Source organism: Pseudomonas anguilliseptica, from assembly GCF_900105355.1.
Taxonomy (GTDB): Bacteria; Pseudomonadota; Gammaproteobacteria; order Pseudomonadales; family Pseudomonadaceae; genus Aquipseudomonas; species Aquipseudomonas anguilliseptica.
In genome coordinates, this window is sequence record NZ_FNSC01000001.1 from 3,179,320 (window position 1) to 3,400,785 (window position 221,466).

At 59.8% G+C, this 221,466-nt stretch carries 224 protein-coding genes, 6 tRNA genes, 15 pseudogenes and 1 riboswitch (2 of these 246 cut by a window edge); of the genes and pseudogenes, 151 read left to right on the top strand and 94 right to left on the bottom strand.

All coding sequences use genetic code 11. The features are described 5' to 3' along the window. From BLW24_RS15370 to BLW24_RS15405, 8 genes are all read right to left on the bottom strand, one after another. On the bottom strand, positions 1-83 hold the beginning of the coding sequence (locus BLW24_RS15370) for a VTT domain-containing protein (RefSeq protein WP_090383432.1). Its footprint begins 481 nt before the window's first position; 83 of the gene's 564 nt are visible here — the first part of the coding sequence; it begins with the start codon at positions 81-83; the stop codon falls past the left edge of the window. Positions 84-98: 15 nt separating this feature from the next. Next, positions 99-395, bottom strand: coding sequence for a winged helix-turn-helix domain-containing protein (locus BLW24_RS15375; protein WP_090383436.1), 297 nt, complete (start codon positions 393-395; stop codon positions 99-101). Positions 396-427: 32 nt separating this feature from the next. After that, positions 428-1,801 (bottom strand): sodium:proton antiporter NhaD, encoded by a 1,374-nt coding sequence (gene nhaD, locus BLW24_RS15380; RefSeq protein ID WP_090383440.1) that lies wholly within the window; start codon positions 1,799-1,801, stop codon positions 428-430. A 211-nt stretch (positions 1,802-2,012) separates the two neighbouring features. Further along, on the bottom strand, positions 2,013-3,464 hold the full coding sequence (nhaC, locus tag BLW24_RS15385; protein WP_090383445.1) for a Na+/H+ antiporter NhaC: 1,452 nt from the start codon (positions 3,462-3,464) through the stop codon (positions 2,013-2,015). A gap of 138 nt (positions 3,465-3,602) precedes the next feature. Next, positions 3,603-6,434, bottom strand: a complete 2,832-nt coding sequence (locus BLW24_RS15390) for a valine--tRNA ligase (RefSeq protein ID WP_090383451.1) — start codon at positions 6,432-6,434, stop codon at positions 3,603-3,605. Positions 6,435-6,540: 106 nt separating this feature from the next. Further along, positions 6,541-6,939, bottom strand: coding sequence for a DNA polymerase III subunit chi (locus BLW24_RS15395; RefSeq protein ID WP_090383455.1), 399 nt, complete (start codon positions 6,937-6,939; stop codon positions 6,541-6,543). A 152-nt stretch (positions 6,940-7,091) separates the two neighbouring features. Then, entirely contained in the window at positions 7,092-7,511 is a 420-nt protein-coding gene (locus tag BLW24_RS15400) for a DNA polymerase III subunit chi (protein WP_090383459.1), read from the bottom strand. Between the two features lie 55 nt (positions 7,512-7,566). Continuing rightward, the gene (locus BLW24_RS15405; protein ID WP_090383463.1) at positions 7,567-9,057 is read right to left on the bottom strand and encodes a leucyl aminopeptidase; all 1,491 of its coding nucleotides are present in this window, start codon (positions 9,055-9,057) and stop codon (positions 7,567-7,569) included. 143 nt (positions 9,058-9,200) lie between these two features. On the opposite strand from BLW24_RS15405, the gene lptF reads away from it, so the two are divergent. Together lptF and lptG are read left to right on the top strand one after the other, a co-directional pair. After that, positions 9,201-10,322: an LPS export ABC transporter permease LptF gene (lptF, locus tag BLW24_RS15410; protein WP_090383466.1), complete on the top strand. Its 1,122-nt coding sequence runs from the start codon at positions 9,201-9,203 to the stop codon at positions 10,320-10,322. Continuing rightward, on the top strand, positions 10,315-11,376 hold the full coding sequence (gene lptG / locus BLW24_RS15415; RefSeq protein ID WP_090383472.1) for an LPS export ABC transporter permease LptG: 1,062 nt from the start codon (positions 10,315-10,317) through the stop codon (positions 11,374-11,376). The genes lptF and lptG overlap by 8 nt, the downstream gene beginning before the upstream one ends. Positions 11,377-11,437: 61 nt before the next feature. Here the strand turns inward: lptG and BLW24_RS15420 are convergent, their stop codons facing one another. From BLW24_RS15420 to BLW24_RS26005, 3 genes are all read right to left on the bottom strand, one after another. After that, positions 11,438-11,932 (bottom strand): RDD family protein, encoded by a 495-nt coding sequence (locus tag BLW24_RS15420; RefSeq protein WP_090383476.1) that lies wholly within the window; start codon positions 11,930-11,932, stop codon positions 11,438-11,440. Positions 11,933-12,199: 267 nt separating this feature from the next. Next, on the bottom strand, positions 12,200-12,412 hold the full coding sequence (locus BLW24_RS15425) for a cold-shock protein (RefSeq protein ID WP_090248782.1): 213 nt from the start codon (positions 12,410-12,412) through the stop codon (positions 12,200-12,202). Between the two features lie 425 nt (positions 12,413-12,837). Beyond that, the gene (locus BLW24_RS26005; protein ID WP_167360385.1) at positions 12,838-13,197 is read right to left on the bottom strand and encodes a hypothetical protein; all 360 of its coding nucleotides are present in this window, start codon (positions 13,195-13,197) and stop codon (positions 12,838-12,840) included. A 194-nt stretch (positions 13,198-13,391) separates the two neighbouring features. Here BLW24_RS26005 and BLW24_RS15435 point away from each other — a divergent pair, with 194 nt between their 5' ends. Together BLW24_RS15435 and BLW24_RS15440 are read left to right on the top strand one after the other, a co-directional pair. Beyond that, positions 13,392-14,462: an AAA family ATPase gene (locus tag BLW24_RS15435; RefSeq protein WP_244161169.1), complete on the top strand. Its 1,071-nt coding sequence runs from the start codon at positions 13,392-13,394 to the stop codon at positions 14,460-14,462. A 205-nt stretch (positions 14,463-14,667) separates the two neighbouring features. After that, positions 14,668-18,015, top strand: a pseudogene (locus BLW24_RS15440) (DEAD/DEAH box helicase); the annotation flags it as partial. Positions 18,016-18,026: 11 nt separating this feature from the next. Here BLW24_RS15440 and BLW24_RS15445 read toward each other — a convergent pair. From BLW24_RS15445 to BLW24_RS15480, 8 genes and pseudogenes are all read right to left on the bottom strand, one after another. Next, positions 18,027-19,118: an IS630 family transposase gene (locus tag BLW24_RS15445; protein WP_090375546.1), complete on the bottom strand. Its 1,092-nt coding sequence runs from the start codon at positions 19,116-19,118 to the stop codon at positions 18,027-18,029. 202 nt (positions 19,119-19,320) lie between these two features. Beyond that, complete coding sequence (locus tag BLW24_RS15450) at positions 19,321-20,205, bottom strand: alpha/beta fold hydrolase (RefSeq protein WP_090383488.1); 885 nt, start codon at positions 20,203-20,205, stop codon at positions 19,321-19,323. Positions 20,206-20,607: 402 nt separating this feature from the next. After that, positions 20,608-21,300, bottom strand: a complete 693-nt coding sequence (locus BLW24_RS15455; RefSeq protein WP_090383495.1) for a pseudouridine synthase — start codon at positions 21,298-21,300, stop codon at positions 20,608-20,610. 2 nt (positions 21,301-21,302) lie between these two features. Next, positions 21,303-21,518, bottom strand: coding sequence for a cysteine-rich CWC family protein (locus tag BLW24_RS15460; protein ID WP_090383500.1), 216 nt, complete (start codon positions 21,516-21,518; stop codon positions 21,303-21,305). Further along, on the bottom strand, positions 21,515-22,987 hold the full coding sequence (locus BLW24_RS15465) for a sensor domain-containing diguanylate cyclase (RefSeq protein ID WP_090383506.1): 1,473 nt from the start codon (positions 22,985-22,987) through the stop codon (positions 21,515-21,517). Before BLW24_RS15465 ends, BLW24_RS15460 begins: the two co-directional genes overlap by 4 nt. 219 nt (positions 22,988-23,206) lie before the next feature. Further along, positions 23,207-25,711, bottom strand: a pseudogene (locus tag BLW24_RS15470) (5-oxoprolinase/urea amidolyase family protein); the annotation flags it as partial. Beyond that, a pseudogene (locus tag BLW24_RS15475) lies at positions 25,690-25,995 on the bottom strand (helix-turn-helix domain-containing protein); the annotation flags it as partial. The pseudogenes BLW24_RS15470 and BLW24_RS15475, both read right to left, overlap by 22 nt. A gap of 142 nt (positions 25,996-26,137) precedes the next feature. After that, entirely contained in the window at positions 26,138-27,214 is a 1,077-nt protein-coding gene (locus BLW24_RS15480; RefSeq protein WP_090383512.1) for a putative urea ABC transporter substrate-binding protein, read from the bottom strand. Between the two features lie 54 nt (positions 27,215-27,268). After that, a riboswitch (guanidine-I (ykkC/yxkD leader) is annotated at positions 27,269-27,393 on the bottom strand. 247 nt (positions 27,394-27,640) lie between these two features. On the opposite strand from BLW24_RS15480, the gene BLW24_RS15485 reads away from it, so the two are divergent. Continuing rightward, on the top strand, positions 27,641-28,087 hold the full coding sequence (locus BLW24_RS15485) for a hypothetical protein (RefSeq protein ID WP_090383515.1): 447 nt from the start codon (positions 27,641-27,643) through the stop codon (positions 28,085-28,087). Positions 28,088-28,105: 18 nt separating this feature from the next. Here the strand turns inward: BLW24_RS15485 and BLW24_RS15490 are convergent, their stop codons facing one another. Then, the gene (locus BLW24_RS15490) at positions 28,106-29,032 is read right to left on the bottom strand and encodes a LysR family transcriptional regulator (RefSeq protein ID WP_090383521.1); all 927 of its coding nucleotides are present in this window, start codon (positions 29,030-29,032) and stop codon (positions 28,106-28,108) included. Positions 29,033-29,129: 97 nt separating this feature from the next. On the opposite strand from BLW24_RS15490, the gene BLW24_RS15495 reads away from it, so the two are divergent. Continuing rightward, positions 29,130-30,917: an alkyl/aryl-sulfatase gene (locus tag BLW24_RS15495; RefSeq protein ID WP_090383525.1), complete on the top strand. Its 1,788-nt coding sequence runs from the start codon at positions 29,130-29,132 to the stop codon at positions 30,915-30,917. 137 nt (positions 30,918-31,054) lie between these two features. Further along, complete coding sequence (locus BLW24_RS15500) at positions 31,055-31,306, top strand: DUF1145 domain-containing protein (RefSeq protein WP_090383530.1); 252 nt, start codon at positions 31,055-31,057, stop codon at positions 31,304-31,306. A gap of 151 nt (positions 31,307-31,457) precedes the next feature. Here the strand turns inward: BLW24_RS15500 and BLW24_RS26205 are convergent, their stop codons facing one another. Next, entirely contained in the window at positions 31,458-32,096 is a 639-nt protein-coding gene (locus tag BLW24_RS26205; RefSeq protein ID WP_208600182.1) for a potassium channel family protein, read from the bottom strand. 304 nt (positions 32,097-32,400) lie between these two features. On the opposite strand from BLW24_RS26205, the pseudogene BLW24_RS15510 reads away from it, so the two are divergent. From BLW24_RS15510 to BLW24_RS15520, 3 genes and pseudogenes are all read left to right on the top strand, one after another. Then, a pseudogene (locus BLW24_RS15510) lies at positions 32,401-33,306 on the top strand (LapD/MoxY N-terminal periplasmic domain-containing protein); the annotation flags it as partial. 103 nt (positions 33,307-33,409) lie between these two features. Then, positions 33,410-34,501: an IS630 family transposase gene (locus BLW24_RS15515; RefSeq protein WP_090375546.1), complete on the top strand. Its 1,092-nt coding sequence runs from the start codon at positions 33,410-33,412 to the stop codon at positions 34,499-34,501. 12 nt (positions 34,502-34,513) lie between these two features. Continuing rightward, a pseudogene (locus BLW24_RS15520) lies at positions 34,514-35,521 on the top strand (GGDEF domain-containing phosphodiesterase); the annotation flags it as partial. A gap of 87 nt (positions 35,522-35,608) precedes the next feature. On the opposite strand, the gene BLW24_RS15525 reads toward BLW24_RS15520, so the two are convergent. The 3 genes from BLW24_RS15525 to BLW24_RS15535 form a co-directional block, all read right to left on the bottom strand. Continuing rightward, positions 35,609-35,947, bottom strand: a complete 339-nt coding sequence (locus BLW24_RS15525) for a tryptophan synthase subunit beta (RefSeq protein ID WP_090387759.1) — start codon at positions 35,945-35,947, stop codon at positions 35,609-35,611. Between the two features lie 72 nt (positions 35,948-36,019). Next, complete coding sequence (locus BLW24_RS15530; RefSeq protein WP_090383538.1) at positions 36,020-40,495, bottom strand: beta strand repeat-containing protein; 4,476 nt, start codon at positions 40,493-40,495, stop codon at positions 36,020-36,022. A 312-nt stretch (positions 40,496-40,807) separates the two neighbouring features. After that, positions 40,808-41,788, bottom strand: a complete 981-nt coding sequence (locus BLW24_RS15535) for an IS5 family transposase (RefSeq protein WP_090383541.1) — start codon at positions 41,786-41,788, stop codon at positions 40,808-40,810. Between the two features lie 674 nt (positions 41,789-42,462). Between BLW24_RS15535 and BLW24_RS15540 the strand changes: the two genes are divergently transcribed. From BLW24_RS15540 to BLW24_RS15570, 6 genes and pseudogenes are all read left to right on the top strand, one after another. After that, positions 42,463-42,975 carry a CinA family protein gene (locus BLW24_RS15540; RefSeq protein ID WP_090387760.1) on the top strand — a complete coding sequence of 171 codons (513 nt, stop codon included), beginning with the start codon at positions 42,463-42,465 and terminating at the stop codon, positions 42,973-42,975. 90 nt (positions 42,976-43,065) lie between these two features. Next, a pseudogene (locus BLW24_RS15545) lies at positions 43,066-43,563 on the top strand (ATPase domain-containing protein); the annotation flags it as partial. A gap of 125 nt (positions 43,564-43,688) precedes the next feature. After that, positions 43,689-44,732 (top strand): recombinase RecA, encoded by a 1,044-nt coding sequence (gene recA, locus BLW24_RS15550; RefSeq protein ID WP_090383543.1) that lies wholly within the window; start codon positions 43,689-43,691, stop codon positions 44,730-44,732. A 776-nt stretch (positions 44,733-45,508) separates the two neighbouring features. Continuing rightward, positions 45,509-45,904, top strand: a complete 396-nt coding sequence (gene tnpB / locus BLW24_RS15560; RefSeq protein ID WP_244161054.1) for an IS66 family insertion sequence element accessory protein TnpB — start codon at positions 45,509-45,511, stop codon at positions 45,902-45,904. An 18-nt stretch (positions 45,905-45,922) separates the two neighbouring features. After that, positions 45,923-47,452: an IS66 family transposase gene (gene tnpC / locus BLW24_RS15565; protein WP_090383546.1), complete on the top strand. Its 1,530-nt coding sequence runs from the start codon at positions 45,923-45,925 to the stop codon at positions 47,450-47,452. A gap of 48 nt (positions 47,453-47,500) precedes the next feature. Further along, positions 47,501-47,821 (top strand): annotated as a pseudogene (locus BLW24_RS15570) (transposase); the annotation flags it as partial. Positions 47,822-48,146: 325 nt separating this feature from the next. On the opposite strand, the gene BLW24_RS15575 reads toward BLW24_RS15570, so the two are convergent. The 4 genes and pseudogenes from BLW24_RS15575 to BLW24_RS27215 all read right to left on the bottom strand — a co-directional run. Further along, positions 48,147-48,527, bottom strand: coding sequence for a hypothetical protein (locus BLW24_RS15575; protein ID WP_090383550.1), 381 nt, complete (start codon positions 48,525-48,527; stop codon positions 48,147-48,149). Between the two features lie 122 nt (positions 48,528-48,649). Next, a complete protein-coding gene (locus tag BLW24_RS15580) occupies positions 48,650-49,630 on the bottom strand; it encodes an IS5 family transposase (protein WP_090375275.1) in 981 nt (326 codons plus the stop codon). Positions 49,631-49,721: 91 nt separating this feature from the next. Further along, positions 49,722-50,564, bottom strand: coding sequence for a methyl-accepting chemotaxis protein (locus BLW24_RS27210; protein ID WP_420875037.1), 843 nt, complete (start codon positions 50,562-50,564; stop codon positions 49,722-49,724). A 15-nt stretch (positions 50,565-50,579) separates the two neighbouring features. After that, positions 50,580-51,248 (bottom strand): annotated as a pseudogene (locus BLW24_RS27215) (HAMP domain-containing protein); the annotation flags it as partial. A gap of 534 nt (positions 51,249-51,782) precedes the next feature. On the opposite strand from BLW24_RS27215, the gene BLW24_RS15590 reads away from it, so the two are divergent. The 3 genes from BLW24_RS15590 (at position 51,783) to ung (ending at position 54,841) form a co-directional block, all read left to right on the top strand. Next, a complete protein-coding gene (locus tag BLW24_RS15590) occupies positions 51,783-52,763 on the top strand; it encodes an IS5 family transposase (protein ID WP_090375425.1) in 981 nt (326 codons plus the stop codon). Positions 52,764-52,835: 72 nt separating this feature from the next. Next, entirely contained in the window at positions 52,836-53,810 is a 975-nt protein-coding gene (locus BLW24_RS15595) for a substrate-binding periplasmic protein (RefSeq protein WP_208600183.1), read from the top strand. Between the two features lie 335 nt (positions 53,811-54,145). Then, positions 54,146-54,841, top strand: coding sequence for a uracil-DNA glycosylase (ung, locus tag BLW24_RS15600; RefSeq protein ID WP_090383574.1), 696 nt, complete (start codon positions 54,146-54,148; stop codon positions 54,839-54,841). Here the strand turns inward: ung and BLW24_RS15605 are convergent. The 6 genes from BLW24_RS15605 to BLW24_RS15630 form a co-directional block, all read right to left on the bottom strand. After that, positions 54,838-55,704: a DUF6279 family lipoprotein gene (locus BLW24_RS15605; RefSeq protein ID WP_090383579.1), complete on the bottom strand. Its 867-nt coding sequence runs from the start codon at positions 55,702-55,704 to the stop codon at positions 54,838-54,840. The two genes, ung and BLW24_RS15605, sit on opposite strands and share 4 nt — an antisense overlap. A 147-nt stretch (positions 55,705-55,851) precedes the next feature. After that, positions 55,852-56,874, bottom strand: a complete 1,023-nt coding sequence (locus BLW24_RS15610; protein WP_090383585.1) for an AbrB family transcriptional regulator — start codon at positions 56,872-56,874, stop codon at positions 55,852-55,854. Then, the gene (locus BLW24_RS15615; RefSeq protein ID WP_090383588.1) at positions 56,867-58,375 is read right to left on the bottom strand and encodes a tripartite tricarboxylate transporter permease; all 1,509 of its coding nucleotides are present in this window, start codon (positions 58,373-58,375) and stop codon (positions 56,867-56,869) included. The genes BLW24_RS15610 and BLW24_RS15615 overlap by 8 nt, the downstream gene beginning before the upstream one ends. 2 nt (positions 58,376-58,377) lie before the next feature. Continuing rightward, on the bottom strand, positions 58,378-58,821 hold the full coding sequence (locus tag BLW24_RS15620) for a tripartite tricarboxylate transporter TctB family protein (protein WP_090383591.1): 444 nt from the start codon (positions 58,819-58,821) through the stop codon (positions 58,378-58,380). Positions 58,822-58,957: 136 nt separating this feature from the next. Next, on the bottom strand, positions 58,958-59,935 hold the full coding sequence (locus tag BLW24_RS15625) for a Bug family tripartite tricarboxylate transporter substrate binding protein (RefSeq protein ID WP_090383594.1): 978 nt from the start codon (positions 59,933-59,935) through the stop codon (positions 58,958-58,960). A 29-nt stretch (positions 59,936-59,964) separates the two neighbouring features. Next, positions 59,965-61,236: an OprD family porin gene (locus BLW24_RS15630; protein WP_090383597.1), complete on the bottom strand. Its 1,272-nt coding sequence runs from the start codon at positions 61,234-61,236 to the stop codon at positions 59,965-59,967. Positions 61,237-61,530: 294 nt separating this feature from the next. Between BLW24_RS15630 and BLW24_RS15635 the strand changes: the two genes are divergently transcribed. Both BLW24_RS15635 and BLW24_RS15640 read left to right on the top strand, forming a co-directional pair. Further along, complete coding sequence (locus tag BLW24_RS15635) at positions 61,531-62,202, top strand: response regulator (RefSeq protein WP_090383599.1); 672 nt, start codon at positions 61,531-61,533, stop codon at positions 62,200-62,202. Between the two features lie 37 nt (positions 62,203-62,239). Continuing rightward, positions 62,240-63,634 (top strand): sensor histidine kinase, encoded by a 1,395-nt coding sequence (locus BLW24_RS15640; protein WP_090387761.1) that lies wholly within the window; start codon positions 62,240-62,242, stop codon positions 63,632-63,634. A gap of 6 nt (positions 63,635-63,640) precedes the next feature. On the opposite strand, the gene BLW24_RS15645 is transcribed toward BLW24_RS15640, so the two are convergent. The 3 genes from BLW24_RS15645 to ygfZ all read right to left on the bottom strand — a co-directional run bounded on the left by BLW24_RS15645 (position 63,641) and on the right by ygfZ (position 66,296). After that, a complete protein-coding gene (locus BLW24_RS15645; RefSeq protein WP_090387762.1) occupies positions 63,641-64,402 on the bottom strand; it encodes a substrate-binding periplasmic protein in 762 nt (253 codons plus the stop codon). 68 nt (positions 64,403-64,470) lie between these two features. Beyond that, complete coding sequence (locus BLW24_RS15650) at positions 64,471-65,307, bottom strand: HDOD domain-containing protein (protein ID WP_090383602.1); 837 nt, start codon at positions 65,305-65,307, stop codon at positions 64,471-64,473. 47 nt (positions 65,308-65,354) lie between these two features. Next, on the bottom strand, positions 65,355-66,296 hold the full coding sequence (ygfZ, locus tag BLW24_RS15655) for a CAF17-like 4Fe-4S cluster assembly/insertion protein YgfZ (RefSeq protein ID WP_090383605.1): 942 nt from the start codon (positions 66,294-66,296) through the stop codon (positions 65,355-65,357). 176 nt (positions 66,297-66,472) lie between these two features. Between ygfZ and BLW24_RS15660 the strand changes: the two genes are divergently transcribed. Next, positions 66,473-66,727, top strand: coding sequence for an FAD assembly factor SdhE (locus BLW24_RS15660; RefSeq protein ID WP_090383608.1), 255 nt, complete (start codon positions 66,473-66,475; stop codon positions 66,725-66,727). Continuing rightward, positions 66,711-67,163 (top strand): protein YgfX, encoded by a 453-nt coding sequence (locus tag BLW24_RS15665; protein WP_090383611.1) that lies wholly within the window; start codon positions 66,711-66,713, stop codon positions 67,161-67,163. Before BLW24_RS15660 ends, BLW24_RS15665 begins: the two co-directional genes overlap by 17 nt. Here the strand turns inward: BLW24_RS15665 and nadB are convergent. Further along, entirely contained in the window at positions 67,132-68,748 is a 1,617-nt protein-coding gene (nadB, locus tag BLW24_RS15670) for an L-aspartate oxidase (protein WP_090383615.1), read from the bottom strand. The genes BLW24_RS15665 and nadB overlap by 32 nt on opposite strands. A gap of 367 nt (positions 68,749-69,115) precedes the next feature. Here nadB and rpoE point away from each other — a divergent pair, with 367 nt between their 5' ends. The 12 genes from rpoE (at position 69,116) to pdxJ (ending at position 79,560) form a co-directional block, all read left to right on the top strand. Then, complete coding sequence (gene rpoE, locus BLW24_RS15675) at positions 69,116-69,697, top strand: RNA polymerase sigma factor RpoE/AlgU (RefSeq protein WP_090383621.1); 582 nt, start codon at positions 69,116-69,118, stop codon at positions 69,695-69,697. 31 nt (positions 69,698-69,728) lie between these two features. Beyond that, positions 69,729-70,322: a sigma-E factor negative regulatory protein gene (locus BLW24_RS15680; RefSeq protein ID WP_090383625.1), complete on the top strand. Its 594-nt coding sequence runs from the start codon at positions 69,729-69,731 to the stop codon at positions 70,320-70,322. A gap of 22 nt (positions 70,323-70,344) precedes the next feature. Further along, complete coding sequence (locus BLW24_RS15685; RefSeq protein ID WP_090383632.1) at positions 70,345-71,292, top strand: MucB/RseB C-terminal domain-containing protein; 948 nt, start codon at positions 70,345-70,347, stop codon at positions 71,290-71,292. Beyond that, a complete protein-coding gene (locus BLW24_RS15690) occupies positions 71,289-71,744 on the top strand; it encodes a SoxR reducing system RseC family protein (RefSeq protein ID WP_090383639.1) in 456 nt (151 codons plus the stop codon). Before BLW24_RS15685 ends, BLW24_RS15690 begins: the two co-directional genes overlap by 4 nt. A gap of 82 nt (positions 71,745-71,826) precedes the next feature. Beyond that, complete coding sequence (locus BLW24_RS15695) at positions 71,827-73,209, top strand: DegQ family serine endoprotease (RefSeq protein ID WP_420875038.1); 1,383 nt, start codon at positions 71,827-71,829, stop codon at positions 73,207-73,209. A gap of 147 nt (positions 73,210-73,356) precedes the next feature. Then, positions 73,357-75,156, top strand: coding sequence for a translation elongation factor 4 (gene lepA / locus BLW24_RS15700; RefSeq protein WP_090383649.1), 1,800 nt, complete (start codon positions 73,357-73,359; stop codon positions 75,154-75,156). 6 nt (positions 75,157-75,162) lie between these two features. Next, positions 75,163-76,017 carry a signal peptidase I gene (lepB, locus tag BLW24_RS15705; protein ID WP_090383654.1) on the top strand — a complete coding sequence of 285 codons (855 nt, stop codon included), beginning with the start codon at positions 75,163-75,165 and terminating at the stop codon, positions 76,015-76,017. Positions 76,018-76,121: 104 nt separating this feature from the next. Continuing rightward, a complete protein-coding gene (locus tag BLW24_RS15710; protein ID WP_090383660.1) occupies positions 76,122-76,499 on the top strand; it encodes a DUF4845 domain-containing protein in 378 nt (125 codons plus the stop codon). Then, a complete protein-coding gene (rnc, locus tag BLW24_RS15715; protein ID WP_090383664.1) occupies positions 76,496-77,185 on the top strand; it encodes a ribonuclease III in 690 nt (229 codons plus the stop codon). Before BLW24_RS15710 ends, rnc begins: the two co-directional genes overlap by 4 nt. Continuing rightward, positions 77,178-78,080 (top strand): GTPase Era, encoded by a 903-nt coding sequence (era, locus tag BLW24_RS15720; protein WP_090383668.1) that lies wholly within the window; start codon positions 77,178-77,180, stop codon positions 78,078-78,080. Before rnc ends, era begins: the two co-directional genes overlap by 8 nt. 42 nt (positions 78,081-78,122) lie before the next feature. Next, on the top strand, positions 78,123-78,821 hold the full coding sequence (gene recO, locus BLW24_RS15725) for a DNA repair protein RecO (RefSeq protein WP_090383674.1): 699 nt from the start codon (positions 78,123-78,125) through the stop codon (positions 78,819-78,821). After that, the gene (pdxJ, locus tag BLW24_RS15730; protein ID WP_090383677.1) at positions 78,814-79,560 is read left to right on the top strand and encodes a pyridoxine 5'-phosphate synthase; all 747 of its coding nucleotides are present in this window, start codon (positions 78,814-78,816) and stop codon (positions 79,558-79,560) included. Before recO ends, pdxJ begins: the two co-directional genes overlap by 8 nt. A gap of 1 nt (position 79,561) precedes the next feature. Here the strand turns inward: pdxJ and BLW24_RS15735 are convergent, their stop codons facing one another. The 7 genes and pseudogenes from BLW24_RS15735 to BLW24_RS15765 form a co-directional block, all read right to left on the bottom strand. After that, a complete protein-coding gene (locus BLW24_RS15735) occupies positions 79,562-80,284 on the bottom strand; it encodes a substrate-binding periplasmic protein (protein WP_090383684.1) in 723 nt (240 codons plus the stop codon). Positions 80,285-80,352: 68 nt separating this feature from the next. Beyond that, entirely contained in the window at positions 80,353-81,321 is a 969-nt protein-coding gene (gene cmoB, locus BLW24_RS15740) for a tRNA 5-methoxyuridine(34)/uridine 5-oxyacetic acid(34) synthase CmoB (protein WP_090383689.1), read from the bottom strand. Next, entirely contained in the window at positions 81,318-82,094 is a 777-nt protein-coding gene (gene cmoA / locus BLW24_RS15745; protein ID WP_208600233.1) for a carboxy-S-adenosyl-L-methionine synthase CmoA, read from the bottom strand. Before cmoA ends, cmoB begins: the two co-directional genes overlap by 4 nt. 33 nt (positions 82,095-82,127) lie before the next feature. Further along, entirely contained in the window at positions 82,128-82,700 is a 573-nt protein-coding gene (locus BLW24_RS15750) for a hypothetical protein (RefSeq protein WP_090383694.1), read from the bottom strand. 75 nt (positions 82,701-82,775) lie between these two features. Next, a pseudogene (locus BLW24_RS15755) lies at positions 82,776-83,417 on the bottom strand (lysoplasmalogenase). A gap of 231 nt (positions 83,418-83,648) precedes the next feature. After that, a complete protein-coding gene (locus BLW24_RS15760) occupies positions 83,649-84,044 on the bottom strand; it encodes a protease inhibitor I42 family protein (RefSeq protein WP_090383701.1) in 396 nt (131 codons plus the stop codon). 40 nt (positions 84,045-84,084) lie between these two features. Further along, the gene (locus BLW24_RS15765) at positions 84,085-84,819 is read right to left on the bottom strand and encodes a hypothetical protein (RefSeq protein ID WP_090383707.1); all 735 of its coding nucleotides are present in this window, start codon (positions 84,817-84,819) and stop codon (positions 84,085-84,087) included. A 238-nt stretch (positions 84,820-85,057) separates the two neighbouring features. Between BLW24_RS15765 and BLW24_RS15770 the strand changes: the two genes are divergently transcribed. The 5 genes and pseudogenes from BLW24_RS15770 to BLW24_RS15790 all read left to right on the top strand — a co-directional run bounded on the left by BLW24_RS15770 (position 85,058) and on the right by BLW24_RS15790 (position 90,047). Further along, on the top strand, positions 85,058-85,810 hold the full coding sequence (locus BLW24_RS15770) for a helix-turn-helix transcriptional regulator (RefSeq protein ID WP_090383714.1): 753 nt from the start codon (positions 85,058-85,060) through the stop codon (positions 85,808-85,810). Positions 85,811-85,958: 148 nt separating this feature from the next. Then, positions 85,959-86,674: pseudogene (locus BLW24_RS15775) on the top strand (methylamine utilization protein). Continuing rightward, positions 86,661-88,871 carry a bifunctional diguanylate cyclase/phosphodiesterase gene (locus BLW24_RS15780; RefSeq protein WP_090383722.1) on the top strand — a complete coding sequence of 737 codons (2,211 nt, stop codon included), beginning with the start codon at positions 86,661-86,663 and terminating at the stop codon, positions 88,869-88,871. Before BLW24_RS15775 ends, BLW24_RS15780 begins: the two are co-directional and overlap by 14 nt. Further along, on the top strand, positions 88,840-89,625 hold the full coding sequence (locus tag BLW24_RS15785) for a DUF3034 family protein (protein ID WP_090383729.1): 786 nt from the start codon (positions 88,840-88,842) through the stop codon (positions 89,623-89,625). The genes BLW24_RS15780 and BLW24_RS15785 overlap by 32 nt, the downstream gene beginning before the upstream one ends. Positions 89,626-89,627: 2 nt before the next feature. Further along, positions 89,628-90,047 (top strand): group I truncated hemoglobin, encoded by a 420-nt coding sequence (locus BLW24_RS15790; protein ID WP_090383734.1) that lies wholly within the window; start codon positions 89,628-89,630, stop codon positions 90,045-90,047. A gap of 40 nt (positions 90,048-90,087) precedes the next feature. On the opposite strand, the gene BLW24_RS15795 is transcribed toward BLW24_RS15790, so the two are convergent. From BLW24_RS15795 to BLW24_RS15800, 3 genes are all read right to left on the bottom strand, one after another. Then, positions 90,088-90,615: a metal-dependent hydrolase gene (locus BLW24_RS15795; RefSeq protein ID WP_090383741.1), complete on the bottom strand. Its 528-nt coding sequence runs from the start codon at positions 90,613-90,615 to the stop codon at positions 90,088-90,090. A gap of 68 nt (positions 90,616-90,683) precedes the next feature. Continuing rightward, a complete protein-coding gene (locus BLW24_RS26210; protein ID WP_208600184.1) occupies positions 90,684-90,881 on the bottom strand; it encodes a hypothetical protein in 198 nt (65 codons plus the stop codon). A 7-nt stretch (positions 90,882-90,888) separates the two neighbouring features. Further along, positions 90,889-91,548, bottom strand: a complete 660-nt coding sequence (locus BLW24_RS15800) for an HDOD domain-containing protein (RefSeq protein ID WP_208600185.1) — start codon at positions 91,546-91,548, stop codon at positions 90,889-90,891. Between the two features lie 720 nt (positions 91,549-92,268). On the opposite strand from BLW24_RS15800, the gene putP reads away from it, so the two are divergent. The 12 genes from putP to BLW24_RS15860 all read left to right on the top strand — a co-directional run bounded on the left by putP (position 92,269) and on the right by BLW24_RS15860 (position 104,201). Then, a complete protein-coding gene (gene putP, locus BLW24_RS15805; protein WP_090383745.1) occupies positions 92,269-93,756 on the top strand; it encodes a sodium/proline symporter PutP in 1,488 nt (495 codons plus the stop codon). 380 nt (positions 93,757-94,136) lie between these two features. Then, positions 94,137-94,358, top strand: a complete 222-nt coding sequence (locus tag BLW24_RS15810; protein WP_090383750.1) for a VF530 family protein — start codon at positions 94,137-94,139, stop codon at positions 94,356-94,358. A gap of 93 nt (positions 94,359-94,451) precedes the next feature. After that, the gene (gene fliE, locus BLW24_RS15815; protein WP_090383755.1) at positions 94,452-94,781 is read left to right on the top strand and encodes a flagellar hook-basal body complex protein FliE; all 330 of its coding nucleotides are present in this window, start codon (positions 94,452-94,454) and stop codon (positions 94,779-94,781) included. A gap of 15 nt (positions 94,782-94,796) precedes the next feature. Then, positions 94,797-96,581 (top strand): flagellar basal-body MS-ring/collar protein FliF, encoded by a 1,785-nt coding sequence (gene fliF, locus BLW24_RS15820; protein WP_090383761.1) that lies wholly within the window; start codon positions 94,797-94,799, stop codon positions 96,579-96,581. After that, a complete protein-coding gene (gene fliG / locus BLW24_RS15825) occupies positions 96,574-97,590 on the top strand; it encodes a flagellar motor switch protein FliG (RefSeq protein WP_090383770.1) in 1,017 nt (338 codons plus the stop codon). Before fliF ends, fliG begins: the two co-directional genes overlap by 8 nt. A 3-nt stretch (positions 97,591-97,593) precedes the next feature. Continuing rightward, entirely contained in the window at positions 97,594-98,457 is an 864-nt protein-coding gene (fliH, locus tag BLW24_RS15830; protein ID WP_090383775.1) for a flagellar assembly protein FliH, read from the top strand. Then, entirely contained in the window at positions 98,447-99,808 is a 1,362-nt protein-coding gene (gene fliI, locus BLW24_RS15835; RefSeq protein ID WP_090383781.1) for a flagellar protein export ATPase FliI, read from the top strand. Before fliH ends, fliI begins: the two co-directional genes overlap by 11 nt. 3 nt (positions 99,809-99,811) lie before the next feature. After that, positions 99,812-100,264 carry a flagellar export protein FliJ gene (gene fliJ / locus BLW24_RS15840; RefSeq protein WP_090383784.1) on the top strand — a complete coding sequence of 151 codons (453 nt, stop codon included), beginning with the start codon at positions 99,812-99,814 and terminating at the stop codon, positions 100,262-100,264. Between the two features lie 157 nt (positions 100,265-100,421). After that, positions 100,422-100,727, top strand: coding sequence for an STAS domain-containing protein (locus tag BLW24_RS15845; RefSeq protein ID WP_090383787.1), 306 nt, complete (start codon positions 100,422-100,424; stop codon positions 100,725-100,727). Positions 100,728-100,741: 14 nt separating this feature from the next. Next, a complete protein-coding gene (locus tag BLW24_RS15850; protein WP_090383791.1) occupies positions 100,742-102,436 on the top strand; it encodes a fused response regulator/phosphatase in 1,695 nt (564 codons plus the stop codon). Positions 102,437-102,466: 30 nt separating this feature from the next. Beyond that, positions 102,467-102,820 (top strand): Hpt domain-containing protein, encoded by a 354-nt coding sequence (locus tag BLW24_RS15855; protein WP_090383797.1) that lies wholly within the window; start codon positions 102,467-102,469, stop codon positions 102,818-102,820. A 115-nt stretch (positions 102,821-102,935) separates the two neighbouring features. Then, complete coding sequence (locus BLW24_RS15860; RefSeq protein ID WP_090383802.1) at positions 102,936-104,201, top strand: flagellar hook-length control protein FliK; 1,266 nt, start codon at positions 102,936-102,938, stop codon at positions 104,199-104,201. A 269-nt stretch (positions 104,202-104,470) separates the two neighbouring features. Here BLW24_RS15860 and BLW24_RS15865 read toward each other — a convergent pair whose 3' ends face one another. Further along, on the bottom strand, positions 104,471-105,160 hold the full coding sequence (locus BLW24_RS15865; RefSeq protein WP_090383805.1) for a transposase: 690 nt from the start codon (positions 105,158-105,160) through the stop codon (positions 104,471-104,473). Between the two features lie 163 nt (positions 105,161-105,323). On the opposite strand from BLW24_RS15865, the gene BLW24_RS15870 reads away from it, so the two are divergent. The 23 genes from BLW24_RS15870 to BLW24_RS15980 all read left to right on the top strand — a co-directional run bounded on the left by BLW24_RS15870 (position 105,324) and on the right by BLW24_RS15980 (position 126,539). Further along, positions 105,324-106,415, top strand: coding sequence for an IS630 family transposase (locus tag BLW24_RS15870; protein WP_090383808.1), 1,092 nt, complete (start codon positions 105,324-105,326; stop codon positions 106,413-106,415). A 449-nt stretch (positions 106,416-106,864) separates the two neighbouring features. Further along, entirely contained in the window at positions 106,865-107,392 is a 528-nt protein-coding gene (fliL, locus tag BLW24_RS15875; protein WP_090383813.1) for a flagellar basal body-associated protein FliL, read from the top strand. Positions 107,393-107,405: 13 nt separating this feature from the next. Further along, positions 107,406-108,377, top strand: a complete 972-nt coding sequence (gene fliM / locus BLW24_RS15880) for a flagellar motor switch protein FliM (protein ID WP_090383819.1) — start codon at positions 107,406-107,408, stop codon at positions 108,375-108,377. Positions 108,378-108,410: 33 nt separating this feature from the next. Beyond that, positions 108,411-108,881 carry a flagellar motor switch protein FliN gene (gene fliN, locus BLW24_RS15885; protein WP_090383823.1) on the top strand — a complete coding sequence of 157 codons (471 nt, stop codon included), beginning with the start codon at positions 108,411-108,413 and terminating at the stop codon, positions 108,879-108,881. 2 nt (positions 108,882-108,883) lie between these two features. Beyond that, positions 108,884-109,315 (top strand): flagellar biosynthetic protein FliO, encoded by a 432-nt coding sequence (fliO, locus tag BLW24_RS15890; protein ID WP_090383829.1) that lies wholly within the window; start codon positions 108,884-108,886, stop codon positions 109,313-109,315. Further along, complete coding sequence (gene fliP, locus BLW24_RS15895; protein WP_090383833.1) at positions 109,315-110,100, top strand: flagellar type III secretion system pore protein FliP; 786 nt, start codon at positions 109,315-109,317, stop codon at positions 110,098-110,100. The genes fliO and fliP overlap by 1 nt, the downstream gene beginning before the upstream one ends. Positions 110,101-110,102: 2 nt before the next feature. Further along, a complete protein-coding gene (gene fliQ, locus BLW24_RS15900) occupies positions 110,103-110,372 on the top strand; it encodes a flagellar biosynthesis protein FliQ (RefSeq protein ID WP_090383839.1) in 270 nt (89 codons plus the stop codon). Between the two features lies 1 nt (position 110,373). Next, on the top strand, positions 110,374-111,150 hold the full coding sequence (fliR, locus tag BLW24_RS15905; protein WP_090383846.1) for a flagellar biosynthetic protein FliR: 777 nt from the start codon (positions 110,374-110,376) through the stop codon (positions 111,148-111,150). 3 nt (positions 111,151-111,153) lie between these two features. Further along, a complete protein-coding gene (flhB, locus tag BLW24_RS15910; RefSeq protein WP_090383849.1) occupies positions 111,154-112,290 on the top strand; it encodes a flagellar biosynthesis protein FlhB in 1,137 nt (378 codons plus the stop codon). Positions 112,291-112,422: 132 nt separating this feature from the next. After that, positions 112,423-114,546, top strand: coding sequence for a flagellar biosynthesis protein FlhA (gene flhA / locus BLW24_RS15915; protein ID WP_090387764.1), 2,124 nt, complete (start codon positions 112,423-112,425; stop codon positions 114,544-114,546). Between the two features lie 15 nt (positions 114,547-114,561). Continuing rightward, on the top strand, positions 114,562-115,860 hold the full coding sequence (flhF, locus tag BLW24_RS15920; protein WP_090383854.1) for a flagellar biosynthesis GTPase FlhF: 1,299 nt from the start codon (positions 114,562-114,564) through the stop codon (positions 115,858-115,860). A 77-nt stretch (positions 115,861-115,937) separates the two neighbouring features. Beyond that, positions 115,938-116,768, top strand: coding sequence for a flagellar synthesis regulator FleN (fleN, locus tag BLW24_RS15925; protein ID WP_090383860.1), 831 nt, complete (start codon positions 115,938-115,940; stop codon positions 116,766-116,768). Further along, entirely contained in the window at positions 116,765-117,511 is a 747-nt protein-coding gene (fliA, locus tag BLW24_RS15930; RefSeq protein ID WP_090383866.1) for an RNA polymerase sigma factor FliA, read from the top strand. Before fleN ends, fliA begins: the two co-directional genes overlap by 4 nt. Before the next feature lie 96 nt (positions 117,512-117,607). Further along, positions 117,608-117,982 (top strand): chemotaxis response regulator CheY, encoded by a 375-nt coding sequence (locus tag BLW24_RS15935; protein ID WP_178091816.1) that lies wholly within the window; start codon positions 117,608-117,610, stop codon positions 117,980-117,982. A gap of 19 nt (positions 117,983-118,001) precedes the next feature. Beyond that, positions 118,002-118,790 (top strand): protein phosphatase CheZ, encoded by a 789-nt coding sequence (locus BLW24_RS15940; protein WP_090383874.1) that lies wholly within the window; start codon positions 118,002-118,004, stop codon positions 118,788-118,790. A gap of 11 nt (positions 118,791-118,801) precedes the next feature. Further along, complete coding sequence (locus BLW24_RS15945; RefSeq protein ID WP_090383877.1) at positions 118,802-121,003, top strand: chemotaxis protein CheA; 2,202 nt, start codon at positions 118,802-118,804, stop codon at positions 121,001-121,003. Between the two features lie 43 nt (positions 121,004-121,046). Then, positions 121,047-122,162: a protein-glutamate methylesterase/protein-glutamine glutaminase gene (locus BLW24_RS15950; RefSeq protein WP_090383880.1), complete on the top strand. Its 1,116-nt coding sequence runs from the start codon at positions 121,047-121,049 to the stop codon at positions 122,160-122,162. Further along, positions 122,162-122,902, top strand: a complete 741-nt coding sequence (locus BLW24_RS15955) for a flagellar motor protein (protein WP_090383884.1) — start codon at positions 122,162-122,164, stop codon at positions 122,900-122,902. The genes BLW24_RS15950 and BLW24_RS15955 overlap by 1 nt, the downstream gene beginning before the upstream one ends. Positions 122,903-122,915: 13 nt before the next feature. Continuing rightward, positions 122,916-123,785 (top strand): flagellar motor protein MotD, encoded by an 870-nt coding sequence (gene motD / locus BLW24_RS15960; RefSeq protein WP_420874999.1) that lies wholly within the window; start codon positions 122,916-122,918, stop codon positions 123,783-123,785. Positions 123,786-123,836: 51 nt separating this feature from the next. Beyond that, a complete protein-coding gene (locus BLW24_RS15965; RefSeq protein WP_090383890.1) occupies positions 123,837-124,625 on the top strand; it encodes a ParA family protein in 789 nt (262 codons plus the stop codon). Positions 124,626-124,712: 87 nt separating this feature from the next. Further along, positions 124,713-125,546, top strand: a complete 834-nt coding sequence (locus tag BLW24_RS15970; RefSeq protein WP_090383897.1) for a CheW domain-containing protein — start codon at positions 124,713-124,715, stop codon at positions 125,544-125,546. Between the two features lie 105 nt (positions 125,547-125,651). Next, entirely contained in the window at positions 125,652-126,131 is a 480-nt protein-coding gene (locus BLW24_RS15975) for a chemotaxis protein CheW (RefSeq protein WP_090383900.1), read from the top strand. Between the two features lie 3 nt (positions 126,132-126,134). Next, a complete protein-coding gene (locus BLW24_RS15980) occupies positions 126,135-126,539 on the top strand; it encodes a DUF2802 domain-containing protein (protein WP_090383903.1) in 405 nt (134 codons plus the stop codon). Between the two features lie 22 nt (positions 126,540-126,561). On the opposite strand, the gene BLW24_RS15985 is transcribed toward BLW24_RS15980, so the two are convergent. Beyond that, positions 126,562-126,888: an EscU/YscU/HrcU family type III secretion system export apparatus switch protein gene (locus BLW24_RS15985; protein WP_090383906.1), complete on the bottom strand. Its 327-nt coding sequence runs from the start codon at positions 126,886-126,888 to the stop codon at positions 126,562-126,564. Next, positions 126,885-128,429 carry a flagellar hook-length control protein FliK gene (gene fliK / locus BLW24_RS15990; RefSeq protein ID WP_090383912.1) on the bottom strand — a complete coding sequence of 515 codons (1,545 nt, stop codon included), beginning with the start codon at positions 128,427-128,429 and terminating at the stop codon, positions 126,885-126,887. Before fliK ends, BLW24_RS15985 begins: the two co-directional genes overlap by 4 nt. A gap of 163 nt (positions 128,430-128,592) precedes the next feature. Between fliK and ccmA the strand changes: the two genes are divergently transcribed. The 10 genes from ccmA to BLW24_RS16040 all read left to right on the top strand — a co-directional run bounded on the left by ccmA (position 128,593) and on the right by BLW24_RS16040 (position 135,893). After that, entirely contained in the window at positions 128,593-129,228 is a 636-nt protein-coding gene (gene ccmA, locus BLW24_RS15995) for a cytochrome c biogenesis heme-transporting ATPase CcmA (protein ID WP_090387765.1), read from the top strand. Further along, positions 129,225-129,896 (top strand): heme exporter protein CcmB, encoded by a 672-nt coding sequence (gene ccmB / locus BLW24_RS16000; protein ID WP_090252142.1) that lies wholly within the window; start codon positions 129,225-129,227, stop codon positions 129,894-129,896. Before ccmA ends, ccmB begins: the two co-directional genes overlap by 4 nt. 73 nt (positions 129,897-129,969) lie before the next feature. Next, positions 129,970-130,728, top strand: coding sequence for a heme ABC transporter permease (locus BLW24_RS16005; protein ID WP_208600234.1), 759 nt, complete (start codon positions 129,970-129,972; stop codon positions 130,726-130,728). Further along, positions 130,725-130,901: a heme exporter protein CcmD gene (ccmD, locus tag BLW24_RS16010; protein ID WP_090244811.1), complete on the top strand. Its 177-nt coding sequence runs from the start codon at positions 130,725-130,727 to the stop codon at positions 130,899-130,901. The genes BLW24_RS16005 and ccmD overlap by 4 nt, the downstream gene beginning before the upstream one ends. Then, complete coding sequence (ccmE, locus tag BLW24_RS16015) at positions 130,898-131,386, top strand: cytochrome c maturation protein CcmE (protein ID WP_090383923.1); 489 nt, start codon at positions 130,898-130,900, stop codon at positions 131,384-131,386. The genes ccmD and ccmE overlap by 4 nt, the downstream gene beginning before the upstream one ends. Continuing rightward, a complete protein-coding gene (locus BLW24_RS16020) occupies positions 131,383-133,356 on the top strand; it encodes a heme lyase CcmF/NrfE family subunit (protein ID WP_090383928.1) in 1,974 nt (657 codons plus the stop codon). Before ccmE ends, BLW24_RS16020 begins: the two co-directional genes overlap by 4 nt. Beyond that, entirely contained in the window at positions 133,353-133,889 is a 537-nt protein-coding gene (locus BLW24_RS16025) for a DsbE family thiol:disulfide interchange protein (protein ID WP_090383931.1), read from the top strand. Before BLW24_RS16020 ends, BLW24_RS16025 begins: the two co-directional genes overlap by 4 nt. Continuing rightward, the gene (locus BLW24_RS16030) at positions 133,886-134,368 is read left to right on the top strand and encodes a cytochrome c-type biogenesis protein (RefSeq protein ID WP_090383934.1); all 483 of its coding nucleotides are present in this window, start codon (positions 133,886-133,888) and stop codon (positions 134,366-134,368) included. Before BLW24_RS16025 ends, BLW24_RS16030 begins: the two co-directional genes overlap by 4 nt. Further along, positions 134,368-135,570, top strand: a complete 1,203-nt coding sequence (ccmI, locus tag BLW24_RS16035; RefSeq protein ID WP_090383936.1) for a c-type cytochrome biogenesis protein CcmI — start codon at positions 134,368-134,370, stop codon at positions 135,568-135,570. Before BLW24_RS16030 ends, ccmI begins: the two co-directional genes overlap by 1 nt. Continuing rightward, complete coding sequence (locus tag BLW24_RS16040) at positions 135,567-135,893, top strand: hypothetical protein (RefSeq protein ID WP_090383940.1); 327 nt, start codon at positions 135,567-135,569, stop codon at positions 135,891-135,893. The genes ccmI and BLW24_RS16040 overlap by 4 nt, the downstream gene beginning before the upstream one ends. 163 nt (positions 135,894-136,056) lie before the next feature. Here the strand turns inward: BLW24_RS16040 and BLW24_RS16045 are convergent, their stop codons facing one another. The 10 genes from BLW24_RS16045 to BLW24_RS16090 all read right to left on the bottom strand — a co-directional run bounded on the left by BLW24_RS16045 (position 136,057) and on the right by BLW24_RS16090 (position 143,549). Further along, positions 136,057-136,422 (bottom strand): Mor transcription activator family protein, encoded by a 366-nt coding sequence (locus tag BLW24_RS16045; protein WP_090383944.1) that lies wholly within the window; start codon positions 136,420-136,422, stop codon positions 136,057-136,059. Further along, the gene (locus BLW24_RS16050; RefSeq protein ID WP_090383949.1) at positions 136,419-136,847 is read right to left on the bottom strand and encodes a gp16 family protein; all 429 of its coding nucleotides are present in this window, start codon (positions 136,845-136,847) and stop codon (positions 136,419-136,421) included. Before BLW24_RS16050 ends, BLW24_RS16045 begins: the two co-directional genes overlap by 4 nt. 2 nt (positions 136,848-136,849) lie before the next feature. After that, on the bottom strand, positions 136,850-137,539 hold the full coding sequence (locus BLW24_RS16055; protein ID WP_090383951.1) for a DUF2786 domain-containing protein: 690 nt from the start codon (positions 137,537-137,539) through the stop codon (positions 136,850-136,852). 1 nt (position 137,540) lies between these two features. After that, a complete protein-coding gene (locus tag BLW24_RS16060) occupies positions 137,541-138,167 on the bottom strand; it encodes a DUF3164 family protein (protein ID WP_090383954.1) in 627 nt (208 codons plus the stop codon). Positions 138,168-138,332: 165 nt separating this feature from the next. After that, entirely contained in the window at positions 138,333-138,626 is a 294-nt protein-coding gene (locus BLW24_RS16065) for a hypothetical protein (RefSeq protein WP_090383957.1), read from the bottom strand. Positions 138,627-138,703: 77 nt separating this feature from the next. Then, on the bottom strand, positions 138,704-139,954 hold the full coding sequence (locus tag BLW24_RS16070) for an ExeA family protein (RefSeq protein WP_244161170.1): 1,251 nt from the start codon (positions 139,952-139,954) through the stop codon (positions 138,704-138,706). A gap of 9 nt (positions 139,955-139,963) precedes the next feature. Beyond that, on the bottom strand, positions 139,964-141,739 hold the full coding sequence (locus tag BLW24_RS16075; protein ID WP_090383963.1) for a DDE-type integrase/transposase/recombinase: 1,776 nt from the start codon (positions 141,737-141,739) through the stop codon (positions 139,964-139,966). A gap of 17 nt (positions 141,740-141,756) precedes the next feature. Next, positions 141,757-142,743: a hypothetical protein gene (locus tag BLW24_RS16080; protein ID WP_244161171.1), complete on the bottom strand. Its 987-nt coding sequence runs from the start codon at positions 142,741-142,743 to the stop codon at positions 141,757-141,759. Between the two features lie 12 nt (positions 142,744-142,755). Beyond that, a complete protein-coding gene (locus BLW24_RS16085) occupies positions 142,756-143,073 on the bottom strand; it encodes an IclR family transcriptional regulator (RefSeq protein ID WP_090383970.1) in 318 nt (105 codons plus the stop codon). Further along, positions 143,070-143,549, bottom strand: a complete 480-nt coding sequence (locus tag BLW24_RS16090) for a hypothetical protein (protein WP_090383979.1) — start codon at positions 143,547-143,549, stop codon at positions 143,070-143,072. The genes BLW24_RS16085 and BLW24_RS16090 overlap by 4 nt, the downstream gene beginning before the upstream one ends. Before the next feature lie 126 nt (positions 143,550-143,675). On the opposite strand from BLW24_RS16090, the gene BLW24_RS16095 reads away from it, so the two are divergent. Beyond that, entirely contained in the window at positions 143,676-143,891 is a 216-nt protein-coding gene (locus tag BLW24_RS16095; protein WP_090383982.1) for a hypothetical protein, read from the top strand. A 99-nt stretch (positions 143,892-143,990) separates the two neighbouring features. On the opposite strand, the gene BLW24_RS16100 is transcribed toward BLW24_RS16095, so the two are convergent. Continuing rightward, positions 143,991-144,224 (bottom strand): DNA-binding protein, encoded by a 234-nt coding sequence (locus BLW24_RS16100; protein WP_090383985.1) that lies wholly within the window; start codon positions 144,222-144,224, stop codon positions 143,991-143,993. Between the two features lie 148 nt (positions 144,225-144,372). On the opposite strand from BLW24_RS16100, the gene BLW24_RS16105 reads away from it, so the two are divergent. Together BLW24_RS16105 and BLW24_RS16110 are read left to right on the top strand one after the other, a co-directional pair. Then, positions 144,373-144,753 carry a helix-turn-helix domain-containing protein gene (locus BLW24_RS16105; protein WP_090383989.1) on the top strand — a complete coding sequence of 127 codons (381 nt, stop codon included), beginning with the start codon at positions 144,373-144,375 and terminating at the stop codon, positions 144,751-144,753. Positions 144,754-144,763: 10 nt separating this feature from the next. Further along, complete coding sequence (locus BLW24_RS16110; protein ID WP_090383992.1) at positions 144,764-145,354, top strand: hypothetical protein; 591 nt, start codon at positions 144,764-144,766, stop codon at positions 145,352-145,354. A gap of 39 nt (positions 145,355-145,393) precedes the next feature. On the opposite strand, the gene BLW24_RS16115 is transcribed toward BLW24_RS16110, so the two are convergent. Next, positions 145,394-146,422 (bottom strand): IS30 family transposase, encoded by a 1,029-nt coding sequence (locus BLW24_RS16115; RefSeq protein WP_090375993.1) that lies wholly within the window; start codon positions 146,420-146,422, stop codon positions 145,394-145,396. Between the two features lie 65 nt (positions 146,423-146,487). On the opposite strand from BLW24_RS16115, the gene BLW24_RS16120 reads away from it, so the two are divergent. From BLW24_RS16120 to BLW24_RS16180, 12 genes are all read left to right on the top strand, one after another. Next, a complete protein-coding gene (locus BLW24_RS16120) occupies positions 146,488-147,000 on the top strand; it encodes a hypothetical protein (protein ID WP_090383996.1) in 513 nt (170 codons plus the stop codon). Between the two features lie 120 nt (positions 147,001-147,120). After that, on the top strand, positions 147,121-147,618 hold the full coding sequence (locus tag BLW24_RS16125) for a structural protein (RefSeq protein ID WP_090383998.1): 498 nt from the start codon (positions 147,121-147,123) through the stop codon (positions 147,616-147,618). After that, positions 147,615-147,833, top strand: a complete 219-nt coding sequence (locus tag BLW24_RS16130) for a DUF7940 domain-containing protein (protein WP_090384001.1) — start codon at positions 147,615-147,617, stop codon at positions 147,831-147,833. The genes BLW24_RS16125 and BLW24_RS16130 overlap by 4 nt, the downstream gene beginning before the upstream one ends. Positions 147,834-148,007: 174 nt before the next feature. Then, positions 148,008-148,625, top strand: coding sequence for a lysis protein (locus BLW24_RS16140; RefSeq protein WP_090384010.1), 618 nt, complete (start codon positions 148,008-148,010; stop codon positions 148,623-148,625). A 6-nt stretch (positions 148,626-148,631) separates the two neighbouring features. Next, positions 148,632-148,850, top strand: a complete 219-nt coding sequence (locus BLW24_RS16145; protein ID WP_090384017.1) for a TraR/DksA C4-type zinc finger protein — start codon at positions 148,632-148,634, stop codon at positions 148,848-148,850. Next, positions 148,847-149,158, top strand: coding sequence for a DUF2730 domain-containing protein (locus BLW24_RS16150; protein ID WP_090384024.1), 312 nt, complete (start codon positions 148,847-148,849; stop codon positions 149,156-149,158). The genes BLW24_RS16145 and BLW24_RS16150 overlap by 4 nt, the downstream gene beginning before the upstream one ends. Further along, positions 149,155-149,448 carry a VpaChn25_0724 family phage protein gene (locus tag BLW24_RS16155; protein WP_090384028.1) on the top strand — a complete coding sequence of 98 codons (294 nt, stop codon included), beginning with the start codon at positions 149,155-149,157 and terminating at the stop codon, positions 149,446-149,448. Before BLW24_RS16150 ends, BLW24_RS16155 begins: the two co-directional genes overlap by 4 nt. A 2-nt stretch (positions 149,449-149,450) precedes the next feature. Further along, a complete protein-coding gene (locus tag BLW24_RS16160; RefSeq protein ID WP_090384033.1) occupies positions 149,451-149,999 on the top strand; it encodes a phage protein Gp27 family protein in 549 nt (182 codons plus the stop codon). After that, entirely contained in the window at positions 149,996-151,615 is a 1,620-nt protein-coding gene (locus tag BLW24_RS16165) for a hypothetical protein (protein ID WP_090384039.1), read from the top strand. The genes BLW24_RS16160 and BLW24_RS16165 overlap by 4 nt, the downstream gene beginning before the upstream one ends. After that, positions 151,612-153,117: a phage portal protein family protein gene (locus BLW24_RS16170; protein ID WP_090384044.1), complete on the top strand. Its 1,506-nt coding sequence runs from the start codon at positions 151,612-151,614 to the stop codon at positions 153,115-153,117. The genes BLW24_RS16165 and BLW24_RS16170 overlap by 4 nt, the downstream gene beginning before the upstream one ends. A 1-nt stretch (position 153,118) precedes the next feature. Beyond that, positions 153,119-153,946, top strand: coding sequence for a phage head morphogenesis protein (locus BLW24_RS16175; protein WP_090384048.1), 828 nt, complete (start codon positions 153,119-153,121; stop codon positions 153,944-153,946). Beyond that, complete coding sequence (locus tag BLW24_RS16180) at positions 153,943-154,425, top strand: phage virion morphogenesis protein (RefSeq protein WP_090384056.1); 483 nt, start codon at positions 153,943-153,945, stop codon at positions 154,423-154,425. Before BLW24_RS16175 ends, BLW24_RS16180 begins: the two co-directional genes overlap by 4 nt. Before the next feature lie 122 nt (positions 154,426-154,547). On the opposite strand, the gene BLW24_RS16185 is transcribed toward BLW24_RS16180, so the two are convergent. Continuing rightward, positions 154,548-155,846 (bottom strand): RES family NAD+ phosphorylase, encoded by a 1,299-nt coding sequence (locus BLW24_RS16185; RefSeq protein ID WP_139272681.1) that lies wholly within the window; start codon positions 155,844-155,846, stop codon positions 154,548-154,550. A 148-nt stretch (positions 155,847-155,994) separates the two neighbouring features. Between BLW24_RS16185 and BLW24_RS16190 the strand changes: the two genes are divergently transcribed. The 9 genes from BLW24_RS16190 (at position 155,995) to BLW24_RS16230 (ending at position 162,014) form a co-directional block, all read left to right on the top strand. Then, positions 155,995-157,107: a phage protease gene (locus BLW24_RS16190; protein ID WP_090387768.1), complete on the top strand. Its 1,113-nt coding sequence runs from the start codon at positions 155,995-155,997 to the stop codon at positions 157,105-157,107. 9 nt (positions 157,108-157,116) lie between these two features. Continuing rightward, positions 157,117-158,049, top strand: coding sequence for a major capsid protein (locus BLW24_RS16195; protein WP_090384062.1), 933 nt, complete (start codon positions 157,117-157,119; stop codon positions 158,047-158,049). A gap of 233 nt (positions 158,050-158,282) precedes the next feature. Further along, positions 158,283-158,630, top strand: a complete 348-nt coding sequence (locus tag BLW24_RS25645; protein WP_139272682.1) for a hypothetical protein — start codon at positions 158,283-158,285, stop codon at positions 158,628-158,630. Then, positions 158,627-158,923 (top strand): capsid cement protein, encoded by a 297-nt coding sequence (locus tag BLW24_RS16205; RefSeq protein WP_090384071.1) that lies wholly within the window; start codon positions 158,627-158,629, stop codon positions 158,921-158,923. Before BLW24_RS25645 ends, BLW24_RS16205 begins: the two co-directional genes overlap by 4 nt. A 7-nt stretch (positions 158,924-158,930) precedes the next feature. After that, positions 158,931-159,362: a gp436 family protein gene (locus BLW24_RS16210; protein ID WP_090384074.1), complete on the top strand. Its 432-nt coding sequence runs from the start codon at positions 158,931-158,933 to the stop codon at positions 159,360-159,362. After that, the gene (locus BLW24_RS16215; RefSeq protein WP_090384078.1) at positions 159,362-159,850 is read left to right on the top strand and encodes a Gp37 family protein; all 489 of its coding nucleotides are present in this window, start codon (positions 159,362-159,364) and stop codon (positions 159,848-159,850) included. The genes BLW24_RS16210 and BLW24_RS16215 overlap by 1 nt, the downstream gene beginning before the upstream one ends. Then, positions 159,847-160,062, top strand: a complete 216-nt coding sequence (locus tag BLW24_RS16220; protein ID WP_090384086.1) for a hypothetical protein — start codon at positions 159,847-159,849, stop codon at positions 160,060-160,062. Before BLW24_RS16215 ends, BLW24_RS16220 begins: the two co-directional genes overlap by 4 nt. Continuing rightward, positions 160,062-161,489 carry a phage tail sheath subtilisin-like domain-containing protein gene (locus tag BLW24_RS16225; protein ID WP_090384092.1) on the top strand — a complete coding sequence of 476 codons (1,428 nt, stop codon included), beginning with the start codon at positions 160,062-160,064 and terminating at the stop codon, positions 161,487-161,489. Before BLW24_RS16220 ends, BLW24_RS16225 begins: the two co-directional genes overlap by 1 nt. Then, on the top strand, positions 161,490-162,014 hold the full coding sequence (locus BLW24_RS16230) for a phage major tail tube protein (protein ID WP_090384095.1): 525 nt from the start codon (positions 161,490-161,492) through the stop codon (positions 162,012-162,014). Positions 162,015-162,086: 72 nt separating this feature from the next. Here the strand turns inward: BLW24_RS16230 and BLW24_RS16235 are convergent, their stop codons facing one another. Then, a complete protein-coding gene (locus BLW24_RS16235) occupies positions 162,087-162,785 on the bottom strand; it encodes a hypothetical protein (RefSeq protein WP_090384099.1) in 699 nt (232 codons plus the stop codon). Between the two features lie 139 nt (positions 162,786-162,924). On the opposite strand from BLW24_RS16235, the gene BLW24_RS16240 reads away from it, so the two are divergent. From BLW24_RS16240 to BLW24_RS16290, 12 genes and pseudogenes are all read left to right on the top strand, one after another. Beyond that, entirely contained in the window at positions 162,925-163,179 is a 255-nt protein-coding gene (locus tag BLW24_RS16240) for a phage tail assembly protein (RefSeq protein WP_090384102.1), read from the top strand. A 470-nt stretch (positions 163,180-163,649) separates the two neighbouring features. Next, positions 163,650-165,328 (top strand): annotated as a pseudogene (locus BLW24_RS16245) (phage tail tape measure protein). 54 nt (positions 165,329-165,382) lie between these two features. After that, complete coding sequence (locus tag BLW24_RS16250; protein WP_090384114.1) at positions 165,383-166,363, top strand: IS5 family transposase; 981 nt, start codon at positions 165,383-165,385, stop codon at positions 166,361-166,363. Positions 166,364-166,577: 214 nt separating this feature from the next. Beyond that, positions 166,578-167,558 carry an IS5 family transposase gene (locus tag BLW24_RS16255; protein ID WP_090381501.1) on the top strand — a complete coding sequence of 327 codons (981 nt, stop codon included), beginning with the start codon at positions 166,578-166,580 and terminating at the stop codon, positions 167,556-167,558. A 176-nt stretch (positions 167,559-167,734) separates the two neighbouring features. Next, a complete protein-coding gene (locus BLW24_RS16260; RefSeq protein ID WP_090384120.1) occupies positions 167,735-168,097 on the top strand; it encodes a hypothetical protein in 363 nt (120 codons plus the stop codon). Further along, positions 168,097-168,717 carry a phage tail protein gene (locus BLW24_RS16265; RefSeq protein ID WP_090384126.1) on the top strand — a complete coding sequence of 207 codons (621 nt, stop codon included), beginning with the start codon at positions 168,097-168,099 and terminating at the stop codon, positions 168,715-168,717. The genes BLW24_RS16260 and BLW24_RS16265 overlap by 1 nt, the downstream gene beginning before the upstream one ends. 54 nt (positions 168,718-168,771) lie before the next feature. Continuing rightward, entirely contained in the window at positions 168,772-169,752 is a 981-nt protein-coding gene (locus BLW24_RS16270; RefSeq protein ID WP_090375775.1) for an IS5 family transposase, read from the top strand. A gap of 200 nt (positions 169,753-169,952) precedes the next feature. Then, entirely contained in the window at positions 169,953-170,165 is a 213-nt protein-coding gene (locus tag BLW24_RS16275) for a hypothetical protein (protein ID WP_090384132.1), read from the top strand. Between the two features lies 1 nt (position 170,166). After that, a complete protein-coding gene (locus tag BLW24_RS16280) occupies positions 170,167-170,382 on the top strand; it encodes a tail protein X (protein ID WP_090384137.1) in 216 nt (71 codons plus the stop codon). Then, a complete protein-coding gene (locus BLW24_RS16285) occupies positions 170,370-171,476 on the top strand; it encodes a phage late control D family protein (RefSeq protein WP_139272684.1) in 1,107 nt (368 codons plus the stop codon). The genes BLW24_RS16280 and BLW24_RS16285 overlap by 13 nt, the downstream gene beginning before the upstream one ends. Next, positions 171,473-171,637: a hypothetical protein gene (locus tag BLW24_RS26585; protein ID WP_244161173.1), complete on the top strand. Its 165-nt coding sequence runs from the start codon at positions 171,473-171,475 to the stop codon at positions 171,635-171,637. The genes BLW24_RS16285 and BLW24_RS26585 overlap by 4 nt, the downstream gene beginning before the upstream one ends. Continuing rightward, on the top strand, positions 171,634-171,972 hold the full coding sequence (locus tag BLW24_RS16290) for a phage baseplate assembly protein V (RefSeq protein ID WP_244161174.1): 339 nt from the start codon (positions 171,634-171,636) through the stop codon (positions 171,970-171,972). Before BLW24_RS26585 ends, BLW24_RS16290 begins: the two co-directional genes overlap by 4 nt. Positions 171,973-171,977: 5 nt before the next feature. Here BLW24_RS16290 and BLW24_RS26215 read toward each other — a convergent pair whose 3' ends face one another. Then, positions 171,978-172,256: an NYN domain-containing protein gene (locus BLW24_RS26215; protein ID WP_208600186.1), complete on the bottom strand. Its 279-nt coding sequence runs from the start codon at positions 172,254-172,256 to the stop codon at positions 171,978-171,980. Next, on the bottom strand, positions 172,247-172,519 hold the full coding sequence (locus tag BLW24_RS26220; protein WP_208600187.1) for a PIN domain-containing protein: 273 nt from the start codon (positions 172,517-172,519) through the stop codon (positions 172,247-172,249). The genes BLW24_RS26215 and BLW24_RS26220 overlap by 10 nt, the downstream gene beginning before the upstream one ends. Positions 172,520-172,612: 93 nt before the next feature. Between BLW24_RS26220 and BLW24_RS16300 the strand changes: the two genes are divergently transcribed. From BLW24_RS16300 to BLW24_RS26010, 9 genes are all read left to right on the top strand, one after another. Continuing rightward, positions 172,613-172,996 carry a GPW/gp25 family protein gene (locus tag BLW24_RS16300; RefSeq protein WP_090384143.1) on the top strand — a complete coding sequence of 128 codons (384 nt, stop codon included), beginning with the start codon at positions 172,613-172,615 and terminating at the stop codon, positions 172,994-172,996. Continuing rightward, positions 172,974-174,098 carry a baseplate assembly protein gene (locus tag BLW24_RS16305; protein ID WP_090384149.1) on the top strand — a complete coding sequence of 375 codons (1,125 nt, stop codon included), beginning with the start codon at positions 172,974-172,976 and terminating at the stop codon, positions 174,096-174,098. Before BLW24_RS16300 ends, BLW24_RS16305 begins: the two co-directional genes overlap by 23 nt. Beyond that, positions 174,091-174,726, top strand: a complete 636-nt coding sequence (locus tag BLW24_RS16310) for a phage tail protein I (protein ID WP_090384154.1) — start codon at positions 174,091-174,093, stop codon at positions 174,724-174,726. The genes BLW24_RS16305 and BLW24_RS16310 overlap by 8 nt, the downstream gene beginning before the upstream one ends. Then, positions 174,726-176,189, top strand: a complete 1,464-nt coding sequence (locus BLW24_RS27005) for a phage tail protein (RefSeq protein WP_338062070.1) — start codon at positions 174,726-174,728, stop codon at positions 176,187-176,189. Before BLW24_RS16310 ends, BLW24_RS27005 begins: the two co-directional genes overlap by 1 nt. 2 nt (positions 176,190-176,191) lie before the next feature. Continuing rightward, on the top strand, positions 176,192-176,770 hold the full coding sequence (locus tag BLW24_RS16320) for a phage tail protein (RefSeq protein WP_139272685.1): 579 nt from the start codon (positions 176,192-176,194) through the stop codon (positions 176,768-176,770). Positions 176,771-176,772: 2 nt separating this feature from the next. Beyond that, the gene (locus tag BLW24_RS16325) at positions 176,773-177,231 is read left to right on the top strand and encodes a YiiX/YebB-like N1pC/P60 family cysteine hydrolase (protein WP_090384163.1); all 459 of its coding nucleotides are present in this window, start codon (positions 176,773-176,775) and stop codon (positions 177,229-177,231) included. A 134-nt stretch (positions 177,232-177,365) separates the two neighbouring features. Further along, on the top strand, positions 177,366-177,560 hold the full coding sequence (locus tag BLW24_RS16330; protein ID WP_090384170.1) for a Com family DNA-binding transcriptional regulator: 195 nt from the start codon (positions 177,366-177,368) through the stop codon (positions 177,558-177,560). Beyond that, entirely contained in the window at positions 177,530-178,324 is a 795-nt protein-coding gene (locus BLW24_RS16335) for a DNA adenine methylase (RefSeq protein ID WP_090384174.1), read from the top strand. The genes BLW24_RS16330 and BLW24_RS16335 overlap by 31 nt, the downstream gene beginning before the upstream one ends. An 82-nt stretch (positions 178,325-178,406) precedes the next feature. Then, complete coding sequence (locus BLW24_RS26010) at positions 178,407-178,550, top strand: hypothetical protein (RefSeq protein ID WP_167360386.1); 144 nt, start codon at positions 178,407-178,409, stop codon at positions 178,548-178,550. Between the two features lie 280 nt (positions 178,551-178,830). Here BLW24_RS26010 and BLW24_RS26865 read toward each other — a convergent pair whose 3' ends face one another. The 7 genes and pseudogenes from BLW24_RS26865 to BLW24_RS16370 all read right to left on the bottom strand — a co-directional run bounded on the left by BLW24_RS26865 (position 178,831) and on the right by BLW24_RS16370 (position 184,500). After that, the gene (locus BLW24_RS26865; RefSeq protein WP_276326443.1) at positions 178,831-178,962 is read right to left on the bottom strand and encodes a MerR family transcriptional regulator; all 132 of its coding nucleotides are present in this window, start codon (positions 178,960-178,962) and stop codon (positions 178,831-178,833) included. Positions 178,963-179,029: 67 nt separating this feature from the next. After that, complete coding sequence (locus BLW24_RS26225; protein WP_208600188.1) at positions 179,030-179,263, bottom strand: MerR family transcriptional regulator; 234 nt, start codon at positions 179,261-179,263, stop codon at positions 179,030-179,032. Positions 179,264-179,338: 75 nt separating this feature from the next. Beyond that, entirely contained in the window at positions 179,339-180,091 is a 753-nt protein-coding gene (locus tag BLW24_RS16345) for an MlaA family lipoprotein (protein WP_244161283.1), read from the bottom strand. Between the two features lie 16 nt (positions 180,092-180,107). Continuing rightward, positions 180,108-181,406, bottom strand: a complete 1,299-nt coding sequence (locus tag BLW24_RS16350) for a serine/threonine protein kinase (protein ID WP_090384184.1) — start codon at positions 181,404-181,406, stop codon at positions 180,108-180,110. 142 nt (positions 181,407-181,548) lie between these two features. Then, complete coding sequence (locus BLW24_RS16355) at positions 181,549-182,121, bottom strand: hypothetical protein (RefSeq protein ID WP_090384187.1); 573 nt, start codon at positions 182,119-182,121, stop codon at positions 181,549-181,551. A gap of 503 nt (positions 182,122-182,624) precedes the next feature. Beyond that, positions 182,625-184,169: pseudogene (locus BLW24_RS16365) on the bottom strand (glycoside hydrolase family 17 protein); the annotation flags it as partial. Positions 184,170-184,275: 106 nt separating this feature from the next. Beyond that, the gene (locus tag BLW24_RS16370) at positions 184,276-184,500 is read right to left on the bottom strand and encodes a DUF2061 domain-containing protein (protein ID WP_090384199.1); all 225 of its coding nucleotides are present in this window, start codon (positions 184,498-184,500) and stop codon (positions 184,276-184,278) included. 123 nt (positions 184,501-184,623) lie between these two features. On the opposite strand from BLW24_RS16370, the gene BLW24_RS16375 reads away from it, so the two are divergent. After that, positions 184,624-185,715: an IS630 family transposase gene (locus tag BLW24_RS16375; RefSeq protein WP_090375546.1), complete on the top strand. Its 1,092-nt coding sequence runs from the start codon at positions 184,624-184,626 to the stop codon at positions 185,713-185,715. A 321-nt stretch (positions 185,716-186,036) separates the two neighbouring features. Here the strand turns inward: BLW24_RS16375 and BLW24_RS16380 are convergent. From BLW24_RS16380 to BLW24_RS16390, 3 genes are all read right to left on the bottom strand, one after another. Continuing rightward, positions 186,037-186,113, bottom strand: a tRNA-Pro gene (locus BLW24_RS16380). 9 nt (positions 186,114-186,122) lie between these two features. Next, positions 186,123-186,198 (bottom strand) — tRNA-Asn (locus tag BLW24_RS16385). A gap of 66 nt (positions 186,199-186,264) precedes the next feature. Continuing rightward, positions 186,265-187,461 carry an amino acid aminotransferase gene (locus tag BLW24_RS16390; RefSeq protein ID WP_090384202.1) on the bottom strand — a complete coding sequence of 399 codons (1,197 nt, stop codon included), beginning with the start codon at positions 187,459-187,461 and terminating at the stop codon, positions 186,265-186,267. A gap of 176 nt (positions 187,462-187,637) precedes the next feature. Between BLW24_RS16390 and uvrB the strand changes: the two genes are divergently transcribed. Then, positions 187,638-189,653, top strand: a complete 2,016-nt coding sequence (uvrB, locus tag BLW24_RS16395) for an excinuclease ABC subunit UvrB (RefSeq protein WP_090384205.1) — start codon at positions 187,638-187,640, stop codon at positions 189,651-189,653. A gap of 235 nt (positions 189,654-189,888) precedes the next feature. Here uvrB and BLW24_RS16400 read toward each other — a convergent pair whose 3' ends face one another. From BLW24_RS16400 to BLW24_RS16410, 3 genes and pseudogenes are all read right to left on the bottom strand, one after another. Then, complete coding sequence (locus tag BLW24_RS16400) at positions 189,889-190,788, bottom strand: EamA family transporter (protein ID WP_090384211.1); 900 nt, start codon at positions 190,786-190,788, stop codon at positions 189,889-189,891. 69 nt (positions 190,789-190,857) lie between these two features. After that, positions 190,858-192,408, bottom strand: coding sequence for an MDR family MFS transporter (locus tag BLW24_RS16405; RefSeq protein WP_090384216.1), 1,551 nt, complete (start codon positions 192,406-192,408; stop codon positions 190,858-190,860). Beyond that, positions 192,398-193,448, bottom strand: a pseudogene (locus BLW24_RS16410) (HlyD family secretion protein). The gene BLW24_RS16405 and the pseudogene BLW24_RS16410 overlap by 11 nt, the downstream one beginning before the upstream one ends. A 107-nt stretch (positions 193,449-193,555) precedes the next feature. Here BLW24_RS16410 and BLW24_RS16415 point away from each other — a divergent pair. From BLW24_RS16415 to BLW24_RS16450, 8 genes and pseudogenes are all read left to right on the top strand, one after another. Then, positions 193,556-194,474 (top strand): annotated as a pseudogene (locus tag BLW24_RS16415) (LysR family transcriptional regulator). A 32-nt stretch (positions 194,475-194,506) separates the two neighbouring features. After that, the gene (gltX, locus tag BLW24_RS16420; RefSeq protein WP_090384222.1) at positions 194,507-195,988 is read left to right on the top strand and encodes a glutamate--tRNA ligase; all 1,482 of its coding nucleotides are present in this window, start codon (positions 194,507-194,509) and stop codon (positions 195,986-195,988) included. A 288-nt stretch (positions 195,989-196,276) separates the two neighbouring features. Next, positions 196,277-196,352: transfer RNA gene (locus tag BLW24_RS16425), tRNA-Ala, on the top strand. 63 nt (positions 196,353-196,415) lie between these two features. Further along, positions 196,416-196,491, top strand: a tRNA-Glu gene (locus BLW24_RS16430). Between the two features lie 51 nt (positions 196,492-196,542). After that, positions 196,543-196,618 (top strand) — tRNA-Ala (locus BLW24_RS16435). A 64-nt stretch (positions 196,619-196,682) separates the two neighbouring features. Next, a tRNA-Glu gene (locus BLW24_RS16440) sits at positions 196,683-196,758 on the top strand. Positions 196,759-196,999: 241 nt separating this feature from the next. Further along, a complete protein-coding gene (locus BLW24_RS16445; RefSeq protein ID WP_090384226.1) occupies positions 197,000-197,539 on the top strand; it encodes a TetR/AcrR family transcriptional regulator in 540 nt (179 codons plus the stop codon). A 10-nt stretch (positions 197,540-197,549) separates the two neighbouring features. Next, complete coding sequence (locus BLW24_RS16450; RefSeq protein WP_090384229.1) at positions 197,550-198,389, top strand: alpha/beta fold hydrolase; 840 nt, start codon at positions 197,550-197,552, stop codon at positions 198,387-198,389. Here BLW24_RS16450 and BLW24_RS16455 read toward each other — a convergent pair. Continuing rightward, entirely contained in the window at positions 198,359-200,215 is a 1,857-nt protein-coding gene (locus tag BLW24_RS16455) for a sensor domain-containing diguanylate cyclase (protein ID WP_244161284.1), read from the bottom strand. The genes BLW24_RS16450 and BLW24_RS16455 overlap by 31 nt on opposite strands. 100 nt (positions 200,216-200,315) lie before the next feature. Between BLW24_RS16455 and BLW24_RS16460 the strand changes: the two genes are divergently transcribed. From BLW24_RS16460 to BLW24_RS16480, 5 genes are all read left to right on the top strand, one after another. Next, positions 200,316-200,996, top strand: coding sequence for a 6-phosphogluconolactonase (locus BLW24_RS16460; RefSeq protein WP_090384233.1), 681 nt, complete (start codon positions 200,316-200,318; stop codon positions 200,994-200,996). A gap of 101 nt (positions 200,997-201,097) precedes the next feature. Next, positions 201,098-202,906 (top strand): phosphogluconate dehydratase, encoded by a 1,809-nt coding sequence (gene edd, locus BLW24_RS16465; protein WP_208600236.1) that lies wholly within the window; start codon positions 201,098-201,100, stop codon positions 202,904-202,906. A 36-nt stretch (positions 202,907-202,942) separates the two neighbouring features. Beyond that, positions 202,943-203,602 carry a bifunctional 4-hydroxy-2-oxoglutarate aldolase/2-dehydro-3-deoxy-phosphogluconate aldolase gene (locus tag BLW24_RS16470; RefSeq protein WP_090384242.1) on the top strand — a complete coding sequence of 220 codons (660 nt, stop codon included), beginning with the start codon at positions 202,943-202,945 and terminating at the stop codon, positions 203,600-203,602. After that, entirely contained in the window at positions 203,599-204,048 is a 450-nt protein-coding gene (locus BLW24_RS16475) for an acyl-CoA thioesterase (protein WP_090384249.1), read from the top strand. The genes BLW24_RS16470 and BLW24_RS16475 overlap by 4 nt, the downstream gene beginning before the upstream one ends. A gap of 115 nt (positions 204,049-204,163) precedes the next feature. Continuing rightward, entirely contained in the window at positions 204,164-205,144 is a 981-nt protein-coding gene (locus BLW24_RS16480) for a tRNA dihydrouridine synthase (RefSeq protein WP_090384254.1), read from the top strand. A gap of 174 nt (positions 205,145-205,318) precedes the next feature. Here the strand turns inward: BLW24_RS16480 and BLW24_RS27220 are convergent. Next, positions 205,319-206,064 (bottom strand): annotated as a pseudogene (locus tag BLW24_RS27220) (SDR family oxidoreductase). Positions 206,065-206,196: 132 nt separating this feature from the next. Here BLW24_RS27220 and BLW24_RS16490 point away from each other — a divergent pair. Then, positions 206,197-206,643, top strand: coding sequence for an Hsp20 family protein (locus BLW24_RS16490; protein ID WP_090384259.1), 447 nt, complete (start codon positions 206,197-206,199; stop codon positions 206,641-206,643). A gap of 48 nt (positions 206,644-206,691) precedes the next feature. On the opposite strand, the gene BLW24_RS16495 is transcribed toward BLW24_RS16490, so the two are convergent. After that, positions 206,692-209,991 (bottom strand): bifunctional diguanylate cyclase/phosphodiesterase, encoded by a 3,300-nt coding sequence (locus BLW24_RS16495; RefSeq protein ID WP_090384263.1) that lies wholly within the window; start codon positions 209,989-209,991, stop codon positions 206,692-206,694. Between the two features lie 103 nt (positions 209,992-210,094). After that, positions 210,095-210,988: a LysR family transcriptional regulator gene (locus BLW24_RS16500; protein WP_090384264.1), complete on the bottom strand. Its 894-nt coding sequence runs from the start codon at positions 210,986-210,988 to the stop codon at positions 210,095-210,097. A gap of 327 nt (positions 210,989-211,315) precedes the next feature. On the opposite strand from BLW24_RS16500, the gene leuC reads away from it, so the two are divergent. From leuC to leuB, 3 genes are read left to right on the top strand one after another with little or no spacing between them, the layout of a single operon-like run. Further along, entirely contained in the window at positions 211,316-212,743 is a 1,428-nt protein-coding gene (gene leuC / locus BLW24_RS16505) for a 3-isopropylmalate dehydratase large subunit (protein WP_090384268.1), read from the top strand. A 10-nt stretch (positions 212,744-212,753) separates the two neighbouring features. Then, positions 212,754-213,401 (top strand): 3-isopropylmalate dehydratase small subunit, encoded by a 648-nt coding sequence (gene leuD / locus BLW24_RS16510; RefSeq protein WP_090384272.1) that lies wholly within the window; start codon positions 212,754-212,756, stop codon positions 213,399-213,401. Between the two features lie 50 nt (positions 213,402-213,451). After that, the gene (leuB, locus tag BLW24_RS16515) at positions 213,452-214,534 is read left to right on the top strand and encodes a 3-isopropylmalate dehydrogenase (protein ID WP_090384279.1); all 1,083 of its coding nucleotides are present in this window, start codon (positions 213,452-213,454) and stop codon (positions 214,532-214,534) included. A 190-nt stretch (positions 214,535-214,724) separates the two neighbouring features. On the opposite strand, the gene BLW24_RS16520 is transcribed toward leuB, so the two are convergent. The 8 genes from BLW24_RS16520 to BLW24_RS16555 form a co-directional block, all read right to left on the bottom strand. Next, positions 214,725-215,519: a DNA adenine methylase gene (locus BLW24_RS16520; protein ID WP_090384174.1), complete on the bottom strand. Its 795-nt coding sequence runs from the start codon at positions 215,517-215,519 to the stop codon at positions 214,725-214,727. Continuing rightward, positions 215,489-215,683 carry a Com family DNA-binding transcriptional regulator gene (locus BLW24_RS16525; RefSeq protein WP_090384170.1) on the bottom strand — a complete coding sequence of 65 codons (195 nt, stop codon included), beginning with the start codon at positions 215,681-215,683 and terminating at the stop codon, positions 215,489-215,491. Before BLW24_RS16525 ends, BLW24_RS16520 begins: the two co-directional genes overlap by 31 nt. Before the next feature lie 134 nt (positions 215,684-215,817). Next, a complete protein-coding gene (locus tag BLW24_RS16530; protein ID WP_090384163.1) occupies positions 215,818-216,276 on the bottom strand; it encodes a YiiX/YebB-like N1pC/P60 family cysteine hydrolase in 459 nt (152 codons plus the stop codon). Between the two features lie 2 nt (positions 216,277-216,278). Then, positions 216,279-216,857: a phage tail protein gene (locus tag BLW24_RS16535; protein WP_139272685.1), complete on the bottom strand. Its 579-nt coding sequence runs from the start codon at positions 216,855-216,857 to the stop codon at positions 216,279-216,281. A gap of 2 nt (positions 216,858-216,859) precedes the next feature. Beyond that, positions 216,860-218,323: a phage tail protein gene (locus BLW24_RS27010; RefSeq protein WP_338062070.1), complete on the bottom strand. Its 1,464-nt coding sequence runs from the start codon at positions 218,321-218,323 to the stop codon at positions 216,860-216,862. Then, on the bottom strand, positions 218,323-218,958 hold the full coding sequence (locus BLW24_RS16545) for a phage tail protein I (protein ID WP_090384154.1): 636 nt from the start codon (positions 218,956-218,958) through the stop codon (positions 218,323-218,325). Before BLW24_RS16545 ends, BLW24_RS27010 begins: the two co-directional genes overlap by 1 nt. Then, the gene (locus BLW24_RS16550) at positions 218,951-220,075 is read right to left on the bottom strand and encodes a baseplate assembly protein (protein ID WP_090384149.1); all 1,125 of its coding nucleotides are present in this window, start codon (positions 220,073-220,075) and stop codon (positions 218,951-218,953) included. Before BLW24_RS16550 ends, BLW24_RS16545 begins: the two co-directional genes overlap by 8 nt. Continuing rightward, positions 220,053-220,436, bottom strand: coding sequence for a GPW/gp25 family protein (locus tag BLW24_RS16555; RefSeq protein WP_090384143.1), 384 nt, complete (start codon positions 220,434-220,436; stop codon positions 220,053-220,055). The genes BLW24_RS16550 and BLW24_RS16555 overlap by 23 nt, the downstream gene beginning before the upstream one ends. 93 nt (positions 220,437-220,529) lie before the next feature. Between BLW24_RS16555 and BLW24_RS26230 the strand changes: the two genes are divergently transcribed. Beyond that, entirely contained in the window at positions 220,530-220,802 is a 273-nt protein-coding gene (locus BLW24_RS26230; protein WP_208600187.1) for a PIN domain-containing protein, read from the top strand. Then, positions 220,793-221,071, top strand: a complete 279-nt coding sequence (locus tag BLW24_RS26235; RefSeq protein ID WP_208600186.1) for an NYN domain-containing protein — start codon at positions 220,793-220,795, stop codon at positions 221,069-221,071. The genes BLW24_RS26230 and BLW24_RS26235 overlap by 10 nt, the downstream gene beginning before the upstream one ends. Positions 221,072-221,076: 5 nt before the next feature. On the opposite strand, the gene BLW24_RS16565 is transcribed toward BLW24_RS26235, so the two are convergent. Next, positions 221,077-221,415, bottom strand: a complete 339-nt coding sequence (locus BLW24_RS16565; RefSeq protein ID WP_244161174.1) for a phage baseplate assembly protein V — start codon at positions 221,413-221,415, stop codon at positions 221,077-221,079. Then, a protein-coding gene (locus tag BLW24_RS26605) for a hypothetical protein (protein ID WP_244161173.1) crosses the window boundary here: on the bottom strand, positions 221,412-221,466 show its end. 110 nt of this gene lie beyond the right edge of the window; the window shows 55 of its 165 coding nt (coding positions 111-165); its start codon lies off the right edge, out of view; it ends in the stop codon at positions 221,412-221,414. Before BLW24_RS26605 ends, BLW24_RS16565 begins: the two co-directional genes overlap by 4 nt.

Sequence of the window (221,466 nt, forward strand, 5' to 3'; positions counted from 1 at the left end):
GCGCGTATGCCCAGGGTTTCGAACAGCACGAACAGGCCCAGCAGGAACAGGATGACCAGCAGCAGGCGGGAGGAACTGCGCATGGCGGCCTCGTGGCTTCAGGGGTAGCCGAGTACGGCTTTTATCTGCGCCAGGTTTGCGGCAATCCACTGCGGATTGATCGCGCCCCAGTCACGAATTTCATAGTGCCCGGCGTTATTACGCTCACCGCTTTGTTGGGCAAAGGCGCAATCGATATCCAGCTCGGCCAGGGCGTTCAAGGTGTCCTGGGCGGTGCGCCGGGGCATGCCGGTAGCGTCTATCAACGCGGGCACGTTGGTGGCGGTGCCGCTGTCGATCAGCCAGGCCACGTACAGGCGGCGGTAGAAGCTGCTGCGGGTTTTGCTGACGTCCATAGAGGCTCCTGTGCCTTGGTTTGGGTTTCAAGCTACATGGCAAAGAGCGCGATATAGCTCAGGGCGCCGGCGATATAACCGGCAAAGGCCAGGCCGCTGATGTACTTCAGGTACCAGATAAAGTTGATCTTTTCCATGCCCATGGCGGCCACGCCGGCTGCCGAGCCGATGATCAGGCAGCTACCGCCGGTGCCTGCGCAGTAGGCGAGCATTTCCCAGAAGTGGCCGTTGACCACGAAATTGCTTAACCAGCCGCTTTCGTTGCTCGCTACGGCCAGGGCTTCAGGGCTGACCAGCGGGTACATTTTCATCGCGCCGGCAACCATCGGCACGTTATCCACCACGGCGGAGAGCAGGCCGATGGACATGGCGATGGTGTAGACATTGCCCAGGCTGTCTTTCAGGTAGGTGGCGACGTCGATCAAATGACCGGCAGTCGACAGGCTGGACACCGCCAGCAGGATGCCGAGGAAGAACAGCACACTGGTGACGTCGATGCGGCGCAGTACACCGACCACCGAGAGGGGGTCCTTGTCTTCGCTGTTCTTGCTGCGGTGGATGATTTCGGTGGTAACCCAGAGTACGCCGAGGCCGAACAGGATGCCCATATACGGCGGCAGGTGGGTGATGGTCTTGAACACCGGCACGAAGATCAACGCACCGAGGCCCAGCACGAATACCAGGTTGCGCTCGAATGGCGTGGTCGGGTCACGACGGCTTTCGCGGCTTTGCTTGAGCTTGGGCGGGGTAATTTCGCCCTTGAGCACGAAGCTCATGATGGTCAGCGGCACCAGCAGGCAGATCAGGCTGGGGATGATCAGCTTGACCACGATGCCACTGGCGGTGATCTGGTTGCCGATCCACAGCATGGTGGTGGTCACGTCGCCTATTGGCGACCAAGCCCCGCCGGCGTTGGCGGCGATCACCACGATGCCGGCGTAGAACCAGCGTTCTTTCTGATCATCAATCAGTTTGCGCAGCAGCGAGATCATCACGATGGTGGTGGCCAGGTTATCCAGCGCCGCCGACAGGAAAAAGGTAATCACGCCCACCAGCCACAGCAGGTGCACACGCTTGTTGGTGCGAATACGGTCGGTGATGACCTTGAAACCTTCATGGGCATCGATCAGCTCGACGATGGTCATGGCACCCATGAGGAAGAACAGGATTTCGGAGATTTCACCCAGATGATGGCGCAGCTCTTCGGTGACGTGATGGTCATTACCACTGGCGCCGGCGGTAGCGGCGCCGATCAACGGCAGGATGCTGTCGGCACCCAGTACCAGCAGGGTCCAGCAGATCACTGCGGTAAGGATGGCTGACGCGGCTTTATCGATTTTCAGCGGGTGTTCGAGGGCGATGCACAGGTAACCGAGGACAAAGATCAATGCCATCAACGCATACATGGTCAGAATTCCATTTGCAGGGCTTTTTTATTGAATTAGAGGTGCCGGAGGCTTTTGATGCGTCGACGAAGATGCCTGAAATACTCGGAAATTGGGAGGGTATTTATCGCCAGCGAGCCTGCCTGCGACTTGCGCAGGTGTTTTCTGACTGATTGGTTAGCGCTGACGCGCCCGAACTGCGCGGGGTACGCAGTCGCGGGCGGGTTTTGGCTCAGGCCTGCGACAGGTCGTCGCGTTCGGCGTGGGCAGGCATCACAGCCTGTGGCGGGAAGATAAAGGCCAGGGTGATTGCCAGCAGTGGCATCAGCAGGTTGAAGAAGCAGTACGGCAGGTAACTCAGGGTCGCCACGCCAAGCGTCGCAGCCATATAAGCGCCGCAGGTGTTCCATGGCACCAGTACCGAGGTCAGGGTGCCGCCGTCTTCCAGGGCGCGCGACAGGTTGACCGGTGCCAGCCCGCGTTTTTCATACTCGGCGCGGTACATGCGGCCCGGCAGGACCAGGGCGATGTACTGGTCGGAGGTGATGATATTGGTGCCGATGGTGGTGGCAATGGTGCTGGCGATCAGGCTGCTGGTGCTTTTTGCCAGGTGCAGGGTGCTTTGCAGCAGGCCGAGTTTTTCCAGCACGCCGCCAAAGCACATGGCGCAGATGATCAGCCACACGGTGGTGAGCATGCTGGCCATGCCGCCTTTGGACAGCAGACCGTCCAGCGCGGGGTTGCCGCTGTTTGACTCGTAGCCGGCAAACAATGCGCTCCACACAGTTTTCAGCGGTGCCAGACTGCCGGCGGCTGGATCGGCCAGGCGGGCCATTACCTCGGGCTGAAAGACCACGGCAAAGATGCCGCCGAGCAGCGCGGCGACAAACACCGCCGGAAAGGCCGCCCACTGGCGCACGGCGAGAAACAGCAGCAGCGCCACCGGCAGCAACAGGTGCCAGCCCAGGCTGAACTGAGCTTCCAGCGCCGTCAGCACCTCGGCGATGCGTGCGGTGTCATGGCTGGCACTGGCCTGCTGGCCGAGGATAAAGAACAGCACCAGGGCAATCAGCAGGGCCGGCACCGTGGTGCGCAGCATCAGGCGAATGTGCGCAAACAGATCCGCTCCGGCTGCAGCGGGTGCCAGGTTGGTGGTGTCTGACAGCGGAGAGAGTTTGTCGCCAAAGTAGGCGCCGGAAATGATCGCCCCGGCGGTAATCGCCGGGTCCAGGCCCAGGCCGGCGGCCACACCCATCAGGCCGATGCCCAGGGTGCCGGCAACCGTCCAGGAGCTGCCGATGGAAAGCGCGGTGAGGGCGCAGATCAGGCAACTGGTAACGTAGAAGTACTCTGCTGAGATCAGCTTGAGGCCGAGCCAGATCATGGTCGGCACGGTGCCGGCGAGAATCCAGGTGCCGATCAGGGCGCCGACTGCCAGCAGAATCAGGTTGGCCTTCATCGCCATATGGATGCCGGCGAGGATGCCTTCTTCGATCTGCGCCCACTGCAGGCCGTTCTTCAGACCGACCAGGCCGGCGACAAAGGCCGCACACATCAGTGCGATCTGGTTCGGCCCGCTGGAGGAGCTGTCGCCATACAGGTAAACGGAGAGACCCAGCAACACCACCAGCACGCCAATCGGCAGCAGGGCATCAAGCAGGGAAGGGGAGCGCGTATCAGTCATGGGTGTACCGGTAAATCAGGTGAGCCGTGGGAGGGGCTTTAGCCGCGACTTTTCTGTTAAAGCTCGCGGCGAAGCCCCTCCTACAAAAAAACGAAACCCGCGCCGATTAGGGCGCGGGCTGCGGGTGTTGCCAGTGGATCAGAGTGCGGCGATCTTGCCGCGCTGCTCAACCATCTTGCTCAGGGCTTGCTCGGCTTCGGCCAGTTTGGCGCGCTCTTTATCGAGCACTTCGGCCGGGGCCTTGGCGACGAAGCCTTCATTGCTCAGCTTGCCGCCGACGCGCTTGACCTCGCCGTCGAGACGGGCGATCTCCTTGTCCAGGCGCGCCAGTTCGGCGTCCTTGTCGATCAGCCCGGCCATCGGCACCAGCACCTGCATATCGCCAACCAGAGCGGTAGCGGACATCGGCGCTTCTTCCGAGGCGCTCAGTACGCGTACCGATTCCAGCTTGGCCAGCTTGTTCAGCAGCGGCGCGTTGTCGGCCAGGCGGCGGCGATCTTCGTCACTGGCGTTGGCCAGGATGATGTCGATGCGCTTGGCCATGGATATTTTCATCTCGCCACGGATTTGCCGCAGGCCGAGCATCAGCTGCTTGACCCACTCGATGTCGCCTTCGGCGGCAGCATCGATGCGGCTTTCATTGGCCACTGGCCAGGCCTGCAACATGATGGTGTCACCGCTGACGCCGGCTTGCGCCTTGATGCGCTGCCAGATTTCTTCGGTGATAAAGGGCATAAAAGGGTGGGCCAGACGCAGCGCCACTTCCAGCACACGCACCAGCGTACGGCGGGTGCCGCGCTGACGCTCGACGGGTGCGTTCTCGTCCCACAGCACCGGCTTGACCAGCTCCAGGTACCAGGCGCAGTACTCGTCCCAGATAAACTCGTACAGCGTTTGCGCGGCCAGGTCGAAGCGGAAGGCGTCGAGGTGGCGGGTGACGTCGGCTTCGGTGCGCTGCAGGGCAGAAATGATCCAGCGGTCCACCGAGGACAACTCAGCCGGCTCGCCATTGACGCCGGTGTCCTGGCCGTCGGTGTTTTCCAGTACGAAGTTGGCGGCGTTCCAGATCTTGTTGCAGAAGTTGCGGTAACCCTCGACCCGGCCCATATCGAACTTGATATCGCGACCGGTGGAGGCCAGCGCCAGGTTGGTGAAACGCAGGGCGTCGGTGCCGTAGGCGGCGATGCCTTCGGGGAACTCGGCGCGGGTCTGCTTGGCGATCTTCTCGGCCAGCTTGGGCTGCATCATGCCGCTGGTGCGTTTCTCCAGCAGGGCGTCCAGCTCGATGCCGTCGACGATGTCCAGCGGGTCGAGCACGTTGCCCTTGGACTTGGACATCTTCTGGCCCTGGCCGTCGCGCACCAGACCGTGCACGTACACGGTCTTGAACGGGATCTGCCCGGTCAGGTGGGTGGACAGCATGATCATCCGGGCGACCCAGAAGAAGATGATGTCGAAGCCGGTGACCAGCACGTCGGTAGGGTGGAAGGTCTTGAGGAAGTCGGTCTGCTGCGGCCAGCCGAGGGTGGAGAAGGTCCACAGGCCGGAGCTGAACCAGGTGTCCAGCACGTCTTCGTCCTGGCGCAGGTTGGCATCGCCCAGGTTGTGCTTGGCGCGGACTTCCGCCTCGTCACGGCCGACGTAGACGTTGCCGGCCTCGTCGTACCAGGCTGGAATACGGTGGCCCCACCACAGCTGACGGCTGATGCACCAGTCCTGAATGTCGCGCATCCAGCTGAAGTACATGTTCTCGTACTGCTTGGGCACGAACTGAATTTCGCCGCTCTCGACCACGGCGATGGCTTTTTCGGCCAGCGGCTTGGTGGAGACGTACCACTGGTCGGTCAGCCAGGGCTCGATGACGGTGCCGGAGCGGTCACCCTTCGGCACTTTCAGGGCGTGGTCGTCGATGCTTTGCAGCAGGCCGGCGGCCTCGAAGGCGGCAACGATCTGCTTGCGGGCGACGAAGCGGTCCAGGCCGGCGTATTCGGTCGGCAGGCTGCCGTCGATCTCGCTGTTGACGCTGCCGTCGATGTTGAACACCTGGGCCTTGGCGAGAACCTGGGCATCCTTGTCGAAGATATTCAGCAGCGGCAGGTTGTGGCGCTTGCCGACTTCATAGTCGTTGAAGTCGTGGGCCGGGGTGATCTTCACGCAGCCGGTGCCGAACTCGGGGTCGCAGTAGTCGTCGGCGATGATCGGGATACGGCGGCCCACCAGCGGCAGCTCGACGAAGGTGCCGATCAGGGCTTTATAGCGCTCGTCTTCCGGGTGCACGGCCACGGCGCTGTCGCCGAGCATGGTTTCCGGGCGGGTGGTGGCGACGATCAGGTAGTCCTTGCCGTCGGCGGTCTTGTTGCCGTCGGCCAGTGGGTAGCGCAGGTTCCACAGGTGGCCCTTCTCGTCGTGGTTTTCCACTTCGAGGTCGGAGATGGCGGTGTGGAACTTGGTGTCCCAGTTGACCAGGCGCTTGCCGCGGTAGATCAGGCCGTCCTGGTGCAGGCGCACAAAGGCTTCCTTCACTGCTTCCGAGAGGCCTTCGTCCATGGTGAAGCGCTCGCGCGACCAGTCCACCGAGCTGCCCAGGCGACGGATCTGCCGGGTGATGGTGCCGCCGGACTGCTCCTTCCACTCCCAGACCTTCTCCAGGAACTTCTCGCGGCCCAGGTCGTGGCGGCCGACACCTTCAGCAGCAAGCTGGCGCTCAACCACCATCTGGGTGGCGATGCCCGCATGGTCGGTGCCCGGTTGCCACAGGGTGTTACGGCCCTGCATGCGGCGGAAGCGGATCAGGCAGTCCATGATCGAGTTGTTGAAGCCATGGCCCATGTGCAGGCTGCCGGTGACGTTCGGCGGCGGGATCATAATGCTGTAGGGCTCGCCCGAACCCTGCGGGGCGAAATAGTTGTTCGCTTCCCAGTTCTGATACAGGGCAGTTTCAATGGCGTGCGGCTGGTAGGTCTTGTCCATGCGCGGCGGGACCCTTATGACGGCTAGATGGAAAAGCCGGCAAGTATAGCGGGGATGGCCTGTGTGACGTAAGGGCGCGCGCGGTACGGCTGACTGGTGGGCGTGGTTATGGCCGACGCGGCGGCAGCAAGCGAGTCAGGCGCGCATCCAGGCGGCGTTTCAGCTCGGCCTCGATCTGCGGTACGAAATCGTCGATCACATCCTGCAGGATCAACTGGGCCGCAGCCCGCAGCTCGCTGTCCAGACGGTTCAGTTCGCTGTCGCGGTTGACGCTCTGGCTGACGGTTTCACGCAGGTTTTGCGCAACCGCTGGCTTTGGCGTTGGTGCTATCGCTGCCACGCTGGGTGGTGGTGTAACGATATCCGAAAGCAAGGGGATGCTATCCGGGTCGAGGGAATCGACCAGCAGCGGTGGTTCGAGGTTTTCATCGCCCAGCAGTTGGCGGATCGACTCCAGGTCGTTCAGCAGTTGAGCGGGTTTTTGCGGCGGTTTTGGGGTGTCCATGGTGGCAACTAGCAGGCGGTTGAAAAGCGTAGGCGAGGCAGGCAAGGCAAGGCAAAAGCGGCCGAGGAAGCAGAGTTTACGTGTTGTAAATGAGCATTCCGAGGCCGCTTTTAACGCAGTATTGCCAACGCAGGTAGTTTTTCAACGGCCTGCTAGAGTTCGACTCGTTTGGGATCATACCCGCGCTGCCGGTAGCTGCGGAAATTCTCCCGGCAGGCGGTCAGCAGGCCGGGTTCCTGGTTGACGATTTCAATCACCCGACTGAAGTGCTCGACTTGCGGCGAAAGCGTGTTGCCCAGGTTAATCAGCACGCCCTGCGCGCTGGTAGGCACTTCGTCCAGGCCGATAACTACTGGTGCTTGCGCGTCTTCCTCGTACAGGCTGTGCGGCACAAAGCTTTCCGCTTTAAAGCGCCACAGCAGTTCATCCACCTCGCTGCACTGCGCTACATCGCTGCCGCGCAGAAACACCGGCAGGCCGGCGCGCCAGGCTTTCATCGCCAATTGGCAGGCCGCACGCAGGCGGTCGCCCGGGATAGCGGAAGAAAGGACGTAAAACTCTATTCGGGGCATTGCGATTCCGCGTATGGAAAGGCGTAGCCCGGATGCAGTCCGGGCTACGGGGTGGTCAGGCCTTGGCGCGATCCAGCAGGTATTGGGTCAGCATCGGTACTGGACGACCGGTCGCGCCTTTGTCCTTGCCACCGCTGATCCAGGCAGTGCCGGCGATATCCAGGTGCGCCCAGTTATAGGCCTTGGCAAAGCGCGAGAGGAAGCAGCCAGCGGTGATGGTGCCGGCTTTCGGCCCGCCGATATTGGCGATGTCGGCAAACGGGCTATCCAGCTGCTCCTGGTACTCGTCATACAGCGGCAGCTGCCAGGCGCGGTCGTCGGCGGTCAGGCCAGCGCCGAGGATCTGCTGCACCAGTTCGTCGTTGTTACCCATCAAACCGGACACATTGCTGCCCAGGGCCACGATGCAGGCGCCGGTGAGGGTGGCGATGTCGATCACCGCCTGCGGCTTGAAGCGTTCTGCATACGTCAGGGTGTCGCACAGCACCAGGCGCCCTTCGGCGTCGGTGTTGAGGATTTCCACAGTCTGCCCGCTCATGGTGGTGACGATATCGCCTGGGCGGGTGGCGCCGCCGCTCGGCATGTTCTCGGCACAGGCCAGCAGGCACACCAGGTTGATCGGCAGTTGCAGCTCCAGCACGGCCTTGAGGGTGCCGAATACGCTGGCAGCGCCGCACATGTCGTACTTCATCTCATCCATGCCGGCCGCCGGCTTGATACTGATACCGCCAGTGTCGAAGGTGATGCCTTTGCCGACCAAGGCGTAGGGCTTCTCAGATTTTTTGCCGCCCTGGTACTGCATGACGATCATCCGTGGCGGTTGGTCGCTGCCCTGGGCCACGGCCAGGAAGGCGCCGGCACCGAGTTCCTTGAGTTTTTTCTCATCAAGGATTTCGACTTTCAGATTTTTGTAGGCCTTGCCCAGGTTCTTCGCTTCTTCGGCGAGATAGCTCGGGTGGCAGAGGTTCGGCGGCAGGTTGCCGAGGTCCTTGGTAAAGGCCATGCCGGCGGCAATCGCCTGGGCGTGCGTGCTGGCGCGCTCGGCGTCGGTCAGGCTGGCTTTTTCCGTGAGCAGGGTAAGTTTTTTCAGTGCGCCGGCTTCGGCCTTCTGGCTTTTGAAGCGGTCGAAGCAGTAGCCGGCATCGGCCAGGCTTTCCACTATCAGACGGGTTTTGCCGTAGCTGTCGCGGCCTTTGACTTGCAGCTCGTCGAGCGCCAGCACCGCATCACTGCCGCCGAGATGTTTCAGGCTGCTGTAAACGCTGGTGATCAATTTGCGCAGTTGGCGGTCAGACAATTCGCTGTCTTTACCGGTGCCGACCAGCAGCACGCGATCGGCCTTGAGGTTCGGCAGATTGTGCACCAGTAGGGTCTGGCCGACCTTGCCGGCCAGGTCGCCGCGCTTGAGCAGAGCGCTGATTGCACCTGCGCTGGCGGTGTCGATGGCCTTGGCGATTTCGCCGAGTTTTTTGCCCTCAGCAACAGGGATAACCAGGGTGGCGGTTTTTAGTGTTTCTGGGCGCGCGCTTTTAACAATAAATTCCATTACGTGGTGTCCCCAAGACAAGGCGTCAGTATTGCAGGATAATGCCGGCTATTTTTCGATGGTTCGCCAGTTGGGCGAGCCGGCAAGCAGTGCGGCTAGTTTGATCTTAGCCGCCTGAGCCTGACAACCCTGGAGTGTCTGGTTTGATCGTCTTCCGTTATCTGTCCCGTGAAGTGTTGTTGACCCTGAGCGCCGTGAGCGCGGTGCTGCTGGTCATCATTATGAGTGGTCGCTTTATCCGTTACCTGGCCCAGGCGGCGCAGGGTCTGCTCGACCCTGGAGTGCTGCTGATGATCATGGCGTACCGGGTGCCCGGCTTCTTGCAGCTGATTCTGCCGTTGGCGCTATTTCTCGGCTTTCTCCTGGCCTATGGGCGGATGTACCTGGACAGCGAGATGACTGTGCTCTCGGCCACCGGCATGAGCCAGCAGCGCTTGTTTGCTTACAGCCTGGCTCCGGCGGCCTTGGTGGCCTTGCTGGCTGGCTGGTTGAGCCTGGGCCTGGCTCCGCAAGGCGTTGAGCATGTGGCGCGGATTCTCAATCAGCAGAGCGCCATGACTGAGCTCGATACTCTGGTGCCGGGGCGTTTTCAATCGATGAAAAACGGCTCGCGGGTGACCTATACCGAGGAGTTGTCCGAGGATCGGGGGGAGTTGTCTGGGGTGTTTATCTCCGAGAAGCAGCTGTCCAGCCAGGGTGATAAGGAGCGCGGCATCTCCGTGCTGGTGGCCGAGTCCGGTCGTCAGGAGATCCAGGCGGATGGCAGTCGCTACCTGATTCTGGAAAATGGTTACCGTTATGACGGCAATCCAGGTCAGGCTGATTACCGCGCAATCAAATACGACACGTACGGCGTGCTGCTGCCCAAGCCAGAAGTGGCGGTGGAGGTCACCGATCGCGAGGCGATGCCGACGCGCGAGCTGATTGGTAGCGACAAGCCGCGCATGCAGTCCGAACTGCAGTGGCGTTTGTCGATCCCGGTGCTGGTGTTCGTGGTCACCCTGCTGGCTGTGCCGCTGTCGCGAGTTAATCCACGCCAGGGGCGCTTCCTCAAACTGTTGCCGGCCATTCTGCTTTATATGGCTTACCTGGCATTGCTGATTGGCGCGCGTGGCGCCTTAGATAAAGAGAAAATCCCCGCAGCGCTTGGCTTGTGGTGGGTGCATGGGGTGTTCGTATTGATCGGGCTACTGCTGCTTTATTGGGAGTCGCTGCGTTTGCGCTGGGCGGCCCGTCGTGTGGCACAGGAGGTGGCCCGTGGTTAAGTTGGATCGTTACATCGGTGTGCAGGTATTTGTCGCCATCCTTGCCGTGCTGGGGATCATTGTTGGCCTGGCGCTGCTGTTTGCCTTTATCGACGAGCTGGGCGATGTCCAGGACAACTACAGCCTGCTTGATGCCCTCGGTTATGTACTGCTGACGGCGCCGCGACGTATTTATGAAATGCTGCCAATGGCCGCGCTGATTGGCTGTCTGATCGGCTTGGGCTCGCTGGCCAGTAATAGCGAGCTGACCATCATGCGTGCGGCCGGGGTGTCGATCGGTCGGATTGTCTGGGCAGTGATGAAGCCGATGCTGGTGCTGATGCTGGTCGGTGTGCTGATTGGTGAGTACCTCGCGCCCTATAGTGAAAACCAGGCTCAGGCCAGTCGTGCCATGGCTCAGGGCGGCGGTGAGGCGCAAAGCGCCAAGCGCGGTCTGTGGCATCGCCAAGGGCAGGAATATGTGCATATCAACGCCGTGCAGCCCAATGGCGTGCTGCTGGGCGTTACTCGCTACCGCTTCGATGAACACAAGCGCATGCAGTCATCCAGCTTCGCGCGACGTGCGCAGTACCAGGGCGATCACTGGAAGTTGGAAGATGTTACAACCACGCACTTCCGTGAGCGCAGCAGTGAGGTCATTAAGCAGGGTAGTGAGCGCTGGGATGTTGAATTGACGCCGCAGTTGCTTGGCACCGTGGTGTTGGCGCCGGACGCGCTGTCGATGACCGGTCTGTGGAATTACATCCATTATCTGGCCGAGCAGGGGCTGAATAACAGTCAGTACTGGTTGTCGTTCTGGACCAAGGTGCTGCAGCCGTTGGTAACGGCGGCACTGGTGCTGATGGCGATCTCCTTTATCTTCGGCCCGCTTCGCTCGGTAACCCTGGGGCAGCGCGTATTTACTGGTGTGCTGGTGGGCTTTGTGTTCAAAATCAGCCAGGATCTGCTCGGCCCGTCGAGCCTGGTGTTCGGCTTCTCGCCGTTGCTGGCGGTCTTGATTCCTGCCGGTATCTGCGCGCTGGCCGGCGTCTGGTTGCTACGCCGCGCAGGTTGATTCAGGCGTAAAAAAGCCGGCGTGCACCCAGTGTGTACGCCGGCTTTTTCATGCCTGTTAGTTACTTCTTGTGGATATTCTTCGGCAGCTGAATCACCTGGCTGTCCGAGTAGATGTCATGCCAGCTGCGCTTTTCTTTATCCCAAAGCACCCAGAAAAAGCCCAGGCCCAGCAGTAGCCAGGAACCAATGGCGACCAGAAAGCGCAGCAATGCTTGCCATAGGCTGATCGCTGTACCGTCGCTGTTCTGAATACGTAGGCCCCACACCTGCATGCCCAGGGTCTGGCCGTTGTGCGTCCAGAATTTGGCGAAGAAGCCAAACAGGCTGAGAAACAGCACAGTCGAGAGCAGGGGGTCGCCATCTAATGCGCCTGCGTCGGACATCTGTTTGAGCTGCGCCTCTCCGTAGAAACCCATCAGGATCAACTTGTAGATAAAGGTCACGACGATCAGCAAGGCGATGCACAGCAGAAAGTCATAGAACATCGCGGCGAGGCGGCGGATCAGTCCCGCGCTGGGGAATTCACCCTGCGGGCGCAGTAGGTGTTTCGGCATGGACGGCTCGTTACTCAATCGGCTAGCAGAATGGCGGCAACAATACGGCATTCGTGGGAATGCTCGGCCATAAAAATGACCGGGAGTCATTTTCAACGTCGCGCAGCGACGGGCCAAAGGGTAGCCCGCCATGGATGGCAGAGCATAAAAAATGATCGGGAGTCATTTTTAACGTCGCGTAGCGACGGCCCGAAGGGTGGCCGCCATGGATGGTAGGACATAAAAAACCCCCGATGTTGCCATCAGGGGTTCTTCAAAGCGGCAGGATTACTCCTGGATTTGCACTTCGTCAGCCTGCATGCCTTTCTGGCCTTGCACAGCGATAAAGCTGACTTTTTGGCCTTCTTTCAGGCTCTTGAAGCCGTTGCCTTGGATCGCGCGGAAGTGTACGAACAGATCCGGACCGCTTTCTGGAGTGATAAAACCAAAACCTTTCTCGTCGTTAAACCACTTGACGGTACCGTTCTGACGATTCGACATGGTGTATTTCCTTGAACCTTGAGTTGATGACAGCCGCTACTCGACATGAGGGACTGAATACTGGTTGCAAGGCGGTATGCGACGTCGAGCGGGATGTAGCGGATCTAGATGATCTACTGCATCAGGTCACGATTTTCGGCGACCCATGCAAACACAGTGGGCAAACTCTACGCTAACTTCCTGGCAAATGCCAAGCCCCTGCAGGGCATGCCGTTGCTGGGTTGTAGGTGTTTTGCTTGGCGTCTCGTGTGTGCGCTCTGCGGGCCTGTGGCGCATGGGCAAGGGTTGTGTCTGAGCGTTGTTTTGGCGTGCTGTAGCTTTATTGCGGGCAATAAAAAGGCCTTGAGTCTCAAGGCCTTTCTTCGAGTTTATGGTGCCCGGGGGAGACTCGATTTTCCTTATGGTAGCTGGTTTCTGAGTGCTTTTTATTGGTTGGCATACAGATAGGCATACACGTTGTTGGCTGCTGGGCGTTCTTTAAACTCAGGTTTCCTTGCGAGCTCTGTGGGTCTCGATGTGTAGAGCGAGCGGTGCGCGAGCATTGACGCCGGTTCCTGCGCAATCTGCTTTGCTGCGTTTTGCATAGCTATCAGTTGGCGTAGGGTACTTCGCTTGCCAGCGATAGAAACGTGCGTAAATTGAGGGGCGTCTTCCACCCATGAGTATCTCTCGATGCACTCAGACGCACCTAAAAATTTGCTGGCGATCACCCTTGCAAGAAACGTCAGCGAACCTTCACTGCCTGACTTTACTAGCCCTGTCCCTATCCAGATGATGAGTTTCACCGCCGCTTGCGACCTGCTGTGTCGTTCGCGGAGTGGGCTGTATAAGCTAATGCGAAACGATTTAACTTTCCCGGTGCCGATCAAGGACAGTGATGCACGTACGGCCCGCGCTTTTTTTGTAGCTGCAGAGATTGCAGCTTGGCAAAACGCTCAATTGGCCAGTCGCTCTGCTGCTTCAGAGTGGGTCGAATAGCGTGGAAGAATTTCCATCTACCCTTGATATCCAGCCCATGCCCAGTGTTGGGCGTTGGGCTGCTGAGTTAACACCTGCCTCGTCTATCAAGCCTCGGGCAATCCGCTGGCTTTGGCCGCAGTGGCTAGCAAAAGGGAAACTGACTGTGCTTGCCGGGGCGGGAGGCTCCGGCAAAACAACATTGGCTATTGGCCTTATCGCGACTCTGACCAATGGCCGACATTGGCCGGACGGGACTGGTTGCCACAAGCGCGGCAATGCACTGATCTGGAGTAGTGAGGATGATCCAGCAGATACCTTAATCCCGCGCCTGATTGCAGCAGGTGCTGACCTCACGCGTGTACACATAATCGAAGGACGAATAAATGCTGCTGGGGAGCGAGAGCCATTCGACCCGGCAACAGATTTTGATCTATTACGAGAGGCTGTAGAGCGTATCGGCGGGGCGGCATTACTGATGCTTGACCCACTGGTCAATATGGTGCGCGGCGATATGCACAAGGCAAACGATGTTCGTCGCTCACTGCAGGTGGTGGTCGACTTTGCCGAGACTCACGGCTGTGCCGTGCTGGGAATTACTCATTTCAGCAAAGGTAGCAATACCTCAAACCCTGCGGAGAGGGTCATTGGCAGCCAGGCATTCGGCGCGCTGGCTCGTACGGTACTTGTCGCAGCAAAGTCGTCGGACTCCGACTCTCGGGTGTTGGCTCGCGCCAAGTCGAATATCAGCGACGACCAAGGAGGCGTTGGTTACACGATTGAGACTTGCTTGCTGGATGAGGGTATTGAGACAACGCGTGTGGTCTGGGGGGCGTCCATAGAGGGAAGTGCCGGCGAAATTCTGGCTGAGGTTGAGTGTGCGGGTAGTGAAGATGAATCGGGTGACGATCCGGCGGAGGCTTTACGCCGGATTCTCCGAGACGGGCCAATAGGCGGAAAGCTGGCGAAGCAGTTGATGGCAGAGAATGGATATACCACCAAGCAAACGCGCACTGCTCGTGAGCGTCTCGACGTGGTTGCCTGTCGCGAAGGTTTTGGTAAAGACATGACTACTTATTGGTCTTTGCCATAGAACTAGGGTCACTCAAAGTCGCTATTCATGCCCTGAAAACACATTCATGCCCACGTTAATTGTTGGGCATCAATGGAAAAAATGGGCACGAATGATGAGCCGATACCCGCGAGGTTCTTTGCCAAATATCGGGTAGCTAGATGATAAACTCGCGCCCATTTGGCGCACGTGATGCGCCTGGCGTAGCTCAAAAGGAATTCCCCCGATGTCCGCCCTCTCTGCCCTGCTCAACACCTACCGTGCCGCCTCCGCTTCCGAGCGTGAAAAAGGCACCTACTTCGAAGAGCTGATCTGTACATACCTGCGCAATGAAGCGACCTATCGCGACCTGTACGACAAGGTGTGGACGTATTCGAACTGGGCGAAAGAGCAAGGTGTGGACGGTCGCGACACCGGCATAGACCTGGTGGCGCGAACCCAGGGCACAGGCGAGTACCACGCCATCCAGTGCAAGCTGTACGCCGAGGACTATCGGGTTCAGAAGAAGGACATCGACAGCTTCTTCACTGCCTCGGGCAAAGCTCCGTTCACTCACAGGATCATCGTTGCAACCACCAACAACTGGAGCGAACACGCCGAGGACGCATTGCAGGGGCAACACCAGACGATCAATAAGATCGACCTGCAAGCCTTGGAAGAAAGCCAAATCGACTGGGCCAAGTACCAGCCCCACCAAGCCGTCGCACTCAAGGCCAAGAAAACTCTCAGGGATCACCAGCAGACCGCGCTCAACGCTGTATCGGCTGGCCTGAAGACCGCCGAGCGCGGCAAGCTGATCATGGCCTGCGGTACGGGCAAGACCTTCACCAGTTTGAAGATCGCCGAGCGTCTGGCTGGCAAGGGCAAGCGTGTGCTGTTCCTGGTGCCCAGCCTGTCCCTGCTATCGCAGACTCTCACCGAATGGACGCAGGAAAGCGAAACTCCGCTCCATAGCTTCGCCGTGTGCTCGGACAGCGACGTAGGTAAGAAGCGCAAGACCGATGAGGACACCGTGCAGGTGTTCACCCACGAACTGCGCTACCCAGCCACCACCAAGGCGGATCGCCTCGCCGCCGAAATGCTCAAGCGCCACGATGCCGAGCACATGAGCGTGGTCTTCTCCACCTATCACTCCATCGACGTGATCAGCCGCGCCCAGCACGATTTCGACCTCTCAGCGTTCGACCTGGTGATCTGCGACGAAGCGCACCGCACAACCGGCGCGACCTTTGATGACGATGATGGCGAAAGTACCTTCGTTCGCATCCACGATGCAGACTACGTTCGTGCCACCAAACGCCTGTACATGACCGCAACGCCGCGCATCTATGGTGACGCTGCGAAGGTCAAAGCCGAGTCCGGTGAAGTCACCCTGTGCTCGATGGATGACGAAGCGCTGTACGGCAAGGAGCTGTTTGTCATCAACTTCTCCGAGGCCGTCCAGCGCGGCCTGCTCACCGACTACAAAGTGCTGGTACTCACGGTTGAAGAGAGCGTGATCAATCGCCGCCTCCAAGAACTGCTGAAGGACGAAGACAACCAACTCAAAGTGGACGACGCTGCCAAAATCGTCGGCTGCTGGAAGGCGCTGGCCAAACAGGGACTAGCCGAAAACCTGGTGGGTGATGATCAGCCAATGAAGCGCGCTGTAGCCTTCTGCCAGGTCATCTCGCCCAGCTACAAGGGCACCAAGCACAAGGTCAGCTCCGTCAATATCGCCAGCATGTTCCAATCTGTTGTGGAGGCTTACCAAGAGTCAGAAAACATTGATGAGGCCTCGCGCATCGTCTGTGAGGCAAAACACGTCGATGGCGGCATGAATGCCAGCCAGAAGGAAGCCAAGCTCAACTGGCTGAAGGAAGAAGCTCCGGTCAATACCTGCCGCATTCTCAGTAACGTGCGCTGCCTGTCCGAAGGCGTGGACGTACCGGCGCTGGATGCTGTGCTCTTCCTCACCCCGCGTAACTCCCAGGTGGACGTTGTGCAATCCGTAGGTCGGGTGATGCGCAACGCACCAGGCAAGAAGCGCGGCTATGTCGTGCTACCCGTGGTCATACCGGCCGGTATGGAGCCGCACGAAGCCCTCAACGACAACCAGACCTACAAGGTGGTCTGGCAGGTACTCCAGGCGCTGCGTTCCCACGACGACAGCTTTGACGCCATGGTCAACAAGCTCGATCTGATTGGCTCAGACCCGCGCAAGATGGAAGTCATCGCCATCACTGACAAGGCCGACAAGAAGGCCAAGAAAGCCAGCGGCACCAGCAACGGCAAAGCCGGCAAAGGCAAGTTCGGCATCGGTAGCAATAACCACGATGCTCCTGGCCAGATGACCCAGCAGGCTGACCTGACCTATGAAGTAGGTGAGATAGAAAAAGCCATCTACGCCAAGATCGTCGACAAGTGCGGCAACCGCCACCACTGGGAAGACTGGGCCAACGACATCGCCAAGATTGCCCGCACCCACATCGACCGCATTCAGGGCATTCTAGAAAACCCCGCCAACACCCAAGAAAAGGCCGCGTTCAACGCCTTTGCCGCCGAGCTGCGTGACGATCTCAACGACAGCATCAATGATGGCGAGATTATCGAAATGCTCGCCCAGCACCTGGTAACCAAACCGGTCTTCGATGCGCTGTTCGAAGAGTACAGTTTTGCCAGTCACAACCCCATGTCCAAGGCTATGCAAGCCGTGCTGGACGCGCTTCATGAGCATCACCTGGCCAAGGAAACCGACACCCTGGCGAAGTTTTACTCCAGCGTGCGGCAGCGCGCCTCGGGTATCGACAGTGCTCAGGGCAAACAAAAGATCATTGTCGAGCTATACGACAAGTTCTTCCGCAACGCTTTCCCCAAGATGACCGAGCGCTTGGGCATCGTTTACACCCCAGTTGAGGTGGTGGACTTCATCCTTCACAGCGTCAACCACCTGCTGCAACAGGAGTTCGGCCAGACCTTGGGCAGCAAGGGCGTACACATCATCGACCCGTTTACCGGCACCGGCACCTTCATCACCCGCCTGATCCAGTCAGGTCTGATCAAACCGGAAGAGTTGCCGCACAAGTACAAGCACGAAATCCACGCCAACGAGCTGGTACTGCTGGCTTACTACATTGCAGCTATCAATATCGAAGCGGCCTACCACGGCGAGGTGATCGACGAGTACACCCCGTTCGAAGGTATCTGCCTGACCGACACCTTCCAGATGTATGAAAAGGACGATCTGGTAGATGCCCTGCTGGTGGACAACAGCGCCCGCCGTAAGCGGCAGAAGGCGCTGGATATTCGGGTGATTGTGGGCAATCCGCCATATTCGGCGAAGCAAGAAAGCGTCAATGACAACAATGCGAATCTAGCCTACCCCTCACTAGATTCTCGTATTCGCGATACATATGCGGCTAGGTCTGACGCTACCAACAAAAACGCACTATACGACAGCTATATTCGGGCAATCCGTTGGGCCGCTGATCGAGTAGGTGATTCTGGCATTGTTGGATTTGTAACCAATGCCGGCTTTGTTGAATCCAACACTGCTGATGGCATTCGAAAGTGCCTGACGGAAGAGTTCTCTAGTGGCCTGTCTGGTTAATCCAATAACTCATTCCGAATTACAGCCAGCTTTGCTCGATGCACGGAGCTGATAATCGACTCAGCCGTTTTGCTCCAGCGGAACGGCTTAGCCGAATGTTCGTTATGAGCCTCAATGAAGCGACGTATCGCCGCTCTCAGGTCAGCCACGCTGCTGAAGGCATCACGATAAAGCGCCCGTCTTTCCAGTTGCGCAAACCAGCCCTCCACGGCGTTCAGCCACGAGGCGCTGGTCGGTGTGAAGTGCAGCTTGAAACGGGGATGCTTCTCCAGCCATTCCCTGACGGCAGCGGTCTTGTGAGTCGAGCTGTTGTCCAGAATTACATGCAGGTCCAGCTCGGCGGGGGTGCTGCGGTCGATCTGTCGAAGGAACTCCAAAAACTCCTTGGCCCTGTGCCGCTGGGTGATACGGCCGATGACCTTACCCGTCAGGATGTCAAAGGCTGCGTACAGACTGGCCGTACCGTGGCGCTTATAGTCATGCGTCCGCCGCTCAATCTGCCCGGGCTTGAGCGGCAGCATGGGCTGTGTGCGGTCCAGCGCCTGGATCTGTGTTTTTTCGTCAACAGATAGCACCAGGGCGTTGTCGGGCGGATTCAAATAGAGCCCGACGACATCGACCACTTTGTCTGCAAAGTGCGGGTCGTTACTGATCTTGAAGGTTTTCAACCGGTGCGGCTTGAGGTCGGCAGCAGCCCACACCTGTGCGACCTGCCAGATGCTGACCCCAGCGTACTTGGCCATCAACCGTAGGCTCCAGTGGGTAGCTTCGCGCGGGACTCGCTGGGTCGTCAGCGTCAGGATTTCCTTGATCTTCGCTTCGTTGAGCTTGCGAGGCGCTCCACTGCGCCGCAGGTCACTCAGCCCCTCCAGACCGGTCTCCTGGTAGCGTTTACGCCATTTGAAGACCACTGGCGCAGAGACTTGCAGCTGCTCGCTGATCTCCTTGGGCGTGAGACCGTTGGCCAGCAGCAACAGAATTCTGGCCCGCTGGCCGATGCTCTGAGGCAGCGATCCCATGCGTAACCAGCCTTGCAGCATGTCGGCATCACTGGGACTCAAGAAGAATGGGGCTGCTGGCCGGGCCATATGGGAGCTCAATTCATGACGATAGAGCGCGCAGTATACTGGCCCGGCATTGGATTAACGAATTTTACAGACAGTTCACTAGGGTATTACCACTATACGACGCCCGCAGCGGGTGCCTTTATACCGGAAGTCTTGGCTGAAATGAAGCCTGCAGCGCGGCTATCTGTACTGACGCGCTGCAGGCTCGGGGTGTGGCGGTGCGTCATACGGCTATCGCGTGGTGCTGGTCGTGCTGTGGGCGGTAGCTGGAGCTGTTGCGTGCCGGGGCCTGCAGGAAGCCCAGCATCACGGCCTGACTCTGCAGCCAGGCCTTCTTGTGCTCCATATCGAGAAAGTGCCCGGCGTTGTTGATGATGGCGAACTGGCAGTCGCTCAGGTGCTCCGCAAACAGGCGCACGTCATCCGGCGAGGTGTATTCGTCGTGCTCGCCGTTGATAAACAGCAGCGGGATGTCGATGGCCGCCAGGCAGTCCATCTGGCAGTGGTTGTCCATGTGCACCACCTGGTTGATGTGCGCGTGCATCTGCAGGTACTCGTGACTGTCCAAGCTGCTGATATGGCGATGGTTGTAGCGCTTGAACAGTGAGGGCAGGTATTTGCCGATGGTGCTGTTGACCAGATGACCGACCTTTTCGCCGTCTATGGCATGCAGGTAGGTCATGCCTTTTTCCAGATAGTCGAGCATCGGCGCGTTGAGCAGCGGCGAGAAGGAGGTGATCACCGCCTTTTCGATACGCGCCGGGCGTTGCGCCAGGGCCAGCATGGCTGCGACGCCGCCCCAGGAGAACGACAGCAGGTAGTCGACCTGAAACTGTTCGATCAGCTCGAGCAGGATGGCGGCTTCATCTTCCTTGCTGATGGGCCGGCTATGGCTGTTGTGCGGTTTGGACTGGCCAGCGTAGGGCTGATCGTAAAGCACCACATTGAACTGCGGCTGCAGGTACTTGATGGTTTGCGCAAAGGCGGCGGTGGTGGCCAGCGAACCGTTGATCAGGATGATGGTCTTGCGTGCGCTGGGGTTGGCGTAAAACTCCGTGTGTACCTTGAACGTCCTGTGAATATCGACGACAGCGATGGCTGGCTTCATGTCGTTTCCTCCTGGCGCAAAAATGGGCATGGCAAAACGGCTGGGCCGTTGAACCGGGCTAAGTAGGACAGTCAGGAAAGCGCCTGGACGTGACAGCAAGATGTCAGGCTGGAGGATTTTATAAGTTATTTATTTTCAATCAGTTAGGGCTGAAATAGAGCATCCGTCCACGACCTTTTGGCAGGTGTGGAGCTGCGTCTTTGACCAGGCAGGAACCCATTTCGCGCAGTGCGCAAGTAACCGATGGAACGCTTAGATGGCTTCTTGTGACTGATGAGTCACTAAAAGACCTTATGATTCGATTTAAGCAGCCACGTTCGGGCTGGTGCAAGTGAATATTGGGCTATCGAACAACCGTTTGTCGGTTAGCTAGCTAAGTATGTGACTTGAGTACGAGCAGTCCTAGATGCCGGCGATTTCTGTGGTGCTAAGTGCACGGTACTGTCCTGGGAGTAACTGCGGGTCGAGTTGGATGGCGCCCATGCTCAGGCGGTGCAGGCCGATGACCTTGTTCTGAAAGTGGCCAAACATGCGCTTGACCTGATGGTAACGGCCTTCATGCAGGGTCAGCAGGGCGCTGTGGCTATCGAGAATGACCAGCTCAGCGGGCAGGGTGGTGAGGTCTTCGTAGGCGAAGTACAGGCCGCGGGCGAATACTTCGATGTACTCAGAAGTGATCGGCTGTTCGGTCTCAACCCGATAGACCTTGCCCAGGCGGCTGCGCGGTTCGGTGAGGCGGCGTGACCATTGACCATCGTTGGTGAGCAGCAGCAGGCCGCTGGTATTCAGATCCAGGCGGCCGGCCAGATGCAGCTCGGATTTGTCTGGCTCATCGAGCAAATCCAGCACCGTGCGGTGTTGTTCATGCTCGGTGGCGCTAACTACGCCGATGGGTTTGTGCAGCATGAAATAACGGGCGGGTTTGCCGGCTTGCTTCAGCTCGCTATCCACCTCTATGCGACTGAACTGGCTGACTTCGCGCAGACCATCGCAGACCACTGCACCGTCAACTTGTACGCGGCCGCTGGCCAGCAGTTGGCGGGCGCTTTGGCGATTGAGCTGGGGCAGGTTGCTGAGAAAACGGTCGAGGCGCATGGCTAATCAGCTGCTGGCTGCGTCTCGGGCGGAAAGCCCTGGGCGCAGCGTGGACACAGGCAGCTGCGGTTGCGCTGTTCGGGCGGCAGTTTGGCCAGCTGATCGGCATCGATGGGTACGCTAAAACACCAGCACTCGCTCACTGGCGCGTCGGCGCCAGCCTGGGCGCACTGGTTAAGCTGCCCACAGCAGGGGCAGCGGCTGGTGTCAGCATTCATGCAATTTCTTCACACAGGCGGTTGCGGCCGCCCTGTTTGGCCCGGTACAGGGCGCGGTCGGCGCGGGTGATCAGCTGCTCCAGCGACTCATCGGCATGCAATTGCGCCAGGCCGATGCTGGTGGTGATGCGCAGCTGCGCGCCGTTGAAGCTGATGCTGCTTTGCTCGGTTTGCTGGCGTATTTTCTCGCCCAGCTCGCGGGCCTGCTCGGGGGTGGTGTCCTTGAGCAGCAGGATAAATTCCTCGCCACCCCAGCGGCAGATGATGTCGGACTGACGCAGGGTGCTGCGCAGGTCGCTGGCAAAGCGGCGCAGCACTTCATCACCGGCCATATGGCCATGGCTGTCGTTGAGCTGCTTGAAGTTGTCCAGGTCGAGCATCAGCGCGGACAGCGTGCTTGGGCTGCGCCGGGCTTCCTGCACGGCCTGGTTGGCCAGCAGGTCGAAACCACGGCGGTTGGGCAGTTCGGTGAGCAGGTCGGTGGTGGCCAGGGCGCTGATGCGCCGTTGATAGCGGCGCAGCACCAGGCTGACCAGGCTGATGACAATAGCGGTGACCAGCAAGCAGATCAGCAGGTTGAGGTACAGCGACTTGCGGACGCCGGCGACTGCGTCGTCTTCGTGTTTGTCGACAAACAGGTACCAGTTCAGCTCGGGGATAAAACGCACATTGAGGAAGTGGTCGCGGCCGTGTTCCTGATACTCGAAGTCGCCGCTTTGCGGGTGCGGCAGCTTGGCCTGCAATTCTTCCAGGCCGGGGATTTCACTGAGCGACTGGCCAACCCTCGCGTCCATCGGTCCGCCGCTGGCGCCGGTGAGGACCAACCGGCCATTGGTGTCGACGAAGAACACGCTGCGCTCATAGCGCTGCTGGTAGGTGTCGATCAGTTTGACCACTGCATCCACGGTCAGGCCTACGCCGGTGGCACCGATAAAGCGCTGCTGGTAGTCGAATACCTTGTAGTTGATAAACACGGTCAGGCGGTCGTCGTTGGCCATGTCTACGTCGACATTGATCTCATAGGGCGCCTGCATATCGCGCACGCGGAAATACCAGTCATCGCGCGGCTCGTCTTCTTGCACCTGCTTGAGCACGCCCTTGGCCTGGTAGTAGGTGTGGGTTTTCTCCGAGACGAAGAAGCTGGTGACCGTGGCGTAATGCTCCTGCACCTCGCGCAGGTAGCGGGTGATCTGCTCGGGGTCCTTCTCGCCACACAGCACCCAGTCGCGCACGTAGGTGTCGCGAGACATCATCGAGGAAATCAGGATGGGCCGAACCAGGTCCTTCTGGATTTCCGAGTAGACGTTATCCGAGGTCAGCGGCAGCTCGGTGTTGATGATGCCGGCGCGGATCGAGTCCAGAGCGGTGTAATAACTGGCAAGGGAGGTGGCGAGGAAGCCACAACCGAGCAGAACCAGCAGCAACACAATCAAGGACCATTGGCGGGTCAGCGGGGATGGATGAGGCATGCAAGGCTCTGCTGGTTAAATAATCGCCGCATTGTAGCCTTCGGCACCGGCTCGCGCTGCTGAAACATGGAGCGCTGGCCGTATGGTCTCAGTCATGTGCAAGGGGCTTTAGCCGCGACTGACCGCTAACGTGTTGGCAGCGCATAGGGTGGATGACGCTTTTCTCATCCACCATCAGGCCGCAGTTGGTGGATGGGTGAAGCGTCATCCACCCTACCTCTACTGAGCCTCTTCCAGCACCACTACACGCTGCCCTGCGCGTACCGGCGAGCCGGGCTGCACCCGTACCTCGCGCACCGTTCCGGCGACAGGGGCGAGCAGAGGGATTTCCATCTTCATCGACTCAAGAATCACCAGCACGTCGCCGGCTTTCACTGAGCTGCCTGCCTCGACCTGCACCTGCCAGAGGTTGCCGGCGATATGGCTGTCGATACTGTGCTGGCCGGCGCCGAGCGGCGCGTCATCGCCCAGTTCAGGAGCCACCTCTTCACTGTCGAAATGCGCCTGGCCGGATTCGATCCAGCGCTGGCGTTCGGCGTCGAAGGCGGCGCGTTGCTGGCTGCGGAAGGAGTCGATACCTTCGGCTTCCTTGGCGAGGAAGTCCTGATAGTCGGCCAGGGCCAGCTCGCTGTCCTCGATGCGCAGATCAAAGCGGCCGAGCGGGAAGTCGCGGCGGATCTGCAACAGCTCGTCCGCCGATACCGGGTAGAAGCGGATCTGGTCGAAGAAACGCAGCAGCCAGGGCTTGCCGTGGAAGGCTTTGAGGTCGCGGTAGCGGTTCCACATCTGCAGGGTGCGGCCGACGAACTGGTAGCCGCCGGGGCCTTCCATGCCATACACGCACATGTAGGCGCCGCCGATGCCCACCGAGTTCTCGGCGGTCCAGGTGCGCGCCGGGTTGTACTTGGTGGTGACCAGGCGATGGCGCGGGTCGAGCGGGGTGGCCATCGGCGCACCGAGGTAGACGTCGCCCAGGCCCATCACCAGGTAGCTGGCGTCGAACACGGTCTTGTAGACCTCATCCAGGTTGGGCAGGTCGTTTATGCGGCGGATAAATTCCAGGTTGCTTGGGCACCAGGGCGCGTCCTTGCGCACCGTGGTCATGTACTTGTCGATGGCCAGTTGGCAGGCCGGGTCGTCCCAGGACAGCGGCAGATGGACGATGCGTGACGGTACGCGCAGGTCCTGCGAGGCGCACACCGCATCCCACTCTCCGACGACGGTATCGAGCAGTTGCTGCAGTGGAAGGGTTTCCGGCTGGTAGTGCACCTGCAGCGAGCGAATGCCTGGCGTCAGGTCGATCACACCGCTGAGGTTTTTCGCTTCAAGCGCCTGCATCAGCGCATGGCCGCGGAAACGCAGCACCAGGTCCAGCTCCGGCTGGCCGATTTCCAACAGCAGATGGGTGTCGCCGGAGAGGCGCGCCACCAGGCGTTTGTCGTCCTGGCCGATGTCGAGGACGATGGGCGAGGTGAGGGAGGTCGTGGCTTTTGTGGGAGGGGCTTTAGCCGCGACATCAGTGCTGCTTGGGTCGCGGCTAAAGCCCCTCCCACAGAGATCGGCGCACTCGAGATTTTTCGTTCTGGCCAGTTGCCGTGCGACTTCGATGCTTACGGGCATGAAACGCAGCTTGTCACCAGCCTTGAGTTGCCCCAGTTGCCACAGGTCCGCCTCGATAATGGTCACCGGGCAGGCGAAGCCGCCCAGGCTCGGGCCGTCCGGGCCGAGGATCACCGGCATGTCGCCGGTAAAGTCCACGGCTCCAATCGCGTACGGATTGTCGTGGATATTCGACGGGTGCAGGCCGGCTTCACCGCCGCTGTCGCGCACCCACTCCGGTTTCGGGCCGATCAGGCGCACGCCGGTGCGGCTGGAGTTGAAGTGCACTTCCCAGTCGGTGGCGAGGAAGCGGTCGATATAGGCCGGGGTGAAGTATTCCGGCGCGCCGTGCGGGCCGTAGATCACGCGAATTTCGCGCACGGCGGGCAGGGCGGTGCACAGCGCGGCGGGCAGTTGCGCGCCGTTGCTCGTATTGCCGAGAGGTGGAATGTGCAGCACATCGCCGGCGGGCAGGGCGCGGCCGCCGTGCCCGCCGAACTGGCCGAGGGTGAAGGTGCTTTTCGAGCCCAGGTACTCGGGCACCTGCAGGCCGCCGCGCAGGGTGAGATAGGAACGCGCACCTGAGCCGGCGATGGTGCCGAGGCTCAGGGTGCTGCCGGCCTTGATCAGCAGCGCGGTATTCATCGGCTGTGCAACGCCATCCACGCTCAGCGGAATCGCCGCGCCGGTCACCGCCACCACCGCATCGGTGTTGAAGCGCAGCAGCGGGCCGCTCATGGTGATTTCCAGGCCGGCGGCGCCTTCCGCGTTGCCCAGCAGGCGGTTACCCAGGCGCAGGGCACGGTCGTCCATCGGGCCGGACGGTGGCACGCCGACCGCCCAGTAGCCGAGGCGGCCGGGGAAGTCCTGCACCGTGGTCTGGGTGCCGGCGGACAGCACCTCGAAGGTGTTCGCCTGGTAGACCAGGCCTTCCAGGCAGCGGGTCCAGGGCGAGCCGCTGGCGAAGGGCGTGTCGACCAGGATCTGCCGCAGGTACTGGCTGTTGGTTTCCACGCCGTACAGCAGGGTGTCGGCCAGGGCCTGGTTCAGCGCGGCGCTGGCTTCTTCGCGGGTTGGCTGCCAGGTGATGACCTTGGCGATCATCGGGTCGAAGTAGGGCGGAACCCCTTGATCTTCGCTTCGTTGAGCTTGCGAGGCGCTCCACTGCGCCGCAGGTCACTCAGCCCCTCCAGACCGGTCTCCTGGTAGCGTTTACGCCATTTGAAGACCACTGGCGCAGAGACTTGCAGCTGCTCGCTGATCTCCTTGGGCGTGAGACCGTTGGCCAGCAGCAACAGAATTCTGGCCCGCTGGCCGATGCTCTGAGGCAGCGATCCCATGCGTAACCAGCCTTGCAGCATGTCGGCATCACTGGGACTCAAGAAGAATGGGGCTGCTGGCCGGGCCATATGGGAGCTCAATTCATGACGATAGAGCGCGCAGTATACTGGCCCGGCATTGGATTAACGAATTTTACAGACAGTTCACTAGGGTTGTGCGCCCTGGCGGTGCGTGGCGGTGCCCGTGTGCTGCATTGCGGGGCGCTGCGCGTTACAGATTTTTCTCGGCGGCCATTTGCATATAGCTGCCATCGAAACGCAGCAGGATGTTGTCGGCATTGCCCAGGCTACGTTCACCACTGAAGGCGATACCCAGCTTGTCCAGGCCCTTGCCGTCGTTTCCGAGCAGCTTCTGCTGGTCGGCGAACTGGGCGACCCGCTGCATCAACTCGGGCATCTTGTTGGCGCGGGCAAAGGCCAGGGCGTAACGCGGCGAGTAGAACGAGCGCAGGGTGTCGAGTTGCTGGCTGAAATCTTCCGGCGTGGTGCCGGCGGCGCTGGCCATCTTGGCTCGCGCAGTTCTCCCCGCATCGGTGGGCATGCCCATCAGGCGCTGGGTTTCGAACCAGGCGCCGGTCAGCGCCTTACCCAGTTCCGGGTGGGCGGCGAGGACCTTGCTGTTGACCACGGTGAGGTCGACGATCTCGCCGGGAATCAGGTTGGAGCTGAATACCTGGCTGACCTGGGTCTGCTGCTTGATCTTGGCCAGGATTGGGTTCCAGGTGATTACCGCATCGCCCTGGCCGGCGAGAAAGGCCTCGGCAATCTGCGTGTCCGACACGTGCTCAATGGTCACATCCGCAGGCGTGAGCAGGGCCCATTCCAGGGCGCGGCTGAGCAGGTAGTGCGACACCGAGTTCTCCAGCAGCAGCACGGTCTTGCCCTTGAGGTCTTTCAGCGTCAGGCCCGGGCCACGCAGCAGAATGGCATCGGCGCCGTTGGAGAAGTCACCGATGATCAGCGCGGTGGAGTCCACGCCGGCAGCGGCTGGGATGGTCAGCGCATCCATATTGGTCATCGAGCAGGCATCGAACTCACCGGCGCTGTAACGCTCGATGGAGCCGACGTAATCCGGCACCTCGCTGACGTCGACGCGGATGCCGTACTGCTCGGCCCACTTGTTGACGATGCCTTCGCTGGCGGCATAGCCCCAGGGCATCCAGCCGGCGAAGATCGACCAGCACAGCTTGAAGGTTTTCGGCTCACTCGCAGCATGGGCCGGTTGCAGCAGCAGGGCGGCGAGCAGGCAGGTGGCAGTCAGGCGGGCGAGCAGGGTGCGTAGGGGCATGGGTAACTTCGGGTCAGTCAGCGGGAACAGGAAAGCGAACAGCGGTGCTGTGCGTTCTCCCGGGCTTTTATCCCGCCGTGTAACCCCATGGCCGTGGCCACTGCTTGAGGTCGTCGACTCTCGGACCAGCCATTCGCTGCAGGCTTGCTCAGCGAACCGGAACCCTAGTCGACCATTGCAGATTGTCTGGCTGCAAGCTGCTTGCCGCTGTACGCATTTCCTTTATGCGCAGAACGCTAAGCGAGGACTGTGCCAGGTTGGCCTGTGTAAGCCGAAGCGAAGGCAGTATCAGTGCTGAGATAATTTGTCATGAAATCTGCAGAGCAGGCGCTGCGCACTGGATGGCCTGCGCCGTTGTCTATTCATTGGTAGCAATCCCTGGCAGCGACAACGGTCGTTGCCGCATCCGCGGTCGAGGAGGCCGCCATGTCATACAAATCCATGCTGCTGGCGTTGTTGGTTTTGACTTTAAGCGGTTGCGCGGTCTATGGCGGCGGTAGTGGTTATGGCCACCGTGGTTATGATCGCGGCCATTTGAATACCTACTATCAGGTACAGCGCTACCCGGTTTGTGTGGTGCCGCAGCCGCAACGCTACAAGGCTTACCAGCATGACGGGCGACGCTACGATGATCACCGTCACCCATCGCGCTATTACGTGCCGGCCCCGCAGCCGCGCCATTACCAAACGCACAAATACCAGAAGCGCCATGATTACCGCGTTGTGCAACCGCAGGCTGGCTGGGATGGCCGCCGTGACCATTACCGCGACCATCAGCAGCGCGCGCAGCGTCATGATGCCCAATGGGGCGGAGAGCGCCGAGGTGGTGATCGACGCGATGATCGTAAGGGTTGGGAGCGGCAGCGCAACTGACCACTATTCCCAGATGCGCTACGAATTCGGCTCGCCTTCAAGCTGACGGCCGAAGAGTCGATCTTCGGCCAGTATCTCTTCCCGCATGGCCTGCGCCGCTGGAGACAGACTATGCCCCGCGCGGCTGATCAGGGCGTAGGCGGATTGCTCGGTCAACGCACCTGCTTCCAGCGGCAGCCGGGCCAGGCGTCCGGTCTGGATATCCTCAGCCACCACATCCCAGGGCGCCATGCTTAGCACGTCGCTGTCGGCCACCAGAGCTTTGAGCACCATAAAGTTGTCGCACTGAATACTCAGCGGCTGTTCGCGGTCGCTGAGTGTGCGCAGGTTCTGCTCGACCGCCTGCGGTAGCTGGGTTCCGGCAATGGGGTAGTCGAGCAGATCGTGCATACGCAGCGTCGGTTGCTCCAACAGTGGGTGCCCTGGGCGGCAGAACAGTACGCCGCTGTGGCGGTGCAGTGGCTCGATGCACAGCGTGGGGTCATCAAGCAGCTCGCGGCTATCGGCGACAAACAACTCCAGGGCGTCATCCAGCAGGCTGCTGCGCAGTTCCAGCCAGTTGCCAATCTGCAGATTGATCCGCACCCGTGGGTAACGCTGCGCCATGCGTCCCAGCGCTCGTGGCACCAGGCGCGCGGCCGGGTAGGGACCGGTGCCCAGACGCAGTTCACCGGTTTGCAGATTACCCAGCTGGCTGACGGCATTCTTCAGCGCGCGGCTGCCGGCCAGCAGGCGTTGGGCATGTTCGAGCACCAGCTGGCCGTGGGTAGTCAGGCTGATACCGCGGCTGTGTCGGTCGACCAGGTTGCAGCCGAGGCTGGCTTCCAGCGCCTGGATGTTACGGCTTAGGGCTGGCTGACTGAGGTGCACGGCTTCGGCGGCGCGGGCGAAATGGCCGTGTTCGGCGAGGGCGACAAAGTGGCGGAGCTGGCGAAGGTCGTTCATGCCTGTAATGCATCGCTATTGAGTTTGGAATGCATTGGAATTATTGACTTCGTTTGGCCAATCTTCCAGCACTGTCAATAACAATGAGCGCCTTCGCATGTTTTCACTCAATCGAACTGCCGCCGTGCTGCTGAGCCTGGCGTTACCCATGGCCGGCCATGCGGCCTTGCCGGAAGAGCAGATCAAAGCCTCGATCCACCCGGAGTTGGCCGAGCACACCCAGCACTTCGCGCAGAAGGTCTACCAGGTGGCCGGCAACGTCTATTCGGCGGTTGGCTGGCAGCTGGGTAACGTGGCGATGATCGAGGCGCCGGAAGGGCTGATCATTATCGACACCGGCGAAGCGGTCAGCGAGTCGCGCAAGATCATGGCCGAGTTCCGCAAGATCAGCGACAAGCCGGTCAAGGCTGTGGTCTACACCCACTTCCATCCGGACCATATCAACGGTGTAAAGGCTTTTGTCACGGAAGAGCAGGTGCGCAGCGGCGAGGTGCAGATCATCGCCCACGAAACCCTGTTGGCCAATGTGGTGGCCCAGGGCGCGTTGGTCGGGCCGATTCTCTCGGTGCGTTCCGGTTACAGCTTCGGCGCCGGCCTGCCGGACAGTGACCACGAGCAGATGAACGCCGGGATCGGCCCGCTGGCCAAGGTCGAGGCTTCGACCTTTATCGCGCCGACCCTGACCTTCAAGGACAAGCTCGACACGCGTATCGCCGGCCTGGATCTGCAGTTTTTGCATGTGCCCAGCGAAGCGCCAGACGAAATCACCGTCTACCTGCCGGATAACCGCGTGCTGATCAGCGCCGAGGTGGAGCAGGGGCCAACCCTGCCGAATATCCACACCCTGCGCGGTACCAAGTTCCGCGACCCGGTGGTGTGGGTCGAGAGCCTGGACAGGCTGCGCGCCTACAAAGCCGAGCATATGGTGCCGCTGCACGGCCGCCCGGTCAGCGGACAGGATAAGGTCGAGGAAGTGCTGCGCATGACCCGCGACGGCATCGCCTATATCCACGACCAGAGCGTGCGCTGGATGAACAAGGGCCTGACTCCGGACGAACTGGTCGAGAAGGTCAAGCTGCCGCCGCATCTGGCCGGCTACACGCCCTATCTGCGCGAGTACTACGGCACGGTGAAACACAGCGTACGGCAGATCTACAACGGCTATCTGGGCTGGTTCCAGGGTGACCCGGTGGCCCTCGATCCGTTGCCGCCGAAAGACAAGGCCGAGCGGTTGATCGCCTTGATGGGGGGCCGGGAAAAACTGCTGCTGGCCGCCGGTGACGCCTACCTAAAAGGCGATTACCAATGGGCCGCCGAGCTTTCCAGCTACGCCATTCAGGCGGACAACGAGGACAAGCTGGCGCGTGATATCAAGGCGCGCAGCTTCCGTAAGCTGGGCTACGCCAGCATGAATATCAACTGGCGTAACTGGTACCTGATGAGCGCCATGGAGCTGGAGGGCAAGCTGGCCGGTGAGGATGTCCAGCAGATGGCCGTGAGCATGCGCAGCGCGTTTCTCTCGGCGGATATGCTGCAAAACTTCCCGGCGCGGATATTCCTGCAGAACTGGATTACCCGTGTCGATCCGGACAAGGCCAATGATGTTGAGCTGACCCTGGGCTTCGGCTTCCCGGATATCGGCGAGCAGTGGGCGCTGGAAGTGCGCCGCGGTGTGGTGCAGTTGCACCAGGGCATCCCCGAGGGCACCACCCTTAAACTGACCCTCGACAAGACGTATCTGGACACTGTGATGAGTGGCGAGAACGGCCTGCTCAAAGGCGCGCTGCTGGGCGATGTAAAGGTCGATGGCAGTCTGCTGGAGATCAAGACCTTCCTTGGCTGCTTCGATTTCAGCGATGAGCCGATTGCCCTGACGCTGCGCTAGCAGGTTTACAGCGGGCACTCGCAATGGGGGCCCGACAATGACCGCAACTGGAGCCTGTGCGCCTCAAACAAAGATCGGCAGGCACACCTTGGTCGGCACTGCATACTCAGCCCTCCCTTAATCGAGGAGTGTGCAATATGCATGTGTTGAGTTTTGCCAAAGGCGCGCTGGCGCTGTTCTGGTTGCTGGCGCTGGCCAATCTATTTGTTCCGCTGGGTGAGGCCAGGTACTGGCCGGTCAACCTGGCAGCTGTCAGCATCTTGGTGGCGCATGTGGGCGAGTTATTACTGTTCAAACAGCGCCTGCAGCAACGCCCTCAGGTGTGGTTGGATCGCGCGCAGGTCATGCTGTTCGGCATGTTGCACCTGCAGGGGTTTCCCAAGCGCTAGACGTCTGCCGACGTTGCTTGTCCATAGCAAGAAGCCGTTCGGGGTGAAATAGGGTTGTCGATTTTATGACGCGGACAGCGGGTTATTCGGCGCACAACAATCGGCAGCCCCGACTGTTTCGTCATGGCCTGCCTCAGAGTTGAACAGTCGCCTATACCTCCGTATCGCGATCGCTCATCAGCATCAGGCTGCGTGCAACTGCAATGGCGATAAACATCACCCCGGCCACGGCTTCCGCTCCGGCCAGTAAACGTGCCGCCGGAGCCAGGGCGTGAATATCGCCGTAGCCTACGGTGGTGAGTGTGACCAGGCTGTAGTAGACAAAGTCATCCAACTGCAAGTTGCCGTGGCTACTCCAAAAGGCATCCGCCACCAGGCTGTTAATCATCTGATAGGCCATGGCAAATGCCAGTGCCAGCAGCAGATAAAAGGCCAGCAGGCCGTAAATCAACTCGCCAGTCACCGGGCGCTCGTGGGTAACGCGGTGAAACAGTGACGCGACCATCGCTAAGTAGAAAACGAACAAGCCGATGCCATGGGTTAGGTTCTCCGGGAGCTCAAGCATCTGCTCAATACCCAATAGCGCCATATTGGTAAAGCCCAGGATCAACACCAGGCTCAGAAATATACGCTTGTGACGCAAGGTGTTAATCGCCGTGACAACCACCAGCAGCAGCGAAGTCCATTGCAGCCATAGTGGCGGCTGCGGCCAACCCATGACCATCACCAGCATTACACTGGCGCCGAACAGCAGGCGCAGGCGAAAGAGCAACAGAAATTTTTGCAACACGGGTCAATCTCCACGTTCAGGCGTGTTCGTTGTGCTGTTGTCCGAACCATTGAGCACGGAGCTGGGGCGGTAATGCCGATCGGGGGCGGACGATGTGTGGATTTAACCCGGCCCCTCCATCATTGTTCTTCGCCCAGCAGGGCTATGCTAAGCGCCGGCATGATAAACCCTGAGTCGTGCCCGTGTGTGAACGCAACATCCCTGAGTGTTCATCTGCAAGGTTTTAATCCTAAGCAGGTTCCCGTGACGTTTGTGTGGGAAAATGCGCGCAGAGTTGCCTTGTTGCATTCGTTAGGAACCCTTGATGTCGTTGTTCAAGCAGTTGTTTATCGCCATCTGTGTGCTGATGTTGGTGAATTTCACCGGCAGTTTTCTGGTCAGCGTCGAGAGCTCGCGTGAGCAACAGGTCAACCAGCTGCGTGCCCATGCCCAGGATGCCGCCACAGCACTGGGCTTGTCGCTCAGCCCGCATGTCAACGATACCGCGATGATCGAGTTGATGGTCAGCTCGATTTTCGACAGTGGCTACTTTGAAAGCATTCGTGTGACCGATCCTGCCACTGGCGAGCTGTTAGTCGAGCGCAGCGGCGTGCCGGTCAGCGGCGAAGCGCCGCAATGGTTTGCCCAACTGGTGGATCTGGAGGCCGCACAGGGTGATGCGATTGTCAGTGACGGCTGGCGGCAAGCCGCGCAGGTGCAGGTGATCAGCCATCCACTGTTTGCCGTCGGTAAGCTCTGGCAGAGCCCTCTGGGCAATCTGCTGTGGCTGACCCTCAGCGGCGTGTTGTGTATTGCTCTGGGTGTGCTGCTGCTCAAGCGTCAGTTGCGCCCGCTGGACTATATGGTTGCGCAGTCCAATGCAATTGCCCGCCGTGAATTCCTCAGCCTGCCGGAACTGCCGAAAACCCCCGAGTTTCGCCGGGTGGTCAACGCCATGAACCAGATGGTTGGCAAGCTTAAGGCATTGTTTGCCGAGGAGGCCGCGCGTAGCGAAGTGCTGCGTGCCGAAGCCTATCAGGACAGCCTGACCGGGCTGGCAAACCGGCGCTATTTCGATTTGCAGCTGCATGCGCGGCTTAACGTTGAGGAGCAGGCCTGCAGCGGTTACCTGCTGTTGCTGCGGGTTAATGACCTAAGCGGCCTTAATCTGCGTTTAGGCGGTCAGCGTACCGATCAGCTGCTGGTCAGCGTCGCCGAGCAACTGCAGCAGCTCAGTCGGGGGCGTTTTGTATTAGTGAGCTGTCTGTAAAATTCGTTAATCCAATGCCGAGCCAGTATACTGCGCGCTCTATCGTCATGAATTGAGCTCCCATATGGCCCGGCCAGCAGCCCCATTCTTCTTGAGTCCCAGTGATGCCGACATGCTGCAAGGCTGGTTACGCATGGGATCGCTGCCTCAGAGCATCGGCCAGCGGGCCAGAATTCTGTTGCTGCTGGCCAACGGTCTCACGCCCAAGGAGATCAGCGAGCAGCTGCAAGTCTCTGCGCCAGTGGTCTTCAAATGGCGTAAACGCTACCAGGAGACCGGTCTGGAGGGGCTGAGTGACCTGCGGCGCAGTGGAGCGCCTCGCAAGCTCAACGAAGCGAAGATCAAGGAAATCCTGACGCTGACGACCCAGCGAGTCCCGCGCGAAGCTACCCACTGGAGCCTACGGTTGATGGCCAAGTACGCTGGGGTCAGCATCTGGCAGGTCGCACAGGTGTGGGCTGCTGCCGACCTCAAGCCGCACCGGTTGAAAACCTTCAAGATCAGTAACGACCCGCACTTTGCAGACAAAGTGGTCGATGTCGTCGGGCTCTATTTGAATCCGCCCGACAACGCCCTGGTGCTATCTGTTGACGAAAAAACACAGATCCAGGCGCTGGACCGCACACAGCCCATGCTGCCGCTCAAGCCCGGGCAGATTGAGCGGCGGACGCATGACTATAAGCGCCACGGTACGGCCAGTCTGTACGCAGCCTTTGACATCCTGACGGGTAAGGTCATCGGCCGTATCACCCAGCGGCACAGGGCCAAGGAGTTTTTGGAGTTCCTTCGACAGATCGACCGCAGCACCCCCGCCGAGCTGGACCTGCATGTAATTCTGGACAACAGCTCGACTCACAAGACCGCTGCCGTCAGGGAATGGCTGGAGAAGCATCCCCGTTTCAAGCTGCACTTCACACCGACCAGCGCCTCGTGGCTGAACGCCGTGGAGGGCTGGTTTGCGCAACTGGAAAGACGGGCGCTTTATCGTGATGCCTTCAGCAGCGTGGCTGACCTGAGAGCGGCGATACGTCGCTTCATTGAGGCTCATAACGAACATTCGGCTAAGCCGTTCCGCTGGAGCAAAACGGCTGAGTCGATTATCAGCTCCGTGCATCGAGCAAAGCTGGCTGTAATTCGGAATGAGTTATTGGATTAACCAGACAGGCCACTAGCGCGTAACCGTGGTGGTGAGTTCGCTCTACTGGCGCCGGGTCTTGCCCGTAGTGAAGTCCAACAACTGGCCGAGCAGCTTGAGCAGACCCTGCACAGCCTGCAGCAGACCGGTGCCAGCGACTGTTTGCCTGTGGCCCACATCGGTTTGACCAGCTTTGCCCCAGGCGCGGCCGAAGATGAGCTGTACCGAGCGTTGGATGCGGCTTTGGCTCTTGCTGCCTGTCAGGTGCAGCCGAGTTGGGCGTTCAATGAATTGGCCGAGCAAGCGCTGGTCGTGGACGAGAGGCAAAGTTGGTACAACCTGCTGGATCAGGCGCTGAAGCATGGCCGCATTCAATTGTTCTTCCAGCCGGTGGTGGCTGCCGACGAGCCCGCGCGGGTGCTGCACCACAAAGTGTTGGCGCGGGTAATTGATGAGCAGGGTGGGGTGATTCCCGCCGGGCGTTTTCTGCCCTGGGTGGAGCGTTTCGGTTGGGCGGCGAGACTGGATCGGGCCATGCTCGGTCTGGTGTTGACGCAACTGCAAAGTCATCAGGCTGCCGTTGCGCTGAGCCTGTCTGGCAGTACCCTGCGTGAACCGCAGGCTCTGGCGGAGTTGTATGCCCTGTTGCAGCAATACCGGCAACTGGGGCCGCGCCTGACCCTGGAGCTGGATGAAGACCAGTTGCCTGATCAGGCCGCGTTGGAAAGCCTGACCCAGCGTCTGCACAGCCTGGGTTTTGGCCTCGGTTTGCAGCACTTTGGTGGGCGCTTCAGCATGATCGGCAACCTGGCCAAGCTTGGCCTCGGTTACCTCAAAGTCGATGGCAGCTTTATCCGCGATATCGACCAGGAAAATGACAAGCGCCTGTTTATCGAAGCCATGCAGCGTGCAGCTAACAGCATAGATCTGCCACTGATTGCCGAACGAGTTGAAACCGAAGGGGAGTGGCAGGTACTGCGCGCCATGGCTATCAACGGCGTACAGGGGCGTCTATTTGGTGAGCCGGGACCTTGGCGCTAGCGCTATCAGCCTTCTAGGAGCGGGCTTGTCCGCGAACTGCTCTTAGACCGACGCGGCAACAGCTCTGAATAGCTGGCCCAGTCAGGGTTAGATCAGCTCCGACTCATCGTCGTTGATCAGTCGATGTAAACCACCCAAGGCGTCTCGTGCCTTGCTACGGCCGACCAGCTTGCCCTGCGCTGCTTCTGGTAGATCAGTAATACGCACCACACCCTTGCGGATCAGTACGGTAATCAGGTCTTCCAGTACCCGGATCATATCCAGGTCACTTTGCTTGAGCTGCAGCAGGCTGCTTTCTACCGTTTGGTTGGCATACCAGGCTTCAGCCTCCTGGCTATCCGCCAGGAGCTCACCATCCATACCTTCGAAAGGCGCTGCCTCAACCTGCTGCAAATTGCCCCAGGCATCACGCTTTACATACAACATCGACCGTTCCTTGCCTTGTTGGCCGCCCTGAATAAACAACCCCGCTTCCTTATGGTAGCGGGGTTGCGGTCATCAGTTATGGTCGATTTTGATCAGTGGGTCGGCACCGGCAATCAGAGAGTTGACCAGATCAGCCTGGCTGAGATTGCCAGGATTGATATTGAAATTACCGCCGCTGCCGTTCTCCAGCTTGATGGTTACATCGGGGCTACCACCAGCGCCGAATTGGCCTGTAGTACTGATCTGCAGCGTTGAAGTTGCAGTATCGACGCGCAGGTAATTGAGAATATTGCCGTCATTCTCGCCTTGCAGCAGATCGTGCAAATCAATACGGTCACCTTCGCTGGCGTTGAAGTCCCGGACAATATCCCGACCACCCGCAGTGTTCAGATCACCGCGTTGCCAGAGGAACAAATCCTTACCTGTACCGCCAGTCAGCGTGTCGTTACCGAGACCGCCGCGCAGAATGTCGTCTCCGGCACCGCCATTGAGAATATCGTTGCCGGATTCACCATTGAGGAAGTCATTCCCTGCATCGCCATTCAAGGTATCGTTGCCAAGCCCGCCGTAAAGATGATCGTTCCCGGCACCACCGTTGAGGGTGTCATTACCGTTATACCCACGAATGAGGTCATTGCCCGTTGTACCGGTGAGTGTGTCGTTGCCGGAGGTCGCATTAGTCAGCGTATTAGTGGTTTCACTAACGGTTATGCTGAACGATTGCGAGCTGCTGGTTGTGTGGTTGTTAGCTGTTTCTGTGGCAGTGCCGGTTAGCGTCAGGTTCAACGTACCGGTATAGCCAGCAGGCGGCAGCAGATGCAGGTTGTTCAGGTCGCTGGCAGTCAGCGTCCAGCTGCCGTTGCCATTATCTGTACCTGCGCTCAGGCGTGCGCCTGCAGGAAGACCAGAAAGCACTAGGCCTAAAGTTTCGGAGCCATCCTTATCAGCCAGTTGTGCCGCAAGTGATAGCGCTATCGGTGCACCGTATAGCGTGGCGCTACCACTTTGGGTGAAGCTGGCCTTCGCTAAGGACAGCGATGAGTCCTTGGACGAGTCACCACCGTTTAGCACCAACCAACTAAAACTGTAATTACCACTTTGCGTCGCGGTATAGCTGAAGCTGCCATTGCTGGTGAGGCTAGGGAATTTGGATTCAGAAGAGTCAACTAGGAAGGTTTCGCGACTGGCATTTGGGCCTGTAACGATGACTACAACCAAATCGTTATAGCCACTCTGTACTTCGTTTGTGAGGCTTTCACCATTGGTAAAGGCGAAGTTCCACTTAACCGTGGTTCCATTTGCCATGTCGTAGTCGGAGTGCGTGACTTTACCGTCAACGACATTGACATTGACATTGCCGTTGTGGTTGACGTTTGGTCCCGTTGGGTTGAAACGGCCATCCAGGAACCCCGATGTAAGACCCAGCTCTGCTTCCAAGTCAGCTTGTGAGATACCGTTTCCTGCATCGAACGCTACAGTGTTGATCGCCGTATCGGTGCTGCCTGTCGAGATAACAGTGGCGCCTGGATTGAGTGCGAAAATATTCGCAACTGGCGATAGCAGCGGGTCATCCGCTTGCGGTGTGACCGTCACGGTAACTTGGGAGCTCGAAGTCCCACCCTTGCCATCACTGACGCTGTACTGAATCAGCGCTGTGCCGCTGAAGTTGCCGGTTGGAGTAAAGCTCAGGGTGTTGTCGGCATTGACTACCACGGTACCGTTACTGGCTGTAGCCCCTGTAACGATCAGGCTGTCGCCATCGACGTCAGTATCATTAGCCAGCACATTGATGGTAACGGGCGTGTCTTCATTGGTTGTAGCGCTATCGGCAACTGCCGCAGGTGCATCGTTGACCGCTTTGACGCCGACTGTCACCGTTGCAGTGGACAGGCCACCCAGGCCATCACTCACGGTGTAAGTAAAGGTGGCCGCACCGTTGTAGTTGGCGTCAGGGGTAAACACCACGTTGCCGCCAATCAGCGCGACGCTGCCATGCGTCGCCCCTTGCACACTGATGATGTTGATCGGGTTGCCATCCGGATCCGTATCATTACCCAACAGAGTCGCTGGGCTGATGGTAAGAGCCTGATCTTCGTTGGTGACCAGGGCTGGGATTTCATTTTGTAGCGCACTGCCTCCCAATACGCTGTAGGAGCCGCCTTGCGGGCGAAGTTCAACAGTCAGTTGAGCCGCTCCACCCTGATCCCAGTAGACGATTTCGATTTGCTGAGCCCCACCCTGTGGAACGGTAAAGGTCAGAGACTCTCGAGCGGTCGCACCTTGGTTGCCGTTGTATTCGGCAACCGTCTGACCGTTGATGCGGATGCTGTAACCATCATCTGCAGTTACGCGGAACTGATAAGTACCAGCGGCCAGGTTAACGATACCGTTGAGTTTGAGGATGGCATCGGAGGTATTTGCCGGATCAGTTGACAAGCTGCCAGCATCAGCTTTGAGGAAGGTTTGCAGGCTGGTGCCGTTACCCAAGACGTCATTGCTCACCGGCCCGTAGTTCAGGTTGGTGGCTGTGAAGGTGGCAGTAGGTGCGCGGCCATTGATGAAGGTTTCAACCTGGCTGAGGCTGGTCAGGTTGGCGCCGTTAGTCCCTTCGTTGTAGCCAAAGTACTGACCAACCAGCCCGGAAACCAGGTAGTTGTCGTTACTGGCAATTGGGTCACTATTGAGGTTCAGGCTGCCAGCACCACCTGCATTGCCGGCCAAATCGGTATAGCTACCTGCAGGTAGGCTGACGCTCGGCGAACCGCCTCCTGTTGAGGTGAAAGTCGCCGTCCAGATGGCCGAGTTACCTGTCGACTGCACGAGATTACTGATCGTGCCGCCTGTAGGAACGATGTCACCTGCTGTAAAGCCAGTGACCGATTCGCTGAACGTAAAGGTCAGTGTTGTGGCCTCCCCGACCGACAGATTGCTGTCGTTGGTGCTGATGACAACGCTTGGGCCGCTGGTGTCGATGGTGACTTCACCGCTGGTGATATCGGTGGTGGTGTTGCTGGCGGCATCGGTGACGTCATAGGACTGGCCATCGACGAAGCTGCCCAGGGTGCCGGAAGCCGGCGTGGCGGTACCGGTGTCGAGGCTCCAGTTGCCGCTGCCATCGACAGGGACATTGGTGTAGGTCGCGCCGTTGACGGTGACGGTCAGGGTCTCGCCGGCGCCCAGGGTGGCGCTGCCGGTGATGACCGGGGTGGTGTCACTGGTGGTCTGGGTGTTGACCACCGGCACGCTCGGCGCGCTGGTGTCGATGGTACCAACGTCTGTAGCGCTACCTGTATTGCCTGCAAGATCAGTGACGCTGGCAGTGACGTTGTAAGGTCCGTCAGTCAGGGCCGTCGGGGCGTCAACGCTATACGTGCCACCGTTAACTGTAGTAGTGACGTTATAGGTGTTTGAGCCTTGAGTGATACTAAGGCTGATAGTGCTGCCGTCAGTGGCATCTGTAGTGCCACTAATAGTTGGGGTTGCGTCGCTAATATTATCTGGGGCGTCGCCGGTTATAACCGGCGGAATGGTATCCAAAGTGAATGTGAGCGCCGACGGAGCTGAGGTGTTGCCGGCAACGTCGGTCTGGCGCACTTGAATGGTGTTGATGCCTTCTACGGCGACCGGCGCCGTGGTGCTCCAGGTAATGCCGTCGGTGCTGTACTCGACGGTGGCGCCTGGCTCTGTGCCACTGACGCTGTAGGTGCCATCGTTGCTAACCAGGTCGCCTGGCACGCCGCTGTCAGTAGTGAGGGCGAGGGTAGGCGCTGCGACCTGGGTATCGAGGGTAAAGGTCAGCGATGTTGAGGGCGATGTGTTGCCAGCAGTATCTGTTTGGCGAACCGAGACGGTGTTGCTGCCTTCGCTTGGTGTGAATGTATTGCTCCAAGTCGTTCCGCCATCGGTACTGTATTCGACCACTGCACCGGGTTCGACTCCGCCAATAATCAACGTGCCGTCATTGCTGATGAGATCATTGGCACTGGTACCGCTGTCGTTAGCCAGGTTTACGCTGGGTGCAGTAGGGGCGGTGGTGTCCAAGTTGGCGTTTGCGGTAGTGGCTTGGTCTGTTTGTCCATCCGCACCGAACAACTCGTTCTGGCCAGCGCCGTCCAGGCCGATGTTTGACGTTTCAAAACCAATTGTTGCCTCAAGCTGCTGGCCAGTTTCCCCTAGCAGTACAAAGCTATGCCCGCCACCCGCTGCGCCACCAGTGCCTCCGCCTGCACCGGGACCAGCCGCTGGGGCTTCGAGGTCGACAGTGGGGTCGAAGCCGGCGGTCAGGGCTTGCTCGAGGCCGGGGCTCGGCTCGGCTTTATCGTCCTCAGCTTGAGCCGCGCTGGGCGCTGCTTGCCAGTTACTGTTCTGCGCAACGTTGACCAGGTCACCATTAGCCAGTTGCAGGGTCACTTCGCCACCCAGGCCAGTCAGGACCTGTTCGCCGATGAGCAGGCGTTCACCTTCGAAGATCTGCCGCTTCAGCCCGTCGAGGGAAACAGCAAATACTTGGCCAACAAGACTTTTTACGATGGCGACGATAGTGCTCATAAAACGGGCTCCGAGGTGGACGCGGTAAAATCGTTAAACACAGTGAAGCAATGTTTTGATTTAAAGGCTGATAATCTGACGAAAATATTGTCGTCATAAATTTGGCTTATTCCATTATGGAATTACGGATATGACAAACTATTGACCGAGTGCTCGCGATAATAAAGGATCCTCTGAAGTAGCCATGCATTTCTGGCTGACGTCAGCCTCTGCTGATTTCGAAAGTGATAAATCGATCAAAAACGATCAGATTACCGGCTCATTTCTGTGTTTTTAGCCGCCGCGAGCACCTCGCGGCAGCCATTTCCAGCATTACGGGCGCACCTCTCCTGCATTCGTCAGTAAATGTCGGCGCGCCATCCACAGATTTGACAGCGCGAATAAAGTCACCAGTTGCGCCGTGTTTTTGACCAGGCCACGGAAGCGCGTCTTCACATAACCGAACTGACGCTTGATCACCCGAAACGGATGCTCGACCTTGGCTCGCACTTGGGCCTTGGCCTTCTCGATTTTGCGCTTGGCTTTGTACAGCGCGCTGCGCGCGCCGAGTTTCTTGTAAGTGCTACGCCGTGCTGCAACCTGCCAGATCACTTGACGGCCCTCATGCTCGGGGCGCTTCTCGACACCGGTATATCCGGCATCGGCCCCCACCATGTTTTCCTCGCCGTGCAGCAGCTTATCGACCTGGGTGACATCCGCCACGTTGGCGGCAGTACCCACCACGCGGTGCACCAAGCCAGACTCGTCATCCACCCCGATGTGCGCCTTCATGCCGAAGTAATACTGATTGCCTTTCTTGGTTGAGTGCATCTCAGGGTCACGCTTACCGTTCTTGTTCTTGGTTGAACTCGGCGCGTTGATCAGCGTGGCATCGACGATGGTGCCTTGGCGCAGCGACAAACCACGGTCACCCAGGTAGCCATTGATCACGGCCAGGATGCCGGCAGCCAGTTCGTGTTTTTCCAGCAAGCGGCGGAAGTTGAGGATGGTGGTTTCGTCAGGAATGCGCTCCAGAGTCAGCCCGGCAAACTGGCGTAGGATGGTGGTCTCGTACAGCGCCTCTTCCATCGCCGGATCGCTGTAACCGAACCAGTTTTGCATCAGATGCACTCGCAGCATCGCCATCAGCGGATAGGACGGTCGGCCGCCTTCACCCTTTGGATAATGCGGCTCGATCAAAGCGATCAACCCTTTCCATGGCACTACCCGATCCATCTCGATCAGGAACAATTCTTTGCGGGTCTGCTTGCGCTTGCCGGCGTACTCGGCGTCGGCGAAGGTCATCTGCTTCATCGGAAAACTCGGCGGGTGGAGTGCGGATATTTTGCCAAAATCAGGAAGTCTTTTTCAGGCCATCCTCAATAGTTTCACTATCCGGCTAGCGCGAAACCGCCGTGCTTTGTATTGCTTGAGCGTTAGCTGTATCGATTTAACCAGCAGGGTGTTTAGACTTTTTCGGTTCAAGGTGTCAGGTTAGGCCAGCAGGGTGTTCACGTTGGTGCAGCGCCTACAGCTGTGGGGCACGTTGCAGCCGTGCCGGGTGCCAATAGCGCCGGGCTTGGGAATGAAGCGCGAGATTATGAGCCTGAGCTATATCACCAGGTGGGATCAGCTGCGGACGGTGAGGGCGGTTTAGGTTTGATAGGCGCCAGATAAACAAGGCCCGGTGTTGTGGGGTTACCCACGGCGCCGGGCCTTTTTTGTGCCTGGAATTTATGGGGCAAAATTGGGGCAAACCATACGCTACTCAATGCCACTCTATGCCGGCATGCTTGTTTGTGCCCTTGCTGCTGAAAGCACTCCAGCCCTTGCCGTGCGTGGCTTGCGCTTATTTGCCGCTGCTACTACCTCACAATCGGCGTGTGAGAACTGAGGTCGCTTTGGCTCATCGTTTTAACTGTCCGGCTGAATCGCAAAAGCGCCTAGTGTACGGTATCGGCCTGGCTGGCTTTAACCCCGGAGTGCAGATGACTGCTAATGAATATGCCCTGACCCAATTGGCTGCCGAGCTGGGCAGGCAACTGATTGCCGCCAAGGCCCAGGTGACCACCGCAGAATCCTGTACTGGCGGCGGCATTGCCGAGGCGATTACCCGGATTCCCGGCAGCTCGGCCTGGTTTGAAGCGGGTTATGTCACTTACTCCAACGCGCAAAAGACTAAACAGTTGAATGTTCCCGAGGCGCTGTTTGCCACGGTTGGCGCAGTGAGTCAGGAGGTGGTCGAGGCCATGGTGCACGGGGCGCAGGCCCATAGTGGCGCGCGTTATGCCGTGGCAGTCAGCGGTGTCGCGGGGCCGGATGGCGGCTCGGCGGAGAAACCGGTGGGCACCGTCTGGCTGGCCTGGGGTGATGGTGAGCGGCTATTTAGCGTGCACCGGCAGTTTGCCGGGGATCGCAGCGAAGTTCGCCGACAAACGGTTGAGGCCGCGCTGGCTGGGCTGTTGCGCCTGCTGGCGCAAGAAAATCCAAACGCGGGGTAGGCGGGCAACTTGCCCTGTGGAATAATACTGTCTACTTATACAGTTGTTGGTGGCCGCTAGCTGGCCCTTCTTGATTACGTGAGGACTTAAATGGACGAGAATAAGAAGCGCGCCTTGGCGGCAGCTCTGGGCCAGATTGAAAAGCAATTCGGCAAGGGCGCGGTGATGCGTATGGGCGATCATGATCGCCAGGCGATCCCGGCCATCTCCACCGGCTCGCTGGGGCTGGACATCGCCCTGGGCATTGGCGGTCTGCCGAAAGGCCGTATCGTTGAAATCTACGGCCCTGAGTCCTCCGGTAAAACCACCCTGACCCTGTCGGTAATTGCCGAAGCGCAGAAGCTGGGCGCCACCTGCGCCTTCGTCGATGCCGAACACGCCCTCGACCCTGATTACGCTGGCAAGCTCGGCGTCAACGTCGATGACCTGCTGGTGTCGCAGCCGGATACCGGCGAGCAGGCCCTGGAAATTACCGACATGCTGGTGCGCTCCAATGCCATCGACGTGATCATTGTCGACTCGGTTGCTGCCCTGGTGCCGAAAGCAGAGATTGAAGGCGAGATGGGCGACATGCACGTCGGCCTGCAGGATGCAGTATTCGGTGTTGCAGCATAGATTTGGTTCACTTAGGAGGTATCCTTTCCTCTCGTAGGGGCACGCTCTAAGCAAATCAGTAAGATTCGATTAATTACTAATTCGAGTGGTCGATAAGAATGGATCAGGCAAAAAGCAAAGCGTTAGAAGCGGCTCTCTCACAGATTGAGAAGCAGTTTGGTAAGGGTTCCATTATGCGACTGGGTTCAGATCGCACTATGGATATCGATGTCATATCGACCGGCTCGCTTGGTCTGGACATCGTTCTAGGCGTAGGCGGTTTGCCGCGCGGTCGTATTGTAGAGATATACGGGCCTGAGTCTTCGGGTAAGACGACTCTAACACTCTCAGTTATTGCTGAAGCGCAACGTCAAGGGCTGACATGTGCATTTATCGATGCCGAGCATGCACTTGACCCAATCTACGCAGCAAAGCTTGGCGTTAATATTGATGATCTCCTGTGCTCGCAGCCAGATACCGGAGAGCAGGCGCTCGAGATCGTGGATATCCTTACTAGATCTGGTGCTATTAATCTTATTGTTGTCGACTCAGTGGCAGCTCTTACACCCAAAGCTGAAATCGAAGGTGAAATTGGGGATATGCACGTTGGGTTGGCCGCGCGCATGATGAGTCAGGCAATGCGTAAGATTACGGGTAACCTTAAAAACTCGAACACTATGTGTATCTTCATTAACCAAATTCGTATGAAGATAGGTGTTATGTTTGGGAGCCCTGAAACTACAACTGGCGGTAACGCCCTGAAATTCTATGCCTCTGTACGTCTGGATATCCGTCGCACCGGTGCAGTGAAGGAAGGTGACGAAGTTGCCGGCAGTGAAACCCGTGTAAAAGTTGTAAAGAATAAAGTTGCAGCACCTTTTAAACAAGCAGAGTTCCAAATTATTTACGGCCAAGGTATTAGTAAGGTAGGTGAAATTGTAGACTTGGCGGTCGCAAATAATTTTATCGATAAATCAGGTGCTTGGTATGCCTTTGAAGGCAATAAGATCGGCCAAGGCAAGGCCAATACCATGAAGTGGCTGTTGGAAAACAAAGCCACCATGGACAAGATTGAAGGTATGATCCGCGAGAAAATGATGCCTAAGAAACAAGCTGAATCCGGTGCCCCGGCGCCTGAAAAACAGCCTGAAGTCGAAGTTTGATAGTTTGCAGTCCAGCGAAACTTGGCCGAAATTATTACAGCTTCCGGTAGTGTCAGTCAGTCTTGGAAGACCTGGCTGCTAAAGCCAGGTTTCCCTTTAGGCTCTGTAAAGGTTAAATATCTAATACGGCCTGGCTTTCAAAGCTGGGCCTTTTATTTTGTGTTGAGGCGGATTTTAGATCGTGTCGCTAATTTGCACTATCCGCAGATTATAAGTCTAGTAGAGATGGTGGGTGCTCCCCTATCTGCTAAGCAACTGTTTTGTTTCTTTTAAATTTTTTGGACTTTTATGTTAGTCCAGGTGATCTGAAAAAAGATCTGCTCATTTATTGGCAATCTAACTAACGCAGGATGTAGTGATCCGTGTTTTTCAGTGAGTATGGAAGGTTCTCTCCTGGATTGCTCCTCTACTCGACTAGCTAACAATACAGCCTCAGTTAACGGATAGTGCTGCAGAAGACTCTAGGCTTGGTTTCTTACGCTCTCAGGACGAGTTTTATCCCTGGCCAGCTACTGTAAGAATCCCGGGGCGTACAACGCTACGGGTACGCTCATAAGCCCTGAATTCATAGAATAAGTGCAACGCTTGAAACGATAGGCAGAGGGCCAGCCACCGATAGAATCCAGGCTCTCACACCAAAAGATTCAAGCGCAGATGACTACGCATTACCCGCAGCTGACCCTGGCCCAACGTTACCAGATTGAGGCTGGATTGGCCTGTGGCATGAGTGTAAGCGCTCCATAAACCTCATCTACAAATGATCCGCAGGCCAGCCAATGCTGAGCTCCAATTTCTTTCTGGAGCCAGCCGTCATGATGCGCCCCGACGCCAAAGTCGAAAAAGTCTATCTATACCCCAAGCCGGTGGATTTCCGAAAATCCATCGATGGCCTGGCCGCCCTGGTCGAGCTGGATATCAAGGTGGCGGTGTTCGACCCGGTGCTGTTCGTCTTCCTCAACCGCGCGCGCAGCCGGGTGAAGATTTTGTATTGGGAGCGCAACGGCTTTTGCCTGTGGCTCAAGCGATTGGAGGCTGAACGCTTCAAGTCGCATCCGGAACCTGGCGAAGATGCGATCGTGCTGACGGCCCAGGAGTTGAACTGGTTGTTGGACGGTATCGACCTGTGGCGCAACCGGCCGCACCAGGTTTTGACCCCTAGGTTCGTCACCTGAGCCGGTATAATCCACGGCATGATTTCTGTGCCCGAAACCCTTCCTGATGACCCCGCCGCGCTCAAGCAATTGCTCGCTGAGGTGTTGTCGTCGGCGCAGGAATTGGCCAAGGACAAGGATGGGCAGATCGAGCGCCTGCGCGAACAAAACGCGCTGTTGATCCAGCGCCTGTTCGGCCGTAAATCCGAGCAGAGCAGCGACCCGGATTCACCGCAGCTAGAGATGTTCAACGAAGCGGAAAGCCTGGCCGAAGCGGCGGCTGAAGCTCCGGCCGCTGAGGTCGAGGAAGAAGTCGTTGCGCCGACCAAGCGCCGCGGCAAGCGCAAGCCGTTACCGGCCGAACTACCGCGTGTCGAGGTCATCCACGAACTGCCCGAACACGAACTGACCTGCGAATGCGGTTGCCGCAAGCAGGCCATCGGCGAAGAAACCAGCGAGCAGCTGGAAATCATCCCGATGCAGGTTCAGGTGATCCGCCACATTCGCAAGACCTATGCCTGCAAGGCCTGCGAAAGCGCGCCGGTCACCGCTGACAAACCGGCCCAACTGATCGAGAAAAGGCTGGCCAGCCCGAGCGTGCTGGCGATGCTGCTGACCAGCAAATACGCCGACGGCATCCCACTGTATCGCTTCGAAAAGATGCTCAGTCGCCATGGCATCGACATCCCCCGGCAGACCCTGGCGCGCTGGGTGATCCAGTGCGGCGAACTGCTACAACCGTTGCTCAACCTGATGCGCGACAGGCTGCTGGACAGTCCGGTGATCCACTGCGATGAAACCCGCGTGCAGGTGCTCAAGGAGCCTGGGCGCGATCCGAGCAGCCACTCCTGGATGTGGGTGCAGACCGGTGGCCCGCCTGGCAAACCGGTGATCCTCTTCGACTACACAACCAGCCGCGCGCAGGAGGTGCCGCTGCGCCTGACCGACGATTACGCCGGCTACAACGCCGTGGCCGCACAACAAGGTGTTGAACGCCTGGCCTGCTGGGCGCATGCGCGGCGCAAGTTCGTCGAAGCGCAAAAGGTGCAACCGAAGGGCAAAACCGGGCGTGCCGACATCGCGTTGGGGATGATCAACAAGCTCTACGGCATCGAGCGCGAACTTAAGGATGCCAGCGATGAACAGCGCTACCGGGGCCGCCAGCAGCACAGCCTACCGCTCCTCGATCAGCTCAAGACCTGGCTGGAGAAAACCCAGCCGCAGGTCACGGCGCAGAATGCCCTGGGCAAAGCAGTGAACTACCTGGCGAGCAACTGGAGCCGACTCGAACGCTACATCGAGGCTGGCCACCTGCCGATCGATAACAACGCTGCCGAGCGCGCGATCCGGCCCTTCGTCATAGGTCGCAAGAACTGGCTGTTCAGCGACACGCCGAAAGGCGCGACCGCCAGCGCCCAACTCTACAGCCTGGTGGAAACCGCCAAGACCAATGGCCAGGAGCCCTACGCCTGGTTGCGCCATGTCCTCGAACGCCTGCCGCTGGCCAACAGCGTTGAAGCCTACGAAGCGCTGCTGCCTTGGAACTGCCAACCAACGACGCCACTGTAAAACGCAAAACCTCTCCAGAGGGAGGTGGGGTCTATGGAGCGCTTACGTTATACCGGTGTCGAAAAGCGCCCCGAACATGATGGGCGCGAGGTGATCTGGCAGGTTGCTGCCCGCCGCAGCACCTATAAGAAGCTGGGTAAGAGCAGCCCGCTGTACAAAGCCAAACGCAAGATCGAGAAGGCCAAGGCCCAGGTGCGCGCCAAGGTTGAGCACCCGTTCCGGGTGATCAAGCGTCAGTTCAGTTATGTAAAGACACGCTTCCGTGGCTTGGCCAAGAACACGGCGCAACTGGTGACGCTGTTCGCGCTGTCGAACCTGTGGATGGCACGCCGACATTTACTGACCAATGCAGGAGAGGTGCGCCTGTAATGCGGGAAATGGCTGCCGCGAGCTACTCGCGGCGGCTAAAAACACAGAAATGAATGGGTAATCTGATCGTTTTTGATCGATTTGCCGCTTTCAAAATCGGCGGGGGCTGAAGTCAGCCAGAAATACATGGCTACTTCAGACCATCCCTTCCCATAAATAGCTTGCTCCTCGCTCCATTCGATGCCTTCACCAAAATCCCGAGTTTCGATCACGCTTGCGCGAATAGTGGTTTTGTAAATGCTTATTGATTGATCTTGTACATTAAGGATGTAAACGCCAAATGAGCCTAGGATTTTTATATATTTATTGCAAGATGAGATTTCAATTAGATCTTGGTGGTTTTTACTGCCAGCAAGAATTGGAATGTCTTTGAAAGTATCAAAATCCCCATAGGCAGTTCTAATAATAAGCGTCTTTTTAGAATTAAGCTCTTCGGCCCTTTTTTCATGTCTAGCTGCGCGAAAAGCCTTCGAACCTGAGAGGCACTAAGCCCAAGCGCTAAACTACATTGCTCTACGTCTTGCTTAGAGAGAAACTGCTTGGTTTTTAAAGGGGCTAATACGTTGAAACGATCAGTTGCCAACTTTATATCTGAATCCCTTATGGCGAGCTCTGCTTCTGCTTGGAACGTTTCACTGCCTGAATGAAGAGGCGTTTTTAGTTCAAACTCTATTTCTCCTGGGGATCCTCTGAAGTAGCCATGCATTTCTGGCTGACGTCAGCCTCTGCTGATTTCGAAAGTGATAAATCGATCAAAAACGATCAGATTACCGGCTCATTTCTGTGTTTTTAGCCGCCGCGAGCACCTCGCGGCAGCCATTTCCAGCATTACGGGCGCACCTCTCCTGCATTCGTCAGTAAATGTCGGCGCGCCATCCACAGATTTGACAGCGCGAATAAAGTCACCAGTTGCGCCGTGTTTTTGACCAGGCCACGGAAGCGCGTCTTCACATAACCGAACTGACGCTTGATCACCCGAAACGGATGCTCGACCTTGGCTCGCACTTGGGCCTTGGCCTTCTCGATTTTGCGCTTGGCTTTGTACAGCGCGCTGCGCTTACCGAGTTTCTTGTAAGTGCTACGCCGTGCTGCAACCTGCCAGATCACTTGACGGCCCTCATGCTCGGGGCGCTTCTCGACACCGGTATATCCGGCATCGCCCCCCACCATGTTTTCCTCGCCGTGCAGCAGCTTATCGACCTGGGTGACATCCGCCACGTTGGCGGCAGTACCCACCACGCTGTGCACCAAGCCAGACTCGTCATCCACCCCGATGTGCGCCTTCATGCCGAAGTAATACTGATTGCCTTTCTTGGTTGAGTGCATCTCAGGGTCACGCTTACCGTTCTTGTTCTTGGTTGAACTCGGCGCGTTGATCAGCGTGGCATCGACGATGGTGCCTTGGCGCAGCGACAAACCACGGTCACCCAGGTAGCCATTGATCACGGCCAGGATGCCGGCAGCCAGTTCGTGTTTTTCCAGCAAGCGGCGGAAGTTGAGGATGGTGGTTTCGTCAGGAATGCGCTCCAGAGTCAGCCCGGCAAACTGGCGTAGGATGGTGGTCTCGTACAGCGCCTCTTCCATCGCCGGATCGCTGTAACCGAACCAGTTTTGCATCAGATGCACTCGCAGCATCGCCATCAGCGGATAGGACGGTCGGCCGCCTTCACCCTTTGGATAATGCGGCTCGATCAAAGCGATCAACCCTTTCCATGGCACTACCCGATCCATCTCGATCAGGAACAATTCTTTGCGGGTCTGCTTGCGCTTGCCGGCGTACTCGGCGTCGGCGAAGGTCATCTGCTTCATCGGAAAACTCGGCGGGTGGAGTGCGGATATTTTGCCAAAATCAGGAAGTCTTTTTCAGACCATCCTTAGGTTTTGGGCGCTGCGCTGCCAATCAAACGCGGAACTGTTTGAGCAAGTGGTTGAGCTGTTCGGAAAGGCCATGCAGGGTGGTGCTTGCCTGGCTCAGGGAGGTGACTCGCTCCGCGTTATCGCTATTTAGGGTTGCGATTCGGTTCACCCTGTTGCTGACTTCCTCGGCTACTGTGTGCTGCTCCTCGGCCGCTTGGGCAATATACAGATTCATCTCGCGAATCTGATTAACCTGGGTGCGTATCTCGTTCATCGAGGTCTGCACGGAGGCGGCCTCCTGGCCCGCCATGCCGGCTTGCGAGCGACTGGCCTGCATACCAATGACGACATTCTGGGTGGCCTGCTGCAGGCGCTGAATAATTGCGCGGATCTCCTCGGTAGATTGTCGTGTGCGACCGGCCAAGGTGCGCACTTCATCTGCGACCACGGCAAACCCGCGACCCTGCTCGCCGGCGCGGGCGGCTTCGATGGCGGCATTGAGGGCCAATAGGTTGGTCTGCTCGGCGATGCTGTTGATCACCTCAATCACAGTACCAATACTGGCGCTTTCATCGGCCAGGGATTGAATGCGCGTGGCGACCTGTTCGACTTCTTGCACCAGATGCAGAATCACTTCGCTTGCATGCCCGGCCACGCTGTAACCTTGGTCGACGTAGTTGCCAGCCTTTTCGGTGGCGGTGGAGGTGTTCACCGCATTGCCGGCCACTTCTTCCACCGCGCTGCTCATCTCGGTGATGGCGGTCGCTACCTGATCCAGTTCATGTTGTTGATCGTTGACACCTATGGCGTTCTCTGATGCGAGCGATTCACAGGCTTCGGCCGTTTTGAGCACACCAATCGAAAGATGATTGATGCTATTGATCATGCCCTGGAGCTTCTCGATAAAACGATTGACGTTCTGCGCAAGGTCACCCATTTCGTCCTGACGCCGGATTTGCAAGCGTTGCGTCAGATCGCCGTCGCCCTGGGCAAGGTCATACACTGCACTGTTCATGCGGTGTAGCGGTTTAAGCACGTTGCTGTGGAGCAACAGCATGAGCAGGCCGATGATGCACAGATCTAGCACCAGAATTTCCACGATGGTGCGCAGCAGTAGCGATCTGAGCTGTGCTTTGGCGGCGCTGTTGTCAGTAAACAGATGCAACTGTGCCACCACGCTTTCGTCATTACCGTTTTGGTAGATGATGTCTTCGCTGAGGTAGTTGCTGAACTCCGTTGGTGGTTCCCTTATGGGCTGGACTTCTCCAGTAGCGTTGCGCTCGAATGCGGCGAGCACCTTGTCTTTGTTCTTAACCTGCAGGGCTTTCAGTACCGGGTCGGCTAGTTCGGACTTGAGTGAGGCTTCTATGAACGCACTCTCATAGTTCCATAGCGGCCCCGGCAGCGAGAGTTGCAGGCGAGCGATCACGCGCGCGACTGAGTCGGCCTGGGCCTTGGTACTTTCGACTTGGATGGTGTGGTAATTGAACCAACCGAACAGCAGTAGCAAGACGCTGACCGATAGCGAGGTGAACAGGGCGATGCGGAACTTCAGGCTGTTCAGGCGCATGGATGGGTTTCCTGCTCAGTGCGAACTTGGCTGACGCGGCATGGGCGAGCTTGCCCATCTGCCTTGCCAGGCCCCTAGACCCGGAGCGCACAGGATGGCGCTGCTGGGCTGGGAAGGCTGAAGGGCCCTGACGATGGGCCGCTCGAAACGGGCGTAATTGTTTTTTAGCTGCACACGCCAACGTACTGAAGCTTTGTGCGACTGGCCACATTGTGGTGCAACCGCTAATTCAACATAGCTTACTTATAAGTAGTTTTAGCAGCCTTTGCCCATCTGACCAGTCGCCTTGTGCAGATTGCCAATTCCTGACCTAAGGTTAGTTGAAATGCAGGCGCAAGGTGCGTCGCGCATGAACAAGTCGCGTCCATCACAGGATTAGCCACCGCAGAACAACAGAAAATTGCTTGAAAAAAAGCCCTGCGCGATTTCACCGGTTTGCCCGCAAACAGGCTGGCGCGGGATGAGTTAAGGAAACTCTGAATAAGACTTCCTGATTTTGGCAAAATGCCCGGACGCCACCCGCCGAGTTTTCCGATGAAGCAAATGACCTTCGCCGATGCCGAGTACGCCGGCAAACGCAAGCAGACCCGCAAAGAGTTGTTCCTGATCGAGATGGATCGGGTGGTGCCGTGGAAGGGTTTGATCGCACTGATCGAACCGTATTACCCCAAGGGTGAAGGCGGTCGGCCGGCCTATCCGCTGATGGCGATGCTACGTGTGCACCTGATGCAGAACTGGTTCGGCTACAGCGACCCGGCGATGGAAGAAGCGCTGTACGAGACCACTATCCTGCGGCAGTTCGCCGGGCTGAGTCTGGAACGTATCCCCGACGAAACCACCATCCTCAACTTCCGTCGTCTGCTGGAGAAACATGAGTTGGCTGCCGGCATCCTGGCCGTCATCAATGGCTATCTTGGCGACCGTGGCCTGTCGTTGCGCCAAGGCACCATCGTCGATGCCACGCTGATCAATGCGCCGAGTTCGACCAAGAACAAGGACGGCAAACGCGACCCAGAGATGCACCAGGCCAAGAAGGGCAACCAATACTACTTCGGCATGAAGGCGCACATTGGCGTGGATGACGAGTCGGGGCTGGTACACAGCGTGGTAGGCACGGCGGCCAACGTGGCGGATGTCACTCAGGTCGACAAGTTGCTGCACGGCGAGGAAAACGTGGTGTGCGCCGATGCGGGTTATACCGGCGTCGAAAAGCGCCCCGAACATGATGGGCGCGAGGTGATCTGGCAGGTTGCTGCCCGCCGCAGCACCTATAAGAAGCTGGGTAAGAGCAGCCCGCTGTACAAAGCCAAACGCAAGATCGAGAAGGCCAAGGCCCAGGTGCGCGCCAAGGTTGAGCACCCGTTCCGGGTGATCAAGCGTCAGTTCAGTTATGTAAAGACACGCTTCCGTGGCTTGGCCAAGAACACGGCGCAACTGGTGACGCTGTTCGCGCTGTCGAACCTGTGGATGGCACGCCGACATTTACTGACCAATGCAGGAGAGGTGCGCCTGTAATGCGGGAAATGGCTGCCGCGAGCTACTCGCGGCGGCTAAAAACACAGAAATGAATGGGTAATCTGATCGTTTTTGATCGATTTGCCGCTTTCAAAATCGGCGGGGCTGAAGTCAGCCAGAAATACATGGCTACTTCAGACCATCCTTAAACGTCTCACAGGAGCGAATTGCGGTCAAACAAAGTGGGTGGAAAAACAGCGGTTATGCCGCGCACTGATAAGTGCTAGGCACCGCAGCAGCACTGCCCAAACAGGACTATTAAACTGTGCTAAGCGGCTCACCAGCCTGGTGGCCAAAACTTATGAGGTATGCCCAATGAACAAATGGCTATACGTACTTGCGCTGTTTTTTTTGCCTTTTCTTGCTTACGCGCAAACTCTCAAAGCCGTGGGTGATCCTTGGCCGCCTTTCCTTGACCCCAACCATCCACACAAGGGCGTGGCGACTGAAATCGCTCAAGCTGCTTTCGCGACTCAGGGCTATACCGTCGAACTCAACTTCGTACCCTGGCAACGCGCCATAGACGGCGTGACTGAAGGCGAGTTCGACATCCTCATCGGCACCTGGAAAACCGCCGAGCGCGAGGGTTTTTTGCATTTCAGTAAGCCCTATGCGGCCAACGATCTGAAGCTGATTAAACGTAAAGGCGATGATTTCCAGTTCACCGACTTGGATAGCCTGAGCGGCAAAACCATCGGCACCGTGCGTGGTTATGGTTATGGCGATGCATTCGAGAAAGCGAGCAACTTCAACCGTGAAGAAGCGGCCAATCTGATGCCCAGCGTGCAAAAGCTGGTAAACGGGCGTATCGACCTGACCTTGGAAGATGAATTGGTGGCGCGAAGCCTGATCAGTAAGGAAAAGCCTGAGCTTCTGAGCGAAATCGAGTTCGTCTCGCCACCGCTGGCCAGTAATCTCTTGCACGTCACCGCCGGTCTGAAGAACCCTAACCACGAAGCGATCATCAGTGCCTTCGATAAGGGTTTGGAGATCATCAAAGCCAATGGCGAACTCGACGCGATTCTCAAACGCAATGGTATGAAGTAAATCGCGATTCTTTTATTGTCCAGAGCCGTCAGAAGGTCTGCGCGGGACGCCCCGAATACACGCCGTTGCAGGCCCTAGTTTACAAGGTGGCGGCTGCCTGTTCGTCGCCGTCGGTGTTAGGATCCTTCGCCTGATAGAAACAATAGGGGGCAGACCACGGTTTTCGGGAGTATTAATCGTGGTCTGTCTCCCGTTTTCTTCACAACTCCGCACAACTCCATTGTTGGGCTTCGCTGCGCTCAACCACAACCTACGCGGCCACGCGCCATCAGCCTTGACTTGCTCGGGTGCCTTCCTTAGCGTGCCGTCTTCGTTGGTTTAAGCAGGATTCAGGCATGAGCGCCGCCGATAACGTCAAACTCGAAGCCGGCTGGAAGGCCGCGTTGCATGCAGAATTCGAGAAGCCCTATATGCGTGATCTGGGCGATTTCCTGCGTAGCGAGAAAGCTGCCGGCAAGCAGATTTATCCGCCTGGCTCGCTGATCTTCAATGCGCTCAACTCCACGCCGCTGGCGCAGACCAAGGTGGTGGTGATTGGCCAGGATCCTTACCACGGGCCGGGGCAGGCTCATGGGTTGTGCTTCTCGGTGCAGCCTGGGGTGAAGACGCCGCCGTCGCTGGTGAACATCTATAAAGAGCTCAAGCGCGACCTGAATATCGACATTCCCGATCACGGCAACCTGCAGCATTGGGCGGAGCAGGGCGTGTTGCTGCTTAACACCTCGCTGACCGTGGAGCATGGCATTGCCGGCTCCCACGCCAAGATCGGCTGGCAGACGTTTACCGACAAGGTGATCGAGGTGGTCAGTCAGCAGCAGGAGCGTCTGGTGTTTTTGCTATGGGGCGCCCATGCACAGAGTAAGGAAAAACTGATCGATGTCAGCAAGCACCTGGTGCTGAAATCCGTTCACCCTTCGCCGCTGTCGGCGCACCGTGGCTTTATCGGCAACGGCCATTTCAGCCGCACCAACAAATTCCTCCAGCAGCATGGGCTAAGTCCGATTGACTGGCGCCTGCCCGAGTCGGCTTAAACGCTGCACTGCTGCTCGGCCAGAACCCTGCGCAGGTCGCGCAGGCGGTGACTGAGGCGCTCGCGCTGCGCCTTATCGCTGCTGCTCAGCAGCTGGCTGAACAGCGTGGCCAACGCCTGGCGTGTGCGGCCATAACTGGCGCGGTATTCGTCGCTGTAGAAGCGCTCGCGTTGTTGCAGCAGCGGCGTCAGCCGCTCGGCGAAGTCGGTGCTATCGCGTTCGGCGACCACTTTGCGCAGTTCGGCTTGCCACAGCTGCCTATTCTCCAGCCACAGACGGTTCTGCTCACCGAGGCTGTTGGCCCAATCAGCAATATGTTCTGTCTGCACCTTATTCAGGCGGCCGAGCCAGGGCCGTAGGCGTTCCTGCATGCGCGTCTGGCGTTCGCTGATCTGGGTGGTCAGGGGCGGGTCGAGAAAGTCCTGGCGATCTTCCAGGTTGTCTTCATCCAGCGCCGTGTAGAGCTCGCTAACCTGCTGCTCGCTCAGGCCCTGCAGCAATTCGATAGCGGTGGGGGTGATCTCGATGCCGATGCGTTTGAGCGCGGCATCGAACTGGGCGAATTGTTCAAGCAGCTGAGCACTGTCTGGCTGCGGCTTGGCGAGGATGCTTTCGGTGGTGTGCAGCCAGTCGATATAGCGCGGCAGCTCGGCGCTGCAGTGCCACTGCAGATGTGTCTGTAAGCGGGGTTTTAGCCAGGCCTGTTGCTGGCTGTCGAGGTTCAGGTAATCGTTCAAGCGCCAGGGCAGCAGCCAGTCCAAGTTGCGATAGGCCAGGCCGGCACGGCTGCAGGCGCTGATCAGCAGGCTCAGGCAGAGCAACAGCAGCAGGGTTTTCACGGCAGGCCAACGCAATACGCTCATGGAGGATGCCTCGGTGGTGAAGGCCTGAGGGTACGTCAGACGTGCCTGTGTGCGTTGCCGTAGACATATCTGTTAAACAAAAACTGCCGGTTTGCAGGCAAAAAAGAGCCCGCACAAGGCGGGCTAAACGTGGTCGCTAAAGTGCTTTCAGCTGCGTTGCCAAAGCCTGAATAACGGTTCGGCGAGAAACATCACCAGAAACAGCCGCAGCACCTGCAAGGCCGTGACCAGCGCCACCGAGAGGTGCAGGGCTTCAGCGGTCAGGCACAGTTCGGTGATGCCGCCGGGCATCATGCCGAGCATCAGTGCACTCTGGTTTTCCCCGGCCAGCCAGCCCAGGCCTTGGCCCAACGCGGCGGCGGCGAGCAGGCAGAACAGCAGAATGCGTGCGAGAAAGCCCGGCGCACTGCGAAAGAAATTGCGATCGAAGTGACATCCCAGGGCGCAGCCGATCAGCCATTGACCGGTCTGGCCGAGGCCATTGGGCAAGCCCAGGTGCAGATCGAAGCTGACACTGGCTATGGCGCAGACAGTCAGCGGGCCAAGCATCCATGGGTTGGGTTGGCCCAAACGTCCCCATAGCCAAGCCAGCAGCGCGCCAGCCGGTAGCAGCACCGCCAACCAGGGCCAACTTACCGCTGCGGGTGCGGGCGGCGCGATGGGCGGCAGGCTCCAGGTGAAAATCGCCGGAACCAGCAGCACCACCAGCAGCAGACGCAGGCTATGGGCGGCCGCCACCTTGGCGGTTTCGGCGTTATGCCGTTGTGCCAGGTTGACCATCTCGCTGGCACCACCCGGCATGCTGGCGAAGAACGCGGTGGCGCGATCCAGGCCGGCGCGGCGCAGCACGACAATACCGATCAGGCTGAGCAGCAGGGTGAGCAGGGCGCCGAGCAGAATCACGCCGAAGTGACTGAGCAGCTGGCTCAGTACTTCACTGGTGAAATGCAGGCCGATGGCGCTGGACACCAGCCATTGGCCGGTTTTGCGCCCCCCCGGCATTTCCGTGATCAGCCAGCCGCTGCAGCGGGCGGCGATCACCGCCAGCAGCGAGCCGATGATCCACGGCAAAGGCCAGCCGATCAGGCTGGCCAGATAGCCGCCTAACAAGCCGACCAGAGGAGTGGCCCACCAGCTTTGCCAGCCGGTGAGCGCAGACGACTTAGGCATTGGCCAGTTGCGCCGCACGGCGCGAACGCCACCAGCGAATACCTGGCAGGCCGAGCATCAACGCAGTCAGTGCCCACAGGGTCAGGCTGATCGGGCTGCTCCAGAGGATGCTCAGCTCGCCGGCGGAGATCGACAGGGCGCGGCGCAGGTTGTCTTCCATCAGTTCGCCGAGGACGAAGCCGAGGATCAGCGCCGACAGCGGGAAATCCAGCTTGCGCAGGATGTAGCCGAATACGCCTAGGCCGATCATCAGTACCAGGTCGAAGGTGGTGCTGTGCACCGCGTAGACGCCGACCATGCTGATCACGGTGATCGCCGGTACCAGCACCCAGTTGGGTACGCTGAGCATGCGGGCGAACAGGCCAACCAGAGGAATGTTCATCACCAGCAGGATCACGTTGCCGATAAACAGCGAGGCGATCAGGCCCCAGACCACATCCGGTTGCTGTTCGAACAGCAGTGGGCCAGGGGTGATGTTGTATAGGGTCAGTGCGCCGATCATCACTGCCGTGGTGCCCGAGCCCGGTACGCCGAGGGTCAGCATGGGGATCAGCGAGCCGCAGGCCGAGGCGTTGTTGGCCGCTTCCGGCGCCGCCAGGCCACGCAAGTCGCCGTCGCCGAACTTACCGTTCGGGCCGGCCATGCGCTTTTCCGTCATATAGGTCATGGCGCTGGCGATGGTCGCACCGGCACCCGGCAGCACACCGATAACGAAGCCGGCTACAGCGCTGCGCACCATGGTCCAGAAGCTGAAGCAGAATTCCTTGAAGTTGAACAGCAGACGGCCGCTGGCCTTCACCGCTTTTTGGCCGTTGTGGGTTTTTTCCAGCATCAGCAGCACTTCACTGACGCTGAAGAAGCCGATCACCACGATGACGAACTGGATGCCGTCCGACAGGCTGACGCTGCCGAAGGTGAAGCGATACACGCCCGTGGTCGAGTCCACGCCAACGGTGGCCAGCGCCAGGCCGATCAGCGCGGCCATCAGGGTTTTCACCGGCTTGTCGCCGACCATGCCGCCGAGGCAGGCGATGGCGAAAATCATCAGCACGAAGTATTCGGCCGGGCCGAAGGCCACCGCCCACTTCGCCAGGATCGGGGCGAAGAGCACCACGCCACAGGTAGCGATGATGCTGCCGATAAACGAGCTGACGGCCGACAGCGACAGGGCGATCCCGGCCTTGCCCTGGCGAGCGAGTGGGTAGCCGTCGAGGGTGGTCATCACCGCAGCGGCGTCGCCGGGTACGTTGAGCAGAATCGCCGAGATACGTCCACCATACTCACAGCCCAGGTACACGGCGGCGAGCAGGATCAGTGCGGTTTCCGGCGACAGGCCGAGGGCGAAGGCCAGTGGCAGCAGCAGCGCCACGCCATTGATTGGGCCCAGGCCTGGGAGCAGGCCGACGATGGTGCCGACAAAGGCACCGAACAAGGCTACCAGCAGGTTTTCCGGTCGGGTCGCGACTTCGAAGCCTTGCATCAAGAAATTCAGGGTTTCCATTTTCAGCTCTCCACGAAGGCTTCGAACAGGCCGAGGGGCAGCGGCACATCCAGCAGGTAATCAAACAGGCCGTACAGCAGCACACCCATCAGTACGGCGCTGATGGCGCAGGGCAGTGGGCGACCGGTAAACAGCAGGCCAAGGGCGAAGGTGGCCAGCGTGGTGCTGATGACGAAACCGAGCACTTCGAACAGCAGCGCGTAAGCCAGCAGCGCCAATATGCACAGCACGGCGCGCACGGCAGCGCGGGTATTCAGCGTCTGCTCGAGCAAGCCGGGCTTGAAAACCAACCACAGGCTGCCAGCAGCCATCAGGATGAGCAGCAGTAACGGATAGGCGCGCGGCCCGACCGGGTCATAGGCGAAGGGTGCCTGGAAGCCCCAGGCGATGACGGCGAGAACGGCGCAAAACAGCAGCCAGCTCGCGGCGAACAGGCGAACGTACATGGCGGATTACCTAATCGAGGGTCAGGGAAAGACCGTGGAGCCGTAGGATGGGTTGAGCGCAGCGATACCCATCAATGGGGGCTGTGCGATGGGTATCGCGATGCTCAACCCAGCCTACGAATTGCGGCGTGGCCGCTTATTGCATCAGGCCGAACTCGCCAGCCAGCGCCTTGTATTCCTCAACTTGCTTGAAGACCAAGGTTTTCAGCTCGTCGCCCGTCACTGACAACGGCAGCAGGTCGCGCTGCTCGCGCAAGGTGGCGAAGTCTTCACGGGCAAGCAGGCTGTCGAACTGCTGTTTCCACCAGTTGTACTGCTGGTCGCTGACCTCTGGGCCCATATAGAAGCCGCGGATCACCGGCCAGGTGATGTCATAGCCCTGTTCCTTGGCGGTGGGGATGTCGGCCAGTTTGCCGGGCAGACGTTCATCGGACAGCACGGCGAGGATGCGTACTTTCTTCGCCGCCAGCTGCGGGGTGACTTCGCCAAGACCGCTGGAGGTGACCTGAACATGGCCGCCGAGCATGGCAGTGAGGGTTTCGCCGCCGCCTTCGAAGGCCACGTAGCGCAGGTTTTTCGGGTCGATTCCGGCCAAGCGGGCGATCAGCGCGGTCTGCATCCAGTCCTGGCCGCCGATGGTGGCGCCAGCGCCGAAGACGATGCTGCTTGGGTCTTTTTTCAGGGCCTGCACCAAGTCGTCCAGGCTCTGATACGGCGAGTCGGCACGTACGGTGATGGCGCCGTAATCGGTGCCTACGGCAGCCAGCCAGCGCACGCCGGTTTCGTCGTAACGGCCGAATTTGCCTTGCGCCAGGTTGAGCAGGGAGCCGCTGGAAAATGCGGTGATGGTGCCCGGATCATCGGCACGCTGGGCGATCACCGCGTTATAGGCCACCGCGCCGACACCGCCGGGCATATAGGTGACGCGCATCGGTGCTTTTAGCAGGCCGCTGTCTTTCAGGCCGCTCTGCGCCAGCTTGCAGGTCAGGTCGAAGCCGCCGCCGGGCTTGGCCGGGGCGATGCATTCCGGGCGCTTGGGTTCGGCAGCCAGCAGTTGGCCGGCAAAGGCCATGCAGGCGGTGGCCAGGGCGATGCGGGTAAAGGCAGTTTTCATGGGGTATTCCTCTGAGCTCTTATTGTGGATTACCAGATCGGCAGCGTGTAGCCGACGATGACGCGGTTCTCGTCCGCATCGCGGGCGAAATCGGATTTGAAGCTGGCGTTACGCAGGCGTACGTAGACATCTTTCAGTGGTCCGCTTTGCACCACGTACTTGACTTCGATGTCGCGTTCCCACTCGCCGCCGATGTCATCAGTGCCAGCGATTTGCGCGTCGCTGCCTTTGATGTAGCGGGTCATAAAGCTCAGGCCGGGCACGCCGAGCTTGCCGAAGTCGTAGTCGTAACGGGCCTGCCAGGAGCGCTCGTCGGCGTTGGCGAAGTCGTTGATCTGCACGAAGTTGACCAGGAACGGGTCGCTGCCATCGATGTAGGCATAACCGGTGTCGCCACTCATGTCCTGAAAGCCCAGGCCCAGTTTGTGACCGTGGATGGCGTAGCTGAGCATGGCGCCCACGGCGCGGTTGTCGATCTTGCCGGCATTGGATGCGCCGTTGTCCTTGCTCAGCATCAGGCGTATATCGGCGCTGAGGGTGCCGCTGCCCAGCGGTTGGCTGGCGAGCAGGCCGAAGAAGTGCTGGCGGTAGATATCGTTGAGGTCGGCGAAGTAGTAGCGGCCTTTGAGCTGCTGGTTGAAGCTGTAGTCGAAACCCATCAGGTCCAGATGATCTGCCGTGATACCGGCAGCGAAGCGACGGTTCTTGCTATTGAGGATCAGGTCTTCGGAGTTGGTCGAGGCGCGGTCGATCACCTTGTCCAGGCGTCCGCCGGTAAAAGTCAGGCCTTCGAGTTCGCTGGAGGTCAGCAGGCCGCCTTCGAACACCTGCGGCAGCAGGCGGCTGTCGCTGGCCTTGACCACGGGCAGTTCTGGAATGTGTGAGCCATAGCGCAGCTCGGTATTGGAGACCTTGACCTTGGCCGTCAGGCCCAGGCGGCCGAACTGATCTGGGGTGCCACCATCGTCCTGCACCGGGAGCAGGTCGGTGCCGGTGCGACCACCGCCGGAATCCAGTTTGACTCCAACCAGACCCAGGGCATCAAGGCCGAACCCCACGGTGCCTTCGGTGTAGCCGGACTGGACATCGAGCCAGAAACCCTGGCCCCATTCTTCACGCTTGTTTTGCTGGCTGCTGGTGCCTTCGCGGAAATCACGATTGAGGTAGATATTGGTGGTGGTCAGGCTGGCTTTGCTGTCAGCCACAAAATCGGCATGGGCAGCGGGGGCAAGCAGCGCGGCGGCGATGGCCAGGCTAAGCAGGTGAGCAGGCGCAAGCGCCTGATGAGATGCAGTCGGCATCCTGTGGTCTCCATTGTTGTTTTTGTCACGACTGCGCACCACTGCGTCAGTCGTTCAGGTCGGTGGATCGAGCCACCTGAAACCGATGCTAGGGGGTCAAGCTTTCACCAGGCTTTCAGTTTGAAAAAACGCCTGGAGCGTTTTTTGACGTCGCGTGCGACGGCCCGCAGGGTGGCCGCCAGGGATGGCAGGCCACAAAGAAACGCCTGAGAGTTTTTCACGTCACCTGCGACGGCCCCCAGGGTGCGCCGTTACACTGGGCGCATAACAACAAGTTCCTGGAGTGCTATTACCTTGCGAATCCTGCTGGTCGAGGACCATCTGCCCCTGGCTGAAAGCGTGGCTCAGGCCCTGCGTGGCATCGGGCTTAATGTGGACATGCTGCATGACGGCGTGGCGGCCGATCTGGCCCTGAGCAGCGAGGATTACGTCCTGGCGATTCTCGATATCGGCCTGCCGCGCCTGGACGGCTTTCAGGTGCTGGCGCGTTTGCGTGAGCGCGGCAAGACCCTGCCGGTGCTGATGCTCACCGCCCGTGGCGAGGTCAAGGACCGCGTACATGGCCTCAACCTCGGTGCTGACGATTACCTGGCCAAACCCTTCGAATTGAGTGAGCTGGAGGCGCGGGTCAAGGCGCTGCTGCGGCGTACCGTGCTCGGTGGCGAACGCCAGCAGCGCTGCGGCAACCTGCTGTATGACCTGGACACCCGGCGTTTTACCCTGGCTGACGGCCTGCTGACTCTGACCTCCCGCGAACAGGCGGTGCTGGAGGCGATGATTGCCCGACCCGGACGGGTGATGAGCAAGGAACAGTTGGCCGCTCAGGTGTTTGGCCTGGATGAGGAAGCCAGCAGCGACGCCATCGAAATCTACGTGCACCGCCTGCGCAAGAAGCTTGAAGGCGGCGGGGTACGCATCGTCACCTTCCGTGGCCTGGGCTATTTGTTGGAGGCAGTCGGTGACTGAGGGTTGGAGGCCTTCGGTGGCTGAGCGCGGCAAAGCCATGGCGAACCAGCCGGGTAGCCTGCGCGGACGACTGATCAGCCGCCTGGCGCTGCTGCTGGCGTTGATTCTGCTGGTCAGTAGCCTGAGTGCCTACTGGAGTGCGCGCCGCGCTGCCGACACCGCCTATGACCGTACCCTGCTGGCCTCGGCGCGGGCGATTGCCGACGGGCTGTACACCACCGCCGAGCGTTTGAATGCCAACGTGCCTTATGTGGCGCTGGACACCTTCGCCTATGACAGTGCTGGGCGTATTTACTACCAAGTTCTGGATGTGCAGGGCGCGCTGGTGTCAGGCTATGAGGATCTGCCTGCGCCGCCGGCCCATATCAAGCGCACTGAGGATTATCCGGCGTTGGCGCGTTTCTACGACGCAGAATTTCGTGAGCAGGGCGTGCGTGTGGTCAGTCTGCTGCAGCCGGTCAGTGAGCCGGGCCTCAACGGTGTGGCGGAAATCCGCGTGGCGGAAACCCAGGGCGCGCGTGAGCGCATGGCCCGCGAACTGTTGCTCGGCACCTTGCTGCGCATGGGCGTGCTATCGCTCAGTGCATTGCTCTTGGTGTGGCTGGCGGTAAGCGCGGCGCTACGCCCGCTGGAAGCCTTGCGCCGCAGTGTGGCAGCGCGTACCAGCGAGGATCTGCAGCCATTGTCGGATGTCGGTATGCCGCGCGAGCTGCGCCCACTGATCGATGCGCTGAACCAGTTCAATGATCGGTTGCGCAGCCTGTTCGAGCGCCAGTCGCAATTTATCGCTGATGCCTCCCACGAGCTGCGCACGCCCCTGGCGGCACTCAAGGCGCGGGTCGAGTTGGGGCTGCGTGCCCAGGAACCTTCGATTTGGCGCAGCACGCTGGAAGAGGCGGCGCTGAACACCGACAAGCTGACCCATCTGGCCAATCAGCTGCTTTCGCTTGCGCGCATAGAAAGCGGTGCCCGGGCGATTGCCGAAGGCGGTGCGCAGCGTCTGGACCTCAGCCAGCTGGCACGCGAACTGGGCATGGCGCTGGCGCCACTGGCCCATGCACGGGGGATTGCGCTGGCACTGGAGGCTGAGCAGGCGGTATGGGTCAGTGGCGAGCCGACGCTGCTCAACGAGCTGTTGTGCAACCTGCTGGATAACGCCTTGGCCCATACCGCTGCTGGCGGTGGCGTGATTTTGCGGGTGCTGCCCAATGCTGTACTGGAAGTCGAAGACGACGGCCCCGGCATTGCGCCCGAGGATTACCAGCGTGTGTTTGAGCGTTTCTACCGTGGTAGCAACAAGGGGACGGGTGCGGGGTTGGGCTTGGCCATTGTCGGTGAGATCTGCCGGGCCCATCAGGCAACCATCAGCCTGCATCAGGTTCAACCACAGGGCTTGCGTGTGCGGGTGGAGTTCAACCTTGCTGAAGTTTAAGCAGGTTCAAGGGCTCAGGCTGAGGGGCTGCTGAATCTCCAGCAGGTATTGCGCCACCTTGCCGCTCTCACGCAGCTGCGCCAAACCGCGGTTAAACCGCACCATCAGTTCGGCATTGCCCGGCACCTCGCGTGACATCAGCAGGTGCAGGTTGTCCAGGCGCAAGGGCTGAGGGTGGAAGGTCAGCTTGGCCCGGTCGGCCGCGCTGAAGTATTGGTGCAGCGTGTCAAAGCCCACCACTTTGTCCACTGGGAACACATCAACCCGTCCGGCGATCAACTGGCGAAAGGCGGTTTCATCGCTGGTCACCCGGTTGACCCGCAGTTGCCCGCTGGCCTCGGCTTGTTGAAAGGCATCGCCATAGTCATAACCGCGGGTGCCGACCAGGTGCAGCTTCTGTAGGTCGCTGACCTGATTCCAGTCAAGCTGGTAATCCTTGCGATGGAACAGGTAGAAGCCGTTTTCTACTACAGGGTCACTTGTAAAGAATTTGATTTCCCGCTCGGGACTGTTTAGCCACACCGCGGTTCCGTTACGTTTTCCGCTTTGTGCCAACTGCAATGAACGCGCCCAAGGGTGAAACTCCCAAACCACGGTAATGCCCTGCAAGGCGAAAGCCTCGCTGACAATGCGTGAGGCAACGCCATGATGGGGTAAGTGCTGGCCGAGGTAGGGCGGCCATTCGCCGTTGGTCAGCCGCACCGTTTCAGCGTGCACACCACTGGCCACAACCAGGCTGAGAAGTAGTGAGCAGAGCAGTGTGCGCATAGCAAGGGTATCCCAGAGGGTGGCACTCATCCTAATGGCTGGCGCCGGCATGCGCATGCACGGCCATTTTATTGCAGCATGCCCATGGCCGCTTCCATCGCGGCGGAGAGGTCTTCGTCTTCACTCAGATTCTGGCTTGGGTCCAGGCCGAGTTTGCGGAACGCCGGGATCTGGCTCCAGTCCAGTTGGGTATAAGGGTGCTCGCTGCCCAGATAGCTCTGCAGGGTGGCAACCTGAACGATATCGACATAGTCGACCTTGGCGCTGTCGCGGGTGAAGTCCAGGTACTGGCCGGGCACCATGGCGATCAGTTCGGGGAATTCCCAGGTACGCAGGATCTTGTCGCCGATGATCGGGTGGATCTGCTCGATCACATGGTTGAGGCTGATCGAGTCAGCCAGCAGCTCGCTGTGCTCTTCGGCGTAGGTGAGGATTGGCAGCACGCCGATCTGATGCACTAGGCCGGCGAGGGTGGCTTGGTCGGGCAGCAGGCGCGTGTAGTGTTTGCACAGAACGTGGCAGATGCCGGCGATTTCCGTGCTTTTGTTCCACACTTCGCGCATTTTGCGGTCAACTACGTCGCTGGTTGCCTGGAACATTTGTTCCATGGCGAGGCCCGTGGCCAGGTTGCAGGTGTAGTTGATGCCGAGGCGACCGACGGCCATCTGCAGGTCGGTGATTTCCTTGTTGGTGCGCAGCAGCGGGCTGTTCACCACCTTGATGATGCGCGCCGTCAGGGCGGCATCATTGCCGATCACTTTGCTCAGTTGCGGGATGCCTATATCCGGATTCTCTGCTGCCTCGCGGACTTTCAACGCGACCTCCGGCAATGTCGGCAGAACCAGTTCATCACTGTCGATGGCCTGGATCAGTTTCTTTTGGACTTTCTCGGCAAGCTTGCTCATGGGCAATTCTCTTTAGGCGGTCAGGCAATAGTAAGTGTAGTAAGTGCTTAGCGCTGTATTTCGCGGTCTGGGTCCAGTGTATACGGCAAATCGAGCACGCTTAGCGTGCTGCCTTCGGCAGAACCCAGGTGAATCACCCCATTCAGGGCGGCTTCGTCCTGCAGTACGGCAAGCAGTTCGACGCCTGCCGGGCTGCGCGCGGCCAGCACCACTTCACCAACGCTGGAACTGTGGGTCGGCGAAAACAGCGCAGTGGCGGGCTCTGGCAGCTGATTGTCGTGCAGCTCCAGGCGAAACAGGCGGCGTTTGAGTTTGCCCAGATACTGCATGCGCGCGACGATTTCCTGGCCGGTGTAGCAACCTTTCTTGAAACTCACGCCGCCTACGGCCTGCAGGTTGATCATCTGCGGAATAAACAGCTCGCGGGTGCTGCCCATGACTTGGCCGATCCCAGCGCGTACTTGCGCCAGTAGCCAGTTATTCAGCGGCGCTTGCGGCAGGTGGCTGGCCAATTGCGCCTGTACGGCAGCGGCCTGACCGGCGGGCAGCCAGAGTTCGGCGCGGCCATCGCTCAGGCGCAGGGCCAGTAACTCATTGCTGCGTGCGACGCTGTCGGCGGTCTGTGCAAGCTCAAGGCCAAGGCTGTGCAGGGCATCATCGCCGCCACTCAGGCCGATACGCAGCCAGTCCTGGCTTTCGTCGGTGAGTTTGGATTTGCTGAAGACGGCGTATTTCTTCAGGTCAGCCAGTTGCGTTTCGAGCAAATCGCTGGCCATCGCCAGCAGGAAACCGTCATCTACGCTGACGATGCGAAAACTCGATTGCATGCGGCCCTTGGGGGTGCAGCGTGCGCCCAGGCTGGAATGGTTGTCGCTCAGGTAGTTGAGGTTGCAGGTGACTTGGCCCTGGAGGAACTTGTTGGCGTCCGGGCCGCGCACGGCGAGGATGCCTTCGTGGCTGAGGGTGCAATAGAACGCGGTATCGGCCATGGTGGATTAGGTATCGCTGGATAAAAGTTAGGGGGCTCATCATAGAGCGCGCCTCGCGCCTTGTCAGCGCTTGCCGCTGCTTCGTCTCGGTGCATTGCCTGGTCGGGTGATGCGTGCGGTCAACAGGGGGGGGCTTTTCATCGGTATACTGCGCGCCTTATCCAAGGAGCATACCCATGGTTGACTCGATTGAACTCAATCGTCTTTTTTGGCACAGCCGCCGCGGCATGCTGGAGCTGGATGTGCTGCTGGTGCCGTTCGTCAGGGAGGTGTACCCACACCTCGATGAAGCTGACCGCGAGCGTTATCGCAAACTGCTCGAATGTGAAGATCAGGATATGTTCGGCTGGTTTATGCAGCGCGGCGAGCCGGAAGATGCCGATCTCAAGCGCATGGTTCGGATGATTCTGGACCGTGTCCAGCCCAAGTGACGCCTTCGAGTGTCTGTGGCAGCCTTCACGGCGGCTGCTGGCCTGCTATGCCCTGATTCAGGGGGTGGCGCTGCTCAGTCTGGCGCTGGTGGATATTCCCATTTGGGCGCGGTTGCTCGGAATGGGCTTCTGTTCCGCCCATGCTGCCTGGGTGCTGCCACGCCATCTGCTGCTGAGTGCGCCACAGGCTTACCGGGCGCTGCGTTACACGGCGGATGGTTGGCAGGTACATAGCGCGGCGCAGGGCTGGCAGGCTATCGAGTTGCACCCTGATAGCCTGGCTTTACCGCAGGTTGTGCTGCTGCGCTTTCGTCTGGCCGGGCAGCGCCGCGTACGCTCGCTGTGCATTGCCAGTGATAGCGTGGCGCGGGATCAGCACCGACGCTTACGGGTGCGGCTGAAGTTCAGTCGCCATAGGTGGGCGGCAGCAGAATAGTATCCTTGGCCTCGGTCAACTGCTGCGGGTAGTCCAGGGTGTAATGCAGGCCGCGGCTTTCGTGGCGCAGCATGGCCGAACGGATCATCAGCTCGGCAACCTGGGCCAGGTTACGCAGCTCGATCAGGTCACGGCTGACCTTGTAGTTACTGTAAAACTCGTGAATCTCATCAAGCAGCAGGCGTACGCGGTGTTCGGCCCGCTGCAGGCGCTTGTTGGTGCGCACGATGCCGACGTAGTCCCACATAAAACGCCGCAGTTCATCCCAGTTGTGCGCAATGATCACGTCCTCATCCGAGTCGGTGACCTGGCTGGCGTCCCAGCTCGGTAGCGTGCTCGGCATGCTGATCTGGTCGAGCTCAGCGAGGATGTTCTCGGCCGCTGAGCGGGCATAGACGAAGCATTCCAGTAGCGAGTTGCTGGCCATGCGGTTTGCCCCATGAAGGCCGGTAAAGCTGGTTTCACCAATGGCATACAGGCCGGGGATATCGGTGCGGCCGCTCTGGTCGACCAGTACTCCGCCGCAGGTGTAGTGTGCAGCCGGTACTACTGGAATCGGTTCTTTGGTGATGTCGATGCCGAAGTCCAGGCAGCGCTCATATACGGTAGGGAAGTGCGATTTCACAAAGTCAGCCGGTTTGTGGCTGATGTCGAGGAACACGCAGTCGATTCCCAGGCGCTTCATCTCGTGGTCGATGGCGCGGGCGACGATATCCCGCGGCGCCAGTTCGGCGCGCTCATCGAAGCGCGGCATAAAGCGTTCACCGTTGGGTAGCTTGAGCAGTGCGCCTTCACCACGTAGCGCTTCGGTGATCAGAAAGCTCTTGGCTTTTGGGTGGTACAGGCAGGTCGGGTGGAACTGATTGAATTCCAGGTTGCCGACTCGACAGCCGGCGCGCCAAGCCATGGCGATACCGTCGCCGCAGGCGCCGTCCGGGTTGCTTGTGTAGAGATAAACCTTGGCTGCACCGCCGGTGGCGAGAATCACAAAACGTACGCTAAAGGTGTCGACCTCGCCGCTGGCGCGGTTGAGCACGTAAGCGCCCAGGCAGCGCTGGCCCTCCTGGCCAAGTTTGCGCTCGGTAATCAGGTCGACGGCGACACGCTGCTCCAGCAGTTCAATATTGCTGCGCTGACGGGTCTGCTCCAGCAATGTATTGAAAATCGCCGCGCCCGTAGCGTCGGCAGCATGGATGATGCGTCGGTGGCTGTGGCCGCCTTCGCGGGTCAAGTGGAATTCGAAACCGCCGTCTTCGCGAGCGGTCTGGTCGTCGCGGGTAAAGGGCACGCCCTGGTCGATCAGCCACTGGATGGCTTCGCGGCTGTGCTCCACGGTGAAGCGTACAGCGTCCTCGCGGCACAGGCCGCCACCGGCATTGAGGGTGTCTTCGACATGCGATTCGATGGTATCGGTATCGTCCAGCACTGCCGCCACACCACCTTGCGCCCAGTAGGTCGAGCCGTTGGACAGGTTGCCCTTGCTCAAAACAGCAATGCGTAAGTGCTCGGGCAAGGTGAGGGCCAGGGTCAGGCCGGCGGCACCGCTACCGATAACCAGAACGTCGTGTTGGTAATGTTGGCTCATGTCCGAATTCCGCGAAAAGCGGCCTCTAGTATATAGAGGGGGTGGGCGGCACAATAGCCGGCTTATGACCAAGTGCGTTACTCGGGAACTTTTTAAGCGTTTCGGGTTCCATAGGCGGTTGTTTAGATGGTAATTCGCCTGAGTCAGGCGTCTTTGCAGCGGCCTGCGGTTTTGCCTTGCCGACGGCTGGTCCAGACTACAAGCGCAGTGGTGGAGTCCCTTTGCTGCGCTATTCCGTGCAGGACTTTTAAGTGTTCTGCAGGAAGCTTGTTTGAAGGAGAGAACTTTTGCGTAATGCCCAAGTCTACTTTGGCAGACCGAGTAAAGGGTTGGCGTTACGCTCCTTCAAACCTTATGAGGAGTTTTCATGCTAACCCAGGAAGATGATCAGCAACTGGTCGAGCGCGTACAGCGTGGCGACAAGCGTGCATTTGATCTATTGGTGCTCAAGTATCAGCACAAGATTCTCGGGTTGATCGTGCGTTTTGTGCATGACACCCATGAGGCACAGGATGTGGCGCAGGAAGCCTTCGTCAAGGCATATCGGGCGTTGGGTAATTTTCGTGGGGATAGTGCGTTCTACACTTGGCTGTATCGCATTGCCATCAACACGGCGAAGAACTACCTGGTGTCGCGTGGTCGGCGCCCACCAGGCAGTGATGTAAGTGCTGAGGATGCCGAGTTCTATGATGGCGATCATGCCCTCAAAGACATCGAATCGCCGGAGCGCGCCCTGTTGCGCGACGAGATCGAGGCCACCGTGCACCGCAGCATCGAGCTGTTGCCGGAAGATTTACGTACAGCGCTAACCTTGCGTGAATTTGATGGTCTGAGTTACGAGGACATTGCCAGCGTCATGCAGTGTCCAGTCGGCACCGTGCGTTCGCGAATTTTCCGGGCGCGTGAGGCTATTGATCGAACCCTGCAGCCGTTGCTGCAGGAAACCTGAGACAGCGGCGTCAGCCAAGAGAGGAACCGCCATGAGTCGTGAAACCCTGCAGGAATCGCTGTCCGCGGTGATGGATAACCAAGCGGATGAACTTGAATTAAGGCGAGTGCTGGCGGCCAGTGATGACCCTGAGTTGCGTGCAACCTGGTCGCGTTACCAGATTGCTCGGGCGGTTATGCACAAAGAGCTGCTTGAGCCGCGTCTGGATATTGCTGCTGCTGTATCCGCAGCCCTTGCTGATGATGTTGCTCCGGTTGTGCAACAAGTACAGCGCGGCCCTTGGCGCACCGTAGGTCGCCTGGCTGTTGCAGCTTCGGTTACCGTGGCAGTGCTGGCGGGTGTGCGTTTTTACAACCAGGACGACATCACCGGTGCCCAGTTGGCGCAGCAATCCAGTCAGCCAGTGTTGAATATCCCTCAGGTTAGTGGGCCGGCCATGCTGGCCGGCTTCAATGCATCCGAGGAACAACCGGCTCCTGCGGCCAGCGCTGTGGGGCAGGGGCAGCCTGGCTGGCATGAGCAGCGTCTGCCTGCTTATCTGCGCCAGCATGCGCAGCAGGCAGCCATGAGTACGAGCGAAGGTGCGCTGCCTTACGCGCGTGCAGCCAGTTTGGAAGCCCGTTAACGGCCCGTTGTTAAGGAATCGCATGCGCTTTATTCCTTTAGGCGTTCTGTTGCTGGGCAGTTGGCTGGCGCTGCCGGCAATTGCCGATGAAGGTCGTGCCTTGCTGCAGCGTTTGGCAGATGCCGAACGCACACAGAGTTTTCAGGGCACCTTTGTTTACGAGCGCAATGGTAGTTTTTCGACACACAGCATCTGGCACCGTGTCGGTGAGGGTGGTGCCTTGCGTGAGCGCTTGTTGCAGCTGGATGGCTCCGCGCAGGAAGTGTTGCGTGTCGACGGTCAGGTGCAATGCGCAAGTGGTGCATTGGCTGACCAATTGATCGACAGCCAGCTGTGGCCCGCCCGGGCGCTGAATGCCGAGCAGTTGAGTGAGTGGTATGAGCTGCGTGTGCTCGGCAAGTCCCGCGTGGCGGGGCGGGCTACCAATGTGCTGGCCCTGGTGCCGCGCGATCAGCATCGCTATGGCATTGAGCTGCACCTTGATCAGCAAACGGGCTTGCCGCTCAAGTCCTTGCTGGTCAATGACAAGGGGCAGTTACTTGAGCGCTTCCAGTTTACCCAGCTGCAAACCGAAGTACCTGCAGGCTCTAACCTTGAACCTGGCGCAGGTTGCCGTCCGGTGCGTTTGTCTCCTGCTCTGATGGATGCAGTCGAAGCCTGGCGTTCTGACTGGTTGCCGCCAGGCTTTAGCCTGAATTCGGTTACCCAACGCCGCAGCCCGGCATCGGACGAGCCAGTCGCCTGTCAGGTGTATGGCGATGGCCTGGCGCGCTTTTCCGTCTTCATGGAGCCTCTGCGTGGCGCCGCCGTTGAGGATGTCCGTACCCAGCTGGGCCCCACTGTAGCGGTTTCGCGCAGACTGAAGACTGATGATGGCGACGTCATGGTCACCGTGGTCGGCGAAATACCCTTGGGCACAGCTGAGCGAGTGGCCTTGTCGATGCGTTCAGCGGCCGAGGTGGAGCAATGATCGAGGAGCAGGGGCGGGTCGTTGCGGTTGAGTCCGGCGCTGTCTGGGTCGAAACCCTGCGTAAAAGCACCTGCTCCAGTTGCTCTGTCAAAGCTGGCTGCGGCCAGGGTTTGCTTGATCAGCTCGGGACAAATAGTCGTCGTGGTTATGTGCGTGCATTGTCAGATCTGCAGCTGAATGTTGGCGATGCAGTCATTATCGGTGTGCGCGAAGATCTGCTGGTGCGTGGCTCGCTGCTGGTTTATCTGCTGCCGTTGCTCGGTTTGTTTGCTGCGGCTGTTCTTGCTGGGCAGGCGGGCTTGAGCGAGCCCTGGGTCATACTCAGTGCGCTGTTCGGTTTTGCCTTTGCCTGCTGCGCGGTGCGCTGGCGCAGTCGTGTCACTGCCGGTGATCCGGCGTTACAACCGGTGGTGTTGCGTGCATTGCTTGGCGGTGCCGTAGCAGCGTTTTAAGACTTTTGCTGGCCTGATGGGGAGTTGTATGTCGAAGCTTGGTCTGAAATCTTCATTTACTGCGTTATTTGCCGTGCTGCTGATGGGGCAAGCGTTGTTTGCTCAGGCGAGCCTGCCGGACTTTACCGAGCTGGTTGAGCAGGCGTCGCCTGCGGTCGTCAATATCAGTACCCGGCAGAAAATGCCGGATCGCGCGGTTGCTGGCAGTGGTCAGCTCAATGTGCCTGACCTGGAAGGTCTGCCGCCGATGTTTCGCGAGTTCTTCGAGCGCAATATTCCGCAGATGCCACGTGCGCCTGGCGGTGGTCGTCAGCGTGAAGCTCAGTCGCTGGGCTCGGGCTTTATCATTTCCGCTGATGGTTACGTGCTGACCAATAACCATGTGATTGCTGATGCCGATGAGATCATCGTGCGCCTGTCAGATCGCAGTGAGTTGGAAGCCAAGCTGGTCGGCACTGACCCGCGTAGCGATGTTGCGCTGCTTAAAGTTGAGGGTGCTGGCTTGCCAATCGTCAAGTTGGGCAAGTCAGAAGAGTTAAAGGTCGGCGAGTGGGTGTTGGCGATTGGTTCGCCGTTCGGCTTCGATCACTCGGTGACCGCCGGGATCGTTAGCGCCAAAGGCCGTAGTTTGCCAAACGAGAGCTATGTGCCGTTTATCCAGACAGATGTGGCGATCAATCCGGGTAACTCTGGCGGCCCACTGTTCAACCTGGCCGGTGAAGTGGTCGGTATCAACTCGCAGATTTTCACCCGCTCCGGTGGATTTATGGGGTTGTCGTTCGCTATTCCCATGAGTGTAGCGATGGATGTGGCCGACCAGCTCAAGGCTGAGGGCAAGGTCAGTCGTGGCTGGCTGGGTGTGGTGATTCAGGAAGTGAACAAGGATCTGGCCGAGTCGTTCGGTCTGGATAAGCCGGCTGGTGCGCTGGTGGTGCAGGTGCTGGAAGAGGGGCCTGCTGCCAAAGGCGGCTTGCAGGTAGGTGATGTGATTCTCAGTCTGGATGGTAAGCCGATCATCATGTCTGCTGATCTGCCGCATTTGGTCGGTGCGCTGAAGCCAGGTACCAGTGCCGAACTGGATGTGGTGCGCGATGGTGCACGCAAGAAGCTGAAGCTGAGCATTGGTGCGCTGCCTGAAGATGGCGAGGCACTGGCTGGTACTGTCGCGCCTGGGGTTGGACGCAGTAGCAACCGTCTTGGGGTTAAGGTGGTTGAGTTGACTGCCGAGCAGAAGAAGAGTCTTGATCTTAAGGGTGGGGTCGTGATCTCCGAAGTGCAGGATGGTCCGGCTGCGCTGATTGGTTTGCGTCCGGGTGATGTAATCACTCATCTGAACAATCAGGCGATCAACTCGGCTAAGACCTTTACCGAGGTGGTGCAGGCGCTGCCGAAGAATCGGTCGGTGTCGATGCGTGTACTGCGTCAGGGGCGCGCCAGCTTTATTACCTTCAAGCTGGCCGATTGACTGTGCAAACAGACTAAAAGGGCGACTTCGGTCGCCCTTTTACATAGCACTGCCGTGCGGTCTTGATGACGTGCAAGGTGGCTTTCGGGTACACTCGGCGGCTATTTTCGGCGGGCAGTCGCCTGCGACCTTTTTGAGTGTTGATCCGTGAGTGATTTGAGTCATATCCGCAATTTCTCCATCATCGCCCACATTGACCACGGCAAGTCGACCTTGGCCGACCGGTTTATCCAGATGTGTGGCGGCTTGGCCGACCGTGAAATGGAAGCCCAGGTACTGGATTCCATGGATTTGGAGCGTGAGCGCGGGATCACCATCAAGGCGCACAGCGTTACCCTGTATTACAAGTCTAAAGACGGCATCACCTATCAGCTGAACTTCATTGATACCCCCGGTCACGTAGACTTCACCTATGAGGTCAGTCGCTCCCTGGCAGCCTGCGAAGGCGCGCTGCTGGTGGTCGATGCCGGTCAAGGTGTGGAAGCGCAGTCTGTTGCCAATTGCTACACCGCCATCGAGCAGGGCCTTGAGGTCATGCCGGTGCTGAACAAGATCGATTTGCCTCAGGCTGAACCCGACCGGGTCAAAGAAGAGATCGAAAAGATCATCGGTATTGATGCAACCGACGCTGTGACCTGCAGCGCCAAGACCGGCCTGGGTGTGGATGAGGTGCTTGAGCGGTTGGTGCACACGATCCCGGCACCGACCGGCGATATCGATGCGCCATTGCAGGCTCTGATCATCGACTCCTGGTTCGACAACTATCTGGGTGTGGTCTCCTTGGTGCGTGTGCGCCATGGCCGGATCAAGAAAGGTGACAAGGTGCTGGTGAAGTCCACTGGCAAGACGCACTTGGTGGACAGCGTCGGGGTTTTCAACCCCAAGCATACGGCCACCGCCGATCTAAAAGCCGGCGAAGTGGGCTTTATCATCGCCAGCATCAAGGATATTCACGGCGCGCCGGTGGGCGATACCCTGACCTTGGCGGCCACCCCTGATGTGGAAGTGCTGCCGGGCTTCAAGCGCATCCAGCCGCAGGTCTACGCCGGCCTGTTCCCGGTCAGCTCGGATGATTTCGAGGACTTCCGCGATGCCCTGCAGAAACTCACGCTGAACGACTCGTCGCTGCAATATTCACCGGAAAGTTCCGATGCCCTGGGCTTTGGCTTTCGTTGCGGCTTCCTCGGCATGCTGCACATGGAGATCATTCAGGAGCGCTTGGAGCGCGAATACAACCTGGACCTGATCACCACGGCGCCAAGTGTAATCTTCGAAGTGGCGCTGAAGAGCGGCGAGACGATCTACGTCGATAACCCGTCCAAACTTCCGGATGTCTCGTCGGTAGAAGACTTTCGCGAGCCGATCGTGCAGGCCACTATTCTGGTGCCGCAGGAGCATCTGGGTAACGTGATTACCCTGTGTATCGAAAAACGCGGTGTGCAGCGTGATATGCAGTTCCTTGGTTCTCAGGTTCAGGTGCGCTATGACCTGCCGATGAACGAAGTGGTGCTCGACTTCTTTGACCGCCTGAAATCCACCAGCCGTGGTTATGCCTCGCTGGACTACCATTTTGATCGCTACCAGTCGGCCAATCTGGTCAAGTTGGATGTGTTGATCAACGGTGACAAGGTCGATGCGTTGGCGCTGATCGTGCACAAGGACAATGCTCACTACAAAGGCCGGCAGCTGACTGAGAAAATGAAAGAGCTGATTCCACGGCAGATGTTTGACGTGGCTATTCAGGCTGCAATTGGTGGGCAGATCGTTGCGCGGACTACGGTCAAGGCGCTGCGCAAGAACGTATTGGCCAAATGCTACGGTGGTGATGTCAGTCGTAAGCGCAAGCTGCTGGAAAAGCAGAAGGCCGGTAAGAAACGCATGAAGCAGGTTGGTAACGTGGAAATTCCACAGGAAGCCTTTCTCGCTGTGCTCAAGTTGGATAGTTAAGGTCCTATGTCGATCAATTTCCCGCTGTTACTGGTTATCGCCGTCGCCGTTTGTGGCGCGCTGGCGTTATTCGACCTGATCTTTCTGGCCCCGCGCCGGCGAGCCGCTATCAGCACCTACCACGGTCAGGTCAGCGAGCCTGATGAGGCGGTGATGGAACGCTTGAACAAAGAGCCTTTGCTGGTGGAGTACGGTAAGTCGTTCTTCCCGGTACTGGCCATCGTGCTGGTACTGCGCTCGTTTCTTGTCGAACCCTTCCAGATCCCATCCGGCTCGATGAAGCCGACCCTGGAAGTGGGCGATTTTATTCTGGTCAACAAGTTTGCCTATGGCATCCGCCTACCGGTGCTGGACACCAAGGTGATTGAGGTAGGCGACCCGCAACGTGGCGATGTGATGGTGTTTCGTTATCCAAGCGATCCTAATATCAACTACATCAAACGCGTGGTCGGCCTAGCCGGTGACCGCATTGCCTACAGCAGCGACAAGCGTCTGACTATCAATGGTGAGTCTGTAGCGCAGCAGTTGATTGGTGATGAGCCGGGTAGCTTGGGCAGTGCGACGCTGTATAGCGAGAAACTGGGTGAGGTAGAGCACCAGATCCGTAAGGAAATGCAGCGCTATCGGGTTGAGCCGGGCCGCGAGTGGGTAGTGCCGCAAGGGCATTATTTTATGATGGGCGACAACCGCGACAACTCCAATGACAGCCGTTACTGGAATGATCCGGCCATCCCCAAGCCGCTGCTGGGCATGGTGCCGGACCAGAATATCGTAGGCAAAGCTTTTGCCATCTGGATGAGCTGGCCGGACCCCAAGTCGCGCAACCTGCCGAATTTCTCCCGCGTAGGTCTGATTCACTGACCTGCTGACGAATTTGCGACGCTGTTAAATGCAGCGTCTCAGGCTATATATAGCCTTGCCTCCAGCCGTAATGGCTTTTACCTAACTTGAATTTGGGGACAAATATGAAATCTGTGCATTCGCAAAAGGGAATGTCGATTCTTAGTTGGTTGATGGTGTTGGCGGTAGTCGCTTTTTTAGCCAGTGCGGCGTTCAAGGTTTTGCCGCATTACTTCGACTATATGTCGCTGGAGAAAATGATTACTTCGGTTGAGACCGATAAAGCAGCTGATGTTCGCAGCATTAACGACTTTTATAGCCATATCAGCAAGGGCATGCAGGTCAACAGCATTCGCGATTTCAATATGCAAGACGCGATTAAAGTAAAAGTCGAAAACAACGAATTTCGCGTGCACCTGAAATATGAGAAGCGCGAACCATTGATCGAAAATATCGATCTTGTAGTGCGCTTCGATAAAGAATTCCGCGTGCGTATGCCGTGAGTGCGTCGTTAGCCCGTCTCGAGCGGCAGCTCGGTTATACCTTCAAGGACCAGGAACTGATGATCCTGGCCCTTACCCATCGCAGTTTCGCCGGGCGCAATAACGAGCGTCTGGAGTTTCTCGGTGACGCCATTCTCAACTTTGTCGCTGGTGAGGCGCTGTTTCAGCGCTTTCCGCTGGCTCGCGAAGGGCAGCTGTCACGTTTGCGCGCGCGCTTGGTCAAGGGTGAGACTCTCGCCATTCTGGCCCGTGGTTTCGATCTGGGTGAGTACCTGCGCCTCGGGTCTGGTGAGCTGAAAAGTGGTGGTTTCCGCCGTGAGTCGATTCTCGCCGATGCCCTGGAAGCGCTGATCGGTGCCATCTATCTTGATGCTGGGATGGATGCGGCTCGCGAGCGTGTGTTGGCCTGGTTGACCACTGAGCTGGACAGCCTGACCCTGGTCGATACCAACAAGGATCCGAAAACCCGTCTGCAGGAGTTTCTGCAGTCGCGTGGCTGTGAACTGCCACGTTATGAAGTGGTGGATATCCAGGGTGAGCCGCACTGCCGGACATTCGTGGTCGAATGTCAGGTCACTCTACTTAATGATAAAACCCTGGGGCAGGGTGCCAGTCGGCGTATCGCCGAGCAGGTGGCGGCCGCTGCCGCGCTGATCGCCCTGGGTGTGGAGAATGGCAATGACTGATTCACCTGTTACACGCTGTGGCTATGTCGCCATCGTCGGCCGGCCCAACGTGGGCAAGTCGACGCTGCTCAACCACATTCTTGGGCAAAAGCTGGCGATCACCTCGCGCAAGCCGCAGACCACGCGACACAACATGCTCGGCATCAAGACCGAGGGTGAAGTGCAGGCGATCTATGTCGATACCCCCGGCCTGCACAAAAACAATGAAAAAGCGCTCAATCGCTACATGAACAAGAACGCCTCGTCGGCGCTGAAGGATGTCGACGTAGTGATCTTCGTGGTCGATCGCACTCGCTGGACCGATGAAGACCAGATGGTGCTTGAGCGCGTTCAATATGTTGAAGGTCCGGTAATTCTGGCGATCAACAAAACCGATCGCATCGAAGATAAGACCGAGTTGATGCCGCACCTGGAGTGGCTGGCCACCCAGTTGCCGAAGGCCGAAATCGTGCCAGTCTCCGCACAACATGGGCATAACCTCGATACTCTGGAAAAACTGGTGGGAGAGCATTTGCCGGAAGGCGTGCACTTCTTCCCGGAAGACCAGGTTACCGACCGCTCCAGCCGCTTCTTCGCTGCCGAACTGGTGCGCGAGAAAATCATGCGCCAGCTGGGTGCCGAGTTGCCGTACCAGATCACCGTGGAAATCGAGGAGTTCAAGCGCGATGGGCGCATCCTGCATATCCACGCCCTGATCCTAGTCGAGCGTGATGGCCAGAAGAAAATCATAATCGGCGACAAGGGTGAGCGGATCAAACGCATCGGCCAGGAAGCACGCAAGGACATGGAGGTGATGTTCGACTCCAAGGTCATGCTCAACCTCTGGGTCAAGGTCAAGGGTGGCTGGTCCGATGACGAGCGCGCCCTGCGCTCCCTGGGTTACGACAACATCTGAGTTGCCCTCGGGCGCGCTTGCGCCCGCTTTGCGAGTAAACCCATGCTTGCCCCTAGTCAGCCCGCCTATGTCCTGCACACTCGTGCCTACCGCGAAAGTAGTGCGCTGGTGGACTTTCTCACTCCGCAGGGTCGTCTGCGTGCAGTATTACGCGGCGCGCGCGGCAAGGCCGGCAGCCTGGCACGGCCGTTTATCCCGCTGGAGGCCGCGTTTCGCGGACGTGGCGAGCTGAAGAATGTTGGCCGTCTCGATCCCGCCGGTATCCCCAATCTGCTGGTGGGCGAGGCGCTGTTTAGCGGTCTGTACCTCAATGAACTGCTGATTCGCCTGCTGCCTGCTGAAGATCCCCATCCCACTGTTTTTGAGCATTACGCCATGACTGTGCTGGCCCTGGCTGAAGGCCGTGCCTTGGAGCCTTTATTGCGCTCTTTTGAATGGCGTCTGCTCGATGAGCTGGGCTATGGTTTCGCCCTGGATCTGGACAGCGAAGGCCAGCCCATCGCCCCGGCGGGTTTGTATCGACTGCATACCGAAACCGGGCTGGTGCCGATTGGCCAATTGCAACCCGGCGCTTTTCAAGGGGCCGAATTGTTGGCGATGGCCGACGCGGACTGGACTGCACCGGGCGCCCTGGCTGCTGCCAAGCGTCTGATGCGCCAGGCCCTAGCCCCCCATTTAGGCGGCCGACCGTTGGTCAGTCGCGAACTGTTTATGACGCTCAAGGAGCCAAGCCGTGACTGATGCCAATCGTATTCTGCTGGGTGTAAACATCGACCATGTGGCCACCCTGCGTCAGGCCCGTGGCACCCGTTATCCGGACCCGGTCAAGGCCGCGCTGGACGCCGAAGAGGCCGGGGCCGACGGTATCACCGTGCACCTGCGCGAAGACCGCCGACATATCCAGGAGCGTGATGTGCGCCTGCTCAAGGAAGTCATGCAAACGCGCATGAACTTCGAGATGGGCGTGACTGAGGAAATGCTCGCCTTTGCCGAAAGCATTCGCCCTGAACACGTCTGTCTGGTACCGGAGACGCGTCAGGAACTGACCACCGAAGGTGGCCTGGATGTGGCAGGGCAGGAGGCGCGGATTCGCGCCGCCGTGGAGCGACTAAGCAAGATTGGCTGCGAAGTGTCGCTGTTTATCGACCCGGACCCGCTGCAGATCGAAGCCTCAAAACGCGTTGGCGCACCAGCCATCGAACTGCACACCGGGCGCTATGCCGATGCGCATACGCCAGAGGAAGCGGCGCGTGAGTTGGCGCGGATTCGCGACGGCGTGGCCTGCGGTCTGCAGCACGGGTTGATCGTCAATGCCGGGCACGGCCTGCACTACCACAACGTCGAGCCAGTGGCTGCGATTGCCGGGATCAACGAGCTGAGCATTGGCCACGCCCTCGTGGCGCACGCGCTGTTTGTCGGCTTTAAACAAGCGGTGGTAGAGATGAAGGCGCTCATCCAGGCAGCGGCGAATCGCAGGTAGGTTAAGGCGTGAGTGCTTGGCCGGGTTCGCGCAGACCCGGCTCTTGCGCACCGGGAAGCCAGCGCTGGATGACCTCATCCTCCGTACCTGCCCAGAAGGTGATGTATCCGAAGGATTGCCGGTAGGCGAAGGCGATCTCGACATCATCCGCTCCGAACTGCGCGACTTGATCAGCCTGCTTGCCCCCAACGTAGAAGCTCAGGTTATCCGCGGCGATCAACGGAACCCGTCCGCTTTTCAATAGATTGAACATCTGTTCAGGCTCCGTGACACCAAGCAGGTTGTCCATTTCGGCAGCGGTCAGTTCCTGATAGGTGAACCAGTCGCGCGGTAACGCGATCGCTGTGAATCGGGCCAGTTGGCTTACATCCGAGACAACGACTCCGGAGCCTTTGAGGGCGTAGAAGTTGTCGCTGGCCAGCATGATCGGGCCGACCCACATGAAGTGTTTTTCACGCTCGCTGTTACGGATGGTCGGGAAGATGGCGGTGTGCGGCGTGGTTTGCGCAAGGCGGTAGGCGCGGGCCCAAGGCACTATTTGCAGTTTTGCCGATTGATCAAGTCGGCGCAGTAGCTCTTGGACCAGCTCCACGGACATCCCGGCCGGCTGTCCGTCCTGAGAAAAACTCACAGGCGGATACTCTTCCGTGTACAGCCGGAGGGTCTGAGCCCCCGCAGGCAGCAGCCAAGCCAGTAACAAGAACAGCGCGACGGTTTTCATCATTATCACTCGCTAGCAAACACAACCTTCACTGTAGCTCCCTGCATAGTGTTTGCTTTAGTCGCAGTCTCTCAGGGTTTGCGCGCCACCAGCACGGCACGGCAGGGCGCCGGTAGGCCTTCAACGGTACGGCTATGGTCGGCAGGGTCGAGGAATTCAGGCAGCGACTGGAAACGCATCCATTCGGTCGAACGTTGTTCGTCGACGCTGGTGGTGCTGACATCTACGCAGCGGATGTCGACGAAACCGGCGCGACGCAGCCATAACTCCAGCGCCGGTACCGAGGGTAAAAACCACACGTTGCGCATTTGCGCGTAGCGGTCTTCGGGCACCAGCACTTGTTGGCTGTCTCCTTCGATCACTAGGGTTTCAAGCACCAGTTCGCCGTTTTTGACCAAACAGTCCTTAAGCTCAATCAAATGGTCTATAGGCGAGCGGCGGTGATACAGCACGCCCATGGAGAACGCGGTATCGAAGCCTTGCAGCTTGCCGGGTAATTCCTCGAAGGCCAGTGGCAGATGCCAGGCGGGCAGGTCGGGCAGGTAGTTCTTCATCGCCAGAAACTGGCAGAGAAATAGCCAGTTAGGGTCGATGCCCACCACGCTGCTTGCACCTGCGCCGAGCATGCGCCACATGTAATAGCCGTTGCCGCAACCAACATCCAGCACGCGCTTGTTTTTGAGATCGAGGTAAGGTGCGACCCGCTGCCATTTCCAGTCGGAGCGCCATTCGGTGTCGACATGCACGCCGAACAGATGAAACGGCCCCTTGCGCCACGGGATCAAGCCCTGCAGGGCGGTGTTCAGGGCGGCACGGGTGCTGTCGTCGTATGGCCCGTTGAAGCTGAAGCTGTGCAGCAGTTCCAGCTGTTCGACGCTCAGTTCCGGTAGGGCCTGCACCGCACCGTGCCAGCGCGGCAAGTCGCCATGGCCGATGGCCAACTTTGCGTCAATTTGTCCGGGCAAGTCGGCTGACCATTCTTGCAGTGGGGTGCCGGCCAGAGTGGCTTGCAGGGCATCGAGGTCGAGGCGGTTGATCATGGCAGGGCAATCATCGAGGCGAAATTAAGGCATTGGAACCACGGCACCACCTGGCTGAAGCCGGCGGCCAGCAGGCGTTCGCGGTGTTGTTCGAGGCTGTCGGGGAGCATGACTTTCTCGATGGCGCTGCGCTTTTGCGCAATTTCCAGCTCGCTGTAACCGTTGGCGCGCTTAAACGCGATGTGCAGATCGCCCAGTAGCGTGTGCTGCTGAGCATCTTCGAACTGCAGTTTTTCCGAGAGAATCAGTGCGCCGCCGGGCAGCAGGGCCTGGCGAATGCGGCTGAGCAGTTCGAGGCGTTGTTCGGGCTGAATAAATTGCAGGGTGAAGTTCAAGGCCACCAGCGAAGTGGGCTGGAAGTCGAGCCTGAGGATGTCGCCTTCGATCACCTCGACCGGCAATAACTCCTGAAACATCGAGTCCTGAGCATGCAGGTATTCGCGGCAGCGCTCGACCATGGCGCTGGAGTTGTCCACGGCGATCACGCGGCAATCGGCAATCTGTACATGCCGACGCAGTGCCTGAGTGACCGCGCCCAAGGAGCTGCCCAAGTCATACAGCACGCTATGGGGCTGAGCAAACTGGCCAGCCAGCACGCCAATGTTTTCGACAATGGTCGGGTAGCCCGGCACCGAGCGCTTGATCATGTCGGGGAAGACCCGCACCACATCTTCGTTGAACACGAAGTCCGGCACTTGCGTCAGGGGTTGGGCGAAAAGACGGTCGGGCTGTTTGCTCACGATGGCTGCGCACTGGTCGAGAAAGCCGGGCATTTTAGCCAAGTGCGGCCTCAAGCCAAACCATGATTACTTCAATTGGTCAGAAAAGAACTCGCCGGCACCCTGCAGCGGTCCCTGTGGATTGCGCTTGACCTCGTAGCGGCGAATGTTCGGCTCACCGCTGCTACCCTTGTGCACCAGGATGTCATCGACAAAAACGAATACCGCGCGGAACAGCCAGCCTTCCATTTCACGCTTTTTGCGGAAATTGAATACATCGGCCCAGAAGCTACCCACGCGTTGGCTGTCGGTTTTGCTGAACTCGAAAGAGTAACCAATACAGCGATCCTTGGCCTGCAGGCAATGTGCTAGGCCATCGGGTAAGTAGTCGATGGGCACGTTGGGCTGTACGAACATCAGGCGGACATCGATAAACGACAGCATCTTGCCGTTGCCCTGGGTCAGGGGGTCGAAGCCCAATTTGAATAACTCATGGCGTGTGGTCTTGTGTGCCACAGCCTGGGAATAGCGCATTTCCGCGTCGAGGTAGTCATTGAAGGGGGAGCGTGCTTCTGCCTGCTCACTGGGGAGCAGGCTGCTGCAACCATAGAGTCCTGCCAGCAGCAGGAAAAGGCCCAATACCCGCCCGGGGAGAATCATGCTGTTTCCTTTAAATTATTTTTCCTACACTTCCTATAGTCGATTTAGTCGTGGTGTGCCGATCTAAGAATAACGTTACACGCCGTGTGAGCGATTGAAGGTCGATGCGGCGATAGCCCATTGTCCCAGCCAGTAGCTGAGCATGATCGCCAGTGGCGCAGCGTCGAAGGGCGCGACAAAGCGGTTGATGCCGATCAGGCTGTCCGACAGCACAAACAACGCTGCGCCCGCGGCGGCTAGGCGTGTGGAACTGGTGTTCAGGCCTTCCTGGCCAAGGCGGGCGAGGGCGCGCCAGAGCATGGCGCTGATGGCCAGAGCGTAACAGGCCACGGGGATCAGCAGCGGACCCAGGTTGGCACTGGCGAGGATGGCAAACATCGTCCCGCCCGTGCCCAGGGCCAGCAGCAGGGCCCGCCAGGCCGGTTGTTGGCAGTCGCTGAAGTAGGCACGCAATTAGGCCAGGTGCGCCAGCAGGAAGGCGCCGAGGCCGAAGACGAACAGGTCCTTCGGCCAGTCGAGCAGAATGTCGCCTGCCAGCGAGGCAAGCAGACTAAGGCTGATCCAGCGTCGATACAGGCCTCCGGGGGCTGTTCGCAGCCACAGCAACAGTGCGATGACCGGGATGCCTTTGCTGAGCAGGCCCAGTTCGCTCAGGCCGTTGAGCCGTGCATAGAGAAACACGGCAGCGCCCAGCAAACCCGGCAGCAGATAACGCATGAGCTTTTCCTTGAGGCGTGCAAGGTCTGCACTATGGCGTGTCGCCAATTAACTGACCACGCCGTGGATGCCAGTTAGGGCAGCATTTCGCGCCAGTAGCAGGCTGTTGAAAAACTACCTACGGTGTCATAGCCGCGTTAAAAGTCGGCTGGGACGCGCGGCTCAAAATGCTCATTTCAGCTTTTCGCCTGTTATTGCTTTACGCTGCCTGCCTACGTTTTCAACGGTCTGCTAGCGCACCTTGATCGTGCAGTTGAAGCGCTGTGCGGGCACAACACCGACTTCCCAGGGACGCTCGTAGGTCAGGGCCAATTGGCCTTCGCCAGCCTGCGCGACCTCGAAGCGCCAGGTGGAAATACCGGCGCTGCCGACCAGGCCGGCATCTTCCGGGTTGCTGTAGACCTCGGGGCCAAGGCTTTTCAGCACCTGTGGCGCGGAGTCACGCAGCAACCAGCGGAAACCGGTGGTGGGGTTGCTCGGCAGGCGCAGGTTGAATTGCTGGCCGACGTGCAACGACAGCGGGCATTTGCCCTGCTGGTTCTGCTCCAGGGTAACGCTGCTGGGCTTTTGTGCGCAGGCTGCGAGCAGTGCAAGGCTGAGTGCCACTGTCAGGCGGGGGGCAAGCATGGTGAACTCCTGGCAAAAGTCGAGGCTGCCAGCATAGCCGCTAGGGCTGCCCTGCGGGAGCCCGTGCTGCGAACGCCGCCTGCAATGGCGCGCGCAACTGCTGGACATACTCGTCGATCAGCGGTGTGAGCAGGGCAAAGCATTCGTGTGGTGCCAGGCGTACTTCGCGGCTGTCGATCAGCTCATGTTCCAGGCGCTGCAGCGCCTGCCGCAATGAGGCGCCGACGGGGGATTGTTCCAGCTGCAGGCAGAGTTGCTGAATCTGCTGTTTCAGGCTTGGCGGGGATTGACTGTAATTGGCCGCACGTACGCTCAGACCGCGCAGGCGCGCAAGGTTTTCCAGGCCATGGCAGGCCTGGGCGATGCCCTCTATTTGTGAATTGCCAGCCTGGTGCAGGCGGGATTCGAGTGTGGCGATAACCTCCAGCAAACCGTCGATAACCTGGCAATGCGCGGCAAAGTCCGCCGGGTTGCGCCGCAGGCGTGGCCAGTCCTGCTGCAGCGGGGCAAGTTGCAGGCTCGGGCCGGGCCAGTTCAGCCAGAGCTGGTCGAGTTGACGGGCCAGGACGTTGCGCTGGCTGGTGCTGAGCAGATCTTGTTGGGCACCCAGACCACGGTGTTTTTGCAGGGTTTGCAGCAGCTCAATCGCGCGTTGCAGCAGTTCAGCTTGCAGCTCATTGAGGTGCTGCTGGTGGCGTTTGCCAGCGAGCTGGCTGAGGAAGTGGCCAGCGAGTAACAGCGCCAATGCCAGGGCGAGAGCAATGCTGAGGACCATAAGCTGGTTTCCTGAAGTTGAACGGTGTTCCGGTCGAGCAAATCCCTTGCCAGGCATCGCAAAAGCCCGGTTTCAGGCGTTGTACATGGGCTGGCGGCCAACTGTTTGCCCTGTATTCGGGCGCTTTTAATGGTGTGGCGAGTTTTTGGTGCGGGTGCTGCCCATTTGTCGTGCAGGCTGCAGTTTTACCGGGCAAAAGGTTAAAGTTGCACCTCTGCTTTCCAGGGTTGCACTTTTCATGTTCAACGCGCGATTGATGCGTCTTGATGATCAAGCCCACGAACACACCCACGACCATCATCAACTGGTGTTGTCGCTGGCTGGGCGCGCGGAGTTTGAGGTCAACGGTCGCGGCGGCGAAGTCTGCCGGATGCGTGCCTGCCTGGTGCCAGGGGATGCCGATCACCAGTTCGCCGGTATGGGTGATAACCGCATGCTGATCATCGATCTGGATGAGCAGGGCACCTCCAGTGAAGACCTGCAACTGCTGGCTCGCCTGTTCGAAACCCCGCGTTACCCGCAACTGGATGCCGATTTCCAGAACCTGCTGAGCTATGCCGGCGCCGAGCTTGAACGTTATGGCTCTGATCCGTTGCTGCCTCGGGCGTTGGGTGGTGTGCTGCTTCGCGCCTTGCACCTGCGCCTGTTTGGCGAGCCCCATACGCGGCCTGTGGGGGCGCTGAATCTGGAAAGAATCGACAGCTATATCTTCGAACATCTTGCGCGGCGCATCAGCGTGGCCGAGCTGGCGCAGGTGGCTTGCCTGAGCCCCAGTCATTTCCATGCACAGTTCAAGGACAGCGTCGGCCTGACGCCGCACCAGTACTTGCTGAAAACCCGTCTGGACCGAGCCGTGCGGCTGTTGCGCGAGAGCGGCCTGCCGCTGATCCGCATCGCTGAAGAGTGCGGCTTTTCTAGCCAGAGCGCGCTGACCACCGCCATGCGCCGCTATCTGGGCCTGACGCCGAAACGCCTGCGCAGCGCCGAATAAGCCCTTCGTGCCGGGCTGCTGTCCACTGCGGATGGCGGGCATAACCGGCAGCGACCCCGACGAAGCGTGAACTTCTTCACGCTGCCGACTAAGCTGTGGCTCACAGAGACATTTACTGTACCCGGGCAAGGATGCTGTTCATAGTCAAGTGTGCCCCCAGAGTACGAGTAGTCTTGATGAACAAGCACCTGCACCTGTCGTTCGCGCTTTCGCTGCTGGGTATGTTGCTGCTCGATGTACCGCTGCACGCCGCCAGCCTGCAAGCCGAGTTGGTGGATAGCCAAGGCCAGCCTTTGGCCAATGCCGTGCTCAGTTTGCGCAGCGAGGTTGCACCTGTGGTTGCACACTGCTACTGCAGTGATGGACCAACGCTCTCAGCAATTTGCGCCCAATGTGCTGGCCGTGCGCAGCGGCACCTCGGTGTCATTCCCCAATAGCGACAATATCCGTCATCACGTCTATTCGTTTTCCCTCGCCAAGCGCTTTGAGCTGCGCCTGTACCAGGGCACGCCAAGTGAGCCTGTACTGTTCGACAAGCCCGGTGTGGTGGTGCTTGGCTGCAATATCCATGACTGGATGGTGGGTTATGTCTATGTCACCAACGATCCCTGGTTCGCCGTCAGCGATGCGCAGGGCAAGCTGAATCTGGAGCAACTGCCGGCCGGTATGTACACAGTCAGCCTGTGGCACCCACAAGCGCCGGAGATGTTGCCGCAGGCTGCCGGCCAGGTGCAGCTGACTGAAGCTGGCAGCCAGCAGCGTTTTACCCTGGCCATGTAGGCGCCTGTCATCCAGGCAACGCCTAGTGCGCCGGCCAGCGCCTTTGGGGATGCATTCAAGAAGGCTCGCGATGCTGCGCAATAGTTTTCAGTCACGGATTGCCGGCGTACTGGTACTGCTGCTGTTGGTGGTGGTCGGCGTGCTCTATGCGGCAGTGCAGACCGCCACCAATGCTGCCGTACGCAGCCAGGCCCGCGAGCAGTTGGATGTGGGTAGCCTGGTGTTTCAGCAATTGCTCGAAGTGCGCGGCCGCCAGCTGCACGATGCGGTGCAGGTGCTGGCTGCCGATTTTGGCTTCAAGGATGCTGTGGCCAGCGGTGACAGCGAGACCATTCGCTCGGCCCTGCTTAACCATGGCGCACGGATCAACGCCAGCGCGGTGATGATGCTGGGTCTGGATGGCAATCTGGAGGTCAGCAGTGATCGGCAGATCAGCGGTGACACGGCCAAGCGCCTGAGTACCCAGGTGATGCAGCCTCAGCGTGAGGGCGTGCATATTTTTCTGATGCCGATTGCCGACAAGATCTACCTGCTGGTGCAGGCCACAGTTACTGCGCCGTTGCCGATTGCCCGAGTGATGATGGGCTTTCAGGTTGACGATGTATTTGCTGCCGAATTGCGTGAGTTGACCCATTTGGACCTGACTCTGCGCGCGACCCAGAACGGCGTGGCCGATATCTGGATCAGCACCCTGCAGCCGGCGCAGCGTGAGCAACTGCAAGGCAGCATGGCCGAGCTGGCCAATGATGCGATAAGTCAGATAGGTGACGAGGCCTACCTTAATCAGACCCTGGTACTGGCCAGTGGTGACGGCTATGAAGTGCGCGCGCTGCTGCACAAGTCCTTGAGTCAGGCGCAGCAGGCGTTTGCCCCGCTTGATCAGAATATTCTGCTGATTGCTCTGGTGGCGCTGACGGCGTCCCTTGTCGGCGCCTTATTGCTGGCGCGTTCGGTGTCGCAGCCTGTGCAGCAACTGGCGGCCGTCGCTGAGCGGGTGCGCCAGGGCGATTATCAGGCCAGCCTGGATCTGCAGCGCGGTGATGAACTGGGGCGTTTGGCCATCGCCTTCAAAGCCATGCAGCAAGGTATCGCCGAGCGTGAGCGGCAACTGGCGCACAACGCTTTGCATGATGCGCTGACTGGCCTGCCCAACCGCACCCTGGTGCTGGAGCGTCTGGGTAGCGCGATCACCGCCGGGCGGCCGACGGCGTTGCTGTACCTGGGTGTGGCGAATTTTCGTGTAGTCAATGAAAGCCTCGGTGCAGAGGGTGGCGACCTGGCTTTGCAGCAGCTGAGTAGGCGCCTGCAGGCGATTCTGCGCCCCGGCGATAGCGTGGCGCGGATTATCGGTGACGAGTTTCTTCTGTTACTGGAAAACACCGATAGTGACAACGCCGTGGGCATCGCCGACAAGGTGCAGCAATTGCTGCTCAAGCCGCTGCGCGTTGCCACCCATGATTTCACCCTCGATTGTCGCATCGGCATTGCCAGCTACCCGGTCGATGGCAATGCCCCGGAAGAGCTGCTGCGCCGGGCGAGCATCGCCATGCAGGATGCCGCTGGCATGCCCAGCCATCTGCAGGTCTACCAGCGCGGCCGCGATGATGCCCAGCAGCGGCAGATTCGCCTGATTCGCGATTTACGCCATGCGCCAAGCAAGGCCGAGCTGCTGTTGCACTATCAACCGAAACTGGACATTGTCGCCGGCCAGGTGCGCCAGGCCGAAGCCTTGCTGCGTTGGCAGCATCCGGTGTTGGGCATGGTTTCGCCGGGGGAGTTTATTCCGCTGGCCGAGCGCACTGGCAGCATCCAGCTGCTGACTGCCTGGGTGATCGAGGAGGTCATGCGCCAGTTGCGCGAGTGGGTCGGTCGCGGTCTGCGCGTGCAGGTGTCGCTGAATATCTCCACCGAAGATCTGATCGATCCGCAGTTACCGGCGCGGGTCAGTGCACTGTTGGCCGAGTACCAGGTGCCGCCCGAGCAGCTGATTTTTGAAATCACCGAAAGCGGGGTGATGCTCAATCCCGAACTCGCCCTGCAGGTGCTGCATGGTCTGCGGGCATGTGGCATCAGCTTGTCGGTAGACGACTTTGGTACGGGCTATTCTTCCCTGACACAACTCAAGCGTATGCCGGTGCAGGAACTGAAGATCGACCAGTCGTTTATCCGTGACCTGGACGATGCCAGTGAAGACTCGGTGATTGTGCGCTCGACCATCGAGATGAGCCACAGCCTGGGCCGACGGCCGCTTGCTGGCCACGGGTGGCGCCAGCAGCATTGAAGGTGCGGCAGGTGGCGGGATTATCCCCTGGGCGGTGCTCTCCGGTTATGGCGAACGCGGTGAGTGGGGCGCGGATGTATTTGCCACTCGGGTGGAAACCGGCGATTACCGCCTGGATGTGGCCGGTGTTGGCGTAGCCTTCGATAACCGCATCGAACTGTCCTATGCCCGTCAGCGCTTTGATCTGGGCACCCTGGCGCGCAACCTGAATCTGCCAGAAAACAGCCTGAGCCAGGATATCTTCGGCCTTAAGGTGCGCCTGTTTGGTGACCTGATCTACGACCAGCTGCCGCAGGTGTCATTGGGCATTCAGCACAAACGCCAGAAGGATTTTCTGATCCCCAGCCTGGTGGGCGCGCAACGCAGCGAGGATACCGAGGGGTATCTCAGCGCCAGCCGGCTGATCCTCGGTGGCGCCTTTGGCTACAACCTGCTGCTCAACGGCGGCATTCGTTACACCCGGGCCAACGAGCTGGGCCTGCTGGGGTTTGGGGGGGGTCGCCGTGACCGTCATTCCGTACTCAAGGAAGGCTCCGTCGCCGTGCTGTTCAACCCGCGCTGGGCGCTGGGCGTGGAGTACCGCGAGAAGCCGGACAACTTGAGCTTTGCTGGCGAAAGTGACTGGGCGGATCTGTTTCTCGGTTACTTCCCAAATAAAAATCTGGCTGTGGTGCTGGCCTATGCGCGCCTGGGGGAGATCGCCACGCTGGATAATCAGGATGGGGTTTATCTGTCCGTTCAGGGGAGTTTCTAAGCATGCGCAGTCTGCTGCTGGTCGTTGTTCTGAGCCTGGCAGCCTGTGCCCTGCAGCCGCCGAAAGACGACAGCCTGTACCGTGACCTGGGTGGGCAGGCCGGGATTACCCGGATTGTCGAAGGCATGCTGCTGAATATTGCCGCCGATGCGCGCATCGTCCGGCATTTCGAGAATATCGACATCGTGCGCCTGCGCGACAAGCTGGTGGAGCAGGTTTGCGTCGAAGCCGGCGGCCCGTGCACCTACACCGGCGACAGCATGGAAGAAAGCCACAAGGGCCAGAACCTCACCCCCAGTGACTTCAACGCCCTAGTGGAAAACCTGCAGGAGGCAATGAGTGCTCAAGGCGTGCCCATGCCTGCGCAGAACCGCCTGCTGGCGCGGCTTGCGCCCATGCGCGCACAGGTGATTGATCGTTAGTGTGTTGTCTCGGTGTCAGGTTGGACGAAGGACTACGGATTTATACCGACGCGCTGGCCTGGTTGTGGATCGAGACTTTGCTACGTCGGCGGTAGAGCAGAACTGCCCATGCCCACAGCCCTAACTCCAGGGCAAAGGACCAATGCAGTAGGAAATTCAGCCACCAGGGGCTGAACCGCGCGGGTACGCTAAAGAGCGCATAGGGTTGGTCTACCAGGGGCGCGAACCACCAGATATCGCCCACGATGCTGTCGAGTAGTAGATGCAGCACACCAGCAGCACAAAAGGTGCTGGCCAGTAAGGCTGCTTTCCTGCGATCACCCTGTCGGTAAACAATCAGGCTGAGTATCAGAGCGCCGATCCAGGCTATTGGCCAATGGCTGAAGTAGGTGTGGTGATGATGCTGGCGTTGGTCGATCAGATGGAAATACAGCATATCCAGATCAGGGGCGACGCCACCCAGTAGTCCCGCGCAGATAAAAGCCTTGGCAGGAAGACGTGCAGCGAAAAGCTTGCTGTGTAAGAGCGCTGCAGCGATGTAGGCTGCTGGCGCATGTCCGATGATCATCTGTGTCTCGTCCCTGAGTTGCGTTCGTATGCCGTATGAGCGGTGCAGATGCTCTGCTTTCAGTGTGCTTAGCGCAAGGTCTGGGCAATCGCCAGAATATCGGCGCGGTGGCTGATCACCAGGCTGAGTTCGCCGTTCTCACCGATAAAGTCCTGCGGCGGCATCAGCTTCTGGTAGGTGGCCAGCTCTTGCAGGGGCGGCAGGTCAGCGTCAGGGGTGCGTTCCTTTATGGCGTGGTAGAGCGCCAGGTTGACCAGATCGAGCAATTGCAGGTTATGTCCTGGGCTGCGCTGCCAGTTGCCAGTTGCCAGTGTCGCGGATGATCTCGATATATTCGTTATCCACTGACCATTTCTTCAGCACGATAATGCCGAGCGATTTGCTGTATTCGCGGCACAGCTTGTAATACAGCTCGCTGGAGGGCGTTACGCTTTCATTTCTGAACGCCGAGAGTACGGCCAGAGTGCCCACTTCGCTGAGCAGGCTGGCCAGCAGGGCGTGTTCCGCCGTCACATGGCCCAGCAGGCGTGCCAGCATGGCGCTGGTGCTGGCTTTGATTACCAGGCGCTCCCAAGCATCGACAAACAAGCGTTTATGCCCTGGGCTGTGCAAGGTGAACAGGCTTTTGATGCTGTGCACCATGGTGATTCGGTCGACTTCACCCATGCCAAGCAGGCCGATCACTTCGTGCAGCGTCTTGGGCGCCAAGGTATGCCGATACAACGCGCTGGACGCATGCTTCATGAGCAGGGCGCTTAGGGCCGGGTCGCGGCTGATCAGGCGCACCAAATCTTTTAGCGAAATATCCGGGTCACCCAGGGCACGGCGGATATCCAGGGTAATGGTCGGCAGGCTGGGCAATTGCTCTTCGCCTTGCATCAACTGCGAGACTACGCGCCGGTAGATTGAGTAATCGGATGCTTCGCTCTGCAACACACACCTCCAGCTTTATGGATGCAGTCTAGATGGCCGTTACACGCGTGGTACAAGCGGCGATGGATGGCTGTAATCCACAAGGAGTCTAGCGTTGCGCTTTAAACAGCTGTTTGCAGTAAGTTCCTGTGCCTGGAGTTTTCTGCAAAAACTCCAGAGTTTTTTGTAAGAAGCGGTCATGCCTCTGCCACTAAATTCCGTGCTCGATTTACGCGGTGCGCAGGTTTCTGCCCATCGGCTTGCTCCGGCAAGCCTGTGAGTTGGGCTAGACCTAATACAGACAGTGAGCAAATAAAGGGATAAGGCGTGATCGTAATAGCCCGTCTGACCTTGTCCGAAATTGCGCCTGTGCAGGCCGTGGTGAGTGGTGCTGAGTTTTTACCGGCGTGCAGCGGTTGTCAGAACCTTGAATGCGCGCAGGGCCTGGTCAGGTGTCAGGCGCTGGCAGGTAATTAAAAGGATTTTCACGGGCGAATGTCTTGCGGCATACGCCCGTTGTTGTATTGGGGCCTTAAAGCCTTTTTACGATCTCGCGAGCTCAAGCGTTGCAGGGCGGTTTTTAGTCCAGCAGAGAAGGCGCGCCGCAGATCGTAAGCAGGTTCTTTGTGCCTCGGTTGCGGTAACCGGCTTCACCTGCATAGGCAGGCGTGCAATGCCACATTGGCGATGGGGGCTACTCCCTGTTGCTTGAATAACAACAATCAAGAGGGGAGCTCCCCAATGACTGCAAATACTCCGATGCTCGTCACCTTCGTGGTGTACATCGCACTCATGGTGCTGATTGGCCTGTTCGCGTACATGCGCACCAAGAACCTTTCCGACTACATCCTGGGCGGTCGTAGCCTGGGCAGTTTCGTCACCGCCCTGTCGGCAGGTGCATCGGACATGAGCGGCTGGCTGCTGATGGGCTTGCCGGGTGCGGTATACCTGTCTGGTCTGTCCGAAGGCTGGATCGCCATCGGCCTGATTGTCGGTGCATACCTGAACTGGTTGTTTGTTGCTGGCCGTCTGCGCGTGCAGACCGAGCACAACGGCAACGCCCTGACCCTGCCGGATTACTTCACGCACCGCTTCGAGGACAGCAGCCGCGTGCTGCGCATTTTCTCCGCGCTGGTGATTCTGGTGTTCTTCACCATCTACTGCGCCTCGGGCGTTGTGGCCGGTGCCCGTCTGTTTGAAAGCACCTTCGGCATGTCCTACGAGACTGCGCTGTGGGCCGGTGCTGCAGCGACCATCGCCTACACCTTTATCGGTGGTTTCCTGGCGGTAAGCTGGACTGACACCGTGCAGGCCACCCTGATGATCTTCGCGCTGATCCTCACCCCGGTCGTGGTGCTGATTGCCACCGGCGGTGCCGATGCGACCTTCGCGGCGATCGAGCTGAAAGATGCGACCAGCTTCGACATGCTCAAGGGTGCGACCTTTGTTGGCGTGATCTCGCTTATGGCCTGGGGCCTGGGCTATTTCGGCCAGCCGCACATTCTGGCGCGCTTTATGGCGGCTGACTCGGTGAAGTCGATCCCGGCAGCCCGCCGTATCTCCATGACCTGGATGATCCTGACCCTGGCGGGTGCCGTGGCTGTGGGCTTCTTCGGTATTGCGTACTTCTCCGCCAACCCGGATCTCGCTGGCCCGGTAACCGAGAACCCGGAGCGCGTATTTATCGAACTGGCCAAGCTGCTATTCAACCCGTGGATTGCTGGCATCCTGTTGTCCGCCATCCTGGCTGCGGTCATGAGCACCCTGAGCTGCCAGTTGCTGGTGTGCTCCAGCGCCCTGACTGAAGACTTCTACAAGGCTTTCCTGCGTAAAGGTGCTTCGCAGACCGAGCTGGTATGGGTCGGCCGTGGCATGGTGCTGCTGATTGCGATCGTCGCCATCATGCTGGCCGCCAACCCGGAAAACCGCGTGCTGGGCCTGGTGTCCTACGCCTGGGCAGGCTTCGGTGCTGCGTTCGGTCCGGTGGTGATCCTCTCGCTGGTCTGGAAGCAGATGACCCGCAACGGCGCGTTGGCCGGCATGCTGGTCGGCGCCCTGACCGTGATCCTGTGGAAGAACTTCCTCGGTCACCTGGGGCTGTACGAAATCATCCCGGGCTTTATCTTCGCCACCCTCGCCATTCTGGTATTCAGCAAGATCGGCAGCGGCCCATCGGCCAGCATGATCAAGCGCTTCGATGAAGCCGAGAAGGAATACCAGTCGGTCTGATGGATTGAGATACCTGGCAACTGACTGGTCGCTCAGTTGCCCCGCGGACCTGCTTCGCGGTGATGTGCGTGCGACCCGATAGCGCTTCGCCGGCCCACACCTTTGGTGTCGGGCCGGTTTTTTTATGGCTGGCCATCCATGGCCGCCACCCTTCGGGCCGTCGCGAGGCGGCGTTAAAAATTGTTCCAGACAATTTTTTATGGCCTGCCTGCTATCAGGGCGCACTCAGTGGGCCGCGTCGCTATGCACGTTAAGAAGGGCTCCCAGCCATTTTTATGCTCGCAATAAACTTTCAGGCCGCGCGCCGCGCTTTCGATTGGCCACTGGTTTGGCTAAGGTGGCGGGGTTTGCCTTAATCGAGCTGTCCGTACAGGTTTTGCATGACTCAATCACCGAAAGACCCGCTGCATGGCGTGACCCTTGAAGCCGTTCTCACCGCTCTGGTTGCCCGGTACGGCTGGGATGGGTTGGCCGAGCGGATTGATATCCGCTGTTTCAAGAGCGACCCGAGCATCAAGTCCAGCCTGACCTTCTTGCGCAAGACGCCCTGGGCGCGGGATAAGGTCGAAGCGCTGTATCTCCGCTCGCAGGCGCGCAAATAGGCCCTAAGGCCCTGTTCGAAATCTGGCACCCTTGTTGCAATACCTCTGCAAACGCCGCGAAGCGTCAAAAAAACGCGGCCAGTGGAGGTAGTGATGAGCCAGGGTGTTGAATTCAATCGCTTGATGCTGGAAATGCGTTCCATGCAGGCCGACGCCATGGCGCGTCAGAAGCCTGTAGCCAGCACTCCGGAGCCCGGTGCGCCGAGCTTTTCCGAGATGCTCGGGCAGGCAGTGGGCAAGGTCAACGAAACCCAGCAAGCCTCCAACAAGCTGGCCACAGCCTTTGAAATGGGCACCAGTGGCGTGGATTTGACGGACGTGATGATCGCTTCGCAAAAAGCCAGCGTTTCCTTTCAGGCTATGACCCAGGTGCGCAACAAGCTGGTTCAGGCCTATCAAGACATTATGCGGATGCCGGTTTAAGGGTAGGGCTGAATCATGGCTGAAGCCGTCGCTGCAAACGTACCTGCCACCACCGGTGGTGATGAGCCGAAGAAACCGTTGTTCGGCCTGACCTTTCTGGAAAACCTCTCCGATATGTCGATGTTGCGGCAGATCTGTTTGCTGGTTGGTCTGGCCGCCAGTGTGGCGATCGGTTTTGCCGTGGTGCTGTGGTCGCAGCAACCCGATTACCGCCCACTGTACGGCAGCCTCGACGGCATGGATGCGTCTCAGGTGATGGAGACGCTGGACGCTGCCAGTATCAAGTACACCGTGGAGCCCAACTCCGGCGCGCTGCTGGTCAAGTCCGATGACCTGGCGCGGGCGCGTATGCGCCTGGCCGCTGCTGGCGTTGCGCCCAAGGACAATAGCGTCGGCTTTGAAATCCTCGACCAGGAGCAAGGCCTGGGCACCAGTCAGTTTATGGAAGCCACCCGCTACCGTCGTGGCCTGGAAGGTGAGCTTGCGCGTACGGTTGCCAGCCTGAATAACGTCAAGTCTGCACGGGTGCACCTGGCCATCCCGAAAAGCTCGGTGTTCGTCCGTGATGAGCGCAAGCCCAGCGCCTCAGTACTGGTTGAGTTGTATTCCGGGCGCGGCCTGGAGCCGAGCCAGGTGATGGCGATCGTCAATCTGGTTGCCAGCAGCGTGCCAGAAATGAACAAGGCCCAGGTCACCGTGGTCGACCAGAAGGGCAACCTGCTCTCGGATATTCAGGAAATGTCCGAGCTGACCATGGCCGGTAAGCAATTTGATTACAGCCGCCGCATGGAAAGCCTGTTTACCCAGCGCGTGCACAACATTCTGCAGCCAGTGCTGGGTTCGGGCCGCTACAAGGCTGAAGTGTCGGCTGATGTGGATTTCAGCGCGGTGGAATCCACCTCGGAAATGTTCAACCCGGATCAACCGGCGCTGCGCAGTGAGCAGTCGGTCAACGAACAGCGTACCAGCAGCCTGCCGCCGCAAGGTGTGCCGGGTGCGCTGAGCAATCAGCCACTCGGTGCGGCCGCCGCACCTGAGCAAGCGGGCGGTGCTGCGGCAGTGCCTGGCCCGGTCGCGCCAGGCCAGCCACTGCTGGACGCCAACGGTGCGCAGATCATTGACCCGGCCACCGGCCTGGCCATGCTGGCGCCGTATCCGGCGGACAAGCGCGAACAATCCACCCGCAACTTCGAGCTGGATCGTTCGATCAGCTACACCAAGCAGCAGCAGGGCCGTCTGCGCCGGCTGTCGGTAGCGGTGGTGGTCGACGATCAGGTTAAGGTCGATGCGGCCACTGGCGAAACCACTCGGGTGCCATGGAGCAGCGATGACCTGGCGCGCTTTACCCGCCTGGTGCAGGACTCGGTGGGTTTCGACGCCAGCCGTGGTGACAGCGTCAGCGTGATCAATACGCCGTTCTCCGCCGAGCTGGGCGAGGAGATGATTGATATTCCGTTCTATACCCAGCCGTGGTTCTGGGATGTGGTCAAGCAAGTGCTCGGCGTGCTGTTTATCCTCATATTGGTGTTCGGTGTGCTGCGGCCTGTGCTCAACAACATCACCAATGGTGGCAAAGGTCAGGGCGATGGCCGCGATGGTGATGTCGAGCTGGGTGAAATGGGCGCTCTGGGTGGCGATCTGGCCGAGGATCGCGTGAGCCTGGGCGGCCCGCAAAGCATCCTCCTGCCGAGCCCGAGTGAGGGGTATGATGCACAACTGAACGCCATCAAGAGCCTGGTCGCTGAAGACCCAGGCCGCGTAGCCCAGGTTGTGAAAGAGTGGATTAACGCCGATGAGTGAAAATCGAACCGCCACTAAATTGAACAAGGTCGACAAGGCTGCGATTCTGCTGCTGTCGCTGGGCGAAACCGATGCGGCTCAGGTGCTGCGCCACCTCGGGCCGAAGGAAGTGCAGCGGGTCGGCGTGGCCATGGCCGGTATGCGCAATATCCAGCGTGAGCAGGTCGAACAGGTGATGGGCGAGTTCGTCGATATCGTCGGCGATCAGACCAGCCTGGGCGTCGGAGCCGATGGTTATATCCGCAAAATGCTGACTCAGGCACTGGGCGAAGACAAAGCCGGCAACCTAATCGACCGTATCCTTCTCGGCGGCAGCACCAGTGGCTTGGACAGCCTGAAATGGATGGAGCCGCGCGCCGTTGCCGACGTGATTCGCTACGAGCACCCGCAGATTCAGGCGATTGTGGTGGCCTATCTCGATCCCGATCAGGCCGGTGAAGTGCTTGGCCACTTCGACCACAAGGTGCGCCTGGATATCGTCCTGCGCGTATCGTCGCTGAATACCGTACAGCCAGCGGCGCTAAAAGAACTTAACCAGATTCTCGAGAAGCAGTTCTCTGGCAGCTCCAACACCACCCGCGCTTCGCTCGGCGGGGTCAAGCGTGCCGCCGATATCATGAACTTCCTCGACAGCTCGGTCGAAGGCCAGCTGATGGATTCGATCCGCGAAGTCGACGAAGACCTCTCCAGCCAGATCGAGGACCTGATGTTCGTCTTCGACAACCTTGCCGATGTCGACGACCGTGGCATCCAGGCGCTGCTGCGCGAGGTGTCTTCGGACGTGCTGGTGCTTGCGCTCAAAGGTGCCGACGAGGCGATCAAGGAAAAAGTCTTCAAGAACATGTCCAAACGTGCCGCCGAACTGCTGCGCGACGATCTGGAAGCCAAGGGGCCGGTGCGCGTCAGCGACGTGGAAACCGCGCAGAAGGAAATCCTCACCATCGCCAGGCGTATGGCCGAAGCCGGGGAAATTGTCCTGGGTGGCAAAGGTGGCGAGGAAATGGTCTAAACCATGTCCAGTAAAGAGCCGCCCAGCGAACTGATTCGCGCCAAGGATCTCAAGGGTGTTGATCTGTGGGCGCTGCCCAGCTTCGACCCGGAAGTCGAAATACCTGAACCTAGCGAAGAAGAGCAGGCGTCCGAGCAGCCTGATGAGGTGAGCGAGCAGGCGCCTGCCGAAAGCGAAGAAGTGGCTCTGGAAGACGTCAAGCCCTTGACGTTGGATGAGTTGGAGGCAATCCGTCAGGACGCTTACAACGAAGGTTTTACCACCGGTGAGAAGGACGGTTTCCACGCCGGCCAACTGAAGGCCAAGCAGGAAGCTGATATGGCCCTGGCCGCCAAACTGGCTGGGCTGGAACAGTTGATGACGCAACTGTTCGAGCCGATTGCCGAGCAGGATCAGCAGCTTGAGGAAGCCATGGTCAGTCTGCTCGGGCAGATGGTGCGCCAGGTGATTCAGCGTGAGCTGGTCAGCGACTCCAGTCAGATTCGTCAGGTGCTCAGCGAGGCGCTCAAGCTGTTGCCGATGGGCACTGGCAACATCCGTATTCACCTCAATCCGCAAGACTTCGAGATGATCAAGGCCCTGCGTGAGCGTCACGAAGAGAGCTGGCGGATTCTCGAAGACGCTTCCTTGCTGCCTGGCGGTTGCCGGGTGGAAAGTGAACTCAGCCGTATCGACGCCACCGTGGAAACCCGTCTGAATCAGGCCATCAAGCAGTTGTTCGAGCAACAGCGCGAACAGGCGGCGCACCCGCTGGAGGCCGATCTGCATACCGATCTGGGGGGGCAGCAGCATGCGGCTCCTCAGAAGGATGCGCCTCAGCTGGATACTCCTCAGGTAGATAGCCAGGCGAGCCCGGATGCGCCTTGATCGGGTGAGTTTCGCCAAACGCCTGGCCGGTTACAGCGAGGCCGTGGCGCTGCCAACTCAGCCGTTGGTCGAAGGGCGCCTGTTACGCATGGTTGGTCTGACCTTGGAAGCCGAAGGCCTGCGCGCCGCGCTGGGCAGCCGCTGCCTGGTAATCAACGACGACAGCTATCACCCGGTGCAGGTCGAAGCCGAGGTGATGGGCTTTTCCAACGGCAAGATTTTCCTGATGCCGGTCGGCAGTCTGGCCGGTATCGCTCCAGGTGCCCGCGTAGTGCCGCTGCCGGATACCGGGCGCCTGCCCATGGGCATGTCGATGCTTGGGCGGGTGCTCGATGGCACCGGCCGCGCCCTCGATGGCAAAGGCGGCATGAAGGCGGAAGACTGGGTGCCGATGGATGGCCCGGCGATCAATCCGCTCAATCGCCACCCGATCAGCGAACCGCTGGATGTCGGCATCCGTTCAATCAATGGTCTTCTGACGGTGGGGCGTGGCCAGCGCCTTGGCCTGTTTGCCGGTACCGGTGTGGGTAAATCGGTGCTGCTGGGCATGATGACGCGCTTTACCGAGGCCGACATCATCGTGGTCGGGCTGATTGGTGAGCGGGGCCGCGAGGTAAAAGAGTTTATTGACGAGATCCTCGGCCACGAGGGCCTCAAACGCTCGGTGGTGGTGGCCTCGCCGGCCGATGATGCGCCGCTGATGCGCCTGCGTGCGGCGATGTATTGCACGCGCATTGCCGAGTATTTCCGCGATAAGGGCAATAACGTCCTGTTGCTGATGGATTCGCTGACCCGTTTCGCCCAGGCCCAGCGGGAAATCGCCCTGGCTATTGGCGAGCCACCGGCAACCAAAGGCTATCCGCCCTCGGTGTTTGCTCGCCTGCCCAAGCTGGTCGAGCGCGCCGGCAATGCGGAGAAAGGCGGCGGCTCGATTACCGCGTTCTATACCGTGCTCAGTGAGGGCGACGACCAGCAGGACCCGATTGCCGACGCCGCCCGTGGTGTGCTCGACGGCCATATCGTGCTGTCGCGCCGCTTGGCCGAGGAGGGGCATTACCCGGCCATCGATATCGAGGCCTCGATCAGCCGGGTGATGCCGCAGGTGGTCAGCGAAGAGCACCTGCGTCTGTCGCAGCGCTTCAAGCAGCTGTGGTCACGCTATCAGCAGAGCCGCGACCTGATCAGTGTTGGCGCCTATGTGCCCGGCGGCGATGCTGACACCGACCTGGCCATCGCGCGCCAGCCGGCCATGGTCAAGTACCTGCGGCAGAACCTGCAGGACAACGAAAGCCTGGAAAGCAGCAGCGCGCAGCTGGCAGCGACCTTCAACCCTGCCGCAGCAGGCGCTTAAGCCATGGCGCAAAGCCGCGCAGCGCGCCTGGGGCCAGTAGTCGATATGGCCGAGCGTGCCGAGCGTGAAGCGGCCTTGCAGCTGGGGCGTTGCCAGGGGTTGCTGCGTCAGGCCGAAGTGCAGCTGGGCGATCTGGAACGCTACCGTGGGGATTACCAGCAGCAATGGATCAGTGAAGGTCAGCGCGGCGTCTCCGGTCAGTGGCTGATGAACTATCAGCGTTTTCTTACCCAGCTGGAAACCGCCATTGGCCAGCAGCGCAACAGCGTCGACTGGCACCGCGCCAATATGGAAAAAGTGCGCGAGGTCTGGCAGCAGCGTTATGCGCGCCTGGAGGGTTTGCGCAAGCTGGTCAAGCGTTATCAGGACGAAGCGCGACTGGCTGAAGACAAGCGTGAGCAAAAACTGCTGGATGAGCTTTCACAGCGTATATCCGCCCGTGATTCGCAGCCTTGAGCGCGAACTGCCGTTTACTTGAAACTGAAGACGACATATCAACTCAACCGAAACAGTTGCCGCATGGGCATTGCGATGCTACATCTTGATCATGCATAACCCGCAGTCTGGCCCACCTGAACGTGCGGCCTGGTCTTTTCGTTGATAGGAGTAATTCATGGCCATCACCTCGCTGCCCTCATCCGATGGGCAAGAGCTGACCATTCTGATTCAGGGACGCTTCGATTTCGGTGCGCATCAGGAATTTCGCAATGCCTACGAACGCGTCAACACCACCCCGCAGCGTTACGTCGTAGACCTCAAGGACACCACCTACCTGGACAGCTCGGCGCTCGGCATGTTGTTGCTGTTGCGTGATCACGCGGGTGGCGACAGTGCGCAGATCCGTCTGCTCAACTGCAACCCGGACGTACGCAAGATCTTGGCTATCTCGAACTTCGAGCAGCTGTTCAAAATCGCCTGATCGAGGCGCATGTCATGCCAGAGCGTCTGTCCATTCTTATCGCCGAGGACAACGCGGCTGATCGCATGCTGCTGTCGACCATCGTCAGCCGTCAGGGGCATCGGGTACTGGCCGCCAGCAATGGCCTGGAAGCCGTTGCGCTGTTTGAGCAGGAGCGTCCGCAGCTGGTGCTGATGGACGCCTTGATGCCGGTCATGGACGGCTTTGAAGCCGCGCGGCGAATCAAGCAGGTGGCTGGCGAAGAGCTGGTGCCGATCATCTTTCTGACCTCACTGACCGAAGGCGAAGCCCTGGTGCGCTGCCTGGAAGCCGGTGGTGACGACTTTCTGGCCAAGCCCTATAACCGGGTCATCCTCGAAGCCAAGATCAAGGCCATGGATCGCCTGCGTCGCCTGCAGGACACCGTGCTGCAGCAGCGCGACCTGATTGTCATGCACAACGAACACCTGCTCAACGAGCAGCGTGTAGCCAAGGCGGTGTTCGACAAGGTCACCCATTCCGGTTGTCTGGATGCGCCGAATATCCGTTATCTGCAATCGCCCTATGCAGTGTTTAACGGCGACTTGTTACTGGCTGCGTTCAAACCGTCCGGCGGCATGCATGTGCTGTTGGGGGACTTCACCGGCCACGGCTTGCCTGCGGCGATTGGTGCGATGCCGCTGGCTGAGGTGTTCTACGGCATGACGGCCAAGGGCTATTCGCTGGCTGAAGTGCTGCGCGAGATCAACGCCAAGCTCAAGCGCATTCTCCCGGTCGGGGTGTTTTGCTGCGCCACGGTGCTGAATATCAGTTTCCAGCGCCAGGTGGTAGAGGTGTGGAACGGTGGCCTGCCGGATGGTCATCTGCTGCGCAGCAGTGGCGAGCGCTTGCCGCTGGTATCGCGGCATTTGCCGTTGGGGGTGCTGGAGCCGACCGCATTCAACGACAAGTACGAGGTTTATCCGCTGGCGCTGGGGGATCGGGTTTTCCTGCTCTCCGATGGCGTGCTGGAGGCCTGTAACAAGCAGGGCGAGTTGTTCGGGGAGGGGCGTCTGCTTGAGGTGTTCGCTGCCAATCGGCAGCCTACGTCGCTGTTCTCTGAGATCCAGCAGGCGCTGATCCATTTCAGTGGCGAGCAGCAGGATGACGTCAGTCTGCTTGAGGTCAGTCTGGTCGATGACACCGAGCTGAGCCGCCCGCCGCTGGCCTTCGCCGACAATGGCCAGAGCCATTCACTGGACTGGTCGGCCAGCTTCGAGTTTCGCGGAGAAACCCTGCGGCACTTCAACCCATTACCATTCCTCTTGCAGTTGCTGCTTGAGGTGCAGGGCTTGCGGCCTCAGGGCGGCACCTTGTTCAGTGTGCTGGCCGAGCTGTATTCGAATGCTCTGGAGCATGGTGTGTTGGGCCTGGACTCGGCGCTCAAGGCAAATGCCGAGGGTTTTGCCGAGTACTACCGTCAGCGCAGCGTGCGATTGGCTGCGCTGACCGATGGGTACGTGCGCTTTCATCTGCAATTGTTGCCTGAGGGCTTGGGTGGACGGTTGATCGTTCGGGTTGAAGACAGTGGTTCGGGCTTCGATGCGCAGCTATTGCCGACAGAACCCCGCGATGCCCATAGCTTGAGCGGTCGTGGGCTGGCGCTGGTCAGGCAGTTGAGTGAGCGTTGCAGTTGGGGCGACGGCGAACCGGGGGTGCGCGTAGAGTTTTCCTGGTTGCCTGGGGCATAATCCAAGGCAACAGGCGAGGGGAGCGAGCAGTTGTCCGATATTCACCTTGATAGCGCGGTATTGGCCGCTTTGCAGGACGTCATGGAAGATGAATACCCGGTTCTGCTGGATACCTTCCTAGTCGACTCCGAAGAGCGTCTGCTGGTATTGCGTCAGGCTGAGCGGGCAGCCGATGCGCAGAGCCTGCGCCTGGCAGCTCACAGCTTCAAGGGCAGCTGCAGCAATATGGGCGCGCTGATGTTGGCCGGGCTGTGCAAGCAGCTGGAGGAGGCCGGGCGGCGTGAGCAGCTGGAGCAGGCCCCTGATCTGGTTGAGCAGATCGAGCGTGAATTTGCCATCGTGCGCATTCTTCTCAAGTCCGAGCGACAGCGTTATCGGCACTAGTCTTGCAGCTTCTGTCTCTGATTGCTGCATTTTCCCCTGCTGAACCTGCCCGCCAACAAGTTGGCCCGCGCCTTGCAGAACTCTCCACACGACCAACCCCGAGCGGAGAGTATCCATGTCCGTTGCCCCCGATCTGCTGCTCAAGTCGGCACCTGAAGTAAAGCCCAGGACTGCTGCATCAAAGCCGCCGGAAAAACCTGCGCAGCCCAATAGAAATGAGGCTTCTAGCTTCTCTGAGGTGTATGCCAAAGAGCGTCAGGCCAAAGCGGTAGAGCGTAGTGATGCACCTGCCAAGCCTGTGCGTGAGAGCAAGGCTGACCAAGAAGAGACGCAGGAACCACAGGTGCCCGCTGCCGCAGGGCAGGCCGAGGTTGCCGATAGCGGCAAGCCTTTGCCGACTGACCCGGCAAGCGATGGCGCAGTGCTGGATCCGCTGCTGTTGCTCGGCATAACCGGCGAGATGCCAGTGGAGGAGGTTGAAGAACTGGCGCTGGACCCCGAGCCTGCGCCACTGCTGGTTACTACCGGCAGTCTGACCAGCTCAGGCCCAGCGAGTATGACCGAAGCCAGCTTCGATGCTGAATTGGATGCGCTTAACCAGCTGCCAGCGGTGCGCATGGCATTGGAAATGGGGGCGAAGGAAAAGGCGCTTGCCGAACAGGCTGCTGCGCCTTTGGCCCAGGCCAATCTGGCAACACAGAATGCTAGTCAGACTATGTTGGCCAGCCAGATGATGCAGGATGAGCTGCCGGTAGAGGGCGAAGCCCTGGAGCTGCCGGAATTGCAGCTCGAAGTGCTCACCGGCAAAGGCCTTGAGGCGCTGAAGGAAGGTACGGCGAATAACACACCGGAGAACTTTGTCAGCAAGCTCAATGTGCTGAGCCAGGCGATTGCTCAACAGACTCCGCTGTCCGCACGCGCGCCGGTTGTAGTTGGGCAGCCGGTGCCCATGCAGCAGGGAGGCTGGAGTGAAGCGGTGGTGGATCGGGTGATGGTGATGTCCAGTCAGAACCTCAAGTCCGCTGAGATTCAGCTCGATCCAGCTGAACTGGGCCGTTTGGAGGTGCGCATCAGTGTCAGTCAGGAGCAGAGCCAGGTGACGTTCGCCAGCCCGCATGCCGGAGTGCGCGAAGCGCTGGACGCGCAGATGCACCGTCTGCGTGAGCTGTTCGCCCAGCAGGGCATGAACCAGCTCGACGTGAACGTCTCCGATCAGTCGCTTAGCCGCGGCTGGCAAGGGCAGGAAGGTGATGGTGGCAAAGGTCGCGGCGGCTCCTCCGGTGCGTTGCTTGGCGCGGATGAGGAGCTGCATTCGAGTACTGTGGAATCTGCTCGCGCGACGTCTGTGAGTGCCCGAGGCTTGGTTGATTACTACGCCTAAGAATCCTATATGGACTCTCCCCACAAGTAGTGAGCAAAGCTTTGCTTTTGCACCTGTCGTCAGCGCGGTTGCATTCGTATATCCGGCCTGTTTTGGGCTCACCGCCCTGGCCACTCTGTAGTTCGCGCAGCGGGGGCCAAGCGTTCAATCGATCACGCGGATCATGATTGTTATCGGCCTTATTCCGCTGCAGGACTCGCCTGTTCCGACAGTGCTGCTGCTCACCACAACCACAAGAAAACCATCTCTCCCTTCTGATTACCCCGCCGTCAGGCGGGCTTTAGGCTTTGCCAGTTACCACTGAAACGCCGCTCATGGCACCACACGGCCCAGCAAATCCTGACCAACTTGTTGGCCAGGGCTACAGCCGCTTTGTTGTGGCCGATACGGGCTGCCGTCTCGACGGCCCAGCGTTGCAATTGGGTCAGTTTTTCCGGTGAGCGAGCCTGACAGCGCTGTGCTGCCAGCAAGGCCGCTCGCGAGCCGTGGATTAACAAGGTGCGCACATAGACGTTGCCCTGTCGGCTGATGTGACCCAACTTGCGCCGGTCGCCGCTACTGAATTCGCGTGGTGTCAGGCCCAGCCAGGCGCTGAGTTGACGACCACTGGCAAGTTGTTGCTCATGGGTTTTCACCGGCACCGGATAGATATCCTTGCAGCGCGCGGCCTCCAGCATCGCATCACAGTCATTACGGTCGGTTTTGTTGCGGCGTCGATACGGGCGTACATAGCGCGGGTGGATCAGCTTTATCGAATGGCCCAGTGCCTGTGCCACGCGCCCCCAGTAATGGGCCGTGCCGCAAGCCTCCATCACCCACTCGACCGGCTCAGTTTGCTCCTGTATATATCGCCTGAACGCCTCTCGGTTCAGCCGCTTGCGCTGCACCACCTGGCCGGAACGGACACTCTCGGCAACTTGGTAAACGGACTTGGCCAGATCAACCGCAATTCGTTTCATCGCGCCTCTCCCTTTGTTCAGTCACCGCGGTTCTGGGTATAGAACTGTGGCGCGGGGAGAGTCCATTACAGTATTCAAAGGCTAGTGAGCTGTCTGTAAAATTCGTTAATCCAATGCCGGGCCAGTATACTGCGCGCTCTATCGTCATGAATTGAGCTCCCATATGGCCCGGCCAGCAGCCCCATTCTTCTTGAGTCCCAGTGATGCCGACATGCTGCAAGGCTGGTTACGCATGGGATCGCTGCCTCAGAGCATCGGCCAGCGGGCCAGAATTCTGTTGCTGCTGGCCAACGGTCTCACGCCCAAGGAGATCAGCGAGCAGCTGCAAGTCTCTGCGCCAGTGGTCTTCAAATGGCGTAAACGCTACCAGGAGACCGGTCTGGAGGGGCTGAGTGACCTGCGGCGCAGTGGAGCGCCTCGCAAGCTCAACGAAGCGAAGATCAAGGAAATCCTGACGCTGACGACCCAGCGAGTCCCGCGCGAAGCTACCCACTGGAGCCTACGGTTGATGGCCAAGTACGCTGGGGTCAGCATCTGGCAGGTCGCACAGGTGTGGGCTGCTGCCGACCTCAAGCCGCACCGGTTGAAAACCTTCAAGATCAGTAACGACCCGCACTTTGCAGACAAAGTGGTCGATGTCGTCGGGCTCTATTTGAATCCGCCCGACAACGCCCTGGTGCTATCTGTTGACGAAAAAACACAGATCCAGGCGCTGGACCGCACACAGCCCATGCTGCCGCTCAAGCCCGGGCAGATTGAGCGGCGGACGCATGACTATAAGCGCCACGGTACGGCCAGTCTGTACGCAGCCTTTGACATCCTGACGGGTAAGGTCATCGGCCGTATCACCCAGCGGCACAGGGCCAAGGAGTTTTTGGAGTTCCTTCGACAGATCGACCGCAGCACTCCCGCCGAGCTGGACCTGCATGTAATTCTGGACAACAGCTCGACTCACAAGACCGCTGCCGTCAGGGAATGGCTGGAGAAGCATCCCCGTTTCAAGCTGCACTTCACACCGACCAGCGCCTCGTGGCTGAACGCCGTGGAGGGCTGGTTTGCGCAACTGGAAAGACGGGCGCTTTATCGTGATGCCTTCAGCAGCGTGGCTGACCTGAGAGCGGCGATACGTCGCTTCATTGAGGCTCATAACGAACATTCGGCTAAGCCGTTCCGCTGGAACAAAACGGCTGAGTCGATTATCAGCTCCGTGCATCGAGCAAAGCTGGCTGTAATTCGGAATGAGTTATTGGATTAACCAGACAGGCCGCTAGAGCCATGCAAGGCGCTGCGTAGTAACAGCCTTCGGCTGGTCAAGGCAGGTGAGGAAGCGGAGTGTGCTGCTGTGCATGAGCACTACTCGTTGCACTCGCCCTTCGATCGCGCTAAGGCGCGTTAGCCGAAAAGCAGGCTTACCAAGCCTGCTTTTTATGCAGTAGAGCTGACGCGCAGCTGGCTTTGATTGGGTTCTGAAGCGCTTGCTGCTGTAGTTGCATGCCCCACTGATCTAAACTGCATTTCGCCCGGCTCCCATTGTGTGGGAGTCGGGCGATTTTGTTTGGGGCGTGGATTTATCTGATGCCTTGGTCGTATCACCTTGGGGTGCTACGCCACTCGTATTGAGCAGGTTTGTTAATAGACTGGCATAACACTTGCTCTTAACCCTTTGAAAACGGATAGAACTCCGAATAACGACGGATTATTGGCATGGCTAAGAAAGAAGCAGCCCCAGCGCCGGCAAATGCCGAGGCGAAACCAGCCGGCAAAATGAAGCTGATCATTATCATCGTTATTGCTGTGTTGCTGGCTGTGGGCCTTTCCGTGGGGGGCACCTGGTTCTTTTTGAGCAAGAAGGATGGCGGCGCTGAAGAGGCCAAGGCAGAAGCCAGTGCCGAGCCTGCGGTGCCAGTCAAGCAGGCGGCGATCTATGAAGAACTGTCACCGGCCTTCGTGGTGAATTTCACCCATCAGGGCCGCGCCCGCTATATGCAGGTCAGTGTGGCCCTGATGACCCGTGATCAGGCCGCTCTCGATGCGCTCAAGGTGCATATGCCCGTATTGCGTAACCGCCTGGTGATGTTGTTTTCCGGTCAGGACTTTGCATCTTTGATTACCCCGGTAGGCAAGGAAATGCTGCGCCAGCAGGCCACCGCCAGCGTGCAGGAACTGGCCGAAAAAGAGACCGGCAAGACGACCGTCGAGCAAGTGTTGTTCACCAACATCGTATTGCAGTAACCGGGAGCCGAAGATGGCTGTGCAAGACCTGCTTTCCCAGGATGAAATCGATGCCCTGCTGCATGGCGTCGACGATGGTTTGGTTGACACTGAAGATGAGGCCGAGCCCGGTAGCGTCAAACAATATGACCTGACCAGCCAGGATCGTATCGTCCGTGGGCGCATGCCGACCCTGGAAATGATCAACGAGCGTTTTGCCCGTTATACCCGCATCAGCATGTTCAATCTGCTGCGTCGCTCCGCCGATGTGGCGGTGGGTGGGGTGCAGGTGATGAAGTTCGGCGAGTACGTGCACTCGCTGTATGTGCCGACCAGTCTGAACCTGGTAAAGATGAAGCCGCTGCGTGGCACCGGTCTGTTTATTCTCGACGCCAAGCTGGTGTTCAAGCTGGTGGACAACTTCTTCGGTGGCGACGGTCGCCACGCCAAGATCGAAGGTCGCGAATTCACCCCCACCGAGCTGCGCGTCGTACGCATGGTGCTGGATCAGGCGTTTATCGACCTCAAGGAAGCCTGGCACGCGGTGATGGATATCAACTTCGAGTACGTCAACTCGGAAGTGAACCCGGCGTTGGCCAACATCGTCAGTCCCAGTGAAGTGATCGTAGTGTCCACCTTTCATATCGAACTGGACGGTGGTGGCGGCGATCTGCATATCACCATGCCGTATTCGATGATCGAACCGATCCGCGAGATGCTCGATGCAGGCTTTCAGTCCGATGTTGATGATCAAGACGAGCGTTGGATCAAGGCGCTGCGCGAAGACATTCTCGGCGTCAGCATACCGCTGGGCGCGACTGTTGCCCGTCGTCAGCTGAAGCTGCGCGATATTCTGCATATGCAGCCCGGTGACGTGATACCGGTGGAGCTGCCTGAGAGCGTAGTGCTCTGCGCCAACGGTGTGCCCTCATTCAAGGTCAAGGTGGGTGCGCACAAAGGCAAACTGGCTTTGCAGGTGCTCGGCCCCATTGAGCGGAACCGCTAATCCCCCCCATTCAACGCCAGCCGAGGAAATACGATGGCAGACGAAAACGAAAACGAAGCCAGCTCCCCCGAAGAACAGGCGCTTGCCGATGAGTGGGCTGCTGCATTGTCCGAGGCCGGCGATGCCGGGCAGGACGATATCGACGCCATGCTTGCCGCCAGCGACCCAGTGCCGGCGGCGCCACGTGCGCCAATGGAAGAGTTCGACAGTGCGCCGAAGATGAACCTGCCGGTTAATCTGGATGGGCCGAATCTGGATGTGATTCTGGATATCCCGGTGTCGATCTCCATGGAAGTCGGTAGTACCGATATCACCATTCGTAACCTGCTGCAGCTTAACCAAGGGTCTGTCGTTGAACTGGATCGCCTAGCCGGTGAACCATTGGACGTGCTGGTCAATGGCACCCTGATTGCTCACGGTGAAGTGGTGGTGGTGAACGAGAAGTTCGGCATTCGCCTGACCGACGTGATCAGCCCTAGCGAACGCATCAAGAAGCTGCGCTAACCATGCATAGAATCCTTCTGCTGGGCCTGGCGCTACCTGCCGCTGCAGTGGCTGCGGAGCCGGCAGTACAAACGGCTGTGCCTCTTGCCGGAACGGGCATGGGTGGGCAGCTTGTGCAGCTGTTGCTGGGCCTGCTGCTGGTGATCGGCTTGATCTTTCTGCTGGCTTGGTTGATGCGTCGGGTACAGCAGATCGTGCCGCGTGGCGGTCAGGTGATCAAAGTCCTGGCAACCCAGGCGCTGGGGCCGCGTGATCGTTTGGTGCTGGTGCAGGTGGGTAGCGAGCAGGTGTTGCTGGGGCTAACGCCCGGCAATATCACTTCGCTGCATGTGCTGAAAGAGCCGGTGCATTTGCCGGATGCCGAGCCAGCCTCGACCGAGTTTGCCCAGCGCCTGATGGAGCTGTTGGGCAAGGACCAGAAGGACAAGTCCTGATGCTACGTTTGTTGTGGGTGCTGGTTTTCAGCCTGAGTGCTTCGCTTGCGTTCGCTGCAGATCCGCCGACTGCCAGCACCTTGATTCAGTCGGGCGCTAACCCGCTGTCTATCCCAGCAATTACTCTGAGCACCGACACGGCCGGGCAGCAGGAGTATTCGGTCAGCCTGCAGATCCTGCTGATCATGACTGCGCTGAGCTTTATTCCAGCGTTTGTCATGCTGATGACCAGCTTTACCCGAATCATCATCGTCTTCTCGATTCTGCGTCAGGCCCTGGGGCTGCAGCAGACGCCGTCGAACCAGATTCTGGTCGGGCTGGCGCTGTTTCTGACCATGTTTATCATGGCTCCGGTGTTCGATCAGATTAACCGCGAGGCACTGCAGCCCTATCTGAACGAACAGATGCCCGCGCAGGAAGCGATTCTCAAGGCCGAAGGGCCGATCAAGAACTTTATGCTGTCGCAGACCCGTGAAAGCGATCTGGAGCTGTTTGTGCGCCTGTCCAAGCGCACGGATATTGCCAGCCCGGAAGAGGCGCCACTGACCATTCTGGTGCCGGCATTTGTCACCTCCGAGCTGAAAACCGCCTTCCAGATCGGCTTTATGATCTTTATCCCGTTTCTGATCATCGACCTAGTGGTGGCCAGTATTCTGATGGCGATGGGGATGATGATGCTTTCGCCACTGATTATTTCCCTGCCGTTCAAGATCATGCTGTTTGTGTTGATTGATGGCTGGGCGCTGATCATGGGCACTCTGGCCGCCAGCTTCGGAGGTACTTAAGCATGACCCCCGAGATAGCCGTTGACCTGCTGCGTGGTGCCTTGTGGCTGACGGCCATGATTGTGGCGATTCTGGTGGTGCCGAGCCTGATGGTGGGGTTGCTGGTCGCGATGTTCCAGGCCGCGACGCAGATCAACGAGCAGACCTTGAGTTTTCTACCGCGCCTGCTGGTGATCCTCCTCACCCTGATCTTTGCCGGCCCTTGGCTGGTACGCGAGCTGATGGAGTACACAGAGACCTTGATCATGAATATTCCTCTGTTGATCGGCTGACATGTTCGAGCTAAGCAATGAGCAGATCGGTGCGTGGGTAGGCAGCTTTCTGCTGCCGCTGTTTCGTATTGCCGCGCTATTGATGTTTATGCCGATCATCGGCACCCCGCTGGTTTCGGCGTGGGTGCGCCTGTATCTGTCCCTGGCCATTTGTCTGGCGATCATGCCGACCCTGCCGCCGATGCCGGTTATTGATGCGATCAGCGTGCAGGCATTTATCTGGATCGCTCAGGAAATTCTGATTGGCATGATGCTGGGGTTTGTTCTGCAGCTGTTCTTCCAGGTATTTGCGATTGCCGGGCAGATCGTTGCCATGCAGATGGGGCTGGGGTTTGCCTCCATGGTCGATCCGGCTAATGGTATTTCGGTGCCGGTGATCGGCCAGGTGTTCATGATCTTAGTGACCCTGCTGTTTCTTGCCATGAACGCTCATCTGGTGGTGTTTGAAGTACTGACTGAGAGCTTTTTCACCCTGCCGGTTGGCAGTGGCTTTCTGGTGGAAAACTACTGGGAAGTTGCCAATAAGCTGGGCTGGGTGTTGGGCGCTGCCTTGCTTCTGGTATTGCCGGCGATCACCGCGCTGTTGGTGATCAACCTGGCATTCGGGGTGATGACCCGCGCTGCGCCGCAGTTGAACATCTTCTCCATCGGTTTCCCGCTGACCCTTGTGTTGGGTCTGGTCATCGTCTGGATCGGCATGGCCGATATCCTTGCGCAATACCAGGTATTTGCCACCGAGGCTTTGCAATTCTTGCGTGAAATGGCGCGGGCGAGTTAAGCCATGGCCGAATCCGAAAGCGGTGCCGATAAAAGCGAGGAACCCACGGAGAAACGCCTGCGCGAATCCCGTGAGAAGGGCCAAATTGCTCGTTCCAAGGAGCTTAATACCCTGGCGGTGACCCTCGGCGGCTTTGGCGGCATGCTGGCTTTCGGTGGCAGCATGGGCAGCGCCATGCTCGACATCATGCGTGGCAACTTCTCGCTACCCCGTGACGTGATCATGGATGAGCGCAGCATGGGGTTGTGGTTTGCTGCTTCTGGGCAGATTGCGATTGAGGCGTTGTTTCCGCTGTTTATCTTGTTGTTGATCGTGTCCATCGCGGGGCCGATTTCTCTGGGTGGATGGATATTCTCTGCCGAAGCCATGGCGCCCAAGTTGAGTCGGATGAACCCGCTGGCAGGGCTCAAACGGATGTTCTCCGTGCAGGCGCTGGTCGAGCTGCTCAAGGCCTTGGCCAAGTTCATTCTGATTCTGCTGGTGGGTATTGCGGTACTGTCGGCCTGGCAGGACGATCTGTTGGCGATTGTCCATGAGCCAATTGAGTCCGCCATTTTGCATGCCGTGACCGTGGTGGGCTGGAGTGCGTTGTGGATGTCCTGTGGGCTGATTCTGATTGCTGCCGTGGATGTGCCGTTTCAGCTCTGGAGCAGTAAGCAGAAGCTGATGATGACCAAGCAGGAAGTACGCGACGAGTACAAAGACAGCGAGGGCAAGCCTGAGGTCAAGCAGCGTATTCGCCAGTTGCAGCGCGAGATGGCCGAGCGGCGCATGATGCAGTCGGTACCCGACGCCGACGTGGTCATCACCAACCCGACGCACTTCGCCGTGGCCTTGAAGTATGACCCTGCTAAAGGCAGCGCCCCGGTCTTGCTGGCCAAGGGTGGCGACTTCACTGCATTGAAAATCCGCGAAATCGCCAATGAGCACAAGGTCATGGTGCTGGAGTCGCCGGCGCTGGCGCGGGCCGTGTTCTATTCCACCGAACTGGATCAGGAAATCCCTGCCGGCCTGTATTTGGCCATCGCTCAGGTGCTCGCCTACGTCTACCAGCTGCGTCAGTACCAGGCTGGCAAGGGCAAGCGTCCGGCGCCGCTGCCGGAGCTACCAATCCCGCCGGATTTACGCCGCGACGAGTGACGGTTGGTCCGTTGCAGCGGGCTTGGTTGCTGTTTTACTCGGCCTGGCAAAGTTGGACAGCTTCTTGCAAAACCCTCCCCAGAGACGCGATTCGCGTCAAAAGATTGAATTGGCTGGGGTAGTGGTGTGGCAATAGATCGCTCGCAAATAATCGGTGATGTGCGCAACAACCTGTCGGGGTTGAAGCAGGGCAACCTGGGCATTCCGCTGATGCTGCTGGTCATGCTCGGCATGGTCATGCTGCCGATTCCGCCGTTTCTCCTCGATGTGTTGTTCACCTTCAGTATTGCCCTGTCGATCGTGGTATTGCTGGTGGCGATCTACGCCTTGCGCCCGCTCGATTTCGCGGTATTCCCGACCATTCTGCTGGCAGCAACCTTGCTGCGTCTGGCGCTTAACGTCGCCTCCACGCGGGTGGTGCTGCTCAATGGTCAGGATGGTCATGATGCTGCCGGCAAGGTGATCCAGGCTTTTGGTGAGGTAGTGATCGGCGGTAACTACGTGGTCGGTATCGTGGTGTTCGCCATCCTCATGATCATCAACTTTGTGGTGGTAACCAAGGGTGCCGGGCGTATCTCCGAAGTCAGCGCACGTTTTACCCTGGACGCCATGCCCGGTAAGCAGATGGCCATTGACGCCGACCTGAACGCCGGCTTGATTGACCAAGCAGAAGCCAAGAAGCGCCGTTCCGAAGTGTCCCAGGAAGCCGACTTCTACGGCTCCATGGACGGTGCCAGCAAGTTCGTGCGCGGCGATGCGATAGCGGGTTTGCTGATTCTGTTTATCAACCTGATCGGCGGCATCGCCATCGGTATTTTTCAGCATGACCTGAGCTTTACCGACGCCGGGCGCATCTACACCCTGCTGACCATCGGTGACGGCCTGGTGGCGCAGATTCCTTCGTTGTTGCTGTCGACTGCCGCAGCAATCATGGTGACCCGTGTTTCCAGCTCCGAGGACATGGGCGCCCAGGTCAATCGGCAGATGTTCGCTTCCCCGCGTGCGCTGGCGGTGACAGCTGCGGTGATGATTGCCATGGGCCTGGTGCCCGGCATGCCGCATTTCTCCTTTATCAGCCTGGGTCTGGTCGCTGCCGGTGCCGCGTACTGGATAGCGAACAAGCAACGTGCAGCCAAGGAAAATGAGATCAAGGAAGTTCAGCGTCAGCAGGAATTACTGCCAGCGCAGAAGGCTCAAGAGGTCAAGGAGCTGGGTTGGGACGACGTGACGCCGGTGGATATGGTCGGCCTGGAAGTGGGCTACCGCCTGATCCCGCTGGTAGACCGTAACCAGGGTGGCCAGCTACTGGCGCGGATCAAGGGCGTGCGCAAGAAACTCTCCCAGGAAATGGGCTTTCTCATGCCCTCGGTGCATATTCGCGACAACCTTGATCTGCAGCCCAATGCCTACCGTCTGACCCTGATGGGCGTCAGTGTGGCCGAGGCCGAGGTGTATCCGGATCGCGAGCTGGCGATCAACCCTGGCCAAGTGTTCGGTCCGCTTAACGGTATCGCCGCCAAAGACCCGGCATTCGGTCTGGAGGCGGTGTGGATTGACCCGACTCAACGCGATCAGGCGCAGTCCCTCGGCTACACCGTGGTGGACGCCAGCACCGTAGTCGCGACCCATCTCAACCAGGTGTTGCACAAGCATGCGCACGAGCTGCTCGGGCATGAGGAAGTGCAGCAGCTTATGCAATTGTTGGCCAAGAGCTCGCCCAAGCTGGCCGAGGAGCTGGTGCCAGGGATGATTTCCCTGTCGACCCTGCTCAAGGTGTTGCAGAGCCTGTTGCAGGAACAGGTGCCGGTGCGCGATATCCGCACCATCGCCGAGGCCATCGCCAATGTCGCGGTGAAGAGTCAAGATCCCGCCGCGATGGTGGCTGCGGTACGCGTCGCGTTGGCCCGCGCAATCGTGCAAAGCATTGTGGGACTAGAGCTTGAGCTGCCTGTGATCACCCTGGAACCCAGGTTGGAACAGATATTGCTCAACAGTATTCAGAAGGCCGGTCAAGGCTCCGAGGAGGGCATCTTCCTGGAGCCTGGCATGGCCGAGAAGCTGCAGCGTTCCCTGGTGGAAGCGGCGCAGCGCCAGGAAATGCTCGGCAAGCCAGTGATTCTGCTGGTGGCCGGTCCGGTCCGGGCGATGCTCTCGCGATTCGCGCGGCTGGCGGTTCCGAGTATCCATGTACTGGCATACCAGGAAATTCCGGATAACAAGCAGGTCACCATCGTTGCGACGGTGGGGCAGAACTAACCGAGGTTACAGGCCATGCAGGTCAAACGCTTTTTCGCCGCCGATATGCGTACCGCCATGAAGCTGGTGCGTGATGAGCTGGGTGCCGATGCCTCGATCATTGGCAATCGCCGGGTTGCCGGCGGTGTCGAGCTGACCGCCGCGCTGGATTATCAGGTGCCTGCCGCGCCAGCCCGTCAGCCCAACCCGGCGCTGGAAGCCGAGCTGCGCAAGACCCAGGCAAAAATCGCCACGGCCCAGGCGGAACTTACCACCCGCACCCAGGTGGATGCCGGCAAGGACCGCCAGCTGTTTGGCGCCGCTGCGAGCCAGCCGGCTGACAGCTTGGCCGCCGTGATGCGCAAACCTCAGGCAGTGCCTGCTGCAACCGATCAGCGCGCCCTGGATGCCATGCGTTTCGAACTCCACGGCCTGCGTGAGCTGATTGAAGTGCAGCTGGGCTCGATTGCCTGGGGCCAGTTGCAAAACCGCCGCCCACAGCAAGCCAATCTGTGGCGCCGCCTGCAGCGTATGGGGTTGTCGGTCGAATTGTCGAAAGCGCTGCTGGAGCGTGTCAGCACTGTGACCGAACCTCGCCAGGCCTGGCGCATGGTGCTGGCGCATCTGGCCCACGCGATCAAAACGCCGAAGCAGGAACCGATGGAGGAGGGCGGCGTGATCGCCCTGGTCGGCCCGGCTGGCATGGGCAAAACCACTACGCTGGCCAAACTGGCCGCTCGCTACGTGCTCAAGTACGGCGCGCAGCATATTGCACTGGTAAGCCTGGACAGCTACCGCATTGGTGCTCAGGAACAACTCAAGACTCTGGGGCGCATCCTCAATGTTCCGGTGACCCTGGTCGATCCCGGCCAGTCGTTGACTCAGGCCTTGGCCCCGCTGGCGCGTAAGCGTGTGGTGCTGATCGACACTGCCGGCCTGCCTGCCAACGATCCAGCCCTGCGCATGCAACTGGAAGCACTGGCCAGCCGCGGCGTCAATGCAAAAAATTATCTGGTAATGGCCGCTACCAGTCAGGGCCAAGTGCTGAAAGCCGCCTACCATAGTTATAAGCGCTGCGGATTGTCTGGCTGCATCCTGACCAAAGCGGATGAAGCTACCAGTCTGGGTGAGGTTTTAGGACTGGCTATTAGCCAGCGTCTACCGGTAGCCTATCTCACTGATGGGCCACGCATTCCCGATGACTTGCAGATTCCCCGCAGTCATCAACTGGTGAGCCGGGCCGTAGGGCTGCAGGCTAGCCAGGACCCAAGCGAGGATACGATGGCGGAGATGTTTGCCGGCCTTTACCAGCAACCCACCCGACGCGTCAGCTAAGCGTCGGGCTGTTGGAATTGAACCGCGCTTAGCCGGCCAAGTGGCTCCAGTCGAAGTTAGACAAGGTGTGTAGAAATATGGGTATGCATCCCGTACTGGTGATTGCGGTGACCGGCGGCAAAGGTGGCGTCGGTAAGACCAACGTCTCGGTGAACCTGGCGTTGGCCCTGGCCGATCTTGGTCGCCGGGTGATGCTGATGGACGCTGACCTGGGCTTGGCCAACGTCGATGTGCTGCTTGGCCTGAGCGCCAAACGCACCCTGGAAAACGTCATCAGTGGCGAGTGCGAACTGCGCGATGTATTGCTGCAGGGGCCGGGCGGTATTCGTATCGTGCCGGCCGCGTCTGGTATCCAGAGCATGGTGCAGCTGTCACCCATGCAGCATGCAGGTTTGATCCAGGCGTTCAGTGATATCAGCGACAATCTTGATGTGCTGATTATCGACACTGCCGCCGGTATTGGTGATGGTGTAGTCAGCTTTGTTCGCGCCGCTCAGGAAGTGCTGGTGGTTGTGTGTGATGAGCCTACGTCGATTACCGACGCCTATGCGCTGATCAAACTGCTCAACCGCGACCATGGCATGAACCGTTTCCGGGTACTGGCCAATATGGCTCATAGCCCGCAGGAAGGTCGCAACCTCTTTGCTAAGCTGACTAAAGTCACTGACCGTTTTCTCGATGTTGCCCTGCAGTATGTAGGTGCAGTGCCTTACGATGAGTCAGTGCGCAAGGCCGTGCAGAAGCAGCGCGCGGTCTACGAAGCCTTCCCGCGCTCGAAGTGCGCGCTGGCGTTCAAGGCGATAGCCCAGAAAGTCGACGCCTGGCCGTTACCGGCCAACCCGCGCGGTCATTTGGAGTTTTTCGTTGAGCGTCTGGTGCAGCAACCGATCGCGGACACGGCCATATGACAGCAGCCTCTGGACTTCGTATGTATAGCAAGGCGCAGGCGCAGGATTCCCAGCACCAGTTGATCGAGCGCTACGCGCCCCTGGTCAAACGCATTGCCTATCACCTGTTGGCCCGTCTACCGGCCAATGTGCAGGTCGACGATTTGATTCAGGCCGGGATGATCGGTCTGCTTGAAGCGTCAAAAAAATACGACTCCAACAAAGGTGCCAGTTTCGAGACGTTCGCCGGTATTCGCATTCGCGGCTCAATGCTTGATGAAGTGCGCAAAGGTGACTGGGCGCCGCGTTCGGTGCATCGCAATAGCCGCATGGTCAGCGACGCAATTCGAATAATTGAGGCCAGAACCGGCAGAGACGCTAAAGATCAAGAGGTTGCGGCCGAACTCCAATTGAGTCTCGAGGATTACTACGGCATTCTGGGCGACACTTTAGGCAGCCGCCTGTTCAGTTTCGACGACCTGCTTCAGGACGGCGAACACGGTGGGCTGGGTGAAGACGCTGGCAGCAACCACCTCGAACCTTCTCGTGATCTGGAAGATGAACGCTTTCAGGCGGCCCTGACAGATGCCATTGCCAACCTGCCGGAGCGCGAACGCCTGGTGTTAGCGCTATATTACGATGAAGAACTGAATCTTAAAGAGATCGGCGAGGTGTTGGGGGTTAGCGAATCACGTGTAAGCCAACTACACAGTCAGTGTGCCGCTCGTTTACGCGCTCGTTTGGGTGAGTGGCGTGCACATTGAGTTGTTTCGCTAACGCTGGGCCGGTTTCACGATTAAAAGCGCACGCAGGTTGCTGGGTGCGTTTGGGACTGTACGGAGGTCGACTTGGACAAGAACATGAAAATCCTCATCGTTGATGACTTTTCAACGATGCGACGGATCATCAAGAACCTCCTGCGTGACTTGGGGTTCACCAACACAGCGGAAGCCGATGATGGCGTCACCGCGCTGCCCATGCTGCAGAGCGGCAGTTTCGACTTTCTGGTGACCGACTGGAACATGCCTGGCATGACAGGCATCGACCTGCTGCGCGCGGTGCGTGCAGACGAGCGCCTGAAAACTCTGCCGGTGTTGATGGTCACCGCAGAAGCCAAGCGCGATCAGATCATTGAAGCAGCCCAGGCTGGGGTTAACGGTTATGTAGTTAAACCGTTCACTGCCCAGGTGCTGAAAGAGAAGATTGAAAAGATCTTCGAACGGGTCAACGGCTGATGTCTGCCATGAGGGTGCTATGGAACATAAAGATTCCGTTCAGGGTGACCTTGAGTCGAGCCTGAAACACAACGCTCGCCAACTGGTAGACAGCCTGGAACAAGGCAATTTTGGTGAAGCGGTACAGTTGATACATGAGCTCAACAAAGCGCGTGACCGTGGTTTGTATCACGAGATCGGCAAGCTGACCCGTGAGCTGCATAACGCCATCGTCAATTTTCAGCTCGCCCCCCATATGCCGCATGCCACGGAGGTTTCGCAAATAACCGATGCCACCGAACGGCTGAATTACGTGGTAACGATGACCGAAAAAGCGGCCAATCGCACCATGGATCTGGTTGAGCAGAGTGCCCCACTGGTTAACGACCTCAGTGATGAGGCGCAGAGCCTGAGCGCTGATTGGGGACGCTTTATGCGCCGCGAGATGAGCGCCGATGGTTTCCGTGAACTGGCCAAGCGTGTTGAGCTGTTTCTCGCGCGTAGCGAGCGCGACGGTGCCAAACTGTCTGGGCACCTCAACGATATTTTGCTGGCTCAGGACTATCAGGATTTGACTGGGCAGGTGATCAAGCGAGTAACCCAGCTGGTTACCGAGGTGGAAAGCAACCTGCTGAAGCTGGTGTTGATGGCCAGTCAGGTGGACCAGTTTGCCGGCATTGAGCACAACCATGAGTTGCTCCGCGCCGAACAAGAAAAACAAAAAGAGCCTTCCCGTGGTGAAGGTCCGCAGATTCATGCCGATAAGCGTGAAGACGTCGTATCCAATCAGGATGATGTCGACGACCTGCTTTCCAGTCTGGGATTTTAGGAGCACGTCTTATGAGCTTCGGCGCCGATGAAGAAATCCTCCAGGACTTCCTGGTAGAGGCCGGCGAGATTCTTGAACTACTGTCCGAACAGCTTGTAGAGCTGGAAAGTCGCCCGGACGACATGAATCTGCTCAACGCTATTTTTCGCGGGTTTCATACCGTTAAAGGTGGTGCCGGTTTTCTCCAGCTCAACGAGCTGGTGGAATGCTGCCATATCGCAGAAAACGTCTTCGACATCCTGCGTAAGGGTGAGCGGCGCGTCGACTCCGCTTTGATGGATGTGGTGCTGGAAGCACTGGATGCCGTCAACAGCATGTTTACCGAGGTCCGTGAGCGCACTGATCTGACTCCTGCTACTCCTGAGCTGCTTGCCGCCCTGGCACGCCTGGCTGAGCCGGCAGGTGCTGAAGAGGCTGCGCCGATTGAAGCGCACGCCGAGCCTGAGCCTGAAGCCGAGGTTGCAGTCGAAGAGCCCACTGGCGATATCACCGACAGCGAGTTCGAGCAGTTATTGGGGGCCTTGGATGAGTCTCCGGCGCAAGCGCCCAGCGCCGCCAGCAGTGATGAGATTACCGATGATGAGTTCGAGTCCTTGCTCGATCAGCTGCACGGCAAAGGTCAGTTTGTAGCGCCTGACGTTGCTGTTGCACCAGCGGCACCTGTCGCGGCTGCGCCAGTTGCCGCGGGCGGCGATGAAATCACCGATGATGAATTTGAATCGTTGCTTGATCAGTTGCATGGCAAAGGTCAGTTTGCTCCGCCACCTGTGTCAGCACCTGCCGCACCGGTGGCCAAGGCCGAGCCAGCTGATGCACCGAGTGGTGATATCACCGACGATGAATTCGAAGCCTTGCTTGATCAGCTGCACGGCAAAGGCAAGTTTGTCGAACCTGAAGCGATCAAGCCCGTTGCTCCCGCGCCGGTTGCCAAGCCTGCTGAACCGGTCAAGGCCGCAGCTAAACCCGCTGCCAAGGTAGAGCCTGTCAAAGCCTCTACGCCACCGGCCGCCGCGCCAGCAGCTGAGAAGGTTGCGGCGCCCAGCGAGGCAGAAACCACTGTGCGGGTCGATACCGCACGGCTGGATGAAATCATGAACATGGTCGGCGAACTGGTGCTGGTGCGTAACCGACTGGTGCGCCTGGGGGCCAGCAGTGCCGACGAAGCCATGTCCAAGGCAGTGTCCAATCTGGATGTGGTAACGGCCGACCTGCAGACTGCGGTGATGAAAACCCGCATGCAGCCGATCAAGAAGGTCTTCGGGCGCTTCCCGCGTCTGGTTCGCGACCTTGCGCGTAACCTGAAAAAAGAGATCAACCTGGAGCTGGTTGGTGAAGAAACCGACCTCGACAAGAACCTGGTCGAGGCATTGGCCGATCCGCTGGTCCACTTGGTGCGTAACGCAGTCGACCACGGTATTGAAACCCCGGAAGAGCGTGAGGCCTCTGGTAAGGCGCGTGGCGGTAAGGTGATACTGTCCGCCGAGCAAGAGGGCGATCACATCCTCTTGTCGATCTCTGACGATGGCAAGGGCATGGACGCGGATGTGCTACGCGCCAAAGCGGTGGAAAAAGGTCTGCTGGATAAAGACGCAGCCGATCGTCTCAATGAGTTCGAATGCTACAACCTGATTTTCGCTCCGGGTTTCTCGACCAAGACCGAAATTTCAGATGTGTCCGGTCGCGGTGTGGGCATGGACGTGGTGAAAACCAAGATTTCCCAGCTCAATGGCACGGTCAATGTGTTCTCGGTAAAGGGCCAGGGCTCGAAGATCGTGATCAAGGTGCCGCTGACCTTGGCGATCATGCCGACACTGATGGTGATGCTGGCCAATCAAGCGTTCGCTTTCCCGCTGGTCAACGTCAATGAAATTTTCCACCTCGACCTGTCGCGAACCAATGTGGTTGACGGTCAGGAAGTGGTCATCGTGCGTGATAAGGCCTTGCCGCTGTTCTACCTCAAGCGCTGGCTGATCGGCAGCGCTGCTCATGTGGAGCAGGGTGAGGGGCATGTGGTGATTCTCACCGTTGGCAGTCAGCGTATCGGCTTTGTAGTCGATCAACTGGTCGGTCAAGAAGAAGTGGTGATCAAGCCGCTGGGCAAAATGCTGCAGGGCACTCCAGGTATGTCGGGTGCGACCATCACCGGTGATGGACGTATTGCCCTGATTCTTGACGTGCCGAGCATGCTCAAACGTTACGCGCGGCGTATCTGATTGTTAGCGGCGCAGCTATCTGTCGCGCCGCTTAGGAGTGTTTATGGCTGTTAAGGTGTTGGTGGTTGATGACTCCGGCTTTTTTCGTCGGCGCGTGTCGGAAATTCTTTCAGCCGACCCGAATATTCAGGTAATCGGTACTGCCACTAATGGTCGTGAAGCCATCGAGCAAGCGCAGGCGCTCAAGCCTGACGTAATCACCATGGATTACGAGATGCCGATGATGGATGGCATCACGGCCGTGCGTAACATCATGCAGCGCTGTCCGACGCCGGTGCTGATGTTTTCCTCGCTGACCCACGAAGGCGCGCGCGTGACGTTGGATGCGCTGGAAGCCGGTGCGGTGGATTTCCTGCCGAAGAATTTCGAGGATATTTCGCGCAACCCGGAGCGGGTCAAGCAGCTGCTCTGCGAAAAAATCCACACCATTGCCCGTAGTAATCGCCGCAGCCTGAGCCCGCCTCCTGTGGCTGCGCCTGTCGCGACACCTGCTGCGCAAAGCAAGCCAGCAGCCCGTCCGGCGACTACCACCAGCACCTTGGCACGTCCAGCTGCGGCGCCCACTCCGGCTGTTGCCAGTGCTGCACCTAAGCGCAAGTCCTACAAACTGGTGGCGATTGGTACCTCGACAGGTGGCCCGGTGGCGCTGCAGCGTGTGTTGACCCAGTTGCCGGCTAACTTTCCGGCGCCGATTGTACTGATCCAGCATATGCCAGCGGCCTTTACCAAGGCCTTTGCCGAGCGCCTCGACAAGCTCTGTCGTATAAGCGTCAAGGAAGCCGAGGACGGTGATGTGTTGCGTCCAGGCCTGGCGCTGCTGGCGCCTGGCGGCAAGCAGATGATGGTCGATGCGCGTGGCGTGGTGAAGATCCTTTCTGGCGATGAACGCCTGAACTACAAGCCCTGTGTTGATATCACCTTTGGTTCGGTAGCCAAGTCCTATGGCGACAAGGTGCTGGCGGTGGTGTTGACCGGTATGGGCGCAGACGGTCGTGAAGGTGCGCGCCTGCTCAAGCAAGGTGGCAGCCAGGTGTGGGCGCAGGACGAAGCCAGCTGCGTGATCTATGGCATGCCCATGGCCATTGTCAAAGCCAACCTGGCCGACGCCATTTACCCGCTGGATGATATTGGCAGGCACCTGGCGGAGACCTGCATTTAATGGATGTACTGAGCCTTATCGGGGTCATCCTGGCCTTTGTCGCCATCCTCGGTGGCAACTACCTGGAAGGTGGCCACGCTGCGGCTCTGCTCAATGGGCCTGCTGCGCTGATCGTGATCGGCGGCACCCTGGGAGCGGCGTTTTTGCAGGCACCGATGAATGTGTTTAAGCGCGCTCTGGCCATCATCAGCTGGATCTTCTTTCCGCCGCGTGTGGATCTTGCCGGCGGCATCAACCGGGTGGTTGGCTGGAGCATGACTGCGCGCAAAGAAGGCTTGCTTGGCCTGGAAGCGGTGGCGGATGTTGAAGCCGACCCTTACGCCCGCAAAGGTTTACAGCTATTGGTTGATGGTGCGGAGCCTGAGGCCATTCGCAGCATTCTCGAAGTCGATCTGTACACTCAGGAAGGCCGGGATATCCAGGCCGCTAAGGTCTTTGAAAGCATGGGCGGCTACGCGCCGACTATTGGCATTATCGGCGCTGTGATGGGCCTGATTCACGTGATGGGTAATTTGGCGGACCCGAGCAAGCTGGGTGCCGGGATTGCCGTAGCCTTTGTCGCCACCATCTACGGCGTGGGTTTTGCTAACCTCCTGCTGCTGCCCATAGGCAACAAGCTCAAGGCCATTGCCCAGCGTCAATCGCGTTATCGCGAGATGTTGCTCGAAGGCATCCTGTCGATTGCCGAGGGTGAGAATCCGCGCTCCATCGAATTGAAGCTGCAAGGCTTTATGGATTGATGGGGACACCATAATGGCCCGCAGGCGTCACCAAGAAGAACATGAAAACCACGAGCGCTGGTTGGTCTCCTATGCAGACTTCATCACCTTGCTGTTCGCGTTTTTTGTGGTCATGTATTCGATTTCCTCGATCAATGAAGGCAAGTACAAGATTCTTTCTGACAGTCTGACCGGGGTGTTCAATCAGCCTGATCGGGCGATCAAGCCGATTCCGGTGGGTGAGGAGCGGCCACGCACCACTGAACCGGATCGTTCGCTGGTGGATGAGGAGCGCGCGCAGTCATCCGCCGATGACCTGCAGAGCATTGCCAGCAGCGTGCGTGAGGCATTTGGCGACTTGATTCAGTCCGAACAGCTCAAGGTCAGTGGCAATGAGCTGTGGATCGAGATTGAGCTCAGCTCCAGCCTGCTGTTCACCAGCGGCGATGCCATGCCTAACAATGCGGCTTTTGACATTATCGAGAAGGTAGCCAAAATTTTGGCACCATACGAAAACCCGATTCACGTGGAAGGCTTTACCGACAACCTGCCGATTCAGACGGCTCAGTTCCCGACCAACTGGGAACTGTCTACCGCGCGGGCTGCCAGTATCGTGCGTATGCTCACTATGGATGGGGTCAACCCCAGTCGGTTGGCGGCAGTCGGTTATGGCGAGTTCCAGCCTGTCGCGGATAACACCACGGCCGAGGGGCGTGGGCGCAATCGCAGGGTCGTGTTGGTAATCTCGCGCAATCTAGATGTGCGCCGCAGTGTGAGTGGTGTCGGCAGCGCTAATGCCAAACCCGATGCGGCTTTGCAACGGGCTGGCACGCAACCTGCACCAGCCCCGGCAGCGCCGGCCCCGCAAGCGGGTGCCGTCAATCCCCCGTCGCCGGCCCCATAAGGGTGGCCCCGTTCTCGGTCAGGCTGCAGCTGCACCGGGAGGATGATAACGATGAGAGTCTGGGCAGTAGCCAATCAAAAAGGTGGAGTCGGCAAGACCACCACATCAATCGCTCTGGCAGGTCTGTTGGCCGATGCCGGCAAGCGTGTGGTGATCGTCGACCTCGATCCCCACGGGTCGATGACCAGCTATTTCGGGCATGACCCGGACAGCCTGGAACACAGTAGCTTTGACCTGTTTCAGCATAAGGGCAGTGTGCCTCGTGGCTTGCCGCAGCAATTGCTGTTGCCCACCAGTGATGAGCGGATCTCGCTGCTGCCCTCGAGTACTGCGCTGGCCACACTTGAGCGCCAGTCGCCAGGGCAGAGTGGTCTGGGCCTGGTGATTGCCAAGAGTCTGGCTCAGCTCTGGCAGGACTTCGATCATGCGGTGATCGACAGCCCGCCCTTGCTCGGCGTGTTGATGGTCAATGCTCTGGCCGCCAGCCAGCAGCTGGTGATTCCGGTGCAGACCGAGTTCCTGGCTGTCAAAGGCCTGGAACGGATGGTCAATACCCTGGCGATGATCAACCGTTCGCGTCAGCAGGCGTTACCGTACACCATTGTGCCGACCCTGTTTGATCGGCGTACCCAGGCTTCCATGGGGACACTGCGGGTGTTGCGCAATACTTACCCTGAGCATCTATGGCCGGCGTACATTCCGGTGGATACGCGCTTGCGTGACGCCAGCCGGGCAGGCGTTACACCTTCAACGTTCGACAACAATAGCCGTGGTGTAATTGCCTACCGGGCCTTGCTCAAGCACCTGTTATCGCAGCAAATTGCCGCACAGGTCGCCTGAGATGAACGGCTATGCTGAAGATATAGGCTCAAGTCTGTCGCTAGCGCGGCCGATAGTCTGTACAGATTGTTATTGTGGGTTGTATTCATGAGTCGTTCCCTAGCCACTGCTACACGTTCGCAACTGGCCTTACAGTCCTATCTGGACGGCTTGCTGCAGGAGGCTGCGGTCGAGTTTGCCGAAAGCATCACGCTCGATGAATTCGAGGCCGCGGTGCTGGAGGAGCAGGTGCGCGATGCTCGCAGCATGCCACAGGTGCAAGCTGTACCAGTCAAACCATTGGCTGAGCTCGCGCCGCGGCCATTGGTGCTGCCCACCATCGAGATGCCGGCACCGCAGATTGACGTTCAGGTCGAGCCGCCGCAGGAGGTGGTTGAAACTGCTGTGGTGGTTGAGGTTGTGCAGCTTGCGCCGCAAGTGGTGCCGGAGCCATTGCATCAGGGGCGTCCTGAATGGGCTCAAGGGCCTTTTGAATGCCTGTTGTTTGATGTTGCCGGGTTGACCTTGGCGGTGCCGCTGGTGTGCCTGGGTTCGATTTATCCTCTGGAGGGCCAGGAACTTACGCCATTGTTTGGCCAGCCAGACTGGTTTCTCGGCATACTGCCTTGTCAGGCCGGCAATCTGAAGGTGCTGGACACTGCGCGCTGGGTGATGCCGGATCGTTACCGCGATGACTTTCGCGAAGGTCTGCAGTATGTGATTTCTGTTGAAGGCTATGAGTGGGGGCTGGCTGTGCATCAGGTCAGTCGCTCGATTCGTCTTGATCCCAACGAGGTCAAATGGCGCAGCCTGCGCACTCAGCGTCCTTGGCTGGCGGGTACGGTTATTGAACATATGTGCGCTTTGCTGGACATCGCATCCCTGGCTGAGCTGATCGCCAGTGGTGCGGCCAAACGCATGGCAGCCAACCGGGTTCACTGAATGACGCCAGGCTGTGCGATGTGCGCAGCTTTGCATCTATAGTAATGACAGCGGGGCATACACCCGCGATTGCCGCCGCGAGCGGTTCATGACGAGGCTAGGGACATGAAGAAAAGTTCTGCACAAGGCGCTGAAGATCCGATCCTGCAGTGGGTAACGTTCCGCCTGGACAACGAAACCTATGGCATCAACGTGATGCAGGTTCAGGAAGTCCTGCGCTATACCGAGATTGCTCCGGTACCGGGGGCTCCGAGCTATGTGCTGGGCATCATCAACCTGCGCGGCAATGTGGTCACGGTGATCGACACCCGTCAGCGTTTCGGCCTCGATTCCAGTGAAGTCACGGATAACACTCGTATCGTGATCATTGAGGCGGACAAGCAGGTGATCGGTATTCTGGTCGACAGCGTGGCCGAGGTGGTTTACCTGCGCCAATCCGAAGTGGAAACCGCGCCTAACGTCGGTAACGATGAGTCTGCCAAGTTTATCCAGGGCGTGTGCAACAAGAACGGCGAGCTGCTGATTCTGGTTGAACTGGACAAGATGATGAGCGAAGAAGAGTGGTCCGAGCTGGAGAGCATCTAGGCCATGTTTGATGCGCTGCTGATCGCGCTGGCCCTGGTCTGCCTGGGGCTGGTAGGCGCATGCATCTGGCTGACCCGGCAGTTGCGTGATGCCATCAAGCTGCAAGGCGAGCGTGATGCGGTGCGTGATCGCCGGCTCAAGGAGCTGAGCCGGCGTCTGGATGCCTACCTGACCGGCAGTGTGCAGATGGGCGAGGAGTTGCATGAGTTGCGCAGGGTTGTCGCGCCGTTACCGGACAAGCTCAATCAGATTGAGCAGCGTGACCCCAGTAGCCTGTCGTTTACCCAGGCTGCGCGGCTGGCGGGCATGGGCGCCAGCGTGGATGATTTGACCCAGTCTTGCGGTTTGAGCAAGGCCGAGGCCGAGTTGGTCAGCAAGATGCAGCAGGCCAAATTGCAGCGTTCCTGATTCTTCCAACCCTCGATAGTACTTAACGTGTTGGCCCTTCCAGCAGGCGCAGCGGTGGTGTGATATCGCTATCACGCTCACTTGCGGCTGGTGCTTTACCCTTCAGATACCAGGCAAAGGCGATGATTTCCGCGATACAGCGATACAGCTGTTCGGGGATCGCATCACCCAGTTCCAGTCGCGCCAACAGGCGCACCAGTTCGGCATTCTCGTAGATCGGCACTTCATATTCGCGGGCGATTGCTAGAATGGCTTCGGCCTGCTCGTCATCGCCTTTGGCGCTGAGCACCGGCGCATTCTGGCCGTCGTAGGTCAGGGCGATAGCCTGGCGTGCCGTGGTCTTTTTCATGCGGTTTCATCCACCCAGCGTTGTTCCAGGGTTGTGCGCGGTCCGCGTGGCGGTGTGCCCTGGCTGCAGGCCAGTTCGCCAACCTGCACGCCAGCGGCATTCAGGCGCTGGCGCAGATTGTCCAGTTCCGCATCGATCAGGCTGACGGTGCTAGTGCGTTCAGCCCAGAGTTGGCTGGACAGGCGGCCATGGGCCAGTTGTGCCTGCACTTGCAAGGGGCCCAGCGGATCAAGGTCGAAGGCCAGTTCGACTTTCCACAGGGTTTCCTTTTTCTCCGGCTTGCCTTGCGGGTTGCTTTCATCGCGCTGGATTTTTACCTGCAACGGCACCAGCTCCTGCTGGTTGCGCATGGGCAGTTCCAGTTGCCAGGTGGTGAGCAGGTTGCCGTCTGGGCCGACCTGGCTCTGCGCCAGGCTTGAGAGCTGATGGGTCTGCAAGCGCGAGATGGCTGCAGCGGCCAGCTTCAGCAGGGTTTCCAGATCCGCTTCACCTTCCATTGCATGCAGCAGGCGTGAGGGCAGGGGGAAATTCAGCGCTTGCTGGCGGCTGGTGGCTTTACCCAGGCTGCCGAGCAGGTCGCGGGCCAGGGCAGGCATTGCCTGGGCCAGGGCTGAGCCAGCATTGGCAGCGGCCAGTGGGGTGCCGGCTGACAGGTTAGGCAGCAATTGGGTGATCAGGCGCAGCAGGTTGGCTTTCAGGTCGGTCGGCAGTGCCTGGCCCTGTCCGCCGAGCAATTTGCTTTCCAGCAGAATGCCGCTGTTCTCCAGGGCTGCGGCCAGTCCTTTGGCTGTACTTAGCTGGACGGCGTCGGGCAGGGCGCCGAAGAGTTTATCGATACTGATACGCAGGCCTTCACTCATCTCGGCATTGCCACGCAGCCCTTGCAGGGCGCTAAACAAGCCCTCCAGGGAGCCTTGGCGGTTGTTTTGACTGCCCAGCTGCTGGCTCAGTGCGAGCTGATCCAGGCGGCCGCTTAGCGGAATGAAGTTCAACGTCTGGCTGCCCTGAACCTGAGCTCTGAGCAAGCTGCCTAAAGGGAGTGCCAATGGAGTTTCCAGAGACAGCTTGCTGCCAGCCAGTGGTGTGTTGAGCAGGCTGACCAGCACCTTGTAAATCACCTGCTGCGAGCGTGTTTGCAGTATTTGTTCGCGAGCCACTACTTTGCCCTGCAGCAAGGTGCCTACCGGTAACTGGTCGAGGTCCAGGCTGGTCAGGGGTTTTTCACCGCCCATCAGTACGGACAGCGCCAGGCGGGTTTCCGACAGGGCGGTTACGGCTAGGGATGTGCCTTGGGCAAGCGGACGCGGACTAGTGGCTTCGAGGGTGGTCTGGCTACCGTTGTTCAGGGTCAGCTTGAGCAGCATCTGAAAACTCTGCGCCACTTCCTTGAGGGCAATGACTTCGGCCTTGGCGGTTTCGCCGCTGGCCAGCAGGCCCTGCATGGGCTGCAGCAGTTTCACCGCCAAGTCAGCCGCTATGGCGTTGGGGCGAGTGCTGGGGAGCGTCGGCGCAATAGGCCGCGAGCTGCTGATTTCGCTCATTGGCGGGTTACACCCTGTCGAAAATGCTCGCTGCGGCAGGCGCAGCTGGGCATGTATAATCGCGCCCCGTCTGGTTCGGCTGCGCATTCCACTTGCGTCAGTATAGCGGCCAAGACTCTGCCGACTTGAACAGCTTTTGCCATCCATCTTAGGTGCCGATGCCTTGACCAGTCCTCTTCTCGAAGCCGTGGCGCTCGCCTGTGAGCGAGACTGGCGCATGCTCTTCGAGCGCCTGGAGCTGCGTCTGGTTCCCGGTGAGATGCTGCAGGTGGCCGGCCCTAACGGCAGTGGCAAGACCAGCCTGCTGCGTTTACTCGCCGGCTTGATGCGGCCGACAGCTGGCGAGATCCGGCTGAATGGTCTCCCGTTGTCCGCGCAACGGTCTGAGCTGGCGCGCAACCTGCTGTGGATCGGCCATGCCGCTGGCATTAAGGGCTTGCTGACTGCCGAGGAAAACCTCACCTGGCTTTGCGCCCTGCATCAACCCGCTGAACGTGATGCCATCTGGCAGGCGCTGGCTGCAGTGGGGTTGCGCGGTTTCGAGGACGTGCCCTGTCACACCCTGTCCGCCGGGCAGCAACGTCGCGTCGTGCTGGCCCGTCTGTATCTGCCAGGCCCGCCACTGTGGGTGCTGGATGAGCCATTTACCGCGCTGGATAAAGCCGCGGTGGCGCAGCTGGAGAATCATCTGGCTGCGCATTGTCAGCAGGGCGGCCTGGTGGTGCTGACCACGCACCATGAATTGACGGTCAAGCCGGCCGGTTACCGCGAGCTTGATCTGGGGCAGCGTCCGTTATGAGCAATGTCTTTAGCCTATTGCTGGCCCGTGAGGCGCGCCTGTTGTTTCGTCGTCCGGCCGAGCTGGCCAACCCGCTGGTGTTCTTTGCCATTGTGATTGCGTTGTTCCCGCTGGCGGTGGGGCCGCAGACGCAGTTGTTACAAAGCCTTTCGCCGGGGCTGGTGTGGGTAGCGGCGCTATTGGCCGTGCTGCTCTCGCTGGACGGGCTGTTTCGCAGTGATTTCGAGGACGGCTCGCTGGAACAGTGGGTCCTTTCGCCGCACCCCCTGGCTCTTCTGGTTCTGGCCAAGGTGCTGGCACACTGGCTGTTCTCCGGCCTGGCGCTGGTACTGCTGGCGCCGCTGCTGGCGTTGATGCTCGGCTTGCCAGGGCGCTGCCTGCCGGTATTGCTGATTTCCCTGCTGCTCGGCACGCCGGTGCTGAGCCTGCTTGGCGCAGTCGGCGCGGCGCTGACGGTGGGCCTCAAGCGTGGCGGTCTGCTGCTCGCGTTGCTGATTTTGCCGTTGTATATCCCGGTGCTGATTCTTGGCAGCGGTGCGTTACAAGCCAGCCTGCAAGGATTGCCGGCGGTCGGCCACCTGTTGTGGTTGGCCAGCCTCACCGCATTGGCGGTGACCTTGACACCTTTTGCCATCGCCGCTGGTCTGACGATCAGTGTCGCTGAGTAGACAATAAGCCTGAATGGCCGGTTGATCCGGGTGCCTGCCTGCGCCCTGATCAGCCCTAGCACTGATGAGTAACCTGATGAACTGGACGTGGTTTCACAAGCTCGGCTCGCCCAAATGGTTTTATGAAATCAGCAGTCGCTGGCTTCCTTGGCTGGCCCTGGCCACTGCCGTGCTGTTGGCGGTTGGTCTGGTCTGGGGCCTGGCCTTTGCGCCGCCGGATTACCAGCAGGGCAACAGCTTTCGCATCATTTATATCCATGTACCTGCGGCGTTTCTCGCTCAGTCGATCTACGTGATGCTGGCGGTGGCAGGCACGGTTGGTCTGGTGTGGAAGATGAAACTGGCTGATGTTGCCCTGCAACAGGCCGCCCCCATCGGTGCCTGGATGACCGTGATCGCCCTGGTGACCGGCGCGGTGTGGGGCAAGCCGACCTGGGGTACTTACTGGGTCTGGGATGCACGCCTGACCTCGATGCTGATTCTGCTGTTTCTGTATTTCGGCGTGATCGCTCTCGGCAATGCCATCACCAATCGTGACAGCGCGGCCAAGGCCTGCGCGGTGCTGGCCATCGTCGGCGTGGTGAATATCCCGATCATCAAATACTCGGTGGAGTGGTGGAATACCCTGCACCAGCCCGCCACCTTCAGCGTGGTGGAGAAACCGGCCATGCCGTTCGAGATGTGGATGCCGCTACTGATCATGGTGCTGGGCTTCTACTGCTTCTTTGGCGCGGTATTGCTTATGCGTATGCGTCTGGAAGTGCTCAAGCGTGAGGCGCGCAGCAGTTGGGCCAAGGTCGTCGTCAAGGCGCAGGTGGAGAAGGGCCTATGAGTTTTGCCAGCTTTAGCGAGTTTCTCGCCATGGGCACCCACGGGCCATATGTCTGGTCCTGTTATGCCATCAGCCTGGCTGTGCTTGGGCTGAATGTGGCGCTGCCAATCCTGGCGCGTCGCCGTTATCTGCAAGACGAGGCGCGTCGTTTGCGCCGGGAGGAGTCGAAGTGAACCCCGTGCGTAAAAAGCGCCTGTATATCGTCCTGGCGATCATCGCCGGTGTCGGCATCGCCGTGGCCCTGGCCCTGAGCGCGTTGCAGCAGAACATCAACCTGTTCTACACCCCCACCCAGATCGCCAACGGCGAAGCCCCGCAGGACACCCGCATCCGTGCCGGCGGCCTGGTCGAAGAGGGCTCGGTGAAGCGCTCCAGCGATTCGCTGGACACCGATTTCGTCGTCACTGACGGCGCCAAGAGTGTGACCATCCGCTACAGCGGCATTCTCCCGGACCTGTTTCGCGAAGGGCAGGGCATCGTCGCCATGGGTAAGCTCGATGGCAACGGCGTGCTGATTGCCGATGAAGTGCTGGCCAAACACGATGAAAATTACATGCCGCCGGAAGTTATGCAGGCACTGGAGCAGAGCGGCATGAAACAGCAGCACGACGCGGCCAAAGCGGCCAAGCAGGCGTCCCCAGCGGAGTACGCGCAATGATCCCCGAGCTCGGCCATCTGGCGATGATTCTGGCGCTGTGCATGGCGCTGGTGCAGGCGACGCTGCCGTTGATCGGTGCCTGGCGCGGTGACCGCCAGTGGATGAGCCTGGCGCAGCCGGCGGCCTGGGGGCAATTCAGCTTTATGCTGTTTGCCTTTATCTGCCTGACCTACGCCTTTATGGTCGACGACTTCACCGTCGCCTATGTGGCCAACAACTCCAACAGCGCGCTGCCCTGGTATTACAAGTTCAGCGCCGTGTGGGGTGCCCACGAAGGATCGTTGCTGCTCTGGGGGCTGATCCTTGCCGGCTGGACCTTTGCCGTGTCGATCTTCTCGCGCCAGTTGCCGGAAGAGATGCTCGCCCGCGTGCTGGCCGTGATGGGCATTATCAGCATCGGTTTTCTGCTGTTTCTGATCATCACCTCCAACCCGTTCGAGCGCCTACTGTTCGATACTCCAGCCAATGGTCGTGACCTCAACCCGTTGCTGCAGGACTTCGGCCTGATCATCCACCCGCCAATGCTCTATATGGGCTATGTCGGCTTCTCCGTGGCCTTCGCCTTCGCCATTGCCGCCTTGCTCGGCGGCAAGCTGGACGCCGCCTGGGCGCGCTGGTCGCGGCCCTGGACCATTGTTGCCTGGGCCTTCCTCGGCATCGGTATCGCCCTGGGTTCCTGGTGGGCTTACTACGAACTCGGCTGGGGCGGCTGGTGGTTCTGGGATCCGGTGGAAAACGCCTCCTTTATGCCCTGGTTGGTTGGCACTGCGTTGATCCACTCGCTGGCCGTGACGGAAAAGCGCGGCGTGTTCAAGAGCTGGACCGTGCTGCTGGCGATTGCCGCGTTCTCCCTCAGCCTGCTGGGGACCTTCCTAGTGCGCTCTGGCGTGTTGACCTCGGTACATGCCTTCGCCAGCGATCCTGAGCGTGGCGTGTTTATCCTGGCCTTCCTGTTGATTGTGGTGGGCAGCTCGCTGGCGCTGTTTGCCATCCGTGCACCAGTGGTCAAGAGCCAGGTCGGCTTCGCCCTGTGGTCGCGAGAAACCCTGCTGCTGGTGAATAACCTGATTCTGGTGGTGGCCGCGGCGATGATCCTGCTCGGCACTCTCTACCCGCTGGTGCTGGATGCCATGACCGGGGCCAAGCTGTCAGTTGGCCCGCCGTATTTCAACGCGCTGTTCGTGCCGTTGATGGGGCTGTTGATGGCCATGATTGCGGTTGGTGTGATCGTGCGCTGGAAGGACACGCCGCTGCAGTGGCTGCTGAGCATGCTTGCGCCGGTGCTGATTGGCAGCGTGGTGCTGGCAGTGATTACGACCTTGCTGGTCGGTGACTTCAATTGGGCGGTGCTCGGTGTCTGCCTGCTGGCGGCGTGGGTGGTGCTGGCCGGTGTGCGCGACATTCTCGAGAAGACCCGTCATAAAGGCTTGTTACGCGGCCTGCCAGGCCTGACCCGCAGCTACTGGGGCATGCAGATGGCGCACCTGGGCATGGCCGTATGTGCTTTGGGCGTGGTGCTGACCAGCATGGGCAGCTTCGAGCGCGATATGCGCATGGCGCCGGGCGAGTCGGTGGAGATTGGTGGTTACCAGTTTATCTTCGAAGGTGCCGAGCACTTCGAAGGGCCGAACTTCACCTCCGACAAGGGCACGGTGCGCATCCTCGAAGACGGCAAGCAGATTGCCGTGCTGCACCCGGAGAAGCGCTTGTATACGGTGCAGCAGTCGGTGATGACCGAAGCCGGCATCGACGCGGGGATCACCCGCGACCTGTTCGTCGCCCTGGGTGAGCCGCTGGAAAACGGCGCCTGGGCAGTACGCGTGCATATCAAACCGTTCGTCCGTTGGATCTGGTTCGGCGCGCTGCTGATGGGCTTTGGCGGCTTCCTGGCGGCAGCTGACAAGCGCTACCGGATGAAGGTGCGCACCCGCGTGCGTGACGCACTGGGTATGGCGGGGGCGCAGGCATGAAGCGTTTACTGCTGCTGTTACCGTTGCTGGTCTTTCTCGGCGTGGCGGTGTTTCTCTACCGCGGTTTGTTCCTCGATCCCACCGAACTACCGTCGGCGCTGATCGGCAAGCCGTTCCCGGCGTTCTCCCTGCCAGCGGTGCAGGATGGCAAAACGCTGAGCGAAGCCGATCTCAAGGGCAAGCCGGCGCTGGTCAACGTTTGGGCGACCTGGTGCGTGGCCTGTCGTGTGGAACACCCGGTGCTGAACAAGTTGGCCAAGCTCGGCGTGACTATCTACGGGGTCAACTACAAGGATGACAACGCCGCCGCGCAGAAGTGGCTGGTGGAGTTCCATGACCCCTATCAGCTGAACATCAACGATGCGCGTGGCACTCTCGGCCTGGACCTGGGGGTGTACGGCGCACCCGAGACCTTCCTGATCGACAAGGACGGCGTTATCCGCCACAAGTTTGTCGGGGTGATTGATGAGCGCGTCTGGCGCGAACAGTTGGCGCCGCTTTATCAGGAACTGGTCGATGAGGTCACCCCATGAAGCGTTTGCTGGTTGCCGCAGTACTGGGCTTGGCGTTATTGGGCACTGCCCAGGCCGCTATCGACACCTACGAATTTGCTACTGAGGCTGAGCGTGAGCGTTACCGCAATCTGGTGGAAGAACTGCGCTGCCCCAAGTGCCAGAACCAGAACATCGCCGACTCCGATGCGCCGATAGCCATGGATCTGCGTGCGCAGATCTACCGCATGCTGGAGGAGGGGCAGAGCAACGAGCAGATCATCGACTTTCTGGTCAGTCGCTATGGCGATTTTGTGCTCTACAAACCGCCGGTAACCGCGCGCACGCTGCTGCTGTGGTATGGCCCAGCTGGTTTGCTGGCCGGTGGTTTCGTCCTGCTTGGGGTCATCCTGTTACGTCGCCGTAGCAAGCCAGGCGTTGTCGCCAGTGGCCTGTCTGCCGATGAACAGCAGCGTCTGACTGCTCTGCTTAATCAAACGCCCGTGGATAAGAAAGACTGATGATTGAATTCTGGTTATGCGCCGGCCTGCTGTTGCTGACGGCCCTGGCGTTTCTGCTGATCCCGGTGCTGCGCGCGCGCAAGGCGCAGGCCGAAGAAGACCGCACCGCCCTCAACGTGACCCTCTATCAGGAACGTCTGCAGGAGCTGCAGGCGCAGCACGACGCGGGTGCGCTAAATGCTGAGCAATTGGCCAATGGTCGTGATGAGGCCGCCCGCGAGCTGCTGGCCGATACCGAAGGCGCGCAGGTGAAGCCGACTCAGCGCTCGCTGGGTGGCACGATTCCTCTGATCGCGGCCCTGCTGATGCCCTTGCTCGGCTATGGCCTGTACCAGCACTGGGGCGCCATCGGCGACGTTGAGCGGGCGCAGACCTTTGCCGCACAGCCAAAAACCATCGAAGAAATGACTGCACGCCTGGAAGCGGCGGTCAAGAGCAACCCCGAATCGGCCGAAAGCTGGTACTTCCTCGGTCGCACCTATATGGCCCAGGAGCGTGCCGGTGATGCTGCGGTGGCCTTCGAGCGCGCTGTCGATGTCGCCGGGCGTGAGCCGGAGCTGCTCGGGCAGTGGGCGCAGGCGCTGTATTTTTCCGGCAACAAGCAATGGACCGAACAATTGCAGGCGTTGACCGATGAGGCGTTGAAAGGCGATCCGGCGGAAGTTACCAGCCTCGGCTTGCTCGGTATTGCCGCCTATGAAGCCGGGCAGTTCCAGCAGGCGATTGACCGCTGGCAACAGCTGGTGGCTGTGCTGCCGGCCGAAGACCCTTCACGCCTGGCGATTCAGGGCGGGATTGATCGTGCCCGTGAGCAGCTTGGCGCGCCTGCGGCCGATGCTGCACCTGCTGCCAGTCAGGGGTTGACCGTACGCGTTGCCTTGGCCGCCGAACTGCAGGCCCAGGTGCAACCGGGCGATGCGGTATTTATTTTCGCTCGCGCCGTCTCCGGGCGGCCAATGCCGCTGGCGGTCAAGCGCCTGAGCGTGGCGGACCTGCCGGCTGAAGTCAGCCTGTCAGACAGCGATGCGATGATGCCGCAGCTGAAAATCTCTGGCTTCGAGCAGGTGCAACTGGTTGCGCGTATCTCGCGCAGCGGCAACGCCACGGCCGGTGAATGGATCGGTAGCAGTCAGCCGCTGCCCAGCAAGACCACTGAGTTGCAGCAGCTGCTGATCGACAGCGCCGATAGCAAAACGCAATGAGGTCGTTACTGCGTGGCGTCGTGCTGATTGGCCTGCTGGGGCTCGGTGCTTGCGTGCAGACACCAACTGCTACCGCGCCGATTACCAGTCCAAGTGGCAGCAGCAACCACCCACGGTTTGCCCCGCCTCCGGGAGTGGATAGCCAGTGGAATGCGCAATTAGGGGTGTACGTGGTGGGTGGCGCCGCTCACCTGTATTACCGTGAGCGTACCTATTACCGCTGGAACTCTGGCTGGAGCTGGGCGAGTAACCCGCAGGGGCCCTGGTTGCCGACCGACAGCAGTGGTGTGCCGCCGGGCTTGTACCGCCGCTACGCCCAGTAAGAGCCTATCTACGATCTGCTGCTGAGTTAGACCGAGATAATACCAGGGAGAAACCTGAGATAAACCGGGATACGCTGGCACAGGTTGGGATGTCACGGGGAGGGAGTTTGCAAAGGACTTGCGAGGGATACAACAGGTAGCGAGGCGTCCATGCCTCGGGTGTTCAATCAATTTCAGGATCGGGTGGTGGCGCGAACAAGTCGTGCTGGTCGCGGGCGATGATCAAAGCCCGCATACGTTTGACCACCCGGTAGACGTACTGAACCGATACGCCGTGCTTGGTGGCCACCTCATGGTGGTTACGGCCAGACCAGTCGTCGAAGATCTGCTGGTGCAGCTTAGAGGCTTGGATGCTGACCCCTTTAGGGATGTAGACAACCTGACCTCCCCACAGGTGGGCGAAGAGCATGGTGACCTCGACGCTCGCCGCCTCTGCCAGCTCGGCGCTTACCCCCAGGCTCTCCTGCAGCGCTTTCGCAATAGGATCGACCGCTTCGCTCAGCAGGTCGGTACCGCGCATTGTGCTCATTGTTGGACTCTCCCCATCCACTGTTTAACTTGGCTGGCCTGAGCGGCGTTAAGCCACTGCAATGCCGCCACCTTCGTCATGCGCAGAACATACTTGGCCAAGGCTTCCTCGGACGGGTCACGGACAGCGCCCATGTCATGCAGCGTCAGCCAGAGCGCGCGGATCTTCTTCGACTGCTCGTCGTCGGCCAGTGGCCGCTTGGCTTTCTTGTTTGGACGAACCTTGAACCCCTTCTGCTTGAGCTGTTCCAAAACCCGCAGCAGGTTTGGAACGCTCAGATCTGCAGTGGACGTCGCGCCGCCCAAGCCCTTCATCCCGGCCAGCATCAGGCGGTAAGTCTCGTCATCCATGCGCAGCTCGCGGCGAGCAACGTGGATCAGCTTGATCAGGCGAGTCCGGTTCGGGTTGGAAGGCGCAGCTTTCATAGTCACACCCCCTGAGTCAGCAGCGCGCGAGGCTGGTGGTTGATGGCCTGGTGCAACTGAGCGGACTTGCCAGCTTGGTAGCCAGCTGCGGCAGCACCTTTGTCGCGGGCTTTGAGTTTGCGGCGCTTGAGTTCGGCCTTGCCAAGCTTCGGGTGATGCTTGGCCATGTAGGCCTCAATCGCTTCTGCGATGTTGTCCTCTACGCCCGCGAACTCATCCACCTTGTGGTACACCGCATCGATCCACCCGTTGGCGAAGTGATCGCCGCGCGCCACTTTGGTTGAGCGCTTGCAGCGCTTCATCGGAGCCAGAAACTCACGACGTGCCTTCTGCAGCTGGCGCTCCAACACTTCATAGGCATAGCCAGTCAGCTCGGGGGCGGCGGCGCAACCTACGAAAATAAACCCGCCACCAATGAGCCAATCGGTGGTGATGATCATGCGTGTGCCAAACGCGTGAGCACATACCTGGGCCAGGCGGCAGCGCCAGGTTGGAGGTTGACCTTCGGAGCCTGCGGCGATCTGCACCTCACCGGCCATGCTGGCCAGCACGTCGCCCAGCTCCAGGTTGTAGGCCTCCATCAGCTTGTGTGCCTGACGCAGGGCGATCTCTGCTTCATTGGGATTGGCGGTCTTCGACTTCGCCATCTCCATGCATTTCTTGATCTTCGCGAGAATGCGATCCTGATCCATGTCACACCGCCGCGATGTTGAGGTTGATGGGGTCGTAACGTTCGGTGTCCCCGACACGTTGGTAGACGCGGATGTAGATGGCGGTACCGTTGACCTGGATGGAGTCCTTCAGGGCCTCCATAGCGAGCTTCCAGTCGGGATCGTCGATCTCGATACGCAGCAGGCTGAGCACGTCGCCGGTTTTGATCTGGCCCTGTTTGTTGGCACGGAATGCACGATCAACCAGCACCCGCAGATGCTGATCGGCACCCTCGCTCCATTTGCGGATGCAGCGGTCGATCAGCTCCTTGGCAGCGAGGATCTCCTCGGTGAAGGTCAGGCGCTCGGCCATCTGCCGTTCGACCTTAAAGCGACCGTCATAGGTGGTGATCGATGCATTGCCCTTCTTGCCACCGATGGTCACGCCGTAGCGCTCATGCGAGATAGCGATCAGATCGTCGATATCGGCCAAGGCTTTCTTCTTGAAATCGACCAGCAGCGTATTGATGCTCAGGGCCATTCCCGAGAGTTCCAGTGCAACCTGGTCACGCAGTTTGTCGTGCTCACGCACCTGGTGCTCCGGCACCAAGTGCCCGGCACCGTTACGCACATAGCCGGCCGGTACCGGCGTTTGGTTGGTGTTAGCCATGTTTCGGCTCCTCGACTGGAGTGAAGGTTTTGCAGGCGCAACGCGGGCAGACGTTGTCGGAGCGCCAATGTTCTTTCGGGTGGGGGCGTTGACGCAGCTCCGCATGGGCACCAACCCAGCGGCAGCGGCGGCATTTCAGAAGTTCAGCCATTGCGCTGGGACTGCTCACTTGTCCTGCTCCTTCAGCGGCGTAAACCAAACCACGTCGATTTGGCGGATCGTCACCACGTTCCGCACTTTGTGATCGCCAGCCCGTGAGCGTTGTGCACGTACTTCATGGGCAAAACGGCGGGCCATGGTTTCCACGCTGTCGGCGTGGATGAAAATCTTGTTATCCAGAAGCGCCAGAGCCTCGATGCGCATCTCCGCTTCACGCATGTCGCGCACAAGGCCATTGAATGCTTTGAGCTGCGAAGCAAAACTCGGCGTCAACACTGTTGGTGCAGTGAGTTGATCCATCTCCTTTGAGGGGATGCTGTGTGCCCCCCGATACTCACTCTGAGGCGTAAGGCCTGTGAAAGGATGGTTCATCATGTTCACACCTCATCTGAGCGCAGGGAGGCCACGACCAGCTCGCCGGTAACCTTGGTTTCATGGAGTTTCAGCGCCAGGTTCATTGCGCCGGAGACCAGGTTGTTCACCGCCAGCGGGTAGCACAGCGACACGGTCTTCACCTCGCGCGCAGCACCGCGCCCACCGCTCTGGCTCATGCGCAGGCGATTGCGGATTTCCTCAAAGGCCGATGGCTCGAAGATCGCGTCAGAGTCCACCGAGGCGCGGGCAAACTTGTGTTTGAGGTACGCCTCGATGTGGTTGTCGAGCGGCTTGAGGCGTACCAGCTCGCAGCGCTGCACCACCTCGCGCACTGCAGGGTTGTACTCGCTCAGCTTGTCGCCCAGCTCGGTCTGGCCGATCAAGATGATCGACAGCAGTTTCTTGAAACCGGCCTGCAGTTCGTAGAAGCGTTTGAGGTGTTTCAGCGTGACGATGGGTAGGTCGTGGGCTTCTTCAATAATGATCACGTGCTTGCGTCCGGCCTGGGCGCTGGCCAGCAACAGTTCGTGCATCTGCCGCGAACGGTCTTCAAAGGAGCGCCTCGGCTTTACGCTCGGGTCGATGCAGCGAATGATCGCGGCAGTGATATCCAGGGACTTGAGCGTCTTTCCCTTGACGTTGTCGTCTGAGCTGCCCAGCACGTAGGGCTCGATCAGGGTGATCGGTTCGTGGTTGGTGATCACCCACTCGGCCAGATCCTGGCGCAGGGTACTTTTGCCCGAGCCGGACTCGCCAACCACCGCGAGCATGCCGCCATGCTTGGCCGTTTGGCGGATGGCCTGGCGCACGTAGCGAATATCGTCAGAGAGGAATACATCCTCCTCGCTCTGCATCTCGTCCGTGAACGGGTCGCAAGGCAGTCGGAAGTGTTCCTTGGCCTGACGGGTCAGCGTGTTTTTTCGTAGTAGCATGTAGTCGCTCTCTTTGCTGTTGGCATTGTTGAGTGCTGCCGATGCGGTGCGGCCCGCCAAGACTTGTGCCGCATCGGCTTCTTCCATGACGAACAGATCCTTGATGTCGTCGTCATTTGCTCCGCGTGAGAACAGCAGCGAAGTGATCTTTCGCTCCAGAGCTGTTCTCTCCATGGTTTTTGGCCACAGGTCGTGATTGACCAGTTGGGCCATGGTTGATTGGCTGATGCATTGGCCATCTGCCTTCTCAATGGCCTCGGCCATCTCCCGCTGGGAGACCCCGAGGCGCCACATAACGCGCTTCAACTTCATCATCTGCATGACGTGCTCCTATACGGCCCGCAGGCCCCCAGTGTTAGTGGCCGGGGCAACCGCTGCCGGCCGAGTGAACTGTTCGATCAAGGCGCTGACCTGGTCTTCAGGCACGCCTTCCTTAAAGGTGTTACGTAGCCAGGTGTTCTCCTGGGCGGTGAGGTTGCGACCGATGGCTTCGGCGATACGCAGCATCGCCTGCATGGCCGAGAGCTTTGGCGCATCGGTACGCAGGTGTTCTGGCGTTTCGATGGTGGTGCCCTGGCGCTGCAGGTAAGCCGGGTGCTCGATCTGCTTGAGGTGACTGTGCGCATCCAGCGAGCCGCCGAACGGGGTGACCTGCTTCGAGCGCGCCTGCTTGGCGTTCTGGTCCGGGTAGGCCAGTTCGTCCATAACCTTGGCTGCTTTCTCGATGGCGGTTTCTGGCAGGGACTTGTATTCCTGGCCCGGTACCGCCGCATCCAGGCGCTGGCCAAACTGGTCGTAACCACGGATCGGCTCGACGCGGTAGGTCAGCATCTCGCCGTCATAGCGCGGTGCTTCGATCTGAATGGCGCAGTCGCCATACACCAGGGCACGCACACTGACCTTGGACTTGACGGTGATGCCATCGAGGCCGCGCAGGTCGTACTGCATCGAACGCTCGGCATCGACGTGCTTGAAGCTGATGCACATATCAGCGCCGACAGTCCGCTCGACTTCGCGGCTGGTCATCAGGGCGCGGCATACCTCAACGCTGGGCAGCAGACGCAGCTGCTCGGCGCGGATCAGTTGCCAGAGGTCATAACGCGCAACCGGCTCGGCCAGGCCGGCGCGGCGCAGGCGAGTGTCCTGGCCGGCAATCAGGTTGGCGTTGTACGCCTCAGCCCAGGCGTGGGCAGCGGCATTCAGGTGGGCGATATCGTCAACCGGCTCGAAGCGCAGGCGGCTCTCGAACTGGGTTTCGACGATGTTGTTGCCGCCCTCGACGCCACCCTTGGCGCGAGCGTTACCGGCTTCGTGTACGAGTGGTTCAACTTCCAGATGCTTGAGCAGGTTCTTGATCGCGCTGCTGGTGTTCGCCGAGCCTTTGTCCCACAACATGAACAGCGGTACGCCGTGCAGCAGTTTCCCCTCGGTCTTGCCCCAGGCGTACATCAGAAAGTCGAACAGGCTGTGCTGGTTTTCGCCCGCCGCTTCGCAGTACCACACCACCAGCGCGCCGCTGGCGCGGTCGTACATCACGTAACGCCAGACCTTCAGCTTCACCTTGGCGTAGTTGTCCAGCTTGTTCTTGTAGAACTCGCTGTCACGCATGATGTGTTGCTTGCCCTTGAGGTAGTACACCAGGCACAGCGAGGGGTCGACCTGGTGCAGGTAGTTCGGGTACAGGGCGCGTAGCGCTTGCACCAGGCTGACGTTACGCTGCGAGCCTACGTCCAGGCTGCGGGCGCGGATCAAGCGGTTAAGCTGACCATTGCTGACGCCCAGGTTGATGCCGTTCTGCTCCAGAATGCTACGGGCCGTGGGTGTGAACAGCGTTTGTTTGCCGTTCTCCCGCACACCTTCACGCTGAGCGGCACCGAGCATCTGCAGGGCATCGTCAGCCACGCTGGTGGTGCCTTTGTCCGAGCGGGTCTTGCGACCAGCCGTCCAGCCGCACGCGGCCTTGAGCTGGCGGTAGATGGTCGCAGGCGACCAGTCGAGGAACTCCTGGGCGGCAGCCATAAGTGCGCCGCGCTCACCATGCCCGGTGGCATCCAGCTTGCGCGCGAGGTCACCGAGGTAGTCCCGAATATCAGGCGTCAATGCCATGTCTGCCGCTCCGTTCATTACTCGCCCACTTGCAGCAGGTGCTGCCGGGCCTGGGCCAGATCGGCACCGAAGCGGTTCTGCAGATCGTTCAAGGCACCCGCCACCAGGTGCGCGGTGCGCTGGATGGCATCCTCCAGGTGCATCAACACCGTTACGGCCGCAGGCGGCAGCGTGACCGGTGCCTCGGGGTCGTAGTCAGGGCTGGAGGTCAGCTCCTTGGTCAGCCAGGCATCCAGGGCATCAGTCGCCTGCAGGTGGCGCGCGAGGGCTTCATCGATCAGGCACTGGCGCTGGGTGATCTCTTCCTTCAGCGGCGCAATGCGTTCATCCCACGGGATGGTGCGTAGCTGGTTGCGCTCCAGTTCCAGTTTGGTGTCACGCAGCTTTTTGCTGGTGTCTGCCTCGAGTTTGGAAAGGGCATCCATTTCTCGGCTGCTGTCATCGACCTTCTTGATTAGCTCGGCTTTCTCGGCGGCGTGCTTGGCGATGATTTCCTCGGCCAGGTCGATAAAGGCGTCCTTATCACCGGTCTTCGCGACCTCGATCAAGGCGGCTTGCTGATCCTCCGGCAGGCGGCGGTATTGGCGCATCTCGCGGTAGCCGATGCCCATGCGGGACATAGAATCCAGAGCCTCCTCGCCGAAGGTGCGGAGATTATTGATGTCCTCATTGACCTTCGGCGCGGACGTACCGAGCAAGCCGCAAAACTCCTCCCAAGTCCCGCTCAAACCGCGACCGTCGCGGTCGTGCATTCCAGCCAGGCCCCGGTAAAGCTTGTTTTCCTTCACATACGCCATCTTTGAAACCGCGACCGTCGCGGTGAACTTACCGATTGCATCAGCCATCTGTGCTTGACCAAGCAGCTGGTTTACGAGGTCACGCTCGTCCTGCATGCCTTGGGCAATCGTACCGAGCATACCCAGGGCGCTGGCTTCTTCCTGGAAGGCTTCCTGGTTGATCTCGGGCATGGGTTGAATCTCCGGGGTGGTCGGTTTGCGGGCCATGTCTGGTCTCTCTTAGTTGGGGTTACGGGTGAAGCGCTGGCGGCGTTCATCCAGGTCGCGTTGGGCTCGTTGCAGTGCGCTATCGAAGGCAAAAGCCACCTGCACCAAGCGCGGGCCGAGCTGCCAGCGCTTGTCGTCGTGGGTGTTGCGTTCGGCCAGGCCGGCCGTGCGCAGGTTTTCCAGGGCGCGCAGAGCGTTGCTCTCGGTGCAGTCAGCAGCGGTGGCCACCTCCTTCAGCAGCATTCCGCGGAACTCATTACCGGCCAGGGCCAGCAGCACGCGCAGCACACGCTGCACCTGCTCGGAGGTGTATTTGTCTTCGCTGCTCATGGCTTCTCTCCAAGTTCAAGTTGCGGCTGGGCGTGCTGCTGCACGTTGCCTCGGTGCCAAGCCAGCTCCTCAAGGCCGGCCTGGATGGCAGCCAGGGTGGCGCTGGCTTCGGCGTTGTCCGAATAGAAGCCCATCAGTTGGCCAGCAGCTTCATGGAGGGTGGTCTGCAAGGTCTGAATGTCGTGGGCGCTGGTGGTGCGCCCGGTTGGCACATCGATCAGCAACTTGCCACCGCTGCCGGCCAGCCAACGGGTGACCAGATTGATGCCGCAGGCTTGCTCATAGGCCGGGATCAGCACAGCCGGCATGCGGCCGTTGGCGATCCACTTGTAGAGCGTCCAGTGGTCATCCAGACCCATCAGCGCAGCGATGCGCTCGATGCTGAAGTTGAAGCGCTCCTTGGCGTGCTGCTGGCACAGCTTGAGTGCGTCGCGCAGCGAGATCGGTTGAGCGCGTTTCCATTGTGCTGGGGTCATTGGAAGTCCCTCCGCTGATGTGCTGGAACGCCTTCCAAACAAAGGCCGGGTTTGCGCATTGGCAATGGCCTTGTGCCGTGCACAATTGAATGAGGTAAATTGACTGGCAGAACAGGTACTATCGCGATGAACGAACAAGAGCGGCTCGACAGGCAAGGCGGCAACTTGGCGGCTCTAGAAGGGGCTTTTGCCCTGCTGGTGGGGCACTTGACCAAGACCGGAGCGGTAAACAAAACGGCGCTCATTGCTGATCTCCAGCGGCTGTCGGAGCTGCCAGGGAAAGATCAAGAAACGGTGACGGCTGAGCTGCGCTTGCTGCGCATGATTCGCCAGGTGCACTGAGAGTGATGCCTCTCGGTTGCTTACCGTTGGCCAGCAGACACTCTTGTTGCATCTGACCCAGGTACTGGATGGTTTGATCGCAGAGGTTCATGGCGGGCCTCAAGCAACAAAGCGGCTTTCAAGCGCGGTAGCTGGGTCTTTGCAGATCTCGCCGTTCTTGAGGCCGAGCTTGATGGCGATCTCGTGAGCCTGGCCACGGACGCACTTTTTGCGGCCACCCAGCACCTCGAAAACGAGGTTGGGCGAGAACTTGTTGGCGATTGCCCATTGGGTAATCGAGATGCCCTTAGCCTTCAGCTCGGCGCGGGCTTGATCGGGGGTACGTAGCTCCATGATGGAACTCCTTGTGAGGGGTTCTGGCGCCTGTATCGGTGCCGCTTAAGTTGCCGTTCGTGGTGGGACGGTGTGAATTGAGTATGAGAACTTTAATTCTCTTTTTCAAGGGGTTTATGTGACCTTTAGTTCTCTTTCTTGCGTTCGGATGCAGGAAGAACGCAAGCGCTTAAAGCTCAAGCAGATAGAAGTCGCTGCTAAATGTGGTGTTTCCAGGGAGGTTTGGGGCCGCTACGAGAGGGGCATTGCTGTGCCTGGCGGTGAGGTTCTGTACGCCTTTGCGAATCTTGGGGCAGACGCTCAATACATCCTCACGGGCGAGCGGCGGTGCCAGCAGAAGTGCCCGGATATACCGACAGATGAGCAATTGCTGCTCGACAGCTATCGCGGGCTCAGTGCAACCAAGAAAAAGCAGCTACTCGCATCCCTGCTGACAGGTGATGTAGCGAAGAAACCAGCTAAGAGTGGCGGTGGCGTTGTGGTCACAGGCTCGGGAAATAAGACAGCAGGTAGGGACTATCACGAGTAAGGAGCAGTTCGTGAGTGGCAATGACGTTGAAGTAAGTGGTGAGCAGAACAGAGTTGCTGGGCGGGACTTCATCGAGATCAACCTTGGCGGTAGGCCGGATGAGCGTGCTTTGTTGCCTGCACAGCGTAAGGAGTTACACCAGTTGCGCGCCCAGTGCGAAGAGCTGGGCGATGACCCTAGAGCTGTCTGGCGAGAGATTCACACCCAGCTCAGCGTGACCGGCCTGGATGAAGTTACAGCCGCCCAGTTCGTTCAGGCCCGTGGGGTTATCCAGGCACGCCTTGAGCGTCTCCAGGAGGAGGCCGACAAGAAGCGGCTGACCGAGAAGATTGATCAAATTGCAGCTGAGAAAGGTGCCTACCAGGAGCTGAACAACTTCTGTGAGCTGAGCTTCGGGCGCACCCAACTCAGCCTGCTCAAGCGAGCTGAGTTGCCTAAGGCCCTGGAATTCATCCAGCAGTTCGAGGCAAAGCCAGCTGAGCCAAGCGCAGCCCCGCATGCGGCTGCGAAGTTAGAGCTGAGAGAGTTTCTGATCACCTACCACTGGAACGCAGCGGGACTATTTGTATTTGGGCTGCTGGTTGGCGGCTTCTGGTTCTGAATCAAAGGAGGGCGGTTGCAGGAGCTGAGTGCAACACGGTTATTGAATTGACGCTGGCGCATCATGCCGCATAGCCATGGCTTCTTGCATTACTTCGCTCATGACTTCGATCGGGCACTTGAAGTCGAAGCGCTTACGCGGCCGCATATTCAGTTGCAGTGCAATGGCATCCAACTGTTCTTGGCTGTGTCCCGACAAGTCTGTGCCCTTGGGCAGGTACTGGCGAATGAGGCCGTTGATGTTTTCGTTGCTGCCGCGCTGCCAGGGGCTGTGTGGGTCGCAGAAGTAGATCGCTATGCCGGTTCTCTGGGTGATCTCGGCGTGCCGCGCCATCTCCCGGCCCTGGTCGTAGGTCATGCTCTTACGCATCGCCAGCGGCATACGATTGAGTGCGGCGCTGAAACCTTCCATCGCCGAGGTCGCCGTCGCATCGTTCATCTTGATCAGCATCAGGTAGCCACTGGTGCGTTCTACCAAGGTGCCGACCGACGAGGCGTTGGCCTTGCCCTTGATAAGGTCGCCCTCCCAGTGGCCCGGCATCAGGCGGTCTTCAATCTCCGGCGGGCGCACGTGAATACTGACCAGCTCCGGGAGCTGGCCACGTCGATCCACGCCGCCAGAGCGCGGCCTGCGCGTCGTCTTGCTTTGGCGCAGGCAGATAATCAGCTCCTTGCGCAGCTCGCCGACCGGCAAGGCATAGATCGCGGTATAGATCGTCTCGCGACAGACGTAGGCATCTCTGAGGCTGGGTATGTTCATGCTGCGCAGCTTGCCGGCAATCTGCTCGGGAGACAAACGCTCACGCAGCATATGGGTCACCAACTCGAAGCGTTCACTACCGGGCAGCAGCTTTCGCTTGGGCCGGCAGACTTGGCGCCGGGCTCTCATCTGCTGCTGCGCCGCACGGGCCGAGTAACGACCGCAGACCTCTCGATTACGGCGCAACTCGCGACTGATAGTCGAGGGGGATCGGTTGATCAGGTGGGCAATCTTGCGCAGGCTAAAGCCTTGGGCATGACCGATTTGAATAGTGGCGCGCTCTTCAACGCTGAGTTCGGAATAAGACATAGGGGCAGCACCGTATCGGAAAGATCAGGTGTTGCACTCAGTTTTTGCCGCCGCCGAGTATCAATATGAAAAAATGGATCATCGCTTTCACTGCCATTGCCCTCGCGGGCTGTGGTGAAGAACCACCAAAAACGCTCAATGAAATCAGCAAAAGCGTTGTGGACGTATCAACGCTCAAGCTAGAGGGTGCTGAGGCGCTTGTCTTCGGGCTGAAGCCTGACTTTGGTTACGACAATTCCACCTACTTCTTCATGGCCACTGAAGAGGCAAACCGCATCCTACCGAAGCTGGTGAAGTACTTCCCCGATCAGAAACCTGACCAGGTGGTGTTTACCCTCAATTCAACACTGGTTGATAAGTACGGAAACGAAAGTAAGGCCCCCGTCATACAGCTTGCCTTCAACATGACGGACATCCAAAAGATCAACTACGAGAAAGGGCAGTTCACTAGTTGGGATCTACTCGGGTTGAGCAACATCGAGTTCCTGCATCCAGCAGGCGCAAGCATCGTGCGCGAATACTGCGCGGGTGAAAATAACGCTGAATATGCAGCAGCCTTTTGCAGCCGCTTCATCTGATTAGGTCGGCCGGTTCTCTTTAAACCGGATTAAAAGCCCTCCTGCCGCACGCCGCCGATTATGGCGGCGTGTTCGTTTCTGGCGCTCGGTTTTCCTGAGCGCCCAGCAGCAGGAGGCGCTATGCGACCTGAAACCCCTCGCGGTATCCGCAATTACAACCCTGGCAATATCGACCGTGTGGCAGGTGTGCGCTGGCAGGGCCAGGCGACTGACCAGAGTGCCGATCCACGCTTCGTCGTGTTCAACGGCCCACGCTGGGGTGTCCGTGCTATCGCGCGGGTTCTGATCACTTACCAAGATAAGCGCCGTGCAAAAGATGGCAGCCGCATCGACACCGTGCGTGAGTTCATCGAGCGCTGGGCTCCAGCCGTGGAAAACGACACCAGCGCCTATGCCAAGGCGGTAGCCAGCGCACTGGGCATTGGCCCAGACGATGAGCGTGTGGACGTTTACCGCTACGAAACCATGCGCACACTGGTGCTGGCCATCATCCGCCACGAAAACGGCCCCGGCCCACTGCCGGGCGGTGCTTGGTATGGCGAGTCAATCATCGTTGATGGCCTGGCCTTGGCCGGCATCGTGCCTGGTGTGCAGCACGGCAAAGCGGTGGCGGCATGAAGTTGATTGCCGAGTGGCGTCGTTGCCACACCTTCTACAGCGTACAGCTCGCGGCGCTGATCGCCCTGTTTGGCTTCCTGCAGGTCACGCTGCTGCCGATCTGGCAGGCGCAACTGTCCCCAACTGCCTACGCCACCCTCAATAGCGTGCTGGCCGGCTTGCTGTTTATCGCCCGCCTGGTCAAGCAGGGGCCGGAAGAGGAGTCGCCGCAATGATGCGCTGCCTGTTCGGCCGCCTCCTGGTGGCCATCGCCGATCTGCTGCCAAGGCCCTGGATGTCCAGTGTCCGTTATCTGCAGGAGTGGCCCCAGGTGCGGCCCGGCAAGACGGGCATTTCAGCTGCTCGTCGCGCAGCCCGAAAGGCCCGCAACACACGCAGAGGCCACCGTCATGCTTGAGCGCCTGAGTACACCACTACCGTCCGGTTTCACCTTGGCGCTGCTGGCCTGCCTTATGAGCGGCGCAGCTGCTGCTGGCATCGCCTATGGCTTCGGCTACCGCTATGCCGATGCGCAAGGCACCGCACGTTTAGAGCGCCTGGAGCGCCGTTATGCCGAGCAGGCCAAGCAGGCCAAGCAGGCCGCCGAGGACAACCTGCTGCGTTACAGCCAGCAGGTTGTCCGCGCCAATGAAACCGAGGCGCTGCTGATGGCAACGCTGGATCGCTTCACCACCGAAGCCAAACAGATCGAGGAGCGCATCCCGCATGTCACCACCGTCTACCGGCCGGCACCTGCTGCCGAGCCTGTTGCTATCCCTCATTGCGTGTTCACTGCTGGCTGGTTGCGCGACTACAACCTCGCCCTCGGTGTGCCCGCCCCAGGAACAGGCACCGCTGCCACCCACGCTGCGCAAGCGGCCTGGCCAGCCCCCGGCGCTGACACCGAACTATTGGAAAGCGGCGTCACCCCGGCCGACATCCTGGCTCACGCCAAGGACTATGGAAGATGGGCCAGCGCTCTACACGCCCAGCTCAATGCTCTGCTCGATCTCCAGAAAAAGGACTGACACCACATGGATGTAGCTGACCTCGCGCAAGACAACGACTTCACCGAAGCCGCACTGCGTGCTCACCAGTCCGGCCTGCAGCGCCGCTCTGGTTTATCCGCCTACCGCTGCGATGAATGTGGCGATGCCATCGACGAGCGCCGCCGCCAGGCGGAGCCCGGTACCGAGCATTGCACCGAGTGCAAAGACACATTGGAACGGCTGCATAAGCGAGGCTTGCGATGAACTTTGAACAACTCAACTTCGGCTTCGGTGCCGTGCAATGGCTGATCACCGTGGCCATCGGTGTGTACTCCTGGTTTATGAGCCGTCAGGCAGCCAGCGCCCAGGAGTTGCTGGAACTGCGGACGCGCATTGTGGCCCTGGAGGAACAGGCCCGCCATCTGCCCAGCCAGACAGCAATCACCGGCCTGCTGGTCAGCCTGGAGGCTGTTCGCAGTGATCTGTCCGGGATGAGAAACACGATTGGTGGCGTGCAACGCTCCGTCGAGAACATCAACGCATACCTGCTACAGGAGAAGACGCGAGCATGAGCCAATACGCCGAATACCTGCGCCAGGACATTCGCCTGGTGATCCTCCGTCTGCTGGTTGAAATGACGGCCTACCGCGCCAACAGCTCAGTACTGACCATGGCCCTGGACAGCTATGGCCACACCCTCAGCCGCGACCAGGTCAAAACCGAACTGAGCTGGCTGGCCGAGCAGAATGCCTTGACGCTTGAGGACGTTGGCCCGGTGCTGGTCGCCACCCTCACCGAGCGCGGTCAGGATATTGCCGCAGGCCGCGCTCGCGTGCCGGGCATCAAGCGGCCGGGGGCCTGACCATGGCTGGCAAGTCATCCATCACCCGCCTTCCGCCGATGGTCAAGGCGTACATCCAGAAGCTGCTGCGCGAAGACCGCATGACGCTGGATGACATGCTGGCCGATATCCAGTCGCGCTTCCCCAATGAAAAGGCCCCCAGCCGCAGTGCCTTGGGGCGGTTCAAGCAGGGCTTTGAAGAACTGACGGAGAAAGTTAGAAACCAGCGGGAGATGGCTGAAGCCTTCGTCGGTGCCTTTGGCGAGGACGCCTCCGACAAAACCGGCGTGCTCCTGGTCGAAGCCATCTCAACGCTGACCTACCAGGCGGCCATGGGTGCGCATGAAAAGGACGAAGTAACCATCGCTGAGGTATCAGCCCTGGCTCGCGCCGCCAAGGCCACCATGGAAGCCCGCACGATGAGCGTGAAGGAGCGCCAGACTATCGAGAAAGCAGCCCGCGAGCGGTTGCTCCAGGAGCAGGCGGCCGAGCTGGATAAGACCGTCCAGGCCGGGGGCATGGATGAGGCGACAGCCGAGTTCTGGAAGAAGAAATTCCTGGGGGTTGCATGACCACCCCGGCGATCAAGCCATCCACCAGCACCCTGCGCGTCGTCGAGTGGGACGAGCTGCCGGTCTCTGTTCGCCAGATCCCCGAGGGCTACAACCCGATTGCCGATGGCATCCTCATGGCGCACCAGGTCGACTGGCTGCGGATCGAGGCGCAGATCAAGCTCTGCGAGAAAGGCCGGCGTACCGGCATCACCTTCGCCGAAGCCCTGGACTCAGTGATCACCGCCGCATCGCGCAAGAGCGCTGGCGGCATGGACGTGTTCTATGTAGGTGACACCAAGGAAAAGGGCCTGGAGTTCATTGGCTACTGCGCCAAGTTCAGCCGGGTCATTGCCGAGGCCCAAGCCTCGGGTGTCAGCCAGATCGAAGAGTTCCTGTTTGAGGATCAGGACGACAGCGGCAACACCCGCCAGATCAACGCCTACCGCATCCGCTACGCCAGCGGCTTCAAGATCGTCGCGCTGTCCAGCAACCCGGCCAACCTTCGTGGCCTGCAGGGCAAGGTGATCCTGGACGAAGCCGCCTTTCACCGTGACGTGTCCGCCGTGCTTGATGCTGCGACCGCGTTGCTGATCTGGGGCGGCCGCATCGTCATCATCAGCTCGCACAACGGCAAGTCGAATGCCTTCAACCAGATGGCCACCGACATCCGCGAGGGACGTTACGGCGATGACGCCAAGGTCTACAAGGCCACCTTCGATGACGCGGTAGCGAACGGGCTGTATGAGCGGGTCTGCCTCATGAAAGGTGAGGTCCCCACGCTCGAAGGCAAGGAAGCCTGGTACAAGAAAATCCGCAACGCCTACGGCCCGCGCAAGGCGCAGATGCGCGAGGAACTGGATGCCATCCCGCGTGATGGCGGCGGCGTGTGCATCCCTGGTGTCTGGATTGAAGACGCCATGCGCGCCGGTCGCCCGGTGCTGCGCCTGGCGCTCGATGACGACTTCACCAAGCAGTCAGTCAGTCGACGCGATGCCTATGTCGAAGAGTGGATCGAGCGCCACGTTGCGCCGCTGATCAAGCAGCTTAATCCGAGCCTGCGCCACTACTACGGCCATGACTATGCCCGTCACCGTGACTTCTCCATTGGTGCACCCATGTCGGTCGATCAGGCCCGCCACCGTGACGTGCCCTTCGTAGTTGAGATGCACAAGGTGCCGGCCCGCCAGCAGAAACTGGTGATCTTCTACATCCTGCGCAATCTGCCTCGGTTTGCCGGGGCTGCTCTCGACGCCTCCGGTAACGGTGAGACCCTGGCTGAAGATACGGCCGATGAGTTCGGCCATGACCGCATTCACCAGGTGAAGCTGTCCCGCTCTTGGTACGGAGCCTGGATGCCCAAGTTCGTCGGGCTGTTCGAGGACGGCACCATCACCATCCCGAAAGACGACAACCTGCAACAGGACATCCGAGGTATCGAAACGGTCGACGGGATTCCGATGATCACCAAGACCCGCGCGAAAGACCTCAAAGATCCTGACCTGCATCGCCACGGCGACTTCGCAGGGGCTGGCGTTCTCGCCAACTTCGCCACGCTGGAGTCGCCCTCGGGCCCAGTCACCGTCAAATCCCGTCGCCCACGTCAGGGCCTTCGCATTACCCAGGGGTACGCATGAGCAGCAAAGGTTTGTGGGTCAGCCCCACTGAGTTCGTTCGCTTCGGTGAGCCCCAGCGTGAAAAGGGTCTCACCGAACATATCGCCACCCGCAGCCGCAGCTTCGATGCTCAGGCGCTGGGCATGTACCTGCCAAACCCTGACCCGATACTCAAGGCTCAGGGCAAAGACATCACCGTCTACCGCGATCTGCGCAGTCAGGCGCTAGTCGGCGGCAACATTCGCCGGCGTAAGTCGTCGGTGTTGGCTCTTGAGCGAGACCTCAAACGCGGTGATGCACCCGTGCGGGTCGAGCGTTTCATCCGCGACTGGCTGACCGACCTGGATCTCGACCGCATCATCCGCGAGATGCTCAATGCTCCGCTGTTCGGCTTTCAGCCTATCGAGCTGATGTGGCGTCCGCTTGGCCTGCACGTTGTGCCGGAGGATCTGCTGGGCAAACCCGCCGAGTGGTTCCTTTACGACCAGGAGAACCGCCTGCGCTTTCGTGCCCGTGATGCGGGCATAGCGGGTGAAATGTGCAGTCCGGAGCGTTTTGTGGTGGCGCGCCAGGACGCCACCTATGACAACCCCTATGGCTTTCCCGACCTGTCCATGTGTTTCTGGCCAGTGGTGTTCATGAAGGGTGGCCTGAAGTTCTGGGTGCAGTTCACCGAGAAGTACGGTTCGCCCTGGGTCATTGGCAAACACCCGCGCGGAGCCACCTCTACCGAGACCGACCTGTTGCTGGATGGGCTGGAAGCCTTGGTGCAGGACGCAGTAGCCGCAATCCCCAACGACTCCAGCGTCGACATCATTGAAGCTGCAGGCAAGGCTGGCAGCGCGGAGGTCTATCGCGAGCTGCTGGTGTACTGCCGCAGCGAGATCAACGTCGGCTTGCTGGGCCAGAACCAAACCACCGAGGCCAACAGCAACCGGGCCAGCGCCACGGCCGGACTGGAAGTCACCAAGGATATCCGCGACGGCGATAAGGGCATTGTTACTGCCACCATCAACGCCGCTATTCGCCTAGTGGTCGACCTCAACTTCGGCGAGAACGTGGCCGCTCCGGTGTATGAGCTGTGGGAGCAGGAGGAGATCGACAAGACGCTCGCCGAGCGCGACAAGGATCTGACTACTGCAGGCGTCAAGTTCACCCCGGCTTACTGGAAACGTACATACAACCTGGAGGACGGCGATATCGTTGAGGCGGCTCAGCCCGAACTGCCTGCATCACCCGCGTTTGCCGAGTCATCCGTAGTGCGCCCGGTACTTGATCAGGTTGCCCTCGACCAGGCCATCGCTGGCATCACCGCCGAGCAGCTGCAGGAGCAAGCCGAACAGGCCTTGTTGCCCGTGATCGAAGCCCTGCAACAAGGCCGCGATGACACTGAAGTACTCGGCCTGCTGGCCGAGATCAGCCCAGGCCTGGATGCAACAGCCTTGCAGGAAAACCTGGCGCGATTGATGTTCATAGCGGACACCTGGGGCCGTCTGAGTGCAGCAGCGGATCGGGAAGACTGATATGACCACGGCAAAGCAGGTCAACCCGGCCGACCTCAAGGCCATCTTCGGCATGGAGCCCAAGGCTGCCGTTGAGTACCTCACGGGCAAGGGCTACGCCATCACCTGGAACTGGCAAGAGATGCTCGACCAGGCACACGACCGCAGCTTCACCGTAGCCAAGGCCATGCGCCTCGATCTGCTGTCCGATATCCGCGCCGCCCTGGAAACGGCATTGCAGGATGGGCAAACCCTCAAGCAGTTCATCACTAACCTGCAGCCAGTGCTGGAAGCCCAGGGCTGGTGGGGCAAACAGGTGATCGTCGACAGCCAGGGTAGTGCCGAGCTGGTTCAGTTGGGCAGCCCGCGTCGGCTCAAGACCATCTACCAGACCAACCTGCAGAGCAGCTACATGGCCGGGCGCAAGGCAGCCATGGAGGAAACCGCCGACACCCATCCCTATTGGCGCTATATCGCGATCCTGGATGGCAAGACGCGCCCCAGCCACCGGGCAATGAATGGTGAGGTGTACCGCCATGACGACCCAATCTGGCTGGCGATCTATCCGCCCAACGGCTTCAACTGCCGCTGCCGTGTGGTTGCCTTGAGCGCCGCAGCGGTCAAGCGCCGAGGCCTGCGCATCGTCAACAGCGATGGCACCCTGAGCCGTGAGGTGGTCGAGATCGGTATGGACAAACGTACTGGCGAGATCCGTACAGCCGAAGTTGCGGTGGTACGCACCACCAACTCCGATGGTAAACCGCTGGTCTTCCGGGTCGATCCTGGCTTTAACCATGCACCTGGTGAAGGTCTTGCAGCTGCACTCAAACGCAAGGAGCAAGCCGCATGATCAGCATCGAGCTGGAACACAGTCGCCTGCAGGAAACCCTGCGCCGTGTCGAATGGGCAGTCGGCGACCTGGCACCGTTGATGCGTGGCATCGCCGCCGAGTTGGCATCGGTCACCGAGGAGAACTTCGAGAACGAAGGCCAGGGCAGCAACGATTGGCCAGATCTGTCCGAGGTGACTACCAGCCGTCGCGAGAAGACCGGCAACTGGCCTGGGCAAATGCTCCAGGTCAGTGCCGCTGGCTTGGCCGCATCGGTTACCACTCAGGCAACTGATAGCAGTGCTCTGGTCGGAAGCAACAAACCCTATGCCGCGATGATGCACTTCGGCGGCGACAAATCTGACTTCCCCCACCTGTGGGGTGATATCCCGTCGCGCCCGTACCTGCCGATGGATACCGAGGGCAAGCTGCAGCCCGAAGCCGAGGAAGCCATCCTCGATCTAGCCATCACACACATCGAAAAAGCCGCCCGCCTGTAACGCCCGCAGAAGCCGTGCAACGGACTAGCTGCGCCGGCTCACCCTCCTGAACAGTAGAAATCGCTGTAAAGGCTTTATAAAGCCGTGTGGAAGCGTTGAAACCTAGAATGCGAGAGGGCTATTCAGTCCCACTCATCATCCTCGTCGTAGAGGGTGTCATATCTAGCCAAGTCAATTTCCTTAAGTGTCAGTGGCGGTGCGACATACGTTAATCCCTGCACTTGGTGGACTCGCACTGACTCTTCTACGAATTCAATTCTTACTTGGTCTGACGGCTCCAAATCTGAAAGCTCTGGAGGGTGAAGAACTCGCAAGGTTGTGAGTGGAGTTGGATTAGCCACAACGTGGGAGAACAGAACAACGTTTAGACCATCTTTGAATTGTGCCGATGAGAAGATCACCCCATCTATCGGAGGCTCATGTAGGGTCGCCAAAAACTCGGCGAGAATTTGCGTCGAGAGGTACTCATGTTCCTGGCCTGGCAACACAGGGATGCTCACCTTCTTATGTAGGCCCCGAAGGAACTCTCTACGCTCCAGGCGCTGGGTGACACCTGGTTTAAAATAGCTCCAAGTCTCAGTTTCCAAAGCACGCTCCAGCGCTTTGAAATCTAAGAGTCGAACACCCTTCGTCAACCTGAATTCACCGCTGATGACCCTGCCGCCAACTGGTGGGCGCAATTCAGCGATGCAAGTATCTCGCTCGAAAGCACCATAGAACACAGGGACGCCATGAGGGTTCATACGCCCCGCATTAACGATCTCTTTGGGAGCAGCTCCGAGTTCCTTTGGTGGATTGAACAAAATCGCCTCGTACTCTTTATTCGAATCACATCGGCGTGCTCTGAAAATCGGAGGGTGCTCGGCAGGCGAAAGCGTTCGAACCACACTGTTTCCCAGTTCGCCGCTGCTTGCAATTGAGTCCATATCCTTGAACAGCCATTGCAAATACTGCTTAGCGCTATCGTTGAAGAAGCGCCGGCCGTGCATCAAGTCCTGCCGGAACGCTCCCCAATTGGTCTCCGCTACGATTGGCCGAACCCGTCTGCCAACATAGTTAATTTCATCGCTATAGCGCGGCTCATCTCCACCATAGGCACTGCCCAGTTCAGAGCAGACCGCTTGGACAACGGGGTCGATGTTATCCGCGAGCAATACTTCCCCGACTATGTACTCAAGCGATTCCCCCCGTTGATGGTAATCAGGCCTGTCGCTATCGCTATTCCTCCAGCGGGGAACCCACCCACCAGGTACATAGTGCTCGTCCAGTATGTCTGCCACCTGCTCAGCAAGACTCGCTACTGATATTGATTTGCGGCGTTTGTTGCAGAAAGAGCACTCGATACTTGAGCCATTTTTTTTGATCTGTCTCTGAAGCGTCTGGTCCTCTACGCACCCGTAGCACACTACTTCCTCATCCATAGCTACCTCGCCATCCTTTTTGGAGGCCTGGGTGGTCACCTCAGGCTTTGATGTTGCATCGTATTACACTCTTTAAACCCGATTAAAAGTCCTGAGCCATCCATCGGCCCAGGCTGTGCGCATGTTCCACCACCACAGCGCGCAGCCGATGAAACCACTCCATATCTTCAAGCCGGGGAAGCACACCGCGATGAGCGGTGACAGCTTCAACTTCAGCGAGACCGACCTGGCCGCCACCGTGCGTGCCTACGACCCGGCCCTGCACGAAGCGCCTTTGGTGATCGGACACCCCAAGCACGACGCGCCAGCTGCGGGCTGGGTTAAGTCGCTGCAGGCGAATGCCGAAGGGCTGATCGCAGAGCCACAGCAGGTCGACCCGGCCTTCGCCGAGCAGGTCGGCAAGGGTTCCTACAAGAAAATATCCGCCTCCTTCTATCACCCGGATGCGCCGAACAACCCGGTGCCCGGCGTGTACTACCTGCGTCATGTCGGCTTCCTCGGGGCCCAGCCTCCAGCGGTGAAGGGACTGCGCGCCATTGAGTTGGCCGATGGCGAGGAAGGCGTTGTCGAGTTTGGCGACTTTGGCCATGAGTCGAGCGCCAGCCTGTGGCGCAAGTTTCGCGAATTTCTGATTGCCCAATTCGGCGCTGAAACCGCCGACCAGGTCACCCCCGCTTGGCAGATCGACAGCATCTCCGAAGCCGCTCGCCGCGATGACCTCCGCCTACCTGCATTCAGCGACCCCGTCACCCAGTCACCCGTCACCGAGGAACCCACCGTGAACCCAGAAGAAATTGCCGCTTTGCAGGCGGAAAACATCCGTCTCAAAGCTCAGGCCAAGCAGCACCAGGACACGCAACGTGAACAGGCGCTGGCAATCACTCACACCGCCAACGTGGCTTTCGCCGAGCAGCTGGTCGGCGAAGGCAAGCTGCTGCCCAAACACGCCGAAGCGCTGATTGCCACTTTGGACTTTGCCGGGGCAGGTGATGCGCCGCTGGAGTTTGGCGAAGGCGATCAACGCAAGCCTGTAGCCGATGGTCTCAAGGCGATCTTCGGCGACCTGCCGAAACAGATCAGCTTTGCCGAACAGGCCGACAAGAAACGCCATGAAGGCGGCCAGTTGACCGCTGCCGAGTTGGATTTCGCTGACGTCGAGACCGACCCGGATCGTTTGAATCTTCACGCCCGCGCTAGCCAGTTGGCCAGCGAGAAGAACATTCCCTATGAGTCGGCCGTCCGCCAACTCATCAACCAGTAAGGAGCCGTCATGGCAGATCGTCTGAAGCAACTGCGGGTCGTTGACCCAGTACTGACCAGCCTGGCGCGTGGCTACCGTAACGCCCAGTTCATCGGCGAGGGTCTGTTCCCCATCGCCTTCATGGACACAGAGGCCGGCATTATCCCGATCTTCGGCAAGGAAGCCTTCGTGGTGTACGACACCGAACGGGCGATTCGTGCCCAGTCCAACGTCATGGTGCCGGGTGACGACAACACCCTCGATGTAGTACTGCGCGAGCATGACCTGGCATATCCGGTTGACTACCGCGAGAAGGCTGAATCGATGTTCGATGCTGAGCGCCGCGCCTCCAAGCGTGTGGTGGATGGCATTGACCTGCGCCGTGAGGTGGCCTGCGCCAACCTCGCGCAGAATCCTGCGACCTATCTGGCAGGTGCCAAGGTTGCCTTGGCCGGTGCCAGCCAATGGAGCAACGGTGGCGGTGACCCGGTTGCGGCGGTCGAAGCAGGCAAGGAAGTGATCCGCTCGCGCATCGGCATTCGCCCCAACACCATCACCATGGGCGCGTCGGTGTACGCCAGCCTGAAGTTCCACCCGAAGCTGTGCGCAGCCCTGGGCGCGGATGAGGAAAAGCTCATCACCATCGCGCACCTGAAAATGCTGTTCGGCGTTGAAGACATCTACATCGGCGAAGCCCTGGCTGCACCGCACGGTAAAGCTGCGACCTCGGACATCTGGGCGGACAACTTGACCCTGGCATATGTGGCCAAGCCGGCCAGCGGTGAGTCAGCCGATCACGAAACCCCGAGCTTCGGTTACACCCTGCGTCGCAAGGGCATGCCTGAGATCGACGCCTATCCAGGTTCGGGCGGCAAGGTGCGCTACGTGCGTAACACCGACATCTATAAGCCGGTGGTTGTGGGCGCAGATGCCGGTTACCTGATCTCCGACATCAACGGCTGAGGTGGCTTATGTCCAGGAAGAAGGCCACTCCGGCTACCTCAGCGCCTGCAGCTACTGCTGCAGTGCCCACTGAGGCAGCAGCGAGCACAACTGTTCTGCCAACCACAGCCGCGACCGCTGATGTGGCAGCGCCTGCAGGCGGTGCAGAGACCACCACCGACACGCCGCCTGAAGGGGCGGCGGACGCAGGCCAAGCCGAAGCGGCAGCTGCTGCCGCGCCAGTCGACGAGGTTGTGATTTCTACCACCGCGTTGCCTGACGCGGACTCAGCCGCTACCGGCCCAACAGATTCTGTTGATACCGCTGGCGATGCAGCAGCCATCACCGTCACGCCGCCTGAGGGTTCGCTGGCCGCTGGCCAAGACGCTGCAGTTGCTCCTGCAGGTGACGCGGCCAGTTCCACTGTTCTGCCAAGTAGTGACCCAGCACCCACCACAACCTACCGAGTCGTAGGTCTCGACCTGATGATCGACGGGAAGCTGATTCCTGAAAACGGCACGGTAGAGCTGGACTACGAGCCAAGTGCGAAAACCCTTCGCCGCTTGGAGCCAGTCATCAAGAAAAAGGAAGGCAACCAATGAAAGCTCAAAACGTAGTCCTGATTACTTCAGTTATTGCCGTCACTGCGCTGATTCGTCAGCGCTTTATTGGCCTCAACGGCGGCACCTGCGCAGCGGGGGCCAAGGCACTCGGCGTGGCTGAATATGATTCGGATGCCGGTAATGCCGCCCCGGCCAACGTCCTGGGCGTGATCTTGGTCGAGGCTGGTGCGCCAGTTGCGGCAATGGCTGAGGTGCAGTCCGATGCCAACGGCTACGCCCTGGATGCCGCTGTGGCCGATGGCGACCTCATCCGCATCGTTCGCGGTATCTGAGGTCGCCATGCGCTACTGCACACGCGCCGATATCGGCAAGGCGATTCCTCCGAGCACGCTGCTGCAGCTCTCCAACGATGACCCGGCAGCAGAGCTGCCGGATGAGTCGGTGATCGAGGACTGCGTCCGCTCGGCTGAGGAACTGGTCGATGGCTACATGCGTGGCCGCTACACCTTGCCATTTGATCCGGTGCCGACCGTGCTGCGTGACGCAGTTGTCAGCCTGGTTCGTTATGCGCTGTACAGCCGCCGCCCTGAAACCGACTTGCCGGATACGGTCAAGGACGACCGCCGCAACACCATCAAGCTTCTGGAGACGATCCGTGATGGCGTGGTGACCCTGGGCATGCCCTCCGGTCAGGCCACGCCTGAACCGGGCGAGATCCGCGTACGTGGGCGTCAGCAGGTATTCAGTGACGACAAGTGGAGCGGCTACTAATGAGCCAGACCCTGGTGATTCTCGACGCGCTGGTTGCCCGCCTGCAGGAGTACTTCGGCAAACAGTTGTCGGTTGAGCTGTTCCCGGAGAGCCCCAAAAACTACCGCCTAAACCATCCGGTTGGGGCGGTGCTGGTGGCCTTTGGAAGCTCCAAGTTTGGCGGTAGCGATGCCGTCGACTCAGTGTTCCTGGAGCGCAACCTGGTGCTGCCTTTGACCTTGGTGTTCAAGCAGCTCAACGGGGCGAAGGGTGTGATCGGCTACCTCGACCAGGTGCGCGACTGTTTGAGTGGCTGGAGGCCGCCGCACTGCGACCTCTCCATGGTGCCGGTTGATGAGGTGTTTATCGGCCAGGTCAACGGTGTGTGGCAATACACCCAGCGCTTTGCCACCCGTGCAACTCAGATCCAGTCGCCGACCATCACTACCTTCCGAGATTCCCAGCTCGGCGGCCAACTGCAACCACCATCGTTTGAGGCAACCCCATGAAGAAGACCCGCTACCGCTATTCCGGCCCGCAGAGCGCTGTATCGCTGCGCGTGGGCAAGGCTGGCGAGCTGCTGGATGTCCAGCTGCTGCCAGGCCAGCCCGTTGATCTGCCACCCGAGCATGAATACACCCAGGTACTGCTGGCCCTGAATCACCTGGAGCCGTTGGCGGAAGACGCCGCTCCGGCCGAGAAGAAAGGAGAGAAAGCGTAATGGCTGCCAACTATCTACACGGCATTGAAACCCTGGAAGTCGAGCGCGGGCCGCGTGCCATTCGCGTGGTCAAGTCTGCGGTGATCGCGCTGATCGGTACTGCGCCGGTTGGGCCGGTGAACAGTCTGACGTTGTCGCTGAATGATCGCGATGGTGCCCAGTTTGGCCCCGAGCTGCCTGGCTTCAGCATTCCGCTGGCACTGGCCGGCATTTACGACTTCGGTGCGGGTACCGTCATCGTGGTCAACGTCCTCGACCCGGTGATCCACCGCACGGACGTTGTGGCCCAGGCTCGCCAGTTCGGCAACAACGACCGCCTGAAGCTCGGTCATGGTGCCCTGCAGGTGCTGACGCTCAAGTCGAATGACGGCAACACCACCTATCAGCTCAACACCGACTACACCTGCGACATGCTCACTGGTGAGGTGGTGCGCAAGGCTGGTGGCAACATCCTGGCGAATGCCCAGGTCAAGGCTGACTACACCTATGCCGACCCGAGCAAAGTTACCCCGGCTGACATCATTGGCGCGGTGACCATCGCAGGCCTGCGCACCGGCCTCAAAGCTTTCCCTGATAGCTACAACCTGTTTGGCTTCTTCCCCAAGCTGTTCATCGCGCCTGGCTTCTCGACCCTCAACGCAGTCAGCGTGGAGCTGATCGCTGCTGCTGAGCAGATGGGCGGCGTGGCTTACATCGATGCACCTATCGGCATCACACCACAACAGGTACTGGCTGGCCGTGGCCCACTCGGCAGCATCAACTTCAACACCAGCAGTGACCGGGTGCGTCTGTGCTACCCACACGTCAAGGTGTACGACGCAGCCAGCAATGGTGAGCGCCTGGAGCCGCTGTCGATTCGCGCGGCTGGCCTGCGGGCCAGGGTGGACTATGACAAGGGCTACTGGTGGAGCAGCTCCAACCAGGAGCTGGTCGGCGTGATCGGCCTGGAGCGTCCGTTGACTGCTCGCGTGGATGATCCGGATAGCGAGGTCAACCTTCTCAACGAGGCTGGCATCACCACGGTGTTCAACAGCTTCGGTACCGGCCTGCGGCTGTGGGGTAACCGCACGGCGGCCTGGCCGACCGTGACCCACATGCGCAATTTCGAGAACGTGCGTCGCACCAAGGACATCGTCGACGAGTCGATCCGCTACAGCTCGCTGCAGTTCGTTGACATGCCAGTCACCGAATCGCTGCTCGATAGCGTCACGGAAAGCGTCAACCAGTTCTTCCGCAAGCTAATCGGTGACAACGCGCTGCTGGGTGGTGAGTGCTGGTTTGACCCGACGCGCAACCCGCAGACCGAGCTTGAGCAGGGGCATGTGCTGTTCAACTACAAACTAACGGTACCGCTACCATTCGAGCGCGGCACCTTCGAAACCGAGATCACCGGGGAATACCTGGTCACTCTGCAGGGGACCGCATAAATGGCAGGCGTAAACGCACATCGCATCACCAACGCCAACCTGTACCTGGATGGGCAGGACTTCTTCGGCAAGGCCGAGGAGATCGAGTTGGGCAGCATCAAGGCGGTCATGTCCGACTTCCAGGGCCTGGGCATGGTCGGCCTGATCGAGCTGCCGGATGGCCTCGACAAGCTGGAAGGCAAGATCGTCTGGAACAGCCTGTACAAGGAAGCTGGTAGCAAGCTCGCCAGCCCGTTCAGGACAGTGCAGCTGCAGTGCCTCAGCAACGTCCAGGTGTTCAACAACGGTGGCCTGGTGGACGAGGTTCCGCTGGTCACCATGATGACCATCATGCCCAAGGAGTACGCCCTGGGCAGCTTCAAGCCGCGTGATCCATCGAAGTTCGAGACACCGTTCACGGCGATCTACGCGCGCCAGTTGCTGAACGGCGAAGAGGTGCTGCTCTTGGATTACATGGCCAACATCTTCCGCGTTAACGGCGAGGATCAGCTGGCCAAGTATCGGCGCAATATCGGTCAGGCATAGTTGTAACGGATGGGCACGGATGCCCAGGACACGGAAGTCAGAAGCCCCGCCTAGTGCGGGGCTTCGCTTTTATTACTTGCTAAGAAAGGGGCGATACATTTTCTTCGCCATGTCGAGATCGGCTTCGTAGGTTGCAGTGCATCCGCACCCGGCTCTGCATTCTCGGCGTACCACGGAGCAGGTTTTCGGCCCCAGATGCATAGCATGTTTGAGGCTACCCAAGGCATAGCTGTATAGGTCGATACCCATGCCCTCGACGTCTTCCGGGGCATCCACAACTATCCGTTTGAGAGCACTTCTTAAGGGAACATGGCCTCCCATGTGCCGAAAGACAATCATTTGATCGAAGCTGTTGATGTCGAACTCATCATCCCAATCGTCGATGTCAGCGAGCCACCTTGCAGACTGGCTCTTGCCTGCCCATTTCGTTGGATTGCACTGGGTAAGCCAGAGTTGTCCAGACGAAACATCGTTGAGCAGTTTCTCTGTATCTAGGACGAACATAACCGGCCCATAGCGGTTGGCCATCGAGCCACGAGCGTGAATATCGACAGAGTCAACGAAGACGTCATTCCAGATGTTATATCGCTTATCAAGTGCGTCCGAGTACTGAGGGGTTTGCCTCATTCCAAGCGCCTCAATCGAACCTCTGGATAGGAGCGCTCCTTGCCTCAGAAACTCACATGAAGTGAGAACGCTGTTGGCGTGGTAGAGCTCCTCAACTCCCAATTCGAGTAACTTCCTCAGTCCTTTTTTAACTGCAGCAACCATCCGTGCACTCCTTTCTGGTTTAGCTGGTAATTAACGCCCGGCTTTAAACCAGATTAAAAGCCACCACGCATGCAACGAGCAATGCTTAGGGCTCTTGTACAGAGCAACCGATCTCATTGATCAACCTGGAGCATAAAGCATGGCCGATAAACCCCACGTAACACTCAAGCATCCTTTCAACACTGCTGCAGGTCAGAAAGTCGCGCGGCTGGAGTTCCGTCGCTTGACCGTGAAAGACCTGCGCGCAGCCAATGAACAGGCCTCTGGCAATGCAGCTATCGAAGAGCTGGTGCTGATGTCGCGCGCTGCTGGTCTCGTCCTGGAAGACCTGGATGCCATGGACATCGCGGACTACAAGTCCGCCCAGGAGCAGTTTCGGCTCCTGTCGGATTGATACCAGCCACCTCGACGAGTGTGAAGCCTTGCTTGCCAGGTGGTTCCGCTTCCAGCCCTCGGAGATTGAGCAGCTGACAGTAGAGCGCTTCCTAACCTGGTGCGAGCAGGCCGAGCAGCAAATCCGCCAGCAAAGCGAAGCCAGCCGTGAGCAACCGTAGCCTTAGAGTAGGTCTAGAGATCGGCGCATCCGCCCGTGGGGTTCTTCCCCTTTTGGGCGGGGTGCGCCGCACCCTGACGGGTCTTGGTGATACGGCCAGCAAGCTGACCCGCCAACATGCCGAATTGGGGGCGTCAATCCAGCGCAACCTCGGCACGCTGGCACCCAGTACCGTCGCGGCGCTCAATCGCGACTATGTTCGCCTTGGGCAAACCCTCGACACAGTTCGCCGCAAGCAAGAGCAACTAACGGCCCGCTTGGCGCGCCGGGATCAGCTGCGTAACCAGCGCGCTGAGTTGCGTTCCGGGGTGATGGAGACTGTTGCTATCGGGGCCAGCGCGGCGCTGCCGGTCAAACTAGCTATCGACTACGAGTCGGCCATGGCCGATGTGAAGAAGGTGGTCGATTTCGACACGCCAGATGGCTTCGTAAAGCTTGGCGATGAACTGCTCAAGATGACGCGCACACTGCCCTTGGCCGCTTCTGAGCTAGCAGCCATTGCCGCAAGTGCGGTCAACTGGGCGTTGCTGCAGCAGATATTCCTAAGTTCACTGAAACCGTGGCAAAGATGTCCACGGCCTTCGACATGGCTGCCGAGGAGGCCGGCGACTCGATGGCCAAACTGGCCAACGTGTACCAGATACCCATTTCGCAGATCGGCCGCATTGGCGATGCGATCAACCACCTGTCCAACGCTTCGCCAGCCAAAGCGCGCGATATCGTCCAGGGCTTAAATCGGGTGGGTGGCGTGGCCAAGCAGTTCGGCCTGGTCGAGACCCAGGCTGCTGCCTTGGTAAACGCCTTTGTCAGCCTGGGCAAGCCGCCCGAGGTGGCCGGTACCGCCATCAACGGTATGTTGGCGAAGCTGGCCACGGCCGACAAACAACCGAAGAAATTCCAGCGTGCCCTGCAGGAAATGGGCATGACGGCCGAGGGGTTGAAAGCCTCCATTGCCCAGGATGCACAGGGAGCGCTGACCAGCTTCCTCAATACCCTGAGCAAGGTGCCGAAAGCTGACCAAATGGGCACCCTGGTTGATCTGTTTGGCCTGGAGTATGCCGATGATGTAGCGGTGCTGGCGGGCTCGATGGAGACCTACGCCAAGTCCCTGGCACTGGTGAACAAGTCCTCTAACTACGATGGTTCGATGGAGAAAGAATTCCAGGCCCGAGCTGCAACCACTGCAAACAACTTGCAGCTGCTCAAGAACGGTATGACGGAGCTGGGGATCAACCTCGGTACCGCCGTTCTGCCGGGGCTCAATGATCTTGTCACCTCGATCCGTCCAGTAGTGTCTGGATTTGCCAGCTGGGCCAAAGAGAACCCGGAAGTCGTCAGCGGCGTGATCAAGCTGGTGGCCGGAGCTGTTGCGCTGAAGCTGGGTGTCGTCGGCTTGTCTTACGGGCTAAGCCTGGGTGCTTCTGGCCTGAATGGAGTGGGCATCGCGATCTCGCTGCTGTCCGGCAAGTTCACCATGCTGCGCGCCATGTTGTTGCTCGGCGGTCGGCTGGGCCCCTTCATTTCGGGCATGAGCTTGCTGCGTAGCGGCGCGATGCGTCTTGTACCTGCCCTTGGCATGGCGCGCACGGCGGTGCTCTGGCTTGGCCGCGCGTTTTTGATGAACCCCATCGGCTTGCTGATCACCGGCATCGCTCTGGGTGCCTACCTGATCTACCGCTACTGGGAGCCGATCAAGGGCTTCTTCGGCGGGCTGTGGACGGAGATCAAGGCCGGCTTCAGCGGTGGCCTGACGGGCATCCTCGGTCTGCTGATTAACTTCAGCCCGCTGGGCCTGTTCTACCGGGCGTTCAGCGGTGTCATGAACTACTTCGGGATCGAGCTTCCGGGCAAATTCACCGGCTTCGGCGGCATGCTGATCAGCGGCCTGGTCAATGGCATTACGGCGAAGCTCAGCTCTGCCAAGGAAACGGTCGTCGGGTTTGGCAGTGACGTGGCTGGCTGGTTCAAAAGCACCCTAGGGAAACTCTGAATAAGACTTCCTGATTTTGGCAAAATGCCCGGACGCCACCCGCCGAGTTTTCCGATGAAGCAAATGACCTTCGCCGATGCCGAGTACGCCGGCAAACGCAAGCAGACCCGCAAAGAGTTGTTCCTGATCGAGATGGATCGGGTGGTGCCGTGGAAGGGTTTGATCGCACTGATCGAACCGTATTACCCCAAGGGTGAAGGCGGTCGGCCGGCCTATCCGCTGATGGCGATGCTACGTGTGCACCTGATGCAGAACTGGTTCGGCTACAGCGACCCGGCGATGGAAGAAGCGCTGTACGAGACCACTATCCTGCGGCAGTTCGCCGGGCTGAGTCTGGAACGTATCCCCGACGAAACCACCATCCTCAACTTCCGTCGTCTGCTGGAGAAACATGAGTTGGCTGCCGGCATCCTGGCCGTCATCAATGGCTATCTTGGCGACCGTGGCCTGTCGTTGCGCCAAGGCACCATCGTCGATGCCACGCTGATCAATGCGCCGAGTTCGACCAAGAACAAGGACGGCAAACGCGACCCAGAGATGCACCAGGCCAAGAAGGGCAACCAATACTACTTCGGCATGAAGGCGCACATTGGCGTGGATGACGAGTCGGGGCTGGTACACAGCGTGGTAGGCACGGCGGCCAACGTGGCGGATGTCACTCAGGTCGACAAGTTGCTGCACGGCGAGGAAAACGTGGTGTGCGCCGATGCGGGTTATACCGGTGTCGAAAAGCGCCCCGAACATGATGGGCGCGAGGTGATCTGGCAGGTTGCTGCCCGCCGCAGCACCTATAAGAAGCTGGGTAAGAGCAGCCCGCTGTACAAAGCCAAACGCAAGATCGAGAAGGCCAAGGCCCAGGTGCGCGCCAAGGTTGAGCACCCGTTCCGGGTGCTCAAGCGTCAGTTCAGTTATGTAAAGACACGCTTCCGTGGCTTGGCCAAGAACACGGCGCAACTGGTGACGCTGTTCGCGCTGTCGAACCTGTGGATGGCACGCCGACATTTACTGACCAATGCAGGAGAGGTGCGCCTGTAATGCGGGAAATGGCTGCCGCGAGCTACTCGCGGCGGCTAAAAACACAGAAATGAATGGGTAATCTGATCGTTTTTGATCGATTTGCCGCTTTCAAAATCGGCGGGGCTGAAGTCAGCCAGAAATACATGGCTACTTCAGACCATCCCTAGGGAAACTCTGAAGAAGACTTCCTGATTTTGGCAAAATACCCGGATTCCACCCGTCGAGTTTTCCGATGAAGCAGATGACCTTCGCCGACGCCGAGTACGCAGGCAAGCGCAAGCAGACCCGCAAAGAGTTGTTCCTGATCGAGATGGATCGAGTAGTGCCGTGGAAAGGATTGGTCACCCTGATCGATCCGCACTACCCGAAGGGCGAAGGTGGCAGGCCCGCCTATGCGCTGATGGCGATGCTGCGTGTGCATCTGATGCAAAACTGGTTCGGTTACAGCGATCCGGCGATGGAGGAAACGCTGTACGAGACCACCATCCTGCGCCAGTTCGCCGGCTTAAGCCTGGAACGCATTCCCGATGAAACCACCATCCTCAACTTCCGTCGCTTGCTGGAGAAACACGAGCTGGCTGCAGGCATCTTGGCTGTGATTAACGGCTACCTGGGCGACCGTGGTCTGTCACTGCGCCAGGGCACCATCGTCGATGCCACGTTGATCAATGCGCCGAGTTCGACCAAGAACAAGGACCGTAAGCGCGATCCGGAAATGCACCAAACAAAGAAGGGCAACCAGTACTACTTCGGCATGAAGGCGCACATCGGCGTGGATGACGAGTCGGGTCTGGTGCACAGCGTAGTAGGCACGGCAGCCAACGTGGCGGATGTCACCCAGGTAGACAAACTGCTGCACGGCGACGAAAACGTGGTGTGTACTGACGCAGGTTACACCGGTGTCGAAAAGCGTCCGGAGCATGAAGGTCGGAAGGTAATCTGGCAGGTGGCGGCACGCCGCAGCACCTACAGGAAGCTCGATAAGCGCAGCGGGTTATACAAAGCCAAGCGCAAGATCGAGAAGGCCAAAGCCCAAGTGCGCGCCAAGGTCGAGCATCCGTTTCGCGTGATCAAGCGCCAGTTCGGTTATGTGAAGACGCGCTTCCGTGGCCTGGCCAAAAACACCGCACAACTGGTAACGCTGTTCGCCCTGTCGAACCTGTGGATGGCCCGTCGACATTTGCTGACGAATGCAGGAGAGGTGCGCCTGTAATGTGGGAAATGACCGCTGCGAGGTGCTCGCGGCGGCCAGAAACACCGAAATGAGCGGATGACTTGATCGTTTTTGATCAGTTTTCCGCTTTCAAAATCAGCGGAGGCTGAAGTTGACCGGAAATACAGGGCTACTTCAGACCATCCCTAGGCATCCAGAGCCCCAGCCGCGTCTTCATGGCTGCCGGAGCCAACGTCTCGGAAGGTGCTGCGATTGGTATCACCGCCAAGCAGGGGCTGGTCAAGCGTGCCGCCTTGGGAATGGCAGCCGCGACTGCAGTCAGCCTTGCCACCCCGCAACTGGCTGCAGCCGAGGGGCCAGCTGCAATTGCAAGCCGTGTGGCCAACCTGGCGCGAAGCGCAGGCCCAACAGCGCTTGCTGGCGGGGGTATCACCATCCACTACGCCCCGAAGATCACCGTCCAGGGCGGCGGCCCTGGTACTCAGGAGGCTGTCCAGCAGGCCCTGCAGCTATCGCGTAATGACCTGGAGAAATTGATGCGTGAAGTCATCGCCGATCAGCAGCGGAGGGCCTTCTGATGTGGGCAGTACTCGGCGATATCGAGTTCGAGGTGAAGTATCACCCCGGCCGGCAGGATGAGCGCTCAGCCGCGGACTACGCCCAGCATGCGTTGATCCAGGGTAAGCCGCGCTTGGAGTGGGTAGGCGACAGCCTCGACGAGCTGACCCTGGAGCTGACCCTGCACTCAATGCTGGTCGACCCCGAGCTGCAGATCCGTCGCCTGAAGGAGGCAAAGAGCGCCCACGAGCCGCTGCCCTATGTACTGGGCTCGGGTGACTATCGCGGGATCTACCTGCTCACCGAGGTGTCGGTCACCACCCGCAAGACAGATCCTCAGGGCCGGTTGGTCTCGGCCACGGTGAGCCTCAACCTGCTGGAGTACTCCGGTAAATACACCAAGCCGCTACCACGGCCGAGGGCGTTGGTGTCCAACCTGGCCGCCAACCCGATGGCCCGCGTGGGCGGTGCAGCGCCTGCGCTGGTGACCCCCACACAAAAGGCCCTGGGCATGGCCAAGGTTGCTGGCAACTACCTGCGTGCCGGGGTGGATGCCTTCAATTTTGTGAAGACCCTGCGCGACAACCCGGCCGCTGTGCTGGCCCAGGCGCCACGTCTGCTCAGCCTAAGGAAACCCTGAAGAAGACTTCCTGAATTTGGCAAAATACCTGAACTCCACCCGCCGAGTTTTCCGATGAAGCAGATGACCTTCGCCGACGCCGAGTACGCCGGCAAGCGCAAGCAAACCCGCAAAGAGCTGTTCCTGATCGAGATGGATCAGGTTGTGCCGTGGAAGGGTTTGATTGCCTTGATCGAACCGCATTACCCCAAGGGTGAAGGCGGACGTCCAGCCTATCCGCTGATGGCGATGTTACGGGTTCATTTGATGCAGAACTGGTTCGGCTACAGCGACCCGGCGATGGAGGAGGCTCTGTACGAGACCACCATCCTGCGCCAGTTTGCGGGTCTGAGCCTGGAGCGCATTCCCGACGAAACCACCATCCTCAACTTCCGCCGATTGCTGGAGAAACACGAACTGGCTGCGGGCATCTTGGCCGTCATCAATGGCTATTTGGGTGACCGCGGTTTGTCATTGCGCCAAGGCACCATCGTCGATGCCACGCTGATCAATGCGCCGAGTTCGACCAAGAACAAGGACGGTAAGCGTGACCCGGAAATGCACCAGACCAAGAAGGGAAACCAGTATTACTTCGGCATGAAGGCGCACATCGGCGTCGATGACGAGTCGGGTTTAGTGCATAGCGTGGTCGGCACGGCAGCCAATGTTGCAGACGTTACTCAGGTCGACAAGCTGCTACACGGCAAAGAAAACATGGTGGGTGCCGACGCGGGTTACACCGGCGTAGAGAAGCGGCCAGAACATGAAGGCCGTGAAGTGATCTGGCAGATCGCAGCCCGCCGCAGTACGTACAACACGTTGAGTAAGCGCAGCGCGCTGTACAAAGCCAAGCGCAAGATCGAGAAGGCCAAGGCGCAAGTTCGCGCCAAGGTCGAGCACCCGTTCCGGGTGATCAAGCGTCAGTTCGGTTATGTGAAGACGCGTTTCCGTGGCCTGGCCAAAAACACCGCACAACTGGTAACGCTGTTCGCCCTGTCGAACCTGTGGATGGCCCGTCGACATTTGCTGACGAATGCAGGAGAGGTGCGCCTGTAATGTGGGAAATGACCGCTGCGAGGTGCTCGCGGCGGCCAGAAACACCGAAATGAGCGGATGACTTGATCGTTTTTGATCAGTTTTCCGCTTTCAAAATCAGCGGAGGCTGAAGTTGACCGGAAATACAGGGCTACTTCAGACCATCCCTAACCGGGCAAGCGCTGCAGCCCCTGCAGGAGTTCCAGCTGGCTGCCGGACTGATGGAGGACGGAGCCGACCTGGTGCAACTGGGCCTGTCGGTGACCAGCGAGGTGCAACTCGCCCAGGGCGCGCTCAACCCAATCCGCCCGGAGGCCATCATTAGCCAGGTGGACTACGCAACCAACCGCATCGAGTTGGCCCAGGGCCGACTGAGCGGTGCATCAACCCGCCTGGCAGGCCTGGCCGTCGATGTGATCAGCCGGAGGGCATGACATGGCAGCCGAATACCTAACCCACACCACCGTTGAGGGGGAGCGCTGGGATCAGCTGGCCTTCACCTACTACGGCGATGCAATGCGCTACGAACCGATTGTCCGCGCCAACCTGCAGGTGCCCATGACCCGCGCACTACCGGCCGGGCTGACCCTGCGCATTCCGGTGCTCGATGCCCTACCCAGCAGCGAGGATCTGCCGCCGTGGTTCAAGTGAACGAGATTCCTGGCCGCGACACGGCCGAACCAACCGTCTGGCGCATTGGCTACCAGGGCCGCGACCTCACGGCTGACCTCGCGCCCTATGTGTTGGGCGTGACCTGGACGGACTACCTCAGCGGCCAGTCCGACGAGATCAGCATCGAGCTGGAGGACGTGGACGGCAAATGGCTCACCACCTGGTACCCGATCAAGGGTGACGCCCTGACACTGAGCATGACCTACCCAGGGCAGGCACCGCTGAACTGCGGCAGCTTTGAGGTGGACGAGATCAACACCAGCGGCCCGCCCTCAGTGGTGGTCATACGCGGGCTGTCTGCAGGTGTCAGCAAGGGCGTGCGCACCCGCAAGGGCTATGCCTACGAGAACACCACGCTGGCCGAGATCGCCACCCAGGTGGCCAAGCGCAACAAGTTCGAGCTGGTGGGCGAGATCAAGCCCCTGCAGATCGACCGTATCACCCAGTTCCAGGAACGCGACCTGGCCTTTATCACCCGCGTGGGCCGCCAGTACGGCTACGCAGTCAAGCTGCGTGAGAACAAGCTGATCTTCACTGCAATGGCTGGTCTGCGCGATGGCGCGCCAGTGCGCACGATCAGCCGCAAGGAATGCAGCCGCTACGACCTCAAGGACAAGATCAAGGACGTGTTCCGCACGGCCAAGAACACCCACCACGACCCGGACACCCAGAAGACCATCAGCAGCCAGGCGCAGGACACCCGCGCACCGGATAGCCAGGTGGGCATGGAGACCAGCGCCGACGAGCTGCGCATCAACCAGCGTGCACCAGACGCAGAAAGCGCCCAAGCCCAGGCCGATGCAGCCCTCGGTGAGGCCAATGACGAGCGTGCCGGCGGCAGCCTGACCCTGCCAGCCGACCGCCGCCTGGTGGCCGGTGCAGTGGTGACCCTGGACGCCAGCTGGGGCCGCATGGCCGGTGACTACCTGATCAACCAAGCCCGCCACAGCAAGCGCCGCAGCAGCGGCACCACGGCCGATATCGAGATCCGTCGGGTTACGCCTGCGCCGGTACCGCTAATGCGTGCCCTGGCCGGTGAGCCCACCCAGGCCAGCAACGAGGCAACCGCATGAGGCGTGAAGAACTGGATGGCTTGCAGTTTGGCTTGGTCAGCTCGGTGGACTATCTCAGCTGCCGGGTGAAGGTAAGCCTGGAAGAGTTCGATGGGCTGGAGACCTGGTGGTTAAAGGTGCCGCAGCGGCACACCAAGGCCACCAAGAGCCGCCCCCCGTGACGGACAAGGACACCCACTACCTGCGCTTCAGTGACGGCACGATCCTCACCTATGACCGGGCGACCCACGCCCTGGTAGTGGACTGCGTCGGCAGCGCACTGGTGAAGACTGCCAAGACAGTGACCGTTCAGGCCGGTCAGCCGGTGCTGGTGGTAGCGCCCAGGGTGACCCTGGATACCCCGGAAACCATCATGACCGGCAGCCTGCAGGTTGCCGGGCCGGTCGCGATCACTGGAGATGTCACCCTGGCAGCCGGCCTGCAGGCTGTTGGTGATATCCAGACCCAGGGCAAGGTGCTGGATCAGGGCGGGAACTCGAATCACCACAGCCACTGACAGAATCAGTAGCGAAGGTTTTCCAGGTATGGATTCAGCGAGATGAACTTTGAGGCTTCAAGCTTTAGCTCTCTGGAAGCGTGATCCCAGAACACCACCTCTACTGTGAAACCCTTAGATTTCAGAGCCTTTACGGCTGGTACAAAGTCGCCATCGCCTGCAACTAGAACCACAGTATCTTCACCAGGTACGCCATCCGATAGGGCATCGACGAGCATTAAGGTGACGATTCCGGTATCGACTTTTTTCTCTTTATTGGCAACGTTGCGATCTTCTAGATGCAAGACGAATCCTGCTGCTTCAGCAATTTTCCAAATACCATCGTTGGGTGGGGGCGTGAGCCGAATAGGGCCGCACGCTTGGTTTTTGATGGGTCGTTGTCAGTCAAGAACTTATGAGGTTTGCCAAAGCTGATGGTGTATCCCTGATCCAATATTCCATCGTGCATTGCCTCGCCGATATTTTTGGCAAGGCCTTGCTGAACTGCACTCACCCTGCGGCCTTCGAGATAGAGATTAGAGTTGTCGATGTATATGAAGTCTGACATGGAACCTTCCTTTGGCTTTAGACGGACTGAGATATTGCAACTCTTTAAACCCGATTAAAAGGACGAGCAGGCAGGATTGCCCACCATGGGCGCATGACCACGCCCATCCCCTATACCAGCATCACCTCCGCCCACTGGCAGCCGGCACTCGGTACGCCCGGTGAAGTGGTCGAGGGCCTGCGTGATATCGACCAGGCCATCCGCATCATCCTGACCACGCCGCGTGGCAGCGACCCGCACCGCCCCGAGTTCGGCAGCGACATCAACCTGTATATCGACTGGCCCACCAACCGCGTTGTGCCACATCTGGTGCGCGAGGCTGTGGACGCCATTCGCCGTTGGGAGCCGCGCGTCACGGTGGTTCAGGTACTGGTCGAGATCGAGGGCGAGCGCATCACCCTGCGGGTGCAGTGGAAGGTGGCTGATGGGGTTATCCAGCAAACCGAGGTGCCCTATGCGCGCGCTGCCGCCGCCTGAGTTCGTCAAGATCGACCCGGCCGCTATCGAAGCGGCCCTGGTTGCCCGCTATGAGCAGAAAACCGGCAAGACGCTGTACCCGGCGCAAGTCGAGCGGCTGTTCATCGACCAGGTGGCCTACGCCAAGACGCTTGCCCTGATGGCCATCCAGCAAGCTGGTGAGCGCATGCTGGTGCGTTTCTCCGGTGGGCCGATCCTCGACTACCTGGGCGAACTGGTAGACACGCCGCGCTTGCTCGCCCAGCCGGCGCGCTGCACTCAGGTGTTCCGGCTGCCAGCCCCTGCGCTGCAGGCGGTGCTGATCAGTGCCGGCACGCGGGTCACCAGTCAGGATGGGCGCATTGCCTTTGTCACCGAGGAGGCCGTGACCCTGGCAGCCGGCGCGACCGAGGTACGCACCACCGTGGCCTGCGAGACGCCAGGTACCAGCGCCAACGGTTGGGCCATCGGCCAGATCGCTGTGCTGGGTCAGCCACCTGCAGCCGGCATGACCACCAGCAACGAGTCCGTGCCGGCAGACGGCATCGACGATGAAGAGGATGAGCCCTACATCGAGCGCATCATCCTCGCGCCAGAGTCATTCAGCACGGCCGGGCCCGAAGGCGCGTACATCTACCACGCCCGCGCGGCGAGCCAGTCAATCATCGAAGTGGCAGTGCGCGGTGGCGAGGATGACCCAACCGTGCCGGATGGCGAGGTGTGGATCTACCCGCTGACCAAGACGGGCCTGCCCAGCCCCGAGTTGTTGTCACTGGTGCAAGCCAATGTCAGCGCTCGCAAGAAACGCCCCCTGACGGACAAGGTGCTGACCAAGCTCTCGCCCGAGGTGGGTTATGCCATCCGGGGCAACCTGACCCTGTACCAGAATACCGATGCAGACAGCGTGCACGCCCTGGCCTTGAAGGCTGCAACCGCCTATGCAGCAGAGCGCCGCGCCGGCCTGGGCCGAGACATCGTGCCCGAGCAGATCATCCGCGAGGTGCAGGTTGCCGGGGTGTACCGCCTGCAGCTGACCGAGCCTGCCTTCCGCGACGTGGCCAGCCACGAATGGGCCAACTGCACCGCCATCGAGCTGAACGTGATCGGTGTCGCCCATGGCTGACCAACTGCCACCGGTATTGGCCGGTGATGAGCGCTTCGCCATCCTGTGCGAACTGCTCCAGGAGGAGTTCGACAGCCTCGATCTCTCGCCCATGTTGGTTTACCTGGTCGACGTGGTGCCGCCGCAAGTACTGCCGCACTTGGCTGACCAGTTCCACGTCATGGGCCTGGAGGGCTGGCGCTATGCCCGCGACGACCAGGAGCAGCGCGAGCTGATCAAGCGTGCCATCGAGCTGCACCGCTACAAGGGCACGCCCTGGGCCATCGAGCAGGTGCTGGTCACGCTCAACCTCAGCGGGCGGGTGTCGGAGTGGTACGAGTACGGCGGCTCGCCGTATCGCTTCCGCGTCGACATTGAGCTGACCGACCGAGGCATTGATGAGGCTACCTACGACGCCCTGGTCGACCTGATCCGTGAGTACAAGAACAAGCGCTCCCGGCTGGACGCGCTCACCGTCGCACTGACCAACCGCTCCCAGGTTCCAGTCATTGCTGCCGCCCTCATAGGCGGCGAGATCACAACCATCTACCCACTACAGCTCGATGGCGTCGAGCAGGCCAGCCCCATGTTTATCGGTGCCGGCCTGGCGACCATTGAGATCACAACCATTTATCCATTGGAGGCATGATGGCTCAGGACTACTACTGCATCCTTACCAACGCCGGCTTGGCCTATGAGGCGGCGTGTAAGGCCAACCAGGTGCCGATCAAACTGACCCACTTCGCGGTAGGGGATGGCAACGGTGCGGCCTACAACCCCGGCCCCGAGGCAGCGGCGCTGCGTCGTGAGACCCACCGCCAGCCGATCAACTCGCTGCTCCAGGACGAAGCCAACCCGAGCTGGCTGCTGGCCGAAGCCATGATTGCAGATGATGTGGGCGGCTGGACGATCCGCGAGGTCGGCATCTACACCGACACCGGCCTCCTTTATGCCATCGGTAAGTACCCAGACAGCGTCAAGCCCGTATTGGCGCAGGGCTCTGGCAAGCAGTTCTATGTGCGCGCCATCTTCCAGACCAGCAACGCCACCAGCGTCACCCTGTTGATCGACAACTCGATTGTGATGGCCACCCGTGCGTTCGTCCTGGAGCAGTTGCAGGCAGAGTTGGGCAAGCGCGATGCGAAGAACAGCGTAAAGGTAGCCACCACTGCAAACCTGGGTGCGCTTTCCGGCCTGCTCACTGTTGATGGCGTGCTCCTTGGGGCTGGCGACCGCGTCTTGGTTAAGGATCAGGCCGATGCCAAGACCAACGGAATCTATATCGTGGCGGCCGCCGCTTGGGCTCGCGCTGCTGATGCCGATGCCAGTATCGAAGTAACTCCAGGCCTCCTCGTTGCCATCGAGCAGGGCACTACCAACGCCGACAGTATCTGGCAGTTGGTTACCGACGCGCCTATTACCCTCGGCACTACCGCGCTGGTCTTCGAGATCGCAGCTGGCCCCTCGGGCGTGAGTGCTGGCACCTACCGCAGTGTCACTGTCGACAAGCGTGGCCGAGTAACTGGCGGCAGCAACCCATCCACCCTAGCAGGCTACGGAATCACTGATGCTGTTTCTGCAAATGCTGAGGCATCGCAGGCAGAGGCAGAGGCTGGAACCGCACTTGGGAAGTGGATTAGCCCGCTGCGCGTATTCCAAGCCATTCGTTCGGCAGCTGCGTTGGCTACCGAGGTGCTGCGTGGTGTTCTGCGCGTTGGCACCCAGGCCGAGGTGAATGCGGGTGCCCTCGACGACGTAGCCGTCACGCCGAAGAAACTGCGCTGGGGGGTCTCCTACCTAATAGGCCTGGTTGGCTATGTAGCGTTTCCGTCATGGTTGGGCGGCTGGATCATTCAGTGGGGCAAGTTCACATCGCCAACATCGTTGCCAGGCGCAAACGGTGGCCAGGTCGTCTTTAGCCTCCCGTACGCTTACCCGAACAACCATTTTGGGCTGGTGCCAGGCATGGTTCGCGCGGTCTACATGAGTGGCAACATGTCCATGTATGCCGATCCGACCAGCCTTAGCACCTTCACTCTGGTATGGGATGCCGCGAGCGGTAGCGAAACCGGCGGATTTCTGTCTGCATTCATTATTTCCATAGGTAACTGACCATGCCCGCCCATACCGTATTGTTCTGCGCTGCAACCCGTGGCTGGTATCCCACCAAAGCCAGCGTGCCCAATGACTGTCATAGTGTAGAAGTCCCCCATTCGGACTACCTATCGCTACTTGGCCATCCAGTTGTCGGTGATGCGAATGGCTATCCAGTGCTCGAAGAATTAAACACCCAGCCATCGGCTGAGCAACTCTGCTCTGCCATCGACGCCGCCGCTGACGCCGCCCGTCGCGCAGTGGCAGGAGACCCGCTGCGCGCCGTGGAGTACGACCGTGCGGCCAGCGAGGCGCAGACCTTCGCCACTGCTAACTATCAGGGAGCCGTACCGCCCATGGTCGCCGCCTGGGCCATCAACGGCCGTACCGCACGGCAAGCAGCAGACGGCATCCTGCAGGAGGCTGCTCACTACAACGCCGCCCTGGTGCAACTGCGCACCATGCGCCTCAACGCCAAAGAGCTGATCCGCAATGCCATGACCGCTGGCAACGTCGAGCAGGCGCAGGACATCGCGGATGAAACCATTGCCAGCATCCAAGCCGCCGTCGCCGGCATCGGCAACAACGCAGGGGTTTAGCCATGGGAAGCATCCAGCTGCTTTTCAGCACCACTCACTACCCATTCAGCGGGCTGATCCGCGCCGCCACCTGGTCACGCTGGAGCCATGTTGCCCTGGTTGCCGGGCACCATGTGATAGAGGCCGTTGCTTTGGAGGGCGTGCGTCAGGTCTCCAAGGCCTACGCCATTGAGCGTGCCTCGGCGTACAGCCTGGTTGACCTGCCAGCCCGTAACCCGCTGGCCATCATCGACGCAGCGCGCAGCCAGGTCGGCAAACCCTACGACTGGACGGCCATTGCCGGCCTCGGCCTGCACCGTGATTGGCAGGAAGAAGATTCGTGGTTCTGCTCGGAGTTGCTGGCCTGGGCGGCCGATCAGGCGGGCGAGCCATGGTTCCGCCCGGAGGCGCTGCGCCGCATCACCCCTCAGCACATCTGGATGCTGTCACCCGAGCGAGGGCTCTGCCTAATAGAAGGATAAGAGAGGGCTGTCAGCCTGGGTGCGGTAACACCCAAGCTGACCGCCAACCTGCAGATCAGGCCTGCAAGCCAGCCAAGGCCCCCTGCTCACGCGTGAGCGGCGGGGAGCCTACCAGAAGCGCAAAAGGTTTGCAGATGATGAAAGATATCCGTTGTGGCCAGTGTGGCCGCAAGCTGGCAACTGCCAGTGGCTTCACCGAGTTACAGATCAAGTGCCCGCGTTGCCGGACACTCAATCACCTGAAGGCCGAGAGCCTCCTGTTACCGCCATCGAGCGCAACCAGCCATCAGGAGGCACCATGTCCGCACAACCGATCATCCCCTGGATAGGTGGCAAGCGCCGCCTTGCAGACCGGATATTCCCCTTGTTCCCTCAGCACAGCTGCTACGTCGAACCGTTTGCGGGCGGTGCAGCGCTGTTCTTCCTCCGTCCGGTACCGGCCGAGGTCGAAGTGCTCAACGACGTAAACGGCGACCTGATCAACCTCTACCGGGTGGTGCAGAACCACCTGGAAGAGTTCGTCAGGCAGTTCAAGTGGGCGCTCGGCAGCCGCCAGGTGTTCAAGTGGTTGCAGATGACCAGGGTCGAAACCCTCACCGACATCCAGCGCGCCGCACGCTTCTATTACCTGCAGCAGTCTGCCTTCGGTGGCCGCGTCGATGGCCAGAGCTACGGCACAGCCACTACCCAGCCACCTGGGCTTAACCTGCTGCGGATCGAGGAGGCGCTGTCAGCAGCTCACCTGCGGCTCAGCAACACCTACATCGAGCACCTGAGTTGGCAGGAGGTAATGAAGAAGTACGACCGCGAGCACACGCTGTTCTACTGTGACCCGCCGTACTGGGAGACCGAAGGCTATGGCGTGCCGTTCGAGTTCGAGCAGTACCTGGAGATGGCCAGGCTGCTGAAGGTGATCAAGGGCAAGGCGATCATCAGCCTCAACGACCACCCAGCCATCCGCGAATGCTTCGCCGACTTCCACATCGAGACGACCGACATCAAGTACACGGTGGGTGGTGGCAAGGGGAGTGATGCGAAGGAGGTGCTGATCTTCAGCTGGGACATCCAGGCCGAACCGGCTGGGCTGTTCTGATTTTTGGGAAACCCCAGCCAATCGACCCCGAAAGAGGCCCATAGACTGGTACTGGCCAACTCCGGCCAGCTAGAGAATTAGCATGATGAACCTGATAAAGAAGCTGAAGCAGCTATGTGCTCTGCCGCAGAAGCAGCGCAAAGCCAAAGAAACGGTGCAGACCGTGCAGTGGTTTGAAGCCGAACTCGAACAGATGTACAGGGATCTGGACAATCCCAAGGGGTAGAAAGAACAAAGCCGCCCTGAGGCGGCTTTGTCTTTTAATGCTGACTGAGCGCAAGGCTCACCGGATACAATTCTTTTGCGATACTCGCAACTTGAGTAAAAGGTAATTATCTCAACTCAAGCCCCGAGATTTTCGCGCGCGGCGTCATGCTGCGCGTCGGCCCTGCTGCGTTAAAAACAGGCTCGGAATGCTCATTTACAGCTCGTAAACTCCGCTTCCTTGCCTGTTTTTGCCTTGCATGGCTCTAGCTCGCGAGATCGTAAACAGGCTCTAAGCGCCGCTAGTGTGCCGGGCAGGGCGTCGCCGGGCGGCGCTCGATATCTGGCTCGAAATCTTCGATCAAACGGCAGATGGCTTGGCCATCGGGGGCACATTCGCCCTTGTCGGCCCAGTCGTCGAAGGCGTTCTGCATCACCAGTGCCAGGCGTTGGCACTCCTCGATATGCGCCTGTAGCGCCGTCAGGCGTTCGCTGAGCAGGTCACGGACCTCGGCGCAGGGCGCATGGCCTGGCGAGAATCTGCTGCGTGTCTTTCAGGCTAAAACCCAGGCGACGCGCACGTGCGATAAAGCGTAGGCGTTGCAGGTCGGTGCTGGAATATTCCTGGTAGCCGTTATCCGGATTGCGCGTGGGCCTGAGCAAGCCAAGATCGGTGTAGTGGCGCACGGTCTCACTGCTGACAGCGGCGGCTTTGGCCAGTTGGGCGACACGCATAGATATAAGCTCCGAAAGACTAAAGGCCGCGCCAGGTTAAAACCTGGGGGCGGCCCTTGGGTCAAGCTCGCAGGCTTATTCGGCGATCTGCAGCTTGCGCGCTTCGTGGTAGAAGAAGCGAATTTTCTCGTACTCGAACGGCGAGTTGAGCTGGCCGTAACGGAAGTTCACCGTTGAGCGCTGGTCGACGACTTCCAGCAGGGTGATTTCCGGATGGCTGACACTGGCTTCGGCGACGTTCAACCAGTTGACCTGGCTTTTCGCCGCAAAGTCTACCACCAGGCCGCCGGTATCGCGCAGGTTCGACGGGCCCAGCAGCGGCAGAATCAGGTAGGGGCCGGCTGGCGTGCCGTAGTAGCCCAGGGTCTGGCCGAAGTCTTCGCGCTGCTTGGGCAGGCCCATGCGTGTAGCCGGGTCCCACAGGCCGGCTACGCCGATCGTGGTATTGAGCAGCAGGCGTGCCGTGGTCTGCATCGCGCGCTTGCCATTGAGCTGCAGCGCGCTGTTGAGCAGGTTGGGCACATCACCGAGGTTGCTGAAGAAGTTGCTGACGCCGGTCTGCACCAGGCTGGGGGTGATATAGCGGTAGCCGTCGACAATCGGCAGGAATACCCATTCATCGAAGCGGTAGTTGAAGTGATAGACGCGGCGGTTCCACGACTCCAGCGGGTCATAGACTTGCAGTGCGCTGAGGGTTGAACGCTCGAACTCGCGCTGATCCAGTCCCGGGTTGAACTGCAGATGCTGCAACGGCTGCTTGAAACCGTCGTCATCAACGGCGTGCTGGGCATGCGTCAGGCTGCTACCGAGCACCAGGGTGAACAACACGGCAAGAAAGGTTGGCTTAGCCACGGAAGAACTCCAGCATGGCGTCGCTATTGACGCGGTAGTTGAGGTTGCCGCAATGGCCACCCAGCGGGTAAACGGTCAGGCGATCACCCAAAGTGCGGCGCAGAAAGCCCAGGTCGCCAGGGCCGAGGATCACGTCATCGGCGTTGTGCATGACGGCGATCTTGCTGCTGTTTTTCAGATAATCGGCCACGCCATACAGGCTGACCTGATCGATCAGCTGCGCCACGCTGCCGCCATCGGTGCGCGCGCGCCACATGGGGATCAGCTGCTCGGTCAGGTAGCAGTCGAAATCGCATTGCAGGGCACGACGGAAGAACGGCGTGAGGCTGGTGCCTTCGCTGATCGGGTAGTTGATCGGGGTGATCAGGCCGCGGCGGTTGATCAGGTCCGAGGTAAAGGCGATATCGGCGGAGGAAAAGCGGAACGCTGCGCCGATCAGCATGGCCATCTGCTCGTCGCTGAGCTGCTCGGTGGAGTTCTGGAAGTCATAGAGCAGGGCGTCGTTGATATCGACGTAACCCTTGTTCTGGAAGTAGCGGGTCAACTTGCCCAGCACCAGTTCATAGAAGGTGGTGCTGTTATCGATGCCTTCAACCTTGGTTTGCACCAGGCGGTCGAGGTTGGTGACCGAGGTGTAGAGATTGACCGGAGGGTTGAGCAGCAGCACGCGCTTGAAGTTGAAGCTGCGGCGGGTTTCATCCAGCTCGCTGACAAAGGCTGCCTGCAGCGCGCCCAGACTGTAACCGGTGAGGTGGTATTCGCTGACTTTCAGGCGTGGATGCTGTGCGCGCACGGCCTGCATGGTGCGGTACAGATCGTCGGCGTCTTCACGGGTGATGCCGGGCGTGGCAAAGCGCGAGGCCGAGGTCATAAAGTCATAGCTGGTGGGTGAGGACAGTTGCACCACGTGATAACCGGCACCGTAAAACAGCTTCTTCAGGTATTCCGGGGTGCTGCTGGCGTAGTGCGCACCGGTGCCGGCGATGATAAAGATCAGTGGCGCTTCGCCAGACTGCTTGGCCATGCGGTAGCGCATCTTGGTGACCGGCCAGAAGTTGTCTGGCAGCTCAAACTCGCGCTCTGGGCGCAGTTTGATCTGGTAGTCACTCTGGTTGATATCGGCGTCGGTCGGAAGCTTGGGGCGCAGCTCTGGCGGGGTGGTCGCCAGGGTGGCTTCAAATGGGTTTTTGATCGGGTAGCCATAACTGCTGGCATCAATATCGGTCGCGCTGACGGGAGCAATCAGGGCTAGGCAACTGAGAAGGGCAAGCAGACGAGGGACATGCGACATGGCTAAATCTCTTGAGAGCTAGGGCTGATGCTGATGGAGCGGGTCAGGTGCGGAACGATTTGACCATATAAGTTCGGCTAAGTGCCGTTTAGTTATAGAACCGCCGCTTTTTAGGAAAAAGCGCCATGTCGAAAGCCGATTTCTAGGGCAGTACCGCCAACTGCTCGACCCAGATCAGCTCGCAGGCGCCGTCGCCGGTGTCTTCACGGCTCAGTGAGCTGGTCCAGCGATAGCCATCATCACCGTCGATCCGTACCAGTTGCCCGCTCAGGCGAATCTGCTGGCCTTCTTTGAGCCCTGCCAGGGTGCTGGCTACTTCAGGGTTGCCAGGTATCAGGTGCATATTGGCGCTGTTGATCTCAATCTGTCGGCGCTCGATCGGCAGTTGCTCGGCGCGCCAGAAATACCAGCGGTTGCGCTGGCTGATGCTGATATGGCGCAGCACCTCGGGGTCGGCCATTGGCCCCCAGCCGAGCGCCAGGTCTGTCGGTGAGAGCTTGGCGCCGCGGTCGAAGTAGTAGTCTTCGCGGCCGAGAATGCGTGCTTCCAGCTGGAAACTCTCCAGTCTGCTGACCGTGTGTTCCGCCACGCGCCAGCTGCCGCTGGACAGCGGCGCGCTGGGCGGCAGACTGCTGGGTGTGGGCAACAGCATGACCCACAACATCCAGAGGCCGAGTAGGCTTGCGGCGATCAGTATTAGGCGACGTATCAGCATGGCTGGATTCTAGCTGCAGAGACCGCAAGGGGCGATCTCGGGGGTGTTATCCGTGACGCGGCGGCTTATTCTACGCAGCCTTTTTACCTGCCTGAGTTACCTATGTCCCGTTATCTGCCCCTGACTGCTCTGCTGATCGCTGCAGCCCTGTGTCTGGCACTGAGCCTTGCACTGCGTTACCAGTTGATGGAAGGCGCGCAATGGGTCGGTCTGTGTGTCGACGCCCCGCAGCAGTTGGCCTGCCAGGTACGTGCGAGTCTGGGCTGGTTGATCCACTTTCGGGTCTTGGCCTGGGCTGCGCTGATCTGTGCCGTGCTGGCGTTTGTCCTGCCCGGCGCCTGGGGTAAGCGCCTGGCGGTGCCAGCATTGCTGATCGCTCTGCCGGCTTTGGTGTTGTACAGCGCCAGCCTCGCGGTATTTGCCGTGGTGCTGGCACTGCTGCGCTGGGTGCGTGCGCCGCGGAGCGCCTGATCAGGCAGTTTGCGCTTTAACCCGCAGGCTGCGACACTGCGACACAGTGCTGCCACCAGCAGCACGCAGGTCAGTGCCCAGCCCAGGGCCTGCCAGTTGCTCAAGGTTTCCTGGTACAGCTGCGGCGCAATGCATGCGCCGATCAGCAGGGCGAGCAGGGCGGCCTCGCGGCGATAGCCGCCCACCGGGCGACACAGATAAACCAGTGCCGGCAGCAACAGTGCCGCACTGGGGAAGCTGCGGTAGCGTGCATCCACTACCAGCGCGAGCATCATCACCGCCCCGGCAAAGCCGCTTAGGGCCAACCACAGTGCGCCCTTGCTATGCAGCCAGTTGAATAGCCGTTCACGCCAGCCCGTCTGCTGGCTGAGCAGCAGGGCGGCGTGGGCCAATACCAGCAGGTTCAACACAAGCAGTGCGCCGGCCCAGAGCCATTCGCCAAGGTAACGGCTGGTGACCAGCGTCAATTCAGCAAACAGACCGATACAGCCGGCGCCCAGCGCCGCCAGCAGCGGCAGCAACAATGCAGCGCGGGGCGAGTGCGGCCGGCCGGCCAGCAGTAGAGTGGCTGCTGCAAGGGCCAGGCTTAAGGTCAACCAGGCCGGCCAGTGCGGTAGATTGGATACGGAACCGGCGAGGATCGATTTATCCTGGCGATCAGCGTCATACAGGCCCCAGTAACCACCCACGGCGCCTTCGCTGACGCGCTTCCACGGCTGATCGAACGCCTCGATCAGGTTATAGCGCCAGCCGTTCTGCTCGGCCATGGCGACAAAGCCGCGGATGAACTTGGCCTGGTTGACCAGGCTGGGCACGGCGGTTTCACGCTGGCGACCTTCGCTCGGCCAGCCGGTTTCGCCGATCAGGATGTCCTTGGGTGCATAAGCGTTGCCAAAGGTCTGGCGCACCTCGGCGACCTCATGCAGCGCGCTCTCGATACCGGCGGGATTGTCTTCCCAGTAAGGCAGCAGGTGGATGGTGATGAAGTCCACTGCGGGGGCGACTTCCGGGTGCTTGAGCCAGAACTCCCAGACATCGGCATAGGTCACTGGCTGCTCGATCTGCGCCTTGACCTGTTCGAGCAACGCCACCAGTTGCTGCGGGGTGACTTCCTTGCGCAGCAGCGCCTCGTTACCGACGATCACCGCCTGCACCACGTCCGGGTTGGTGTTGGCGATTTTCACTAGGCCGGCAATCTCAACCGCAGTGTCGGCCGTGTTACGGCTGACCCAAGCACCGGCAATCAGTTTCAGGCCATGTTTGCGGGCCATGTTCGGCAGCTCTTCCAGGCCGGTCACCGAATAGGTACGCAGGCATTCGAAGCGTTCGGCCAACAGCGCCAGATCTGCTTCCATGCGCTCGGGGCGCAGTTGCATGGGCTGATCGAAGGGTGACTGGTCTTTGTCGAAGGGCGTGTAGGACGCGCACTGCAGCTTGTGCGTGGGCGTTGCGGCATCCGCCAGTTCGACCGGTTGGCCAATGCCAAACCACAGACCGAAAAGCGCCAGCAGGCCAAGCAGGCCAAGCAGGCAGGCAAACACGTAGGGCGCAGCAGGGAAGCGAGAAATAGCAGGCATGATCGGGCGCGTATGGTGGCTGAGCCGCGCATAGTAGCGGATCGGCTCAGCACCTCGCTGGCTGTTTTTACGCCTTACTCAAAGGGTTGGCCGTAGCTTCAAGCGCCTATGCCTGATGATGCAGCCAGGCATGTTTGGGGTGAGCAGCGGCACCTGTCGAACGGCCTTCGATGCGCTGCCAGACCTTCTCGTGAAAGTAGAAGCCCACCGAGTTGCAAAGCGGTTCAATGGCTGCCACCAGACCACTGGCCGCGATGCTGCCGGTCAGCGCGTACGTGACGGCAAAGGCGATACAGAAGTGCATCAGGGTAAAAGTCAGAGTCTTGAGCATGGTGCGCCTCGAGCGAGAATGATTCTTCATTGAGGTGCAGCCTAGTGAACTGTCTGTAAAATTCGTTAATCCAATGTCGGGCCAGTATACTGCGCGCTCTATCGTCATGAATTGAGCTCCCATATGGCCCGGCCAGCAGCCCCATTCTTCTTGAGTCCCAGTGATGCCGACATGCTGCAAGGCTGGTTACGCATGGGATCGCTGCCTCAGAGCATCGGCCAGCGGGCCAGAATTCTGTTGCTGCTGGCCAACGGTCTCACGCCCAAGGAGATCAGCGAGCAGCTGCAAGTCTCTGCGCCAGTGGTCTTCAAATGGCGTAAACGCTACCAGGAGACCGGTCTGGAGGGGCTGAGTGACCTGCGGCGCAGTGGAGCGCCTCGCAAGCTCAACGAAGCGAAGATCAAGGAAATCCTGACGCTGACGACCCAGCGAGTCCCGCGCGAAGCTACCCACTGGAGCCTACGGTTGATGGCCAAGTACGCTGGGGTCAGCATCTGGCAGGTCGCACAGGTGTGGGCTGCTGCCGACCTCAAGCCGCACCGGTTGAAAACCTTCAAGATCAGTAACGACCCGCACTTTGCAGACAAAGTGGTCGATGTCGTCGGGCTCTATTTGAATCCGCCCGACAACGCCCTGGTGCTATCTGTTGACGAAAAAACACAGATCCAGGCGCTGGACCGCACACAGCCCATGCTGCCGCTCAAGCCCGGGCAGATTGAGCGGCGGACGCATGACTATAAGCGCCACGGTACGGCCAGTCTGTACGCAGCCTTTGACATCCTGACGGGTAAGGTCATCGGCCGTATCACCCAGCGGCACAGGGCCAAGGAGTTTTTGGAGTTCCTTCGACAGATCGACCGCAGCACTCCCGCCGAGCTGGACCTGCATGTAATTCTGGACAACAGCTCGACTCACAAGACCGCTGCCGTCAGGGAATGGCTGGAGAAGCATCCCCGTTTCAAGCTGCACTTCACACCGACCAGCGCCTCGTGGCTGAACGCCGTGGAGGGCTGGTTTGCGCAACTGGAAAGACGGGCGCTTTATCGTGATGCCTTCAGCAGCGTGGCTGACCTGAGAGCGGCGATACGTCGCTTCATTGAGGCTCATAACGAACATTCGGCTAAGCCGTTCCGCTGGAGCAAAACGGCTGAGTCGATTATCAGCTCCGTGCATCGAGCAAAGCTGGCTGTAATTCGGAATGAGTTATTGGATTAACCAGACAGGCCACTAGTTGCTCAAGTTCGATTGGTAAAATGTTGTGCTTGAATGGCTTTAATAGTTTTTGACGATTTATCAGCTGGCTGGCCATGTAGCCGTGAACAAATAAATAGCCAATAAAAAACTGTCAGGAACAGCTTTTAACCACGCGCAGCGACGGCACGAAGGGTGGCTGCCTGGATGACAAGCAATAAAAAACCCGCACTAGGCGGGTTTTTACTTTCAAGCAGGCTTGAAAGGGTGGTGCATGTGGCTTTCTGGCCCATGAGTAATCGGTTAAACACCAATTGCTCTACCAGCCCAACCAACGACCAAAAATGGTCGGGGTAGGGGGATTCGAACTCCCGACATCCTGCTCCCAAAGCAGGCGCGCTACCGGACTGCGCTATACCCCGATGAACTATTGGCTCCGCGACCTGGACTCGAACCAGGGACCCAATGATTAACAGTCATTTGCTCTACCGACTGAGCTATCGCGGAACAACGGCGCGTATCCTACTGATTAGAAAGGGGAAGTCAATACCTTATCGGCTTCCCCGCAGTAACTCAGAGAACCGCAGCAATGGCCTGGGTAACGGCGGGCAAGTTGCGCTGGTTCAGCGCGGCGACGCAGATGCGGCCGGTGCTGACGGCGTAGATGCCGAACTCGGTTTTCAGTCGATCAACCTGCTCGGCGGTAAGGCCTGAGTAGGAGAACATGCCGCGCTGCTGGGCAACGAAGCCAAAATCGCGTTTGCAGTTGAGCGCCGCCAGTTGCTCAACCATGGCCATGCGCATGCCGCGAATACGCTCGCGCATGCCGGCCAGCTCTTCTTCCCACAGGGCGCGCAGCTCAGGGCTGTTCAGCACGCTGGCGACCACGGTGGCGCCGTGGGTTGGTGGGTTGGAGTAGTTGGTGCGGATCACGCGTTTGGCTTGCGACAGCACGCGGCCGGCTTCTTCCTGGCTGCCGGTGACGATCGACAGCGCACCGACGCGCTCGCCGTACAGCGAGAAGGACTTGGAGAACGAGCTGGAAACGAAGAACGGGATGCCGGAGGCGGCGAACAGGCGCACGGCAAAGGCGTCCTGCTCGATACCGTCACCAAAGCCCTGGTAGGCGATGTCGAGGAACGGCACGTGTTCACGTTCGCGCAGTACGTCCAGCACAGCTTTCCAGTCGTCCAGCGACAGGTCGACACCGGTCGGGTTGTGGCAGCAGGCGTGCAGCACGACAACCGAGCGCGCAGGCAGATTTTTCAGGTCTTCGAGCATGCCGGCACGGTTAACCCCATGGCTGGCTGCGTCGTAATAGCGGTAGTTCTGTACCGGGAAACCGGCGGACTCGAACAGCGCGCGGTGGTTTTCCCAGCTTGGGTCGCTGATGGCAACCACGGTATTGGGCAGCAGGCGCTTGAGGAAGTCGGCGCCGGTTTTCAGGGCGCCCGTGCCACCCACGGCCTGAGTGGTGATCACCCGGCCGGCGGCAATCAGTTCGGAGTCGGCACCCAGTAACAGTTTCTGCACGGCGCTGTCATAGGCAGCAATGCCTTCAATTGGCAGGTAACCACGTGGGGCGTGGGCTTCAATGCGGGCTTTCTCGGCTTCGGCTACGGCGCGCAGCAGGGGAATGCGGCCTTCCTCGTTGTAGTAAACGCCTACGCCAAGGTTGACCTTGGTCGCACGGGTGTCGGCGTTGAATGCTTCATTGAGACCCAGGATGGGATCGCGCGGAGCCATTTCGACGGCAGAGAACAGACTCATGGATGCGGCAGCTCTGAAGAGGAGAGGTGAGTATCAGGCAACACCCTGTTAGGGGTTGCGTAAGTGGCCCGGTAGTATACCGACGCATAACCTGTGCTGCGACAGCAGGCACACGCTTTTCACCGGTTTTGACGTAGGCTTTCAGGCCGCGTCACAGCCGCTTGTCGAGGTCCGTCATGTCCGAGTTTCAATTGGTCACCCGTTTCCAGCCGGCCGGCGATCAACCCGAGGCTATTCGGCAGATGGTCGAAGGCCTGGAAGCAGGCCTTTCACACCAGACGCTGCTCGGTGTAACCGGCTCGGGCAAGACCTTTTCCATCGCCAACGTGATCGCCCAGATTCAGCGTCCGACCCTGGTGCTGGCGCCAAATAAGACCCTGGCCGCGCAGTTGTACGGCGAGTTCAAGAGCTTCTTCCCGAACAACGCGGTGGAGTACTTCGTTTCCTACTACGACTACTACCAGCCGGAAGCCTATGTGCCGTCCTCGGATACCTTTATCGAGAAGGACGCCTCGATCAACGACCATATCGAGCAGATGCGCCTGTCGGCGACCAAGGCACTGTTGGAGCGGCCGGACGCGATTATCGTCACCACGGTGTCGTGCATCTACGGCCTGGGCAGCCCCGAGAGCTACCTGAAGATGGTGCTGCACGTCGATCGCGGCGACAAAATGGACCAACGTGCCTTGCTGCGCCGTCTGGCCGACCTGCAATACACCCGCAACGATATGGACTTCGCCCGCGCCACCTTCCGCGTGCGTGGCGATGTGATCGATATCTTCCCGGCGGAATCGGACCTCGAAGCCATCCGCATCGAGCTTTTCGATGATGAGGTGGAAAGCATCTCGGCCTTCGATCCGCTGACTGGCGAAGTGATCCGCAAGCTACCGCGCTTCACCTTCTACCCTAAGAGCCACTATGTCACCCCGCGCGAGGTGCTGCTGGAGGCGGTGGAGAAGATCAAGGTCGAGTTGGCCGAGCGCCTGGAGTACCTGCGCAGCACCAACAAGCTGGTGGAAGCCCAGCGCCTGGAGCAACGCACCCGCTTCGATCTGGAGATGATCATTGAGCTGGGTTACTGCAACGGCATCGAAAACTACTCGCGTTATCTGTCCGGGCGCGGCCCTGGCGAGCCGCCACCGACGCTGTACGACTACCTGCCGGACGAAGCCTTGCTGGTGATTGATGAGTCCCACGTGTCGGTGCCGCAGGTTGGTGCGATGTACAAAGGCGACCGCTCGCGCAAGGAAACCCTGGTGGAATACGGCTTCCGCCTGCCGTCGGCGCTGGATAACCGGCCGATGCGCTTCGAAGAGTGGGAGGCTGCCAGCCCGCAGACCATCTTCGTTTCCGCCACGCCGGGCAACTACGAAGCCGAGCATGCCGGGCGAGTGATCGAGCAGGTGGTGCGGCCGACTGGTCTGGTTGACCCGCAGATCGAGGTGCGTCCGGCCCTGACCCAGGTCGATGACCTGCTCTCGGAAATCCACAAGCGCGTGGCCATCGAGGAGCGTGTGTTGGTTACTACGCTGACCAAGCGTATGGCTGAGGACCTCACCGATTACCTGGGCGATCACGGGGTCAAGGTGCGTTACCTGCATTCGGACATCGATACGGTAGAGCGGGTCGAGATCATTCGTGACCTGCGCATCGGTGCATTCGACGTGCTGGTCGGCATCAACCTGCTGCGCGAAGGCCTGGATATGCCGGAAGTGTCGCTGGTGGCGATTCTCGATGCCGACAAGGAGGGCTTCCTGCGCAGCGAGCGCTCGCTGATCCAGACCATTGGCCGCGCGGCGCGCAACCTCAACGGCAAGGCGATTCTCTATGCCGACCGCATGACCGGCTCGATGGAGCGTGCGATTGGTGAAACCGAGCGGCGGCGTAACAAGCAGATCGCCTTTAACGAAACCAACGGCATCATCCCCAAGGGGGTGTTCAAGGACGTTCAGGACATCCTCGAAGGCGCAGTCGTGCCCGGCGCGCGCAGCAAGAAGCGCAAAGGCATGGCCCAGGCCGCCGAAGAGAGCGCGCGCTACGAGAACGAACTGCGCTCACCGAGCGAAATCACCAAACGTATTCGTCAGCTGGAAGAGAAGATGTACGCCCTGGCCCGTGACCTGGAGTTCGAGGCGGCGGCGCAGCTGCGCGATGAAATCCACAAACTGCGCGAGCGCCTGTTGCAGGTTTAACTGGCTGAGTGGTGGGGCTTTATGTGGGAGGGGCTTTAGCCGCGAAAACAGTGCCGCTCTGTCGCGGCTAGAGCCCCTCCCACTATGCCCTTGAGAAGCTATTTACGATCTCGCGAGCTAGAGATAAACGGTGGCGAAAAAGGCCGAGGAAGCGGAGTTTACTGGCTGTAAATGAGCATTCCGAGGCCATTTTCAACGCCGTTTAGCTGACGCGCAGCAGATCGTAAGCAGCTGCTTAGCGCCGGCCGAAGATAATCAACACCACGCCGCCCAGGGTAATGCCACAGGCCAGCATCGCCAGCAGGCTCAGCCGTTCGTCCAGCAGCAGGTAGCCCAGCAGCAGCGCCACCACCGGGTTGACGAAGGCGAAGGTCGACACCAGGCTCGGCCTGACCTCGCGCAGCAGCCAGAAATACGCCGGATATACGCCGAGGCTGACCGGCAGCACCAGATACGCCAGCCATAGCCAGCCCTGCTGGCTTATGGTGCGCAGATCGAGTGCCTGCCAGTCGCCGTGCCATAGGCCGAACAGCGCCAACAGCAACGCACCGATCAGCATTTGCAGGCTCAGCCCCAGCCAGCTGGAGCGAAACGGCGGTCGCTGACGCATCAGCCAGGCACCGCCGGCCCAGAGCAGAGTGGCAAACACCACCAGCAAACCGGCGAACCACTGTTCGATGGAGGCGCTGTGGTCCAGGCCGTTGTTCATCAGCAGCACGATGCCGCTGCAGGCCAGGGCCAGGCCGCACATCACCCACAGTGGCGGGCGCTCACCGAGCAGCCATTCCAGCGCCACGCTCCACAGCGGCAGGGTGGTGTAGAGCATCGCCAGCATGCCTGTGGGCAGATACTGGTTGGCGTAAATCAAGGCGCCCTGGCCGACTGCAATCAATGCCAGGCTACCGATCAGCACACCGCCCCAGTCGCTGCGCTGCATGCGCAGTTGACCGCTGAGCAGTACCCAGGCCAGCGCCAGCATTCCGGCAATCGAGAAGCGCAGGCTGCCGATCACGAACGGCGGTACCTCCAGCAGGAGAAAGTGGTTGGCCAGGTAGGTGGTGCCCCAACCGATATAGATAGTGGCAAAGGCAATGACCAGCAGCAGGCTGCGGGCGGGGGAGGAACTCGTGGGCATGAACAACCTGAATACAGGATGCGCCGCCAGGCGGCGCGAAATAATTAGGATTGGGGGCGGTCGCTGGCTTCAATGAGCCGCGCCGCCGGTGGCGCCGGCAGGCAGTTTGCGCGTCAGCAGCACCGCCAGCATGCTGATGCCAAGGGCGATGCCGATGCAGTGGAAGGCGTCATTGTAGGCCATGATCGCCGCCTGCTGATGGGTGATTTCGCTGAGCTTGGCCAGGGCCGCCTGCTCGCTACCGAGCTTTTCGGTCAGCAATGCCAGGCGCTCGGCAACCTGCGGATTGCTCGGCACCAGGGCTTCGCGCAGGTAGTCGAAATACACCTTGGCGCGGCTGTCGAGCAGGGTGGCAAGCAAGGCAATACCGATGGCTCCGCCGAGGTTGCGCAGGATGTTGAACAGGCTTGACGCCGAGCCGGCATCCTGCGGCAGGGTGTAGGCGGTGGCGATCAGTGAGATGGTCACCATCACCAACGGCTGGCCGAGTGCACGCAGAATCTGGATATGGTTGAACTGCTCGCCAGCGAAGTCCGGATTGAGTACCCCGGAGAGGAAGCTGGCGCCGCCGAACAGGCCAAAGCCCAGGGCGCACAGCCATTTCGGCGAGATCTTCTTCATCAGCAGCGGCACCAGCGGAATCAGAAACAGCTGTGGCACGCCCATCCACATGATCACCTCGCCGATCTGCAGGGCGTTGTAGCCCTGGATCTGCGCCAGGTACAGCGGCAGCACATAGATCGAGCCATACAACCCCATGCCCAGGCCGATGCTGGAAATGCTCGACAGGCCGAAGTTGCGCTCGCGCAGCACGCCGAGGTTGATCAGTGGGTTGGGCCGCGAGATCTGCAGGATGACGAACAGCACCAGGCTGATCGCGGCCACGCTGCCCAGCCCGCTGATCAGGCTGGATTCCAGCCAGTCCTTGCGGTGGCCTTCTTCGAGAAACACTTGCAGGCAGCCCAGGCCCATGCCGAGGGTGACGATGCCGGCGTAATCGGTGCTTTTCAGCAGCAGCCAGTCTGCAGGCTTTTTTTCCAGGCCGTACATCAACCCGGCGATCATCAGCAGGCCCGGCGGCACGTTGATATAGAAGATGTATTCCCAGCCGAAGTTTTCCGTCAGCCAGCCGCCCAGGGTCGGTCCGATCGACGGGGCGAAGGTGGCGGTCAGGGCGAACAGCGCCATGCCCTTGGCGCGGTGGTGTTCCGGCAGCTTGATCAGGGTCAGGGTGAATGCCAGGGGGATCAGCGCTCCGCCGGTAAAGCCCTGCGTGGCGCGAAACACGATCATGCTTTCCAGGCTCCAGGCCATCGAGCAAAGCAAGGATGAGGCGAGGAAACCCAGTGACACCCACACCGCCAGGCGGCGTGCCGAGAGCAGCTGCACCAGCCAGGCAGTGAGCGGGATCATGATGATTTCCGCCACCAGATAAGAGGTGGAAATCCACGAGCCTTCCTCCAGGGTCGCCGACAGCGCGCCCTGGATGTCCTTGAGTGAGGAATTTGTGATCTGGATGTCCAGCACCGCCATAAAGGCCCCGAGCATCACGCTCATCACCGCAATCCAGTCGCGCCGGCTCGGTTCGCCGGTGGGGCGAATCAGCGCATCAGCCGCCATGTTGTGCTGCGCTGGCGATATCGACCTTGACCTCAACCGACATGCCCGGACGGATCAGGCCCTTGAGCGGGTTGTCCGCGGCAAAGGTGAGCTTCACCGGGATGCGCTGCACCACCTTGGTGAAGTTGCCGGTGGCGTTGTCCGGCGGCAGCAGGCTGAACTGCGCGCCGGAGGCCGCGAACAGGCTGTCGACCCGGCCTTCGATCGGCGTGTCGGGAAAGCTGTCGAAGGTCAGCTCAGCCTTCTGCTCGGGGTGCATGTGGCCGATCTGGGTTTCCTTGAAGTTGGCCTGGATCCAGATGTCCTGATCCGGCACCAGCGACAGCAGGTAGGCACCGGTACTGCACGTACTGGCCGTGGCGAGCGGCGCGCTGGCCGACAAAACCGCTGATCGGCGCGCGGACTTCGGTACGGGCAATATTCAGCTCGGCCTGGGCGAGGTCGGTGCGTGCGCTGCTGATCTGTGCTTCCAGGCGCTTGATCTCGGCGTGCAGGGTGTTGACCTGCTGGCGTTGTGCCTGCAGGTCGGCTTGCGCTTTGCTCACTTGCGAGCGGGCGATACGGCTGTCAGCAGCCAATGTGGTGACGCGTTCTTCGGAGACGAAGCCGGGTTTGCGCAGGGGCTGTGCGCGGGACAGGTCGATCTGCGTCTGCCCCAGGGTGGCCTGGCTGGCTGAAACGTCGGCTTGGCTAGCGGCAATCAGACTGGCCTGCTGATCCAGAGTGCTGCGTGCTTGGCTGAGTTCGGCTTCACGGGTGGCCAGGGTCGCTTCGGCGCGCTGTTTGGCCAGTTGGAAGTCGGTGCTTTCCAGCACCAACAGCAGTTCACCCTGTTCGACGTGCTGGTTGTCCTGCACCAAAACCTGCTCGATGCGTGCGCCGAGCTGGCTCGAAACGCGGGTGATTTCCCCCTGCACGTAGGCATTGTCAGTGCTTTCGAGGTGGCGGCCGACCAGCCACCAGTGGCCGAACAGGCTGGCGACGATCAGGGCGAGGAGGGCCAGAAAGATAAACAGGCGGCGTTGCAGTTGGGCGGGCATGGTGGGTGCTCGGGTGTGGGCAAAAATTGTAAGCGAATTTAACAGTGTTCCTTTCTCGCCTGTAGTCGCTAGACTTCAGAGACTTTGTTGCTTATAGGGAACAATTAATGGGGCTGGATGATGCGCTGATCTTCACTCGCGTGGTCGAGTGCCACAGTTTTACTCAGGCAGCTCAGGGCCTGGGTATGCAGAAATCGACTGTCAGTCGACGCATTGCCCTGCTTGAAGAGCGCTTGGGTGTGCGCCTGATCAATCGCACCACGCGCAAGTTGCGCTTGACCGAAGTGGGGCAGGCTTATTACGAGCGTTGCCGGCAGATCATGCTCGACTTCGCCGAAGCCGAGCAGGCGGTGATGCAATTGCAGCTGGCGCCTGCGGGCCTGTTGCGCATCACGGCGCCAATTGAATTTGGCCAGCTGTTTCTCGGTCGGGTGCTGGGCGATTTCATGCGTCAGTACCCGCAGATCACGGCGGAAGTGGAGCTGACCTCGCGGCGCGTTGATCCGGTCGAGGAGGGCGTGGACATTGCCATTCTGGTAGGCCAGCCGCAGGACTCCACTTTGATCGCGCGCAAGGTCTATGAGACCAGTCGCCGTTTGTATGCCAGTCCGGACTATCTGGCCCGGCATGGTACGCCGCAGACGGTTGCCGAGCTGGCCGGACACCGCGCCGTGTTGCTGCCGCATGATTCGATGCGTTACTGGCCGCTGGAGGGGGAACATTGCCTGCCAGGGTGTGCTGTCGTGCAACAACATCACCTTTGCCCGCGAGGTGGCCATGGCCGGCGCCGGGATTGCCGGCCTGCCGATCATGATCTGCGAAGCGGCGGTGCAGGCAGGGCACCTGGTGGCGCTGCTCCCCGAGGCCCGGCTGCCGGCTGGCGAGCTGTATGCGGTCTACCCGTCTCGGCGCTTTCAGGTCATGAAGGTGAAAACCTTCCTCGATTTTCTGATTCGCAGTCTGCCGCTGTCAGCGGGTCGGCTGCTGGAGCCGTCCCCGGCAGGCCTGTTAACATCGCTGCCTTAATCCGCGTTCATTGCAACTCTTCGAGACTTTCCATGACCACCGTCCGCACCCGTATTGCGCCGTCGCCCACTGGTGATCCGCACGTAGGCACCGCCTATATCGCCCTGTTCAACCTGTGCTTTGCCCGTCAGCACGGTGGCGAATTTATCCTGCGTATCGAAGATACCGACCAGGTGCGCTCGACCCGTGAGTCCGAGCAACAGATCTACGACGCCCTGCGCTGGCTGGGCATCGAGTGGAGTGAAGGCCCGGATGTCGGCGGCTCGCACGGCCCGTACCGGCAGAGCGAGCGCGGGCACATCTACCAGAAGTACAGCGCCGAACTGGTCGAGAAGGGCCATGCCTTCCACTGCTTCTGCAGCGCTGAGCGCCTGGATAAAGTGCGTGCCGAGCAGATGGAAGCCAAGCAGACGCCACGTTACGACGGCCATTGCATGCACCTGACCGCTGATGAGGTGCAACAGCGCCTGGCCGCTGGCGAGCCGAATGTCGTGCGCATGAAAGTGCCGACCGAGGGCGTGTGCGTGGTACCGGATATGCTGCGTGGCGAAGTGGAGATCCCCTGGGATCGCATGGACATGCAGGTGTTGATGAAGACCGATGGTCTGCCGACCTACTTCCTGGCCAACGTGGTTGATGACCACCTGATGGGTATCACCCATGTGCTGCGCGGCGAAGAATGGCTGCCGTCGGCGCCCAAGCTGATTCTGCTGTACGAGTACTTCGGCTGGGAAAAGCCGCAGCTGTGCTACATGCCGTTGCTGCGTAACCCGGATAAAAGCAAGTTGTCCAAGCGCAAGAACCCGACCTCGATCACCTTCTATGAGCGCATGGGCTTCCTGCCGCAGGCCATGCTCAACTACCTCGGCCGTATGGGCTGGTCGATGCCGGATGAGCGCGAGAAGTTCAGCCTCGACGAGATGATCGAGCACTTCGATATCAACCGGGTTTCCCTCGGTGGGCCGATCTTCGATCTGGAGAAGCTGTCCTGGCTCAACGGCCAGTGGATGCGCGAGCTGAGCGTCGAAGAGTTCGCTGCGGGTGCGCAGAAGTGGGCGTTTAACAGCGACTACCTGATGCAGATCGCCCCGCATGTGCAGGGCAGGGTGGAAACCTTTAGCCAGATCGCGCCATTGGCCAGTTTTTTCTTCGCTGGTGGGGTGGCCCCGGATGCGGCGTTGTTCGAGCACAAGAAGCTCTCGGCCGAGCAGGTGCGTCAGCTGATGCAGCTGATCCTGTGGAAGCTTGAAGCGCTGCGCCAGTGGGAAAAAGACAAGATCACCGGCTGCATTCAGGCGGTGGTCGAGCATCTGCAACTGAAATTGCGCGACGCCATGCCGTTGATGTTCGCTGCTGTCACCGGTCAGGCCAGCTCGGTATCCGTGCTTGATGCCATGGAAATCCTCGGCCCGGACCTCACTCGTTTCCGTCTGCGTCAGGCTATCGAGCTGCTTGGTGGCGTGTCGAAGAAGGAAAACAAAGAGTGGGAGAAGCTGTTGGCGGCCATCGCCTAAGAACCTGCTTCGGATCTGCTGCGCGTCGGCGATACTGCGTTAAAAATGGCCTCGGAATGCTCATTTACAGCCCGTAAACTCCGCTTCTTCGGCCATTTTTGCCTTGTCTCGCTCTAGCTCGCGAGCTCCGAAGCAGGTTCTAAGCAGCTGGATGTCCCGTCCGGCCGTCGTTTTGGCGCGCCGGGATGGGGTAAGTGGTTGTTCTGTCAGCATAAAGAATGCTGATGTCGGTAAAAATTTTGTTGACAGGTGTGGGGCGTGCTCTTAACATGCGCCCGTCCTTGAGATGGGGCTATAGCTCAGCTGGGAGAGCGCTTGCATGGCATGCAAGAGGTCAACGGTTCGATCCCGTTTAGCTCCACCATATTCAAAGCCGCAAGGCTTGCCGCAATCAGCTCATGTAGCTGGTTGGTTGTAGAAGGGTTACGTCCCCTTCGTCTAGTGGCCTAGGACACCGCCCTTTCACGGCGGTAACAGGGGTTCGAGTCCCCTAGGGGACGCCAGTTTGAAAAAGCAGTGCCAGTTTGGGCTGTGAGCCGAGAGGCGATAAATCTGGGGGTATAGCTCAGCTGGGAGAGCGCTTGCATGGCATGCAAGAGGTCAACGGTTCGATCCCGTTTATCTCCACCAATTTTGCAGTAGTTACAACTGCCACGGGGCCAGCGTAAAGCTGGCCTTGTTTTTCGAAGGTTTCGTCCCCTTCGTCTAGTGGCCTAGGACACCGCCCTTTCACGGCGGTAACAGGGGTTCGAGTCCCCTAGGGGACGCCATTTTTTGCCCGCTCTGCGGGATCTTAAAGGGTCATTCATTATTGAATGGCCCTTTTGTTTTTATGGCTTGCCATTCCTGGCGACCACCCTCTGGGTCGTCACTGTGCAGCGTTAAAAATTGCTCCAGGCAATTTTTCTACCTCCTGAAGATTATTTCTCCAGCCGATCAGCGGTTGCAGCGCAGGCTTGCTTGATTATATTTCGCCTGTAATATCATGGTTGTAATGTTACGGAGGCGAGTATGAGCAATAAGAAGGCGCAAACCCGCGAGCGCATCCTGGCCGCTGCCAGTGTGGCGCTGCTGCAGCGTGGCCCGGCTGAACCCCGCGTGGCTGAGGTGATGGGCGTTGCGGGTTTGACGGTCGGAGGCTTCTACGCGCATTTCGAGAGCAAGGACGCGCTGATGCTGGAGGTATTCCAGCAGGTGCTCTGTCAGCGGCGGGAACGCTTAGCGCTGCTTGATCCAGCCCTGTCTGCTAATGAGCGTCGGGTACTGCTGGCAGCCTTCTATCTGTCACGCAAGCACCGAGATGCCAGTGAACAAGGGTGTCCGCTGCCCAGTTCGATAGGTGAGCTGGCGCGTATGTCGGATGGTTTTCGCGGCGTGCTGGCTGAGCATGTCGAGCTGATGACGGCGCATCTTGCGGGCAGTCCTGAGGAAACTGATCAGGCGCTGGCCGATATTGCCTTGATGGTCGGAGGTCTGGCGCTGGCACGCGCGCTGGGCCCCGGTGAGTTGTCTGATCGAGTCTTGCGTGCCGCTAAATCGGCAATCGTCTGAGGATATGGCAATGAATAGCATGAGCTGGGTTCGTGGTTTCAACGCATCGATTGGCCTGCTGGCGCCGCATGCACTGGCCAGCAAGCTGCGCCGTGAGTTTATGACGCCGCATACCCTGCCGCCGCGGGACTGGGAGCTGCCGCTGCTGGCGCAGGCCGAGCGCATCACGCTGCGTTTTGGTCTGTCCGCGCTGCGCTGGGGCAGTGGGCCGGCCGTGTTGTTGATGCATGGCTGGGAAGGGCGGCCGACGCAGTTCGCCGAGCTGATCAAGGCCCTGGTCAATGCCGGCTACGGTGTAGTGGCGCTGGATGCCCCGGCCCATGGCCGTTCGCCTGGACGTGAAGCCAATGTGGTGCTGTTTGCCCGTGCCTTGCTGGAGGCTGCCAGCGAGCTGCCGCCACTGAAGGCGGTGATTGGCCATTCCATGGGAGGCGCCAGTGCTTTGCTGGCCACCCAGCTGGGCTTGCGCGCTGAGGCTTTGGTCAGCATTGCCGCGCCCAGCCGGATTCTGACCATGCTACGGCGCTTTTCACGTTATATGGGCTTGCCGCGTCAGGCGCGCGCGCACTTTGTTCGTCTGGTCGAAGAGAAAGCCGGGATACCCGCCGGCCAGCTTGATAGCGCGCACTACCAATTGGATTTCCCTGGATTGGTCGTGCATGCGGCGGATGACCCGATGGTACCGTTCAGCGAGGCGGAGGCGATTCACCAGAGTTGGTTCGACAGCCGCTTGCTGCGCCTGGAAAACGGCGGGCACCAGCGGGTGTTGGCTGATCCACGGGTCGTGCAGGCGGTGTTGGAGCTGCTGGAGTCGCTGAGTCAGACATCGTCCAAGGCGCTGGCCTCGTAACCGACAACCCTGTTGCGCCCAGCAGCCTTGGCTTGATACAGTGCCTGGTCGGCGTGGCGCAGCAGCTGTTCGCGGTCGCTGCCGGCATCCGGGGTCAGCGTGTAGACGCCGATGCTTAGGCTCAGGTCGATACTCAAGCCCTGGTGCATGCAGGGATGACTGGCCAGGTCTGCACGCAGTTGCTCGGCCAGGTCCATTGCGCCGGCCTGATCGGTGTCGCAGAGCACGGCAGCAAACTCTTCGCCACCAAAACGTATCAGCAGATCGTTACTGCGCATGCGCTGTTGCATACGCAGGGCCGTGTGTTGCAGGCAGGCGTCGCCGACCAGGTGGCCGTGCTGGTCGTTAACCTTTTTGAAGTGATCCAGATCCATCATCAGTATCGCGAGCGGCCGCTGGCTGCGTTTGGCCTGGGCGAGCATGCGCTCCAGTTCTTCGTTGAGCACCTGGCGGTTAAATAACCCGGTCAGGCTGTCGCGGCGGCTGAGTTCGGCCAACTGGCGGTTGGCGGTAGAAAGCTCTTGCAGAGCATGCTGTAAGGATGCAGTGCGCTCTTCCACCCGGGCTTCCAGGCCTTCGTTGATCTGTTGCTGCAGATCCAGGCTTTTGGCCTGCTCCATACGCAGTTGGTGCTCGTTGGCGTATAGCTGCTCTTGAGCCAGTTGCTGGGCGTGTTGCGCCAAGCGAATGCGTGAGCCGAGGGCAATCGAAAAAATTACCAGTTCAAGCAGGCTGCCGATCTGCTGGGCGTGCAGGGTCAGTAGCGAATTGGCGATCAGGCCGGTGCCGCTGAGCACGCTGAACAGGCTGGCGATAATCAGGGCTGACCAGCCGAGGGCGAAGAGCTTGGCCGGCGGGTAGCCGTCACGCCAGCGCAGCACGGTGAAGATGCAGCCGAAAATCGCGCAGGCCAGCAGCAGAACAAAACTGCCGATCAGCGCCACAAGGTAGGGCGCGGCAAGTGCCAGCATCATCACCAGCAGGCTGCTGCCGACCAGGCCGTAACTGACCCAGCTGTAGGCCCGGTGCTGGTTCTTGAGGTCGAGCACGCCATAGGTGAACAGCACGCCGAACAGGGTCGCCAGCGCCGAGCTGAACGGGAAGCTCATCTGCTGCCAGGTTAATGATTCGGGCCAGAGCCACTGCAGGGCAAAACCCAGCTGGATGAACTGGTACAGGCTGAAACTGGCGACAAACAGGCTGTACCACAGGTAATTGCGGTCGCGGGTGATGATAAAGATCGACAGGTTGTAGATCATCATCACCAGCAGGGCGCCGAAGAACAGACCTTGTAACAGCAGCATAAGTTGTTCGTGCTGGTTGAATGCGTGGGTGCTCATCAGGCTGGCACTGAGGTTGGCCGAACCGTCGGTCTGCATGCGCAGGATCAGCTCGCGCTCTTCCCCGGCAGCCAGGCTGAATGGCAGCACCAGTTGGCGGTGATTGACCCAGCGGTGGTGGAACGGCCGCTGATCGCCGGCCTGGTATACCCGGCCGTCGTCCAGGCCGTAGGCGTCCAGGGTGTCGAGCAGCGGATTGCCGATCAACAGTACCCAGTTGATGGTGGTGTCGGCTGGATTGTGCAGGCTGAAACGCAGCCAGTAGGCGTGTGTGCTGTAGCCGAAACTGGCGTCACGACGGGCCACCGGTTGCCAGGCCGATTCAGGCAGCTGGCGAACACTGTGAATGTCCGCCAGGCCTTCGGGGTCTGACCACACCTGCATGATGGGGCCCGGCAGCAGCGGCGTGTCACTGGCCAGCAGGGGCAGACTGGTGGCCTGCGCCAGTGTCGGCAGCAACAGCAGTAGGAGTACGCGCAGCAACACAATCAAAAGAGGCACTCCGTGGCAAGGATGTTGGCGGACACGACAAAGGTGCATTATTGCGCGGCCTTATGACATACCGATAGCTTAGCCGGGGTTGCTTATGAGCCAAAATTTGCTGCATTGCCACGCTGAGCGCGATGCTTGCCTGCACGCGCTGGCTGACGACCTGTTGGCGCAAATTCAGGCTACGTTGGCGCAACAGTCCCGCGCCGGTTTGGTACTGCCCGGCGGCAGTAGCCCGCAGGCTTTGTTGCCCTTGCTGGAGCAGAAGCTGGACACTCAGTGCATTGACCTTAGCCCCAGTGATGAGCGCTGGGTGCCGGCGCTGGCGGCTGAGAGTAACTGGCAGTTGTTGCATCAGGGGTTGCCGCAGGCCAATTGCCAGGATCCGCGCCAGGGCAAAACGCGGGCGCAGGCTGCGTTGCACTGGGGCGAGCAACTGGCGCAGTGGTCACCGTTTAGCGCGGTGCTGCTGGGCATGGGGGAAGATGGCCATATCGCCTCGCTGTTTCCCGATATGCCTGGCCTGGCAGGCGCGCTTGATCCGCTGGCGAGACCTGCAGCCTTGCCGGCCTTGGCGCCGCAAGAGCCGCGTGAGCGGTTGTCGCTGAACCTGGCGATGCTGCAGCGTGGCCAGTGGCTCGGCTTGCTGGCGTTTGGCGAGCGTAAGCGTGGGTTGATTGATGCTGCGTTGGCTGATCAGCCCTTTGCCCGCGAGTTGCCCCTGTACGCCTGGCTGCAACGCAGCCCGTTGCCGGTGCATATCTACTGGGCACCCTGAGAGCAGTTGCGGTCTGCTGCAGAAAGGCTCTGTTGCGTTACAGAAGCGGCTAAGCCGTTACACTGCAAACCTGTACCTCGCCGAGAAAGGGAATAGTCATGTTGCATCCGGTTGTTGAGCAGGTGACCGCCGCACTGGAAAAGCGTTCGGCCAAACGCCGGGAGCGCTATTTGCAGCGCCTGACCCTGGCCGCCGCGCGCACCGCACATCAGGCCCTGGGGTGCTCCAACCTGGCCCATGCCCTGGCTGCGCAACCTGATGATGCGCGGCTGATCATGAAGCAGGGCGGCTCGCCGCATGTGGCGATCATTTCCAGCTACAACGACCTGCTCTCGGCCCATGCACCGCTCAGGGACTATCCCGAACGCCTGAAAGTGGCGCTGGCCAAGGCCGGCGCAACCTCGCAGTTCGCCGCCGGGGTGCCGGCTATGTGCGATGGCATTACCCAGGGCGAAGGCGGCATGCAGCTGTCGCTGTTCTCCCGTGACCTGATTGCTCAGGCTGCCGCTATCGGCTTGACCCACGGTATTTTCGATGGCGCGCTGTATTTGGGGGTGTGCGACAAGATCGTCCCCGGCCTGCTGATCGGTGCGCTGCATTTCGGTCATCTGTCGGCCGTATTCGTGCCGGCCGGACCCATGCAGTCGGGGCTGCCGAACAAGGAAAAAGCCGCCGTCCGCCAGCGATACGCCCGTGGCGAAGCCAGCCGTGATGAGCTGCTGGCCGCCGAGTTGGCTGCCTACCACCAGGCCGGCACCTGCACCTTCTATGGCACCGCCAATACCAATCAGCTGCTGATGGAAGCCATGGGCCTGCACGTGCCGGGCAGCGCCTTTATCCATCCCTACACGCCGCTGCGCGATGCCATGACCGATGAAGCCGCGCGCCTGGTGGCGCACAACAGCCGTCAGGGCGAGCGCTATCTGCCCGTCGGTCAACAGATTGATGCGCGGGCGCTGATCAATGCGGTGGTGGCTCTGCTCGCCAGCGGCGGCTCGACCAACCATACCCTGCATCTGCCTGCCATCGCCCGGGCTGCTGGTTATGAACTGAACTGGGATGATTTTGCCGCGCTGTCGCGGGTTGTGCCGCTGCTGGCGCGCGTCTACCCCAATGGCGCGGCGGACGTTAATCAGTTCCAGGCCGTTGGTGGCCCAGCCTGGTTGCTGCGTGAGCTGCTCGGTGCCGGCCTGTTGCATGATGATGTCGCCACCGCTGCCGGGCATGGCTTGCGTGCTTACACCCGTGAGCCCTGGCTGGAAGGCGAACGCCTGGCCTGGCGCGAGCTGCCGGCGCAGAGCCCGGCGCCGGATATTGTCCGGCATGTTGCTGAGCCTTTTGCAGAAGAGGGTGGGTTGGTGCTGCTGACCGGCAACCTGGGGCGCGCCATCCTGAAAACCTCGGCGGTGGATCCGGCGTTCTGGCACATCCGCGCCCAGGCACGGATCTTCGATTCGGAAGCGGCCGTGCAGGCCGCCTACGGTGCGGGTGAGCTGCAAGGTGACCTGGTGCTGGTGGTGCGCTTCCAGGGCCCACAAGCCAATGGCATGCCCGAGCTGCACAAACTGATGCCCTTGCTGGCCAACCTGCAGCAAGCCGGCCAGCGGGTCGCGTTGATTACCGATGGGCGCATGTCCGGGGCTTCGGGGCAGGTTTCCACAGCCTTGCATGTAACCCCGGAAGCTGCTGCCGGCGGCCCCTTGGCGCGGTTACAGGATGGCGACTGGCTGGTGCTGGATGCGCAAAACGGATTGCTGCAGGTAGAACTGAGCGAGCAGCAACTGGCCGCACGGCCATTGGCGTCTGCCAGTGCCGAGTTGGAATTGGGCTATGGTCTGGAAATGTTCGCCGCGCAGCGCCGCCTGGTCGGCTCGGCAGAGCACGGTGCCAGCAGCCTGTTTGAAGACTGAACGCGACGATTGAATCTTGAGAGCGGGGAGCAAGGCATGAGCCTGACGATGGATGTGGTGCTGCAACAGGCCCGCCCGGTATTGCCGGTGTTGGTAATCGACGATATCAGCCTGGCGCTGGACCTGGCCCGCGCGCTGCACGCCGGCGGCATTCGCGTGCTGGAAGTGACCCTGCGCACCCCCGGCGCGCTGGATGCGCTGGATGCGCTGGCGGCGATGCGCAAGGAGTTGCCGGACCTGTTGGTGGGCGCCGGCACCCTGATTCATGCCGAACAGTTCAGCGAAGCCCGCGACGCCGGGGCGCAATTCGCCGTCAGCCCAGGCTGCACTGAACGCCTGGCGGCGGCGGCGGAAGACTCTGGCCTGCCGTATTTGCCGGGGGTGATGACACCCTCGGAAGTGCTGCTGGCGCTGGAGTATGGCTATCGCTCACTGAAACTGTTTCCGGCCAATGGTGCGACCAGCATCAAGATGCTCAAGAGCTTCAAGGGGCCGTTCACCGGCATTCGTTTCTGCCCAACCGGTGGGGTGACCCCGGATAACCTGCTGAGCTTTTTGCGCCTGCCCAATGTGGCCTGCGTGGGCGGCACCTGGATCGCGCCGAGCAGCCTGGTGCGTGCCCGCGCCTGGGATCAGATCACCCAGCTGGCCGCCGAGGCGCGCGCCCTGGCCGGTAGCCTGGAGCAGCCGGCATGAGTTGGGAGCTGAGCAATCCATTTGTCATCGATATTCAGGTGACGGCCGAGGACATCGACGGCCTCGGCCATGCCAACAACGCGGTGTATGTCAGCTGGCTGGAGCGTTGCGCCTGGCGCCATTCGCAGTTTCTCGGGTTGGACCTGGCTGAGTACCGCCGCCTCGATCGCGCCATGGCCGTGCTGCGCCATGAGATCGATTACCTGGCCAGCGCCTATGAAAATCAGCAGCTGCAGATGGCCACCTGGATCGTCGAGTCCGGCCAGCGCCTGAAGATGGACCGTCGCTTTCAGCTGATTCGCCCGGAAGACGGCGTGACCCTACTACGTGCGAAAACCACCTTCGTCTGTATCGAGCTGTCCAGCGGCAAGCCCAAGCGTATGCCAGCCGAGTTTGTTGAGGGTTATGGTGCCGCCTTGCAGCCACCTTTCCCGATGGAGCTGTGACGCGCCGTTGGGCTAATGCCTGAGCGTTTCACCATCACGCCGCGTACACTACGCGGCGTTTTTCTACCTGCGACTTTTAGCCGAAGCGCAGCACCGCATTTTCAAGAGACTGCCTATGCAAATCGCCCTGGCCCCGATGGAGGGGTTGGTCGACGAAATCCTTCGCGATGTGCTCACTCAGGTGGGCGGCATCGATTGGTGCGTGACGGAATTTATCCGGGTCACCGAGCGAGTATTGCCCGTCAACAGTTACGAGAAGCTCGCGCCTGAGTTGTTCAGTGGCGCGCAAACGGCCGCCGGCACGCCGCTGCGCGTGCAGTTCCTCGGCTCCGATCCCGCTTGCCTGGCGGATAACGCCGCCTTTGCCTGCACCCTCGGTGCACCGGTGATTGACCTCAACTTCGGCTGCCCGGCCAAGGCGGTGAACAAATCCCGTGGCGGCGCGGTATTGCTCAAGGAACCCGAGTTACTTCACTCCATCGTCCGCGAAGTGCGCCGTGCTGTGCCGGCCGCGATTCCGGTGACGGCGAAAATGCACTTGGGTTTCGATCACAAGGATTACGCCCTGGAGTGCGCCGAGGCGCTGGCCGAGGGCGGTGCGGCGCAGATCGTGGTGCACGCGCGAACCAAGGTGGAAGGCTACAAGCCGCCGGCGCATTGGGAGTGGGTGGCGCGGGTGCAGGATGTAGTGAAAGTGCCGGTGTTTGCCAATGGTGAGATCTGGACCCTGGATGACTGGCGGCGTTGCCGAGAGGTCAGCGGGGTGGAGGACATCATGCTCGGCCGTGGCCTGGTGGCGCGTCCGGATCTGGCCCGGCAGATTGCGGCGGCCAGGGCCGGGCAGGAGGTGGTGGCCATGAGTTGGGCGGAGCTGCAGCCGCTACTGGCGGATTTCTGGCTACAGGCACGGCGCAAGATGTCGCCACGCTACGCGCCGGGTCGGCTCAAGCAATGGTTGGCCATGCTGACCCGCAGCTATCCCGAAGCCACCGAGCTGTTCAACCTGCTGCGCCGTGAAAGCGACTGCCAGCGAATTGATGGCTTGCTCGGTATCGACTCTATCGAGCCTGAGCATGCCGAGCAGGCGAGCGCCTAGCCGCAGTATGGCAATCTCCGCAGGCGACTCACTTGTCGCGGTTAAAGCCCCTCCCACGGCCACTCTCGCTGTATAGAGGCAAGAGACATCTACTGGCTAAACCACGGATTTTTCCTGTGGGAGGCGCTTCAGCGGCGAGTTTTGCGGGCAGTCCGGGGGCATGTGATTGCCCGGCTAGCGTCCACCGCTCACATCCAGCAGCGCACCGCTGGTATAGGACGCCTGTTCGCTGGCCAGCCAGAGAATCGCTTCGGCCACTTCGCTGGCCAGGCCGCCGCGGCCCATGGGCACACTCTGGCTGACCCGTGCGACGCGATCCGGCTCACCACCGCTGGCGTGAATTTCGGTTTCGATCACCCCTGGGCGCACGGCGTTGACGCGAATGCCATCGGCCGCCACTTCCTTGGCCAGGCCCAGAGTCATGCTGTCGATCGCGCCTTTGGCTGCGGCGTAGTCGATGTATTCCCCAGGTGCACCGAGCCGTGCGGCCACCGAAGAGAGATTGACGATAGCGCCGCCAGCGCCGCCCTGGCGCGTCGACATGCGCTTGATCGCTTCGCGGCTGCACAGGAACTGCCGAACACATTGGTGGCGAATACCCGCTGCCAGCGCGCCAGATCCATCTGCTGCAAAGGCATCTGGGTTTCCAGGATGCCGGCATTGTTGACCAATACATCGAGGCGGCCAAAGTGTTGATCGAGTCGGGTGAACAGCTGCATCACCTGGTCTTCGTCCGCAACATCCGCCTGCACGGCAATGGCCTGGCCGCCCGCCTGGATGATCTCGTTCACCAGCGTTTCCGCCGCGGCCTGTTGTCGGTGGTAGTTCAGGCATAGCGCGTAGCCCTGAGCAGCCGCCCGCCTGGCGGTGGCAGCGCCAATACCACGGCTGGCGCCGCTGATCAGCATGACCTTTTCCATCGACGTCGTCTCCCTGTAAGAAAATTTTGCAGAGGCTTGAAATCTACCCGAGCAGCCACATTTTTATTTATGCGGGATGCCGAAGTCGGGTTCCGCGGTTAACCACTCGCTGAATTTCAGGAGATTTAAATCATGAGCACCGCATTTTCCATGACCCCGCTGTTCCGTCAGTCCGTTGGCTTCGACCGTTTCAATGATCTGTTCGAGTCGGCCATGCGCAACGAGGCGGGTAGCAGCTATCCACCCTATAACGTCGAGAAGTATGCCGACGATCAATACCGCATCGTGGTCGCAGCGGCGGGCTTCCAGGAAGACGATCTGGAGCTGCAGGTTGAGCGCGGCGTGCTGACCGTGACCGGTGGCAAGCGCGATACCAGCGCCGAGGACGTCACTTACCTGTACCAGGGCATCGCTCAGCGCGCGTTCAAGCTGTCGTTCCGCCTGGCCGACCATATCGAGGTCAAGGCCGCCAGCCTGGTCAACGGCCTGCTGAATATCGATCTGGTGCGCATCGTGCCGGAAGAGGCCAAGGCCAAGCGCATTCCAATTGGTGCTGGCCGCACTGTGCTGCAGAGCTAAGCAGTCTCGCAGTTAACAACAAGGGCACCTGCGGGTGCCCTTGTTGTTTTACAGGGGCGCCGGTATGCGGTTGTCATGTAGCAACTGGCGGAACTGCTGCAGTGGCACCGGCCGGCTGAACAGGTAGCCCTGGTAGTGGTGGCAGCCCTGTTGCTGGAGGAACTCCAGCTGGTCGATCTGTTCTACGCCTTCGGCAATCATGGCCAGACCCAGGCTGCGCGCCATGGCGACGATGGCGCGGATGATTTCCGCATCGTTGGCGTCCAGGGTGGCATCGCGGACGAAGGACTGGTCGATCTTCAGTACATCCACCGGCAGGCGTTTGAGGTAGGTCAGCGAACTGTAGCCGGTGCCGAAGTCGTCCATGGCGAAGGTTACGCCGTGGCGCTTTAGGCGATTCATCTTGGCGATGGTGTCGTCGATGTTCTGGATCACAATGCCTTCGGTGATTTCCAGCTTGAGCATGTGCGGCGGCAGGTGGCTGCTGGTCAGGCTGCTTTCCACCAGCTCGACAAAATCATTCTGGCGGAACTGTCGTGGGCTGATATTCACACACAGGCTGAATTGCGTGGCGTTGATCATGCCCTGCTCAAGCAGTTGGGCGCAGGCGTGGCAGGCTTCGGTGAGCACCCAGCCGCCGACTTCGAGAATCAGCCCGCTTTCTTCGAGCACATGGATAAACAGCGCCGGTGATTGCGCGCCCAGTGTCGGATGCATCCAGCGCAGCAGGGCTTCGGCACCAATGATCTGGTTGTTGCGCGCATCCACCTGGGGTTGAAAGTGCAGCTCGAACTCGCCCCGGTCGAGCGCCAGGCGCAGGTCGTTTTCCAGGCGCAGGCGTTCACTGGCGGCTTTTTGCATGGTGTTGCGAAACAGCTGAATGCAGTTGCGCCCGGAGTCCTTGGCCCGGTAGAGGGCGATATCAGCGCGCTTGAGCAAATCCGAAGGGGTGTCGCCATGGTCGGGAATCAGGGCAATACCGATGCTCGGTGTAACTTGCAGTTGATGGCCATCGAGCAGCATCGGTTCGGCGAGCAGGTGGCGCAGCTTTTCGGCCAGGGCGCGAACCTGCTGGACCACTTTCGAGCGTTTGCCTTCCAGGCCGGAAATCAGCACGACAAACTCGTCGCCACCCAGGCGTGCCACGGTGTCTTCCTGGCGCACGCTGGCTTCCAGGCGTGCGGTGACCAGCTTGAGCACTGCATCGCCGACCGGGTGGCCGAGCGAATCATTGATGTGCTTGAAGTGGTCGAGGTCGATAAACAGTAGAGCACCGCGCAGTTCATGACGTTTGAGCAGGGATATCTGCTGGGTCAGGCGGTCGAGCAACAGGGCGCGGTTAGGCAGGTTGGTCAGTGAGTCGTGATAGGCCAAGTGCTGCACCTGGGCCTGGGCTTCCTTGAGCTCGCTGATGTCGCGGGCGGTGAGCAGCAGGCAGGGCGTGTTGTTAAGCTCGATGGGCTCAACCGACACCTCGACCAGCTTGACCGTGCCGTCGCGGTGCTTGCCGTGCATTTCCATGTGATAGACATGCCCGTCGCGCTGCAGCCGCTGGATCATCGCATCATGCTCAGCCATATCTGCCCAGACATTGAGCTCCATGGCGCTGCGGCCGATCACCTCGTCAATGTTGTAGCCGGTCAGGCGACCGAAGCCTTCGTTGACTTCGATATAGCGGCCGCTGTCGCGTTCGGTAATGGTGATGGCGTCGGGGCTGGAGTGGAATGCCAGGGAGAACTTTTCCTGGCTGGCTTGCAGCTCGGCCTGGGCTTTCTGTCGTTCACTGATGTCGCGAAAAGTGGTGAGGATGCAGCGTTGGTTATTCAGCAGCATGGGCCTGGAGGAAACCACGCAGGTGATCACTCGGCCCTGTTTGTCGAGGTAGTCCGCCACTTCGTTGTGCAGGCTGTGGTCGCGTTCGAGCTTGTCGTATAGCGCGGCCCGCACCTCGAGGTCTGCCCAGAATTTCAGCTCGGTCATCCGCCGGCCGATGATTTCCTCGGGTTGCCAGCCGAAGGTTTGACTGAAGCTCGCGTTGATTTCCATGGCCACGCCTTCCGGCAGAGTGGTCAGGGAAACGGGGTCTGGGCTGGCCTGGAACAAGTTGGCAAATTTGGCTTCGGAGGCGGCCATGTTCTGTTCGCGGCGTACCCGTTCGCTAATGTCGATGAGGATGCCGGCCATGCGCTCGGGTTTGCCGTCGGCGTCGCGGTAGAGCTTGGCGGTGCTTTCCAGGTAATGCACTTCCTTGTTGGCGTACACCGCGCGGTAGGTGACCTGATAATCCTCGGTCAGGCCCAGTGCCAGGTTGTTGAAGTGCTTGCGCATGGCGTGGCGGTCTTCCAGCGGGACAAAGCTGAAGAACTTGCGAAAATCGTCATGAAAAGGCTCGTCCGCCAGGCCATGCAGCTTTGAAGCGCGGGGCGAGCCAAACAGCATGTTACTGGGGATGTGCCAGTCCCAGGTACCGAGGTCGGCCGAGTCCAGAGCCAGGTTCAGGCGTTCCTGGCTGTCGTGTAGGGCCTGCTCCTGCTGGCGTTGCTGGGTGATATCACACAGCGACAGAACCAGGCAGGGTGTGTCGCCCAGAAGTATTTCGCCGCCAAACAGCAGGTTCCTGCGGATGCTGCCATCGCGGTGGTAGAGCGGTACTTCCAGGCCGTTGAGGGTGTTGCTCTTGATCGCATCCATCATCCGTTGGCGATCTTTGAGGCAGGCCCAGATCCCCATTTCCAGCGAGGTACGGCCCAGGGTTTGTTCGCTGGTCCAGCCAAATTGTCGCTCGAAGCCCGCATTGATCTCGATAAAGCGGCCGCTGGATTTTTCGGTGATGACCACGGCGTCGGGGCTGTAGTTGAAGGCCTGGGCGAACTTTTCCTCGCTGCTGCGCAGCGCCTGTTCACGGGCTTGCTGGCTGGTTATGTCGCGGATGACGCCAATAACACGCTGTTTGCCGTCGGCATCCAGCTGCAGACTGCCGCTGATTTCCAGCCAGTGCAGGCTGCCGTCCGGCCAGTGAATACGGTGGCGAAAAGCGCGGTTGCTTGGGTTGCCGGCAAGCAGCTGCTCGAACAGGCGCAGGACATCGGGGCGGTCTTCCTCGGGGATCAGCTCGATATAGTCGATGCGCTTTTCCAGCGGTTGCTTGGGATCAAGGCCGAACAGTGCCTGGGCACCGCGTGACCAAATGACGCGGCCGCTTTCGATATCCCAGTACCAGGTGCCGAGTTTGGCGCCGTTGAGGGCGCGCAATAGACGCGGGGCATCGTTCCAGGTGCTTTCGAATTCGGCAGGATCCAGTGCCGGGATAAACGGCAGTGGCGGACGGCGATCACTGGATTTAGCCACGACCAACTCTTCCTTTGTATACGTGGGTTTCCTGGCCTGTGGCTGAGCAGCGGGGCTGAGTCATGCAGAAACCTTTCTTATCGTTATAAGCCCACGTTAGCCCTTAGTCGCTGGCCATTGCAAGGCCGTCACGCTGGGCATCCAGCAGGTTCATAAAGGCCCGCGCGGCATTGGAAAGGGTGCGCTCAGTGTGGCTGATATAGCCCAGCTGACGGGTCAGCTGGATGCCCGGCAATGGCAGGCGCGCGACCTGTTCGTCGAGCATGGTGCGCGGTAGCACACTCCAGGCCAGGCCGATGGAGACCATCATCTTGATGGTCTCCAGATAGTTGGTGCTCATGGCGATATTCGGTGTTAGCCCCTGGGCTTCGAACAGGCGCCGCACAATATGGTGGGTGAAGGTGTTGCCGCCTGGAAAGACCGCCGGGTGATGTGCCACATCGGCCAGGCTGATGACCTGGCTGCGTGCCAGCGGATGCTCGGGAGCGGCGACGAAATCCAGCGGGTCGTCCCATACGGTCACGGCATGCACTGGCTCGCGGGTTTCCGGGGCCAGGGTGATTACCGCCAGCTCAGCGCGGCCATGCAGCACTTCTTCATAGGCCACTTCGGAGTCGAGAAACTGGATGTCCAGCGCCACTTGCGGGTGCGCCCGGGTAAAGGCCCGCAGCAGCGGTGGCAGGCGGTGCAGGCCAATGTGGTGACTGGTGGCCAGGGTCAGGCGACCGCTGATCTCACCATTCAGGTTGGTCAGTGCGCGGCGCGTATCATCGAGCACATTGAGTATCTGGTAGGCCCGCGGCAGCAGGGCGCGGCCGGCCTCGGTCAGGCTGACCTCGCGGCCCAGGCGGTCGAACAGGCGCACATTGAGCTGCTGCTCCAGGCTGGCGATGCGTTTGCTCACTGCTGGTTGGGTCAGGTGCAGGCGTTCAGCCGCCTCGGAGAAGCTGCCCAACTCGGCGATAGCAATAAAGGCATTGAGGGTGGCGAGATCCATAGGCTGCTCCTGGCGATGGGCGACGTTCAGTGTGCGCAACTTAAACGCACCTGTATTCTGAATAGGAATGCTTTGAATGAAAAATATGAATTTGAGTAATTTAATGCAAGCCCATAGGATTGCCCCATAAGCCAAAGGGCTATTTGCCCAGGCATAGAAAAGGGCACCTCTAAAAACGTAGGCGAGGTAGCCAGCGCAAGGCAAAAACAGGCGAAGAAGCGGAGTTTACGTGTTGTAAATGAGCATTCTGAGCCTGTTTTTAACGCCGCGATGGCAATGCAGGTAGTTTTTAGAGGTGCCCGAAAGACGTTGATGAGGAAACAGCTGATGGCCGGCAAAACGCTGTACGACAAGCTCTGGGAAATGCACGAAGTGAAGCGCCGCGACGATGGCTCGTCGCTGATCTACATCGACCGGCATATCCTCCACGAAGTGACCTCGCCGCAGGCCTTTGAGGGCTTGCGTCTGGCCGGGCGCAAACCGTGGCGCATCGACGCCAACATCGCCACTCCGGACCATAACGTGCCGACCACCAAGGCCGAGCGTCAGGGTGGTCTGGAAGCCATCGCTGATGAAGTGTCGCGGATTCAGGTCCAAACCCTGGATGAGAACTGCGATGACTTCGGCATCCTCGAATTCAAGATGAACGACATCCGTCAGGGCATCGTTCACGTGGTGGGTCCGGAGCAGGGCGCGACCTTGCCGGGCATGACCGTGGTCTGCGGCGACTCACACACCTCCACCCATGGCGCTTTCGGCGCGCTGGCTCACGGCATCGGCACCTCCGAGGTCGAGCATGTGCTCGCCACCCAGTGCCTGGTAGCCAAGAAGATGAAGAACATGCAGGTGCGCGTCGAGGGCAAGCTGCCGTTCGGCGTGACTGCCAAAGATATCGTGCTCGCGGTGATCGGCAAGATCGGTACCGCCGGCGGTAATGGCCATGCGTTGGAGTTCGCTGGCAGCGCAATTCGCGACCTGTCGCTGGAAGGGCGCATGACCATCTGCAACATGTCCATCGAAGCCGGTGCCCGCGTAGGCCTGGTGGCGGTAGATGAGAAAACCATCGCCTATGTAGAAGGCCGTCCGTTTGCCCCGAAAGGCGCCGATTGGACCGCCGCTGTGGCGCAGTGGCAGGACCTGGTGTCCGACGCCGACGCGCATTTCGACACTGTGGTTGAGCTACGCGCCGAAGACATCAAGCCGCAAGTCAGCTGGGGCACGTCCCCTGAAATGGTTCTGGCCGTGGATCAGAATGTGCCGGACCCGGCTGCAGAAAGTGATCCGGTGAAGAAGGATTCGATCACCCGTGCCCTGAAATACATGGGGTTGCAGGCCAATCAGGCAATCACCGATATCCAGCTGGACCGCGTGTTTATTGGCTCCTGCACCAACTCGCGCATTGAAGACCTGCGCGCTGCTGCTGAGGTCGCCAAGGGCCGCAAGGTTGCCAGCACCATCAAGCAGGCAATGGTGGTGCCGGGTTCCGGTCTGGTCAAAGCCCAGGCGGAACAGGAAGGTTTGCACCACATCTTTATCGAAGCCGGTTTTGAATGGCGCGAGCCAGGCTGCTCCATGTGCCTGGCGATGAACCCGGACAAACTTGGCAGTGGCGAGCATTGCGCGTCCACCTCCAACCGCAACTTCGAAGGCCGTCAGGGCGCCGGTGGGCGCACTCACCTGGTCAGCCCGGCGATGGCTGCTGCTGCGGCGGTGACCGGTCGCTTTATCGATGTACGCGAATTGATCCAGGCCTAAGGAGCTGACGATGAAAGCCTTTACCCAACACACCGGCCTGGTTGCACCGCTTGATCGCGCCAACGTCGACACCGACCAGATCATCCCCAAGCAGTTCTTGAAGTCGATCAAGCGCACTGGCTTCGGCCCTAACCTGTTCGATGAGTGGCGCTACCACGATGTTGGTCAGCCCAATCAGGACAACTCCAAGCGCCCGGTTAACCAGGAATTCGTGCTGAATTTCCCGCGCTACCAGGGCGCCAGCGTGCTGCTGGCGCGGGAGAATTTCGGCTGTGGTTCGAGCCGCGAACACGCGCCTTGGGCGCTGGAAGAGTACGGCTTTCGCACCATTATTGCGCCGAGCTTTGCCGATATCTTCTTCAACAACAGCTTCAAGAACGGTCTGCTGCCGATCATCCTCAAAGAAGATGAGGTCGATGCGCTGTTTCAGCAGGCGGAAGCCACTGTCGGCTACCAGCTGACTGTCGACCTGGCCGCGCAAACCGTGATCCGTCCGGATGGCGTGCAGTACAGCTTCGAGGTCGATGCCTTCCGCAAGCATTGCCTGCTCAATGGCCTGGACGACATCGGACTGACCCTGCAGGACAGTGAGGCGATCAAGGCCTTCGAGAACACTTACCAGCAGCGCAGCCCCTGGCTGTTCGGCGCCATCAAGTAATCAGCGGGCGAGTGCATCCGTCACTCGCCGATTAATGAGTTGAGAAAAGCATGTCCAAACAGATTCTGATTCTCCCCGGCGACGGTATCGGTCCGGAAATCATGGCCGAAGCGGTCAAGGTGCTGGAACTGGCCAACGATAAGTACAACCTGGGTTTCGAACTGAGTTTCGATGACCTCGGTGGTGCGGCCATCGACCGTTACGGCGTGCCGCTGGCTGACGAAACCCTGGCGCGCGCCAAAGCTGCCGATGCCATTCTGCTCGGCGCGGTGGGCGGCCCGAAATGGGACACCATCGACCCGGCAATTCGCCCGGAGCGTGGCCTGCTGAAAATCCGCTCGCAGCTGGGGCTGTTTGGCAACTTGCGTCCGGCGATTCTCTACTCGCAACTGGCTGATGCCTCGAGCCTCAAGCGCGAAATCGTTGCCGGCCTGGACATCCTCATCGTGCGTGAGCTGACTGGCGGCATCTATTTCGGCCAACCGCGCGAGAGCAAGGTGCTGGAAAACGGCGAACGCATGGCCTACGACACCCTGCCGTACAGCGAGAGCGAAATCCGCCGTATCGCCCGCGTCGGCTTCGACATGGCGCGCGTGCGTGGCAAGAAGCTCTGCTCGGTGGACAAGGCCAACGTGCTGGCGTCCAGCCAGCTGTGGCGCGCCGTGGTCGAGGAAGTGGCCAAGGACTATCCGGACGTTGAACTGAGCCACATGTACGTCGACAACGCTGCCATGCAGCTGGTGCGTGCACCGAAGCAGTTCGATGTGATGGTGACCGACAACATGTTTGGCGACATCCTCTCGGATGAAGCTTCGATGCTCACTGGTTCCATCGGCATGCTGCCGTCTGCATCCCTGGATGCCAACAACAAAGGCATGTACGAGCCGTGTCACGGCAGCGCGCCGGATATTGCCGGGCAGGGCATTGCCAACCCTTTGGCGACCATCCTCTCGGTATCGATGATGCTGCGTTACAGCTTCAATCAGGCGGCAGCAGCCGATGCCATTGAACTGGCCGTGAGCAAGGTGCTGGATCAGGGCCTGCGTACCGGTGACATCTACAGCGCGGGTACGACCAAGGTCGGCACTGCGGCAATGGGTGATGCGGTAGTCGAAGCGCTGCGTAGTCTGTAACAGGCCGTTGAAAAAACGTTGGCGAGGCAGCCAGCGCAAGGCAAAAACAGGCGAGAAAGCGGAGTTTACGAGCTGTAAATGAGCATTTTGAGCCTGTTTTTAACGCAGTGATGAAGCCGCGCGCGAAAAATTGAGGGGCTGAGGTGAGATAAATCACTTCGGCCCCTTTTGCATAGTGTGCAAAGAAATATCAGAAAAGCCCAGCCGGTTCGGCCTGGATGTCCCAGCTGAAGATCAGCACCTCCTTCGCATCACTCCCCTTGCCACCACCCACCGTGTACTTGATGTCGGTCGTCTCGATGTGGAAGTCGGCGAAGCATTCGCGGATGGCTGGGTGGTCGTTGAGGCTGATGATCGCCTTGCCCTTGATCACCTTCAGCAGCCTGGCCATCTCCAGGTACTGCTCGAACTCGAACGGCACGCCATAGCCTTCGGTCTCCCAGTACGGCGGGTCACAGTAGAACAGCGTGTGCTCGCGGTCGTACTTCTTCATTACCTCCTGCCAACTCAGGTGCTCGATGTAGGTGTTGCTGAGCCGCAGGTGAGCTGCTGACAGCGCCTCCTCGATCCGCAGCAGGTTAAGCCCAGGTGGCTGGGTAGTGGCTGTGCCGTAGCTCTGGCCATCGACGCGGCCACCGAAGGCAGACTGCTGCAGGTAATAGAAGCGTGCGGCGCGCTGGATGTCGGTGAGGGTTTCGACCCTGGTCATCTGCAACCACTTGAACACCTGGCGGCTGCCGAGCGCCCACTTGAACTGCCTGACGAACTCTTCCAGGTGGTTCTGCACCACCCGGTAGAGGTTGATCAGGTCGCCGTTTACGTCGTTGAGCACTTCGACCTCGGCCGGTACCGGACGGAGGAAGAACAGCGCTGCACCGCCCGCAAACGGTTCGACGTAGCAGCTGTGCTGAGGGAACAAGGGGAATATCCGGTCTGCAAGGCGGCGCTTGCCACCTATCCAGGGGATGATCGGTTGTGCGGACATGGTGCCTCCTGATGGCTGGTTGCGCTCGATGGCGGTAACAGGAGGCTCTCGGCCTTCAGGTGATTGAGTGTCCGGCAACGCGGGCACTTGATCTGTAACTCGGTGAAGCCACTGGCAGTTGCCAGCTTGCGGCCACACTGGCCACAACGGATATCTTTCATCATCTGCAAACCTTTTGCGCTTCTGGTAGGCTCCCCGCCGCTCACGCGTGAGCAGGGGGCCTTGGCTGGCTTGCAGGCCTGATCTGCAGGTTGGCGGTCAGCTTGGGTGTTACCGCACCCAGGCTGACAGCCCTCTCTTATCCTTCTATTAGGCAGAGCCCTCGCTCGGGTGACAGCATCCAGATGTGCTGAGGGGTGATGCGGCGCAGCGCCTCCGGGCGGAACCATGGCTCGCCCGCCTGATCGGCCGCCCAGGCCAGCAACTCCGAGCAGAACCACGAATCTTCTTCCTGCCAATCACGGTGCAGGCCGAGGCCGGCAATGGCCGTCCAGTCGTAGGGTTTGCCGACCTGGCTGCGCGCTGCGTCGATGATGGCCAGCGGGTTACGGGCTGGCAGGTCAACCAGGCTGTACGCCGAGGCACGCTCAATGGCGTAGGCCTTGGAGACCTGACGCACGCCCTCCAAAGCAACGGCCTCTATCACATGGTGCCCGGCAACCAGGGCAACATGGCTCCAGCGTGACCAGGTGGCGGCGCGGATCAGCCCGCTGAATGGGTAGTGAGTGGTGCTGAAAAGCAGCTGGATGCTTCCCATGGCTAAACCCCTGCGTTGTTGCCGATGCCGGCGACGGCGGCTTGGATGCTGGCAATGGTTTCATCCGCGATGTCCTGCGCCTGCTCGACGTTGCCAGCGGTCATGGCATTGCGGATCAGCTCTTTGGCGTTGAGGCGCATGGTGCGCAGTTGCACCAGGGCGGCGTTGTAGTGAGCAGCCTCCTGCAGGATGCCGTCTGCTGCTTGCCGTGCGGTACGGCCGTTGATGGCCCAGGCGGCGACCATGGGCGGTACGGCTCCCTGATAGTTAGCAGTGGCGAAGGTCTGCGCCTCGCTGGCCGCACGGTCGTACTCCACGGCGCGCAGCGGGTCTCCTGCCACTGCGCGACGGGCGGCGTCAGCGGCGGCGTCGATGGCAGAGCAGAGTTGCTCAGCCGATGGCTGGGTGTTTAATTCTTCGAGCACTGGATAGCCATTCGCATCACCGACAACTGGATGGCCAAGTAGCGATAGGTAGTCCGAATGGGGGACTTCTACACTATGACAGTCATTGGGCACGCTGGCTTTGGTGGGATACCAGCCACGGGTTGCAGCGCAGAACAATACGGTATGGGCGGGCATGGTCAGTTACCTATGGAAATAATGAATGCAGACAGAAATCCGCCGGTTTCGCTACCGCTCGCGGCATCCCATACCAGAGTGAAGGTGCTAAGGCTGGTCGGATCGGCATACATGGACATGTTGCCACTCATGTAGACCGCGCGAACCATGCCTGGCACCAGCCCAAAATGGTTGTTCGGGTAAGCGTACGGGAGGCTAAAGACGACCTGGCCACCGTTTGCGCCTGGCAACGATGTTGGCGATGTGAACTTGCCCCACTGAATGATCCAGCCGCCCAACCATGACGGAAACGCTACATAGCCAACCAGGCCTATTAGGTAGGAGACCCCCCAGCGCAGTTTCTTCGGCGTGACGGCTACGTCGTCGAGGGCACCCGCATTCACCTCGGCCTGGGTGCCAACGCGCAGAACACCACGCAGCACCTCGGTAGCCAACGCAGCTGCCGAACGAATGGCTTGGAATACGCGCAGCGGGCTAATCCACTTCCCAAGTGCGGTTCCAGCCTCTGCCTCTGCCTGCGATGCCTCAGCATTTGCAGAAACAGCATCAGTGATTCCGTAGCCTGCTAGGGTGGATGGGTTGCTGCCGCCAGTTACTCGGCCACGCTTGTCGACAGTGACACTGCGGTAGGTGCCAGCACTCACGCCCGAGGGGCCAGCTGCGATCTCGAAGACCAGCGCGGTAGTGCCGAGGGTAATAGGCGCGTCGGTAACCAACTGCCAGATACTGTCGGCGTTGGTAGTGCCCTGCTCGATGGCAACGAGGAGGCCTGGAGTTACTTCGATACTGGCATCGGCATCAGCAGCGCGAGCCCAAGCGGCGGCCGCCACGATATAGATTCCGTTGGTCTTGGCATCGGCCTGATCCTTAACCAAGACGCGGTCGCCAGCCCCAAGGAGCACGCCATCAACAGTGAGCAGGCCGGAAAGCGCACCCAGGTTTGCAGTGGTGGCTACCTTTACGCTGTTCTTCGCATCGCGCTTGCCCAACTCTGCCTGCAACTGCTCCAGGACGAACGCACGGGTGGCCATCACAATCGAGTTGTCGATCAACAGGGTGACGCTGGTGGCGTTGCTGGTCTGGAAGATGGCGCGCACATAGAACTGCTTGCCAGAGCCCTGCGCCAATACGGGCTTGACGCTGTCTGGGTACTTACCGATGGCATAAAGGAGGCCGGTGTCGGTGTAGATGCCGACCTCGCGGATCGTCCAGCCGCCCACATCATCTGCAATCATGGCTTCGGCCAGCAGCCAGCTCGGGTTGGCTTCGTCCTGGAGCAGCGAGTTGATCGGCTGGCGGTGGGTCTCACGACGCAGCGCCGCTGCCTCGGGGCCGGGGTTGTAGGCCGCACCGTTGCCATCCCCTACCGCGAAGTGGGTCAGTTTGATCGGCACCTGGTTGGCCTTACACGCCGCCTCATAGGCCAAGCCGGCGTTGGTAAGGATGCAGTAGTAGTCCTGAGCCATCATGCCTCCAATGGATAAATGGTTGTGATCTCAATGGTCGCCAGGCCGGCACCGATAAACATGGGGCTGGCCTGCTCGACGCCATCGAGCTGTAGTGGGTAGATGGTTGTGATCTCGCCGCCTATGAGGGCGGCAGCAATGACTGGAACCTGGGAGCGGTTGGTCAGTGCGACGGTGAGCGCGTCCAGCCGGGAGCGCTTGTTCTTGTACTCACGGATCAGGTCGACCAGGGCGTCGTAGGTAGCCTCATCAATGCCTCGGTCGGTCAGCTCAATGTCGACGCGGAAGCGATACGGCGAGCCGCCGTACTCGTACCACTCCGACACCCGCCCGCTGAGGTTGAGCGTGACCAGCACCTGCTCGATGGCCCAGGGCGTGCCCTTGTAGCGGTGCAGCTCGATGGCACGCTTGATCAGCTCGCGCTGCTCCTGGTCGTCGCGGGCATAGCGCCAGCCCTCCAGGCCCATGACGTGGAACTGGTCAGCCAAGTGCGGCAGTACTTGCGGCGGCACCACGTCGACCAGGTAAACCAACATGGGCGAGAGATCGAGGCTGTCGAACTCCTCCTGGAGCAGTTCGCACAGGATGGCGAAGCGCTCATCACCGGCCAATACCGGTGGCAGTTGGTCAGCCATGGGCGACACCGATCACGTTCAGCTCGATGGCGGTGCAGTTGGCCCATTCGTGGCTGGCCACGTCGCGGAAGGCAGGCTCGGTCAGCTGCAGGCGGTACACCCCGGCAACCTGCACCTCGCGGATGATCTGCTCGGGCACGATGTCTCGGCCCAGGCCGGCGCGGCGCTCTGCTGCATAGGCGGTTGCAGCCTTCAAGGCCAGGGCGTGCACGCTGTCTGCATCGGTATTCTGGTACAGGGTCAGGTTGCCCCGGATGGCATAACCCACCTCGGGCGAGAGCTTGGTCAGCACCTTGTCCGTCAGGGGGCGTTTCTTGCGAGCGCTGACATTGGCTTGCACCAGTGACAACAACTCGGGGCTGGGCAGGCCCGTCTTGGTCAGCGGGTAGATCCACACCTCGCCATCCGGCACGGTTGGGTCATCCTCGCCACCGCGCACTGCCACTTCGATGATTGACTGGCTCGCCGCGCGGGCGTGGTAGATGTACGCGCCTTCGGGCCCGGCCGTGCTGAATGACTCTGGCGCGAGGATGATGCGCTCGATGTAGGGCTCATCCTCTTCATCGTCGATGCCGTCTGCCGGCACGGACTCGTTGCTGGTGGTCATGCCGGCTGCAGGTGGCTGACCCAGCACAGCGATCTGGCCGATGGCCCAACCGTTGGCGCTGGTACCTGGCGTCTCGCAGGCCACGGTGGTGCGTACCTCGGTCGCGCCGGCTGCCAGGGTCACGGCCTCCTCGGTGACAAAGGCAATGCGCCCATCCTGACTGGTGACCCGCGTGCCGGCACTGATCAGCACCGCCTGCAGCGCAGGGGCTGGCAGCCGGAACACCTGAGTGCAGCGCGCCGGCTGGGCGAGCAAGCGCGGCGTGTCTACCAGTTCGCCCAGGTAGTCGAGGATCGGCCCACCGGAGAAACGCACCAGCATGCGCTCACCAGCTTGCTGGATGGCCATCAGGGCAAGCGTCTTGGCGTAGGCCACCTGGTCGATGAACAGCCGCTCGACTTGCGCCGGGTACAGCGTCTTGCCGGTTTTCTGCTCATAGCGGGCAACCAGGGCCGCTTCGATAGCGGCCGGGTCGATCTTGACGAACTCAGGCGGCGGCAGCGCGCGCATAGGGCACCTCGGTTTGCTGGATAACCCCATCAGCCACCTTCCACTGCACCCGCAGGGTGATGCGCTCGCCCTCGATCTCGACCAGTACCTGAACCACCGTGACGCGCGGCTCCCAACGGCGAATGGCGTCCACAGCCTCGCGCACCAGATGTGGCACAACGCGGTTGGTGGGCCAGTCGATATACAGGTTGATGTCGCTGCCGAACTCGGGGCGGTGCGGGTCGCTGCCACGCGGCGTGGTCAGGATGATGCGGATGGCCTGGTCGATATCACGCAGGCCCTCGACCACTTCACCGGGCGTACCGAGTGCCGGCTGCCAGTGGGCGGAGGTGATGCTGGTATAGGGGATGGGCGTGGTCATGCGCCCATGGTGGGCAATCCTGCCTGCTCGTCCTTTTAATCGGGTTTAAAGAGTTGCAATATCTCAGTCCGTCTAAAGCCAAAGGAAGGTTCCATGTCAGACTTCATATACATCGACAACTCTAATCTCTATCTCGAAGGCCGCAGGGTGAGTGCAGTTCAGCAAGGCCTTGCCAAAAATATCGGCGAGGCAATGCACGATGGAATATTGGATCAGGGATACACCATCAGCTTTGGCAAACCTCATAAGTTCTTGACTGACAACGACCCATCAAAAACCAAGCGTGCGGCCCTATTCGGCTCACGCCCCCACCCAACGATGGTATTTGGAAAATTGCTGAAGCAGCAGGATTCGTCTTGCATCTAGAAGATCGCAACGTTGCCAATAAAGAGAAAAAAGTCGATACCGGAATCGTCACCTTAATGCTCGTCGATGCCCTATCGGATGGCGTACCTGGTGAAGATACTGTGGTTCTAGTTGCAGGCGATGGCGACTTTGTACCAGCCGTAAAGGCTCTGAAATCTAAGGGTTTCACAGTAGAGGTGGTGTTCTGGGATCACGCTTCCAGAGAGCTAAAGCTTGAAGCCTCAAAGTTCATCTCGCTGAATCCATACCTGGAAAACCTTCGCTACTGATTCTGTCAGTGGCTGTGGTGATTCGAGTTCCCGCCCTGATCCAGCACCTTGCCCTGGGTCTGGATATCACCAACAGCCTGCAGGCCGGCTGCCAGGGTGACATCTCCAGTGATCGCGACCGGCCCGGCAACCTGCAGGCTGCCGGTCATGATGGTTTCCGGGGTATCCAGGGTCACCCTGGGCGCTACCACCAGCACCGGCTGACCGGCCTGAACGGTCACTGTCTTGGCAGTCTTCACCAGTGCGCTGCCGACGCAGTCCACTACCAGGGCGTGGGTCGCCCGGTCATAGGTGAGGATCGTGCCGTCACTGAAGCGCAGGTAGTGGGTGTCCTTGTCCGTCACGGGGGGCGGCTCTTGGTGGCCTTGGTGTGCCGCTGCGGCACCTTTAACCAC

Excerpts from the sequence above, each read along its gene's own strand:
- BLW24_RS15405 (WP_090383463.1), bottom strand. The coding sequence starts at position 9,057 with ATGGAATTTATTGTTAAAAGCGCGCGCCCAGAAACACTAAAAACCGCC.
- fliP (WP_090383833.1), top strand. The coding sequence starts at position 109,315 with ATGCTACGTTTGTTGTGGGTGCTGGTTTTCAGCCTGAGTGCTTCGCTT.
- BLW24_RS15450 (WP_090383488.1), bottom strand. The coding sequence starts at position 20,205 with ATGAAGCCAGCCATCGCTGTCGTCGATATTCACAGGACGTTCAAGGTA.
- BLW24_RS15525 (WP_090387759.1), bottom strand. The coding sequence starts at position 35,947 with ATGTTGTATGTAAAGCGTGATGCCTGGGGCAATTTGCAGCAGGTTGAG.
- leuD (WP_090384272.1), top strand. The coding sequence starts at position 212,754 with ATGAAAGCCTTTACCCAACACACCGGCCTGGTTGCACCGCTTGATCGC.
- BLW24_RS15935 (WP_178091816.1), top strand. The coding sequence starts at position 117,608 with ATGAAAATCCTCATCGTTGATGACTTTTCAACGATGCGACGGATCATC.
- BLW24_RS16235 (WP_090384099.1), bottom strand. The coding sequence starts at position 162,785 with ATGGTTGCTGCAGTTAAAAAAGGACTGAGGAAGTTACTCGAATTGGGA.
- BLW24_RS16220 (WP_090384086.1), top strand. The coding sequence starts at position 159,847 with ATGAAGAAGACCCGCTACCGCTATTCCGGCCCGCAGAGCGCTGTATCG.
- BLW24_RS15620 (WP_090383591.1), bottom strand. The coding sequence starts at position 58,821 with ATGTACGTTCGCCTGTTCGCCGCGAGCTGGCTGCTGTTTTGCGCCGTT.
- BLW24_RS15695 (WP_420875038.1), top strand. The coding sequence starts at position 71,827 with ATGGGGCAAGCGTTGTTTGCTCAGGCGAGCCTGCCGGACTTTACCGAG.
- BLW24_RS16470 (WP_090384242.1), top strand. The coding sequence starts at position 202,943 with ATGAGCCTGACGATGGATGTGGTGCTGCAACAGGCCCGCCCGGTATTG.
- BLW24_RS15845 (WP_090383787.1), top strand. The coding sequence starts at position 100,422 with ATGGCCATCACCTCGCTGCCCTCATCCGATGGGCAAGAGCTGACCATT.
- BLW24_RS15735 (WP_090383684.1), bottom strand. The coding sequence starts at position 80,284 with ATGATGAAAACCGTCGCGCTGTTCTTGTTACTGGCTTGGCTGCTGCCT.
- BLW24_RS15940 (WP_090383874.1), top strand. The coding sequence starts at position 118,002 with ATGGAACATAAAGATTCCGTTCAGGGTGACCTTGAGTCGAGCCTGAAA.
- cmoB (WP_090383689.1), bottom strand. The coding sequence starts at position 81,321 with ATGATCAACCGCCTCGACCTCGATGCCCTGCAAGCCACTCTGGCCGGC.
- BLW24_RS16230 (WP_090384095.1), top strand. The coding sequence starts at position 161,490 with ATGGCAGGCGTAAACGCACATCGCATCACCAACGCCAACCTGTACCTG.
- BLW24_RS16190 (WP_090387768.1), top strand. The coding sequence starts at position 155,995 with ATGAAACCACTCCATATCTTCAAGCCGGGGAAGCACACCGCGATGAGC.
- nhaC (WP_090383445.1), bottom strand. The coding sequence starts at position 3,464 with ATGACTGATACGCGCTCCCCTTCCCTGCTTGATGCCCTGCTGCCGATT.
- BLW24_RS15495 (WP_090383525.1), top strand. The coding sequence starts at position 29,130 with ATGTTTTCACTCAATCGAACTGCCGCCGTGCTGCTGAGCCTGGCGTTA.
- BLW24_RS16490 (WP_090384259.1), top strand. The coding sequence starts at position 206,197 with ATGAGCACCGCATTTTCCATGACCCCGCTGTTCCGTCAGTCCGTTGGC.
- BLW24_RS16040 (WP_090383940.1), top strand. The coding sequence starts at position 135,567 with ATGAGGTCGTTACTGCGTGGCGTCGTGCTGATTGGCCTGCTGGGGCTC.
- BLW24_RS16160 (WP_090384033.1), top strand. The coding sequence starts at position 149,451 with ATGGCTGGCAAGTCATCCATCACCCGCCTTCCGCCGATGGTCAAGGCG.
- ung (WP_090383574.1), top strand. The coding sequence starts at position 54,146 with ATGAGCGCCGCCGATAACGTCAAACTCGAAGCCGGCTGGAAGGCCGCG.
- BLW24_RS16240 (WP_090384102.1), top strand. The coding sequence starts at position 162,925 with ATGGCCGATAAACCCCACGTAACACTCAAGCATCCTTTCAACACTGCT.
- BLW24_RS16105 (WP_090383989.1), top strand. The coding sequence starts at position 144,373 with ATGCAGGAAGAACGCAAGCGCTTAAAGCTCAAGCAGATAGAAGTCGCT.
- BLW24_RS16120 (WP_090383996.1), top strand. The coding sequence starts at position 146,488 with ATGAAAAAATGGATCATCGCTTTCACTGCCATTGCCCTCGCGGGCTGT.
- ccmI (WP_090383936.1), top strand. The coding sequence starts at position 134,368 with ATGATTGAATTCTGGTTATGCGCCGGCCTGCTGTTGCTGACGGCCCTG.
- BLW24_RS16075 (WP_090383963.1), bottom strand. The coding sequence starts at position 141,739 with ATGGCATTGACGCCTGATATTCGGGACTACCTCGGTGACCTCGCGCGC.
- BLW24_RS16250 (WP_090384114.1), top strand. The coding sequence starts at position 165,383 with ATGAAGCAAATGACCTTCGCCGATGCCGAGTACGCCGGCAAACGCAAG.
- BLW24_RS16070 (WP_244161170.1), bottom strand. The coding sequence starts at position 139,954 with ATGCAGATGATGAAGTTGAAGCGCGTTATGTGGCGCCTCGGGGTCTCC.
- fliG (WP_090383770.1), top strand. The coding sequence starts at position 96,574 with ATGAGTGAAAATCGAACCGCCACTAAATTGAACAAGGTCGACAAGGCT.
- BLW24_RS16330 (WP_090384170.1), top strand. The coding sequence starts at position 177,366 with ATGATGAAAGATATCCGTTGTGGCCAGTGTGGCCGCAAGCTGGCAACT.
- BLW24_RS16080 (WP_244161171.1), bottom strand. The coding sequence starts at position 142,743 with ATGGCCCGCAAACCGACCACCCCGGAGATTCAACCCATGCCCGAGATC.
- BLW24_RS16400 (WP_090384211.1), bottom strand. The coding sequence starts at position 190,788 with ATGCCCACGAGTTCCTCCCCCGCCCGCAGCCTGCTGCTGGTCATTGCC.
- flhB (WP_090383849.1), top strand. The coding sequence starts at position 111,154 with ATGGCCGAATCCGAAAGCGGTGCCGATAAAAGCGAGGAACCCACGGAG.
- uvrB (WP_090384205.1), top strand. The coding sequence starts at position 187,638 with ATGTCCGAGTTTCAATTGGTCACCCGTTTCCAGCCGGCCGGCGATCAA.
- nhaD (WP_090383440.1), bottom strand. The coding sequence starts at position 1,801 with ATGTATGCGTTGATGGCATTGATCTTTGTCCTCGGTTACCTGTGCATC.
- BLW24_RS16215 (WP_090384078.1), top strand. The coding sequence starts at position 159,362 with ATGAGCCAGACCCTGGTGATTCTCGACGCGCTGGTTGCCCGCCTGCAG.
- BLW24_RS16125 (WP_090383998.1), top strand. The coding sequence starts at position 147,121 with ATGCGACCTGAAACCCCTCGCGGTATCCGCAATTACAACCCTGGCAAT.
- BLW24_RS15485 (WP_090383515.1), top strand. The coding sequence starts at position 27,641 with ATGTCATACAAATCCATGCTGCTGGCGTTGTTGGTTTTGACTTTAAGC.
- BLW24_RS16320 (WP_139272685.1), top strand. The coding sequence starts at position 176,192 with ATGCCCGCCCATACCGTATTGTTCTGCGCTGCAACCCGTGGCTGGTAT.
- BLW24_RS15375 (WP_090383436.1), bottom strand. The coding sequence starts at position 395 with ATGGACGTCAGCAAAACCCGCAGCAGCTTCTACCGCCGCCTGTACGTG.
- BLW24_RS15390 (WP_090383451.1), bottom strand. The coding sequence starts at position 6,434 with ATGGACAAGACCTACCAGCCGCACGCCATTGAAACTGCCCTGTATCAG.
- putP (WP_090383745.1), top strand. The coding sequence starts at position 92,269 with ATGACTGCAAATACTCCGATGCTCGTCACCTTCGTGGTGTACATCGCA.
- BLW24_RS15540 (WP_090387760.1), top strand. The coding sequence starts at position 42,463 with ATGACTGCTAATGAATATGCCCTGACCCAATTGGCTGCCGAGCTGGGC.
- fliJ (WP_090383784.1), top strand. The coding sequence starts at position 99,812 with ATGGCGCAAAGCCGCGCAGCGCGCCTGGGGCCAGTAGTCGATATGGCC.
- fliO (WP_090383829.1), top strand. The coding sequence starts at position 108,884 with ATGCATAGAATCCTTCTGCTGGGCCTGGCGCTACCTGCCGCTGCAGTG.
- fliE (WP_090383755.1), top strand. The coding sequence starts at position 94,452 with ATGAGCCAGGGTGTTGAATTCAATCGCTTGATGCTGGAAATGCGTTCC.
- BLW24_RS15955 (WP_090383884.1), top strand. The coding sequence starts at position 122,162 with ATGGATGTACTGAGCCTTATCGGGGTCATCCTGGCCTTTGTCGCCATC.
- BLW24_RS16260 (WP_090384120.1), top strand. The coding sequence starts at position 167,735 with ATGGCTGCCGGAGCCAACGTCTCGGAAGGTGCTGCGATTGGTATCACC.
- BLW24_RS16195 (WP_090384062.1), top strand. The coding sequence starts at position 157,117 with ATGGCAGATCGTCTGAAGCAACTGCGGGTCGTTGACCCAGTACTGACC.
- BLW24_RS16020 (WP_090383928.1), top strand. The coding sequence starts at position 131,383 with ATGATCCCCGAGCTCGGCCATCTGGCGATGATTCTGGCGCTGTGCATG.
- recO (WP_090383674.1), top strand. The coding sequence starts at position 78,123 with ATGCTTGCCCCTAGTCAGCCCGCCTATGTCCTGCACACTCGTGCCTAC.
- recA (WP_090383543.1), top strand. The coding sequence starts at position 43,689 with ATGGATCAGGCAAAAAGCAAAGCGTTAGAAGCGGCTCTCTCACAGATT.
- BLW24_RS26585 (WP_244161173.1), top strand. The coding sequence starts at position 171,473 with ATGAGGCGTGAAGAACTGGATGGCTTGCAGTTTGGCTTGGTCAGCTCG.
- BLW24_RS16150 (WP_090384024.1), top strand. The coding sequence starts at position 148,847 with ATGAACTTTGAACAACTCAACTTCGGCTTCGGTGCCGTGCAATGGCTG.
- BLW24_RS16210 (WP_090384074.1), top strand. The coding sequence starts at position 158,931 with ATGCGCTACTGCACACGCGCCGATATCGGCAAGGCGATTCCTCCGAGC.
- BLW24_RS16100 (WP_090383985.1), bottom strand. The coding sequence starts at position 144,224 with ATGGAGCTACGTACCCCCGATCAAGCCCGCGCCGAGCTGAAGGCTAAG.
- BLW24_RS16275 (WP_090384132.1), top strand. The coding sequence starts at position 169,953 with ATGGAGGACGGAGCCGACCTGGTGCAACTGGGCCTGTCGGTGACCAGC.
- BLW24_RS16525 (WP_090384170.1), bottom strand. The coding sequence starts at position 215,683 with ATGATGAAAGATATCCGTTGTGGCCAGTGTGGCCGCAAGCTGGCAACT.
- BLW24_RS15575 (WP_090383550.1), bottom strand. The coding sequence starts at position 48,527 with ATGCATGGCTACTTCAGAGGATCCCCAGGAGAAATAGAGTTTGAACTA.
- BLW24_RS15770 (WP_090383714.1), top strand. The coding sequence starts at position 85,058 with ATGTTCAACGCGCGATTGATGCGTCTTGATGATCAAGCCCACGAACAC.
- BLW24_RS16050 (WP_090383949.1), bottom strand. The coding sequence starts at position 136,847 with ATGAAAGCTGCGCCTTCCAACCCGAACCGGACTCGCCTGATCAAGCTG.
- BLW24_RS16460 (WP_090384233.1), top strand. The coding sequence starts at position 200,316 with ATGAGCCAAAATTTGCTGCATTGCCACGCTGAGCGCGATGCTTGCCTG.
- ygfZ (WP_090383605.1), bottom strand. The coding sequence starts at position 66,296 with ATGGCCGATACCGCGTTCTATTGCACCCTCAGCCACGAAGGCATCCTC.
- BLW24_RS15795 (WP_090383741.1), bottom strand. The coding sequence starts at position 90,615 with ATGATCATCGGACATGCGCCAGCAGCCTACATCGCTGCAGCGCTCTTA.
- BLW24_RS15615 (WP_090383588.1), bottom strand. The coding sequence starts at position 58,375 with ATGGAAACCCTGAATTTCTTGATGCAAGGCTTCGAAGTCGCGACCCGA.
- BLW24_RS15530 (WP_090383538.1), bottom strand. The coding sequence starts at position 40,495 with ATGAGCACTATCGTCGCCATCGTAAAAAGTCTTGTTGGCCAAGTATTT.
- BLW24_RS15605 (WP_090383579.1), bottom strand. The coding sequence starts at position 55,704 with ATGAGCGTATTGCGTTGGCCTGCCGTGAAAACCCTGCTGCTGTTGCTC.
- BLW24_RS16350 (WP_090384184.1), bottom strand. The coding sequence starts at position 181,406 with ATGTCGCATGTCCCTCGTCTGCTTGCCCTTCTCAGTTGCCTAGCCCTG.
- BLW24_RS16130 (WP_090384001.1), top strand. The coding sequence starts at position 147,615 with ATGAAGTTGATTGCCGAGTGGCGTCGTTGCCACACCTTCTACAGCGTA.
- nadB (WP_090383615.1), bottom strand. The coding sequence starts at position 68,748 with ATGAGCCAACATTACCAACACGACGTTCTGGTTATCGGTAGCGGTGCC.
- BLW24_RS16025 (WP_090383931.1), top strand. The coding sequence starts at position 133,353 with ATGAAGCGTTTACTGCTGCTGTTACCGTTGCTGGTCTTTCTCGGCGTG.
- BLW24_RS16255 (WP_090381501.1), top strand. The coding sequence starts at position 166,578 with ATGAAGCAGATGACCTTCGCCGACGCCGAGTACGCAGGCAAGCGCAAG.
- BLW24_RS16280 (WP_090384137.1), top strand. The coding sequence starts at position 170,167 with ATGGCAGCCGAATACCTAACCCACACCACCGTTGAGGGGGAGCGCTGG.
- BLW24_RS15965 (WP_090383890.1), top strand. The coding sequence starts at position 123,837 with ATGAGAGTCTGGGCAGTAGCCAATCAAAAAGGTGGAGTCGGCAAGACC.
- BLW24_RS16325 (WP_090384163.1), top strand. The coding sequence starts at position 176,773 with ATGGGAAGCATCCAGCTGCTTTTCAGCACCACTCACTACCCATTCAGC.
- BLW24_RS16155 (WP_090384028.1), top strand. The coding sequence starts at position 149,155 with ATGAGCCAATACGCCGAATACCTGCGCCAGGACATTCGCCTGGTGATC.
- BLW24_RS26010 (WP_167360386.1), top strand. The coding sequence starts at position 178,407 with ATGATGAACCTGATAAAGAAGCTGAAGCAGCTATGTGCTCTGCCGCAG.
- BLW24_RS16165 (WP_090384039.1), top strand. The coding sequence starts at position 149,996 with ATGACCACCCCGGCGATCAAGCCATCCACCAGCACCCTGCGCGTCGTC.
- BLW24_RS16405 (WP_090384216.1), bottom strand. The coding sequence starts at position 192,408 with ATGGCGGCTGATGCGCTGATTCGCCCCACCGGCGAACCGAGCCGGCGC.
- BLW24_RS16065 (WP_090383957.1), bottom strand. The coding sequence starts at position 138,626 with ATGGATCAACTCACTGCACCAACAGTGTTGACGCCGAGTTTTGCTTCG.
- BLW24_RS16300 (WP_090384143.1), top strand. The coding sequence starts at position 172,613 with ATGACCACGCCCATCCCCTATACCAGCATCACCTCCGCCCACTGGCAG.
- BLW24_RS16390 (WP_090384202.1), bottom strand. The coding sequence starts at position 187,461 with ATGAGTCTGTTCTCTGCCGTCGAAATGGCTCCGCGCGATCCCATCCTG.
- BLW24_RS16175 (WP_090384048.1), top strand. The coding sequence starts at position 153,119 with ATGACCACGGCAAAGCAGGTCAACCCGGCCGACCTCAAGGCCATCTTC.
- lepB (WP_090383654.1), top strand. The coding sequence starts at position 75,163 with ATGTCGATCAATTTCCCGCTGTTACTGGTTATCGCCGTCGCCGTTTGT.
- fliR (WP_090383846.1), top strand. The coding sequence starts at position 110,374 with ATGTTCGAGCTAAGCAATGAGCAGATCGGTGCGTGGGTAGGCAGCTTT.
- BLW24_RS15425 (WP_090248782.1), bottom strand. The coding sequence starts at position 12,412 with ATGTCGAATCGTCAGAACGGTACCGTCAAGTGGTTTAACGACGAGAAA.
- BLW24_RS15750 (WP_090383694.1), bottom strand. The coding sequence starts at position 82,700 with ATGATTCTCCCCGGGCGGGTATTGGGCCTTTTCCTGCTGCTGGCAGGA.
- BLW24_RS16095 (WP_090383982.1), top strand. The coding sequence starts at position 143,676 with ATGAACGAACAAGAGCGGCTCGACAGGCAAGGCGGCAACTTGGCGGCT.
- BLW24_RS16185 (WP_139272681.1), bottom strand. The coding sequence starts at position 155,846 with ATGGATGAGGAAGTAGTGTGCTACGGGTGCGTAGAGGACCAGACGCTT.
- ccmD (WP_090244811.1), top strand. The coding sequence starts at position 130,725 with ATGAGTTTTGCCAGCTTTAGCGAGTTTCTCGCCATGGGCACCCACGGG.
- BLW24_RS15625 (WP_090383594.1), bottom strand. The coding sequence starts at position 59,935 with ATGAAAACTGCCTTTACCCGCATCGCCCTGGCCACCGCCTGCATGGCC.
- BLW24_RS16170 (WP_090384044.1), top strand. The coding sequence starts at position 151,612 with ATGAGCAGCAAAGGTTTGTGGGTCAGCCCCACTGAGTTCGTTCGCTTC.
- BLW24_RS15680 (WP_090383625.1), top strand. The coding sequence starts at position 69,729 with ATGAGTCGTGAAACCCTGCAGGAATCGCTGTCCGCGGTGATGGATAAC.
- BLW24_RS15490 (WP_090383521.1), bottom strand. The coding sequence starts at position 29,032 with ATGAACGACCTTCGCCAGCTCCGCCACTTTGTCGCCCTCGCCGAACAC.
- BLW24_RS15850 (WP_090383791.1), top strand. The coding sequence starts at position 100,742 with ATGCCAGAGCGTCTGTCCATTCTTATCGCCGAGGACAACGCGGCTGAT.
- tnpB (WP_244161054.1), top strand. The coding sequence starts at position 45,509 with ATGCTGAGCTCCAATTTCTTTCTGGAGCCAGCCGTCATGATGCGCCCC.
- fliA (WP_090383866.1), top strand. The coding sequence starts at position 116,765 with ATGACAGCAGCCTCTGGACTTCGTATGTATAGCAAGGCGCAGGCGCAG.
- BLW24_RS15650 (WP_090383602.1), bottom strand. The coding sequence starts at position 65,307 with ATGAGCAAGCTTGCCGAGAAAGTCCAAAAGAAACTGATCCAGGCCATC.
- BLW24_RS15945 (WP_090383877.1), top strand. The coding sequence starts at position 118,802 with ATGAGCTTCGGCGCCGATGAAGAAATCCTCCAGGACTTCCTGGTAGAG.
- BLW24_RS15950 (WP_090383880.1), top strand. The coding sequence starts at position 121,047 with ATGGCTGTTAAGGTGTTGGTGGTTGATGACTCCGGCTTTTTTCGTCGG.
- BLW24_RS15690 (WP_090383639.1), top strand. The coding sequence starts at position 71,289 with ATGATCGAGGAGCAGGGGCGGGTCGTTGCGGTTGAGTCCGGCGCTGTC.
- BLW24_RS15790 (WP_090383734.1), top strand. The coding sequence starts at position 89,628 with ATGCGCAGTCTGCTGCTGGTCGTTGTTCTGAGCCTGGCAGCCTGTGCC.
- era (WP_090383668.1), top strand. The coding sequence starts at position 77,178 with ATGACTGATTCACCTGTTACACGCTGTGGCTATGTCGCCATCGTCGGC.
- BLW24_RS16180 (WP_090384056.1), top strand. The coding sequence starts at position 153,943 with ATGATCAGCATCGAGCTGGAACACAGTCGCCTGCAGGAAACCCTGCGC.
- motD (WP_420874999.1), top strand. The coding sequence starts at position 122,916 with ATGGCCCGCAGGCGTCACCAAGAAGAACATGAAAACCACGAGCGCTGG.
- BLW24_RS16445 (WP_090384226.1), top strand. The coding sequence starts at position 197,000 with ATGAGCAATAAGAAGGCGCAAACCCGCGAGCGCATCCTGGCCGCTGCC.
- BLW24_RS16520 (WP_090384174.1), bottom strand. The coding sequence starts at position 215,519 with ATGTCCGCACAACCGATCATCCCCTGGATAGGTGGCAAGCGCCGCCTT.
- ccmB (WP_090252142.1), top strand. The coding sequence starts at position 129,225 with ATGAGCAATGTCTTTAGCCTATTGCTGGCCCGTGAGGCGCGCCTGTTG.
- BLW24_RS15645 (WP_090387762.1), bottom strand. The coding sequence starts at position 64,402 with ATGCGCACACTGCTCTGCTCACTACTTCTCAGCCTGGTTGTGGCCAGT.
- gltX (WP_090384222.1), top strand. The coding sequence starts at position 194,507 with ATGACCACCGTCCGCACCCGTATTGCGCCGTCGCCCACTGGTGATCCG.
- BLW24_RS16530 (WP_090384163.1), bottom strand. The coding sequence starts at position 216,276 with ATGGGAAGCATCCAGCTGCTTTTCAGCACCACTCACTACCCATTCAGC.
- fliL (WP_090383813.1), top strand. The coding sequence starts at position 106,865 with ATGGCTAAGAAAGAAGCAGCCCCAGCGCCGGCAAATGCCGAGGCGAAA.
- BLW24_RS16375 (WP_090375546.1), top strand. The coding sequence starts at position 184,624 with ATGGCCCGGCCAGCAGCCCCATTCTTCTTGAGTCCCAGTGATGCCGAC.
- cmoA (WP_208600233.1), bottom strand. The coding sequence starts at position 82,094 with ATGCCCGGCTTTCTCGACCAGTGCGCAGCCATCGTGAGCAAACAGCCC.
- leuB (WP_090384279.1), top strand. The coding sequence starts at position 213,452 with ATGTCCAAACAGATTCTGATTCTCCCCGGCGACGGTATCGGTCCGGAA.
- fleN (WP_090383860.1), top strand. The coding sequence starts at position 115,938 with ATGGGTATGCATCCCGTACTGGTGATTGCGGTGACCGGCGGCAAAGGT.
- BLW24_RS16265 (WP_090384126.1), top strand. The coding sequence starts at position 168,097 with ATGTGGGCAGTACTCGGCGATATCGAGTTCGAGGTGAAGTATCACCCC.
- BLW24_RS15500 (WP_090383530.1), top strand. The coding sequence starts at position 31,055 with ATGCATGTGTTGAGTTTTGCCAAAGGCGCGCTGGCGCTGTTCTGGTTG.
- BLW24_RS16055 (WP_090383951.1), bottom strand. The coding sequence starts at position 137,539 with ATGGATCAGGATCGCATTCTCGCGAAGATCAAGAAATGCATGGAGATG.
- BLW24_RS15810 (WP_090383750.1), top strand. The coding sequence starts at position 94,137 with ATGACTCAATCACCGAAAGACCCGCTGCATGGCGTGACCCTTGAAGCC.
- BLW24_RS15515 (WP_090375546.1), top strand. The coding sequence starts at position 33,410 with ATGGCCCGGCCAGCAGCCCCATTCTTCTTGAGTCCCAGTGATGCCGAC.
- BLW24_RS15465 (WP_090383506.1), bottom strand. The coding sequence starts at position 22,987 with ATGCCTCATCCATCCCCGCTGACCCGCCAATGGTCCTTGATTGTGTTG.
- BLW24_RS15760 (WP_090383701.1), bottom strand. The coding sequence starts at position 84,044 with ATGCTTGCCCCCCGCCTGACAGTGGCACTCAGCCTTGCACTGCTCGCA.
- BLW24_RS15975 (WP_090383900.1), top strand. The coding sequence starts at position 125,652 with ATGAAGAAAAGTTCTGCACAAGGCGCTGAAGATCCGATCCTGCAGTGG.
- BLW24_RS15870 (WP_090383808.1), top strand. The coding sequence starts at position 105,324 with ATGGCCCGGCCAGCAGCCCCATTCTTCTTGAGTCCCAGTGATGCCGAC.
- BLW24_RS26230 (WP_208600187.1), top strand. The coding sequence starts at position 220,530 with ATGTCAGACTTCATATACATCGACAACTCTAATCTCTATCTCGAAGGC.
- fliM (WP_090383819.1), top strand. The coding sequence starts at position 107,406 with ATGGCTGTGCAAGACCTGCTTTCCCAGGATGAAATCGATGCCCTGCTG.
- BLW24_RS15860 (WP_090383802.1), top strand. The coding sequence starts at position 102,936 with ATGTCCGTTGCCCCCGATCTGCTGCTCAAGTCGGCACCTGAAGTAAAG.
- BLW24_RS16115 (WP_090375993.1), bottom strand. The coding sequence starts at position 146,422 with ATGTCTTATTCCGAACTCAGCGTTGAAGAGCGCGCCACTATTCAAATC.
- BLW24_RS26225 (WP_208600188.1), bottom strand. The coding sequence starts at position 179,263 with ATGCGTGTCGCCCAACTGGCCAAAGCCGCCGCTGTCAGCAGTGAGACC.
- BLW24_RS16450 (WP_090384229.1), top strand. The coding sequence starts at position 197,550 with ATGAATAGCATGAGCTGGGTTCGTGGTTTCAACGCATCGATTGGCCTG.
- BLW24_RS15640 (WP_090387761.1), top strand. The coding sequence starts at position 62,240 with ATGGCGAACCAGCCGGGTAGCCTGCGCGGACGACTGATCAGCCGCCTG.
- BLW24_RS15420 (WP_090383476.1), bottom strand. The coding sequence starts at position 11,932 with ATGCCGAAACACCTACTGCGCCCGCAGGGTGAATTCCCCAGCGCGGGA.
- fliN (WP_090383823.1), top strand. The coding sequence starts at position 108,411 with ATGGCAGACGAAAACGAAAACGAAGCCAGCTCCCCCGAAGAACAGGCG.
- tnpC (WP_090383546.1), top strand. The coding sequence starts at position 45,923 with ATGATTTCTGTGCCCGAAACCCTTCCTGATGACCCCGCCGCGCTCAAG.
- BLW24_RS16555 (WP_090384143.1), bottom strand. The coding sequence starts at position 220,436 with ATGACCACGCCCATCCCCTATACCAGCATCACCTCCGCCCACTGGCAG.
- BLW24_RS16550 (WP_090384149.1), bottom strand. The coding sequence starts at position 220,075 with ATGCGCGCGCTGCCGCCGCCTGAGTTCGTCAAGATCGACCCGGCCGCT.
- BLW24_RS15590 (WP_090375425.1), top strand. The coding sequence starts at position 51,783 with ATGAAGCAAATGACCTTCGCCGATGCCGAGTACGCCGGCAAACGCAAG.
- BLW24_RS15535 (WP_090383541.1), bottom strand. The coding sequence starts at position 41,788 with ATGAAGCAGATGACCTTCGCCGACGCCGAGTACGCCGGCAAGCGCAAG.
- BLW24_RS16270 (WP_090375775.1), top strand. The coding sequence starts at position 168,772 with ATGAAGCAGATGACCTTCGCCGACGCCGAGTACGCCGGCAAGCGCAAG.
- BLW24_RS15460 (WP_090383500.1), bottom strand. The coding sequence starts at position 21,518 with ATGAATGCTGACACCAGCCGCTGCCCCTGCTGTGGGCAGCTTAACCAG.
- fliI (WP_090383781.1), top strand. The coding sequence starts at position 98,447 with ATGCGCCTTGATCGGGTGAGTTTCGCCAAACGCCTGGCCGGTTACAGC.
- BLW24_RS16090 (WP_090383979.1), bottom strand. The coding sequence starts at position 143,549 with ATGACCCCAGCACAATGGAAACGCGCTCAACCGATCTCGCTGCGCGAC.
- BLW24_RS16225 (WP_090384092.1), top strand. The coding sequence starts at position 160,062 with ATGGCTGCCAACTATCTACACGGCATTGAAACCCTGGAAGTCGAGCGC.
- BLW24_RS15985 (WP_090383906.1), bottom strand. The coding sequence starts at position 126,888 with ATGAAAAAGACCACGGCACGCCAGGCTATCGCCCTGACCTACGACGGC.
- BLW24_RS16370 (WP_090384199.1), bottom strand. The coding sequence starts at position 184,500 with ATGCTCAAGACTCTGACTTTTACCCTGATGCACTTCTGTATCGCCTTT.
- BLW24_RS16145 (WP_090384017.1), top strand. The coding sequence starts at position 148,632 with ATGGATGTAGCTGACCTCGCGCAAGACAACGACTTCACCGAAGCCGCA.
- BLW24_RS16355 (WP_090384187.1), bottom strand. The coding sequence starts at position 182,121 with ATGCTGATACGTCGCCTAATACTGATCGCCGCAAGCCTACTCGGCCTC.
- BLW24_RS15580 (WP_090375275.1), bottom strand. The coding sequence starts at position 49,630 with ATGAAGCAGATGACCTTCGCCGACGCCGAGTACGCCGGCAAGCGCAAG.
- BLW24_RS26220 (WP_208600187.1), bottom strand. The coding sequence starts at position 172,519 with ATGTCAGACTTCATATACATCGACAACTCTAATCTCTATCTCGAAGGC.
- rpoE (WP_090383621.1), top strand. The coding sequence starts at position 69,116 with ATGCTAACCCAGGAAGATGATCAGCAACTGGTCGAGCGCGTACAGCGT.
- BLW24_RS16060 (WP_090383954.1), bottom strand. The coding sequence starts at position 138,167 with ATGGCTAACACCAACCAAACGCCGGTACCGGCCGGCTATGTGCGTAAC.
- BLW24_RS16310 (WP_090384154.1), top strand. The coding sequence starts at position 174,091 with ATGGCTGACCAACTGCCACCGGTATTGGCCGGTGATGAGCGCTTCGCC.
- BLW24_RS16030 (WP_090383934.1), top strand. The coding sequence starts at position 133,886 with ATGAAGCGTTTGCTGGTTGCCGCAGTACTGGGCTTGGCGTTATTGGGC.
- BLW24_RS26865 (WP_276326443.1), bottom strand. The coding sequence starts at position 178,962 with ATGCAGAACGCCTTCGACGACTGGGCCGACAAGGGCGAATGTGCCCCC.
- fliK (WP_090383912.1), bottom strand. The coding sequence starts at position 128,429 with ATGAGCGAAATCAGCAGCTCGCGGCCTATTGCGCCGACGCTCCCCAGC.
- BLW24_RS16475 (WP_090384249.1), top strand. The coding sequence starts at position 203,599 with ATGAGTTGGGAGCTGAGCAATCCATTTGTCATCGATATTCAGGTGACG.
- BLW24_RS15610 (WP_090383585.1), bottom strand. The coding sequence starts at position 56,874 with ATGCCTAAGTCGTCTGCGCTCACCGGCTGGCAAAGCTGGTGGGCCACT.
- BLW24_RS16545 (WP_090384154.1), bottom strand. The coding sequence starts at position 218,958 with ATGGCTGACCAACTGCCACCGGTATTGGCCGGTGATGAGCGCTTCGCC.
- BLW24_RS16140 (WP_090384010.1), top strand. The coding sequence starts at position 148,008 with ATGCTTGAGCGCCTGAGTACACCACTACCGTCCGGTTTCACCTTGGCG.
- fliF (WP_090383761.1), top strand. The coding sequence starts at position 94,797 with ATGGCTGAAGCCGTCGCTGCAAACGTACCTGCCACCACCGGTGGTGAT.
- BLW24_RS27010 (WP_338062070.1), bottom strand. The coding sequence starts at position 218,323 with ATGGCTCAGGACTACTACTGCATCCTTACCAACGCCGGCTTGGCCTAT.
- BLW24_RS16205 (WP_090384071.1), top strand. The coding sequence starts at position 158,627 with ATGAAAGCTCAAAACGTAGTCCTGATTACTTCAGTTATTGCCGTCACT.
- BLW24_RS16305 (WP_090384149.1), top strand. The coding sequence starts at position 172,974 with ATGCGCGCGCTGCCGCCGCCTGAGTTCGTCAAGATCGACCCGGCCGCT.
- BLW24_RS15765 (WP_090383707.1), bottom strand. The coding sequence starts at position 84,819 with ATGGTCCTCAGCATTGCTCTCGCCCTGGCATTGGCGCTGTTACTCGCT.
- BLW24_RS15660 (WP_090383608.1), top strand. The coding sequence starts at position 66,473 with ATGGTTGACTCGATTGAACTCAATCGTCTTTTTTGGCACAGCCGCCGC.
- BLW24_RS16335 (WP_090384174.1), top strand. The coding sequence starts at position 177,530 with ATGTCCGCACAACCGATCATCCCCTGGATAGGTGGCAAGCGCCGCCTT.
- BLW24_RS16480 (WP_090384254.1), top strand. The coding sequence starts at position 204,164 with ATGCAAATCGCCCTGGCCCCGATGGAGGGGTTGGTCGACGAAATCCTT.
- BLW24_RS15865 (WP_090383805.1), bottom strand. The coding sequence starts at position 105,160 with ATGAAACGAATTGCGGTTGATCTGGCCAAGTCCGTTTACCAAGTTGCC.
- BLW24_RS15400 (WP_090383459.1), bottom strand. The coding sequence starts at position 7,511 with ATGCCCCGAATAGAGTTTTACGTCCTTTCTTCCGCTATCCCGGGCGAC.
- BLW24_RS15455 (WP_090383495.1), bottom strand. The coding sequence starts at position 21,300 with ATGCGCCTCGACCGTTTTCTCAGCAACCTGCCCCAGCTCAATCGCCAA.
- leuC (WP_090384268.1), top strand. The coding sequence starts at position 211,316 with ATGGCCGGCAAAACGCTGTACGACAAGCTCTGGGAAATGCACGAAGTG.
- BLW24_RS15780 (WP_090383722.1), top strand. The coding sequence starts at position 86,661 with ATGCTGCGCAATAGTTTTCAGTCACGGATTGCCGGCGTACTGGTACTG.
- flhF (WP_090383854.1), top strand. The coding sequence starts at position 114,562 with ATGCAGGTCAAACGCTTTTTCGCCGCCGATATGCGTACCGCCATGAAG.
- BLW24_RS15445 (WP_090375546.1), bottom strand. The coding sequence starts at position 19,118 with ATGGCCCGGCCAGCAGCCCCATTCTTCTTGAGTCCCAGTGATGCCGAC.
- BLW24_RS15630 (WP_090383597.1), bottom strand. The coding sequence starts at position 61,236 with ATGCCGACTGCATCTCATCAGGCGCTTGCGCCTGCTCACCTGCTTAGC.
- BLW24_RS16535 (WP_139272685.1), bottom strand. The coding sequence starts at position 216,857 with ATGCCCGCCCATACCGTATTGTTCTGCGCTGCAACCCGTGGCTGGTAT.
- BLW24_RS16085 (WP_090383970.1), bottom strand. The coding sequence starts at position 143,073 with ATGAGCAGCGAAGACAAATACACCTCCGAGCAGGTGCAGCGTGTGCTG.
- BLW24_RS15685 (WP_090383632.1), top strand. The coding sequence starts at position 70,345 with ATGCGCTTTATTCCTTTAGGCGTTCTGTTGCTGGGCAGTTGGCTGGCG.
- BLW24_RS15980 (WP_090383903.1), top strand. The coding sequence starts at position 126,135 with ATGTTTGATGCGCTGCTGATCGCGCTGGCCCTGGTCTGCCTGGGGCTG.
- BLW24_RS15970 (WP_090383897.1), top strand. The coding sequence starts at position 124,713 with ATGAGTCGTTCCCTAGCCACTGCTACACGTTCGCAACTGGCCTTACAG.
- BLW24_RS27005 (WP_338062070.1), top strand. The coding sequence starts at position 174,726 with ATGGCTCAGGACTACTACTGCATCCTTACCAACGCCGGCTTGGCCTAT.
- fliQ (WP_090383839.1), top strand. The coding sequence starts at position 110,103 with ATGACCCCCGAGATAGCCGTTGACCTGCTGCGTGGTGCCTTGTGGCTG.
- BLW24_RS15480 (WP_090383512.1), bottom strand. The coding sequence starts at position 27,214 with ATGCCCCTACGCACCCTGCTCGCCCGCCTGACTGCCACCTGCCTGCTC.
- BLW24_RS16045 (WP_090383944.1), bottom strand. The coding sequence starts at position 136,422 with ATGAGCACAATGCGCGGTACCGACCTGCTGAGCGAAGCGGTCGATCCT.
- BLW24_RS15710 (WP_090383660.1), top strand. The coding sequence starts at position 76,122 with ATGAAATCTGTGCATTCGCAAAAGGGAATGTCGATTCTTAGTTGGTTG.
- fliH (WP_090383775.1), top strand. The coding sequence starts at position 97,594 with ATGTCCAGTAAAGAGCCGCCCAGCGAACTGATTCGCGCCAAGGATCTC.
- BLW24_RS16500 (WP_090384264.1), bottom strand. The coding sequence starts at position 210,988 with ATGGATCTCGCCACCCTCAATGCCTTTATTGCTATCGCCGAGTTGGGC.
- BLW24_RS27210 (WP_420875037.1), bottom strand. The coding sequence starts at position 50,564 with ATGATCAATAGCATCAATCATCTTTCGATTGGTGTGCTCAAAACGGCC.
- BLW24_RS15395 (WP_090383455.1), bottom strand. The coding sequence starts at position 6,939 with ATGGACACCCCAAAACCGCCGCAAAAACCCGCTCAACTGCTGAACGAC.